This window comes from Denitratimonas organivorans (assembly GCF_037478135.1).
Lineage (GTDB): Bacteria > Pseudomonadota > Gammaproteobacteria > Xanthomonadales > Xanthomonadaceae > Denitratimonas.
In genome coordinates this window covers 1-229866 of record NZ_JBBHDV010000004.1, presented here as the reverse complement: position 1 = coordinate 229866, position 229866 = coordinate 1, and the positions used below count along the sequence as shown (strand labels likewise).

Genomic DNA, 229866 nt, shown 5'->3' with positions numbered 1-229866 from the left:
TGCCGGATGGCGGCATCGTCTTCCTGATGCGGGGAGCTGGCGACAACTATCGATCGTTGTACCGGATTCCGTTCGATGGTGGCGGTGCGCAGCGGCTGCGGATGCTGGACAGCGATATCCGCAACTTCAGCGTTTCACCCGATGGACAACAGGTCGCGCTGGTGGCGCTGGAACCGGAAGATCCCGAACTCAAGGCCATGCGCGACAAGGGTTTCAACGCGCAAGTGGTGGAAGAGGGCACGCGCCGGGCGCGGGTCTGGATCGCAGCGCTGGATGATCCAGCCGCTGCCGCGACGCCGCTGGAAATCGAAGGTTCGGTGCAGTCGGTGCACTGGAGTCCGGCTGGCGACCGGCTGGCGCTGGTGGTGACGCCGAACGAGCGCATCGACGATGTCATGGTTGCGGCGCGGGTGCGCATCGTGCGGGCGCGCGATGGGCGCGAACTGGGCCGGGTCGACAACCCCGGCAAGCTTGGCCAGCTGGCATGGAACACCGATGGCTCGCAGCTGGCGATCATTTCCGCGCAGGATGCGAACGATCCGCGCGAAGGCCGGCTGACCGTGGTCGGGCGCGATGGTGGTGTGCAGCGCGATCTGCTGCCCGGGCTTGAGGGCCATGTCTGGAACCTGCAATGGCGCGATCCGCACCGCATGGTGTTCATCAGCAACGAAGGCACCGCCACCCGCATCGGCGAAGTGGATCTGGACGGCAATCAGCGCACCCTGCTGGCGCGCGATACGCCGGTGTATTCGCGCCTGGCGCTGGCGCGCGACGGGCGTCTGGCGCTGGTGGGCAGCACACCGCAGCATCCGCCGGAAGTGTTCACTCTGGCTGCCGGCGTCCATGCGCCGCAGCGCCTGACCGACAACAATCCGTGGCTGGCGGACGTGACGCTGGCACGGCAGGAAGTGGTGCGCTACACCGCCCGCGATGGCCTGGAAATCGAGGGCATCCTGGTGCATCCGCTGCAGCGCCGCCGCAATGCGCAGGTGCCGCTGCTGCTGTTCGTGCATGGCGGGCCGGAATCGCATGTCTCCAATGGCTGGGTGACCAGCTACAGCCAGCCGGTACAGCACGCTGCGGCGAAGGGCTTTGCCTCGTTCCTGCCCAATTACCGCGCCAGCACCGGGCGCGGCGTGGCTTTTTCCAAGCTCAACCATGGGCGGCCGGCGCAGGAGGAATTTGATGATCTGATCGATGGCGTCGAACATCTGGTGGCGAGCGGTCTCGTCGACAGGAGCAAGGTCGGCATCAGTGGCGGTTCGTATGGCGGCTATGCGACCGCCTGGGGCGCGACCTGGTACAGCGAACATTTCGCCGCGGCGGTGATGTTCGTGGCGATCACCGACAAGATCGGCCTGCTGGGCACCAGCGACATTCCGAATGAATTCCACCGCTCGCATTATCAGGTGTGGCCGTGGGAAGACTGGGATCTGTTCACCCGGGCCAGCCCGATCCGGCATGTGCAGCGCAACCGTACGCCGACTTTGATCCTGCACGGCGATGCCGATCCGCGCGTGGATCCAACCCAGTCGCGCAGCATGTACCGTTATCTGAAACTGGCCGGCAAGGCGCCGGTGCGGCTGGTGCTGTATCCAGGCGAGGGCCACGGCAATGCGCGCGCGGCGTCGCGCTGGGACTATTCGCTGCGCCTGATGCAGTGGATGGAGCACTACCTGCAAGGCCCGGGCGGTGAGCCACCAGCGGCGCGGATCGACTACCGCTTCGAATAGATCCGGCCCATGGACCTGGCCCATCACCGCTTCGTGCGGCTGAGATGACAACGGCCCCGTGCATCTTTCCCCTTCAGGGGTGATGCACGGGGCCGTGTGGTGTGCGGCTTCAGCTTCAGGCGGCGCGACTGGCGCGCTTGCGGTCGTTCTCGGTCAGGTGCTTCTTGCGCAGGCGGATTTCTTTCGGTGTGACTTCCACCAGCTCATCGTCTTCGATGAAGTCCAGCGCCTGCTCCAGCGAGAACTTGATCGCCGGCGTCAGCTTGATGGCGTCGTCCTTGCCGGCGGCACGCACGTTGCTCATCGGCTTGGGCTTGATCACGTTGACGGTCAGGTCGTTGTCCTTGGAATGGATGCCGACCAGCTGGCCTTCATAGACGTTGTCGCCTTCGGCCGCGAACAGGCGGCCGCGATCCTGCAACGGGCCGAGCGAGTAGGCCGGTGTGGTGCCGGCGGCATTGGCGATCATCACGCCGTTGATGCGCTTGGCGATCGCTCCCTGTTCCTTCGGGCCGTAATGGTCGAACACGTGGAACAGCAGACCCGAGCCCTGGGTCAGGGTTTTGAACTCGTTCTGGAAGCCGATCAGGCCGCGTGCCGGAATCATGTAGTCCAGCCGCACCCGGCCCTTGCCGTCCGATTCCATGTTGCTCAGTACCGCCTTGCGGGTGCCGAGCTTTTCCATGACGCCGCCCTGGTGGGTTTCCTCCACGTCGACCACCAGCTGCTCGATCGGCTCCATCAGCTGGCCGTCGATTTCCTTGATGATCACTTCCGGGCGCGACACCGCCAATTCATAGCCTTCGCGTCGCATGGTTTCGATCAGCACCGACAGGTGCAGCTCGCCACGGCCGGAGACCAGGAACTTGTCGGCGTCCTGCAGCTGTTCGACCTTCAGCGCCACGTTGTGCACCTTTTCGCGGTCCAGGCGTTCCTTCAGCTGGCGGCTGGTCAGGAACTTGCCGCCGGACAGGTCCTTGTTGCCGGCAAACGGCGAGTTGTTGACCTGGAAGGTCATCGAAATCGTCGGCTCGTCCACGGTCAGCGGTGGCAACGCCTCAGGCGTGTCCAGCGCACAGATGGTGTCGGAAATGGTCAGCTCCTGGATGCCGGAGATGGCGATGATGTCGCCTGCCTGGGCCTCTTCCACTTCATGCCGCTCCAGCCCCATGAAGCCCAGCACCTGCAACACCTTGCCCTGGCGCTTCTTGCCTTCGCGGTTGATGATGCTGACCGGCATGTTGGTGCGTACCTTGCCGCGCTGGATGCGACCGATGCCGATCACGCCGACGAAGTTGTTGTAGTCCAGCTGGCTGATGCGCATCTGGAACGGACCATCGGTTTCAACCTGCGGCGCCGGCACGTGCTGCATGATGGCCTCGTACAGCGGTGTCATGTCGCCTGAGCGCACATCGTCGGTGAGGCCGGCATAACCGTTCAGGCCGGAGGCGTAGATGATCGGGAAATCCATCTGCTCGGGCGTGGCGCCGAGGCGGTCGAACAGATCCCAGATCTGCTCCACCACCCATTCCGGACGCGCACCCGGGCGGTCGACCTTGTTCACCACCACGATCGGCTTGAAGCCCATCGCGAACGCCTTCTGCGTCACGAAGCGGGTCTGCGGCATCGGCCCATCCATCGCATCGACCAGCAGCAGCACCGAATCCACCATCGACAGCACGCGTTCGACCTCGCCGCCGAAGTCGGCGTGGCCCGGGGTATCGACGATGTTGATGCGGTTGCCGCGCCAGTTGATCGCGGTGTTCTTGGCCAGGATGGTGATGCCGCGCTCCTTTTCCTGATCGTTGCTGTCCATCACGCGTTCGGCCAGCGTGGTGCGCTCGTTCAGCGTGCCGGAGTTCTTCAGCAGGCTGTCGACGAGGGTGGTCTTGCCGTGGTCGACGTGGGCGACGATGGCGATGTTGCGAAGGTTCTGGATAGTCATGGGCACGGGCTATGAAGGCGGGTCGAAGACGGGCCGGTGGAAGGAAAAGCGAATCCTGGCAGGCGACAGGAACACGAAAACGCGAGCGATCTGTCGATCGCCCGCGTCGTTCACGCATCATGGTGCAGCGCATTATACGGCAAAGCGTGCAGCCGCGCGTAAGTGCCGTTCAGGCAGTTGGGGGAGAATGGGGGTTGGAGGCCCTGTGATAGCTTTTGTCTATATGAGTGATTGTATCAATCAATTTTGACTATTTAATTCAACGGGCTAGAATTGTCCCCGTTGAGTCCTCCAGACCCATCACTCCCTCCTTCATCCATCCCTTCAACCCCAACCCAAGGAGTCATCGCGATGTCCCTTATCAATACCGCCGTCCAGCCGTTCAAGGTCAACGCCTTCCACAACGGCAAGTTCATCGAAGTCACCGAAGAAAGCCTGAAGGGCAAGTGGTCGGTGCTGATCTTCATGCCGGCGGCCTTCACCTTCAACTGCCCGACCGAGATCGAAGACGCGGCCGAAAACTACGCCGAGTTCGAGAAGATGGGTGCCGAGGTCTACATCGTCACCACCGACACGCATTTCTCGCACAAGGTGTGGCACGAAACCTCGCCGGCCGTCGGCAAGGCGCGCTTCCCGCTGATCGGTGATCCGACCCACCAGCTGACCAACGCCTTCGGCGTGCACATTCCGGAAGAAGGTCTGGCCCTGCGTGGCACCTTTGTGATCAACCCGGAAGGCGTGATCAAGACCATGGAAATCCATTCCAACGAGATCGCCCGCGACGTGTCCGAAACCGTGCGCAAGCTCAAGGCCGCCCAGTACACCGCCGCCAACCCGGGTGAAGTATGCCCGGCCAAGTGGAAGGAAGGTGCCAAGACCATCGCACCGTCGCTGGACCTGGTCGGCAAGATCTGATCCGGCTGGCCGGAGCTTGCGTTCCGGCCGCTGCGTTCCCATCCCCGCAGTTGCGGGGGTGGGAGCAAATCCCAGCCACTGCGCGGCGGTTGCTGTGATTTGTTCCCACCGTACCGATGCCTGGCGGCCGTACTGCGGACCGTCCCGGCTTCACTCAGCCTGAAAAAAGGAGTCGCACCATGTTGGATGACGGTTTGAAGACCCAGCTTGCCGCCTATCTGGAGCGCGTCGTGCGGCCGATCCAGATCACCGCCTGGCTGGATGAGGGCGAGGCTTCGGCCGAAATGCGCGCGCTGCTGGAGGACGTGAAGGCGGCCTCGGCGCAGATTTCGCTGGAGATCCGCCGCAGCGAAGGCAGCGAGCGCGTGCCGGCTTTCGCGCTGACCAGCCCGGGGCAGGACATCAACCTGACCTTCGCCGGCCTGCCGATGGGCCACGAGTTCACCTCGCTGGTGCTGGCGCTGCTGCAGGTCGGCGGTTATCCGCCCAAGCTGGAACAGGAAATCCTGGAGCAGATCAAGGATCTGGACGGGGACTTCGTGTTCGAGACGTATTTCTCTCAGTCCTGCCAGAGCTGCCCGGACGTGGTCCAGGCGCTGAACCTGATGAGTGTGCTGAACCCGCGCGTCAAGCACATCGCCATTGATGGCGCCTATTTTCCGGATGAGGTCGAAAGCCGCGAAGTGATGACGGTCCCGACCATCTTCATGAACGGCGAACGCTTCGGCCAGGGCCGCATGGGCGTGGAAGAGATCGTCGCCAAGCTCGACACCAATTCCGGTGAGCGCGAGGCCGGCAAGCTGGATGCGAAGGAGCCGTTCGACGTGCTCGTCATCGGTGGCGGCCCGGCCGGTGCCGCAGCCGCGATCTATGCTGCACGCAAGGGCATCCGCACCGGCGTGGCGGCCGAGCGTTTTGGCGGCCAGGTGCTGGATACGCTGTCGATCGAGAACTTCATTTCGGTCAAGGAAACCGAGGGCCCGCGTCTGGCCGTGGCGCTGGAGGAACACGTGCGCGAATACGACGTGGACGTGATGAACCTGCAACGCGCGCAGAAGCTGATCCCCGGCAAGGACGGCCTGCACGAGGTGCAGTTCGCCAATGGCGGCACGCTGCGCAGCAAGAGCGTGATCCTGGCCACCGGTGCGCGCTGGCGCGACATCGGCGTACCGGGTGAAATCGAATACCGCACCAAGGGCGTGGCCTATTGCCCGCACTGTGACGGCCCGCTGTTCAAGGGCAAGGATGTTGCGGTGATCGGCGGTGGCAACTCCGGTGTCGAGGCCGCGATCGACCTGGCCGGCGTCGTGGCCCATGTCACCCTGATCGAATTCATGCCCGAGCTGTGCGCCGATGCGGTGCTGCAGCGCAAGCTGCTGAGCCTGCCCAACGTCACCGTGATCCGCAACGCGCAGACCACCGAGGTGCTGGGCGACGGTACCCGCGTGACCGGCCTGACCTACAAGGATCGCGCCAGCGGCGAGACGCATACGCTGAACCTGGCGGGCGTGTTCGTCCAGATCGGCCTGGTGCCGGTCACCGACTGGCTGAAGGACAGCGGTGTGGAACTGAGTCCGCGCGGTGAGATCGTCATCGATGCGCGTGGCCAGACCAACATCCCCGGCGTGTTCGCGGCCGGTGACGTCACCACCACGCCGTACAAGCAGATCGTGGTCGCGATCGGCGGCGGTGCCACTGCCTCGCTGGCTGCATTCGATCACTTGGTCCGCACCAGCGCGCCGGCGGAAGCCAAGACCGAAGCCGCCTGATCAGCGGAACCGGTTCCGTCTCGCACGGAACCTTCCATCGCGAAATGAAAAAGCCGCACCTGAAAGGGTGCGGCTTTTTCCGTTGCTGCCTATGACGATAAGAGCGTGATGACGCGTTCAGTCTTCGCGGCGTTCGTGCGTCACGGCACCGCTGTAGGCGTCGATCTTCAGTTCCACACGTTCGCCGCGTGCGTTGGTAGCCTCGGCCTCCCAGTGGCCGTCATCGAATTCAAGGTCCTCGATCCGGCTGTAGCCGGCCGCACCGAGGCGGGAACGGATATCGTCGACATTCAGTGGCGTGCTGCCGGCCGGATCCTGCGGTGCGTTGAGGATGTTGCCGCTGACCGGATGCAGCACCAGATCGAATTCGCGTCCGTGGGCATCGATGGCTTCCACTTCCCAGAAGGCATCATCGAATTCGATATCGCGCACATCCACGAAACCGGCATCCAGCACCAGGGTGCGGACATCGGTCGAGGACAGCGTGCTGCTGTCGCGGCCGTGGAATACGTGAACCAGCCCGCTGTCCCCATCCAGCAGCAGATCCAGCTTGCGGCCATCCGGGCCTCGCGTTTCGGCGGTCCAGTGGCCGTGGCGGAACTCGAGATCGGAGATGTTCTCGTGCCCGGCGGCCGTCATCTGCTGGCGGGCGCTGACGGAGTCAAGCGCGGGAGACTGGGAAAAGGCGGTTGGTGCGGTCAGCATCAAAGCCAGCGCGGCAACAAAGGGTTTGACGTAAGGCATGGGACTGCTCCTGTGGGGAAAGCGGGTTCGGCGGTATGCCGACGCTATCCACTGTGCAGGAAGCTGCATAAACGGGGTTTGAAGGGCATCGGAGGGTGTGTTGATCGGCTGTCATGGCCGGGAGAAGCAGCGCGCTGCTGCTGCGACGGCTCCCGCCACGATGGCAGCCTTCTGGATGCATCATCCATGCAGGTCGCGGGCGGCCTGATGGGTGGCGCTTCCCTGCGGCCTAGCCGGCAAATCCGCTTTCATGTGGACGTGAAGACGTCCAACCAGTTCAGGTTTCCAGCGTCGCCAGGTCGCCCTTGGTTTCCAGCCAGGTCTTGCGGTCCGGTGCGCGCTTCTTGGACAGCAGCATGTCCATCAGCGAGGCGGTCTGTTCGCCATCCTCGACGGTGAGCTGCACCAGACGGCGGGTATCCGGATCGATCGTGGATTCGCGCAGCTGCGACGGGTTCATTTCGCCCAGACCCTTGAAGCGGGTGACATTGACCGCGCCCTTGATCTTCTCGCGCTCGATCCGCTCCAGCAGGATGCGGCGCTCTTCGTCATCCAGCGCGTAGAACACCTGCTTGCCCACGTCGATGCGGAACAGCGGCGGCATCGCGACGAAAACATGACCACGCCGCACCAGCGCCGGGAAGTGCTTCAGGAACAGCGCCGCGAGCAGCGTAGCGATGTGCAGGCCGTCCGAGTCCGCGTCGGCCAAGATGATGACCTTGCCGTAGCGCAGGCCTTCCAGGTTGGCCGAACCCGGATCGCAGCCGATCGCCACGGCCAGGTCGTGCACTTCCTGCGAGGCCAGCACGCCGGAGCTGGCCACTTCCCAGGTGTTCAGGATCTTGCCGCGCAACGGCAGGATGGCCTGGAAATCCTTGTCGCGCGCCTGCCGTGCGCTGCCGCCGGCCGAATCACCTTCCACCAGAAACAGCTCGGTGCGTGACAGATCCTGCGAGGCGCAGTCGGCCAGCTTGCCGGGCAGGGCGGGGCCTTGCGTGATCTTCTTGCGGACGATCTGCTTTTCGGTCTTGAGCCGGGCCGAAGCGCGCTCGATCGCCAGTTGCGCGATCTTTTCGCCCAGTTCCACATTCTGGTTCAGCCACAGCGAGAAGGCATCGTGCGCGGTGCCTTCCACGAAACCGGCGGCCTGGCGCGAGGACAGGCGCTCCTTGGTCTGGCCGGAGAACTGCGGATCGGCCAGCTTGGCGCTGAGCACGTAGCTGATCCGGTCCCAGACATCTTCCGGCGCCAGCTTGACGCCGCGCGGCAGCAGGCTGCGGAAATCGCAGAACTCGCGCAGCGCCTCGGTCAGGCCGGTGCGCAGGCCGTTGACGTGGGTGCCGCCCTGCGCGGTCGGGATCAGGTTGACGTAGCTTTCCTGCACCAGTTCGAGCACGCCCGATTCCGGCGGCGGCACCCAGCACAGGGCGAACTCGCAGGCTTCCTGTTCGCGTGTCTGCGAGGCCAGGAACAGCTCCGGCGGCAGGTAGGCGTGATCGCCCAGCATGCCGCGCAGGTAGTCGCGCAGGCCGTTTTCGTAATGCCACTGGTCGCGCTCGCCGCTGGCCACATCGAACAGCGATACCCGCAGCCCCGGACACAGCACGGCCTTGGCGCGCAGCACATGGCGCAACTGGCGCAGGTTGAATTTCGGACTGTCGAAATACTTCGGATCCGGCCAGAAATGCAGCCGCGTACCGCTGTTGCGTCGTCCCACGGTGCCGATCTGGGTCAATGTGGAATCGGCCAGTCCATCGCGGAAGGACATGTGGTATTCGGCACCATCGCGCTTGATGTAGACATCCAGTCGGGTCGACAGCGCGTTCACCACCGACACGCCGACGCCATGCAGGCCGCCGGAGAAGGTGTAGTTCTTGCCGCTGAACTTGCCGCCGGCATGCAGCCGGGTCAGGATCAATTCGACGCCTGGGATGCCTTCTTCCGGATGCACGTCCACCGGCATGCCACGCCCATCATCGGCCACTTCGCAGCTGCCATCGGGGTGCAGTGTCACCTCGATGCTGCCGGCGTGTCCGGCCAGCGCCTCGTCCACCGAGTTGTCGATGACCTCCTGGGCCAGATGGTTCGGGCGCGAAGTGTCGGTGTACATGCCGGGGCGGCGCTTGACCGGATCCAGGCCGGAAAGAACTTCGATATCGGCGGCGTCGTAGCGGGTGCTCATGGGTGCAGCAGAATCCGGAAAGGCAGCCGTGCAGGATGGCGGGGCGGCGCGGATGAATCAAGATGTCCGGGCGGGATGCAAGGCCGGCTTGCCGTTGCCGCCGGTTTTGCAGGGCATCACGGGATCGGCATGTGCCGGAAGATCGCAAAGCAGGGCTTTCTGGGCTGAATTGCCACCTTGCCCGATGTTCATACCCCCATGTTGCGCCGCAACAATTGTTTACCCCGAACGAGGTACTTCGTGTTGCCCTATGTCGGGCTATCCCCTAAAATAAGAAGATTCTAATAAAAAAGAGGTGGATGTTGGAAAACTACGATGACCTGCAGCAGAGCTATGGCCGCTGCCTGCGCGAGAAGAACTTCATCGAGCGTTTCTATGAAATCTTCATGGTCAGCCATCCCGACATCGCACCGATGTTCGCCAAGACCGATTTCAACACCCAGCGACTGGCCCTGCGGCGCGGCATCAGCGCCGGGATCGAGCATGCCAGTGGCAGCCGCCTGGCGGAGAACACTGTCAAGCGCATGGCCGAGGTGCACTCGCGCAAGGGTCGCGTTCCGGTGCCGCCCTCGCTCTACAGGTACTGGGTCGAAAGTCTGGTGACCGCCGTCAGCGAGACCGATCCGCAGGCCGATGACAAGCTGCTGGAGCGCTGGCGCAAAGGCATGAACAAGGTCATTTCCTCGTTCACCGAGCGGTATTGAGAAACAGCCGGTGACCGCTGAACGGCGATCACCGGTCCGGCAAGAAAAACGCGATACGTGGCCAGACCGCGCATCGCATTTTTCATTTGTCTGTCGTAATGCCCCGCAGCGATCCGGGCGCTGCCAGCATGCTGCTGCGGGTCACGCCCCCAAGCGGACGATGTACGAAGCCGGGGGCTGCCACACGGGGTTCCGGTGGCGGGAAATCAGCGGATGCGGCGCACCTTGGTCGTGGTGTTGTAACCCTCGACCCGCAGCGTCCAGCTGTTCATGAAGCCGGGCCGGATCGTGATCGAGGGGTTTTCCAGCTTCACGCCACGCCACGGATCATTGCCGACCTGCTGCCAGACCTGGCCGTTTTCCAGTTTGAAGATGGTCTTGCCTTCCCAGCCGCGGAACTCGCCCAGGATGCGGCTGTGCACTGGGCCATCGCCGGTATCGGCCACGGCAGGGCCGTCGCTCACGGGCTGCCCGCCGTACGCTGCGCTGCCGCCGACATTCTGCTGCAACCAGGCATTGAGCTGGGCCAACTCTTCCGGACTCAGCTTGTCCAGACCGGCGGCGCGGAACTGCGCCACGCTCATGCGCTCCTCCAGCGTGGAAAACGACTGCGCGGCGGCGAACGGCGCCAGGCCGCAGGCGAGGAGGCCCAGTACCAGGGCCAGACGACGGGAAGCGGGCAGAAGGGTTCGGGTCACGGTGGCACCGATGATGAAGGGGAAGGCGTGAAGTCTAAGACCGTGGCCGGATAGTGCAAAGCTGCGCTCAGCCGGTCGAGGTGTCGAGATGTGAATCCGGCGAGCGTACATGACTTGAATTTGACGCACTGAACCAGGCTGCGGTACTGCACACGGGGCCTGCAGACGGACAAGGCGCTGTGCTTGTACGGTATCCAGCGAGGCATCTACCTGGATGCGCCTGAAAAAACAGGGACGGATTCCTGCGAACCCATCCCTGCGTATTCCTCGTGAACTGCCACCACGTCCCGTGTCAGTTGCCGCCGGTGGCCGCCAGCTTGCGCAGCACGTAGTGCAGGATGCCGCCGTGGCGGAAGTATTCGACTTCCTTGGGCGTGAGCAGCAGTACTTCGGCCTGGAAGTTCAGCTGGGTGCCGTCCGGGCGGCGTGCCACCACCTTGGCGAAGCGGGCGGTGCCGTTTTCCAGTCCCTGGATGTCGAACACCTCGTCGCCGCGCAAGCCGAGCGAACTGATCGATTGGCCTTCGACAAAGCGCAGCGGCAGCACGCCCATGCCGACCAGGTTGGAGCGGTGGATGCGCTCGAAGCTTTCCGCGATCACCGCCTTGACCCCGAGCAGGTTGGTGCCCTTGGCGGCCCAGTCGCGCGAGGAGCCGGTGCCGTATTCGTGGCCAGCCAGCACCACCAGCGGCAGCCCGCGTTCGCGGTAGGCCATCGCGGCGTCATAGATCGACATGCGCTGCGGCGGCGCGTCGTCCTCGGGCGGGTAATACAGCGTGTTGCCGCCTTCCTCGCCGCCCAGCATCAGGTTCTTGATGCGGATGTTGGCGAACGTGCCGCGCAGCATCACATCGTCATTGCCGCGACGGCTGCCGTAGGAGTTGAAGTCGGCCGGTTGCACGCCGCGCCCGAGCAGGTAGCGCCCGGCCGGGGAGTCCTTCTTGATGCTGCCGGCCGGGGAAATGTGGTCGGTGGTGATCGAGTCGCCGAACAGGCCCAGCACCCGTGCCCCGGAGATGTCTTCGATATGGCCCGGCTGGGCCGGCATGCCGTCGAAGTAGGGCGGGTTCTTGATGTAGGTGGAGGACGCCTCCCAGGCGTACAGCGCGTCGTCGGGGGATTCGATGCTGTTCCAGCGGCTGTCGCCCTTGAATACATCGGCGTAGTTCTGCTTGAACATTTCCGGGCCGATGGTGCTGGCGATGAAGTCCCCGATTTCCTTGTTGCTGGGCCAGATGTCGCGCAGGAACACCGGCTGGCCGTCGCGGTCGAGGCCGAGCGGTTCACGGGTGAGATCGATATCGACGGTGCCGGCGATGGCATAGGCCACCACCAGCGGCGGCGAGGCGAGGTAGTTCATCTTCACTTCGGCGTGGATGCGGCCTTCGAAGTTGCGGTTGCCCGAGAGCACCGAGGCCACGACCAGATCACCTTCGGCAATGCCGGCCGAAACTTCCGCTGGCAGCGGGCCGGAGTTGCCGATGCAGGTGGTGCAGCCGTAGCCGACCACGTAGAAGCCGAGCTTTTCCAGATCGGCCAGCACGCCGGCCTTGTCCAGATAGTCGGTGACCACGCGCGAGCCGGGCCCGAGCGAGGTCTTGACCCAGGGCGCGGGCTTCAGGCCGCGTGCGGCGGCATTACGGGCCAGCAGGCCGGCGCCAAGCATCACCGCCGGGTTCGAAGTGTTGGTGCAGGAGGTGATCGCGGCGATCACCACGGCGCCGTCCTTGAGCGCGACCTGTTCACCGTTGAGGGTGATGCGCGCCACACCCTTCTGCAGGTTCTCGTTGCCAACCGCGGCCGAGCCGCCTTCTGCGATGAAATCGGCGATGTCGCGGCTGCGCTTGTCGCGCAGCGGGGTGAACGAAGGCAGCGAGCCGCGATAGTTGCGCTGCATGTCTTCCAGCAGCACGCGGTCCTGCGGACGGCGCGGACCGGCCAGCGACGGTTTCACCGTGCCCATGTCCAGGCGCAGCGTGGCGCTGTACTGCGCCGGAGGGCTGTCCTGGTCGTGCCACAGGCCTTGGGCGCGGGCATAGGCTTCCACCAGCGCGATCTGTTCCTCGCTGCGGCCTGACAGGCGCAGGTAGCGGATGGCTTCGGCATCGATCGGGAAGATGCCGCAGGTGGCGCCATATTCGGGCGACATGTTGCCGATGGTGGCGCGGTCAGCGAGGGGCAGATGCTGCAGGCCGGAGCCGAAGAACTCGACGAACTTCCCGACCACGCCGTGCTGGCGCAGCATCTGGGTCACGGTCAGCACCAGATCGGTGGCGGTGGCGCCTTCGGGCAGCTTGCCGGTCAGCTCGAAGCCGACCACCTGCGGGATCAGCATTGAGGACGGTTCGCCCAGCATCGCGGCTTCGGCCTCGATGCCGCCCACGCCCCAGCCCAGCACGCCGATGCCGTTGATCATCGTGGTGTGGCTGTCGGTGCCGAACACGGTGTCCGGGTAGGCGAACAGCTCGCCGTTGCGTTCGCTCGCCATCACCACGCGGGCGAGGTTTTCCAGATTGACCTGGTGCACGATGCCGGTGTTGGGTGGCACCACGCGGAAATCGTCGAATGCCTTCTGGCCCCAGCGCAGGAAGGCGTAGCGTTCACGGTTGCGCTCGAATTCGATGCGGCCGTTGACGTCCAGCGCGTTGGCCTGGCCGAACACGTCCACCTGCACCGAATGGTCGATGACCAGCTCGGACGGAATCTGCGGGTTGATCTGCTCGGGCTTGCCGCCGAGCTTGACCACGGCATCGCGCATCGCGGCCAGATCGACCACGCAGGGCACGCCGGTGAAGTCCTGCAGCACCACGCGCGCCGGCATGAAAGCGATCTCGGTGGCGGGCTCGGCGGCTGGATTCCAGTTGGCCACCGCTTCGATGTGTTGCGCGGTGACGCTGACGCCATCTTCGTTGCGTAGCAGGTTTTCCAGCAGGATTTTTAGCGAGAAGGGAAGCCGGCTGAGGTCGAAGCGCTCGCCCAGTTTCGGCAGGCTGGCGTAGTGGTATTGCTTGCCACCGACATCGAGGGTGGCGCGGGTGGCGAAGGTGTCTTTCACGGGTAGAACTCCTGTGGCAGGGCAGGGGCGGCCCCCTGCGAACGCTATGTGAAGTTGTTCCCGTCAAGTATACGGCCCCGCGATGTGCTGGCCCTGAAGCTCTCTCAAGGTTCGAAGCCGTCGGCGAACAAGTTGTACGGATCGGGGCGTTCGTATGCGCCGATGTCGCAACGGGCGATGCCGTCGCCGTTGCCATCCAGCGGGCGCGGGTTGCCGCGCGCATCGGTGCCAAAGCAGGCGATTCCCGTTGAGCCCGTGTCGGTCAACGGCCCATCCGCCGCGTAGGCGATAACCGGCATGTCCTGGCTCACGTCCAGAGCGTATGGCGCGGTGGTAGCCAGCAGGGTGGCACCGGGCTGGAGTTTCTGCGCACAACTGGATGCGACAAAGGCATTGAACGCACTCTGGGCTGCTGCGACGGTGGAGGCGTCGAAATGACACCCCGTGTCGCCGCTGCTGACGTGTCCCAGTGCGTTGTGGGAGATGTAGCCGAGTATCGACGAGGTAACGTAAAGGTGTGCGCCAGAGGGGGCGCTGTTGTTTTCGAAGGTATTGAAGTGCAGTTCCGGAACGGTGTGATCCAGAACGAGCGCACCGCCTGCCTGGGAGGCTTGATTGGCGTGGAAGGTGTTGTTCATCAGGTCCGCTGTAATCCTGTCGCCGACATTGCTTCGGCGAAGATAGGCAACACCGCCGTACGCTGCCTGGTTGTTGGTGAAGTAGTTCCGTTCGAAGAAGATCTGGCAATCTGCAAAACAGCCTGACGAAATCGCACCGCCGTGGCTTGGATGGGTTTCACCTGTCGCACGGTTGTTGGCGAAGATGCTGTCGCGCAGCACCAGTTGTGTCAGGTTGGTGCCGGTGCTGATGGCACCGCCATTGGCGAAGATCAGTTCCGCCCGGTTGTTGTGGAAGCGGCTGTTTTCGATGCGGAGACTCTCCCCCAGAAAGGAGATCGCACCACCTCCGCCGCTGGCGAAGCCGGTTGTGTCGTTGAAGACGCGATTGTTGGAAAACAGCGTGTCTTGAACCGTCATCCACGCAAAGGTGTTTCTCACGATGATGGCACCGCCGGCGGTGTTGACGTTGTCTTGTGCGATGGACTGACAGTCGGTGAACTGGCTTTGCCCGATGGTCACGATCATTCTTGGATCATTGATGTTGCTGCGCCCTGCCGCGATGCAGCCACCGCTGCTGTGGCTGCGCCCCCCTTCGAAACGCATTCCGGTAATGCCAATGCGTTCCACGGTGTGGGAGAAATTCATGATGGCCGTGGTGCTGCCGTCATGCGCGATGATGCGTGGATTGCTGTTGCCGCCCTCGATGGCGAAATCTCTTTTCGTTATCACCGGGAGCGGGCCGAGCAACTGGATTGTGCCGTTCTGCGGATAGTCCTGGGCTAGAAAGTAGATCCGGACTACATCATCGGATTGGCTGTTTGCCGTGACGATGGCCTCGCGCAACGATCCGGGGCCGCTGTTGTTGGTGTTGCTGACCCAGTAGGAAAGAACGGCTTGTGCGCTGGGCGAGGCCAGGCACAGCACTGCTGCGGCCAGCGTGGAAATGATGAGGGATCGCATGGCTCAATCCTTGTGATAACGCACGGAGCCGGAGATGGTCACGCCGCGATTCTCGACAGGGTCGACCACGATCTTGCTGGCATCCTCGGAGAAGGCCAGAAACCGACCCTCGAAGTTCACCTCGAAGCCTTTTATGACGGGAACACCGGTGAAGGAGTCCTTTTCGTGATCCAGGGTGCCGATGGTGAGCGTGCCCTGTTGCATCCGCAGTGAGATGCTTTCGTGGCCAGGGACGCCGGTGAGCGTCATGCTGGGGGCGGTTTCTCCCTTATCCGCATCGATGGCGACGGCGCCTTCCGTCATGGGCAGGTTCTCCATGCGTGCGCCGCTCTTGAGCATCTGCTGGCCTTCAAGGCGATGGGCGCTCAGTTCCAGGTCGACGAGGTTTTCGTCTTTGAATGTCGCACCGTACTGAATGGCGGTGCCGGCGAAGATTTCCTTGAATCCGATGCGGCGGATCGCGATGCCGCGCGCTGTATTGGGCTTGCGTGCGTTGTCGACTTCCTTGGCGATGATGCGATCCACCGCGCCGCTGCCGGTGGGCGGTGTATCCGGGCTTTGCGCGCCGCAGGCGGTCAGTGCGGGGAGGCAGAGGGCGGCGATAAAGAGAAAGGCGGGCTTGGATGTCATGCGATGTGCTCCAGGAAACGGGATAGGTTCAGTGGGTGCCGGGTTCGGCGGTATCGGGTTCGGCCACCAGCGGGATCACGAAGTCGTTGGCCTGTCCCGGCACGATCTCGACCTCGCCTCGAAACTCGACTTCGCCCGGCCCTTGGGTGTAGACCTCGTAGCGGCCCGGCTCGAATTCGCCTTCGCCCACGATCATCTCGGTCTGTGGTGCCCACGCTTCCGGACTCATGTCGGCGTCCAGCGGAATCGCCGACCAGCTCAGTGCGATCTGCGGGAAGTTGGCGGGAATGCGGAAGGTGGCGCGCACCAGCGGCAACGCGTCCTGTGCCGGGTCGGCGCGGACTGCTGCGGCAGCGGCATCGGCAAGTTGCGCAGTCGTGGTGGTGTCTTCATCCACGTAGGCGATGCCCACGCCGAATTGGCGCGAGAACAAGACCTCGCGCCCGTTGGCCGAGAGGTAGCGCAGCTCGTAAAGCCCGGCCTCTGCCGGTGCGGTGAGGCGCATGTTTCCCTTGTGGGTGAGGGGATAACCCCAGCTCTTGCCGTAGGTTTGCGGCGGATCGTCGGGGCGGGCGATGACCACCCGTTCGCTGACCTGGTTGGGGCCGCGCCAGCTCAGTGCGAAGCGTTCACCGAGTGCCACCGAACCCACCGGATCGAAACCGTTGCTCGCCGCAACCACCTCGATCGCCTGGCGCGCAACCACGCTGCCGTTGGGGCCGGTGAGGATCAGGTCGTAGTCGCCTGGCTCAAGCGGTGCCCGCTTGCTGAAAGGGTTGTTGCCGCTTTCTCCGGCACCGCCGATCACGCCAAAGGAGGGGCTTGAGGGAGGCCTGCCTTCGCCGCGCCGAGTAAAGCCGGCGTAGTTGCTGGGATGTGCTGTTCCCCGGTAGCCGATGCGGTAGGTGTGGCCGGCCTCGGCCTTGTCGCCGATGTCGAAGAAGGCTTCCGGTTCGGGAGCGGGGGCGGCATCAAGCTGTTCGATGCGTGCCAGTGCGTCGCTCAATTCGCGGCCGCTCTGTGGCGTGAGCAGCAGGCCGCCGGTTGTATCGGCGATGCAGCGCATCGCGTTGGCCTGCTCGCTGGTCAGCCCGAAACCGACCGCATGTGCGCGGATCGATACGCCCTGTGCAGCCAGTTCGGCGGCCATGGCGCAGGGGTCCGCATCGCAGGTTTCCAGGCCATCGGTGACCAGGATGATGTCGGCACGTTCGGCGGTGCGCGGAATCTGGTGCGCTGCGATGCGCAGGCTTTCGGAAATGGGCGTCATGCCGCGCGGGCTTATCTTCGCCAGATGTCCGGACAGATTGGCGGCATCGTATACGCCGGGCGGGGCCACTACTTCGATGTCCAGGCAATCGCCACGCTGGCGATGGCCGTAGGCGATCACGCCAAGCGGTTCCTGTGGGTCGCGGCGTGCGAAGAAATCCGCCATTACCGTGCGCGCCACTTCGATCTTGCTCTTGCCGTCGTCCAGTTGGTCCCACATCGAGCCGGAAGCATCCAGGATCAGGATCGATACGTGATCAGACGGTTGCGCCACGCTGGCAGAGGCGGACAGAGCCAGGGCCAGCCCGATTGCGGGCAGGTGGAGGGGATGTCTGAAGCGGAAGGACGATGTCACGGGCAGGCTCCGGAAGCGCATGGGGATATCTGAACCAAACAAGGTCCGATGCCGGGCGAGGACATGCGGGGTGGCACTCCGGGGACTTCGCGCTGGTCAGGCCAGGAATGTCCTCGTCGTGCGCGTTTTGCTGTCTGCGTGTCGCACCTGGCGATGCGCAGCGGGGATCCGGCATGTGCCACACTTCCGGCATGAGCCTGGATTCATTGCCTATCCCCGCCGCCGCTTCGGACCAGGACCGTGCCCTGCTGCGCGAACTGATCGACGTGCTGTATGCGGACCTGCGCCAGATGGCCCATCGCGAGCGCTTTCGCCAACGCGCCGGTGCCACGTTGAACACTACGGCACTGGTCAACGAAGCCTGGCTGAAACTCCAGCGCATGCCGGGTTGGCGTGGCCGCAGGCATTTCCTGGGTACCGCAGCGCTGGCGATGCGCCATGTGCTGATCAACGACGCGCTCGCGCGCCGTGCCGAAAAGCGCAGCCAGGACATCGCCATGCTGCCGCTGGAGGAAGCACTCGACGTACCGGCCGGCAGCGACGAACAGCTCCTGCACATACACGATGCGGTCGAGAAACTGGCCGGGCTCAGCCCGCGTCTGGCACAGGTGGTGGAGTGCCGTTACTTCGCCGGTTTCAGCGACGCACAGACCGCCGAGGCAATGGGCGTGACCACGCGCACGGTGCGGCGCGACTGGGCCAAGGCCCGCGCCTGGCTGTATTCGGAACTGGGCGAAGGTGAAGCGGCATCGATTGACGAGCACGTGGCGCCGTGAGTGGTCCGAGTCAGGAAGCGATCCACTTCGCACGCATCGAGGCGTTGCTGGATGCGGCGCTGGACCTTCCCGAAGACGAGCGCAAGCACTGGCTGGATACGGCGTGTGCGAATGATCCCGCGCTGCATGGCGAGGTGACGCGCCTGCTCGATGCGATGGCGCGTTCAGTCGGCTTTCTGGAAAACCCGGAAGATGCGGTGCCTGTATCCGATGACATGAGCGGCCAGCGGCTGGGGCCGTGGCGATTGTTGCAGCCCACAGGGCAGGGAGGCACCGGCGAAGTCTGGCTGGCCGAACGCGCCGATGGGCGCTTCGAGCAACAGGTGGCGGTGAAACTGCTGCACCGCTGGCGCGAGGACACTTCGGCGCGGCTGGAACGCGAGCAGGCCCTTTTGGCGCGGCTGGATCATCCCGGCATCGCGCGCCTGATCGACGCCGGTGCCATGGCCGATGGTCGGCCCTACATGGTGATGGAATACATCGCAGGCCGCTCGCTGATCGAACACTGCGAGCAGGGTGCGCTGCCGCTGGTGGCGCGCTTGGCCTTGTTCCTCCAGGTCTGCGATGCGGTGGCCTACGCACACCGTCATCTCGTGGTGCATTGCGACCTCAAGCCGCAGAACATCCTGCTGCGCCCGGGTGGCCGGGTTGCCCTGCTGGATTTCGGCATCGCCCGATTGATTGACGTCGACCTGCGTGCGCCCACCGTTTCTGGCGCGGGCATCGCCCAGCTCACGCCGTGGTACGCGGCACCCGAACAATTGAGCGGTGCCGAGCCGACCACCTCTGCCGATGTCTATGCCCTGGGATTGATCCTGCACGAACTGCTGACCGGGCAGTCGCCTTGGGGCAGCAAGGCTGGTTCGGGCGGCCTGGCGCTGCTGGAACGCACCCTCGTCGGGCCGCCGCCAGCGCCCAGCACGCAGGCGGGCACACCGTCGCAGGCCCGGCAATTGCGCGGCGATCTGGATGCCATCGTTGCCAGGGCCCTGCAGCCGGAACCCGATGCCCGTTATGCCTCGGTCGAGGCTTTGCGCGACGACCTGGCCCGCCACCTTTCCCGGCAACCGGTGCATGCCCGCGGCGATGCGTTTTTCTATCGCCTGGGTTGCACCCTGCGGCGTCACTGGTTGCTCGCCGGTGTTTCCTCGCTGCTGGTCCTCAGCGTGCTGGCCGGTAGCTTCAGCGTGATGTTGGCGCAGCGCCAGACCGAGCGCGAACGCGACGCGGCCCGCACCGAAGCCCTGCGCGCCAAGGGTGTGCGCGATGCGCTGGCACACATGTTCCGCGATGCCGGCCAGCGCAGCGACGCAGCCGGCGCATTGACCGCCAAGCAGATATTGCAACAGGCAGCGGCCCGCATCGACGCCCATTTCAGCGACGACCCGGCCACCGCCGCCCAGGTATTGCATGCACTGGGCGAGTTGCACCTGTACATCAACGACTATGCCGCCGCCGAGCCGTTGCTGCGCAATTGGCTGGCACGGGAGTCGTTGGTCGACGATCCGGACATGGCGGCCGATGTGCGCTTTGCCCTGGCCGAAGCGTTGTTTCGAATGGGACAAGCCGCCGAGGCGGTGGACTTGTTGCATGCGGCGCAGTCTCATTGGCAGGGCTTGCCGCAGCGGCATGCGGAGCGCCTGTTGACCAGTCGCATGCTGCAATCGCAACTGGAGCGCCAGCGCGGCGAGATCGAACTGGGCATCCAGACGCTGGAGGCCAGCCTGCCGCAGCGTCTGCAACGCTCCGGCGAAGAGGATTTCGAAACCGCCGCCCTGCTCACCAACCTGGGCGCGGCCTATATCCAGGCTGGCCGCATCGATGAAGGCATCCAGACCTCGCAGCGCGCCATGCGGGTGTGGCGCAGCCTGCATCTGGAGGCAGGCAATGATGCGCTCAACACCCTCAACAACCTGGCTGCCGCCTACTTCCGGCGCGGTGAGTTGGAGCAGGCTGCTGCCCATTTCGAGATGGCCCTGGCCATTCGTCGCGCCGCGTTCGGCCCATCTGCCGCAACGGCCGCATTGATCGGAAACCAGGCACGGATGTTGCAGGCGCGCGGCGACGTGTCGGCTGCCTTGGAACTGATCGAAGAAGCCGAGCCGATGGCCCTGACGCATGCCGGCGATGCCAGTCCGCTGACGCTGTCTTTGCAGGTCACGCGAGCGGAGCTCCTGTTGTCATCCGGAGCCCATGCTCCGGCCAGCGAGGTGCTCGACTTGCTCGAAGCACGGGACGATGTGCCCGCATTGCTGCAACTTCGCCTAGCCTTGTCGCGCACCTGGCTGTTGCGCGACAGCGGGGAACCGGTTGCTGCATCGCAGCATCTGCAAAGTGTCCGGGCAATGGCCGACCAGTTGGGGCCACAGGCACAGCCCCTGCGTGCGCAGATCGAGGCGATGGCCGCATCGTTGCGGTGATGCGCAAATGGGCTGCCTTCAGATCAGCCGCCAGGAAATCGCCTTCAACGCGGCCTGGGTGCGGTCGCGGGCGTCGAGCTTGGCGAGGATGTCGGAGACGTAGTTCTTCACCGTGCCTTCGGCCAGAAACAGGGCACGAGCGATCTCGCGGTTGGCGTAGCCGCCGGCCATCAGGCGGAGGATGGCGATTTCGCGCTCGCTCAGCGCTGGTGCGTCGCGTCCGGTCAGGCTGGCGTCCGGCGTGGTGACGCTGGTTGGCTGCGGCTGGAACACGCGACCACCACGGGCCAGCGCGAAGATCGCGTCGATCAACTGTTCCGGGCGGGTGTTCTTCAGCATGAAGCCCTGCGCGCCGGCCTCGATGGCGCGGTCGCACAAGGCGTTGTCGTCGAAGGTGGTCAAGAGCAGCACCGGCGTCGGGTTGCCGCGCCGACGCAGTTCGGCCAGCGCGGAAAATCCGTCGCGCGCCGGCATGCGGATATCCATCACCACGACTTCCGGCGAGGCGGCATCGATGCCGACCAGCAGGCCGTCGCCATCGCGCGCTTCCAGCACCACTTTCACCCGGCCCGAGAGGGCGAGCAGGCTCTTGACGCCTTCGCGCACCAGATCCTGGTCGTCGACCAGGGCAATGCCGACGATCTCGTTCATGACTGGGATACGCTTTGTGCGGGCAGCCGGACATGCAGGCGAAAGCCGCGCCCCGGCGCGCTGTCGATGAAAAGCTGACCGTCGCATTCGGCCAGTCGCTCGCGCATGCCGGTGAGGCCGTGGCCTTCGCGCGGCGTGGCACAGCCGTGGCCGTTGTCTTCGATGTACAGGTCGAGGGTGCCGTCGGCCTCGCGCAACGTCACCCGCACGCGTCGCGCGCGACCGTGGCGCACGGCATTGGTCAGCGCCTCCTGCACCAGGCGCAGCAGGACATCGGCGCGATCGACGTCGTCGAGCTGCAGTGTCGGCGGAAGATCAAGCATGACGTCGATGCCGGGAAAGCCACCGCAGGCCGTCGCCAGCAGATCGGTCACGGCGACGCCATCGTGGCGACGCAACTGGCCGACCACGGCGTGGATGTCGTCGAGCAGGCGATCGGCCAGTTCGCTTGCGGCAGTGAGGCGGTGGTGGCGAGCGGTTGCGTCGGGCAGGCGCTGGGCCAGTTCCAGGTGCAGCTTGAGGCCGGTCAGTGCATGGCCGGCGACATCATGCAATTCGCGTGAAAGTCGCAACCGTTCGCCGTTGCGCACGCCTTCGGCGAGCAAGCCGCGCGTCGCCAGCAAGTGCGCGTTGACTGCGGCCAGTTCCTCGTTGGCGCGTCCGGCGCGGAAAGCGAAATGCGCGGTAAGCCAGGCGAACCACTGGAAGCTGGCATACAGTGCGGTGGAAAACACCGCACGCGGTTGCTGATGGACGTGCTGCAACAGCCACCACAGCGCCAGATCGACGCAGAGCATCAGCGCGGCGGCGCGCAGCGGGGTGGTGCGATCGGGCAGTTGCGCGGCGATCAGGATCAGCAGGATCGGATTGAAGCCGTCGAAGATCAGGTACAGGTTGCCCAACGCAGCCAGAAATTGTGCGGCAATGGCGACCTTGCTCCAGAACCCGCGGCTGTCCAGCAGGGTATTGGCGAGGAAACCGCCGAAGAACAGCACCAGCGTCACGACGCAGGTTGCGTAGCGACCCGTGTCCGTGATGCGTCCAGGCTCGATCTGGTTGGCCGCGATCAGCACGATGAGTCCGTAACCGAGCAGATTCAGCGGCGCGATCATGCGCCGGTGGGCCGGTGCGATGCGGGGCGGGAACGACGAGGTTGGGGCGCTGGCGACCATGGCGGGAGTGTATGCGCGCCCAGGCGTGTTGGAGCCGTGCTGGCCGCACAAGGTGACTTTCGGCACCCGCTGCGGTGACGGCGGGCACCTGATCGCATGGCGCGGCGCCGCGACACTGGCTTCCCCCGCTACTGCACGAGGATTCCGCCATGAAGCGTCATGCGTTGTGTTTGTTCGTCCTGTCCTGTCTGGGTGTCGCGTCGGCGATGGCCGCCGATCTCGATGTCCGCCTCAGCGGTGTCGCCAGCGCCAACGGTCATGTGCTGGTGGCGCTGTACGACTCCGAGGACGGCTGGGACGGCCGCGCTCGCTCGCTCGCCGCACAGAAGATTGCCGCCACCGAGGGCGCGATCGAGCTGCGCTTCGCCGATCTGGTGCCGGGTCGCTATGGCGTGCTGGTGCTGCACGACGAGAACGACAACGGCAAGCTCGATACCAATATGCTCGGCATCCCGCGCGAGGGCTACGGCTTCAGCAACAATCCGAGGCTCATGCGTCGGGCAAAGTTCGAGGAAGTCGCGTTCGGGGTGCCGGAGGAGGGTGTCGGCATCGTGGTGGAGATGCGCTGATGCACCGTCGTGACTTGCTTCGCGGGCTGCTGGCAACGGCCTCTGCCGGGCTGGTTCCCGCAGGCCTGCTGCGTGCGGCGGAATGCGATCCATTGCACGAGGCGTTCCATGCCGCGCTGGCCGGTCACGACTGGCTGCTCGGCTGGCAGGGTTTCGACGGCGAGGCGCTGGCCGAACGCACGCTGCGCTGGGAAGGCAGGCCGCCGGCGGGGCTTTCCGGCACGCTCTATCGCAACGGCCCGGCACGTTTCGAGCGTACCGGCCAGCGCTATCGACACTGGTTCGACGGCGACGGCCTGGTGCAGGCCTGGCGATTGCGCGATGGTGCGCTGACGCATCGCGCGCGCATGGTCGCCACGCCCAAGTTCGTGGCCGAGCAGGCTGCCGGGCGGTTCCTGCGAACGACAGCCGGTACCGTCATCGACGATGCCGAAGCGGTGCAAGGCAACGACGATCTCAATGTCGCCAACACATCCGTGCTGCATCACGCGGGCCGCATGTACGCCTTGTGGGAAGGTGGCTCGGCTTGGGAGCTCGATGCCGAAACGTTGCACGCACGCGGTCCACGCCAGTGGGGCAACGCGGAATTTGCCGGTTTGCCGTTTTCCGCCCATCCGCTGCGCGACGTCGATGGCAGTCTTTGGAATGTCGGATTGGCGGCCTATGCGACCACGCCGACGCTGCTGGTCTGGCGCATCGATGCGGCTGGCGAACACGCCACCGTTGCCCCGATCACGCTGGAGAAGCGGGGTTACCTGCACAGCTTCGTGCAGACTCGCCGCCATCTGGTGTTCGTGCTGGCGCCGTGGCTGTACCGGCCCGAGGCGGATGGTGCGTTCTTCGAGCGCATGCACTGGACGCCGGAGGCTGGCTGCGAAGTCATTGTCGTCGCCAAGGATGCGCTTGACCGCCCGCGCCGGTATCACCTGTCGGCGGGCTTGGCCTTTCACCACACCGATGCGCATGAAGAGGCTGACTGCATCGCGTTGCATGCCTGCTGGCACGCCGACGGTGCGGCGCTGATCGACAGTCTGAGCGCACCGATGCGCGGTGAAGCACGCCCCTTGCCAGCCAGCGGACCACTGGCGCGGATCGAACTGCCGCTGGACGCAGGCGAAGCGCGATTGTCGCAGGCCGGGCCGGATCGCACCGAGTTCCCGGTCTGGGACACACGCCACCACGATTCAGGCGGTCGCTGCTGGTTCACTGCGCGCAGCGATATGCGTTCACCGTATCTGGACAGCGTACTGTCCTGGGATGCGCGCCGCGATCGCGTGGACCGTTTCGTCTACGGCAGCGACTGGCTGGTGGAAGAACACCTGTTCGTGCCGCGTTCGTTCAACGCCCGCCGCGACGACGGCTGGTTGCTCGGCACCGCCCTACACTTGCCCAGCCGCCGCCTGTGCCTGTCGGTATTCGACGCCGCCCGCATCGCGGATGGCCCACGCTGCCGCGCCTTTCTGCCGCAATGGTTGCCATTGGGATTTCACGGCAGCTTCGTCATGGCGTGATCGCCGAGGACGGTTACGCCGCGGGAATCCCGGGATTGTTGCTGCTGGACGGATTGATGGTCCGGGTGGCTGTGCCTTTCGCGAACATGCGTGGGTGGTGGAATGCCGCGCGACAGAATCGCTCGTTTCAGCTCGCCATCGTTGGCGTTGAACGGGCAATATCCATGCACTCATGGTTGTATGCCAGTCAGGGTATGCAAGAAAAAGTATGTATACTTCGTTCCGATTTTTCCTGTCGGAGCGCCTCATGGAAGCCACTGTTGCCGAACGCGGGCAGATCACCTTGCCCAAGGCCGTGCGCGATGCCCTCGGCCTGACCAAGGGCACCACGTTGAAAGTGGAGCTTGAAAGCGGTCGCATCATCCTGCGCAAGAACGTGGACGATGCGATTTCCCGTGCCCGTGGACGCTTCAAGCTGCCGCTCGGCACGACCACCGACGACATCATGCGCGAGTTGCGTGGTCGTGCGCCGGGCGATCCGCTGGAACCCTTTGAAGTGCTGCGCGATCCGGCGGATTACGATCCGACGGGCCTGCTTGACCCGGGCAAGAAATGATCGCCGTGGATACCAACGTGCTGATCGATCTGCTCGGCGAGGACGTGCGGGCCGATGCGGCGGAAAGCTGCGTGCGCGATGCCCTGATGCTTGGCCCGGTGGTGGTCTGCGACGTGGTGGTGAGCGAAATCACCGCTGGCTTGGGCCACGGTGCCGACATCATGGACGTGGTCGAGGAGATGGGCCTGCGCTATCTGCCCATCGAGCGTCGCGCCGCGATCCGTGCTGGTGAAATGCAGCGCCGCTTCAACCAGCGGCGCAAGACCTCGGGCCTGGGTCAGGCGGTCCGCACCGTGCCCGACTTCCTGGTCGGTGCCCATGCCCTGTTGCAGTGCAATGGCCTGATCACCCGCGACGGCGGATTTTTTCGCGACTACTTCAAGGGCCTGCGGGTCATCGAACCGTCGCCGGTCTGATTCCACACTTCCCGAAACTTTTTCCACTCCCCCCACACGCCACCGGAGAACCCGAATGTTCCTCGCCAGTTACCGCCAACATATCGCCGAACGCGCCGCGCTCGGCATCCCGCCGCTGCCGCTGAGCGCGCAGCAGACCGCCGAGGTCATCGAGCTGCTGAAGAACCCGCCGGCCGGCGAGGAGCAGTTCCTTGTCGAGCTGCTGTCCCACCGTGTGCCTGCCGGCGTCGACGACGCCGCCAAGGTCAAGGCCAGTTATCTGGCGGCCGTGGCATTCGGCAAGGAAACCTGCACGCTGATTTCACGCGAGAAGGCTACCGAGCTGCTCGGCACCATGCTGGGCGGCTACAACGTCGCGCCGCTGATCGAACTTCTTGATGACGCCACCCTCGGCCCGGTCGCCGCGGAAGGCCTGAAGCACACCCTGCTGGTGTTCGATGCCTTCCACGACATTGAGGAGAAGGCCAAGGCCGGCAACGCCAACGCGCGCGCGGTGCTGCAGAGCTGGGCCGACGCCGAATGGTTCACCTCGAAGCCGGAAGTGCCGGAGTCGCTGACCATCACCGTGTTCAAGGTGCCGGGCGAGACCAATACTGACGACCTGTCGCCGGCACCCGACGCCACCACCCGACCCGACATCCCGATGCACGCGCTGGCGATGCTGAAGAACAAGCGCCCCGACGCGCCCTTCGTGCCGGAAGAAGACGGCAAGCGCGGCCCGATCCAGGAGATCCTGTCGCTGAAGGAGAAGGGGCACCTGGTCGCCTACGTCGGCGACGTGGTCGGCACCGGCTCCAGCCGCAAGTCGGCCACCAACAGCGTGCTGTGGTGGACGGGCGAGGACATCCCCTACATCCCGAACAAGCGCTTCGGCGGCGTCTGCCTGGGCGGCAAGATCGCACCGATCTTCTACAACACCATGGAAGACGCCGGCGCGCTGCCGATCGAGCTCGACGTGTCGAAGATGGATCACGGCGACGTGGTCGAGCTGCGTCCGTACGAGGGCAAGGCGCTGAAGGGCGGTGAGGTGATCGCCGAGTTCGAGGTCAAGTCCGACGTGCTGTTCGACGAGGTGCGCGCCGGCGGCCGCATCCCGCTGATCATCGGCCGTGGCCTGACCGCCAAGGCGCGCGAGTCGCTGGGCCTGCCGGCCACCGACCTGTTCCGCCAGCCGGCCGCGCCGGCCGACACCGGCAAGGGCTTCACGCTGGCGCAGAAGATGGTCGGCCGCGCCTGCGGCCTGCCGGAAGGCCAGGGTGTGCGCCCGGGCACCTATTGCGAGCCGAAGATGACCACCGTGGGCTCGCAGGACACCACCGGCCCGATGACCCGCGACGAGCTGAAGGACCTGGCCTGCCTCGGCTTTTCCGCCGACCTGGTAATGCAGTCGTTCTGCCACACCGCGGCGTATCCGAAGCCGGTGGACGTGAAGACCCACCACACCCTGCCGGAGTTCATCTCCACTCGTGGCGGCGTGTCGCTGCGCCCGGGCGACGGCATCATCCACAGCTGGCTCAACCGCATGCTGCTGCCCGACACCGTCGGCACCGGCGGCGACTCGCACACGCGCTTCCCGATCGGCATCTCGTTCCCGGCGGGCTCGGGCCTGGTGGCCTTTGCCGCCGCCACCGGCGTGATGCCGCTGGACATGCCCGAGTCGGTGCTGGTGCGCTTCAAGGGCAAGATGCAACCCGGCGTGACCCTGCGCGACCTGGTGCACGCGATTCCGCTGTACGCCATCAAGCAGGGCCTGCTGACCGTGGCCAAGCAGGGCAAGAAGAACATCTTCTCCGGCCGCATCCTCGAGATCGAGGGCCTGCCCGAGCTCAAGGTCGAGCAGGCCTTCGAGCTGGCCGACGCCTCGGCCGAGCGCTCAGCCGCCGGCTGCACCGTGCGTCTGGACAAGGCGCCGATCATCGAATACCTCACCAGCAACATCGTGCTGCTGAAGTGGATGATCGCCGAAGGCTACGCCGACGCCCGCACCCTGCAGCGCCGCATCGCGAAGATGGAAGAGTGGCTGGCCGACCCGCAGCTGCTTGAGCCCGATGCCGACGCCGAGTACGCCGCGGTGATCGAGATCGACCTCGACGCGATCGTCGAGCCGATCGTGTGCTGCCCGAACGATCCGGACGACGCGAAGACCCTGTCCGACGTGGCCGGCGACACCATCGACGAGGTGTTCATCGGCTCGTGCATGACCAACATCGGGCACTTCCGGGCCGCCGCGAAGCTGCTGGAAGGCCAGCGCGACATTCCCACGCGCCTCTGGGTGGCCCCGCCGACCAAGATGGACGCCGCCGAGCTGACCAAGGAAGGCCACTACGGCACCTTCGGCACCGCCGGCGCGCGCATGGAAATGCCCGGTTGCTCGCTGTGCATGGGCAACCAGGCCCAGGTGCGCGAGGGCGCCACGGTCATGTCCACCTCCACGCGCAACTTCCCCAACCGCCTGGGCCGCAACTCCAACGTGTACCTGGGCTCGGCGGAACTGGCGGCGATCTGCTCCCGCCTGGGCCGCATCCCGACCCGCGAGGAGTACCTGACCGACGTCGGCGTGATCAACGACAAGGGAGAGGAGATCTACCGCTACATGAACTTCGATCAGATCGAGGAGTACCGCGAGGTGGCGGAGGGCGTGACCGCGGCCTGATCCCCGGCGCCGCAGCCGCAGACACGGAAACGCCCGGCATCGCCGGGCGTTTCTCTTTGTGGGATCACCTTCTTGCAGCTGCAGCTGTCTGTGGGAACGGCTATAGCCGCGATTGCAATGCGACACCACTTGTCGCACCCATTCGGCTTCGTTTGACCGGAGCCCTCACCCCTTCTTCTGCTTCGGAATAAATATCGTCACCGAGATCAGTGCGGCGATCGCCATCAGCGCGTTGAAGGCCAGGCCGACCATGCCGGCTTCGCGTACGGCCAGATTGTCCTGGCGGCCGGAGAACTCGATCACGCTGCCGACCACTTCCAGACCGGTGCTGGCCAGCGCGGTGAACAGCGCCGCCGAAGCGGCCACACCGAAAGCGGCGCCCAGCGACGAGGCCATCTTGTAGATGCCCGCACTGGCGCCGGCCTGATCGCCCGGCAGGTTGGTCAGTGCCGCATCCGTCGAGGGCGTGGCATAGAACGCCAGGCCCAGCCCGAACAGCGAGCAGGCGAGCGCGGCCAGCATCGTGTACTGCCATTGCAGGGTATGCGTGCCCACCAGCAGCAGGGTCGCGGCCAGCACAATCAGGCAGCCCCACAGCATCGAGGTGCGGGGGCCGAAGCGTTGCAGCAGCTTTTCGCCGACCCGGATGAAGACGATGATGCAGGCCACATAACCGATGGTCAGATATCCGGCCGTGGCCGCCGACATCCCGGCCGTGCCCTGCAACACCCACAGCGACACTGTCAGCGCGCCGGCAGTGCCATTGATCAGGAAGTTGGAAATCGTGGCGCCGGTGAACACGGTGTTGCGGAACAGCTTGAAGTCCACCAGCGGGCTCGTCGCGTGCAACTCGGCGTTGATGAAGACACCGAAGGCGGCGATGAACAGTCCGAACAGGCCCCAGGTCAGCATATTCGCCCAGCCGATGGTCGAGCCTTGCGTCACCACGATCAGCAATGCTGCCAGGCCCACCGCCATGGAAATGATGCCGATCCAATCGGTCTTGCCGGGCCGGCCAGCGGTGCGGACTCGGGGATCTGCCGCATCAGCGCGATCGAGGCCACCGACACCAGCGCGCAGATCACAAAGATCGCGCGCCAGCCCAGCACCGTGGAGGCCATGAAGCCGCCGAAGATCGCGATCATCCCCGAGCCGCCCCAGGAACCGATCGACCACATCGACACCTCGCGCTGGCGGTCGCGGCCGTCCCAGCAGGCCTTCAGAAGGGCCATGGCGCAGGGCATGATCGCGCCGGCGGCCAGGCCTTGGAGGATGCGGCCCAGCAGGATCATCGGCGTGGCCAGCGCGCCCTCGATCGCGAACGCGATCAGCAGCGAACCGACAATGTTGAGCACTTTGCCGAGGAAGACGATCTTCACCCGGCCATAGCGATCACCGAGGCCGCCGAGCACCACGATGAACATGCCCGAGAACAGCGCCGACAGCGAGATCGCGATGTTCATCACCGGCATCGGCATGCCGACATCCTCGGCCATCAGTGGGCCGATGTTCATCGTGGTCTGCGCGAACAGCCAGAAGGTGACGACCGCCAGCACGATGCCGAACAGGGCCGAATCGTTGCCCTTGAAACCGGTGGGGTTCACCGGTGCGGTATCGGCGGCGCTCATGACTTGCTCCTGATCAGCCACGGCGAGGCGGTCACGATGATCGCCTCGGTGCCACGGTCCAGCGAAGGCGGCGCGCACCTTCGCCGTCGGTTCGGCATGATTGGAGGTCAGCGGGTACTGGTCGTAATAGCGGAACTCCGGCGGCTTCGGCAAACGCGCCGCCTCACACTCGGCGCGGACGATGCGTTCGATGGCCTCGTGCAGATGCTTTTCGACATCCTTGTTGAAGGCACGGGTATTGAGTCGCAGCACGGCCGAATCGGGAATGATGTTGGACTTGGTGCCGGCGTGGAAACTGCCGACCGTGACCACGGCGGTTTCCTTCGGCGCCACCTCGTGCGAGACGATGGTTTGCAAACGTCCCACGATGGCCGAGCCGAGCACGATCGGGTCCACACCCAGGTTCGGCATCGAGCCGTGCGAACCCTTGCCGTGCAGCGTGATTTCAATCGATGCGGCAGCGGAAAACAGCGGGCCGGGACGGATGCCGACAGCACCGCCGGGCAGGCTGCCAAGCACATGCTGGCCCAGATACACATCCGGCTTGGGCACCTTGTCGACGATGCCGTCGGCGACCATCGCCTTGGCACCGGCAGCGTTTTCCTCGCCCGGCTGGAACACCGCGATGAAGGTGCCCGACCAGTGCTCGCGATGCGTGTGCAGCGCCTCGTCGACACCGTAAGCGGCCAACTCCGCCTCGATCTTTTCGGCGGTGCGGTACTCCTGCAACGACAGCTCGGGATGGCGGTGGAAATCCTTGTACAGCGCCTCGCGGTGCTCGCGTCTACTGGCAAGATCGGAAAGGATCGACGGGATCGACATGGAGGGCCTCCGGGAAGCGGGATGTCATCCGCGTTGGCCAGGGAAACGGCCGACACGGGCCTGCATCGCGATCCTCGCAGTGATCCCGGCCGCGCGATATGACAGCGCAAGTCGTGCATCGCGGCTGTGAAGGTGGTGGTGCCGGCCTTTCCCTGCCATGCCCGGATCATCGACAATGGCCCGTGCACGAAGCGGTCTTCAGGCATCGCGGGGCAGTGGCCTTGCGGGATGCGGAACCGGCTTCACCTTTCCGCCTGCCTGCAACGGACACGACATCGTGACTGACGCCATCACTACCCCGCGCAACACCGACATCGCCATCATCGGCAGCGGCATCGTCGGGCTTTCCTGTGCCTTCCACCTGCAACAGCTCGGGCGCGATTGCCTGCTGATCGATCCGCACGGTTTCGGGCGTGAAACCTCTTACGGCAATGCCGGTTCGATCTCGATCGGCAACCTGTTGCCGCAGTCCACGCCGGGCATCATGGGCAAGGGGCTGGGCATGATGTTCGATGCCGATGCACCGCTGAAGCTGGATTACGGCGCGTGGCGCAACTGGTTCGGCTGGCTGTTGCGCTTCGTGCGCGAAGGCGGCAAGGGCCGGGTGATGCCGATCATCGATGCAATGCACGCGATCAATACCGCCTCGCGTGATGCCTGGCTGGATCTGGCCGAGGCCATCGATGCGCGCGAACTGGTGGCCGATACCGGTTATCTGCATGTCTACGGGCAGGAATCCACGTTCGAGGCCGGCGCCTGGGAGCGGCAGCTGATGAGCGAACGCGGGGTCAGCTACCAGGTGCTGGACGCGCAGCAATTGCGTGACCTGGAGCCTGGCATCGGCGAGCAGTTCACCCGCGCCGTATTCCAGGACCAGTCGCTGGCGATGCGGGATCCCGGCCAGTTCTGCCAGCGGCTGGGCGAAGCGCTGGAAGCGTGCGGCGTGCAGAGTTTTCGCGCTGCAGTGGCGCAGTTCCGAGCGGAGCAGGGTGGTTATCGCATCGTCACCGATCACGGCAGCGTGCAGGCCAAGGCCGTGGTAGTGGCGGCCGGTGCCTGGAGCAATGCGCTGCTGCGCGATTTCAATACCCGCATTCCGGTGATTCCGGCGCGCGGTTATCACCTGATGTATCCGAAACAGGCCGACGTGGTGCACCGCCCCACGCTCTGGGCTGAGCGTTACATGGTGCTGTCGCCGATGGTGCAGGGCATCCGCATGACCAGCATCAAGGAACTGACCGCCATCGGGCGCGACCCGCATTACCACCTGATCCAGCGCCGCGATGCCGATGCACGGAGATTGTTCCCCGGTCTGCAGGGCGAAGTCCGGGCCGAATGGTCCGGTTATCGCCCGTGCACACCGGATTCGTTGCCGATTATCGATCGCTTGGGCGAACACGAGATTTATCTGGCCACCGGTCATGGCCATCTGGGATTGACCCAGGCGCCGATCACCGGACGCCTGGTGGCCGACATGATGGCCGCACGCGAGCCAGCGATTCCATTGGCACCGTATCGACGCGCACGCTTTGACTGATCTGCCTGCGGTGATTCCGCAGGCTCCCTTGACGCGGTGTTTGACGCCGCTGGTCGGTGATATTCCAAACGCACGGTGAAACGGGCATCATTATCCGCAGCCATTGGCGGTGATTGCCGCGTGGCTGTTGCAGGCGTGTCGGCCGATGACATGCCGGGATTCACCGGCAGGCAGGATCGCCTTCGTATTGGAACCGCAACCGTCCTACAGGGGGGGCGCACCATGCAGCAGGCCACCCGGCTTGGGCTATCGTATATCGATCCATCCGCGCACCGGAGTCATGGCGGGGCAGGGTTGAGCAATTGCGATGGCGCGCATGCTGCGGTTATCGCGGAATGAGCCGCATAGACTCCATCGATGCCATTGCACGCCACCTGCAACGCGATGTGCTGATGCTGGTGTTCTGCCATGGACGCGCGATCGTGTCGCTGCGCAGCGAAGCCATGCATTTGCCCTGGGAAACCGATCCGGCCCGCGCCCGGCTGCTGACCTGGCTGGAACAGGAAGGCATCGCCTGGCAATGCTGCCTGCCTTTTCTGCTCGATGGTTTCCATGAAGTGCCGTACCAGGGGCATATATTCATCGATATTCCGATCCAGTCCGACGATGCGCGCTACCAGCGCCTGCTGGCGCGCCTGAACAATACGCACGAGGATGAAGTGGAGGACGGCGTCGGGCTGTTCGTGATGCGCTACGCCACCGCGCTGCAGAATCTGCGCTGCGAGTAAGTCGCACCGAGCCAGGCGCGAAGGCAGACCGCGAAGGCAGGCCGGCACAGCCATCAGGCAGCACTTTCGACAGGTGTCTTCCCGCACCCGATGACGTAACGTGGCGGCTTTCGCCCACCCGCAGGACGTTGCCCGCATGCCCATTCCACGCCCCGTGAAATCGATTGTTTCCATCACCCTGTGCGCCGCACTGGTGGCCGCTTCCGGCCTGGCCGCCGCACAGAAGAAGCCGGCCGATGCACCGCGCTGGGACGTTGCCACCGCGCTGCCGGTGGCAACCACGGCGAAGTTCAGCACCGACGAAGGCACCTGGATGGATCTGGACGTGAGCCCGGACGGTCGCCGCATCGCGTTCTCGCTGCTGGGTGATCTGTACCTGTTGCCGATCGAAGGCGGCAACGCGCAGCGCATCACCTCCGGCCCAGCCTGGGACATCCAGCCGCGCTTCTCGCCGGACGGAAAACAACTGGCCTTCACCTCGGACCGCGACGGCGGCAACAACCTGTGGCGCATCGGCGTGGACGGCAAGAATCCGGTGCAGGTCACCAAGGAGCGCTTCCGCCTGCTCAACAACCCGGCCTGGACGCCGGATGGGCAGTACCTGATCGGCCGCAAGCACTTCACCGGGCGTCGTTCGCTGGGTGCCGGCGAGCTGTGGATGTACCACGTCAGTGGCGGCGACGGCCTGCAACTGACCAAGCAGAAGAACGACCAGCAGGATCTGGGCGAACCGGCGCTGTCGCCGGATGGGCGCTACGTGTACTTCTCCGAAGACGTCACGCCCGGGCCGATGTTCCAGTACAACAAGAACCCGCACGACACGATCTACGCGATCAAGCGCCTGGACCGCCAGAACGGCCAGATCGATACCGTGGTCGATTCGGCCGGCGGCGCGGTGCGGCCACAGCCATCGCCGGACGGCAAGCATCTGGCCTTCGTCAAGCGCGTGCGGGAAAAGAGCGTGCTGCACCTGATGGGACTGGAGTCGGGCCATGTGCGCCCGCTCTGGGACGGCCTGAGCCACGACCAGCAGGAAGCCTGGGCGATCTTCGGCCCGTACACCAACTTCAACTGGCTGCCGGATGCCTCGGCGCTGGTGATCTGGGCGCAGGGGGGCATCTGGCGGGTGGATGCGGAAAAGGGTGAGGCCACCAAGATTCCGTTCCGGGCCCAGGTCGAGCAGGCGTTGGCAGCGCCGCTGCGCTTCGAGCAGAAACTGGAGGAAGGCAGCTTCACGCCGCAGATGATCCGTGACGTGGCGACCTCGCCGGACGGCAAAACCGTGGTGTTCCATGCGCTGGGTCATCTGTATACCCGCGCCTTGCCCAACGGCCGTCCGCAGCGACTGACCGCCAGCAGCGGTGTTTCCGAATACCAGCCCAGCTTCAGCCCGGACGGGCGCAAGCTGCTCTACACCCGCTGGAGCGATGCCGAACTGGTGCAGATCATCGAGCGCGATCTTGCCAGCGGCAGCGAGCGCACCATCACCACGCAACCGGGCTTCTACTATGGCCCGACGCACTCGCCCGATGCCCGTCACATCGTCTACAGCCGCACCGGAGGCGGTGGCATGACCGGCGCGATGTGGTCGGGCGAACGCGGCATCTTCATCGTGCCGGCGCAGGGCGGCGAAGCACGCAAACTGGCCGCGCACGGCAGCCAGCCGCAGTTCTCGGCCGATGGCACACGCGTGCTGTATTTCAGCGGTGGCGGGCTGTCGAAGAAGCTGATGTCGGTCGGCCTCAACGGCGAGGACGTGCGCGAGGTGCTGGATCTGAAATATCCGAACCTGGTCGCGCTCAGCCCGGACGGCAAGTGGGTCGCTTTCACCGAGTTGTTCAATGCCTACGTCGCACCCATGCCGCAGACCGGTGGCAGCATCGCCCTGTCCAAGGACAGCAAGGCCATCCCGGTGACCCAGGTGAGTCAGGATGCGGGTTCTTATCTGCATTGGGCGGCCAACTCCAGGTCGCTGCATTGGGTGGTCGGCGATGAATACTTCAGCCGTGATCTGAAGGATCTGTTCACCTTCGTGCCCGGCGCGCCGAAGGAACTGCCCAAGCCCGAATCCGCCAAGGGCGTGAAGCTCGGCCTGAGCGCCGCAGTGGATACGCCGAAGGACACCGTGGCCTTCACCAACGCCCGCATCATCACGATGCGCGATGCGCGGAACACGCAGGAAGTAATCGAGAACGGCACCGTGCTGGTGGTCGGCGACGAGATTCGCGCGGTGGGTGAGAACGTCACGGTTCCCGCCGGCGCGCGCGTGATCGATGCTGCCGGCAAGACCATCGTGCCCGGCTATGCCGACGTGCATGCACACGTGGCGCACTTCGGCGGCGGCGTCGTGCCGCAGCAGAACTGGGCCTATTACGCCAACCTGGCCTTCGGCATCACCACCACGCACGATCCTTCGGCCACCACCGAACTGGTGTTCTCGCAGGCCGAACTGGTCAAGGCCGGTGCGATGGTCGGGCCGCGCATCTACTCCACCGGCACGATCCTGTACGGCGCCGATGGCGACTTCAAGGCGGTGATCGATTCCGCCGACGATGCGCGCTCGCATCTGCGCCGGATGCAGGCCAACGGCGCGTTCAGCGTCAAGAGCTACAACCAGCCGCGCCGCGACCAGCGCCAGCAGGTCAACCAGGCCGCGCGTGAGCTCGGCATGCTGGTGGTGGAGGAGGGCGGCTCCACCTTCCACCACAACATGACGATGATTCTGGATGGCGCCACGACGATTGAGCACAATCTGCCGATCGCCCCGCTGTACCGCGACGTGATCGAGCTGTGGCGCCATACCGATGTGCGCAACACGCCGACGCTGGTGGTCAGCTATGGTGGCCTGTCCGGCGAGTACTGGTGGTATGCGCGCGACGAGGTCTGGCTGGACGGCAAACTGGCGCGCTTCTTCCCGCGCGAGACGCTGGATGCACGCAGCATCCGACGTGAAACCGCACCGGATTGGGACTACTACCACATCGAAGTGGCGCGGGCGAAGAAGGCGCTGCGCGATGCCGGTGTGAAGATCCAGGTCGGCGGCCACGGCCAGTTGCAGGGCCTGTCGCCGCACTGGGAAGCCTGGAGTCTGGTGCAGGGCGGCTTCACGAACTGGGAAGCGCTGCGCGCCTTCACCATCGATGGCGTGGATTCGATCGGTTTCGGCAAGCAGCTCGGCTCGCTGGAAGTGGGCAAGAAGGCGGACCTGGTGGTGCTTAATAGCAACCCGCTGGATGACATCCGCGCCACCGCCGATACCCGTTACGTGATGGTCAATGGCCGCCTGTTCGATGTCGATGCCGACATGGCCGAAATCGGCAACCGAGCCGTCCCGGCCCCGACCTTCTACTGGCAGCGGCATCAGGATGCGCACGGCTACGGCGTCGAATACGGCCCCACCATGCCCTGCCACTGCCCGAAATCCGGCGTGCCGCACAGCCACTGAGGGCAACAAGCCACTGAAGCTCATGAAAAACGCCGCCGCCAGATAATGGCGGCGGCGTTTTTTTGCTTCGTGAAGAAGCGATTGTCGAGGATGTAGGTGCATCAACAGACTGAAAGCTGCGGATCCTTGTGGTTCTTCCGCCTTCAGACAACGGATTTGCGATCTGCAACAAAGCGCGGCCAACGGTTGTAGCCGACATCGGGATTGTTGGATTGCAGGAGAAGGATGTACTCCAGCTCCTTGGCATTGATCTCCTGACGGGTCGCATCTTCCGTTTCCCAAAGAATATCCCGCCGCACCACGAAGCTTCGGCGCTCTTCCTTGGTAAAGTCCTTTGCGATCAGGCAGCTATCGGCACTTCCGAAGTAATTGATGCTGTCGGTACGGTCCTGCCCAACGTAGATCTTTCCATTTGGGTAGGTGATTTTGTAGATCACCGCCATCGGTTTTCGCTCGCTCTTTGAGGATGACGCGAGACACGTGAGCGCTTCGCCACCCTCTCAGGGTCACTTACTTGTTGCGTGTCGGCGGCTTGAAGCCGGCCTTGCCGCCGCCGCGCGGCCCAGCGAAGGGTGGTTTGCCGCCTGCCGGCCTGTCACTGCCATGGCGACGTGGCGGAGCGCCATCCGCACGATGGCCGGGGCCACCGGCACCGTGTCGGCGCGGCGGGAAGCCACCCTCACCAGAAGCGCCGTCATCACGCCGGTAGCGACGCGGCGGCGGCTGGGATGCAGGGGAATGGTCGCGGCGCACGCCATCGAAGTTCGGACGACCGCGCTGGATGCGTGGTGCCAGCGGAACTTCGCCCTCGTGACGTTCGATCCGAAGACGTTGCCCGGCGACCCATACGCTCTGCAGATGGGTCAGGGTTTCTGGCGGCATGCCGGGCGGCAGGTCGACGTAGCTGTGGTCGTCGCGGATGTCGATGCGACCGATATGGCGCGATTCCAGCCCGGCCTCGTTGGCGATCGCGCCGACGATATTGCCGGGCTTGACCCGGTGCGCATGGCCCACGGCGATGCGGTAGGTTTCAAAACCGGCCTCGCGCGGCCGCATGGTGCGCTGGGTGGCGCCTTCGCCGGTGTGGTGGTCGCGCTGATGCGGCGAGGCCTGATCGAACCTGCGCTCGGCCTTGGGCTTGCGCGGCGGTGCCACCGGCTCCGGGTCGGGCTGCATCAGCAGCGGGGTGCCGCCCTGGGTCAGCTTGGCCAGCGCGGCAGCGACATCCAGCAGCGAGGCGTCGTGTTCACGCTCGTACTCGGCCAACAGGTTGCGGTACAGATCCAGCTCGTCACTAGCCTGTTCGTCTTCCAGCACCGAATCGATACGCTGCTTGAAGCGCTCGATACGCTGGTCGTTGACCTGGTGCGCAGTTGGCATCGCCATGATCTCGATCGGCTGGCGCGTGGCGCGTTCGATCGCGCGCAGCATGCCGCGCTCGCGCGGGGTCACGAACAGGATCGCCTCGCCACTGCGCCCGGCGCGGCCGGTACGGCCGATGCGATGCACATAGCTTTCCACGTCATACGGGATGTCGTAGTTCAGCACGTGGCTGATGCGCTCCACGTCCAGGCCGCGCGCCGCCACGTCGGTCGCCACGAGGATGTCGAGCTGGCCATCCTTGAGCTTCTGCACCGCACGTTCGCGCAGCGGCTGCGGAATGTCGCCGTTGATCGCGGTGGCGGCAAAACCGCGTGCCTGCAGGCGGTCGGCCAGTTCCTCGGTGGCCTGCTTGGTGCGGGCGAACACGATCATGCCGTCGAACTTTTCGACCTCCAGCAGGCGCGTGATCGCATCCAGCTTCTGCATGCCCCCGACCAGCCAGTAGCGCTGGCGGATGTTGGTGGCGGTGCGGGTCTTGGCGGCGATCGCGACATCGATTGGGTCTTTCAGATAGGTCTGCGCGATGCGCCGGATCTGCGGCGGCATCGTGGCCGAGAACAGCGCGACCTGGCGCTGTTCCGGGGTCTTTTTCAGGATGGCTTCGACATCGTCGATGAAGCCCATGCGCAGCATTTCATCGGCTTCGTCCAGCACCAGGCAGCGCAGTTGCGAAAGATCCAGCGAGCCGCGTTCCAGATGGTCGATCAGGCGCCCGGGCGTGCCCACCACCACATGCGCACCGCGCGTGAGGCCATGCAGCTGACTGCCGTAGGCCTGGCCGCCGTAGATCGGCAACACGTGGAAGCCGGGCAGGTGGGTAGCGTATTTCTGGAAGGCTTCGGCAACCTGGATCGCCAGTTCGCGTGTCGGCGCCAGTACCAGCGCCTGGGTCTTCGGCAGGCGGGTATCGATGCTGTTGAGCACCGGCAACGCGAACGCGGCGGTCTTGCCGGTGCCGGTCTGGGCCTGGCCAACAAGATCGCGGCCCTCCAGCAACGGAGGAATGGTGGCGGCCTGGATCGGCGAAGGCGCCTCGTAGCCGACATCGGACAGGGCCTGCAGCAATGGCGCAGACAGCGAAAGCGCGGCAAAACCTGCCGCAGCGGGAATGGAAGGAGTGGTCATCCCGGGATTATCCCACGGGAAGGGGTCATTCCCGGCACTGTCGTGCAATCGCCGTATACCTGCAGTTGCAACTGGCGGTACACAGCCCGTCCGGCGCCGCCGGACGGGCGCAGGAAATCACTTCTTGCGCTTGGGCCGCACGTACAGCACCAGCGAGTGGTCTTCGATCACGTAGCCGTGGGCTTCGGCGATCTCGTGCTGCAGGCGCTCGATGTCCGGATGGGTGAACTCGATGACCTTGCCGCTTTCGATGTCGACCATGTGGTCGTGGTGTTCGCCGCGGTCCAGTTCGAACACGGCCTGGCCGCCTTCGAAATTGTGTTTGAGCACCAGCCCGGCGGCTTCGAACTGGGTCAGCACCCGGTACACGGTGGCCAGGCCGATGTCCTCTTCCATGTCCTTGAGGTGGCGGTAGATGTCCTCGGCGGTCATGTGACGCGGGCGCGCCTGGGCCAGCACTTCCAGGATGCGCACGCGCGGGTGCGTCACCTTCAGGCCGACCTTGCGGAGATCCTGCAATTCCACGGGAAGTCCCTCCATCATTTCTGAAGTATCCATGCGTAAAAGGGGCTACCGCCGGTGCCTTCCGATGCCCGCAGCCGATGTTGGCGGTGCGTTTGCGGCCTCAGGCGGTTCATTCCGCGGTCGGGTACTAGTGTATCATCGGGGCGTTTTGTAACCTGCGGATTGTCCGATGCCCAAGCTCGTCCTCGCTGCCCTGATCGCCGTCCTGCTCGGGGGCTGTGGTGTCCTCTACAAGGTCGACATCTACCAGGGCAACCTGCTCGATCCCGACAACGTGGCACAGGTGAAGCCGGGCCTGACCAAGCGCCAGGTGCACAGCCTGCTGGGTTCGCCCTCGGTGCAGGATCCGTTCCACGCCTCGCGCTGGGACTACGTGTCCACCATCAGTCGCCGTGGCGCACCGATGGAGGTGCGCAATCTGGTGTTGAACTTCGATGGCGACGTGTTGGCCAGTGTCGAAGGCGACTATCTGGAAAACGACGATCTGGCGCTGTACCGCCACATCTCGCGCTATGGCAACCTGCCGCGCGACAAGAAGAAGAGCCAGCAGCGCTGATCCGGCCGGCGGTGCCGTGAAGGTTCGCACTGCACCGCCAGCAACCTGATCGCCACTGCCGCACTGAAGCCGGCCTGGCCCCTGGCAGGCCCATGTCCGCGTCGGCAGCGAGGGGCTTACACGGTGCTGCAGCCTCGGCCCGAACGGGCGAACACGCGTCCCACGCGCTAAGCTGTGCCGCCGCACAGTTATACTGTCGGGTCGAAATCCCGACGGCCAAAGGCGGCCCACGGGAATCGATGGTCCAGAGGTGACGGCTTCCCGTCCATCCGGGCCGTGTCCCTGGCCCGGAACCGGAAACCCCGCCGCATGCGCCTGTCCACGATCAAGCTGTCCGGCTTCAAGTCCTTCGTCGACCCCACCACGCTGCACCTGCGCACGAACATGACCGCTGTGGTCGGGCCCAATGGCTGCGGCAAATCCAACATCATCGATGCGGTGCGCTGGGTCATGGGCGAATCATCGGCCAGCCGCCTGCGTGGCGACTCGCTGACCGACGTGATCTTTTCCGGTTCGACCTCGCGCAAACCGGTCGGGCAGGCCACGGTCGAACTGATCTTCGACAACAGCGACGGCACCCTGACTGGCGAATACGCCGCCTTCAACGAAATCTCGGTCAAGCGCCTGGTCAGCCGCGACGGCCAGTCCAGCTACTACCTCAACGGCACCCGCTGCCGCCGCCGCGACATCACCGACCTGTTCCTGGGCACCGGTCTTGGGCCGCGCAGCTATTCGATCATCGAGCAGGGCATGATCAGCCAGATCGTCGAGGCCCGGCCCGAAGAACTGCGCGTGTTCCTGGAAGAGGCCGCCGGCATCTCCAAATACAAGGAGCGCCGCAAGGAAACCGAACAACGCATTCGTCACACTCGCGAAAACCTTGATCGCCTCAATGACTTGCGCGAAGAAGTTGACAAGCAGCTTGAGCATCTGAAACGCCAGGCCCGCCAGGCCGAGCAGTACCAGCAGTACAAGGAAGACCAGCGCATCAAGGAGGCCCAGCTCAAGGCACTGGAATACCGCCAGCTGGACAGCGAGCTGGTCGCGCTGCGCGAAACCATCGCGCAGGAGGAAACCCGGCTCGAAGCCCTGATTGCCGAGCAGCGCCAGGCCGAAGCGCAGATCGAGCTGTGCCGCGAGCAACACAGCGAGGCCACCGAACGTCTGTCGCAAGCGCAGGGCGAAAGCTACCGCGTCGGTTCGGATATCGCGCGGGTTGAACAGCAGATCCGGCACCAGCGCGAACTGGGCGAACGTCTGGCCAAAACCCATGCCGAAACCACCGACCAGATTGCAGCATTGGCCGAAGACATCGCGCAGGACGAAACCCGGCGCGAAACCCTCGCACTGGAGATCGCCGAAGCCGAGCCTCAACTGGCCCTGCTCAGTGGTGATGACGGCGCCCGCCAGGAATCGCTGCGCGAAATCGAAAACGCGCTGGCGCAATGGCAGGTGGAATGGGATGAGCACAGCCGTCTCAGCTCGGAAACCACGCGCGCGGCCGAAGTCGAACGCACCAAGATCGAATACCTGGACCGGCAGACGCTGGAAGGCGAGCGCCGCAGAGAAGCCCTCACCACCGAACGCGCCACGCTGGACGTGGATGCACTGGCGCAGGAACTGGAACGCATCACTTCCGACCACGACCTGCAACGCGCCGGCCTGGACACGCTCGGCGACGTGCTGGAAGAACGCAAACAGGCCCTGCTGACGTTGCAGGAACAGCAGCGCCGGCTGCAAAGCGAACTGTCCGAAACCCGCAAGCTGGGCGAAACCGGGCGCGGCCGCCTGGCATCGCTGGAAGCCCTGCAGCACGCCGCACTCGGGCAGGAAAAAGGCGCCGCGCAGGAATGGCTGGCAAGCCACGGCCTGGACAGCAGTGTCCGCCTGGGCGAAACCCTGGAGGTGGAGCCGGGCTGGGAAACCGCAGTGGAAACCGTGCTCGGCCACCTGATCGAAGCCGCCGTCGTGGATGCCCCGCAAGCCTTGCTGCCGGCCATCGCCGATTTCGATGGTGGCCGTCTGGCGCTGATCGAACAGACCCGCAGCGCGCTCGACGTGCCCGCAGGCTCACTCGCCGCGCGGGTGCAGGGGCCGGACGCCGCGCGACGCTGGCTGGCTTCGATCCACACCGCCGAAGATCTGGAGACCGCCCAACGTCTGCTGCCGACACTGGCCGCACACGAAGCGGTCGTGACCCGCAGCGGCGACTGGCTCGGCGCGGGCTGGCTGCGCATCGCGCGTGAAGCCGGTGCCGGGCAGGGCGCACTGCTGCGCGAACGCGACATCAAGACGCTGCGCGAGGAAATCGAGGAACTGGCCGAGCGCGAAACCACCACCCAGGACACCATCACCGAACTGCGCGAACAGATCGCCCAGGCCGAACAGCAACGCGAGGACGCGCAACGTGCGCTGTACCTGGCGCACCGCAGCGTGGCCGAACTCTCCGGCCAGATGCAGAGCCAGCAGGGCAAGCTGGAATCGGCCAGCGGCCGGCTGGCACGCATCGATACCGAGCTGGCGCAGATCGAACAGACCACGCGCGACGCGCAGGAGCGCGCACGCGAAGCCCGCCAGGGTCTGGAAACCTCGCTGGCGCTGATGGCCACGCAGGAAAACACCCGTATCGCGCTGGAAAGCCAACGCCGCCACCTGACCGAACAGCGCGACGCCGCCCGCAGCACCGCACGTGAAGCCCGCGATGCCGCGCACCAGATCGCACTGAAACTGGAAGCCGCGCGTACCCAGGTCGCCGCGCTGAATCAGGCGCTGCTGCGCATGCAGACCCAGCGCGAGCAGCTGCAGCAACGCGAAACCGAACTGGCCGCACAGCTTTCCCAGGGCGATGCCCCGATTGCGGCGCTGGACGCCGAGCGCCAGACCTTCCTGGAACAGCGCATCGTCGCCGAACGTGACCTGGCCGCGGCCCGTTCAGGCATCGAAGGCGTCGATGCGGAAATGCGCCGCTACGAGGCCCAGCGCCAGCACGCCGACCAGCAGGCCCTGCTGGCACGTGAGGCGATCCAGCAAAAACGCCTGTCCGAACAAGGTCTGGTGCTGCGCATCGCCGGGCTGGACGAAGGCATCGTCGCGGCCGGACTGGAGCTGTCGCAGGTGCTGGCCGAACTGCCGGACGACGCCAATGTCGGCGCATGGAAACAGGCCGTGGCGGATCTGGAAACCCGCATCCGCCGGCTGGAGCCCGTCAACCTGGCCGCCATCGCCGAATACGGCGAAGCCCAGCAGCGCAAGGAGTACCTGGACGCGCAGAACGACGATCTGGTCTCGGCACTGGAAACACTGGAAGGCGCGATCAAGAAGATCGACCGCGAAACCCGGGGCCGCTTCAAGGACACCTTCGACCGCGTCAACGCCGGCGTGCAGGAGCTGTACCCGCGCCTGTTCGGCGGCGGTCACGCCTATCTGGAACTGACCGGCGAAGACCTGCTCGATACCGGCGTGGCGATCATGGCGCGCCCGCCCGGCAAGCGCGTATCGAACATCTCGCTGCTGTCCGGCGGCGAAAAGGCGATGACGGCGGTGGCGCTGGTGTTCGCGATCTTCCAGCTCAACCCCGCGCCGTTCTGCCTGCTGGACGAGGTCGACGCGCCGCTGGACGAGGCCAACGTCGGGCGCTTCTCGGCGATGGTGTCGGAGATGAGCGAGAAGGTGCAGTTCCTGTTCGTCACGCACAACAAATCGACGATGGAAGCCGCGCGCCAACTGGCCGGTGTCACGATGCGCGAGCCCGGCGTTTCGCGCCTGGTATCGGTGGATCTGGCCGAAGCCACCAAGCTGGCCGGCGCGCAATGATTTCCCGCGCCGCACGCCCAGGCCGCAGGTCATATGCGCTGCCGCCCGGTGCTGCGTGTGCAGCAGGCCCGCTGCGGCGGGCCATCGTGCCGGCAGCGGCGCCCGGCGCACGCGGCATCTTTCCGTGCGCGGCACTGCCCCTATAATCGCCGCATGAACTGGAACCCCGACATCGGCATCCCGCTTGCAATCGCAGGCATCCTGGTCCTGATCGCCATCGCGGTATTCGGCCGCCCGCGCAAGCCCGGCCAGGGCCGACGCGTGGATGCAGCGCGCGATGATCAGCGCCGCGAACCCCGCTGGAACGACGACTCCGAAGACGCCGGTCTTGGCGATCCGGAAGGGCTGGACGGCACGGAACCCGATTTCGCGATCCAGGACGAACTGGCCCTGATCGAACGCACCCTTGGCAGCAATGCGGCTGCTGATGATGCCCGCGCCGACGACGGGCGCGCAGCCGAGCAGGTCGGCGATCCCGGCATCGGCCGGCGTGGCGACAACGCTCCGCAGCGCATCGTCACGCTGTTCGTGGCGGCGCGCGAAGGGCAGTCGCTGGATGGCGCGGCCATCGTCATCGCGGCGGAAAAGGCCGGTCTGGTCTACGGCCACATGGGCATTTTCCATCGTCTTGCCGACGGCAAACCCGAGGCCGAACCGGTGTTCAGCGTTGCCAATCTGGTCAAACCCGGCCATTTCGACCTGCGCAATGTGCACGATATCGATACCCCGGGCCTGGCCTTCTTCATGACGCTGCCCGGCCCGCTGCCGGCGCTGGATGCCTGGGAAACCATGCTGCCCACCGCCCAGCGCATGGCCGAACTGCTCGATGCCGTGGTGCTGGACGAGGACCACAACACCTTGGGCCGGCAGCGCATCGCGCACCTGCGCGACGACCTGCGCAGCTTCGACCGCGAACAGGAAAAGCAGGCCCAGCGCCGCTGGTGAAACCGCGCCTGGAATGACCCCGCGCCGGTAGAATTGCCGGCATGGACACCGATACTGCCCACACTTCCGGTAGCAGCGATCCGGCTACACAGGTCCGGCAGCTGCGCCGCCGCATCGAGGATGCCAACTACCGCTACCACGTGCTCGACGACCCGGACATTCCGGACGCCGAGTTCGACCGCCTGCTGCGCGAACTGGAAGCGCTCGAAACCCAACACCCGGAACTGCTGACGCCCGATTCGCCCACGCGCACGGTCGGCCAGCGCCCGGACGGCGGTTTTCCCGAAGTCCGGCACGCACTGCCGATGCTGTCGCTGAACAACGCCTTCCAGAATCCTTCCGCGCCCGATGACGCCGACGATCGCCTGCGCTTTGCCGAAGTGGCCGATTTCGAACGCCGCATCGAACGCGAACTGGGCTTGCGCGATCCGCTGTTTTCGGTTGAACCCAAGCTCGACGGGCTGGCGATCAGCCTGCGCTACGAACACGGCCATTTCGTCCAGGGCGCGACCCGCGGTGACGGCAGCGTGGGCGAGGATGTCACCGCCAACCTGCGCCAGGTGCGCCCGCTGCCGCTGCGCCTGCGTGACAGCGCCGGTCCATTGCCCAAGGTGCTGGAAGTGCGCGGCGAAATCTACATGCCGCGCAAGGCGTTCGAGCAGTGGAACGCCGCCGCGCTGGAGCGGGGCGAGAAACTGCTGGCGAACCCGCGCAACGGCGCCGCCGGTTCCTTGAGGCAACTGGATCCAGCCGTCACCCGACGCCGGCCGTTGGCGTTTTTCGCCTATGGCATCGGCGAAGTGCGCGGTCTGGAGCTGCCGCCCAGCCATTCGCAAACGCTGCAACTACTGCGCGAACTCGGCCTGCCGGTCGCACCGGAAGCCGATACAGCGCGTGGTTTCGACGGCCTGATCGCCTATTACCGCAAGATCGGCGCGCAACGTGATTCCCTGCCGTACGACATCGACGGCGTGGTCTACAAACTGGACGATTACGCCCAGCAGCAGGCCATGGGTTTTGTTTCGCGTGCACCGCGTTGGGCCATCGCGCACAAGTTCCCGGCCCAGGAGCAGGCCACCGTGCTGCGCGCCATCGAAGTGCAGATCGGCCGCACTGGCGCGGCCACACCGGTGGCACGGTTGGAACCAGTGCAGGTCGCCGGCGTCACTGTCACCAACGCCACGCTGCACAACGCCGACCAGATCGCGCGGCTGGATGTGCGCGAGGGCGACAGCGTGATCGTGCGACGGGCCGGCGATGTGATTCCCGAAATCGTACGCGTGATTCCCGAAAACCGCCCGGCCGATGCAAGGCCGTGGAGGATGCCGGCTCAATGCCCTGTCTGCGCCTCGGAACTGGTGCAGGAAGAGGGCGCCGTGGCCTGGCGTTGCAGCGGCGGGCTGACCTGCCCGGCACAACGCAAGGAAGCCGTGCGGCACTTCGCCTCGCGCCGCGCGATGGATATCGAAGGATTGGGCGAGCGCCAGGCCGAGGCGCTGGTCGAGTTCGGCTTCGTGCATTCCCCTGCCGATCTCTACGCGCTGGATGTCGCCGACCTGGTCCGGATGAAGCTGGCACTGGACAGTGCCACGCCGGCCGAACTGCTGCTGGCGGTGGGCCAGTCCAAGGGCGCCTTGCGGATTTCGCAGGAAGCACAGGCGATGCTCGAAACCCTCACCGATGACGGGGCCAATGGTGCCACTGATGATGCGCAGTGGCGGCAGGCCGGCTTCCTTCGCGAGCACCTGCGGATCGAACCGGGCGGCAATCTCGCCACGCGCTGGGCGGAAAACCTGATCGCCGGCATCGACGCCAGCCGCCAGACCACGCTGCCGCGCTTCCTTTTCGCGCTCGGCATTCCGCATCTGGGCGACACCACGGCCAAGTCGCTGGCGCACTGGCTTGGCTCGCTCGACGCCGTGCGCAGCACCCCGGCGATGCTGTTGCAGGCGCTGCCGGACATCGGCCGCGAAGTGGCGCGTTCGATCGCGACCTTCTTCGAACAACCGGGCAACGCCGCCGTGGTCGATGCACTGCTGGAAGCCGGCATCGTGTTCACCGACAGCCACCCGCCGTCTTCCGAACTGCACCAGCGCATGGACCTAGCCCACCTACTCGGCACGCTGCCGGTGGACAAGCTCGGCGAAAAAAGCACGCAGCGGCTGGCCGAAGCCTACGGCACGCTGGAAGCCCTGCTGGCCGCCAATGCCAGCGATTGGGCCGGCGCCGGGGCTTCGGCCGCCGGCGCGGAAAACCTGGCCGCCCATCTGGCCGATCCCGCCGCACGCCAGGCACTGCTGAAGGCCGAACAGGCCCGCCAAAAGCTGCTGGCGCAGGCACCCGCCCACAGCACCCGCGCCCACGGACCGCTGCACGGCAAGAGCGTGGTGCTGACCGGCACCCTGAGCACGATGACCCGCGACGAAGCCAAAGCCAAACTCGAAGCCCTCGGCGCCAAAGCCGTCGGCAGCGTTTCCGCCAAGACCGACATCGTCATCGCCGGCGACGCCGCCGGTTCCAAACTGGCCAAGGCCCAGCAACTGGGCATCGCCATCTGGGACGAAGCAAAACTGCTCGCTTTCCTTGAAGGGCAGGGCTGATGTCCGGGGACTCGATCCAACACGAGAAGCAGCTGCGCCAGAACACCACCGACGCCGACTCCTGCCTGTGGGCCCGGCTTCGCAACCGCCAGCTGGGTGTGAAGTTCCGGCGGCAGCACCGTCTGGGCGGCTGCATCGTGGATTTTTTCTGTGCCGAAAAGGGGTTGGTGATCGAGTTGGACAGTGGTCAGCACCAGGAACAGGCCGCCTCCGATGAACATCGAGGCGCCTATCTGGAAGCTGCGGGTCTGCGCGTGATCCGCTTCCGGAATCACGATGCACTGGCCCGGACAGATCAGGTGATGTCCGCGATCTGGCAGACACTGCAAGACCCGACACCCCCTCATCCCGACCAAACCTCAGCTCTACCCACCAACCCCATCCGCTCCTCCCTCACCCTACGCGCCAACCTCTACAGCACCATCCGCAGCTTCATGGCCGCACGCGGAGTACTGGAAGTAGAAACACCCATCCTGTCAGCCGGAGCCAATACCGAGCCGAACATCGAGAGTTTCAGCACCCGTTTTTCCGGGCCATTGCCGGACACCGCACCACGCGAGCGCTGGATGCGCACCTCACCCGAGTTCGCCCTGAAACGCCTGCTGGTGCAGGGCGTCGGCGATTGCTACGAGCTGGGACGGGTGTTCCGCGATGGCGAGGCCGGGCGACGGCACAATCCCGAATTCACGATGCTGGAGTGGTACCGCATCGGCTGGGACCACCATGAACTGGCGGAAGAAACCAGCGATCTGGTCGAACGCGCGATGGCACTCGTGGATCAGCCGCTGCAACGCGTGCGCTGGACCTATCGCAGCCTCTACCAGAACGCGTTCGGCTTTGACCCGTTCACCGCGCCGCTGGAGCAGCTGAAGGCGCCGCTGGCCGACCACGGCATCCTCGCCGACGATCTTTCCCGCGATGACTGGCTCGATCTTCTGATGACCCACCGGCTGCAAGCGGATTTCCCGGCCGATGCGCTGACGCTGGTGATCGATTTTCCACCCAGCCAGTGCGCGCTGGCGCGGATCAGCGGGCAGGGCGAGGATGCGGTGGCGCAGCGTTTCGAGCTGTATCTGGGCGACAAGGAACTGGCCAACGGCTACCACGAGCTGACCGATGCGGCCGAACAACGCGCCCGTTTCGAGAACGACAGCCGCCGCCGCCTGGCGCGCGGCCAGCGCGAGTTGCCGATCGATGGTCATCTGCTGGCGGCACTTGAAACCGGCCTGCCGGAATGCGCCGGCGTAGCGCTGGGAATTGAACGCCTGCTGATGGCGATGGTCGGCACCGACCGCATCGCCGATGTGCTGGCCTTCGCGTTTGATCAGGCTTGAACAACAGATTGATCCTGCCGCTTTGGTGCACTCAGTGGTTCCGGTCAGCGTGAGGGTCGAACGCCAGCTTTGCGGCTGCCACCATGAACCGGTCGTCCGCATCGTTACGGCCGAAATGATCGGTGCTCATTTGGGCGCGGGTCGGTGCGTCCCCTGATACACCCACAACCAGGCGATGCTGAGAATCCTCTCCAAGTCGGCCAACCTCCAGACCGCCAGCCAAGCACGAAGACCTAAGATTGCACGCCCGGTGCGGCTGCTTTAATCAATTGCGGACGCGGGTTCAATTCCGAAATTGGGAATCGAACTGGCGTCCTGTCTGATGCGCTCGGTTGGTGACCCGGCCGGGGCAGAACTGGTAGGATTGTTGGCAGTCGGGGCTGGATTCCGCACCTTTCCGCAGGAGTTCGCAGCGGTTCTAAGGCGCTGATTTACATAGGTTTGGTGCAGGGTTCCACCCCAATGCTCCCAACTTAAGCCCCTCGATATGCACGATGCGCATGCGGTTTGCTGCGATGGTGCCTGGGATAACTGCGGTTGGGTTGTACCCGGCATCGAGTGGCGACAATGACGTCGAGCGCTTGTGCCAGTGCACGGACACATTGGCGCACAGCGAGCAGGCAGCCGGCCAGAATCGGTTTGAGGGTGCCCAGGGCAAAGGCGCGATTGGGCCGGGAATCGGGTTCGGCCTGCAAGGCGACCTCGGGGTCGTTGGCTGCGGTCAGCAGGATGTGGAGATTGTCGGCCACCACCTTGGCAGCGAAATCCTGTTGCAAGGCCAGATAGTTCAGGCCGCTGACGGCCTCCAGGTGCAAGCGGTGCTTGATGCGCTTGAAGGCCTCCTCCACGCGCCAGCGGCGATGGTAGAGCGCGCCGAAAGGCCGCCGCAGGATAGCGCTCGGTGTCCAGCAGCGAGGTCATCAGGATACGCACGCTGCCGGCGGGCGTGACGTCGCGGATCAGCCGCACATGGGTGGGCGTGCGCTGGAGTTCGTAGTCGACGGCATCGCGTGGCGCGGGTCGTTTGAGGGTGATGTGTGCCTCGGTCTGGCCGCTGCGCAGGAAGTCCTTGACCACGTTCCAGCCGGTGGCGTCCACGCGCATGCAGAAGTCCAGTCCGCGCTGGGCCAGAGCGGCGGCCATCCAATTGCCGGGATAGCCGCGATCGAGCACGAGCAGGTCGCGGTCGGGAGCCAGTTCATCCAGCGCCTCGAACAGCATCTGCCGCTCGCCGCCATCGGCCGAATGCAGACGGGCATGCAGGGTCAGTTCGGCTCCGGGCAGGAACAGGGCAAAAGCCCAGTGATCGGCCTGCAACGAGGCATTGGCCCGGGTGCTGACCCTGATCCGGCTGGCATCGGCAGCGACCACCCGCAGGCCGTGCCAGCGATGGGCGTCAATGAGCGGTGCGGCAAGGCGCAACAGATGGGTATTGACCTGATCGAACAGACGCGCGGAGAAGCCCTGTCGGGCTTTGCTGAAAGCCTGCTCGCTGACGGCCCGCACGCGCACGGCAGAGCCGTGGATCTGGGCGAACAAGCCATCCAGTTCGGCCTGCACACTGGCACGCATGCCCCCGATCATCATGGCGGCGATGCGCGGCAGGGTGAGGATTCGCTGGCGAGTGAAGGCCGCTGGATGCAATCGGACGCGCTCGGCCAAGGCCGATGTGTCAAGGAATGTCCGGAGACTGGACACGATGGCGGCGGGAGCAGGTATTTGAGTTCATATTGTCAATGAACTCAATGAGTTATAGTGAAGTCATGATACCCCATATGCGACCCGAAAGCGAGGGGAATTGCTTAAGTTGGGAGCATTGGGTTCCACCCCACCACCAATACCAAGGGCTTGGATATATCCAGGCCTTTTTGTTTGCAAGGCATGCAGAGTGGGGGGGGGTGATCCCGGCATTCCGGTGACGCCACCCGCATGGATGCATCTACAATCGCGGCTTTTGATGTGCAGTGCAGGGAAGCAGGACGCGATGAGTGCAAAGCTCGGGGCAGGGTTCGAAGGGTTTGCGTCGCTCGAGGAATACCTCGATTCCGACCCGTGGCAATCACGTGCGACCCGGCACGCCACCGAACTGGGCTTGGCGGCGACGCATCCGCAAAACGAACTGGACATCTATTGCGATGTTTGCGGAAGGATGGAAAAGGCGCCGTTCAATCCCGTCACCCGTCCGGAAGAAACGCCCAATTGGCGCGAGGAACTGGCCTGTCGCGGTTGCGGACTGATCAGCAGGGTGCGCTTTTCGGTACGACTGCTTGAAAGCGTCGGCGTGGATGCCGCCGCGACGCTGTATCTCACCGAACAGACCACACCGGTTTATGCTGCACTGCTGCGACGCAGGCCGCGTTTGCACGGCAGCGAGTTCCTGCCGGATTCCGCCCTTAAACGCTCGCATCTGCGCCAGTATCTGCGCGATCTGACCGGCAATCCGGCTGCCGAACTGCAGCACGAAGATGTCACCGCGCTTTCATTCGACTCAGGATCACAGGACGGTGTGCTGACCATGGATGTGCTGGAGCACGTCCCGGACCACAACGCCGCGCTGCGTGAATTCCATCGTGTGCTGAAGCCGGGCGGCAGGCTGGTCATCACCGTACCGTTTGCGGAAGCAACATCCGAATCCCTGCTTCGGGCCCGGATCGTTGACGGCAATATTGAGCACCTGGTGGAGCCGGAATACCACGGCGATCCGATGTCCGATGACGGCTGCTTGGCCTTCCATACCTTCGGCTGGAGCCTGCTGGATGACATCCGCACCGCAGGGTTCTCCGATGCTATGCTCGTGGATGGCTGGTGCCCGGCACGGGGGCTCCTTGGCTTCGTGGGTGCGATTGTTGCGTTTCGGGAGTGATCCGTCTCTTGCCGAACGAGTAATGGGTGAAGAACGGAGCTCCCGGACTGCACGCCCACAGTCGATGCCGTCCTGGACCCACCTGGCCAAGGGCAGGGCGCGCAACCCTGACGAAACGGCGAGCCGCGCCGCTGGCCATCCTTCTTCGACAGCCGATCATTACCGACCGCTTGGCGCTGATTGCCGCTCCTGGCTCGGATATCCCCGGCGGCAAGGCGATAGAACACAGCACCAGCAACTGACGCGATCCTGATCGTCGGGCGGCGCCGAATCGCTCGCAGCGGAACTCGGTCAACGTCACCACGATCACCTTGACCAGTTGCTTCTCATCGCTGCGTGCGGCGTTGCGTGCCTTGGCACGCGCAAGACGATCTTCCGCATCCTGCCGCCACGCGAGTCCCTTGACGCGTTCCACCGGCAACTTCAGCCCCTCGGGCGTCACCAGGCAGCGACCGGTCAACCGCCAGCCTATCCACGGCCCACCAAGTTACGCCTTTCCATATGCGCGCAGCGCGTGAACAGCCACCGCGCGAGGGCTGGGTTTGCATCCGACAACGTGGCAAGGTGCGATAGTGCTCATGTTCTTGATCTCCGCAGATGTTCTGGAAGGTCTTGGGTGTTGCCGGGATGCAGTGTTCGTGGGTGTGTGGTGCATGCTCATGACTAGTCATAATGTATATTATGTCAAATTTGTGGGGGTGCAGATGGCGCAGCTATCAAGGTTCGAGCCGTCCGTGTGCGCCCTACCGCGTACTTCTCCTTCCGTCACTGATCGCAGTTACCGGCCGGCAACAGCACTACTGTCTGGCCAAAGAGCGGCTTGATCCGGGTCAACCGTCGTGTTGCGACATCGGCGTAGAATCCACCGCATGTCTCTGTTTTCGCTGCTGCTGCGGATGTTGCTGGCGCTGGCTCTGGTGGTCGGCGGGCCTTCTGGTGCCGGTGTGGGCATGGTTGCGGATGTGCAGATGGATGATTGTCACCGCGCCGCCGAGGCTGCGACGGCGGCAGCCGGAATTTCCCTGGATCAGGGTTTGGCTGGTGACGGACACGCTGTTGCAGCCGAAGCCGGCGGCGATGCCGACTTCACCGATTGCTGTGAGCCGGGCTGCGATCCGACCGCGTGTGGTGCTTGTCTGCACCACTGTGCCGCCGATGTCGCGCGGGGATTGGCGGGTTATCAGGTTGTGCCGCAGGCCGGTCCGGTGTTCTTTTCCACCCGCCATACATCTCCTGTCTTGTCTGGCGTTTTCCGCCCTCCGATTGGTTGACGTTTGTACCGCGCCCTGCCCGGTGCGGAGCGTCGATATTTCCGGCCCTTGTGGGCCACACGATCAATCGGAGACAGAAGATGAGCATTTCCAGAAAAGGTGTTTTTGCCGGCATGGTGCTGGCGTTGGCTGCGCTTGGCCCAGGTGCGTCGAGCGTGTGGGCCGGCGGGAACGACAGCCCCCAACCGTCAACGGTGCAGGCCGATTCGGTGCTGCCGTTGATGACCGTGCACAAGACGCCAAGCTGCGGCTGTTGCGGGGTGTGGGTCGAACATATGCACCAGGCCGGTTTCACCGTGGATGTGCGCGATATGGACGATCTTGGCCCGGTCAAGGCGCGTCTGGGTGTGCCGTACGGCAAGGGTTCGTGCCATACCGCCGAGGTGGGTGGTTATCTGGTCGAAGGCCATGTGCCGGCGGCGGACATCAGGCGCCTGTTGCAGGAAAAGCCGGATGCGCGCGGTCTGGTGTTGCCGGGTATGCCGCTGGGTTCGCCCGGCATGGAGGTCCCCGGCGGCCACACGCAAGCCTATACGGTGGAGTTGGTGCGGCCGGATGGCAGTACCGAGGTATTCGCAAATCACTGATATCAAAGGAGACGGTGGGCGCTTCGTTGTACCAGGAAGAAGCGCCCATCAGGCTGGAAACGGCGGCGCTGCTTCATGATTCCCCACGAATCGGCATGGAGCGGCGACGCTCGTCATCCAGCTTTTCCCCCAGGTTGCCGAAAACCCGGCTTCCGGCGTTGCCGCTGCGACTGGCGCAACGACAATGCCCCAGAAGCCTCCCCAGACTGACCGGCATCAGTGCAACGCATCTTTCCAGGCGCGAGAATTCGTGCGTGGCGGCGCCTCTGCCGCTGGCAGGAAAGCGTGAAACGTGGACGAAACGACCGATCAATCCCTCTCCCGTGCCGATCTCGCGCGTCTGGTGGACTGTTTCTACGAGCGCATCCAGGTGCACCCGGAACTGGGCCCGATCTTCAATGCGGCGGTGGACGATTGGCCCGAGCACAAGGCGCTGCTGACTTCGTTCTGGGCCTCGGTGGTGCTGGGCGAAGGCTCGTTCCGTGGCAATCCGATGGCTGTGCATCGCGCCCTGCCCGACATCCGGGCGCACCATTTCGATCAATGGCTGCTGCTGTGGCAACAGACCACGGGCGAGGTGCTGGAAGCGGATGCGGCGACTTACATGCAGACCCTGGCGAACCGCATCGGCCACCATCTGAGCCGTGGGGTTGGTGCGGTGCGACCAGAATTCATGATGCAGGATTGATCCGGTGCGCCAGGGAACGTCTGATCAAGTCTCACTCTGTCATCCCGGCGGCTTGTTCAGATGTTCCCCTAGAACACTGGATGCGCGTGGGAACCGCGCCATCAAGTGGTGGCGCCTTTGGTGTTTCAGCCAGGCTGTGGTGCTGTCTTCCGGTTACCGCTCGCGGCGTGAAGAGGGGTTCGTCTGCCGCCTGCCACGATCATTCTGTGCCGCCTTCCCCGCCTGCTGCTGGCATTTCTTGCTGATCGACCGGCGCGAGACGATGTGCCGTTCCTTTTGCCGCCGCGACAGCGTGCCGCTCGGGATGGCGTAGTGGCTGATGGTGATCCCCTTCCTGTGCATCCGGTTGCGGTCGCCGGCGAGCAGCGGATGCCATGCCGGCAACGCCTGACCCTTGTGAACGCGGACATACGCGCAGCTCTCCGGCAACCAGCCCTGATACATCGGCACGGAGGTGGGTGTCAGCTCGTGGCAGGTGGGGACTCGTCGCAGCCGGTTCACATAGTCCTTGCAGCGGGCGGTGCCGATGTCCAGCAACTCGCAGGCGACGCCGTAGACTGTGACTTCGCTGTTCTCCACGCGCCGCTTGAGACAGCACTGGCCGCATCCATCGCACAGGGCTTCCCACTCCCTGCCGTTGAGTTCTCCGAGGGAGTACTTTTCCCAGAATCGATCACGCAATTGCTCTTTTTACCCCGCGCCCTGTCATCAACATATGAAAACACCCGATCAGCCGCAGCGATCAGCCGAGCGTTTTGCACTTCCTTCTTCGCTGGCGAAGGGGGAGTGGCATGGGCTGAGGGATGCAGCTGATCGGGTGAAAATACCGATTCAAATCATTGCCATGGGTTCAATTATGGCGCATGGGCGTGATGAAAGACAGCGTAAGGTCAGGCCACTTGCCAGCCAGTGGCTTCAGGGAACATCTGGTCACAGCGTCATTCCGATGCGCTGGAATGACGCTGTGAAGCTTGATCAGTTCTCGAAACCGTTGCAGAAGATGGCGTCGAAGTTGTCGCGGCACGCCAGGACGGTGGGGTTGGTGAAGCTGAAGATCGCGCCGTAGCGGTTGGCCTCGGGCCCTTGATCCGGGAACAGGTGGGCACCGACGACGCTGCGCACGCCATCGAAATCCACGGAAATGCCGAACTGGGCCTGGCTGCCGCTGCTGTCGGTACTCGTCAGCTCGGCGACTTCCTGGAAGGTTCCTCCGGATGATCGCGTGTACAGGTATGCGGCCTTGGTGTTGCTGCCCGGAGCCGTGGCCATCAGCAGGTTGCCACGCAGGCGCAATGCGTGGGAGAAGTTGTCGATGAAGGAAGGATTGGAGGCACTCAGTTCCTGCACCCTGCCCCAGTTGTTGGAACCGCCGGCGCTGCGCCTGAAGACATGGAATGAACCGGAGTTGGAGGGCGCACCGGCCTGATTGTTGCAGACCCGGCAGCCGACCACGGCGGTGTCGCCATCAATGGCCACGGAGCGGCCGAAATCGTCGCCGAATGCCTTGTCATCGGCGGGTCCGTCGAGGGTTGCCTCCAGGTTCCAGCTGGTACCGCTGCGGCGGTAGACCCAGGCGCGGCCGAAACCGGCACCCGTCGCACCGCCATCCGAGGCGTCGGCATCTGGTGCGCCGATCACCAGCGTGTTGCCCGACACCGCGACGGCATCGCCGAAATTGACGGTATTGCCCGGGGCCGGTGAGGGCACCAGTGCCTCCAGGGACCAGGTCGCACCGCTACGCCGGTAGACGGCGGCTGCGCCGGCGCCGCCGGTTCCGGGGACGTGGGCGCTGGAGTCACCGATCACGAGGGTATCGCCCCGCAGGGCGATCGCGCTGACGCCGCGGATGATGATCCCGCCCTGGGATGGAAGCTGCTGCAGCCTCTGCCGCAGGACGAAGCCATCGCCCACGCGCTGGTAGATGAGTACGTTGTCGAAGAGCTCGAAGATCGCTGCCCAGTCGCCATCGGCATCGAGTGTGCGACCGAGCCGGTAGGTGTCTCCGCCGGGAGTGAGCTGATCGAGGTAGGTGAGCGAACCGTCGGCTTCCAGCCGCACCACGTACACCGCGCCATCGGTGCCTCCCAGACTGGGTGCACCGACCAGCGCCAGATTGCCCGCCAACGCCATGCTCGAGCCAAATCCGACCCTGTCATAGTTCTGGCTGATGTCGAAATGAGTCAACCGGTCGATCTGGACAAAGCCCTGGGCGAAAGCGCTCTGCATGGGCAGGGAAAGCACAACCGCGAGTGCAGCAATGCTGGTTCGTACAAGGAACATGTGGGTTCTCCGCTGGATAGTTCCGTGCAGTACGAAAAGCGGCAGGAAATCACTTCACTGCGGGCTGGCGCGGAAGATTCAGGGCACGTTGAGCAGGCGCAATTGCAGTGCGCGCACGTTGGGATCGTCGTCGTCGCGACCGAGTGCTTCGGTGTAGAGCACGAGCGCTGCGCGGTACTCGCGCTGCGCGGCTTCAATGCGGCCTTGTGCGGCCAGGCTGTCGCCGAGTTCACCTCGGGTGACGGCGATCATCGACTCACGGCCGTTGGCCTGAACCAGCTCCAGCGCGGCACGCAGATGCGGCTCGGCCTCTTCGGGACGACCAAGGCGGTTGAGGGTGAGGCCCAGTCCATAGCGCGGATAGGCCCGGCGGATGTGGCCTTCCGGCGACGTTAGGCGTACCCGCTCGTCGACGCGGGTATAGACGGCCAGTGCCTTGTCGAATTGGCCATGGTCGCGGTACAGACCCGCGAGGTTGTTCCACAGTCTGAGGGTGAGCGGGTGCAACTCGCCACGAATCGCCTCATGGCCCTCGGCGGCGCGGCGGCCGAGCGCGATCGCGGCCTCGGCCTCGCCGGCGTCGCCCAGCACCAGCGCCAGGTCGCCCTGGTGCTGCAGCAGAAGCGGGTCGTCGGCGCCGAGCGCCGCCTCGCGGATGGCGATGGCCTCGCGCATGCGGGCGATGCGCAGCGCGCGGTCCGGCGTTGCGAGGCCGAGGTCGAACAATACCTGGCCGGTGCGCGGGTCGGCGTCGCCCAGGCTCTCGCGCAGCGACTGGTGGGCGCCCTCGAGCAGCGCCAGCGCCTGGTCGCGGCCGGGATGCGCAGCGTCGGTGTAGCGCAGGTAGAAGAAGCCGAGGTCCCAGGCGCTCTCGGCGGTCAGCGGATGGTGCTCGCCGTGAAGGCGCCGGCGCGCGTCCAGCAGCTCGACGAACAGGCGCTCGCTGCGCTCGTGGTCGGGGATGCGGGTGCGAAGCGCCAGGCCCAGCAGCCGTCGCGCGGCAAGCGTGTCCGGGTGCGAGGCGCCGTCGACCTCCATGTGCAGCGCGTGCGCCGCCTCGCGCGCGCGGATCGCCTCGTCGTAGAGCTCGAAGGCCAACAGCGCCTCGGCCAGGGTGTCGAGCAAGGCGATGCGGTTGCGTGGCTGGGTGGAGGTGTCGGCCTCCACCCGCGCGAGCGTGGTGCGCAACAGGGCGTGCGCACCCATCTGGTGGCCGAGCCCAGCATTGGGATCAGCAAGCTGCATCAGCTCGCGCAGCAGGCCCACCATGGCCTCGGCGCCGTCCCGCTGCTCGCGCGCCTGGCTGGCCTGGTGCACCGCCACCGCGGCGACGCTGCCCAGCGCCAGGAACACCGCCACAGTCAGGCCAAGCCCGAGCCGGTGGCGGCGGAAGAAACGGCCAATGCGATAGCGGCGCCCGGCATGGCGCGCCGCCACCGGCAGGCCGTCGAGCCAGCGCCGCAGGTCCGCGCTGAACTCGGCGGCGGCGGCATAACGCAGCACCGGGTCGCAGGCCACGGCGCGGCGTGCGATGGCTTCAAGGTCGGCGTCCAGGTCACTGCACCGCACGCCGGCCGGCAGACTCGCCGTTTTTGCCACTTCCGACAGCGTTGGCCGCGTTTCTTGGCGCAAGGTGTGCAGCATCGCCGCCAATGGCTGCCCGTCCAGCGCCAACGGCACGCGTCCGGCCAGCAGCCGATAGGCCAGGCAGCCGAGCGCGTAGACATCAGTGGCGGCGCTGATCGTTTCGCCGTCGAACTGCTCGGGCGCGGCGTAGTCCGGCGTCAAGCGCACCCCGAGCGGGCCGGTGGCCTGTTTCTCGCCGACATCCTCCAGCAGCCGCGCGATGCCAAAATCGAGCAGCTTCACCCGGCCTTCGGTGTCGACAAGAATATTGGCGGGCTTGAGGTCGCGGTGCACTACCAGCCGGCTGTGCGCGAACTGCACGATGGCGCCGACGGCGCACAGCAGCTCGACGCGTTCGCGCACATCGAGGCGGTGTCGATCGCACCAGGCATCAATGGGCTCACCGTTGACGTATTCGAGCACGAGCCAGGGCGAGCCGTCGTCGGCGCTGCCGCCATCGAGCAGCTGGGCGATGCCGGGGTGTTGCAGGCGTGCGGCGATGCGGCGCTCGATGTTGAAACGCCGGCGCAGCTCTTCACTTTGCAGCGACAACGGCAACAGCTTGAGCGCGGCAACGCGTTCAAACGCTCCGTCGGCGCGTTCGACCCGATACACCGTGCCCATGCCGCCGGCACCGATGCGGCCAGTCACGTGCCACGGACCAATACGCCGCCCCTGCCACTGCGCATCTTCTTCGCGCTGACGCTCGTCACCAAGATGGGCGAGCAGGTTGGGCGCCAGTCGCGTCAATCCCGGTTCGTTGCCATCGGGGTCGAGGGCTTCACGCGCGGCGCGCAGCAGTTCGGGTGTGTCACCCAGTGCGTTCTGGAGTGCCGTGTCACGCTCGGCCAGAGGCAATACCGACGCAGCCCTCACCGCCGCGTCGAGGCGCCGCCATGCGGCGGCGTCCAGGCTCATCCCGATGTCCCATCCGTACGCCGCGCGGCAAACCAGGCGCGTGCACGTATCCAGTCGCGCTGCACGGTGCTCACGGAGGTATCCAGCGCCGCCGCCGTCTCGAGCTCTGTCAGCCCGGCGAAGAAGCGGCACTCGATCAGCCGTACCAGGCGTGCATCCAGTTCCGCCAGTTCGCGCAAGTGCAGGTCAAGTTCGCACAGCGCCTCGGCCTGATCGTTAAGCATGAGCCCGGCGCTGTCGACTTGGAGCCGAAGCTGCCCGCCGCCACGCTTGGCGCTGAGCCGCCGCCGCGCGAAATCCACCAGCACCTGGCGCATCGCGCTCGACGCCACGCCAAGAAATTCCCCGGTGCTTTGGCACCCGGCGGAATCCACGCCTACCAACTTCAACCAGGTTTCGTGCACCAGACCGGTGGTGCTGAGGGTCAGTTGCGCACCCGACTCCGCCATGCGCCGCCGCGCCAGCGCGCGGATCTGCGGGTAGACCAGTGCGAACAGACGGTCGAAGGCGGCCCGGTCACCACCGGACAAGGCCTGCAGCAATGTCGTGACGTTGTCTGGGGTGGCCTCGGATCGGCCCGCCCCGGTTGGCTCGTTCACCATGCGGCAACCAAAGGTTATTCCTAAGCCCCGGCCGATGATACGTGCACCGCGAGGGGTTCGGCATCGCCACCCGGATGTCAGGTGGCCTGCCGGAGTCGAATTTCAGGGCTGCGGGCGTGCCTGGCGGGCCGCCGGAGATGCTCGTTATTCAACGGCGTTGGAACTGGAAGGAGGCATCCACAGAGTGCGCGCCCTACTCCCACTCTATTGTAAACAAGACATTTTTATCTTTTATATTCAATGGCTTATTTTCCTGCTAATTGGTAATACCATGAAAAATACCATGCTCAGAAAAGGCTTAACAATATTTTGAAAAATTGCCTACTGAGCGCTGCCGCACAGCTCCATAGGCCGCTTTCCTGGCTTTGCTTCCAGATGTATGCTCTTCTGCTCCTGCAGCTAATGGATCACCGCAAACAGGTTACTCGCCTGGGGATTCCCTTTCGACCCGAGCATCCGTATGAGACTCATGCTCGATTATTATTATTATAGAAGCCCCCATGAATAAATCGCTCATCATTTTCGGCATCGTCAACATAACCTCGGACAGTTTCTCCGATGGAGGCCGGTATCTGGCGCCAGACGCAGCCATTGCGCAGGCGCGTAAGCTGATGGCCGAGGGGGCAGATGTGATCGACCTCGGTCCGGCATCCAGCAATCCCGACGCCGCGCCTGTTTCGTCCGACACAGAAATCGCGCGTATCGCGCCGGTGCTGGACGCGCTCAAGGCAGATGGCATTCCCGTCTCGCTCGACAGTTATCAACCCGCGACGCAAGCCTATGCCTTGTCGCGTGGTGTGGCCTATCTCAATGATATTCGCGGTTTTCCAGACGCTGCGTTCTATCCGCAATTGGCGAAATCATCTGCCAAACTCGTCGTTATGCATTCGGTGCAAGACGGGCAGGCAGATCGGCGCGAGGCACCCGCTGGCGACATCATGGATCACATTGCGGCGTTCTTTGACGCGCGCATCGCGGCGCTGACGGGTGCCGGTATCAAACGCAACCGCCTTGTCCTTGATCCCGGCATGGGGTTTTTTCTGGGGGCTGCTCCCGAAACCTCGCTCTCGGTGCTGGCGCGGTTCGATGAATTGCGGCTGCGCTTCGATTTGCCGGTGCTTCTGTCTGTTTCGCGCAAATCCTTTCTGCGCGCGCTCACAGGCCGTGGTCCGGGGGATGTCGGGGCCGCGACACTCGCTGCAGAGCTTGCCGCCGCCGCAGGTGGAGCTGACTTCATCCGCACACACGAGCCGCGCCCCTTGCGCGACGGGCTGGCGGTATTGGCGGCGCTGAAAGAAACCGCAAGAATTCGTTAACTGCACATTCGGGATATTTCTCTATATTCGCGGTTCAGCAGGCATGTCCCCTTTGAGGGCGACCCGACGACAGGATAATCGACCTTATGGTGCGCAAATATTTCGGCACAGACGGTATTCGTGGCAAAGCCAACGAAGGCGCGATGACGGCGGAAACCGCCTTGCGCGTCGGCATGGCGGCTGGCCGTGTCTTTCGTCGCGGTGACCACCGCCATCGTGTCGTGATCGGCAAGGATACGCGCCTGTCGGGCTATATGCTTGAACCCGCGCTCACAGCCGGTTTCACCTCGATGGGCATGGACGTATTCCTTTTTGGCCCGCTGCCGACAACGTATAGGAAGAATAAACGCCCTTTTCACCCAAGTCCAACAGCTTTGGACCGCAGTTGACTCTTTCGACACCCCTGCGATGCAACCCAATCCGGCTGACGGGGAGCCAGCAACGCTGAAAATTTACCCTCCTCTTTCCCACTAGCGGCTCCTTTTCCGACAACCAGCACGGCGGATCCCTGCCGCGGCGCTGTGAACGCAGCATTTTGATTGGTATCGTTGGCCTTCAGGCTCGTCAGTCAAACAGACCCAGGAGCAGCTCAGCCGGTGGCGCCCGGCTTTCGGGTAACGCCCTGGTCCCGCTGGTTTCGGCTTTGTGCTTCAGGTGATCAAGGATCTGCTTGATCACTATAGGGTCTTCAATGCAGGCGATGACTTTCATGGCGCCGCCGCAGCCGCTGCAGGTCTCGATGTCGATATTGAAAACACGCTTGAGCCGTTGCGCCCATGTCATCGACGCTCGCCGTTGTGCTGGTGTTGCCGGTTCATCAGCCACCCTGACCTTGTTGCCCCTGCCCCGTTTTGCCGGCGTGACCAACGCCCGGTGCCGACTGTTGGGTGCGAACACCCCGTGGAAGCGGGTTAGGTTGACTCTGGGCTTCGGTACCAGGGCGGCCAGCCTTGCAATGAAATCCAATGGTTCGAAAATGACGTGCGTGGTGCCGTCCCGGTACGGCGTCTTGAGCTGGTAGCGCACGTTGCCGCCTCGTGTTAACGACAGCCGCTTCTCGGATACCGCCGGGCGGCTGATGTACCGGCACAGCCGTTCGAGCTTCTTGCGTTCATCGGCCCTGGCCGCCACGCCGGCGTGCAGGCTGGACCCGGCTACCTTGCCAATCCCGTCACCGAACGGATCACCACTGGTCGGCAGAGTTTGCAAAGTGAACACCTTTCGCCCCGCCTGTGAACCGACAGCGATACGGTAAGTGATCGAGTGCCCCAGCAGGGGTGTCATCGGGTCGTCATCCACCGCATCCGAGGCCAGATAGCTGTTTTCGACATCCCGTTCCAGCAGGCCTTGCCGTTCCAGATAGCGACCCACCCGGTGGGCGATGGTGTGCGTCAGCTGGGTGAGCTCTGGGCTGGTCGGCGCCTTGACCCAGCGGAAACGCGCTGAGCCGTGGGATTGCTCGACATACACACCGTCGAGAAACAGCATGTGGAAGTGAACATTCAGATTGAGCGCCGATCCAAAACGCTGGATCAGGGTGACCGCGCCCGTCTTGGCCACTTGGTGGGTATGGCCCGCTTTCTTGACCAGGTGCGTGGCAATGACGCGGTAAACGATGCCCAGCACCCACCCCATGATCTCGGGCCGGCTGGCAAACAGGAAACGCAGCTGAAACGGGAAGCTCAACACCCACTGACGCATGGGTTGTTCAGGCAGTACTTCATCAACCAGCAAGGCGGCACTTTCGGCCATCCGCCGCGCCCCACAGCTCGGGCAGAAACCGCGACGCTTACAGCTGAAAGCGACCAGGTGCTCGGCGTGGCAAGACTCGCAGCGAACCCGTAGAAAGCCATGCTCCAGCCGCCCGCATTGGAGAAATTCTTCAAATTCCCGTTGCACATAGCCCGGCAATTCCTTTCCCTGCTCTGCCATAAGCGCAGCGAATGCCGGGTAATACTCGTCAACGATCTGATAGAGAAGGGTTTGCTCGGGTCGGTGGCTCTGGTAACGACCAGTATCCCGATCCCGGCTGGCCGTCCTGGCCGCCACATGAGGCATGTTCCGCGTCCTTGCAATACTGTGTTTACATACAGTCTATCGCTTAGCGGAAAGTTCTTTTACCCTCAGCCGAAATGCCTGCCGTTGCTAGACATTGCCAGCCAGTGCCCGTCACTCCCATTCGATCGTCGCAGGCGGTTTGCCGCTGATGTCATAAACAACGCGAGAAACACCCTTCAACTCATTGATTATTCGGTTGGAAACACGAGCAAGGAAGTCGTATGGCAGGTGCGCCCAGTGTGCGGTCATGAAGTCGATGGTCTCCACCGCGCGCAGTGCAATGACCCATTCGTAGGCGCGCGCATCGCCAACCACGCCCACTGATTTGACCGGCAGGAACACGGCGAAGGCCTGCGAGGTCTTGTCGTACAGGTCGGCCTTGCGCAATTCGTCGATGAAGATGGCATCGGCGCGGGCGAGCAACTCGGCGTACTCGGGTTTCACTTCGCCCAGGATGCGCACGCCGAGTCCCGGTCCGGGGAATGGATGTCGGTAAACCATCTCGCGCGGCAGGCCGAGTTCCACGCCGAGGCGACGCACTTCGTCCTTGAACAGCTCGCGCAGCGGCTCGACCAGGCCCAGCTTCATGTGCTCCGGCAAACCACCGACGTTGTGGTGGCTCTTGATGACGTGCGCCTTGCCGGTCTTGCTGCCGGCCGATTCGATCACGTCCGGATAGATCGTACCCTGTGCCAGCCACCGGGCATTCTTCAGCTTGTTCGATTCTTCCTCGAAGATCTCAACGAACAGGTTGCCAATGACCTTGCGCTTGGCTTCCGGATCGCTGATGCCCTCAAGTGCACTGAAGTAGCGCTCGGCTGCATCCACACGGATCACCTTGACCCCCAGATGCTCGGCGAAGGTGGCCATGACCTGGTCCCCTTCCTGCCAGCGCAGCAGGCCGGTGTCGACGAACACGCAGGTCAGCTGTTCGCCGATGGCCTGGTGCAGCAGCGCCGCAACCACCGAGGAATCGACACCGCCGGAAAGCCCGAGGATCACTTCATCGGAACCAACCAGCTCGCGCACCCGCGCGATCTGGTCCTCGATGATGCGCGCCGCAGTCCACAGCGTGTCGCAGCCGCAGATGTCCACGACGAAGCAGCGCAGCAGTTCTGTGCCCTGCTTGGTGTGCGTGACCTCCGGATGGAACTGCACGCCGTACCAGCCGCGACGGTCATCGGCGAAGGCGGCGACCGGGATGCGGTCGGTCTTGGCGGTGACGGTGAACCCTTCCGGCGCCTGCGAGACGTGGTCGCCGTGGCTCATCCAGACATCCAGCCTTGGCGGCGATCCGGCGTGGTCCTTGAGCCCGTCGAGCAGCCGGTCCTGGGCCACGATGCTGACCTGCGCCGCGCCGAACTCGCGCTGATCGGCGGCTTCGGTGGCACCGCCCAACTGCACCGCCATGGTCTGCATGCCGTAGCAGATGCCCAGCAACGGCACGCCCGCATCGAACACCGCCTGCGGTGCGCGCGGGGAATTGGCAAGCGTGGTGGATTCCGGGCCGCCGGACAGGATGATGCCCTTGGCGCCGAACGCGGCGATGTCGGCCGGGTCGTGATCCCAGGCCCAGATTTCGCAATAGACGCCGATCTCGCGGATGCGGCGGGCAATCAGCTGGGTGTATTGCGCACCGAAATCCAGGATCAGGATCTTGTCGCGGTGCAGCAGGGAATCGGGCGTCGGGAATCGGGAATCGGAAGTGCTCACCGGGCGTTCTCGCTTCTGGAAAAGTTCTGGAAAACTCCTGTCTCGTTACCAAAAATCAACGGGATCAGGATGTTGGCATCACCGCCGGGAGCGCCCGGAAGCGTCCGCCGTGGATGGACGAAAGGTTCACCGGTGATCAATCCGCCAGCGCGGATGCCAGCAAGGGGTGGAGCTCGGGTTTGAACGGGTTGGCGACGGTGACGCCGCGCCAGACGAAGCCGTCGTGCATGTCTTCGGACAGGAGCAGCTGGCAATTGGCCTGGGCGGAGGCTGAAAGCATGACGGCATCCCAGATGGACAACTGATGCGCTGCCGCCAACTGGCAGGCCGACAGCATCGTTTCAGCAGAGGTGTGCGCCAGCGTGAACGCGTCCTTCCATGCGAGAACGGACTGCCGCGCCTGCTCACGCGACCATCCGGCCTTGCGAACCAGCACGTTGAACAGTTCGCCCAAAGCCTGCACCGGCAGCACGGCCCCGGATGTTTTCATCGCTTCCAGCAGGGCAAGGGCGATCCCCTGCCTGTGCGGATCGCCCGCCCCTTCGGCATAGGCCAGAACGTTGGTGTCGAGCGCGATTCGCATCAATCGCGCTCGTACAGTTCGTCGCGTGTCCAGGGCCCGGCGCCGATGGCGGGCTGCTGTTTCAGGCGCTTGAGCAACAGCTCACGAGCACGCGTCTTCGCCAGTTCGTCGTCGTCCACGGGCACGATCCGGGCCACGGGCTTGCCGTGCGAGGTGACGATGTAGGTCGCCTTTTCCTCGCGCACGCCGCGCAGGAGCTGCGAGAAATTGCGGTTGGCATCGGCGGCGGAAATGGAGGTGCTCATGGCCTTCTCCGGAAATGTAGTCATATTGCCTACTTTCCTCTGCGGCGCCGGACGTGTCAACCCATCCGGTAGTTCGGCGGTTCCTTGGTGATCTGCACATCGTGCACATGGGCTTCGCGCTGGCCGGCACCGGTGATGTGCACGAACTGCGGGCGCGTGCGCATCTCCTCGACCGTGGCGCAACCCACATAACCCATCGTGGCACGCAGGCCGCCGATCAGCTGATGCACGATGCCGCCGACCGGGCCGCGATAGGGCACGCGGCCTTCGATGCCTTCTGGAACGAGCTTGTCGGCATCGGTGGAGTCCTGGAAATAGCGGTCCTTGCTGCCCTTCTCCATCGCACCCAGGCTGCCCATGCCGCGATAGCTCTTGTAGCTGCGGCCCTGGAACAGCTCGACCTGGCCCGGAGCTTCCTCGGTGCCGGCGAACAGGCCGCCGATCATGATCGTGGAGGCTCCGGCGGCCAGTGCCTTGCCCAGATCGCCGGAGTAGCGGATGCCGCCATCGGCGATCAGCGGAATACGGTCCTGCAGCGCTTCGGCCACCATGCTGACGGCGGTAATCTGCGGGATGCCGACACCGGCGATCATGCGGGTGGTACAGATCGAGCCGGGACCGACGCCGACCTTGACCGCATCGGCCCCAGCGTCCATCAGCGCCAGTGCGGCATCACCGCTGACGATGTTGCCGCCGATCACTTCCACCTGCGGAAAATTCTTCTTGACCCAGTTGACCCGGTCCAACACGCCTTGTGAATGGCCGTGCGCGGTATCCACGATCAACACGTCGACACCGGCGGCCACCAGCGCTTCGACCCGGGCCTCGGTATCGCCACCAACGCCGACGGCGGCACCGACCAGCAACTGCTCGTCCTTGTCCTTGGCCGAATTGGGGAAGTCGTGCGCCTTCTGGATGTCCTTGACGGTGATCAGGCCACGCAGTTCGAAGTTGTCGTTGACCACCAGCACTTTCTCGATGCGATGGGTGTGCAGCAGGTGCAGCACCTCGTCGTCGCTGGCGCCCTCCTTCACCGTGACCAGCTTGTCCTTGCGCGTCATGACGTTGCGCACCGGATCATCAAGCTTGGTCTCGAAACGCATGTCGCGGCCGGTGACGATGCCGACCAGCTGCCCGTCTTCGACCACCGGCACGCCGGAAATGTTGCGGGCGCGGGTGAGCTTGAGCACTTCGCCGATCGAGGTCTGCGGGCCGACCGTGAACGGCTCGCGGATCACACCGGTCTCGAAGTTCTTCACCTGCTGGACTTCGGCCGCCTGGCGTTCCAGTGAAAGGTTCTTGTGGATGATGCCGATGCCGCCCAGCTGCGCCATGGCAATCGCCAGGCGGGCCTCGGTGACGGTGTCCATCGCGGCGGAAACCAGCGGCAGTTTCAGGCGCAGCTTGCGCGTCAGGCGGGTTTCCAGCGAGACATCCTTGGGCAGGACGTTGGAATAGGCGGGGACGAGCGAGACGTCGTCGTAAGTGAGCGCTTCGGCCAGGATGCGGAGCATCGGCGGCTCCCGATTGGGGTGGTGGGAAGCGCAGCATTGTAACCCGGGACGCGGGGCGGTACGAGCGGCGCGCGCTGTTAAGTCCACCGGCAAAAAGCCATCGCCATCATGAGGAAGCCGGCACGATAGCGACAGGATATGAATAGTTCACTGAATATCACCGATATTTACGCACCAATTCGGCACAGATTCAGCCACCGTTGCCCGCCCACCACGTAGATTCCGCGCCCCTGTTGGTTGACCGACACTCCAGAGATTCATATTTCCCATGCAAGGTTCACATGACCTGGGCATCGTTGCCCTGTCCTATCTGATCGCCTCCCTCGCCGGCTTTGTCGCCATCGCTTTCGCCTCGCGCATGCTGGTGCGCAAATCCAACCGTCTGCGGTGGCTGATCGGTGGTGCATCCGCGATGGGTACCGGCATCTGGTCGATGCACTTCGTCGGCATGACCGCGTTCACGCTGCCGGTGCAGATCAGTTATGACCTGGGCATCACCGCGTTGTCGTGGTTGGCGGCAGTGGCGGCATCGGCGCTGGCGCTGTTCATCGTCGGCTACGGCCATGTGCGCACCTCGACCGTGACGCTGGGTGCGATCAGCATGGGTGCGGGCATCTGCGTGATGCACTACACGGGCATGTGGGCGATGCGCATGTCGCCGGCGATCAGCTATGACGCGACGATGTTCATCGTCTCGGTGGTGATTGCCGTGGCCGCCTCGGCCGCCGCGATCCTGATCCTTGCGCATCTGAAGACGGTGCGCAGCTGGCGCGATGTGGCAATGCGCGTGGGTGCGGCGCTGGTGATGGGAGTGGCGGTATGCGGCATGCATTACACCGGCATGGCTGCGGCCGAATTCGCCGATGGTGCGTTCTGCGCGCCTGGCAACCAGTTACAGGCCAAGGCACTGCCGTGGCCAACGACCATCGGCACGCTGCTGATCCTGGGCTTCGGCATCCTGACCACGCTCGGTGATGCGCGTGACATCGCAAGCGCACGCCGTGCCGAGCGCGAGATGGAAGCCCGGGTGCAGACGATGGCCTTCACCGATCGCCAGATGAACCTGCCGAACCGCGCGGGCATTTCGCAGACGATTGCCGAGCGCGCGCGTGCAGGTTCGCCCGAAGGTTTTGCCGTGGTCACCTTCCGTGTCGATACCGCCGCCGGTGAGGAGGCGACGCTGGAGACGATGAAGTTCATCGCCGAGCGCCTCGCGCGTGCCCTGCCCGATGCGGCGCTGGCGCGGACCCGTCCAGAGCACCTGGTGTTGTTGCTGGATGGCGGCAAGGACGCGGCGATGCAGCGTTGTGCCGGCATCATCGAAAAACTGGAGCACGAGCTTGCGCTGCGCAGCATTGACGCGGTGGTGTCGATGAACAGCGCGCACTGCCCCAGCGAGGGCGACAACGCGCAATGGCTGTTGCTGCGTTCCTCGCCCAAGAGCAGTTCGGACGAGAGCAGCGCCGTCGCCTGATCCGGCGGGGCCGAAGCGTGGATGTGGTGTGCCGCATCCACGGTTTCCACTACGCGGTTCCGCCTGTTCAGCGGCGGGACCGCGTTTTCATGGAAGCGGATCAGGGCGGCGGGCAAATCCGGTTTTCAGTGCCGGACAGCCATGCCTCGCTGTAGCCGCAGGATCGATACACGCGCGTGAAGCCAGTCCGACGGGCGGAAACTGATATGAGTACCGGCATTGGCGCCACCGCCGCCAGATTCAGTCGCGTCGGGCTTGCAGATCGGCCGCTTCGGCGGCAACCAGCGTGTTCTGCATCAGTGTGGCCACGGTCATCGGGCCGACACCGCCCGGTACCGGCGTGATCCACGAAGCGCGCTCGAAGGCGGCATCGAAACCCACGTCGCCGCACAGGCTGCCGTCCTCGAGCCGGTTGATGCCCACGTCGATGACGATAGCGCCGGGCTTGATCCATTCGCCGGGCACGAGCGCCGGCTTGCCGACCGCCACCACCACGATGTCGGCCTGACGAATGTGCTTTTCCAGCGTCTCGCGCGGGGTGAAGCGGTGGCAGCTGGTGGTGGTGCAGCCGGCGATCAGCAGTTCCATCGCCATCGGCCGGCCGACATGGTTCGACACTCCGACCACCACCGCCTCGCGCCCGCGCACCGGGCGGTCGGTATGCGCCAGCAGTGTCATGATGCCGCGCGGCGTGCAGGGTCGCAGGCCGGGTTGGCGCAGCAGCAGGCGGCCGACATTGGCCGGGTGGAAACCATCCACATCCTTGGCCGGATCGATGCGGTCGATCAGCGCGGTGCTGTCGAAGTGCGCCGGCAGCGGCAATTGCACCAGGATGCCGTTGACCGTGGGGTCGGCATTGAGGCGGTCGATCAAGGCGTGCAACTCGGCTTCGGTCGTGCTGTCGGGCAGGTCGTAATCGAACGAGACGAAACCGGCGCGCTCGCAGGCGCGGCGTTTGTTGCGCACATACACCGCCGAAGCCGGATCGGCACCGACCAGCACCACCGCCAGCCCCGGTGCGGCCTGGCCAGCAGCCAGGCGTGCCGCGACCTTGGCGGCAAGGTGATCCAGCAGGCGGTCGGCAATCAGCTTGCCGTCGAGCAGGCGCGCGGGCATCGGCATGTCCTTTTGGGGTGAGGCGCAATTATCGCCGAGGACGCGGCGTGGTACGACTCAGGCGGTACGGAATGCCGCTCTGCGCTCAGCCGCCAGAGCAGAAACGCACATAGTCGATGTAACCGGGAAACTCCCGCCCAGCGGCGCAGACCGCGCAATCCGGGTCTGGCGGCAGGCGGATTTCTCGAAAGTGCGACGTCAATGCATCGAAGGACAGCAAGCGTCCGGCAAGTGACTGGCCAATCCCCAGCGCCAGTTTCAGCGCCTCATTGGCCTGCAGCAGTCCGACCAGGCCCGGCAGTACGCCCAGCACGCCGGCTTCGGAACAGTTCGGCGCATCCTCGGGATGTGGCGGCTCGGGAAACAAGCAGCGGTAGCACGGTGCGACACCACGCTGGCGACCGGCGTCGAACACGCTGACCTGACCGGAGAAACGCTGCACCGCGCCGTAGATCATCGGCCTGGCGTGTTTGACGCAGGCATCGGAGAGCAGATAGCGCAACGCGAAGTTGTCGGTGCCGTCGATCGCAATATCAACGTCGCTCAGCAAGGCATCGATGTTGGCGCTGCTGACGCGCTCTGGCACGGTCACCACGTCGGTGCGGTGGTTCAGCGCCGTCAGCGTGCGCTGCGCCGAGGCGACCTTGGGTTGCCCGATGGAGGCTTCGGTGTGGATCACCTGACGCTGCAGATTGCTCAGCTCGACCACATCGTCGTCGCAGATCACGAGCCGGCCGATGCCGGCGGCGGCCAGATACAGCGAAATCGGTGCACCCAGACCACCGGCACCGACCAGCAGCACGCGCGTCTGCGCCAAGCGGCGCTGGCCTTCCAGCCCGACCTGCGGCAGCAGCAGGTGGCGCGAATAGCGTTCGAGGAAATCGGCATCGGCTTCCGGCGTGGTCATCGGCAAGCCTTCGGCCCGCCAGCGCTCGGTACCGCCTTCGACCGAGAGCAGTCGTGCATATCCCAGCGCCGTCAATGCCTTGGCCGCATTGGAGGAACGCTGGCCCGAGGCGCAGATCAGCAGGATTTCGTTGCCGCTGCCCGGTGCACCCAGATGGCTGGCGGGGTCATCCAGCAGTTCGGACAGGGCGACGCCGGTGGCACCTTCGGCCATGCCGGAGGCGCGTTCGCCGGCTTCGCGCACATCGATCAGGCGTGCCCCGCGCTGCTGGCGGTTGCGGGCTTGCTGCGGGGAAAGAGTCTCGATGGTGTCGGACATGGACATGGCAGCGACGATGTCTGAATCAGCGCTTGACGTGCCGCATCAGTCGGCGGCGCTGCTTGAGCTGGCGTTCGCTCAGCGGGTTGGTCTTGTCAGCGTAGGGGTTCTCGCCCTGGCGGAATTCCAGCTTCAGCGGCGTGCCGACCAGCTTGTAATGCTGGCGCAGGTAGTTTTCGAGATAGCGCTTGTAGTTTTCGGCCAGATCCTTGACCCGGTTGCCGTGGATCACCACAGTCGGCGGGTGCGTGCCGCCGGGATGTGCGAAACGCAGCTTGACCGGCTGGCCGCGTACCGGTGGCGGCTGGTGGGTGGCGACGGCGGTTTCCAGCACGCGGGTCAGATCCGAGGTGCTGAACTGGAAACCGGCCGAGCGCTGCGCACGCTGCACCGCACGCAGCAGCTCGCGCAAACCGGAACCATGCAGTGCCGAAATCGTTACGTTTTCGGCCCAGGGCACGAAGCTCAGGCGCCGATCCAGCGCGGCACGGGTCTGTTCGCGCTGATAGTCGGACAGGCCATCCCATTTGTTGACCGCGATCACCAGGGCGCGCTTGGCATCCAGCACGAGCCCGAGCACGGTGGCGTCCTGATCGGTGACGCCTTCGCTGGCATCGATCACGAACACCACCACCTGTGCCGCCTCGATGGCCTGCAGGGTCTTGATGATGCTGAATTTCTCGACCGCTTCGTCGACCTTGGACTTGCGCCGGATGCCGGCGGTGTCGATCAGGCGGTACTTGCGCCCGTCGCGTTCCGTGTCGACCGAGATCGCATCGCGCGTGGTGCCCGGCACATCGGAGGCGATCATCCGGTCTTCGCCCAGCAGGCGGTTGACCAGGGTGGACTTGCCGACATTGGGGCGGCCGATGATCGCCAGGCGCAGGCGGTCCGGCTCGGTCGTTTCCACGTCGTCGCTGGTTTCATCCGGCTCCGGCAGATGCTCGTCAATCCGTTCCAGCACGGCATCCAGTCCACGCTGGTGTGCAGCGGATACCGAAATCGTTTCGCCCAGGCCGAGGCGTGCGAATTCGGCCATGGCTTCGTGCGGATCGGCAGCGTCGATCTTGTTGATCAGCAGCAACACTGGTTTGCCGCTGCGGCGCAGCTGCGCCAGGATCGATTCATCCAGCGGCAACGGGCCCTGCTTGGCATCGACCACGAACAGAATCAGGCCCGCCTCTTCGATCGCGGCCTGCGACTGGCGCGTGGTGAGACCGGCCAGGCCCTGTTCGTCATCGCTGATGCCGCCGGTATCCACCAGCAGGAAAGGCTTGCCCTCGATCCGCCGGCAGACGCCGTAATGACGGTCGCGGGTGACGCCGGGCTCGTTGTGCACCAGCGCATCGCGGGTGCGGGTGAAGGCGTTGAAAAGGGTCGATTTGCCGACGTTGGGCCGGCCAACCAGGGCGACCAGTGGCAACATGGTGACCTCACGCAAAAGAGCGGCACGGGGCCGCAGTTGTTCCGATCCGGACGGGCCGGAATGGACGCGGCGCCCCTTGCCGGAGCGCCGCGTGGTATCAGTTGATGCGGTAGGCGCCGAGCTGGCCGCCGCTGGACAATACGAACAGCAGACCGTCCGCCACTTCAGGAATACTGCGGATCGGGCGCTTGTCCAGACGCACCCGTGCCGCCGGCTGGCCGGTTTCAAGATCGAACCAGTGCAGATGGCCTTCCATGTCGCCAAACACCACGTTGCGGCCATGGATCGCCGGGCCGGAAAGCCAGCGATAGGTCAGCATGTCCTGCTTCCACAGGGCCGAGCCGGTGCGCCGGTCCAGCGCCCAGATCACGCTGTCGCGGTCGGCCACGAGAATGCGTTCGCCATCCAGCACCAGGCCACCGTAGCTGGACATTTCGCGGTTCCACAGCGAGCGGCCGCCTTCCAGCGACAACGCCACGACCTGGGCGTTGAACGCGGCGGCATAGAGCTCGCCCTGCTCGTAGGCCATCGCGCCGTCGATATCGACCATGCGCTCCAGCTCGGAACGGCCCTCGCCCAAGGCGATGGTCTGTTCCCACAGCTGGACGCCGTCATCGCCGCGCAGCGCGACGATGTGGCCGCTGTCATAACCCAGCAGCACCAGGCCTTCGGCCAGCACCGGCGTGGAATTGCCGCGCAGGGTCAGGGCCGGAATGCCGCGGTCATGTACCCAGCGACGCTCGCCGTCGATGATCGAGAAGGCGAAGACGCGGCCGTCGATCGAACGCACCACGACCTGGCCGCGCGCAATCGCCGGAGCGGTGATGACCTCTGACGAAACCTGCGCACGCCAGCGTTCGCTGCCCGAGTCCGGGTTGTAGGCGACCACTTCGCCGTCCAGCGTGCCGACCACGAGGGTGCCTTCACCGACACCGGGGCCGCCGGCCAGGCGCAGGCCGGTGTCGATCTTCCAGATCTCGCGGCCGCTGGCGCCATCAAAGGCGAAAAGCTCGCCGCGCGGATCGGCCACGTAGACCTGGCCGCTGTCGACCGCCGGGCCCATGCGTGCGCCCAGGCGACGCTCGCCCTTGCCGATGCTGCGTTCCCAGACCCGATCCACGTTGATGGTCGGCGTCAGCTTCTCCAGTTCGGCCGGAGCTTCGACGTTCTCGCGCTTGTTGGGGCCGCAACCGACGATCAATCCGGCCAGAAGCAGCGGAATCAGGAAGCGCCGCATGTCAGGCCTCCGGCTCGGACGGCGCCAGTCCCATATCGGCCATCTTCATCTCGACGATGAAGCGGTTCGGCGCGCCGGTTTCCAGTGAAGTCAGCGCCTCCTGGTAGGCGTTGCCGGCTTCTGCGCTGCGGCCCAGTGCCACCAGTGCATCGCCGCGCAGTTCAGCCACCAGACCGGCGTAATCACCAGCCGGGATCTTTGCAAGATGCGTCAGGGCTTCCTCAGCCTTGCCGGCGGCCAGTTCGAGGCGCGCCAGACGCAGTTGGACCAGGCTGACCAGGGCCGGATCCGGTGACGCGCCAGCGGCTGTGACATAGGCATCGCGGGCGCCTTCCAGATCGCCTGCCGTCAGCTTGGTGTCGGCAAGTTCCAGCAGCGCCAGGGTCGCGTACGGGGTTTTCGAGAAGCGCCCGCCGAGTTCACCGGCAAGCTGTTCCATCGCGGCGTTGTCGCCGTTCTGGCTGGCCTGCTCGAAAGCCTGGTAGGTCGCGGCGGCATCGTACTTGTGCTGCATCTGGCTGCCCTGCCACCACTGCCAGCCGAGAATGCCGACCAGGCCGATGGCCACGCCACCAATGATCGCAGCGCCGTTCTGACGCAGCCACGAGCGAACGAGTTCGCCCTGTTCGTGTTCGTCCATCCTGGGAAAACTCCGAATTGATTGGGGGATCCGCCGTTGGCAGCCGATCCGGGGTGAACAGTATCGATGGGCGCCGCGCTGCGGGCACGGCCGACCGGTTGTCAGCCGCCGGCGGGAGCCAGCGAACCGTCGGATGATACTGTAAAGCGTGCCACGTTGGCCCGGCGATATTCGCTGATGTCCACTTCGGTGCCATCCAGGTGCACCTTGACCGCCGAGGCATTGCCCAGCAGCACCCGCGCCACGCGGGCTGGATCAACTTGATGGCGCTCACCGCTGCGCATCAGCTCGTGCACCAGACGGGTGCCGTCATGATCCATGACTTCGACCCAGCTCTCGCCCGTTACTGTCAGTACCAGGCCTTCCTGTGTCACCGCTGCGACCGGTGCTGCCGCCGGAGCAGCATTGCGGCTGCTGGGGTAGAACGGCGTCAACGAGGCCATCACCGGCTGCTCGCTGGGAGCCGGCGGCCCCATGTCGTCGCTGCGGCGAGCCAATTGGCCACGGGGATCCAGCTGAATGGTGGCGTTGTCGCCATCCAGTGCCATCGATTCATCCAGTGGTGCCAGCAATGCCGCTGGATCGGGCAGGTGGTCACGGGTGGCGAGCAGGATCACCGGCACCACGATCGAAGCGGTCAGCGCGACATAGACCAGGCGGCGGGCGTAACGGTCGAGCAGAAAACGGCCGTGGGAAATCCGGTTGCTGCTGCGCAGCGGTGCGGCAGCAACGACTTCTTCGCGAGGATACAGTTCGTCGACGATAGCGGCGGGAAGATCCAACAGGCGGGCATAACTGCCGAGGTAGCCCCGTGCGAAGATCGGCGCGCCCAGTGCCGCCAGATCGCCGCGTTCCATCGCATCCACCAGTGCCGTACGCAACCGCAGCTGTTCGGCGGCTTCGGCTACTGACAGACCGGCAGCTTCACGCGCCTGACGCAAGCGTGCGCCGGGCGTATTGTCGACGGAGTGGTCTGGAGTCGGGGCGGCATCCTGCACGTGACTGCTCATGGGCGGTATCTGGTCTCAGAGGGGTGCTTCCGGCTGGAAATCCGGAAACTCGTTTTGCAAGCGGTCGCCATAACGGCGCGCGGCAGCGGCGTCGCCCAGGCGGGTTTCGATGCGCCGCCCCAGATCCAGCACGGCGGGATCGGCCGGGGTGACCGATTCGAGCCGTTGCAGGAAAGCGCGGGCGCGCATGTTGTCGTCTTTCTGGTGGTGCAGGCGCGCCAGTTCAAACAGCGCGATCGCATTGTTGGGCTGACTGGTGAGCACCTGGCGGAAATAGCCTTCGGCCTTGCTGCTGTCGCCGGCCTTCAGTGCGCAAACACCGGCGTTGGACAGCGCGGCCGCCGGTGAACGATAGAACGGATCGTTCAGGGCCTTGAGGAAGTGTGCATCGGCTTCGTGATACTGGCCCTTGCCGCAGAGGAAGGCGCCCAGATTGTTGTTGACATCACCATTGTCGGGCGCCAGGCGCTCGGCGCGGCGGTAATGGGTTTCGGCCTGGGTCGGGCGGTTGATGCGCTCGTTCAGCACCGCCAGCATGGTGTGCGCATCGACGCTGCGCGGATCCAGTTCCAGTGCGCGCTGGAGTTTTTCCATCGCGGTTTCGAGCTGGCCCTGTTCCATGTAGCCCTGCCCGAGCTTGACCTGGAGTTCGGCGGCTTCTTTCGCGCTGGCCGAGGCGTCGTTGCGCGGCGACGGGCCGCCGGCACAGGCGCTGAGCAGCAGTGCCAGCACGATGGCTGCGGCAGTCAGGCTTGCGTCACGCCGTTGCACTGACAGGCTCCTTTGGGGCGGCAACATCCTGCTGTGCCAGCGTGGCGCGGAACTGCGCCTGGCGGCGGGTGCGGTCCATGACCTGGCCCTTGAGCTGGCCGCAGGCCGCGTCGATGTCGTCACCGCGGGTGCGGCGCACCATCGCCAGAACCTTCCCCTTCTGCAGGATTTCCTGGAAGGTACGGATGTCAGCATCGCTGCTGCGGGTGTAGCGCGTGCCGGGGAACGGGTTGAACGGGATCAGGTTGACCTTGGCCGCATCGCTGTCCTGCACCTTGTTGGTGAAGGCGCGCAGCAGCCGGACCAGTTCGTGCGCATGCTCGGGCTGGTCGTTGACCCCTTCCATCAAGGTGTATTCGAAGGTCACCGAGCTGCGTTTGCGGCGCAGCACATAGCGCTCGCACGCCGCCATCAGCTGGGCGATGGGGTATTTCTTGTTGATCGGCACCAGCTCGGTGCGCAGCGCATCATTGGCCGCGTGCAGCGACACCGCCAGCGACACATCGCTTTCCTCGGAGAGCTTGTCGATCATCGGCACCACGCCGGAGGTGGACAGCGTGACGCGCTTGTTGGCCAGACCGAAGCCGAGATCGTCTCGCATGATGCTCATCGCGGTGACGACATTGTCGAAGTTCAGCAGCGGCTCGCCCATGCCCATCATCACCACGTTGGTGAGCTTGCGGTCGCGGTGCGGCACGTTGCCCAGATGGCGCGCCGCGACCCAGACCTGGCCGATGATCTCGGCGGCGGACAGGTTGCGGTTGAAGCCCTGGGTGGCGGTGGAGCAGAACGAGCAGTTCAGCCCGCAGCCGACCTGGCTGGATACGCACAGCGTGCCGCGGCCCTTGTCGGGGATGTAGACCGTTTCGATGGCATTGGCACCATCCATGCCCAGCAGCCACTTGTGCGTACCATCCACGGACGGCTTGTCGAACAGCACGTTCGGCGGTTCGATGCGGGCATGTTCCTGCACCTTGGCGCGCAAGGCCTTGCCAAGGTCGGTCATCTGTTCGAAATCGGTGACGTGGCGGTGGTACATCCACTTCATCACCTGGTGGGCGCGGAAGCGCTTCTCGCCGAGGGTTTCGGCAAAGAAGCGCTCCAGCCCGATGCGGTCGAGCCCGAAGAGGTTGGTCCTGGCGTCGGCCGTCGGTGTGCTCATCAGCGTGGGCAGAGTTCCGTCGCGGCGAAGAAGTAGGCGATCTCGATCGCGGCGTTCTCGGCGCTGTCCGAACCATGCACGGCGTTGGCGTCGATGGATTCGGCGAAGTCGGCGCGGATCGTGCCGGCGGCGGCTTCCTTCGGATTGGTGGCACCCATCAGGTCGCGGTTCTTGAGCACCGCGCCCTCGCCTTCCAGCACCTGGATCATGACCGGGCCGGACACCATGAAATCCACCAGCGCGCCGAAGAACGGACGCTCGCTGTGGACCGCGTAGAAGCCTTCGGCCTCGGCGCGGGAAAGCTGCTTCATCTTGGCAGCGATGATCTTGAGCCCGGCGGCTTCAAAACGGGACAGGATCGCGCCGACTGCGTTCTTGGCGACGGCGTCGGGCTTGATGATCGAAAGGGTGCGCTCCAGCGCCATTGACTTCTCCAGAAGGTTCGGTTGCATGTACCCCAAACGGGGACACCAATTGTAACACTATAAACAAGCGCTGAAACACCAAGTTAGACGCATGTCTCAAACCTGGAGGCAGGTCTTTTCAGTGGGCCGGCAGCGGTGCTGGCCACGTGTGGACCAGGTTTGACCGGCACCCCGGGAAGCGACTAGCATCGGAGCCTCAAACAAACGTTTGATCCACCGATGCCGGCAGCCTCCACTCCCCACTTCTCCACCAAGGATCGCATCCTGAGTGCGGCCGAAGCGCTGTTCGCCGAATTCGGCTTTGTCGGCACCTCGCTGCGCCAGGTGACCAGCCGCGCCGATGTCAATCTGGCAGCGGTCAATTATCACTTCGGTTCCAAGGACAACCTGGTGGCCGAGGTGTTCCGCCGCCGCATGGACGAAATGAGCCGGGCGCGGCTGGAGCAACTTGAAACCGCCCGGCAGCAATCGCCTGGCGCGCTGGAGCCGGTGCTGCGCGCCTTCATCGAGCCGGCGCTGGCGCTGAGTCTCGAGCGCGATGGCGGTGCCGCGTTCGTGCGCGTGCTGGCGCGCGCCTATGCCGAACGCAACGATCGCCTGCGCAAATTCCTGTCGGACAACTACGGCCATGTGCTGCGCGAATTTTCCCGCGCGATTGCCGAATGCCTGCCGCAACTGGAAAAGGAATCGCTGTACTGGCGCCTGGATTTCCTCGCCGGCGCGCTGACCTACGCGATGGCCGATTTCGGCCTGCTGCGGCGCCCTGACGGCGACGAGCCGATGCATGCCCAGCGCGCCGCAGATGAACTGGTTGCGTTCGCCGCCGCCGGCCTGCGCGCCACCTGATACCCCACCCTTCACCCACCGGAGTGTTTGCAATGCCGCAACTTCGAATCCGCAAGGCCGCCGTGCTTGGAGCCGGCGTCATGGGCGCGCAGATCGCTGCGCACCTGGTCAACGCCGGCGTCGACACCGTACTGTTCGACCTTCCCGCCAAGGACGGCGCGCCCAACGGCATCGTCGACAAGGCGATCGCGAATCTGGGCAAGCTTTCCCCTGCGCCGCTGGCGAGCAAAGCGCTGGCCGGTGCGATCACCCCGGCCAACTATGACCAGCATCTGGACTTGCTCAAAGAGTGCGATCTGGTCATCGAGGCCATCGCCGAACGCATGGACTGGAAGAAGGACCTGTACGACAAGGTCGAGAACCACATCGCGCCACACGCGATCATCGCCAGCAACACCTCGGGCCTGTCGATCAACGCCCTGGCCGAGGCGTTGCCCGAGTCACTGCACAGCCGCTTCTGCGGCCTGCACTTCTTCAACCCGCCGCGCTACATGCATCTGGCCGAGTTGATCCCCTGCCGCAAGACTTCGCGTGAAGTTCTTGAAGGACTGGAAACTTTCCTGACCACCACGCTGGGCAAGGGCGTGGTCTACGCGAAGGACACGCCGAACTTCATTGGCAACCGCATCGGCGTGTTCTCGATCCTGTCCACGATGCACCACACCCAGCAGTTCGGCCTGGGCTTCGATGAGGCCGACGCGCTGACCGGCCCGCTGCTGGGACGGCCAAAGTCCGCGACGTACCGCACCGCCGACGTGGTCGGGCTGGACACGATGGCGCACGTCATCAAGACCATGGCCGACACCCTGCCCGAGGATCCCTGGCACAAGTACTTCGATGCGCCCGCATGGCACAAGGCACTGATCGAAAAGGGCGCGCTCGGCCAGAAGACCGGTGCCGGCATCTTCCGCAAGGTCGGCCGCGACATCCACGTGCTGGATCTGGACAAGCAGGACTACCGCCCGGCCGATCGCAAGGCTGCCGACGAGGTGGTGCAGATCCTCAAGACAAAGAACCCGGTCGAGAAGTTCGCCCAGCTGCGCGCCAGTGCGCATCCGCAGGCGCAGTTCCTGTGGGCCGTGTTCCGTGATCTTTTCCATTACAGCGCCTTCCATCTGGCCGACATCGCCGAAACCGCGCGCGACGTGGATCTTGCGATCCGCTGGGGCTACGGCTGGAAGCTGGGCCCGTTCGAAACCTGGCAGGCGGCCGACTGGAAGCAGGTTGCGGCGTGGATCGCCGAGGACATCGTCGCCGGCAAGGCGATGAGCAGCGCACCGCTGCCGGACTGGGTGTTCGACGGCCGCAGCGGCGTGCATTCGCCCGAAGGCAGCTACAACCCAGCGCGCAATACCGTGCTGCCGCGCTCCTCGCTGGCGGTCTACCAGCGTCAGCGCTTCCCCGATCCGATCCTGGGCGAAACCTTCGCGCCGGGTGAGACGGTGTTCGAAACCGACGCGGTGCGGATGTGGCACGACGGCGACGGCATCGCGGTGCTGTCGTTCAAGACCAAGATGAACACGGTGTCCGACGGCGTGCTGGAAGGCGTGCTGAAGGCCGTCGATCTGGCCGAGAAGGACTTCCAGGGCCTGGTGCTGTGGCAGCCGTCCGAACCGTTCTCCGCCGGTGCCGACCTGTCCGGCGCACTCGGCCTGCTGCAGGCCGGCGACCTCAAGGGCTTCGAGGCGATGGTGGCCACGTTCCAGCAGGCCAGCCAGCGCATCAAGTACGCACTGGTGCCGGTGGTCGCGGCGGTGCGCGGCATGGCGCTGGGCGGTGGCTGCGAATTCCAGATGCACACGGCACGCACCGTGTTCGCGTTGGAAAGCTATATCGGACTGGTCGAGGCCGGCGTCGGTCTGCTGCCGGCCGGTGGCGGGCTGAAGGAGATCGCCGTGCGTGTAGCGCAGGCCGCAGGTCCCGGTGGCGACGTGTTCGGTGGCCTGAAACCGTATTTTGAAACCATCGCGATGGGCAAGGTCTCCGGCTCCGCATTCGAGGCCAAGGAACTGGGCCTGGGGCGTGCCGACGACGTGGTGGTGTTCAACGCCCACGAGCTGCTGCATGTGGCCCGCGCGCAGGCACGTGCACTGGCCGAATCCGGTTACCGCCCGCCGCTGCCGGCACGTGCGATCCCGGTGGCCGGCAAGGTCGGCATCTCCACCTTCAAGATGATGCTGGTGAACATGCTCGAAGGCCGCTTTATCTCCGAGCACGATTACGAGGTCTCGACCCGCATCGCCACCGTGCTGTGCGGCGGCGAGGTCGAAAAGGGTTCGCTGGTGGACGAGGACTGGCTGCTGCGGCTGGAGCGCGAGCATTTCATCGCACTGGCGCAGATGCCGAAGACGCAGGAGCGTATCGCGCACATGCTCAAGACAGGAAAGCCGTTGCGCAACTGATGTTGCGCGGGAATCGGGAATAGAGAATCGGGAATCGCAAAAGATCGCGACCCCCCTGCTCGTTCCCTATTCCCGACTCCCTATTCCCCATTCCCGCTTTCGGAGAAAGCACCAATGACCAACCAGATTCAGGACGCCTACATCGTCGCCGCCACCCGCACGCCGGTCGGCAAGGCGCCGCGTGGCGCATTCCGCAACACCCGCCCCGACGAGCTGCTGGCGCATGTGCTGCGCAGCGTCGTGGCACAGGCACCGGGCATCGACCTGTCCCGTATCGATGACGCCATCATCGGCTGCGCCATGCCGGAGGCCGAGCAAGGCATGAACGTGGCGCGCATCGGCGTGCTGCTCGCCGGCCTGCCGAACACCGTCGCGGCGCAGACCATCAACCGCTTCTGCTCCTCCGGCCTGCAGGCCGTGGCGCTGGCAGCCAATGAAATCCGCCTCGGCAATGCCGATCTGATCCTTGCCGGCGGCACCGAGTCGATGAGCATGGTGCCGATGATGGGCCATCGCCCAAGCCTGTCGCCCAGCGTGTTCGAGAACGAAAACATCGCGATCGCCTACGGCATGGGCATCACGGCGGAAAAGGTGTCCGAAGAATGGAAGGTCAGCCGCGAAGACCAGGACGCCTTTGCACTGGCCTCGCACCAGAAGGCGCTCGCGGCCCAGGCCGCCGGCGAGTTCAAGGACGAGATCACGCCTTACGAGGTCGTGGCCGATACGCCCGACCTTGCCGGCGGCTCGGTCAAGCAACGCAGGATCCTGGTCGAACATGACGAAGGCCCGCGTGCCGACACCAGCGCCGAAGGTCTGGCGAAGCTGCGCACCGTGTTCCGCGCCGGTGGCACGGTCACCGCCGGCAACAGTTCGCAGATGTCCGATGGCGCGGCCGGCATCCTGCTGGCCTCGGAACAGGCGATCAAGGATTACGGCCTGACCCCACTGGCGCGCTTCGTCAGCTTCTCGGTCGCCGGCGTGCGTCCGGAAGTGATGGGCATCGGCCCGATCGCGGCGATTCCCAAGGCGCTCAAGCAGGGCGGCCTGACCAAGGATCAGCTCGACTGGATCGAACTCAACGAAGCCTTCGCCGCGCAGGCGCTGGCGGTGATCCGCGATTGCGAACTGGATCCGTCCAAGGTCAATCCGCTCGGCGGCGCGATCGCGCTCGGTCACCCGCTCGGCGCCACCGGCGCGGTGCGTACCGCCACGATCACGCACGGCATGCGCCGCCGCAACAACAAATACGGCATGGTGACGATGTGCATCGGCACCGGCATGGGCGCCGCCGGTATTTTCGAAGCGCTCTGATCCACCACGACTGCAACACCGGACGGGGTGGCCCAGTGCCACCCCGTTCCCTATCCGGTCTCCGCCCTGCACCACGTGCAGCCAGTACCCGCAGCAGCATGACCAGACACGACTCCGCCATCGCCAGCACCCTTCCGCACGAACTGGAACTGCGCACCGCAGACGGTTTCCGTCTTGCCGCCACGCGCTATCCGGCGCAGGGCGCGTTGCGCGGGCGCGTCGTGGTGGCGGCTGCGACCGCGGTGCCGCGGGGTTTTTATCGGCGCTTTGCCAACTACGCCAGCGAACGCGGTTTCAACTGCCTGACCTTCGACTATCGCGGCATCGGCGGTTCGCGCCCGGCCAGCCTCAAGGGCTTCCGCATGAACCTGCTGGACTGGGGCCGGCAGGACATGGCCGCCGCTGTGGACGCTATGGCCGATGGAAAGGTTCCGTTGTTCGTGGTCGGCCACTCCTACGCCGGGCACGGTTTTGGCCTGATGCCGAACCACCACAAGGTGAGCGGTTTCCAGGTGTTCGGTACCGGCGCCGCGTGGCATGGCTGGATGCCGCTGGCCGACCGCCTCAAGGTACGGCTGTTCTGGCATTTATTGGGACCGTTGACCTGGCTGCTCGGCTACTGCCCCGGAAAACGCCTCATGCTGGGTGAAGACCTGCCGGCCGACGCGTTCCGCCAATGGCGGCGCTGGGCCGGGATGCGGCATTACTTCTTCGATGACCCGCAACTGCCGGAGCTCCATGAGCACTTTGCTGCCGTCACCACGCCGATTGTCACGGTCAACGCGCTGGACGATGCCTGGTCGTTGCCGGCCTCACGCGATGCACTGATGCGCGGTTACCGCAACGCGCCCATCACGCGACTGGATCCGGATCCGGAAGCATTCGGCCGGCCGATCGGCCATATGGGCTACTTCCGCCAGGGCGCCGAACCGCTGTGGGATGACATGCTGACCTGGTTCGCCTCGCTGGCAACGCCGGAAGCCTGATCCGATCAGCCTTCATCGGCGGCATTCAGCGCGCTTCAGCCGAACCACGATGCGGGCAGTGAGAAGCCGGGCGCCACCAGACAGTACGCCGCCGCTCCCAACCAGATCATGCCCACGGCCAGCGCCCACCACCTGCGCCGGATCAGCAGCAGAAAAGCCACTGGCAGGATCACAGCCAACGCCGTCACCGCCAGCGGTCCAACGGCCCTGCCCGATTGCCAGCCCGCCAGCGCCCAGCGCAGCAGCGCCTGCGTGCCGTAGAAGAACGTTCCCAATCCCAGCAGCGCAAGCAGCACGGCTTCCGGATCGAACTGTGCCCATGTGGTGCGTCTGCCTGCTGGCGTCTGGCCCTGCTTTTGTTCCGTCATGGCGATCTGCGCGGCCTGCAAGAAAGGTTCCCAGCATACCGATGCAGCAGCGGCATTCCTTCGCCAAACCGGAACGGGTAGTATACTGCCCTACAGTATCCAATCCGTTCAGCGCATGCCCCATTCACCCGAGGAAAAGAAGAAGGTCCTGAGCCGCATCCGCCGCATCCGCGGCCAGTGCGAAGGACTGGAACGCGCGCTGGAAGCCGGCGCCGATTGCGCGCCCGTGCTGCAACAGATCGCGGCAATCCGTGGCGCGGTCAACGGCCTGATGAGCGAGGTGCTGGAATCGCATCTGCGCGAACAGTTCGGCCACGCCGCCCACAGCGATCAGGAACGCGCCGCCCGCGTCGCCGAGATGACCGGGCTGATCCGTTCCTATCTGAAATGACCCGCCACCGTTGAACCACGCCACCGGCGTGCCGCCTTCCCCATTTCACTTCACCCCGCCTTGCAGGAGTACCACCATGAAAACCCGTGCCGCCGTTGCGTTTGAAGCCGGAAAGCCGTTGCAGATCGTCGAACTGGATCTGGAAGGTCCGAAGAAAGGCGAGGTGCTGGTCAAGATCACCCACACCGCGCTCTGCCATACCGATGCCTTCACCCTGTCCGGCGAGGATCCGGAGGGCGTTTTCCCGGCGGTGCTGGGCCATGAAGGCGCGGGCATCGTGGTCGAAGTGGGTGAAGGCGTGACCAGCGTCAAGCCGGGCGACCACGTGATCCCGCTGTACACCGCCGAATGCGGCGATTGCCTGTTTTGCAAGTCCGGCAAGACCAACCTGTGCGTGAGCGTGCGCGCCACCCAGGGCAAGGGCGTGATGCCCGACGGCACCACCCGCTTCAGCTACAACGGGCAGCCGGTCTACCACTACATGGGCTGCTCGACGTTTGCCGAACACACCGTGGTGGCCGAAGTGTCGCTGGCGAAGGTGAGCCCCGAAGCCAACCCCGAGCACACCTGCCTGCTCGGCTGCGGCGTGACCACCGGCATCGGCGCGGTGCACAACACGGCGAGGGTGCAGGAAGGCGACAGCGTGGCCGTGTTCGGCCTCGGCGCGATTGGTCTTGCCGTGATCCAGGGCGCGAAGCAGGCCAAGGCCGGCCGCATCATCGCCATCGACACCAACCCGGCGAAGTTCGAGTTGGCCAAGCAGATGGGCGCGACCGAATGCGTCAACCCGAAGGACCACGACAGGCCGATCCAGCAGGTGATCGTGGAGATGACCGGCTGGGGCGTGGACCACAGCTTTGAATGCATCGGCAACGTGGACGTGATGCGCGCCGCGCTGGAATGCGCGCACCGCGGCTGGGGCCAGAGCGTGATCATCGGCGTGGCCGGCGCGGGCAAGGAGATCAGCACCCGGCCGTTCCAGCTGGTCACCGGCCGCAAGTGGATGGGCACCGCCTTCGGTGGGGTCAAGGGCCGCAGCCAGTTGCCGGGCATGGTCGAGGACGCGATGAAGGGCGAGATCCAGCTCGCGCCCTTCGTGACCCACACCCTGCCGCTGGAGCGTATCAACGAGGCCTTCGAACTGATGGAAAAGGGCGAATCGATCCGTACCGTCATCCGTTATTGAGTTGAGGCAGATTGAGTTGAGCCAGGTGATGCTCTCAAGTCACAGGATAGATATGCCGAACATCGCATCAGCAAGTGTGCGTCTGCTCTTTTCAGCCCTGCTGGTCTGCATCCTGGGGACCGCGGTTGCGCGCGCGCAGGAACTGCCGCTCACCTCTGCCACGGACGTGGACGCCATTCTGGCTGACTTGCCTGATCTCGCGCGCAAAACGATGGCTGCACACCGTGAGGCCGCAGACACGATGGAGGATGCGGCGTCACTGGATGTGGTGTTCCGCTTGCAAAGCGTAGCGGACGAGCACGTCGCCGCAGCCGCCTCGCTGGAGTCGTTGATCGCGCTGCGTGAGGCCAGTGAACCCGGTAGCGCAGCTCCTCTGCGCGTATTCCTTGTGTACGAGCAGGCCCGCGCTGTCCGTGACCTAGAAGATGTCGGTATCCAGGCTGGTGTGGAGCGTGCGTTCCCGGAGGTTTTTTCCAGCCTTGGCGATCGTGATGCGAACAGCGCGATGTTCTGGTTGAGTGGCGATGTCCGACGTTTCCGCGATGACCTGCGCACCGCCGCAGGCAACCACGTTGGAAAGGAACGCATTTCACTTTCCGAAGCGATCAACCTGCTGCGTAAAGCCCATTTGCTATCGACCTACGAAACGATTGCTCCCCTGGCAGACAGGCTGATCAGCAGTGACGATGCACGCCGCTACCGGATCGATGATCGACTGCTCATCAGAACGCCGGATGGCGCAGACATTGCTGCCATCAGCATCCGGCCGCAGAGCGCCACCACGACATTGCCAACGCTACTGGTCTTCACCATCTACGCTGATGACACCTGGGCAACGAACGAAGCCCGGACAATGGCGGCGCATGGCTATGCGGGCGTGGTCGCGTACACACGCGGAAAGGGACGCAGCCCACAACGGCCCGTTCCTTATGAGCATGATGGCGACGATGCGCGCGCGGTGATCGACTGGATTGTGAGCCAGCCCTGGAGCGATGGTCGCGTGGGCATGTACGGCGGCAGTTACAACGGCTTCACCCAGTGGGCTGCGACGAAGAAGCTTCCGGTGGCGTTGAAAACCATCGTGCCCTATGCCGCCAACAATCCCGGCAACGGCCTGCCAATGGAGAACAATGTCTTCATCTTCGCCAACCATGCGTGGCCGTTCTACGTCGCCAACGACAAGTTTCTGGACGGCAAGACCTACTTCGACCACGCACGCTGGAATGAACTGAACGAGCGCTGGTATGCGAGCGGGCGCCGTTATCGTGAGATCGACCAGATCGACGGAACAGCGAACCCTTGGTTCCAGCGCTGGTTGCAACATCCCGCCTACGATGCGTACTGGCAGGCGATGACGCCCTACCGGGGCGAGTTTGCCGATATCGATATCCCGGTGCTGACCATCACCGGTTACTTCGATGACGGCCAGCAATCCGCGTTGGACTACATGCGTCAGCATCTGGCCCACCAACCGGATGCCAAGCACTACCTGCTGATCGGCCCATACGATCATGGCGGCGTACAGGCCCGACGCAAGCCACGCGCCCTGCGCGGCTACACGATCGATCCCGTCGCAGAATTCGACACCGCTGAACTCACTTTCCAGTGGATGGATCATGTTTTCCGGGATGCAGACATGCCTGGCCTGATCCGGAACAGGGTTAACCATCAGGTCATGGGGGCCAATGTCTGGAAGCACGCATCGTCGATTGAAGCGATGGCTGCGGAGCGGATGACGCTGTACCTGAGCGCGCAAGCGTCGGATGCCAGTACACAGAAAGAGCCGCTTCGGCTGCTTGCCACCCACGCGGACACGCCATCCGCCGTGGTGGAACAGCACGTGGACTTCAGCGACCGCGCCAACAGTCTGGGCGACCACTACCCTGCGCTGATCATTGGCAAGCAACTGGATGCCAGCAGCGGTTTGCTGTTCGCCAGCGCCCCGTTCGAGCAGCCGGTGGAGATTTCAGGCACGTTCTCCGGGGTCATGCACGTGACCGTCGACAAGCACGACTTCGATTTCAGCATCACGCTTTACGAGCGCAAGTCATCCGGGGAGCTTTTCCATCTCTCGTACTTTCTTGGTCGCGCCAGCCATGCCGATGACATGGCGACGCGGACATTGCTTCAGCCCGGAGAGCGCACCGCCATCCACTTTGACCGCTCGCGGATGACGAGCCGTCAGCTTGAGGCTGGCAGCCGGCTGCTGGCGGCAGTGACCGTCAACAAAAATCCCTATGCCCAGGTCAACCACGGCACCGGCAGGGATGTCAGCGACGAAAACATCCGCGATGCGGCGCAGCCGCTGCGGATCCAGTGGCATACCGACAGCCACATCATCATTCCGATTTCGAAGTAATCAGGAGGACGACTCACATGGAACGAATCGAACACCGCGCCTGCTTCGGCGGCTGGCAGGACGTCTACCGCCACCGCTCCGAGGTACTTGGCTGCGACATGACCGTGGGCGTGTACTTCCCGCCGCAGGCGGCGCAGGGCAAGAAACTGCCGGTGCTGTACTGGCTTTCCGGCCTGACCTGCAACGAGCAGAACTTCATCACCAAGGCCGGCGCGCAGCGTTATGCGGCCGAGCACGGGATCATTATCGTGGCGCCTGATACCAGCCCGCGCGGCGAGGACGTCGCCAACGACGAAGCCTACGACCTGGGCCAGGGCGCCGGCTTCTATCTCAACGCCACGCAAGATCCTTGGGCGAAGCACTACCGGATGTATGACTACATCGTGGAAGAATTGCCGGCGTGGGTGGAAGCCGACGACGCGGCCAGCGACGTGCGCGCGATCAGCGGCCATTCGATGGGCGGCCACGGCGCGCTGACCATCGCGCTGAAGAATCCGGGCCGCTACCGCAGCGTGTCCGCGTTCTCGCCGATCGTGGCACCGACGCAGGTGCCGTGGGGCGAGAAGGCGTTCAGCGCCTACCTCGGTGATGACCCCGAGGCGTGGAAGCAGTACGACACCGTGGAACTGCTGAAGTCGGCGCAGGAAAAACTGCCGCTGCTGATCGACCAGGGTGACGCTGACGAATTCCTCGAAGGCCAACTGAAGCCACAGCTGTTGCGCGAGGCAGCCGAAGCCGCCGGCCACCCGCTGCAACTGCGCATGCAGCCCGGCTATGACCACAGCTACTACTTCATCGCCAGCTTCATCGGCGAGCACATCGCGCACCATGCGCGCGCGTTGCGCGGCTGAGTCCCCTTCCCTGCCGCGAATGCCGACGCCGGCGCACCTGGAATTCCGGGCGCCGGCGTTTTCATTTCCACCCGCTGAAATCCCACTTGTCGAAACCCGCACCGCATTGCCCGGCGCTCCGGTTGCCGCACCGCGCTGCGGCGAGCAGACTTGGTACCCTTTCCGCCACCGGGGAAACACCGCATGGACACCACCACCCGCACTCCCGCCAGCCTCTGGATCGTTGGCGTACTGGCCCTGCTCTGGAACCTGCTCGGGCTGGCGTCCTTCGTTTTCCAGATGCTGATGCCGGCCGAAGCCTTGCAGGCGATGCCGGCCGAACAGCGCGCGGTCTACGAGGCCGCACCGGGCTGGCTGTACCTGTTCTACGGCATCGCCACCATCGGCGGCGTGCTGGGTTCGCTGGCGCTGCTGCTGCGCCGGCGCTGGGCCACGCTGGTGTTCCTCGTGGCGCTGCTGGGGCTGATCGTGCAGGTCATCGCCGGCTATGCGACCACGCCCTCGTGGGCGGTCAGTGGTGCGGCCGGGCTGGGCTTTTCGCTGTTCCTCGTGCTGGTCGCGGTAGCGCTGTGGCGCTTTTCGGCCTGGATGGAAAAACGCGGCGTGCTGCGCTGAACCCCACGCACGGGAGCGACCCGGTAAAACTTTCCGGGTTCGGAAAACCCTTCCCGCACCGGCGCTTGCAACGTTGATTTAACACACCGGCTCACGCGTTGTTCCCAGAATGGGGGCCCGGAACGAACTGGAACACGAACATACGCGTCTGAACCAGCGCCTGCTCTCGCTGCAGACCGCACATTCGATACGGATGCAGGTTGCTGGCAGCACGACGAAGGATGCATTCGTCGACGCTGCCGATCCGACGGCCATGGTCGCACCCCCGACGACGGCAGCTGTGCCCGATCAGGACAGCATAGATGGTTGTTGCCCGGCTTTCAGGACAGCCCCAGACGCCGCGCTTCCTTCACGCAGCGGTCGGCGATCTCCAGCGAATCGGTCACATAGGCGTGTCGCTTCTTCATGATCCTGGCCTCCAGTGGCGGGCGGCGCCGGGGTGGTGCCGCGAAATGGCGGACACGCCACTTCGACCAGCATTCAAGCAGTCTCCATGCCAGTGCGAGGGTTGCCATCCAGAAGCACGGCAAGCGGTCGATGCCGGTATTGATGCAGGAAAAACCTTCACGTTGCGGAAGTGTTTTCCGCCATGCGCGCAGGCTTTGCGCCCGCCCTGCCCCGCAAAGGGCGGGAAATCCGGCAGCACGCGGCTGGTACGGCATCTGCCTGGATCTGATGCCCCCATCTTGCAGAACGCCACCATGCCCTACGACTCGCCCCGCGATTTGCCCGACAACGTGGGCAATGTGCTGCCCGCACACGCGCAGGACATCTATCTGTCCGCCTGCAACAACGCCTGGGACACCAACGCCCACCCCGACGACCGCCGTGGCGATGATTCGCGTGAGGAAGTGGCGCACAACGTGGCCTGGGCGGCAGTGAAGCAGCGCTATTCAAAGCAGGCCGATGGCCGCTGGCGCGCCCGGAATTGACCCGCGATTGCGCCTTCCATCAGTGCCTGCCAGTAGCCATGACAGGGCTGCTCCAGGCATGGCATGGAACCTGCTTTTTCGTGCTGCGTCGGACCTTTTCACCCCTGCCTTTCACCACCCGGGAGACACCATCGTGGCCACCAAAGCCTATGACCCCAAGCAGCTCGAAGAACTCCTCCTGCAGGCCCTGCAGACTGAAATCGGCGGTATCAATGTGTACTCGGCAGCACTGGAATGCGCGATCGACGATGACCTGCGCAAAGAGTGGGAAGACTATCTGGAAGAGACGCACAACCATCACGCGATCCTGCTCAACGTGTTCGAGGAATTGGGCCTTGATCCGGAAAAGAACTCGCCCGGCCGCCAGATCGTCGCGCACCACGGCCGCTCGCTGGTGGAGGCGATCAAGATGGCCAAGGCCGGTGCCGAACCCGACGCCGCACAACTGGTCGCGGCCGAATGCGTGGTGCTGGCCGAAACCAAGGACCATATGAACTGGGAACTGATCGGCCACCTCGCCAAAGAGGCCAAAAGCGGATCGACCCGGGTGCTGAAACAGGCCTACGAGGCGGTCGAGCAGCAGGAAGACCATCACCTCTACCACACCACGGGCTGGACCCGGGAACTGTGGATCAAGGCGCTCGGGATGCCGGCGGTACTGCCGCCGCCCGAGGAGGTGAAGAACGTCGAAACCGCGATCGGTGCCTCGCGTGCCGAGCAGGCGCGCAGCCAGATGCTGTAGGCCCTGGCATACGCGTCAGCGGCAAACAACGCCGCAGGAACAGTGCCGGGCATCGCCTGTTCGGCGGCGGATGTGCGTGGATGTGGGCGTGCGTGGCGCCTGCACGGAATGTCCGGGTCGGGTGCTGGCCGGCGGCCTGGCCCGGACAGGCAATCGCTGATCGCGGGCAGCGTGGACAACGACGCCGGCAATGGGCCGTCGGCCAGGCAGCGCCGGCCTGCGGCAGGATCAGGAGACAACGACGGGCATCATGTGGACAGTCTCGCTTCCGCTGTGGGAATTTGTCGTTCGCGCGGCAATCGTCTATTTCGCGCTGATGCTGCTGTTGCGCCTCTCCGGCAAACGCACGCTGGGCGAATTCACCTCGTTCGACATGGTCGTGGTGCTGCTGATCGGCGAATCCACGCAGGGCGCGCTGACCGCCAGCGATCAATCGGTAATCGGTGCGCTGGTGGTGTGCGCCACGCTGATCGGGCTGAATGTGCTGATCGCGTTCCTCGGCACCCGCTTCCGCAGCCTGGATCGGCTGGTGCAGGGTGAACCGGTAGTGCTGCTGCGCAATGGCCAGGTGTTCGAGAAAGTCCTGCGACGCAACAACCTGCCGCGCTCCGATCTGGAAGAGGCGCTGCGTGAAAACGGGGTCGAGAATCCATCCGGTGCGGCGCTGGCGATCCTGGAAGTGGACGGCGAGATCAGCGTGATCAAGGCCGACGACAAGGATTGATCCAGAACGATTGAGCCGGCGCAGATCGGCACCCGCACCGCGACGGCGGACAAGGCCTGCCGTCGCGGTGTGATGACGGGTTGGCAGCGGAATCAGGCGGCCTGGTCTTCCTGCTTTCCATCCTTCTTGGCGCGGGCCTTGTCGGCGGTGTCGCGGATGTAGTCGCGCACCTGCGCTTCCAGCACCGGCAGCGGCACCGAACCCTGGCTCAGCACGGTGTTATGGAAGGCGCGGATGTCGAAATCCGCGCCCAGCGCCTGCTCGGCTTCGGCACGCAGCTTCCAGATCGCGATTTCGCCCAGCTTGTAGCTCAGCGCCTGGCCCGGCCAGGAAATGTAACGGTCGACCTCAGTCGTGACCTCGTGTTCGGACAGCGCGGTGTGGTCGCGCAGATAGGCCAGTGCCTGGTCACGGCTCCAGCCCAGATGGTGCACGCCGGTGTCGATCACCAGACGCGCGGCGCGCCACATTTCATACGAGAGCCGGCCGAAATCCTGGTACGGGGTTTCGTAGATGCCCATTTCCTTGCCGAGCTTTTCCACATACAGGCCCCAGCCCTCGCCGTAGGCGGAGATGTAGCTGTTGCGGCGGAATTCGGGCTGTTCTTCCTGCTCACGTGCCAGCGCGGCCTGGAAGGCGTGGCCCGGATCGGCTTCGTGCAGGGTCAGCGCCGGCAGGTTGTAGAACGGGCGCGACGGCAGGTCGTAAGTGTTGAGCCAGTAGGTGCCGGCGCCGCCACGGCCTGCGGTCCAGAACGGCGCGATATCGTCCGGCACCGGGATGATGGTGAAGCGCCCGCGCGGCACCGGATCGAAGAAGCGCCCGATCACGCCATCCACACGCTTGGCGATCCAGGCGGCGTGGTTGAGCAGTTCCTGCGGGGTCTTGGCGTAGAACTGCGGATCGGTGCGCAGGAAGTGCACGAAAGCGTCGAAATCACCGTCGAAACCCGATTGCGCGATGACTCCGTCCATCTCGGCGCGGATACGCGCGACCTCCTTCAGCCCGATGTCGTGGATCTCCTGCGGCGACAGGTCCAGCGTGGTGTACTCGCGGATCTGCTGGCGGTAATACGCCTTGCCGTCGGGCAGCGCTTCGGCCGCCAGCGTGGTGCGGGCGCCGGGCACGTATTCCTCGTGGAAGAAGGTCAGCAGCGCGGTGAAGGCCGGCTGCACCCGTGTGCTCAGTGCCTCGCGTGCATCCTTGCGCAAGGCGTCTTGCTGTTCGGCCGGAATCGTCGCCGGCATCTGCGCGAACGGCAGCCACAGGGTGAGCTTTTCGATGTCCTTTTCCTGCGCCACGGTGGCGATCGAGACTTCGCGCCCGTCCAGCACCGCACGTGGCACGCTGAAACCGCGCGCAAGGCCGGCGCGCATGTTGACGATGTGCTGCTCGAAGTAGCGCGGCACGTCGTTGAGCTTGCCGATGTAGGCGCGGTAATCATCGACATTGCGGAACTGGCCGCGCGCCATGAAGCCCAGGTTCGACCAGAACGAGGAATCGCTGTTGAACGGCATTTCGTAGCCGCGCAGACGCACGTCCGCCGCCAAGTTTTCGACCTGCGGGCGATAGACCTGGTAGTTCACGCGCTGTGCCGGCGACAGGGTTTGCGGGTCGATTGCATCGAGCTGCTTCAGCACGTCCTGCCACATCGCAAGGCGGGCCTGCTGGCTGGCTGCATCGACACTGGGCAGACGCGCGCGACGCGAGAAATCGGCGTCTTCACGGCTCAAGCCGTACTCGCGCTGGCGCCAGGTCCATTCCTTTTCGTAGATCGCGGTGAATTGCGCGTCGGCATCGACGGCGGCTTCTGTCGCGGTGTCGCTGACAGGTACGGTGGAGGCCAGCGCGACGGGCGCGGCAAGGGCAAACAGGCAGGTGGCGAACAGGGTTTTCATCAGGCGGACCTTCGGTGGCGCAGAGGGCGGGACATGCCGCGCGATCATGCCACCGGGTGCGGGGAAAATCCGGCTTTGTGCCGGATTCCGCATCCGGCCGGTGGAAAAGTCCGGACCTTCGCCCGCAAACAGCAAAGTGCGTTCGGGTATCGCGCGCCCCGCGCTGCCCGCATCGTTCTTCCTGCCCGCAAAAGCACGGCGCCCGCATATCGGCGGGCGCCGTGATCGGTGCAGCTCCGTAATCAGTATTCGTAGCGCACGCCGGCCAGCCAGGAGCGGCCGAAGCCTTCCATTTCCAGCACGCGGTTGCGCTGGCCCTGGAAGCGGACCTGGCGTTCGTCGGTGATGTTGTTGACCTCGCCGAAGATCGCCCAGCTGGCGGCGAAGCGGTAGCTGGTGCTGAAATCCAGGCTGTCGCGGTCGTCCCAGTAGATATTCAATTCCGGGCTGGAAACATTGAATTCCTGGATGAACCTGGAGCGGTAGTTGTAGGCCAGGCGGGCATTGAAGCCGGCCTTTTCGTAGGTCAGCGCGAGGTTGTAGTTGTTGCGCGAGGTGCCCGGTAGCTCGGTCTTGCCCAGTCCGAACGGCAGCTCGGCGCTGGACTTGGCCCAGGTGTAGTTGGCGTAGACGCCCAGCCCGCTCCACGCGCCCGGCAGCCTGTCGAAGGTCTGCTGCCAGGTCAGTTCCATGCCGTAGATTTCACCGCTGTCGCCGTTTTCCGGGCGGGTGATGCGCTGGTTCACGATATCCAGCGAGCCATCGTCCGGGTCCACCACTTCCCAGGTTTCATAGCTGTTGGCGACAAACAGCGGATCCTCGATGTCCTTGTAGAACAACGCCGCCGAGACCAGCCCCAGCGGGCGCAGATAGCGCTCCCAGGAGATGTCGAAGTTGTGCGCGTAGGCCGCTTCCACATCCGGATTGCCGACCTCGATGTTGTCCCATACGTTTTCGCCACGGATGCGGTATGGCGCGGTGTGCATGAAGTCCGGACGGTTCAGGCCGGTCGAATACGAGGCGCGCAGGATGCTGTCCGGGCTCAGCTCGTAGCGCAGGTGCAGGCTCGGCAGGAAGTGGTCGTAATCGCGCTTGGCGTACTGCGGGGTGAACTCCTCGGTTTCCTCGTTGAACTCGGCCGCGCTGCCTTCCAGCTCGGTGCGCTCGTAGCGCAGGCCGGCCACCATCGTCAGATCGCCCCAGTTCGCATCCAGCCGCACATAGGTGCCGTACACGTCCTCGGCGGCGCGGTAGTCGGCGGTGATCGAATCGGCGATCAGCCGTTCGTGGTTGTCGCTGGCCTGCAATGCGCCGGCATGGTTGCTGAAGATGTCGCGGCAGAAGCGGCGGCCGGTCAGGAAGTAATCGAAGTTGTTCGACCAGCTGTTGCACAGCATGTCCGAATAACCGATGCCCAGCGCATCGAAATCGTCCGATTCGCTGTTGCGGCGACGCTCGTCGTCGAACAGCTTGTCGCGCTGGCGCGCCCGCAGGCCGAACTTGATGTCACCCGAATCACCGAGGAACTGCTGCTCGCGGGTCAGGTCAACGCGGACGCTGTTCTCCTTCTCCTCGCTGTACTCATAGCGCTGGTTGAGGCGGCGGAAGCGGTACCAGTCCTCGGGCAGATTGACGCCGCTGGCCGGCGCATCGGCCACGTCCAGGATGGTCCAGCTCGGGAAATCCGGATTGCTGTAGTCGTACGCCAGGCGCGGGCGCACCTGCGAGCGGAAGATGAACTGGTCGCGCGGGCTGGTGGTCTTGTCGGCCTTGCTCTGCGCCGCCTGCCAATCGATCTTCCACGCGTCGCCCACCCAGTGCTCACCACCGAGGCTGTAGGTGCGGATGGTCTTGTCGTAGGTGCGCTCGCGCAGCTCCTTGTCGAAGGTGGCACGCCCGGCCACGCCGCTGACATCGTTGGAACCGGCTTCGTGCCGCTCCAGTTCGATCGCCAGCGTGTCGCGGAACTCGCGGTCCTTGAAGTTGGAATCGGACGCGACCAGGTACACCAGATTGTTCGGATCGATACGGAAATCGAAGCGGCCGGTCAGGCCGTTGCGGGTACGGGTGCCCTCGTAGTCCTTGATCTCGACCACCTCGGGCATGATGTCGCCATCGAAATCGGCGAACACAGCTTCGACGTTGTCGGTGAAACGCTCCTGCTTGCTGCGTGAGGCCGACAGCAGCACGCCGATATTGCCCTCGGCGCCGAAACGGTTGCCGATGGTGGCGTTGTAGCGCTCGTTGTCGCCCGAACCCAGCTGGTAACGCCCCAGCGCCGCCGAACCGCGCAGCGTCAGGCCGTCACGATCAAGCGCACTCTGGGTGCGGATGTTGATGTTGCCGGCGATTGCATCGCCGTCCATGTCCGGGGTCAGCGCCTTGGTGACTTCCAGCGCAGCGATCACGTCGGCCGGGATGGTGTCCAACTCCACGCCACGGCTTGCCGCATCCGGGTTGGCCAGTTGCACGCCATCCATCGTGACGGTGGTGAACTCCTTGGGCGCACCGCGCACCGTGACGTAGCGGCCTTCGCCCTGATCGCGCTCGATCGAAACGCCGGGGATGCGCTGGGTGGATTCGGCGATGTTGCTGTCCGGGAACTGGCCCAGCAGATCGGCCGACACCACGTTGACGTAGTTGGTGGAAGCGCGCTGCTGGTTCAGTGCCAGTGCCTGCGCACCGCGTGCGGCACGCACTTCGATTGTGCCCAGGCGCTCGGCATCGACGGTGCTGGACAGTTCCACATCCACCCGCACGCCGCGCTCGCTGCCGACCTCGATCACCACATCGCGGCCCTGGTAGCCCAGATAGTCCACGCGCAACGTGTACTGGCCCGGCGCCACGCCGTGGATGCGGAAGCTGCCATCGCGCTGGGTGACGGCTTCGCTGCCGTTGAGCGTGATCAGCGCACCATCCAGATACACCCCACGCGCGGCTTCCTTGATGTAACCGGTGACGGTGCCGGCGGTGCCTTCAGCCGTGATCGCAGGTGCCGCAGGCTGCGCCGTGGCCGGTGTCGGGACAGTGAGGGTCAGCGCGGTTGCCACGGCAATCGCAATCAGGGAAAGCTTGGGGGACATGGCCTGGTTTCCGGAGGCAAACAAGAAGGATTCGGCCTTGCGGCCATCCGGAAACCTTGATGGGGAAGTGTTACAGGCCGGTTAAGGGCGGCACGAACCGGTTCCGTTGCGGACAGGAGTGGCGGCTGCAACGTGCTGATTTGCTGACAGTGAGTGTGGCCGTGATCGTCGGCTTGTACGGGTTGAGGGCTCTTCCTTCATCCTGATGGGCGCCCTGCCCCGGTCGAGCGTTTGCTGTGTCCTTCCACTACTGTCCGGTTAACGCCCCCGACTTTCACCTAAAAAACCTTTTTCGTCATGGAGTTAAACCCACTTTTCGGGTGTCCCCGACTTGAACGGCAGTTCCCGGTCCGGAGAGGCTGTCGCTCCACCCTGGATCGGAGCCCTCCATGTACACCGGCAAGACCCTGTTCGCCCAACTCATGGACTTCCTGCCATGGAAACCGGCGCGACAAGACAAGAAAAAACCCCAACCGAGAACGGTTGGGGTTTCGTTATTGGTGGAGGTGGCGGGAGTTGAACCCGCGTCCGAAGGCGCTTGACCTCCAGTACTACATGCTTAGCTCACCGTTGGATCTCGTTCCGTCGACAGCACGATGTGCGAAGCGCGCCGGGGAACCAGCCTGATTGTTTTAGCTGCTGGCCGACAGGCGGCGGACAGGAGCGATCCCGTGATAATGACCCTACATCCACGAGCACAGGCACAAGTGGGTTCGGGGCTACGCCTTAAGCGGCGAGAGCGTAGTTGTCGTCGTTGGCAACTAAAAGTTTGCGACTGGATTAACGAGGAAAGTCACCCCCTCGGCATGCACCAGACAATCTCACTACCCCCGTCGAAGCCAGAACACCCCCGGGATAGGGAACCTGCCGTTTGTCTCGAAGGTTGCGGCGGGTTCCGTTGGTCAGTGTAGGGTCGCGGCGGCGGGTTCACAAGGTGCGCGGCGGATGATGTTCATGCGCGATGAACCCTTCGCGCCTTCACTCCCCTGCCCGCGCGCTGCGTACACGTGGGCGTTTGCAGGTTCACCGTGTTGCTGCTCGAAAGCCCTGCTCACCCCGGGCGGTTGTGGGCGCGCATGGTGCGCTGCTTTTCGCGGGCCCAGTCGCGGTCCTTTTCGGCCTGGCGCTTGTCATGCGATTGCTTGCCCTTGGCCAGCGCCAGGTCCAGCTTCACGCGGCCGTTCTTCCAGTACAGCGCCAGCGGGATCAGGGTGTAGCCGTCGCGCTCCACCTTGCCGATCAGGCGGCTGATTTCGTGCTTGTGCAGCAACAGCTTGCGGGTACGGCGGGCGTCGGTGATGACATGGGTGGAAGCGGAAATCAGCGGCTGGATCTGGGCACCGATCAGGAACAGTTCGCCCTTCAGCACCACGGCATAGCTCTCCGTCAGCGAGACACGGCCGGCGCGCAGTGCCTTGACCTCCCACCCCTGCAGCGCCACTCCGGCCTCGATGCGTTCTTCGATGGTGTAGTCGTGCCGGGCGCGCTTGTTCTGCGCGATCGTGGTGTTGCCGCTTCCGCTATTCTTTGCGTTCTTTTTTGACATCTTCACTTCCCTGTCAGGCCGGAGATTGTCGCCGATCCGGCCCAGTCCGGCGAGCGATGCAACTTGCGGCCTTCAGTATTCCCATGACCCAGATCCAACGCAGTGCCCTGGTGGCGCGCCCGGCGTCGACGATGTTCGCGCTGGTCAATGATGTGGTGGCGTATCCGCGTCGCTTCCAGTGGTGCGAGGCGGCGCAGGTGTTGTCGCAGGACGAAGCCGTGCAGGTGGCGCGGCTGGATCTGCGCATGGGCGGGTTGCGCACCTCGTTCACCACGCGCAATCAGCTCATTCCTGATGAATGCATCACGATGAACCTGGTCGACGGGCCTTTCCGCCGGCTGACCGGGGCCTGGCAGTTCACCGCGTTGGGCGATGCCGGCAGCAAGGTCGGGCTGACGATGGATTTCGAGATGGCCGGCAAGCTGTTCGGATCGGCGCTGGCGATGGGTTTCCAGCGCTTGGCCGACCGCATGGTCGAGGATTTCGTGCGCGAGGCGATGCGCACGCCATGAGCGCGCCGCAGCTTCGCATCGAGGTGGTGCAGGCCTGGCCGCAGCGTCAAATGCGCGTCAACCTGCTGTTGCCCGAAGGCAGCCATGTGTCCGATGCGCTGGCGCATCCGCAGGTCCTTGCGCTGTGGCCGGATGCGGCGCAGTTGCCGTTTGGTGTGTTCGGGCAGCGCTGCCACGGTGACCGGCAGCTGCGCGACGGCGATCGGATCGAGTTGTATCGCGAACTGCTGATTGATCCGAAAGCCGCACGCCGGGAGCGCGCGGCACGCGGCTGAGCGCCCTGCTCTTGCCGCCTGCCTTCCGCCGCGAAGCGGATCAGGGTGAGGCGGTGTCCGCTGTGTCGCCCGGCAGTTCGATCGTCGCGCGGGCGCGAAGCTGCGCGATCTTTTCTTCCAGATGCTTGTCGCCGGCCTGTTTGCGGATGCCTTCGCGCACCTGCTCGAACGGCGGCGGCGCGAATTCACGCGACCCCACGCGCTGGATCACATGCCAGCCGAAACGGCTCTGGATCGGCTCGGCGCTGACGCCGGCATCGGGCAGCGTGACTGCGACCCGGGCCAGTTCCGGCGGCAGCTGGGCCAGATTCAACCAGCCAAGATCGCCGGATTCGCGCACGGCACTGCGGTCCAGGCCGGCCACCCAGGCATCGAAATCCGCGCCCGCCGACAGCGCTGGCAACGCGGCCTGCGCATCGGCCTCCTCGGCGAACAAGGCGTGGAGCAGGTGCAGTTCCTGGTTGCCGGTGTGGGAAACCACCTGCTGGTAGAACTCGCGCAGTTGCGTGTCATCCAGGTTCATCGCGGCGCGGGTTTCGGAAAGATTGCGCGCGGCCAGCGCCTGCACCCGCAGCAGATCCAGTTCGGTGCGCACATCCGGGCGCGCGGCCATGCCGTCGGCGATGGCTTCCTGCGCCAAAAGCACGGTTTCCACCAGCAGATCCAGCCCTTCCTTGCGTTGTGCCGGGTCGGAAAGATCCAGGCCGCGGTTGCGTGCCGTGCGCGCCAGCATCGCCTCGCTGATGGCTTCGCCGTTGACCGTGACCACGACCGCGTCTTCCGGCTCGGACATGATCGCCGGCTCGGGGCCGGACTGGGCCGAGGTTGGCCCCGTGCCGGTGCCGCCGCATGCTGCAAGGCCGCTGCCAAGCAGCACGGCAAGCGCCAGCTTCGATGGGAAATTCGGGCCGGACATCATGGCAACACCTTGAGAAATGGATGAACCTGGACATCACGATACACCCTGGCGGCGACATACGGATCGGCCGCTGCCCAGGTTTCGGCGTCTTCCAGCGAAGCAAACTGCGCGACCAGCAGACTGCCGGAAAAACCGGCCGGGCCGGGGTCTTCGGCGTCGATCGCCGGCATCGGCCCGGCCAGCAGCAGGCGGCCCTGCTGTTGCAGTTGCGTCAGCCTTTCCAGATGCGCCGGGCGTGCCGCCAGCCGCTGTGCCAGGCTGTTGTCCGCATCGCGGGCGAATATCACGTACCACATGCGCGTATCCCCACCGGGAAAAGCCCGGCATCATAGGGACTCCGTTTCCGCCATTCCAGGTACCGATGAGCATCCGACTCGAGACCCACCCGGTGAACCCGCAATCACGCTACATCGCGCAGGCCGCGCGTGCGATCGCCGACGGCGCCTTGCTGGTCATCCCCACCGATGCCGGCTATTCGCTGACCTGGGGCATCGATGCCACCGCTGCCGAACAGCGCGTGCAACGCTTGCGGGCGCTGGACATGCGTCACCCTTTCACCTTACTCTGTGACACGATCAGCCAGATCGGAAGCTTGGCCAAACTCGATGATCAGGCCTTCCGCATCATCAAATCGCTGACCCCCGGTCCCATCACGTTCATCCTGCCCGCCGGCTCGGAACTGCCGCGGCGGCTGAAGCAGACCAAGCGCCGCGCCATTGGTTGCCGCATTCCGAACAATGCCGTCACGCGCGCCCTGCTGGAAACCGTGGGTTCACCGTTGCTGACCACCAGTCTCGTGCTGCCCGACGAACCGTTGGACAACCACGAAGCCGACGCAGTCGCTGAAAGCCTGCTGCGCCATGTGGATCTGATGCTCGATGCCGGCGATTGCCCGCCTGGCCCGACGAGTGTCCTGGATCTCACCGGCGACGCGCCCACGGTGACGCGCCAGGGGTTTTATCCGCTGGAACTTGATTGACCTTCGCCCGGTGCATCTGGTCCGGACGAGATGACCTCATGACGATGGTTACGCACGCATACATCCGCGCCTGACGCGGCCCGCGCTGCGATTGCCGACGCCGCCTGGCGCGGCGCAACACGACGCACTGCCATTCCGCCGGCCCGAGGGAGCCGCACGACCGCATGACCCAACAGGCGCCCGACATCGCCAACGATGCAACCGCAGCGGTACCGCCACAGCAGCAGGAAATGCCGTTGGCGCTGGTACATGGGCAGCCGCTGCTGCAGATGCCGCAGGATCTGTACATCCCGCCGGATGCGCTGGAGGTGATCCTGGAATCCTTCGAAGGCCCGCTGGATCTGCTGCTGTACCTGATCCGGCGCCAGAACCTGGACATCCTCGACATCCCGGTGGCCGAAATCACCCGCCAGTACGTGGACTACATTGGCGTGATGCAGGAGCTGCGCTTCGAACTGGCGGCCGAATACCTGGTGATGGCCGCGATCCTGGCCGAAATCAAATCGCGCCTGCTGCTGCCGCGCCCGCCGCAGGAAGACGGCGAAGAAAGCGATCCGCGCGCCGATCTGGTGCGCCGTCTGCAGGAATACGAGCGCTACAAGCAGGCCGCCGAAGACATCGACGCCCTGCCCCGGGTCGAACGCGACACCGTGCCGGTGCACGCCTTCGTGCCGGAACTGCGGGTCGAACGCGAACCGCCCTCGGTGGACATGCGCGAGCTCCTGAGCGCACTGGTGGACGTGCTCAAGCGCGCCGAACTGTTCACCCGGCACGCGATCCGGCGCGAAGTGCTGAGCGTGCGCCAGCGCATGAGCGAAGTGCTCGCGCAGATCGGCGACGGCCAGTTCCACGCCTTCGACAGCCTGTTCCGGCTGGAGGAAGGCCGTCAGGGTGTGATCGTCAGTTTTCTGTCGATCCTGGAGCTGGCCAAGGAACGCTTGCTGGAGATCGTCCAGGAGGCCCAGGCTGCGCCGATCTATGTGCGCTCGCTGGCCGTGGCCGGCGAAGAAACCGATGCCTTCGACCCGGAAACTGCCGGTGGCGACGAATACGGTGGCCAGGAGGCCATAGAGAATGAGTGACACCATCGACCCTGGCCTGATCAAGCGCATCGTGGAAGGCGCATTGCTGGCCTCCAACCAGCCGTTGACGCTGGCCCAGTTGCAGGCGCTGTTCCCCGAAGACCAACCGGCGCCCAAGGATTCGATCGAAGCCGCACTGCAGGCGCTGCAGCAGGACTGCGCCGAACGCGGCATTGAACTGGTCGAAGTGGCCAGCGGCTTCCGCTTCCAGGTGCGCACCGAGGTGCATCCCTGGGTCGCACGGCTGTGGAGCGAGCGCCCCACCCGCTACACCCGCGCCACGCTGGAAACCCTGGCGCTGATCGCCTACCGCCAGCCGATCACGCGCGGCGAGATCGAACAGATCCGCGGCGTGACGGTCAGCAGCAACATCATCCGGATGCTGGAAGAACGCGAATGGATCCGCGTCATCGGCCACCGTGACGTGCCGGGCCGCCCTGCCCTGTTCGGCACCACCAAGGTCTTCCTGGACTATTTCAACCTCAAGAGCCTGGACGAATTGCCGCCGCTTTCCGAGCTGCGCGAACTGACCGAACTGGAGCCCGAGCTGCCGTTCGAAGGCGACAGCTCCGAGGCCACACCCGCGCAGACGGACGCCGCACAGGCCGATCCCGACGATGCAGACAACCTGCCCGATGTTCCCGCCCCTTCGCTGGAAGACGCCGGCGACATCGTGATTTCCCCCGACATCCCGGCCACCGCAGCCGTGCTCGTGCCACCCGGCGATGCCGCCGTGCTGGCCGACACCACTGCCGACACCGATCTTTCCCCCATGGACGCGGACGACGATACCGATACCGCGCCGGAGCACATCGCATGACCCGTTCCACCCCCGACAACACCCCCCACCGCCGCACCCTCTCGCTGAAGCGCGATGCCGCCGCCAGCGGGCTTGAAGAACGCCTGCACAAGGTCCTGGCCCAGGCCGGCCTGGGTTCGCGCCGCGCGCTGGAAGAGCGCATCGCGCAGGGCCAGGTGCAGGTCAACGGCGAAGTCGCCGCGACCGGCAGCAGCGTCCGTAGCGGCGACCGGGTCGAACTGGATGGCCGCGTGTTCGTGGCCACCGGCCAGACCGCCGCACCGCGCGTGCTGGTCTACAACAAGCCCGAAGGCGAAGTCACCACGCGCGAAGACCCGGAAGGCCGCCCGACCGTGTTCGATCGCCTGCCCACGCTCAAGGGCGCGCGCTGGATCAATGTCGGCCGTCTGGACATCAACACCACCGGCCTGCTGCTGCTGACCACTGATGGCGATCTGGCCAACGCGCTGATGCACCCTTCGGCCGAAATCACCCGCGAATACGTCTGTCGCATTCCCGGCGAAGTCAGCGATGCCCAGCTGCAGCAGCTGGCGCGTGGCGTGACGCTGGAGGATGGCCCGGCCCGCTTCGACGAAATCGAACGCATCGGCGCCAGCGACAGCCATGCCTGGTTCCGCGTGGTGCTGCACGAAGGCCGCAACCGCGAAGTGCGACGCATGTGGGAAGCGGTCGGCTTCCAGGTCAGCCGCCTGAAGCGGGTGCGCTACGGCAGCGTCGGCCTGCCGCGCCTGCTGCGTCGCGGCCAGTACGAAGAACTGCCGGTTGAACAGGTCGAGCGGCTGCGCGGTGAAGCCGGTCTGGGTGATGAGCAGCCCACGCTGACGCTGCAGCCGGTGATCGGCCAGCGCCGCGCCAAGACCGCCGAGTATCGTCCTGCGCCGCGCGAGCAGCGCGCCTGGACCCAGGGCAGCTACGGCGACGATGCCGCGCGCGAAGTACGCGCCTTCGACAACCTGCGCGAAGACCGCTCCGGCAAGCCGCGTTACGGCAAGCCCGGCGGTGGTGCCGGTGCCGGCCGCGGCGGCCCGAAGAAAGGTGGCGGTGGCAAGCGCCAGGTGCCCGATGACATCGGCAATCGCCTGACCGCACCCGGCGGTACTCCGCGACGCAAATCCAAGGGTGCGGCACCGGGCTTCGAGAATCCGGCCGAACACCGTTCCTGGTACGTGCCTGAAGGCGTCACCACCACCAGCAAGATCGCGCCGCCGCGCCATGTCGGCCGCGCCGGCCCGCTCAACCCGCGTCCTGCACGTGGCGGCGGCAAACCTGCAACGGGCGGGCGCGGTGCGTCGCCGTATTCGGGTACACCGAACCAGGGACCGGGTGGCAATCGCGGCACGGGCCCGCGTGGCAAGGGACGCGGCGGCCCGACCGCACCGCGCGGCAACAGCCGCGGCCCCGGCCATGGTTCACCGCGCTCCAACAAGCCGCGCGGCTGAGTCGCGGCACTGCCTTTCGACGGTAGTCGAAGCAAAGATCCGACCTCTTTCGGGATCCCAGCGACGACCGCCGCGCTGAACACGCGTGGCGGATCAGAGCGTCAGACTGAAGTCATCGGCATCCATGAAGGCCGGAAAGCGCCTGCGGTGCGCTTCCAGCAACGCGGCCGACAAGACCGTCGTCACCACCTGGGTCTGCGCGCCCAGATCCACCAGCGGCATGCCGAGCGGATCCAGCACCGCGCTGTCGCCACTGTAAGCATGGCCGTTGTCATCGGTGCCGACGCGGTTGACCCCGACCACCCAGGCCAGATTTTCGATCGCGCGGGCGCGCAGCAAGGTGCGCCAGGCGTAGCGCCGCGGGCTGGGCCAGTTCGCCACGTACAGCGCCAGGTCGTATTCGGCGCGCTGTTCTTCTTGCAGCCAGCGGTTGCGGCTGAAGACCGGAAAACGCAGGTCATAGCAGACCTGCGGCAGGATGCGCCAACCGCGCCAGCTCCACAGTTCGCGGCTATGGCCACCGGCATAGCGCAGATGCTCGTCGGCCATACGGAACAGATGGCGCTTGTCATACCAGCGCAGGCCGCCGTCCGGTTCGGCCCAGATCAGGCGGTTCACCACGCGCCCGGCTTCCGCGATCACCAGCGAGCCGGTGATCACCGCGCCGGTGTCTTCGGCCAGTTGCCGCATCCAGGCCACGCTCGCGCCGTGCATGTCCTCGGCATCGTGGATGGCCTCGTTGCTGAAACCGCTGGTGAAGGTCTCCGGCAGCACCACCAGATCGGTTTCACGGCGCAGCGGGCGCACCAGGGCGCCGTAGAGTTCACGGTTGCCGGCAGGATCGTGCCAGACCGTATCGGCCTGAACGATGGAAACCCGCAAATTGGCAGCTGTCGTCATGGTTTGCTTCCTCCCACGTTGCCGGTGGCCCGGCTCACACTGCCACCAGCCGTTGCGCCGCCGCCACCTGGGTGGCATCGGCCTTGGCAAAACAGAAACGCACCAGCCGCTGTCCGGGCGGTGGCTGGTGCTGGAACGGTGACAGCGGAATCGCCGCCACCTTGTGTTCCATGGCCAGCCAGCGGCAGAACGCCACATCGTCCTGATCGGAGATCGCCGAATAGTCGGCCAGCTGGAAATAGGTGCCAGCCACCGGCAGCAGTTCAAAGCGGCTGCCCGCCAGCAGTTCGCGGAACCGGTCGCGCTTTTGCTGATAGAAGGCGGGCAACTCCAGATGGTGTTCCGGATGCTCACGCAGCATTGCCGCCAGCGCCCATTGCGCCGGGTTGAACGTGCTGAAGGTCAGGTACTGATGCACCTTGCGGAACTCGGCGCTCAGGGCCGGTGGCGCGATGCAGTAGCCGATTTTCCAGCCGGTGCAGTGATAGGTCTTGCCGAACGAGGACACCACGAAGCTGCGCGCGGCCAGTTCCGGATGGCGCAGCACGCTGAAATGCGGCACGCCATCGAACACGATGTGCTCGTAGACCTCATCGGACAGCAGCACGATGCGGGTGCCGCGCAACACGTCGGCCAGCGCTTCCAGATCGGCCGCCGAGAAAACCGCGCCGCTGGGATTGTGGGGGCTGTTGACGATCAGCATCCGGGTGCGCGGGCCGATGGCGTCCCGCACACGCTGCCAGTCCACGGAAAAATCCGGCGCCCGCAGCGGCACGTGCACCGCCTGCGCGCCGGCCAGTGCGATCGCCGGTTCGTAGCAGTCGTAGCACGGGTCCAGCACGATGACCTCGTCACCGCTGCGCACCACCGCATGGATCGCCGCGAAGATCGCTTCAGTCGCGCCACTGGTGACGGTGACGTCGGCACCTGCGTCGATCCGGGCGCCATGGAGCGCTTCGACCTTGGCCGCGATCTGTTCGCGCAGCTCCACCACACCGGTCATCGGCGCGTACTGGTGATGGCCTTCGCGCATCGCCTGCACCAGCGCCTGCTGCAGGAAATCCGGCGGCTGGAAATCGGGGAAGCCCTGCCCCAGGTTCAGCGCACCATGCTCGGCGGCCAGCTGCGACATCCGGGTGAAGATCGTGGTGCCGACCTTGGGCAGTTTGGTCGGCGGCAATGCAAAGGACATGAGGCGGTGATCCGGTCGATGGAAACGGGCAAGCCTAGGCGTGGCGGGCGCTGGCAATCCGGGTTGTCCGGGTTGCCAGCGCTCACGGCATCAGGCGGTTGCCGCATTATCGGCCAGCCCGGCCATCCGTGGCCGGGTTCGGAACCTGAAAGTCATCGAACTCAGTTGCAACTGCGCGGATCGGTCAGCAACTGGATCGGCGTGTCCTGGCTCCAGCTGCCCGGCACCGGCGCGCGGAACTGCACATCGATGGCCAATTCGCCGCTGGTTGGCGTGGTGTAGCGGCGGGTCAGCGCACCGACTTCGCGGGCATTGGTACCGCTGAAGCTGCACAGTGGGCAGTTGCCTGTCAGCTGCTCCAGCGTCAGGACCGCATTGGCTCCGATACTGGCCGGCTGCCCGCGGAACGCCTGCAGCCAGCGCGCCTGACCCATGCCGTCGTACAGATAGGCGAGCATGGTTTCCAGTCCGGGAAATGCATTGACGTCGTAGCCGAAGCCGGAACTGGCCGGGTTGTACCAGTTGCCGTCGGGCAGCTGCGCACCCTGAATGCCCTCACACCCCGACGCCTCGATCCGTGTGATCGGCATGGAGCCGCTTTCACCATCCAGATTCCAGCTGAAGACCATGCTGTTGGCGCTGCCAAGGGACAACACACCATCACCGACCGGTGTCGCCACCGCACGATGGCCATTCCAGGCAAAGCGGCTCAGGTCAAAGACGAAATCGCCGCGCATGCCGCTGGGTGCCGCACCGGTGCCCAGATACCAAACCGGGCTGCCATCCTGTAGATAGGTGTACCAGGCGACGCTCCACACTTGGCCGTCGGCAGCGGGCGAGAGCTGAATGCCGGAGCCGGAACGGCGCGCGTTGTACCAGTTGCCGAAGCCCGGATACTGTGGCGGACTGTCATAGCGGATGCGCGCGGTCAGCTCAAAGCGTGCGGTAGTGTTGCCGGTGTTTTCCGGTGTGATGTACCAGCGCCCGGGCTTGAGCGTGGCGCCACTGATGTTGAGGCTGTGGTTGGCGCCTGACTGGCTCGAACTGGCTGCTGCCTGGTCACGCGGTGGTGCGGTATGGATCTGCGCCAGCGAAGGCGAGCCCGGTGGCGGCGTACCGACTTCCAGGAGCGGCATATGCGCCAGATACAGCTTGATATCCCCGGTCCCGGTGCTTCTGACTTCCAGCGCGCTGGCATTGGGCGGCACGTCGATATAGAGCCGGTCATGCGTCTGCCCGGCCGCCAGACGCATGGTGCGGGTCTTGCCCGGTAACAGCAGCGTGGACGAATGATGGCCGCTGGCCGGACGGCGCAGCTTGACCAGTACATGGCCCACACCGCCCGGGTTGGCATCACTGCCGCCAAGGATCAGGTGACCCCAGCGGGTATGTCCATTGGCAAAGCCGGGATCATTCCAGCCAAGGCGCAACGTGAACGGCTGGTTCAGTTCCGTATGCCCCGGCCCGCTCGCCACCAGCGTGGTGGCCTCCGAGGCAGCCAGCGGAACCAGTGCACTGGCCACGGAAACCACATCCGTCCCGGCCGCCGATGGCGTGTAATTCTGGATCAGCACCCAGAAGTGCTGGCCGGCGATGACATCCAGTTCAAGATCACAGACCGCACGCGATTCGTTGCCATTGACCTGGTAGGCCGCACACAACTGGGTGGCCTCGCTCGGCAACTCGTTGGCGCTGGCGGCAGTGCCGACAAACAGATCAATATCGCCCGACGTGGTGGAGTTGACTTCGGTCCGGAAACGCACCCGCCCCGAATGCGTCGCACTCAGGCGGAAGAATCGCGTGCCCTCATGCTGGGAGTTCAGGCCGTCATAGCGATCATTCGGGGTGGGATCGGCCGGCACCGAGGGATTGGCCATCAGCGGCACCACCAGATTCGAGGTGGTGAAGCGCGCATCCGGCATCGCCACCAGGCCACTGAAGGACAGGTCGGCCCAACCTGATTCGCCCAGCGTACTGCCACTGCCGGGCACTTCGATCACCTCAGGCAGATTGCCGGCCGAAGGGCGGATCGCCAGCGGAATCACGATATCCGGCACGCCGGCGCGGGTGCTGGTGAGCGTGACGCTGCCCGACAGCCAGGTGCCGTAGGCCACCTCGGCGCCCGGCGTGACCCTGAATGCCAACGCCTGCTCGGTATTCGCACTCAACGTGAACTCTGCCGGCGTGACGTGAACCGAGGAACCCGGCAGGCTGCTGCTTACCTTCCAGGTGCCGGCAATGTTGGATCGGACCGTGCGAGCGAACTGGCAGGAGACGAAACAGTTGCCGTCCACCAGTGAGCCCTGATTGAGGTTGCGCGCCGTGGTCAGGTTCGCTGCTTCGAAGTCGGCATCGGAGATCGGAAAATACAGTGGCGCCTTGATCGCACGCGCGACATTGATCGTGCCTGCGCCCTGATCCAGCACGCCTGCCGGCGTCTGCCCATCCGACAGCCGCACACTGGCGCTGGCGGTGCCCTGCAAGGCACTTTCCACCCGATCCGGCCTCCAGAACGGTTTGGCTGCACGTACAAGGGCCACGGCGCCGGCCACATGCGGGCTGGCCATCGAGGTGCCGGTCATGTAGGCGAAGGTGCTCGAGTTGCCGCTGCCATCCTTGTAGGCCGCAAGGATGTTGCGGCCCGGGGCGGTGACATTGGGCTTGAGCCAGTCGCCGACGGTGGGGCCGCGCCCACTGCTGCCGGCCAGCACATCACCGAACGAGGCCAGACGACTCAATTGGCTGGCACTCAGGCTCGCGCTGTGACCGGTGCCACTGGCCAGCCAGTTCTTCAGAGCCGCGCCTTCGTCATACCCCAGATGCGTGGCCGGAAGCTCGTGCTCATCGGCCACCACGTCCTGGCCCTCGATAGCCTGGTTGACCAGCACCATGCCGGCGCCACCGGCGTTCTTGACGTTCAGCCCCTTGATCACGCGCGCATAGATACCGCGGTCGCAGACCACGATCTTGCCGCTGAGCGGGGTGCCGCTCCACGGCGAGGTGCTGGTGCTGGGTGGTAGCGCATCGACATCAGAGCCGGTGGCGCACAGCGGCGAACCGTAATCACCACCATGGACGATCGGGAAGGTGCCGGTGGCAGGCGAGTTCTGGCTGACGCCGGCCAGTGTGCCGCCGCCGGGCAGCGGCGTATCGCCGCCGGACAGTGTCAGACGGGTGACGCTGGCACGGTCATGGCTGACATTGCCAACGCTGATGACCCAGGGCGCGTTCGATGGTGATGACAGGCTGCCGGGCATCGGGCCGTCATTGCCGGCCGCCGCCACCACCACAATGCCGGCCTTCCGCGCATTGAGCATGGCCTTCATCATGTGGTTGCCTGCGGCCCACGGGTTGTAGGCGGTCCCGCCGATCGAATAGTTGATGACATCAACCTGGTCGTTGACCGCCTGATTGATCGCCGCCAGAGTCCAGGCACCACGACACTTGGATTCCTCCTCGCAGGCCTTGTAACTGATCAGGTTGGCCTGCGGCGCGACCCCGGAAAGCGTGGTGGTGCCGGTGGTGAAGCCGACCTGGAACGAATCCCCGGCCGCCGTCGCGGCCACGTGCGTGCCATGGCCACCGAGATCAAGCCCTGTATTGGCTTCGTCATCACCCTCGCCGGTGGTCATGTCGTAGATGCCGATCAGCTTGCTGGTGCAGCCGGCCGCCGGATCGCTGGCACACAGGCCCAGATAACCGGAACGCGGGTTCTGCACGCCGCTGCCGACAAAGGAGCGATGCCCGGCATTGATGCCGGTATCGATAATGCCGATCACCTGGCCGGCACCGCGGTTGCCGCCATCGGCCGGCGCCATGTTCCAGACGGTATTGGCACTGATCCAGCCGGGGCCAGCGTCGGTCAGCGGTTCATGCACGAACTCCGGCTCCACCGAAAGTACGCCGTCCATGCCGGCCAACATCTGGGCTTCCCGCGCGGTCAGCGACAGCGCCATGCCGTTGGTGACCACATCGAATACGAACGAAGGCTCCAGCGGCCGCCCAAGTTTCGAGGACGCCTGCGCCAGGCGCTCGCTGCGGATGTCGCCAAGAGCCGCGCGATAGGCCTTGCTGGCGGCGCTGTTCACATCCAGGCGGCGTTCGCCGGTGGCGTCCGGGCTGGTGGCGGCAAGGCCGGCGAGCTTGGCGTGGGTGGCATCACCACGCCCTGTGAACGCAGCCAGTGGCGGCTCGGTGAACTCCACCAGCCAGGTCGAGCGCGTGTCCGCCTTGGCGGAAACTGTCGGGGCTTCCGCTGCCACGTTCAGCTGTGCCCAGCCACCCAGGCCAAGCAGCAGCGCGCTGCACAATACGGTCCTTCGCATATCCGTTTCTCCTTCGGGCTGGAGCGTGGCGTCAACGGATCCGACTCCGGAACCGGAGCCGGACGCATCCCTGCCAGCCTCTCCCTCTGATTAGGGGACAGTGCCGGACCCGCCGGTCTGTCCCATAGTTGTCGTTGTATGGGCCGAATCTTGCCACAGCCCCTCCGCAGCACGCACGACGGTGGCCATCATGCCAACGTGACGCGGTGCAGCGCTGCGTGGGGTGTCCCTCACGCCTCAGGGGTGTTGATTCACGTCATGGACACCCCCGCGCCGCCCGGCTAGCATGCCCGCCAGATGAAGCCGCAGCCCCCGCCAACGGCCGGCCCGCCATCGCTGCTGCGAGCACGCGGGCTGGCCTTCGACCGCAACGACCAACCGATCTTCGGGCCACTGGATTTCCATGTGGACGCGGGCGAGGCGCTGTTGGTGCACGGCAGCAACGGCTCAGGGAAAACCACGTTGCTGCGCGTGCTGGCCGGGCTGTTGCAGCCTTCGCGTGGGCAGATTCTGGTACGCGACGCGCCAGCCAGCGCCGAGCGCATCGCGCAGACCTGCACCCTGCTGGGCCATCTGCTCGGGCACAAGGGCGAGCTGACCGCCTGCGAGAATCTGGAATTCGCGCAGGGCCTGTTCGGGCGTCGCGCCGGCATCAGTATCGAACAGGCGCTGTTCGATGTCGGATTGGCCGGTTTCGAGGACGCCCCGGCACGGCAGTTTTCCGCCGGACAGAGAAAACGCCTGGCGCTGGCCCGCCTGCTGCTGGTGCCTGCGCCGCTGTGGCTGCTGGACGAACCGTATGCCAATCTTGATCTTCCCGGCATCGAACTGGTCAACCGCCTGATCGGCCAGCATCTTGAACGCGGCGGCGCCGCCCTGGTCACCAGCCACGGTGCCTACGCCACCGGCGCGGTGCGGACCCGCACGCTGTATCTGGAATCGGCGCGGGAGCCGGTTGATGGCTAATACCTCCTCGATCACCGCCGCCTGCCGTGCACTACTGCTGCGCGATTTCCGCCTACTGTGGCGGCGCCGAGGCGATGCGTTGAATCCGGTGCTGTTCGCGCTGCTGGTGATCGCGCTGTTCCCGTTCGCGCTCGGCCCGCATCCGGACATCCTGGGCCGCATCGCGCCGGGCGTGATCTGGGTTGCATTGCTGCTGGCCGGGCTGTTGTCGCTGGATACGCTGTTCCGTTCGGATCTGGAAGACGGCAGCCTGGAACAGTTGATGTTGGCGCCGCATCCGCTGGCGCTGCTGGTCGGCTGCAAGATCCTGGTGCACTGGGCCAGCACCGCGCTGCCGCTGATTGCTGCGACGCCGCTGTTCGCCACCCTGCTCTATCTGGAAGCCGGGGCGCTGCCGGTGTTGATGTATTCGCTGTTGCTGGGGACGCCGTTGCTGAGTTTGATCGGTGCGGTGATCGTCGCACTGACGGTCGGCATGCGGCGCTCTGGTATGCTTTTGGCCCTGTTGGCCTTGCCGCTGTACGTCCCGGTGCTGATTTTCGGTGCCGGGTCCGTGATGGCGGCGGCGCAAGGTCTGCCGCATCAGGGCGCGCTGCTGTTGCTGGCCGCCGGTCTGGTGATGGCCCTGGTACTGGCACCGCTGGCCGCCGCAGCGGCGCTGAGAATCGCATTGCAATGAGCCTGAAACCCGCTGCTGCTTCGGTCTTTTCCTGTCAGCCGGTTGCAGTGGGGCCGCCGGATCGGCCGCCCTTCCCCCTTTCCTCTCAACCTGATGCCGCACTGCGGCCCGCGAGCGTGTCCGGATGAACCCGATCCTGCTCTGGTTCCACAAGATGGGCTCGCCGCCCACTTTCCATGCCTTTGCTTCGCGCTGGGCGCCGTGGTTCTTCATCCTGTCGCTGCCGGTGCTGATTTTCGGCATGTGGCAGGGGCTGTTCGTGGTGCCGGCCGATTACCAGCAAGGCGACAGCTATCGCATCCTGTTCATCCATGTGCCGGCGGCGTGGATGAGCCTGTCGATCTACGCGGTGATGGCGATCAATGCCTTCATCGCGCTGGTGTGGCGGATCAAGCTGTCGGAAACCCTGGCGATGTGCTGCGCGCCGGTCGGCGCCGCCTTCACCTTCGTGACCCTGGTCACCGGCGCGGTCTGGGGCAAGCCGATGTGGGGCACCTGGTGGACCTGGGATGCGCGCCTGACATCGGAACTGGTGCTGCTGTTCCTGTATCTGGGCGTGATCGGGCTGTACGCCGCGATCGAGGATCGCCGCGCTGCCGCCCGCGCCGCCTGTTTTCTTGCACTGATCGGCGTGGTCAACGTGCCGATCGTGCATTTCTCGGTGGAATGGTGGAACTCGCTGCATCAGGGCGCGACGATCAAGCTGTTCCGCGAATCCACCATCCATCCGAGCATGGTGCTGCCGTTGATCGCGATGTTCTTCGGCACCAAGCTGTGGTTTGCCGGCTCGCTGCTGGCACGCACCCAGGCAGCGATGTACGAACTGGAATCCGGCAAGGACTGGGTACGACGCGACATGGAAGGCCGCCAATGAATTTCGTTCTGGATCAATACGCCCCTTATGTCTGGACCAGCTACGCGGTGTTCGTCGCGATGCTGGTCTGGGATTTCCTGATGCCGCAGCTGCGCATGCGCAAGGTCCGGCGCGAGCTGGGCAAGCAGCAACGGCGTGAGGCCGCACGTGCGGCACGCACGGGAGCCGGATCATGAACCCGACCCGCAAACGCCGCCTGATCACCGTTACCGCCGTGCTGGTGGCCGGTCTTGTCGCCGGCACCCTGGTAGTGATGGCGCTGGGCTCGAACCTGGCCTATCTGTACACGCCCTCGGAAGTACTGGCCGGGGAAACCGGCGAGCGTGCCCGTTTCCGCCTCGGCGGCATGGTCAAGGATGGCTCGATCCAGCGCACCGAGGGCACCCTGGAGAACAGCTTCGCGGTCAGTGACGGCGATGCCGAGCTGGTGGTGGAATACACCGGCATCCTGCCGGACCTGTTCCGCGAGAATCAGGCGGTGATCGCCACCGGTTCGATGCAGGACGGGCGCTTCATCGCCACCGAGGTGCTGGCCAAGCACGATGAAACCTACATGCCGCGCGAGGTCGCCGAGAAGATGGAAGCCGCGCACGTCAAGCACAACGTCGACGATTCCAAGGCCACCTACTGATGCTGCCTGAACTTGGCAATTTCGCGCTGATCATCGCGCTGCTGCTGGCCGTGCTGCAGGCGGTGCTGCCGCTGATCGGCGCGGCACGCGGCAATGCCCGCATGATGGCGGTCGCGCGACCGGCAGCCTTCGGCCAGTTCGCCTTCCTGCTGTTGTCTTTCGTGCTGCTGAGCGTGGCCTTCGTGCAGAAGGATTTCTCGGTGCAGTACGTGGCGCAGAACTCCAACTCGCTGCTGCCGTTGGCCTACCGGCTGTCGGCGGTCTGGGGCGCGCACGAGGGCTCGCTGCTGCTGTGGGTGCTGATCCTGGCCGGCTGGAGTGCGGCGGTGGCGCTGTTCTCGCGCAATCTGCCGGCGGAAGTGGTGGCGCGCGTGCTCGGTGTGCTGGGATTGGTCAGCATCGGTTTTCTGCTGTTCACCGCGCTGACTTCCAACCCGTTCCTGCGCCTGGTGCCGGCGGCACTGGAAGGGCGCGACCTGAATCCGCTGTTGCAGGATCCGGGTCTGATCATCCACCCGCCGATGCTGTATTTCGGCTATGTCGGCTTCTCGGTGGCGTTCGCGTTCGCGATCGCGGCGCTGCTCGGGCGCGAGCTGGATCCGCGCTGGATCCGCTGGTCGCGGCCCTGGACCAACGTCGCCTGGGGTTTTTTGACGCTGGGCATCGCGCTGGGCTCGTGGTGGGCCTATTACGAACTTGGCTGGGGCGGCTGGTGGTTCTGGGATCCGGTGGAAAACGCCAGCTTCATGCCGTGGCTGGTCGGCACCGCGCTGATCCATTCGCAGGCCGTGACGGAAAAACGCGGCAGCTTCCGCGGCTGGACCCTGCTGCTGGCGATCGCCGCGTTCTCGTTGTCGCTGCTGGGCACCTTCATCGTGCGCTCCGGCGTGCTGACCTCGGTACATGCCTTCGCCTCCGATCCGGATCGCGGCATGTTCATCCTGATCTTCCTCGGCGTGGTGATCGGCGGCTCGCTGGTGCTGTATGCGCTGCGTGCGCCGAAAAGTGAAGGCGGCAAGCCGTTCGCCGCGCTGTCGCGTGAAACCTTCCTGCTGATCAACAACCTGCTGTTCTCGGCCGCGACCGCGATGGTGCTGGTCGGCACGCTGTCGCCGCTGCTGTTCGAGGCGCTGAATCTGGGCAAGATTTCGGTCGGGCCGCCCTACTTCGGCAGCCAGTTCCTGTGGCTGATGGCGCCGGTCGTGCTGCTGCTGCCGTTCGGTCCGCTTGCGCGCTGGGGCCGTGATGAATTTCCGCGCCTGTGGCCGGTGCTGCGCGCCAGCCTGGCGCTGGCGGTGATCGGCGCGGCGCTGGCGCTGTTGCTGGGCGAAGGCTACACCTTCAAGGCCGTGGCCGGCGCCGCCGGTGCGGCCTGGGTGCTGGGTGGCATCGGCCTGTTCGCCTGGCAGCGCATCAGGCAACTGCCGGCCGGGCGCCGCTTCACCCCGGAAATCATGGGCATGGTGCTGGCCCATGCCGGCGTCGGCGTGTTCGTGGCCGGCGTGCTGATCGTGGAATCGATGGGCATCGAAAAGGATGTCGCGGTCACGCCCGGGCAGGAAACCGAAATCCTCGGCTACCGCTTCCGCTTCGATGGCGTGGTGCATCGTGAAGGACCGAACTTCAGCGCCGATCGCGGCACCGTCACGGTGTTCGACGGTGATCGCCAGATCGCGGTGCTGCATCCGGAAAAACGCGCCTACGCCAGCGGCGGCCAGGTCATGACCGAGGCCGCGATCTCGCCCGGTTTCAGCCGTGACCTCTACGTCGCGCTGGGCGAACCGCTGGGCAACGGCAACTGGGCGCTGCGGGTCTATGTGAAACCCTTCATCCGCTGGATCTGGCTCGGTGCGTTGCTGATGACCGCCGGTGGTTTCGTCGCGGCGGCGGACCGGCGTTTCCGCCGCAGCCTGCCGGCCGAACGCAATCCGGGCGCAGCCGGGGGAGTGTCCTGACGATGTGGAAGCGCTGGTTGCCGCTGGCTGTCGTGGTGCTGCTGGGCGGCTTGCTGCTGGCCGGCATCCGTCTGGCCGAAACCCGTGATCCGAACGCCATTCCTTCGCCGCTGATCGGCAAGGAGTTGCCGGCGTTCACGCTGCCCGAATTGCACGATCCTTCGCGCCAGGTGGATTCGGCCAGCCTGCGCGGCGCGCCGTTCCTGCTCAATGTCTGGGCCAGCTGGTGCCCGGAGTGCCGGGTCGAACATCCGCTGTTCGAAACCCTGGCGCGCAGCGGCACGGTCCGCGTGGTGGGCTACAACTACAAGGATTATCCGGACGACGCCAAGCGCTGGTTGCAGCAGTACGGCGACCCCTACGCGCTGATCCTGGCCGATGAAAGCGGCCGCACCGCGATCGATCTTGGCGTCTACGCCGCGCCGGAAACCTTCCTGGTGGATGCGCAGGGCATCGTGCGCTTCAAGCACATCGGCGCGCTGACGCCGGAGGTCATCCAGCGTGAAATCCTGCCGCGATTGAAGGAGCAGGCACCATGATCTTGTGCGCGTCAAAGGGCGTTCCCTCGTCTCCATCAGTGGTCGAGGTCGAGCAGGCAGTGGGGTTGCGAGTGCCCCCTCCCACGCCAGCGAAAGCCCCCCTCACCCCAACCCTCTCCCCCATCGCTGATGGGGGAGAGGGAGCAAAAGGCGGATGGCTGCTGCATGCGCTCATCGGCTTGCTGCTGTGCCTGTTCGCCGGCAGCGCCTTCGCGGTCGATCCACTGCCGTTCCGCGACGCCGCCGAAGAAGCCCGCTTCCGTGAGCTGGCAGCGGAACTGCGCTGCGTGATGTGCCAGAACCAGTCGCTGGCCGACTCCAACGCGCCGATCGCGCAGGATCTGCGGCGCGAAGTGCTGGAGCTGATGCAGCAAGGCAAGACCGATGAGCAGATCAAGGCCTTTCTGACCGAGCGTTACACCGATTTCGTGCTGTATCGCCCAGCGATGAGTGGCAGCACGCTGTGGATCTGGATCGCGCCACCGCTGATCTTCCTGGTCGGCGCGGTATTCGTGTTCGTGCTGGTGCGGCGGCGTTCCAGTGCTGCGGCGGCAACGCCTGCTTCCAAAGATGGGGATGCCTGGTGATGGCCGCATTCTGGTTCTGCTCCGCGTTGCTGGTACTGGCGGCGCTGGGATTCATCCTGCCGCCGCTGCTGCGCCGCGAGGCCGGGGTTGCCGTTGATCCGCGCCGTGAGGCACTGCAGCGTGCCCATGCCGATGGCGTACTGGACGCGGACGAATACGCCGCCAAGCTGGCCGCCCTTGGCCCGGCACCCGCACAGGCCAGCGCCTCCGGCTCGCCGCTGCGCGGCCCCGCGATCGCTGTGGCGCTGCTGCTGCCGTTGGCCGCGATCGGGCTGTATCTGAAACTCGGCGATACGCGGGTCTTCGATCCGGACGTGCAATCGGTCACCCAGGCCATGCAGCAGGCCCAGCAGGCCGGCCTGCCGCCGATGGAACAGGCCATCGCCGGACTGGCCGAGCGTCTGGCGCGCGAACCCGATGATGTCCAGGGCTGGCTGTTGCTGGGCCGGGCCTACAAATCGATGGAGCGTTTCGGCGAAGCGCGTGACGCCTTCGCGCGGGCACTGACCTTGGCACCGGACACCCCGGACCTGCTGGTGGAATACGCCGAATCGCAGGTGCTGGCTTCGGACAGCAAGCGTTTCGACGGCGAACCGCTGGCGATGCTGGAACGCGCCCTGGAACAGCAACCCACGCATCAGCGCGGCCTCTGGCTGCTGGGCGTGGCGCAGTACCAGCGCGGCGATACCGACGCCGCCAGCGCCACCTGGCAGACCCTGCTGGACACCATGCCCGAGGACAATCCGGCCTACGAAAGCCTGCGCCAGCGCATCCTCGAATTGCAGGCCCAGGCCAGCGGCGAAACGCTTCCCACACCGGCTGCGGCGCAAGCATCGGCCGCCGGCGACAGCACAAACACCGCTTCCGATCCAGCCCAGGCTCCGCGCCTGAACGTTCGGGTGCGGGTGGCGCCGGAACTGGCCGCGCAGGTGCGGCATGACGATGTGCTGTTCGTGTTCGCCCGCGCCGCCGAAGGTTCGCGCGCACCGCTGGCAATCCAGCGCCTGTCCGCCGACGCACTGCCGCTGGAGCTGGTCCTGGATGACAGCCACGCGATGCTGCCGCAGATGAACCTGTCGAGCACCGCGCAGATCGTCGTGGGCGCTCGCATCTCGCGCAGCGGCGGCGCGCAGGCGCAGAGTGGCGATCTGGAAACCCTTTCCGAACCGCTGCCCAATACCCAGCGCGCCACCGTGGACCTGATCATCGACCGCGTTGTCCCATGAGCGAATTCATCCCGCCCGGCACCCGTTTCTTCGACCTGCCCTCGCCGTTTCCGATGAAACGCGGCGGGCACTTGCAGCAGGCGCGCCTGGCCTATGAAACCTGGGGCGAACTGTCGCCGCAGCGTGACAATGCAATCCTGATCCTGACCGGGCTTTCGCCCAGCGCACACGCCGCCACGCAGCCGGACAATCCGGAACCGGGCTGGTGGGAAGCCATGCTCGGGCCGGGCAAGGCGATCGACACGAACCGCTTTTTCGTGATCTGCTGCAATTCGCTGGGCAGCTGCAAGGGCTCGACCGGCCCGGCCTCGCTGAACCCGGGCACCGGCCAGACCTGGCGCCTGGATTTCCCCGATATTTCGGTCGAAGACATCGCCGCGGCCGCGCATGCGCTGGTGGAATCCTTCGGCATCGGAGAGCTTGCCAGCCTGATCGGTTGCTCGATGGGCGGCATGTCGGCGCTGGCCTATCTGCAACTGTTCCCCGGCGCCTCGCGCTCGCATATCAACGTCTCCGGCGCCGCACTGGCGCTGCCGTTCTCGATCGCGATCCGCTCGCTGCAGCGCGAAGCCATCCGCCTGGACCCGGCCTGGAACCAGGGCCAGTACGATGCCGACACCTACCCTGAATCCGGCATGCGCATCGCGCGCAAGCTGGGCGTGGTGACCTACCGTTCGGCACTGGAATGGGATGGCCGCTTCGGCCGCGTGCGGCTGGACAGCGACCGCCGCGAAGATGATCCATTCGGGCTCGAATTCGAGGTCGAGTCCTATCTGGAAGGTCATGCTCGCCGCTTCATCCGCGTGTTCGACCCGAACTGCTATCTGTACCTGAGCCGCTGCATGGACTGGTTCGATCTGGGCGAATACGCCAACGGCGATGCGATGGCCGCACTGGCGGCATTGCAGGTGCCGCGCACCCGCGTGCTGGGCGTGACCACCGACATTCTGTTCCCGATCCAGCAGCAGGAACAGATCGCGGCCGGATTGCGCGCAGGCGGCCATCAGGCCGAATGCCTGGCCCTGCCCTCACCCCAGGGCCACGACGCCTTCCTCGTTGATTTCGGACGCTTTTCGCCAGCCGTGGCGGATTTTCTGGCCGATATCTGAAGCGAAATCCAAGACGCGGCCTGCGTGATCGGGCCGTTGCGTGGCTGCCTGCTTCGCTGCTGCGCCCGGATCCCGGGCAGTATCTGCGCCGCCGCATCCACGCCAGCCGGCAGCACGGCTACCAGCTCATCGCGATGACATGGGGACCGCAGCAGGCCACGCCACTGCACGATCACGCCGGCAACTGGTGCGTGGATTGCCTGTGGCATGGCGAGCTGGACATCATCCGCCACGATCTCATCGCACAGCGTGACGGACTGCTGCGCTTTTCCGCCCGGCCCGCACAGCGCGCCTGCGCCGGCACCGGTGACTGGCTGGCCGCACCGGCCGAATACCACATCATGCGCAACCCGCATCCCCACCACACGGCGGTGTCGCTGCACGTCTACCCGCACCAGTTCTCGTATTGCGACTGGTTCGAAGCCGTGGATGAGCAAGGCTGGCACCGCAGGCATCGGAGCGAACTGCCGTTCGCCGTGTGGGAATAGATCCAGCTATTGGCACTTGTCTGCTTGCGCGACTGGTTCGATGCCTTATACTTCCGCCCTTGCCCCGAGCCGGTGTGGCGGAATGGTAGACGCGGCGGACTCAAAATCCGCTGACAGCGATGTCGTGTAGGTTCGAGTCCTATCACCGGTACCAGCAATGAAAAAGCCCCGCGATGCGGGGCTTTTTCATGTCTGCTTCATTCCGCCGGCAACACCGGAATCGTGCCGCGCTGCAGCGGCTGCACCGGTTCGGCATCCAGCTTGCGGCGCAGCCAGTCCAGCGCGGTTTCCAGTTGCCGATCGCGGCCGTTGAAGGACTCGTGCGGCAGGTTGTCGACCTCGATGTCCGGGCTCACGCCGACGCCTTCGACCAGCCAGCTGCCATCCATGCCGTACTGCGGGATTTCCGCCACGCGCGCGCGGCCACGATCGACCAGGGCATTGCTGTCGGTCAGCCAGACTCCGGCGCCGGCGGTGCGGGTGCCGATCAGCGGGCCAAGCCCGAGTGTCTGGATGCCGGCGGAGAAGGTTTCGCCATCCGAATAGGTCAGCGCGTCGGTCAGCACCGCCAGATGACCGCGGAAGCTCTGCTGCATATTGCCGTAGGCCAGACCATTCGGACGCTGCCAGAAAGCCCAGGTGCGGCGCAGCAGCTTCTCGATGATCCAGCTGTCGATATTGCCGCCGCGATTGCGCCGCACGTCGATGATCAGGCCATCGCGGTCGATCTGGCCGTAGAAATCGCGCACGAAACTGGCGATGTCGTTCGGCCCCATCGCGCGCAGGTGCAGATAGCCGATGCGTCCGTCGCTGGCGGCGGCCACCGCATCGCGGCGTGATTGCAGCCAGTCGGAATGGCGCAATGCATCCTCGCGCCCGGCATCGACCGGGGTGACGATTGCGCGGCGCGTGCTGCCGCTACGAGTGAGTTCCAGCAACACCTGCTGGCCGGCGGTATTGGCCAGCAGTTCGGAGATGTCCGCCACATCGGCGGCGCGGCGGCCATTGACCGCCACGATCACATCACCCACCCGCACATCCACACCGGGTGCCTGCAACGGTCCGCGCTGGGACGGTAGTTCGGCTTCGGTGCGGAAGATGTGCTCGATGCGCCAGCCGGCATCGGTGCGCGCGAAGCTGGCACCCAGGCTGGCATGGGACGGGGTTTCGCGCGCTTCGCGCAACTCGCCGCCGCGCACCTGCGAATGCAGCGCGCCCAGTTCGCCCATCATCTGCGCCAGCAGGTCGTCCAGTTCCAATCGGTCGCTGACCCGCGGCAGCAGCGCGGCATAACGCTGACGCAGCGCCGGCCAGTCCACGCCGCGCAGTGCGGCATCGTAGAAATGGTCGCGATGCATTCGCCAGGCGTCGTCGAACATCTGCCGCCATTCGCTCACCGGGTCCACCCGCAGCTTCCAGTCATCCAGCCGCACCCTGGCCTCGGCCAGTTCCTTGGGCGCGGTCGCACCGGCTTCGACGATATGGAACTCGCCCGGTTCGTCCGGCCCCTTGCCGGCACTGCGCAACAGTACGCGGTTGGCGCCGGCCGCCAGCGCATAGCCGGCGATGTTTTCGGAAAAGGTTTCCAGCTTCGTCTTCGCATCGTCGAACGCCAACGTGCGCAGACTGCGGCGGCGACCATCGCGTTCGAGGAAATACAGGCGCTTGGCATCGACCGAAAGATCGGACCAGTTACCCGCCGCCAGCGGCACTTCGTGCAGGCGCCCAGCCAGACCGTCCCATGCCAGCGGCCGGACCTTGGCCTTGGCGTCCTGCTTGCCGTTGCCCTGGTCCTTTTCATCGTCCTTGCCGCTCCCGACAGGCTGCAATTCATCCGGATGGCGGAACGGGAAGCGCGCCTCCGGTTGCAACGCCAGCGCGTAGATGCGGCTGCGCTTGTCGAAGAACGGGCCGGTGTTGCGGTCGCCCCAGGGCGAACCGTTGACCACGCTGAACTCGCGCTCGGACAGGAACCACAGCCACTGGCCATCCGGGCTGAAGGCGGGTGAACCGGATTCGTATTTGTCGCTGGTCAGCCAGGCCAGTTCATCGCGCTCCAGTGAATACAGCGCGATGCGTGAGCGGCCATAGGCGCCGGTGGTGCGCACCAGTGCCAGATGCAGGCTGTCCGGTGCCCAGACCACGGCATCGTGGCCCTCATTGCCATCACGGCCACCATCATCGATCAGGCGGCTACGGCCATTGGCCGGATCCAGCAGCCAGAGCTTGCCGGACTTGTCGCCATGCGCGAGCCACTTGCCATCCGGCGATACCACGATGCCGCGCCGCTGGGTGCTGCCATCGCGGGTGAGCTGGCGTGCATCGCTGCCGCCATCGGCCGGGAAACGCCAGATTTCCTCTTCGCCGCTGGCGTCGGAGATCACATAGACGTGCTTGCGGTCCGGCGAAAACACCGCAGCGGACAGCCGCACGCCATCGGGCGAACCGATATCCACGCGGCGCGGCGCACCGACACCGGCCACCACCACCCGGCCGCGCGCCACCAGCGCCACGCGCTGCCCGTCGGCGGAGAAATCACTGCCTTCCAGATATTTCAGTGGCGTATCCAGCCAGCGTGGCTGGCGTTGCGCGAAATCCGACACCAGCCGTACCGGCAGCGCCGCATCCTGGCCGGAAGCCAGATCGAACAGGCGCAGATCCGCGCCGGACTGGTAGACGATGCGCTGGCCCGACGCACTGGCATTGCGCACATCGAACGGTGCCTGTATCGGCAAGGGCGTCAGCGTGCCGGCCTCCGGGTCCAGCTGCGCCAGGACATCGCGCCCGCCCGGATCGGCGATCACCAGCAGTCGCCCATCCACCAGCATTGGCTGGCGCAGGTTCACATCGGTCGGGCCGATGCGCACGGCCTCGGCATTCGATTCCAGATCGAAACGCCACAGCTGCGACAGCGCGCCGCCGCGATAGCCGCGCGCATTGTCGCCGGTCACGCCCAGGCCGTAGCGCACGAAATACAGGGTGCGGCCATCCGCCGCGAGCACCGCGTCATTGGCTTCGGCCAGCGGCAGGGTGCGGCGCTGCAACGTATCCGGCGCCACCGCCACCACCACGCGCTGCGAACCGCCGGTGCCGCCGGGCGCCAACGTGCCGTACAGCACCTGACCCTGCGCGCTCCAGCCCAGCACCAGCGCATTGCCGTTCTCGAAACTGATGCGCTTCGGCACGCCGCCGGCCAGCGGCATCACATAGGCTTCGCGTGGCCCGGCATACGCCGCGGTGAACGCCACCCGGCTGCCATCCGGCGAGATCGCCGCACGGCTTTCCTCGGCCGGATGCGTGGTCAGCCGCCGCGCCAATCCGCCAGTGGCCGCCACCGCCCACAGATCGCCTTCCGCGGTGAACACCACGGTGTCGCCGTGGATCGCCGGCTGACGCAGATAACCCGGCTCCTGCGCCGACGCCAATGCCAGCCCGAACAGGCCAGCCAACAAAAAAAGAATGCGCATGCCCTTCCCCACGTGCGGAAACCAGGCAGGCATCGTAACGGCAATGCCGTGCAGTGGAAGGTGCCGGAAGTGGGAAGTCGCCGGTCCGCTGCTGAGTCAATGAGCATGCCAGCTGGGCGTCAGATTCTTCCTCAGCGAAAGAAAGACGAACAGCACCCGCCTGCCTTGCCCTTTCACGCCTCGCAGCTGATGTGGTTGCCGCGATTGTCCCGCAGCTCTTTCACATGCCACTGCACCTGGTCACCTTCCTCGACGAAGCACATGAAGGTCGTGGCGTAGGCCAGCGAGCGGCTGTCCAGATCCAGCAGGTCGCGGGTGTATTGGGTCAGGCTGTCGGCATGGCGGCTGAATTCGAAACCGTCGTGATCGAAGTGGTACACGCCACCGGCTTCATCACCGGCCACCGGGATCAGCACATAGTTGCCCGAGTGCGGCTCTTCGCCGATCACCAGCGCCGTGGTCACCCAATCAGGCAGGTATTCCTCCCGTTCCGCCTGGTCCAGCCCTTCCAGCCACGCTGAAAAATCCTGATGAAGCCCGGGCCATGCGTTTACCGGCGATATGTAGCGGGCAGCATCACCGCTTGCTTCGTGAAGATAGAAGATGATCCCGCCGAACACCTCGTAGAAGCTCCGCAGATCACCAACGTCGGGAACGCCGTCCAGACCCATCGGCTCCATCACCTCATGCCTGAAGGGCACGCTCTTTTCGCTGCCGGCCCCGTGGCGGGTGACGCACAGGAATGTTCCACTGTGTGCCCGCAGCGCCTGCTTGAGTTCGGAAAGGTTCAATCCATTCTCCCCATCTGTGTGCCGCAAAGACGCAGGACAGCGTGCGTGGAGATCATCCCGGCAGAACCTTGTCCGGGCGTGTTTTCAGGCCACTCCCAAGCCCGGAATCGCGCTGATCGCGTCCGGATCAAAGCCGGCAACCTGGGCAAAGTGGCGGCCGCGTTCGACGTAGTCGCGGTAGCGCGGAAAGCTGGGGGCGCCAGGTGAGAGCAGCACCACGCCATCGGCGCCGATAGTGCGTTCGGCCATTCGCACGGCTTCCGGCATGTCGGGGGCTTCCAGCAGCGTGAAACGGCCGCCACGCGCGGCAAACTGCAGGCCTTCGGCGATCTGCGGGCCGTTCTGGCCCATGGTGATGATCGCCAGCGGTGGTTCGCGGCTCATGCGCTCGAAGAAGACCGACCAGTCCAGGCCGCGGTCGTAACCGCCGACGATGATCGCCACGCGGCGGTTGGCGTGGCAGTCCAGGGCCGCCAGCGAGGCGTGCGGCGTGGTGCTGATCGAATCGTTGACGTATTCGCGGCCATCGTGGTGGCCGATGGTCTGCAGGCGATGCGGCAGCGGGCGGAAGCTGAGGGCGTGTCGCGCCAACGGCACCGCTTCCAGCCCCATGGCCTCGATCGCGGTCAGCGCGGCGCAGAGGTTGCCCCGATTGTGGGCGCCGGGCAGCGGCAGCGCAGCACCATCCATGATTGCATCCTCGCCGCGGAAAATCAGGGTGCCTCGCGTGTGCCAGCCCTGGCGCGCGTTGAACCACCACAATCGGGCCGGCGCGGTGCCACCGGCTTCGGCGTCCAGATCGGATTCCGAAGCGGTGCCCTGCAGCGCGGCGCTGCGCCCGAACGCGGCCAGGCGTGCATCGGCGGCGTTGAGCACGATGTTGCGCGGGTTGGCCGAGGTGACCAGCGCCAGCTTGTCGATCACATAACGGTCTTCGCTGCCGTGCCAATCCAGATGTTCGGGAAACAGGTTCAGCACCACCGCGACTTCCGGAGCAATCGCGTCGCGGGTCTGGTAGCTGGACAGCTCCAGCGCCCAGACATCCGGCGCCGGGTCGGCATCGAGCAATTCCAGCAGCGGCAGGCCGATATTGCCGGCCAGTGCGGTGCGCGCACCGGAGGCGCGCAGCAAGTGCGCGATCAACGCAGTGGTGGTGCTTTTGCCCTTGGTGCCGGTGACACAGAGGGTGCGGGCATCCGGGTTTTCACCGAACCACAGCGCGCTGCCGGAGGTGAAGCGCACGCCGCGCGCCAGCGCCTGTGCTGCCGCGCCGTGATACGGGCTGATGCCGGGCGATTTGATGACCACGTCGAAACGCGCCAACAGCTCGGCGGTGACATCCTCAGTGAAGATGTAGAGCGCAGGATCGCCCAGCTCCAGCGCTTCGCTGGCCTCGGACTGCGGGCACAGCAAGGCCAGCGGAGTGCGCGGCAGGTGCCAGCGCAAGGCGGCCAGCGTGGCGCGCCCTTCGCGGCCGTAGCCCCACAGGGCGATGCGTTTGCCTTCAAGTTCGGAAAGTTTCACCCACGCGTTTCCACAGGTCGTCAGGGATGCCGTGCGCGCCTTCGGGCACGAGCTGCGGCTGGATGGATTCGGGCGCGATCTGCGGTGCGATCTCGCGCGCGAAACGGCGCACCAGTGCATCTTCGCGCCAGGCCGGGCGTTGTGCCAGCTCGAACAACGCAGCCCGTGCCTCGCGCCCTTCGCCAACGCACTCGAACGGCTTGTGCGCGCCGAACTCGATCAGCGCATCGTAACCTTCCGCCTGGCTGACGTCGTCCAGCAGGTTGTGGCCGAAGATCGCGGTCAGGCGCGGCTTGGGCATGAACGGCGCCAGCGCCAGGAACACGAACTGGCATTTCGGGCAGACCCCGCACCAGCGCGCCTGCGGGCGTTCGCCCAGCAGGTGAAAGTTGCGGTTGCAGCTGGAGAACACCGCGTCGTAGCGGTCGATCTTCGCGAACTGGCGCGCCACCGCCAGCTCCGACAATGGCCGCAGCAGCGAGAAATAGCGCAGATCGGCGGCCACATGCTCGCGCACGCAGGCGGCGAATTCACGCTCGAACTCCCAGCCCTTGGACCACTGGTGGTTGACCTCGCCACTGCCGCTGCCATCGGGCAGCAGCACCTGGCTGCCATAGCTGGCCGAGCGCTCATTGGAAAACACCACCTGGTCGGCATCGTGCAGCAACGCGGCCAGCACCAGGATCGCGGAATTGACCGCCGTCACCGGGATATGGCCGTTCCACGCACCTTGTTTGTTGTAGTCGAACAGCTGCGGCGCCAGCTTTCGCCCAATCGAAAAAAGCGGCAGTCCGGTGCGTTGCGCGCAGGCCTGGATCAGCGGCGAGTTGCCGACGAACACCACGCTCTGCGCAACGCCGGCATCGCGCAGGGCTTCGATCGTCACCAGCGAATCCTTGCCGCCGCCAATCGCGGTCAATGCGTGCACACGTAAACCCAGCACAGGCGCGGACGGTGTCGCTTCCGCCGCCGGGAATTGGATCCGGCCCCGCATCGACAAGCCGTTGCGGTAGGCGAATTCGGACAGGCCGTTCTCATAGACCGATGTCGCCAGCGCCGCCAGCGCCGGTGACGGCAGTGCGGTTTCGATCAGCAGCTGCGGCGGCAGCGCGGCCTTGTAATAGCTGACCCCGGCGATCAGATGCAGCAGCTGCAGCGCTGCATCCACGGCGGCACGGCGCGGCGCATCCAGCGTGAAGGGCGCGCCGGGGAATTGCAGGGTTTCCACCAGCTCCGGGCCATCGTCGAAGGCATAGACCAGTTCGACCTTGCCGCTGGCCTCGTCCAGCGTGGCGCGGACGAAGCGGAACGCGGCAATCGCATCACGCTGGAACTCCCAGGTGTCGGCCTCATGGCTCATCGGTACGGCCTCCGGCAGTGTTTCGCCGCAAGCGACCGCTGCCACATCGCACAGGAATCCATCATTCGAGCACCGCCTCCGCCGGCAAACCGCGCAGATTGTAGGCCGAGGCCATCACCGCGCCATAGGCGCCGGTGGTATCCACCAGCAACACGTCGCCCTCGAAGGTTTCCGGCAGGCGACGGCGACGCGCCAGTACATCGCCGGTTTCACAGATCGGGCCAACCACATCGCAGCTGATCGCATCACCTTCATCCAGCCGGCTCAGGTTGAAGACTTCGTGCCGCGCGTTGTACAGCGCCGGGCGCAGCAGCGTGTTCATGCCGCCATCCACGCCCACGCGCAGCACGCCGCCCTTGTCGATCACCTGGGTGACGCGCAGCAACAGCACACCCGCGTCTGCGACCAGATAACGGCCCGGCTCCATCCACAGCGAATACTGCGGGCACAGCGCCTTGGCCTCGGCCAGGGTGTGCGCCAATGCATCCAGATCGAAGGGATCGGCGCCGCGTTCGGCCGGCACCCCGAGGCCGCCGCCCAGATTCAGCGCGCTGATCGTGCCTAGGCTTTCAGCCGCCGCCGCCAGACGGCCGAACACATCGCGCCAATGCGAGGCGTCCAAGATGCCGCTGCCCAGATGCGCGTGCAGGCCGAAAATACGGGCACCGACCCGCCTGGCTTCCTGCGCGAAATCCTCCAGCGCCGCCAGCGGCAGACCGAACTTGGCGCCACTGCCGCCGGTGCGGACCTTTTCATGATGGCCGCGCCCATAACCCGGATCCAGCCGCAGCCACAGGTCACGGCCAGCGAACAGTTCCGGCCAGTGCCGCAGCGGATAGACACTGTCGAGCGTGACCCAGACATCGTGTGCCAGCGCGGCTTCGTATTCGGAACGCGCGGCGAAGCTCGGGGTGAACAGCACCCGGGTCGGGTCCAGCCCCGGCAACGAGTTGAAGACGTGTTCGATTTCGCCCGCCGAGACGCATTCAAAACCGAAACCCTCGGCTTCCAGCGTGCGCAGGATCTGTGGATGAGGATTGGCCTTGATCGCATAGAAGCGCCGGTCCAGCGCGCCGATGCGCCGCAGCCCGCGCGCCTTTTCGCGCACCGTCGGCAGGTCGTAGACATAGCACGGCGTGCCCTGCCCGGCCTGTTGCATCAGCACCTGCCGCCGCTGCGCCCACCACGGGCTCGGTAATGGCGCGGCGCCGCGTTCCAGCTCCTGCCAGCTTGGGCCGAACACCGCTGTTTCCTCTACCGGCATGGCCTGGGCGTGGATCAGCAGCTCATGCAGGCGCGGCAACATACCCTCGGCCACGGCCTCGTCCACGACGAAGGTCAGGTTGAGGTCGTTGGAGCTTTGCGAGATCAGATGCACACGCTCGCGCCCGAATTCGGCCAGCACGTCGGACAACTTGTGCAGCAGCGAACGCATGCCGCGCCCGACCAGCGTGATCGCCGCGCACGGCGCGATCACCTTGACCCGGCACACTTCGGAAAGATCGGCCGCCAGGCGTTCCAGCACGTCGGTGGTGACCAGATTGTCGGACGGATCCAGCGACACCGTGACATTGGCTTCCGAAGAACCGATCAGGTCCACCGACAGCCCGTGCCGCTTGAAGCGCTCGAACACGTCAGCCAGGAAGCCGACCTGCTGCCACATGCCGATGCCGTCCATCGACACCAGCACGATGCCGCGCTTGGTGCTGATCGCCTTCACCCCGGGTGCGGCATCGGCCAGACGCGGGCCGATCACGGTGCCTTCGAAATCCGGGCGCGAGGTATCGCGGATCCACAGTGGCACGCGCGCCTCGCGGCACGGCGAAATGCAGCGCGGATGCAGCACCTTGGCGCCGGTGGAAGCGATTTCCTGCGCTTCCTCGTAATCCAGCCTGGTCAGCAACCGAGCCTGCGGCACCTGGCGCGGATTGGCGCTGAACATGCCGGGCACATCGGTCCAGGTTTCCACCCGTTGCGCACCCAGCAGCGCGCCGAAACAGGCCGCCGACGTATCCGAACCACCGCGCCCGAGGATCGCGGTGCGGCCATCGTCGTCGGCACAGATGAAACCTTGCGTGATCAGCGTGTCGCCCTGCGCCGCAAAGCGTTCGTGGAAACCGGGCTCGGGCTGCAAGCGGCAATTGACCGACAGCCGCGCGGCCCAGTCGCTCTGGTTCGGCAGCACCTGCGCCCGCAGAAAAGCGCGCGCATCGCTCCAGCGCAGGTCCAGGCCATTGGCCGAGAGATAGGCCGAGCCCAAGCGGCTGGAAAACAGCTCGCCCAGCGCCAGCACGTCGGCCTGCCAGTCCAAGGCCGATACCGCCGCGCGTGGATCATCGACCAGTGCGTGCAGTTGCGCGATCAGGTCACCGATGACCGTTTCCGGATCCAGCCCCAGCTCCTGCGCGAAGGTGCGGTGACGCGTTTCCAGCGCCGCCGCCTGTTCACGCCGCTGCGCGATGTCGCCACCGGGTGCGCTCAGCGCCACCAGCGCATTGGTCACGCCGGATACCGCCGACACCACGACCAGCACGCGGAAACCTTCGGATTTTCGTTTCGCCACCAATCCGCCGATCGTGTCCCAGCGGGTCCGGCTGGAGACACTGCTGCCGCCGAACTTCAGCACGACCCACGGCGCGCTCCGGGCGCCGGGCGAATCAGTGTGCGTCATGGTGATTCCCTGCATCGGTGGCCGGTTGGGAAACCGCAGGCGCCGGCCTTCGCGCTGTGGCGGACCGATTATGTGTCAGCCCGTGATGCAATGCAGCAAAAGCGTCACAGCGCGACCGCCGCTGGCACTCCGCTGCCGTCGCGCCGCTGCCGTGCGGCATCGAGGAAAGCCCGCATGATCGGGTCCGGATCCATCAGCGAGGCGTCGCTGCCGTCATGGAATTCCGGATGCCACTGCGCGCCGAACACGAAACCCGGCCCTTCGCGCCAGATCGCCTCGACCACGCCATCCGGCGCCCGTGCCACGACACGCAGGCCCTCGCCCAGACGCGCCACGCCCTGGTGGTGGATCGAATTGATCACGCCCTGGGTGGCGCCGCCGTACCAGCCGGCCATCACGCTGTCCGGTTCGATCACCAGTGGATGGTGGTGGCGGTCATAGCGCCCGGTGTCCACATGCGAATAACTGGTGACACCCAGCGCGACCAGATCCTGGTACAGCGTGCCACCGAGCGCGACATTGATCAGTTGCATGCCGCGACAGATGCCCAGCACCGGCTTGCCGGCCTTGATGAAGGCATGGATCAGATCCAGCTCGAAGCGATCGCGCACCGGATCGGTGTCACCGACCAGATGCTCGGGTTGCTGCCCGTACCACTGCGGCTCCACATCGGAACCGCCCTGCAGCACGAGGCCGTCGATCAGCTGCACCAGATCATTCACCTGGATTTCCGAACGCCGCACCATGCCGCCGCGTTCCACCGTCGGCAGCATCACGCAGCTGGCACCCAGCGACATCACCCAGTGCGCCACCGACTGTTCCATGTATTGCAGCGACTTGTCGTGAAAACCGAGCTCGGCCGGCACCCGATGCAGGATGCGCGGCGATGCGCCGATCAGCAGTGGACGGTTGCTCATGGCAGGGACTGGCTCCAGCAAAGAACAAAAGAGCAATAGTGTATGGCGAACATCGCAGCCCGGCTCGATCAAGATCGGCGGAAATCGCGGGATTTCCGCACAAGTGGGTGCTCTCCCTTGGGCCGGCTTCCACCTATGGAACCTCTGAACAAGGCGTCTGTCCGCATCGGCGGACATGGCATCCGGCGGTATCAGTCATGCCGGAGCAGTACCCCGCCCGCCGTACGGCGAGCGGGGCATGACAGGTTCAGTTGCGCTCGGTCCAGCCGCCGCCCAGCACCTTGTACAGGGTGACGCGGTTGGCCTGTTCGGCCATGCGCACCGCAACCACCTGCTGCTGCGCTGCATACAGCGTGCGCTGCGCATCCAGCCGCACCAGATTGCTGTCCAGACCGGCGTCGTAGCGCGCCTTCGCCAGACGCTCGGCATTGGTCGCCGCTTCCAGCAGGGCCTGGCTGGCATCGACCTGTTCGGCCAGCGTGGCCGACAGCGCCAGCGCGTCGGCAACCTCGCGGAAGCCGTTCTGGATCGCCTTTTCGTACTGTGCCAGCGCGATATCGCGATCCGCCTGCGCCATGCCGAGCGCGGCCCGCAGACGCCCGCCCTGGAAGATCGGGATGTTGATCTGCGGGATGAAACTCCAGACCGTGGTGTTGCTCTCGAACAGGCCGGAGAGTTCGGTACTGACCGAACCGATGTTGCCGGTCAGCCTGATCGACGGGAAGAACGCGGCCCGCGCGGCGCTGATGTTGGCATCGGCACCGAGCAGACGATGCTCGGCGGCGATGATGTCCGGACGGCGCAGCAGGACTTCCGCCGGCAGGCCTTCCGGCAGCTGACCCAGACCAACCACGTCCTGGACCATGCCATCGGGCAGCAGGCGCGGCTCCAGCGTGACCCCGGCCAGCAGGTTCAGCGCATTGATATCGCGCTGCACCAGACCGGAAATCCGTGCCACGTCGGCACGTGCCGAAGCCACCTGGGTGCGGGTCTGTTCCAGCACCAGCTGCGATATCGCGCCCAGTTCACGCCGCGCCTGGTTCAGTTCCAGCGATTCCTCGTAGGTGGCCAGCGTCGCCTGTGCGATACGCAATTGCTCGCGGTCGGCGGCCAGGGTCAGCCACAGATTGGCGACTTCGGCCACCAGCGCCAGTTGCGCGCCGCGCTGCGATTCCTCGGTCGCCAGATACTGCTGCAACGCAGCCTGGCTGAGGTTGCGCACGCGCCCGAACAGATCCAGTTCGAATGCGGTGACACCCAGACCCACGCTGTAGGTTTCCGATTCCAGCGCCGGATTGTCGGCCCCGACGCGCTCCATCTGCGCGTTGATGCCGAGGTTCGGGAAGCGATCGGCGCGCTGGATGCGGTGCTGGGCGCGGGCGCGATCCACGTTGAGGATCGCCACGCGCAGATCGCGGTTGTTGTCCAGCGCCAGCCCGACCACTTCCTGCAGACGTGGGTCGGCGAAGAAATCGCGCCAGCCGATATCCGGCAGCGCTGTCGTGGCGCCCTCGCCTGCAACCCCGGTGCTGGCCGGCAGTGGCCATTCGGTCGGGATCATCGGGTCCGCGTCGGCGACGCTGCCGCGCGGTCCGGGGGTGGCACAACCGGCGACGAACACCACCACGGCCGCGGCCAGTGCCCTGTTCAGAAACTTAGTCATGGCTGGCAGCTCCTTCCGACGTCGCGCCTTCGCGGGTCTTGTTGCGGTTGAAGATCAACTGGATCACGACAAAGAACAGCGGAATGAAGAACACGCCCAGCGCAGTACCCACCAGCATGCCACCCACGACGCCGGTACCGATGGCGCGCTGCGCACCGGAACCTGCGCCGGTGGCGATGGCCAGCGGCAACACGCCCAGACCGAACGCCAGCGACGTCATGATGATCGGACGCAGACGATCACGAACCGCGCGCATGACGGCGGCGATCAGCTCCATACCGCTTTCCAGGTTGGCCTTGGCAAACTCCACGATCAGGATGCCGTTCTTGCTGGTCAGGCCCACCGTGGTCAGCATCGCCACCTGGAAGTAGACGTCGCGCTCCATGCCGCGGAAGGTGTTGGCCAGCACCGCACCCAGAATGCCCAGCGGCGCCACCAGCAGCACCGCGGTCGGTACCGACCAGCTTTCATACAGCGCGGCCAGACACAGGAACACGATCAACAGCGACAAGGCATACAGCAGCGGCGTCTGGGCACCGGCTTCACGCTCCTGGTACGAGACCGCGGTCCACTCGATCGCAAATCCCGTAGGCAGCTGCTCCGCCAGGCGCTCGATTTCCAGCATCGCATCGCCCGATGCCACGCCCGGCGCGGCCTCACCCTGGATTTCTACGGCGGGAACACCGTTGTAGCGTTCCAGACGCGGCGAACCCCAATCCCAGGTCGAGCTGCCGAAAGCACTGAACGGCACCATTTCGCCCTGGTTGTTCTTGACCGACCACAGATCAAAATCCTCCGGCGTCATGCGGAACGGTGCATCGGCCTGGATATAGACGCGTTTCACACGGCCGCGATCGACGAAGTCGTCGATGTACTGCCCGCCCCACGCCGCCGCCAAGGTTGCGTTGATGGCGTCCTGGGACAGCCCCAGCGCCCCGGCCTTGGCCACGTCGACATGGATCCGCAACTGCGGCGTGTCCTCCTGCCCGTTGGGGCGGACATTGGCTAGCAGCGGGCTGCCAGCGGCCATGCCCAGCAGCTGGTTGCGTGCCGCGATCAATGCATCGTGACCTTGCCCGGCGTTGTCCTTGAGGTAGAAGGCGTAACCACTGGCCACACCCAGTTCCGGCATCGCCGGAGGCGCGAACACGAAGATCATCGCGTCCTTGATCTGGCTCAGTGCCGCCATGCCACGGCCTGCCACGGCCTCGGCGCTCTTCTCAGCGTCGCCACGTTCCGCCCAATCGGTCAGCTTGATGAAGGCCATACCGGTGTTCTGCCCCATGCCGGCAAAGCTGAAGCCCTGGACCGCGAACACCGATTCCACGATGTCCGATTCGTTTTCCAGGAAGTGCTTCTCAAGCTGCTCGATCGCCTCGATCGTGCGTTCCTGGGTGGCGCCAACCGGCGTCTGCACCATCGACATCAGCACGCCCTGGTCTTCATTCGGCAGGAACGAGCTGGGCAGGCGCGTGAACATCAGGGCCATGACCACGACCATCGCGACGAACACCGCCATGAAGCGCCACGGCCGCGCCAGGATGCCGCGCACGCCGCGCTGGTAGCTGCCGCTGGTGCGGTCGAAACCACGGTTGAACCAGCCGAAGAAACGCGCCAGCGGACCACGTCTGGCATCGTGGCTTTCGCCCTTCTTCAACGGCTTGAGCATCGTCGCGCAAAGTGCCGGCGTCAGCACGATGGCCACGAGCACGGACAGCGCCATCGCCGACACGATCGTGGCGGAGAACTGGCGATAGATGACGCCGGTCGAGCCGGACATGAAGGCCATCGGCACGAACACCGCCGACAGCACCACACCGATACCGACCAGCGCACCGGTGATCTGGTCCATCGACTTGCGCGTGGCCTCCAGCGGCGACAGGCCTTCCTCGGCCATGATGCGCTCGACGTTTTCCACCACCACGATGGCGTCGTCGACGAGCAGGCCGATGGCCAGCACCATCGCGAACATTGTCAGCATGTTGACCGAGAAGCCGAGCGCTGCGAGCACGCCGAAGGTGCCCAGCAGCACCACCGGCACCGCGATGGTCGGGATGATCGTGGCGCGGAAGTTCTGCAGGAACAGGTACATCACCAGGAACACCAGCACGATGGCTTCGATCAGCGTTTTGATGACGCCCTTGATCGAAACCTGCACGAACGGCGTGGTGTCGAACGGCACGACCGACTTCATACCGGGCGGGAAGAAGGGCTCGATCTCGGTCAGCGTGGCCTTCACCCGCGCCGCGGTATCCAGGGCGTTGGCGCCGGTCGCCAGCGAAATCGCCACGCCGGTAGCGGGCTGGCCGTTGTAACGCGACTGGAACTCGTAGCTTTCGGTTCCCATTTCGACCCGCGCGATGTCACCCAGCCGCAACGCCGAGCCATCCGGGTTGCTGCGCACGATGATGTCGCGGAACTGCTCCGGGGTCTGCAACCGGTCCTGTGCGTTGATCGTGGCGTTGATCTGTTGCCCGTCGATGGCCGGGGCACCGCCGAGCAGGCCCACCGCGACCTGCGCGTTCTGCGCCCGGATCGCGGCCGTGACTTCACCGATGGACAGCTTGTAGGCGTGCAGCTTGTTCGGATCCAGCCAGATGCGCATCGCGTACTTGCCGCCGAACACCTGGATGTTGCCGACGCCGGGCACGCGGCTGAGCGGATCGACGATATTGGCACCGACATAGTCGGCGATGTCGATGCGATCCATGCTGCCGTCTTCGGACACAAAGCCGATGACCTGCAGGAATCCGCTCATGGATTTGGCGACGTTGACGCCTTGCCGCTGGACTTCCTGCGGCAACAGCGGCATCGCCAGCTGCAGCTTGTTCTGCACCTGCACCTGCGCGATGTCCGGATCGGTTCCGCTTTCGAACGTGAGCTTGACCGTGGCAAAGCCGTTGGACGAGGACTGCGACGAGAAGTACATCAAGCCGTCCAGGCCGGTCATGCTCTGCTCGATGATCTGCGTCACCGAGTCTTCGAGCACCTGTGCCGAGGCACCCGGATAGGTGGCCCGGATTTCGACCGCAGGCGGCGCCACGCTGGGATACATCGACACCGGCAGATTGGTGATGGAAAGCGCGCCGGCAAGCATGATGATGATCGCGATCACCCACGCAAAGATGGGGCGATCAATGAAGAATCGTGCCATGAGGGCTTACTCCTGGCCGGTGCTAACGGCGTTGTCGACGGTGTCGGTGATCTGGACCGGAGCGCCGGGTGCGATCTTCTGCAGGCCTTCGATCACCACGCGGTCACCGGCGGCAAGGCCGGACTCGACCAGCCACTGATCACCAATGGTGCGGCTCACCACGACAGGACGCCGCTCGACGACACCGTCGGGGTTGACCACCATGGCACTGGTGTTGCCCTTGGGATCACGCGCGATCGCACGCTGTGGTACCAGCACTGCATCGGCCCGGATGCCGGCGGCCAGTTCGGCACGCACATACATGCCGGGCATCAGCACATGGTCCGGATTCGGCACTTCGATCCGCAGCGCAAAGGAGCCGGTGCTCGGATCCACCGCCACTTCGGAGAACTTCAACGTGCCCTGATACGGGAAGGCGCTGCCGTCTTCCAGCAGGATCGTCACCGGCATTGATTCGTCACCGCGCGAAAGACGCCCTTCGTCCAGCGAACGGCGCAGCTCGAGCAGCTCGGTGCTGGACTGGGTCACGTCCACATAGATCGGATCCAGCTGCTGTACCGTGGCCAGCGCCTGCGGCTGATTGGCCGTGACCAACGCGCCCGGCGTGACATTGGAGCGGCCGATGCGCCCGCTGATCGGCGAGGTGATGCGGGCATAGCCCAGCGTCACATTGGCGGCATCCAGAGCGGCACGGGCGACGCCGACATCGGCCTGGGCCTGGGCCAGCGCGGCGGTCGCATTGTCGTTGTCCTGCACGCTGACCGCGTCGATTTTCGCCAGCTCGGCGATGCGCTCGGCGGTCAGTTTGGCCGCGGCCAGGGTCGCCTGCGCACGCGCCAGCTGGGCTCGCGCGCTGTTCGCGGCGGCACGGTACGTGGCATCGTCGATCTGGTACAGCGGCTGGCCCTTCTGCACCAGTTCACCCTCGGTGAACAGGCGTTCGGCGATCAGTCCACTGACCTGCGGGCGGACTTCCGCCACCAGCCAAGCGTTGGTGCGGCCCGGCAGTTCACGGGTGAGCGTGACATCCTGCGCGCCAAGTACCGCGACGGTGACGGCCGGCGTGGGCGGTGGGCCGCCCTGCTCTTCCGGACTGCATGCGGTCATTGCGACAGCGAGCGCGGCAATCAGCGACAGGGCGAGCTTGCGGGGGAACGTGGCCATGGGGCTACCTTCTTGTTGGGTGCTGGAAAAGGATACGCCCAGGCCGATGGCAAGCGGCGCTGGGCGTTCATGGTTGACTCGTGTAATATACATACATGTATGTATGTTGGTCAAGAACCATTCCCAACACGATGTTCATGGGAGAGTTGAAAATGGCACGAAGAACAAAGGAGGACGCGCAGGAAACCCGCGAGGCGATCCTCGACGCGGCCGAGGACTGTCTGGTGGAATCCGGTGTCGCGCGCACCAGCCTGGAAGCTATCGCGACCCGCGCTGGCGTCACCCGGGGCGCGGTGTACTGGCACTTCAAGAACAAGGCCGAAGTGGTCGATGCGGTGGTGAACCGTGTCAGTTTGCCGTTCTATCACGGGCTTGAGCGCGTTTCCCGTGCCGATGGCACTACCCCGCTGCGCGATCTGCGCGAAATGCTGCGTGCGTCATTTTCCGACCTTGCCAATACGCCACGGGTACGCTGTGTAATCGAGGTCATCGAGCTGCGCAGCGAAGTACCGGCCGAAGGCGATGCGATCAGCGATCTGCGCAAGGCCGGCATGCGCAAGACCCATGCGCGGATTTCGGCCGCCTTCGCGCGCGCCGCAGCACTGGGCCAGTTGCGTCCGGACATGGATCCGGAGAGCTGCGCGCGCAGCCTGCACTTCGTGATCTTCGGCGCCCTGCGCATGTACCTGCTGGATCCCGAACATATCGATCTCAAGCGCGACGGTCTGGCCGCGATCGACCTGGCGCTGCGCGCCGTCGCCAGCGACCCCGCACATCTGGAGCCGGTGGCCTGATCGCCGCTACGGATGACACGCTTCCGCCCCACTCCTTTGCCCATGCACAACCCACCTGTCCGCGCCCGCTTGCTGAATCTGGGCCCTATGGCCCAGCTGCGCGCCGGAAAATTGTCGGTGCGCCTGTCCCGGCTCGGCGTCGGCCTTGCCCTGTATGGCGTGTCGGTAGCGATGATGATCCGCGCCGCCATCGGTGCCTCGCCCTGGGATGTGTTCCACCAGGGTCTGGCGCGGCACCTGCCGCTGAGTTTCGGCGTGGTGATGGTGCTGGCCTCGATCGCGGTGCTGCTGATCTGGATTCCACTGCGCCAGAAGCCGGGCCTGGGCACGATCGCGAACACGCTGATGATCGGCCCGTTCGCCAATCTGGGCCTGGCGCTGATCGCCACGCCGGATGCACTGTGGGCACGCGTGCTGCTGATGCTCGGCGGGGTGCTGCTGTGCGGTTTCGCCACCGGCCTGTATATCGGCGCGCAGTTGGGCACCGGCCCGCGCGATGGCCTGATGACCGGGCTGGCCCGTCGCAGCGGCTGGCCGATCCGACGAGTACGCACCCTGATCGAAGTGGCGGTGCTGCTGGCCGGCGTACTGCTTGGGGGCGTGGTCGGCGCCGGCACCCTGGTGTTCGCGCTGGGCGTGGGGCCGGCGACGCAGTATTTCCTGCCACGCCTGGTGGTGCCGCTGGAAATTGCACCTCCCGCCAGCGCGCAGCACGCGGAAACCTGAGCAACGAAAACGGGGCCCGCAGGCCCCGTCCGTCTCGTCCCTGAGAACACCCGGATCAGTGTGCCGGGCTTACATCTACCCGGACCTGCAATTGCGGGCCGGGCGGATGCTCGGTCACGGTCTGATATAGCCGGCCGTGATAGCGGTAGGTGACCTCGTAACCGGTGACCTGCTCGTACTGCTGATAGTGGGCCTGCGGTTCGCAGCGGCGTTCGTAACGGGTGTAGCTGCGGCCCGGCACGTAGTGGCCGCCCTGTGAGTCGCGCACCAGTTCGTAACCCAGCATCGCACCGGCGGCGGTGGCCGCGTGGCGCCCGCGACCATGCCCGAACTGGTTGCCGATCACGCCACCGATGATGCCGCCGACCACGGCCGGCGCGCGTGGACGGTCGTGGCGCACATAACGGTCCGGCTCATGGTGGACCACCGGCTCGTCCCAGCACTGCTGCTGGTAAGACGGTTTTTCGATCATCCGGATCAGCGGTTCGACCCGCACCACTTCGGCCCAGTCATAAACCGGTTCGACATCCTGGCGCCAGCCCTGCGCAAGCGCGGCTCCCGGCAGCGCCAGCGCCAGCAGTATGGCGCCACTCAATACAAGGATGATCGGCATGCGCATCGTGGTTCTCCTGCAACCTGGCCGTTATGGCTCCCAGGCACGCTAGGCATCAGGCACTTAATCGGTTGTGAACTTGTCCGCGTGATTCAAACCGCAGACAGCCTCGCACGGGCGGGCAGCTGCCTATACTCGCGCCCGTTTGCGCCATCCAAATCCACAACCGATGCAACCGCTGCCGCCCGCCCGCTTTGTACTGGCCTGCCTGTTGGCGGCGATGTCCTGCGCGCTACCGGCCCAACCCGAGGTCGATGCCCGGATTGAAGCGGAGCCCGAACTGGATGCCGCCGATCTGGTGATGCCGGCGCTGCTGCACGGTCCGGATTATCGGGTCGATCCGGATGTGCCCGTGGTGGGCTACCAGGCCCGCTTCCTGATCCGCACACCCTGGGGCCAGATTCCTGCCGAAAGCCGCGAGATGCTGGCGCTGCGCATCGCCGAAATGCCGGCGGTGGAAGCCCTGCATGACGCCTCGGTCAGTGAAACACTGGCACAGGCGAGTACCGAGGCGGCCACCGCACTCGGGCGCAGCGCGGCGCGGATCGCGCGCCAGCCGCTGGCCACCGTGACCGGCCTGCCCGGCGGCGTGGCGCGCTACTTCGTGCGCCAATGGCGCAAGCTGGATCAGCGGGCCACGCGCCTGGGCGACCGCATCCAGCGCAGTCTTGGCGAGGACGGCAATCCCTATTCCGACGCGGAAGGTCCGCTCACCGCCACCCGCGTTTCCGATCCCGAACCGCGCCCCTGGTACCGCAAGCCGGTGCGCGAAACCTCCCGGCTGGTGCGCAGCGAGCTGGGCTACAGCCGCGCCCGGCGCGAACTGGCGCAAAAGCTGGGCGTCGATCCGGCTACCAGCAATCCGCTGCTGCGCCCGCGACTGGATGCATTGACCTGGGCCAGTGCCGGCGGACGCACGCTGGGCTCGCTGGCACTCGGCGGATTGGACGGCGGACTGGAAGACATGGTTGGCCATGTCGGCCAGATCGACGAGGTGGTCTGGACGCTTGATCCGGACGATCTGCTGGCGCGCAACGAGGCGCGACTGTCGGCCCATTGCCAGGACGCACGGCAACGTCGCCGGTTTTTCCGCCATCGCCCGTTCACGCCGGCGCTACAGACACGGATGGTGGAACTGCTGCACGATCTGGCGCCGGCGGAAGGCTGCGAGGCCCTGCTGGATGTGGCACTGATGAGCGGGGATGAAGTGGAAGCACGCTTCCTGATCAATACCTTGCGCCTGACCGCGGCCTACCTCGGCGACGCCCGGCGTGGCATCCGGCTGGTGCCGATTGGCGCCACGCTGGAAATCCACACCGCCAGCGGCGAATGCCTGCTGCCGCTGCCGGTGGACCATCTTTCCTGGACGTTCCAGGTGCGTGATTTCTTCGACGCGGCCCCTGCACCTTGCGTGCAGGGCACCGTACTGACATCCGGCGGCATCAGCCGGCTGGCGCAACGCCAACTGACGCAGCGCGGCTACAGCCTGGTGCAGCACCTGCCCTGGCCGGATGCGCCCGCACTGGGCTTTTCGCCTTCGCAACCGGAGGCGGCGCTGCCACGGGACAGTGTCCATTCGCGGGATTGAACCGGCGGAATTGAACCGGAGGTTTCCCCTCAGGCCGCCGCTTCGCGTGCAGCCACGGCACGGCGTGCGCGCACCGCGCGATCCAGCCGTTCCAGCACCGCGACCGAATCCTCCCAGCCGATGCAGCCGTCGGTGATGCTCTGCCCGTAGACCAGCGGCTGGCCATCGATCTGATCCTGACGCCCAGTCACGAGGTGACTTTCGACCATGACGCCAACCACGCGGCGTTCGCCGGCTTCCAGCTGGGCGGCAATATCGTCGATCACCGCCGGCTGGTTTTCCGGCTTCTTGCTGCTGTTGGCATGGCTGGCGTCGATCATCAGGCGCGGGCGCAGGCCGGCCTTCTCCAGCACCGCGCTGGCGGCTGCGACACTGGCGGCATCGTAATTGGGCTGGCTGCCGCCGCGCAGAATGACGTGGCAATCACCGTTACCGGCGGTCGCCGCGATCGCGGTGCGACCATCCTTGGTGACGGCCAGGAAATGATGAGGATGGCCGGCGGCCTGGACCGCGTCGACTGCGATCTTCACATTGCCGTCGGTGCCGTTCTTGAAGCCGACCGGGCAGGACAGCCCCGAAGCCATTTCACGATGCACCTGGCTCTCGGTGGTGCGCGCACCGATCGCGCCCCAGGCCACCAGATCGGCCAGGTATTGCGGCGTGATCATGTCGAGGAACTCGCAACCGGCCGGCAGGCCCAGCGCATTGATGTCGCGCAGCAGGCTGCGCGCTAGCACCAGTCCTTGGTCGATGCGGAAACTGCCGTCCAGGTACGGATCGTTGATCAGGCCTTTCCAGCCAACCGTGGTGCGCGGTTTTTCGAAGTAGACCCGCATCACCACTTCCAGCGTGTCGGCGAAGCGCTCGCGCTCGCGCAGCAGGCGGCGGGCGTAGTCCAGCGCCGCGACCGGATCGTGGATCGAGCACGGCCCAATGACCACGGCGAGGCGATCATCGCGCCCGTGCAGGATGTCGTGCAGGCCGCGACGGCTGCGGGCGACAGTGTTCGAGGCCATGTCATCGCAGACCACTTGCGAGATCACATCGGACGGCGTCGGCAGCGGCTTGATCTGGCGAATGCGCAAGTCATCGGTATGACGGTTCATTTCTGGTTGCTCCTGGGGTGGGTGCCAGGCTGGCGGCAACAAAAAAGCCGCCAGGGGCTGGCGGCTTTGGGGATTCTTGTTTGCGGTCTTGTCAGGACGCGCACACACCACGCAGCGCCAGCGGCTTGTGCAGGCGATAGAAAAAGTACCAATAGCGGCGGGCGACGGTGTGCATGGCGAACATCAATACCACAGGCGGATGGCAGTTGGAACCGTCGCGTGCAATTTTCTGCCGTTTTCCCTTTATAGATGGCGAATTTTGCAATCCACATGCGCACATTTCCTCTACAACAGCACAATCGTGATCGAAAAACGCAGCCTGCAAGACGGGATCGGATTGCCCGCCGGAACTGCGTAGAATCCGCACATGGCATCGCACCGCCCTTCCCTGCAACGTTACTTCCTGTCCGGCCTGATCACGCTGCTGCCGCTGTGGCTCACCGTGATCGTGTTCCGCTTCGTGTTCGTGCTGCTGTCGGACATCAGCCGGCCCTGGATCACGCCGCTGCTGGCCAGGCTGGCCAACCAGTTTCCGCTGACGCTGGGCTGGCTCGGCGCACCGTGGGTGCAGACCGCGCTGGCGCTGATCGCCACCTTGGCGGTGATCATCGGCGTGGGCGTGATGGCGCATCGCGTGCTCGGGCAACGCCTGCTGCGCTGGTTCGAAGCCGGCATCCAGCGCGTGCCGTTGGCCAATCTGGTCTACGGCGCGGTGCGCAAGCTGATCGACATACTGCAAACCCAGCCGGAAGGCGCGCAGCGCGTGGTGCTGATCGACTTCCCGCACCGCGACATGAAGGTCATCGGCTTCGTCACCCGCGTACTGCGCGAGGAAGGCAGCGAGCGCGAACTGGCTGCCGTCTACGTGCCGACTACACCGAATCCGACCTCCGGCTATCTGGAGGTGGTGCCGGTGGAAAGCCTCACACCAACCGACTGGAGCGTCGATCAGGCGATGAGCTTCATCATCTCCGGCGGTGCGGTCAGCCCGGAAACCATCCCGTTCACGCGCAGCGCCGATCGCAACGCGGCGACCACGCCGGATGAAGCCGCGACCACAGCCACCGCCGACGGCAACACCCCGCCAGCCGCCTGAAACAGCCAGCCGCCCCGGCTATTCAAAGCCGTTTCCGAAGATCCGCAGCGACGCCAGCCAGCGCACCTCCACCATGCCGCCATCCTCCAGCATGGCGCGCGCCCGCAAATGCTGTGCAGCCGCGCCACCTGGCGGTGAATAACCACCGAGTTGCCAACCATGCGCCACCGCGTCCATCGCGCCGACGGGGACGAAGTCAATGCCGTCATCCGACGCTTCCAGTACCGGCGTGGAGGCCAGCAACGGTACGTATCCGCTGCGCCACCATGTTACGGTGCTGCCGCTGGCCTCCAGTTCGTCCTGGCTGGCAGCTGCAGGCGGCTGGATCGCGAACAGGTTGGGACGCGGCAGATTGAAGAAGCCACCGACCAGCATCCGCCCGCCGGCCTCCATCGCCAGCGCCATGGCGTAACTGTCCATCAGCATCTCGGGAACACCGGTATCGCGCAGGCCGTTCTCAAACAGCACCGCGACCCGTGCGCTGCCGGATGCATTCCCGACCCAGCTCCAGTCACCGGAAACCACGATGCGGCCATCCAGCAGTGGCCGGATCTGTCGCACCTTGCCGCCGTAACGCAGGCCGGCATCGACAAAGCCCTGGTCGAGGCTGCCATTGATGTTCAAGCGCGCGATGTAGGGCCGGACCGCGTCGCCGACTTCGCCGAAAGCACCGCCGACCAGAATCCTGCCGTCGGCCTGCAGGGCCAGGGTTTCGACCTGGCCGAGGATCTGAGGATCGGCAAATCCCGTGTCCAGCCCGCCGTTGCTGGTCAAGCGTGCGACGGCTGCTCGCGGCTGGCCGTGCACCTCATCGAACCAGCCACCGATCAGGATCCGGCCATCGGGCTGCAGCACGATGGCTTCCACCTCACCCTCCAGTTGCGGATCGGCAAACCCCGCATCGAGACCGCCATCGTCGCTGAGCCGCGCCAGAAAACGCCGTGCACTGCCATCGACCTGGTCAAAGCGCCCGGCGACCAGCACCTTGCCGTCCGGCTGCACCGCCAGACGGCGTACGCCGTCATCCAGATCGGCCTGGAAATCGCTGTCCACGCTGCCATCGTCGTGCAGCCGCACCAGATGCCATCGTGTGGGGCCGCCAACCGTTTCGAAATCCCCGCCCACCAGGATGCCGCCGTCGGGCGTCAGGCCAAGCGCATCGACGCGGCCGGAGAACACCGGCGGCAAAAAATCCGCATCCAGACCGCCATCGGCATGCAGCCGCGCCAGCCCGCCGCGTGACTGGCCGTTGACGCTGGAGAACTCCCCGCCGATCAGGATCCTGCCTCCAGGCGCCACGATCACCGCGTTGACATCGCCATTGACCTGCGGCGCGAACAGCATCTGCGCATGGGTGGCTGGCGCCGTTGTCGTCGACAGCATCATCGTCAACATCATTGCCCGCCCCCGGGCTGAACCTGGATATTTCCGCTTCATACCGCGACCGCCTTTCGTCTGGGCCTTCTGCTGAAGGCGCAGAAACGCGGAAAACCGGCTCATAGATCACGCAGGGAACAAGCGATGGGACGCCCGCGACGCGCATCCGCGCATCGCGGGCGCCGGTGCTTCAGTCTGTGTTGGCGGCAGATTCGCGTGGCGGAGCGTTCTTCACATAGCGGTTGAACCAGTCCAGCATTTCGGCCACGAAATGCTCATTGGATTCGCGCGCGGCGAACCAGTGCGGCTCATGCGGCAGCATCACCAGACGCGCAGTGCCGCCATGTCCGCGCACCGCCTGGAACAGCCGTGGTGACTGGGTCGGCTCGGTGCCGGGATTGGCATCATCGCTGCCATGCACGATCAGAATCGGCTCGTTGATCTTGTCGGCGTGGAAGAAGGCCGAACTCTGGTCGTAGGCCTGGGGCGCCTTCCAGAAGGAACGGCGCTCGTTCTGGAAGCCGAACGGCGTCAGCGTCTTGTTGTAGCCACCGGCACTGGCCACTCCAGCGCGGAACAGGTCGGTATGGGCCAGCAGATTGGCGGCCATCAGCGCGCCGTGGCTGTGGCCGGTGACACCGATGCGCTCCGGATCGACCACGCCGGTTTCCACCGCCTTGGCGACCGCCGCGTCGGCGTTGGCCACCAGCTGTTCCAGATAGGTGTCATAGGCGTTCTGCGGATCACCGACAATCGGGAACGCCGCGTTGTCGATGATCGCGTAGCCGGCCAGCAGCAGCAGGCGGTAGTTCGACAGGCGGGTGAAGGTCTGTTCGGACCCGCGCACCTGCCCGGCCTGTGACGGATCGGCGTAATCCATCGGGTAGGCGTACAGAATCGCCGGCACGCGCGTGCCTTCCTGGTAACCGGGCGGGGTGTAGAGCGTGAACGACAGCGCCACACCGTCCTCACGGGTGTACGTGACCAGACGCTTTTCGATCTGCCGCACCAGCGGCGTCGGATCCGGGAACTGCGTCACCGCGATGGCCTGCGAGGCGAACGCGGCCTCACCTTCAGCCACATCGGCCAGCGCTTCGCCGATCTGCCGTACGAAGGCGTTCGGCGGGCTGCTGGGCGATTCGTGCCAGGTCAGCAGGCGCGAGGGTTCACCCGCGAACCCGAACACGCGCTCGTAGGCATCCGCAGCGCTGCGGAACAGGCGTTGGGTCTGACCACTGGCCAGCTCGTAGCGGTCGAGAAATGGGCGATCGCCGGCCGGCGAGGCGCCGGCGCCGCTGAGGAACAGCGCGCCGTCGTGTTCACGCAGTACCGCCGCGCCGTTGGGCAATCGGCGCATCATCGGATTGCCCGGGTGCGCGTAGCGTTCGTCCAGCGACAGATCCCACAACACGCGCGCCGGCGCTTCCGGATTTTCCACGTCGACCAGCGAGACGGTGTACCAGCGCCGGTTCGCATCGAACTGCGCCAACAGCGCCTGCGAGCCCTGCTCGAACCACGACAACCCGGCATAGCGCTGCGCGGTGCGCGCGATCTCCTGCGGCTGGCCCTCGAACGGTGCGCGCCACATCAGCACGCGATCACGCTGCGGCACATCGTTCTTCCAGTCGCCGCCGTCCAGCGCTTCGGCGAACAGCAGCGTGGCCGGCTCGTTCGCACGCCAGCTGTGGCCACGCGGCCCGGTCGGCACACCGCGCACCGGCACGCTCTCGGCCTTCGGCAGCGAAGCGATCAGCTGCGACTTGCCACTGTACAGATCCAGCACCGCGACATCGCGTGCGAAACGGCCCCAGGTGGTGACATAGGAATACGGACGCTTCAGCGTTTCCACCAGCACATGGCGGCCATCCGGTGCGGCATCGACATCGCCGATCACCGCTGCTTCGCCGATGCGGGTGAGCTTGCCATCGGCCACATCGACCCGCACCAGCCGGGCGCGGGCGTAGTAGTCGAACAGATCCTCGTCCTCCGGGCTGCCGAGCGTGTCGCGTGCCTCGTAGGTGCTGCTCTCGCCGCCGCCTTCGGTTGCGTCCTTGATGTCCGGGCCCGGCGGCACCGCCGACTTGACCGGCGCCGGACCGCGTTCGGCCGGCACTTCCTTGACCAGCAAGGCCTGCTGCGCACCAAGCCATTGCAGTTCGCTGCCCAGGATCGTATTCAGATGCACGCCGTCGATGCGCCAGGCCTTGCCGCTGGCGGCCTCGCCCAGCCACAACTCGACGCTGCTGTCGGTGGTGTTGCTGAAGGCGAAATGACGGCCATCCGGCGACCAGCTGGCCATGCCCGGACAGGCGCCTTCGGGCAGCTTCACCGGGGTTTCGCGGCGGCTGGCCACGTCCACAAGACTGAAGCCTTCCAGGCAGGCGCGGATGCCGTAGCCGCTGGACATGTCATGGCGGGTGTGGGCGCGTGGTTCGATCCGCACCCCGGCCAGCGCCAGATACGGCTCGGCGACGCGCTCGATCGACGGGTATTGGCCCTGCTGCACCAGCAGCAGCGTGGTGCCGGTCGGATCCAGTTGCGGCTGCGGCAGCAGTGGCGCACGCATCACACCCAGCAGCGGCTCGGGCGGCTGCTGGTACTGGGCCTGGGCATGACCGGCAGCGAACAGCAGCACGCTGGCGGCAAGTACGCGGCAAACGGGCATCCGGATTCTCCTTGGCGGTGGCGGAAGCGCCAGCCTAGTGCATCCGGATGCCGCCGCAATGGGCCGCAAGGCATGGCACCCCGGCGCAGGAAACGCCGGCGCGAACCTCAGTCAGACTTCAGGAGTATTGGTCAACAACTTGACAACACTGGAAAAATCCAGCCAGCCGTTACCCACCTTGCTGTTCATCGAATACAGATTGCGGGCCAGCTCGCCCAGCGGCACCGCGCTGCCGATACCGATATCGCCGCCATATCGGTGACAGCGCACCGGTACAGATCAGGCACCCTTCGGGAACAGCACGACGCCGGGCAAGCCTTCGAAGTGGGCATCGCAGGTCAACAGCTCCGCTTCCTGATGCCTTGCTGTGGCATAGACGATGGCGTCGGCGGTTGCCAGTTTGTGTGCACGGTGCAGATCGGCGGCCAGCAGCGCGATGCCAGTGGCCAGCGGCACCACCACGCATTTCTGGGTGTAGGCGATCATCTGGTCGGCCTGCTCTTCGCCGACTTCACGCACCAGCCATTTGGACAGCTCCAGTTGCACGATGGTCGGCACCACACATTGCGGCTTGTCCGGAAATTGCGGACCGAGCTGCTGCCCGAGCGCGCTGCCGATGAGCCATTCGATCCAGGCCGAGGTATCGACCACGCGCAATGCAGCCGTCATCAATAGCGGTCCTCGCGGTCGCGGTAGCCTTCCTTGCGTGCTCCCTTGGCAATGCCGGCCAAGTCGTCCAGTTCGGGCACCGGCATTACCAGCACACCCTTGCCCTTGGGTATGAACACGAACTCCTGCCCGGCCTGCCAGTGCTGCTCGTCGCGCACGGCCTTGGGGATGGAAATCTGGAACTTGCTGGACAAGGTGGCGGTGACGCTCATTTCTTACCTCGCGGACATCGACCTGCGTTCGGTAAGAATACACATCTCCCGGCGCCGAGGCATCAGCCGATCCCCAAGCTGTGCCGAAAGCCGACCTTCCCAGCCACACCACTTCGTGCATGGCGGCCGCGCACTGCCATTCCGATGGCAGCCCGGTCATCGGGCTGCACGGCATCAGACTGAAGCCGTCCTCACACCGCTTCGACATCGGCCAGCATTTTGACGACGCTGGAAAAATCCAGTCCGCCATTGCCCGCCTTGCTGTTCATCGAATACAGATTGCGGGCCAGTTCGCCCAGCGGCACCGCGCTGCCGACGGCAACGGCCGCTTCGGCTGCCAGGCCCAGATCCTTGAGCATCAGGTCGTTGCCGAAACCGCCGGTATAGCCGCGCGAAGCCGGCGCATTCTCCAGCACACCCGGCCACGGATTGCAGACCTCGGTGGCCCAGCTGCGGCTGGTACTGACCGCCATCATCTGGGAGAGCGTGCTGGGATCCAGACCGTGCGCCACACCCAGTGCAATCGCCTCACCGGTGGCTGCCATGATCACGCCCAGCGCCATGTTGTTGCACAGCTTGGCGACCTGGCCGGCGCCGGCATCACCCATGTGGAAAATGTTCTTGCCCATCGCCGAGAGCACCGGGCGGGCACGTTCCAGCACCTGTGCGTCACCGCCGACAATGAAGGTCAGCGTTGCGGCAGCGGCACCTGCCGTGCCACCGGAAACCGGGGCATCCAGCATCTCCAGTCCGCGTGCTGCAGCGGCCTGCGCCACCTTGCGCGCCGAGGCCGGTGCGATCGTGCTGCAGTCGATCACCAGCGCCCCGGCCGGGATCTGTGTCATCAACCCGGCATCGCCCAGATACAGCGATTCGACATGGCGGCTGGCCGGCAGCATCGAGATCACGACCTGCGCCTCGCGCACCGCTTCAATGGCGCTGGCGGCAACACCGACACCGGCGGCGCGCGCGGTTTCCAGTGCGGCGGCGGAAAGATCGAAGGCCTGGACCTGGAAGCCGGCCTTGACCAAATTCGCGGCCATCGGACCGCCCATGTTGCCCAGACCGATAAATGCAATGCGCTGCATATGTGTATTCCCCGTGGCTAGGTTTCAGGTGGGATGAGTCAGTGTGTATCAACCAGATCGGCGAGCGGATGCGTGCCGCCCGGCCAGTCCGGTTCACGCAGGAAGGTGGCGGCCCATTCGCCATCGGCCCGGGCCAGTTCGGCCGGGTTCCAGCGCGGTGTGCGGTCCTTGTCGATCAGCAGTGCGCGGATGCCCTCGGCGAAATCGCCGTGCGCGGCGCAATGCAGTGCCACGACGTATTCCATCCGGAACACCTCGGCCAGCGACATGCCCTCGGCGCGGCGTTGCAGCTCGAAACCGAGCCGCAGCGAACCCGGCGCACCCGCCGCCATCGTGGCCTGCGCCGTCGCCAGCCAGGGTTCGTCGGCCGACGGCATGGCACTGATCGCGGCCACGATGTCTTCCAGCACCTCGCCTTCGCAGGCGGCGGCGATGGCCGCTGCGTGGCGTTGCAGCGGGCCGGGTTCCGGCGTGAGTGCGAAGCTCGCCAGCACCGCATCCAGCTGCGCGCCGGCTTCCTTCGACGAGGCCGACCATTCGGTGCGTTCCAGCGCTTCCAGCACATCGGCGCGGCTGGCTTCGGGCAGCTGCACATCGGCTAGACCAGCATGGATCGCATCGGCCGGCGACAGCATCGCGCCGGTCAGTGCGAGGAAGCGCCCGGCGCCGTCCGGTACCCGGTTCAGCAGCCAGCTGCCGCCGACATCGGGAAACAGGCCGACGGTGATTTCTGGAAATGCGAGTTTGGAACGCTCGCTGACCACCCGGTGGCTGGCGCCGGACATCAGCCCGATGCCACCGCCCATGACGATGCCATGCCCCCAGCACAGCACGGGCCTGGGGAAGGTGTGGATGCGATGGTCGAGGCGGTATTCGACCTCGAAGAACTCGCCGGCATAGGCGTTGGCGCGGATGTCCTGCTGCCCGGCTTCGCGGTATTCGAGCATGCTGCGGTAAAGCGAATGCAGATCGCCGCCGGCGCAGAAGGCTTTTTCCCCGGCGCCCTGCAGCAGCACCAGCGCGATGCCGACATCCTCGGCCCAGCGCTGCAACTGCGCATCCAGCAGATGCGCCATTTGCAGCGAAAAACCGTTCAAGGTGCGCGGCGCGTTCAGTGTGGCGATGCCGATACGGCGCCCGCCGGCAGCGCCGCGTTCTTCGAACAACACCGGCGCCGAATCGTCGTGGGTGGTCATGTCCTGATGCTCCTGCTGAAAACCACGGTGCGCATCAGCGCAGCTCGCGCGTGCTGCCCAGAAGATAACGCGACACGATCACCCGCATTACCTCGTTGGTGCCTTCCAGGATCTGGTGCACGCGCAGATCGCGCAACAGCTTTTCCAGCGGGAACTCGCGCGTGTAGCCGTAGCCGCCGTGCAGTTGCAGCGCATCGTTGACGATGGCGAAACCGGCATCGGTGGCAAAGCGCTTGGCCATCGCGCACCAGGCGCTGGCATCCTCGGCGCCGGCATCCAGCTTCATCGCGGCGGTATGCACCATCTGGCGCGCGGCCACCTGCTGGGTGGCCATGTCAGCCAGGCGGAACTGCAGCGCCTGGAAGTGCCCGATCGGCTTGCCGAACTGTTCGCGTTCGCCCAGATAGCTGCGCGCCTGGTCCAGCGCCGCCTGCGCGCCGCCGAGCGAACAGGCCGCGATATTGATGCGGCCGCCATCCAGCCCCTTCATCGCGAAGGTGAAACCCTGGCCTTCCTCGCCGAGGCGATAATGTTCCGGCACGCGCACCTTGTCGAAGGTGATGCCGCAGGTCGGCTGGCTGTGCCAACCCATCTTTTCTTCCTGCCGGCCGTAGCTGATGCCCGGCGCATCGGCCGGCACCGCGAACGCGCTGATGCCCTTGGGACCATCACCGCCGGTGCGCGCCATCACGATCAGCAGATCGCTGGAGCCGCCGCCGGAAATAAAGGCCTTGCTGCCGCTGATCAGGTAATCGCTGCCATCACGCACCGCGCGGGTCTTCAGCGAGGCCGCATCGGACCCGGCACCCGGCTCGGTGAGGCAATACGAGCCCAGCTTGCTGCCCGCGGTCAGCGCCTGACCCCAATCGTCCTTGAGCGCCTGGCTGCCCCAGGTACCCAGCATCCAGGTCGCCATGTTATGGATGGTGAAATAGGCCGCCGTCGAGGGACAGGCCACCGCCAGTTCTTCGAACACGATGGCCGAGGCCAGGCGCGACACGCCCAGCCCGCCGATGTCCTCGGGCGCGTACAGGCCGCAGAAACCCAGTTCGCCGCCAGCCGCGATCACGTCCTTGGGGAAATGGTGTTCAGCATCCCACTGCGCCGCGAACGGCGCCATGCGCGCCTGCGCGAACTCGCGGGCGGCTTCGCGGAAGGCCAACAGTTCCTCGTTCAATTGCAGGTCCATGCCGTCCTCACTTCAGTGAAATCGTGGTGTTGACGCCGTGGCTGGCGGTTTCATCGTCGAACCAGCGCGCGGTGACCGTCTTGGTCTGGGTGTAGAACAGCACCACCTGCTTGCCGTACGGGCCCAGGTCACCGAGCTTGGAAGCACGCGAGCCGGTGAAGGAAAACAGCGGTACCGGCACCGGAATCGGCAGATTGATGCCCACCTGGCCGACGTCGATTTCCTCCTGGAAGTGGCGCGCCGCGGCACCGGACTGGGTGAAGATCGCCGTGCCGTTACCGTTCGGGTTGGCGTTGACGATCGCAATGGCCTCGTCGAGGGATTCCGCCTCGAGGATCACCAGCACCGGGCCGAAGATTTCCTCGTCGTAGATGCGCATGCCCGGCTTCACGCCGGAGAAGATCGTCGGACCGACGAAGTTGCCCTGCTCGAAGCCGGGCACCTGCGGATTGCGGCCATCCAGTTCCAGCGTCGCACCCTGCTCCACACCCGAGGCGATCAGTGCCTCGATGCGCTCGCGCGCAGCGCAGGAAATCACCGGGCCGATATCGGTGCCCGGCTCGGTGCCGGCGTTGACCTTGAGCGTCTTCGCCTTGGCTACCAGGTCCGGAATCCAGCTGCGCGCCTCGCCCACCAACACTGCTGTGGACGCGGCCATGCAGCGCTGGCCGGCGGCACCGAACGCGGCTCCGGCCATGGCGTTGAGGGTCTGTTCCTTGTTCGCATCCGGCAGCACGATGGCGTGGTTCTTCGCGCCCATCATGCACTGCACGCGCTTGCCGGCGAGGCTGGCGCGGTTGTAGACGTGCGTGCCCACCTTGGTCGAACCGACGAAGGACACCGCCTTGATGTCGGCGTGGTCGCAGATCGCGTTGACCACGTCCGGGCCACCGTGCACCACGTTCAGCACGCCCTTCGGAATGCCGGCTTCCAGCGCCAGTTCCACCAGCCGCATCGTCACCAGCGGATCCTGCTCGGACGGCTTCAGCACGAAGGTGTTGCCGGTGGCGATCGCCATCGGGAACATCCACAGCGGGATCATCGCCGGGAAGTTGAACGGGGTGATGCCGGCGCAGACACCGAGCGGTTGCAGCAAGGTGTAGGTATCGACGCCGGTGGCCACGTTGTTGGCCAGCTCGCCCAGTTGAAGATTGCCGATGGCGGCGGCGTGCTCGACCACTTCCAGCCCGCGGAATACATCACCCTCGGCATCCGGCAGGGTCTTGCCCTGTTCGCTCGTCAGAATCGCGGCCAGCTCGGTCATGTTCTCGCGGATCAGCTGCTGGTACTTCAGGAAGATGCGGGCGCGGGTGCCGATCGGCGTCTTGCGCCAGGTCTTGAAGGCTTCCTTCGCGGAGGCAACGGCGGCATCGACTTCGGCAGCGGTGGCGAACGGCACCCGCGCCAGCACCTGCTGCGTGGCCGGATTCACGACATCGCGCCACTGCGTGGTGCTGGATTGGACAAAGGCGCCGTCGATCAGCAACGGCACGCTGGGGACGGAGGCGGGTGTGGCTGGCGCAGACATGGCAGATCTCCCGGGATCGCGGATTCGGAAAAGCCTTTCACAATATTGGCAAGCCGCCGATTGTGGAAGAGCCGGAGTGCCCGAATCCGGCTGCGGGCGTCATGTCGCAGGGCGGATCCGGTGCCCGGCCCGGCCTCAGGCCAGGCGCCGCTCCATACCGCGATCACCGTCACCCCGCCGGTGGTGCACGCGGGAAACGGGGGGTGCCATTTCCGCGTGGACCTTGACCGGCGCCGGCATTCCGGACGAGGACATTCCGCCTGCGGCGGCGGATTTCCCGCTCCGGAGCGGCTCACGCAAGGCGAATCCGGGCTCGGGAGGGGGCCGGCAGAAAAGGAAAAGGCGGCCATCGGGCCGCCTTCTCCATTGCAATGATGAGGCTGCGGATCAACCCAGTAGATGGGCCACGCCGCTGCGTTCTTCTTCCAGTTCGGCCAGGGTCTTGTCGATGGCCTGCTGGCTGAAGGCATCGATCGGCAGATCCTTCACGATGCGGTAACCGCCGTTTTCCGTGATGACCGGGAAGCCGAAGATCACGCCTTCCGGGATGCCGTAACTCCCATCGGAGGGCACGCCCATCGTCACCCATTCGCCATCGCTGCCCAGCACCCAGTCGCGGATGTGGTCGATGGCGGCGTTCGCGGCCGAGGCGGCCGAGGACAGGCCGCGGGCTTCGATGATCGCCGCGCCGCGCTTGCCGACCTTCGGGATGAACTCGTTGGCGTTCCAGTCGGCGTCGTTGATCTTGTCCTTCAACGAGGCGCCTTCGGCGGTGGCGAAGCGGTAATCCGGGTACATCGTCGGGCTGTGGTTGCCCCAGACCACGAGCTTGCGGATTTCGCCCACCGGCACGCCGGCCTTGGTGGAAAGCTGGCTCAGCGCGCGGTTGTGGTCCAGGCGCAGCATCGCGGTGAAGTTGTTCGGGTTCAGATCCGGGGCCGACTTCATCGCGATGTAGGCATTGGTATTGGCCGGGTTACCGACCACCAGCACCTTGACCTCTCGGCTGGCGACCTTGTTCAGCGCCCTGCCCTGCACGGTGAAGATCTCGGCGTTCTTCAGCAGCAGGTCCTTGCGCTCCATGCCCGGGCCGCGCGGCATCGCGCCGACCAGCAGGGCGATGTCGGCGTCCTTGAAGGCCACTTCCGGATCATCGGTACCAACCACACCGGCCAGCAGCGGGAAGGCGCAGTCTTCCAGTTCCATGATCACGCCCTTGAGCGCGGCCTGAGCCTTTTCCATCGGAAGTTCAAGCAGTTGCAGGATGACTGGCTGGTCCTTGCCGAGCATTTCGCCGGAAGCGATACGGAACAGCAGCGAATAGCCGATCTGGCCGGCAGCACCGGTAACAGCGACGCGAACGGGAGTTTTCATGGGGAGTTCTCCGTGGGAAGGGACGGCGTGCATGTGGGACACACCGCAGGTTTTGCCAGGTCCGACTGCGGCGTTCGCCGCGATGGGTGGGAAGCCGCCGCTGCCGGACCTGACCGGACAGCGGCGGCCGGATGAAACGGTCTAATCCAGTTCGGCGAAGAACGCCTGGATGCGGCTCAGCCCTTCGGCCAGGGCATCATCCGGGCAGGCGTAGGAAATGCGTAGCGCGCGCGGCTCACCGAACGCCGAACCGGGCACGCAGGCCACGGCCTTGGCATCCAGCAGCGCGTTGCACAGATCCACGTCGTTGCCGATCACCAGCCCGCTGGGGCCATGACGGCGACCGAAGGCGACGCTGATATCGGGGAAGGCGTAGAACGCGCCTTCCGGGCGCGGGCAACGCAAGCCCGGAATCTGCGCCAGCGCGGCCAGCACCACGTCGCGCTTGGCCGCGAACAGTTCGCACTGGCGCTGCGGTACATCCTGCGGGCCGGTCAGCGCCGCCGTGGCGGCGGCAGTGACCACTTCCGGCAGATTGGTGATGTGATTCGAGTTCAGCGTCACCAGCGCCTGCGCCACGTTTTCCGGCGCAGCGGCAAAACCCATGCGCCAGCCGGGCATGCCGTAGGTCTTGGAAAGCGAATCCACGACGATGGTGCGCTCGCGCAGCGCCGGCTCGAAGTGCAGCACGTTGTGATAGCCGACGTCGTCGAAAATCATCCGGTTGTAGATGTCGTCCAGCACGATCCAGGTATCCGGATGGCGCGCCAGCACCGCCGCCAGCGCCGCGATCTCATCGCGGTGGTAGACCATGCCGGTGGGGTTGGACGGATTGTTGAACAGGAACACCTTGGGCTTGTGCGCCAGCGCCGCGTCCAGCTGCGCCGGGGTTAGCTTGTAGTCCTGTTCCGGCGGGCAAGGCAGCGCCAGCTCCCGCGCCCCGACAATCGCCGCGATATCGGCGTAGGTGGTCCAGTACGGGGTCGGGAAGGCGATTGCATCACCCGGATCCAGCAGCGCTTCGGCCAGGTTGTACAGCACCTGCTTCGCGCCGATGCCGACGCACAGATTGCGGCGGCTGTAGCCGCTCAGGCCATTGCGTTCCAGATGCAGCAGGCAGGCATCCAGCAGCGCATCGTTGCCGCGGTTGGAACCGTAGTTGCCCGAATCCCTGTCCAGCGCGGCGCGCGCCGCCTCGTAGACATGCTCGCCGGGCAGGAAATTGGGCACGCCGATGGAGAAGCTGATCACGTCGCGGCCCTGCGCCTTCAGCGCGCGCGCCTTCTCGGCCACCGCCATGATCGCACTGGGTCGCGCCGCGCCCATGCGCTGTGCAAGTTGGGGCATTGATGGAATTCCTGTCGAAAATTCGCCGCAATCGGCCGGCCATTCTATCGCGGTTGCCGATCGCGCACCCACTGGACCTTGGTTTCAGGTGACAGGTTACGGGCACCTGTGCCGCCCCATCGCGCGGCCTTCCCAAAACCAGGAAAAACCCCGCCACATCAACGAAAAAGGGGATGACCGCGGCCATCCCCTTGCTGTTTCCGCGTCGGGAAACGTCTGGATCAGGCGCGATCCAGCGCCGCGTTCCACTGCGCCACGCGCTCTTTCTGGGCTTCCAGCAGCGCGCTGGCGTCACCGACGATGCGGATGGTTTCGATGCTGTCACCGCCCTGCACCGCGTCCACCACCTTCTGGTCATCGGCCGAGACGATCTTGCCGAACACGGTGTGCTTGCCATCCAGCCACGGGCAGGCCACGTGGGTGACGAAGAACTGGCTGCCATTGGTGCCGGGGCCGGCGTTGGCCATCGACAGCACGCCGGGCTCGTGGCTCAGCGATGGCGTGGTTTCGTCCTCGAAACGGTAGCCCGGGCCGCCGTTGCCGACGCCGTTCGGGCAGCCGCCCTGGATCATGAAATCCGGGATCACGCGATGGAAGCTCAGGCCATCGTAGAAGCCGCGCTGGGCCAGGTTGACGAAGTTGGCGACCGTCACCGGGGTCTGTTCCGGGGTCAGGGTCAGGTGGATCGTGCCGCGGGAGGTCACGATTTCAGCGCGCAGGTTGGACATGGGAGTTTCCTGAGGAATGGGCCGCGCATGGTAACCCGCAGCGGCGCCCGGGGCGATCAGACGCGGCGGCGCAGCTGTTCCAGCCCGGCCTCCAGCAGCGGCCGCAGCACGGTGTCCTGCAAGCGCGCGGCGCGTTCCGGCAGGTATTGCACGGCGGATTCCTCCATATAAGTGCACTGCGCCAGCTCCAGCTGCACCGCATCGATGCCTTCGGCCGGTGCGCCGTAGTGGCGGGTGATGTAGCCGCCCTTGAAACGGCCGTTGCAGACGTGGCTGTACTGGCTCTGCCCCGCCAGCACCTGCTCCAGTCGCGCCTGCAAGTCTGGCGAGCAGCTGCGGCCTTCGGCGGTGCCAAGGCTCAGATCCGGCAGCCGTCCTTCAAACAGGAACGGCAATTCGCTGCGGATCGAATGGCCTTCCCACAGCAGCACCCGCCCGAAGCGCGAACGCAGCCGCTCCAGTTCGGCACGCAGCGCATCGTGGTAGGGCTGCCACCAGGTGACCACGCGCTCGCGGATGTCCTGCGGCGAAGGCTCCTCGCCGGGCAGATAAACCGCTTCGCCGGAAAACTGCACCTGCGGGCACAGGCCAGTGGTGTTCTGGCCCGGATACAGCGAGACATCGTCCGGCGGCCGGTTCAGGTCCACCACGTAGCGCGAATGGGTCGGTCGCAGCACCGAGGCGCCCAGCTCACGCGCGAAGCCGTACAGACGCGAGACGAACCAATCGGTATCCGGCGCCTGCTGCGCCCTGGCGGTCATCCGCGCACGCAGATCGGCGGGAATCAGGCTGCCATCGTGCGGCAGGCTGACCAGCAGCGGCGCATCGCCGCGTTCCAGCTCGAACACCGCTGGCGTGGAGGATTCGGAGGACATGCGGACACCTGCTGAAGAGGGACAGCCGCACATCCGATGACGGGCGGCGACCTGCCCAGATTAGCGCCGGCGTGTCGTGCAGGCCATCAACTCAGGCGCCCAGCCGCGCCACATGCGCCTGCACTCCGAAATCCGGGACCCGCAGGCAGCGCCACTTGCCCCGCGCGGCAGCCGAAGAAGCCATGGATTCAGCGGCAACGCCCTACGATGATGCCTTCTGCTTTTCGGGCACCCGCAGCAACTCCTCGGCCATGCCCGGATGGATCGCGATGGTGGATTCGAAATCCTGCCGTGTCGCGCCCAGACGCATCGCCAGTGCAAAGCCCTGCAATGCTTCATCGAAGCCCTCGCCCATCGCGTGCAATCCGACCACGCGCTGTTCCGGTCCTGCGCACACCAGTTTGACGAACGCCTGCTGCGTCACCCCGGCCAGTGCGCGGCCCATCGGGCGGAAGCGTTTTTCGAACACCTGCACCGCATCGCCATGACATTCGCGCGCCTGCTTTTCGCTCATCCCGACACTGGCCAGCGGCGGCAGCGAGAACACCACGGTCGGCACATATCGCCGATCCACCGGCGCGACATCGGTATCACCGAACAGGCGTTCGGCCAGCACCCGCCCGGCCATCACCGCCATCGGCGTCAGCGCCGGATCGGTGCCGACATCGCCGACCGCGAACACGCCGGGAATGTTCGTGGCGTTGTGCGCATTGATGCGGATGTGGCCGCTGTCCTCGCACTCCACACCGACGCTCTCCAGCCCGATGCCGTCACTGTTGGGCCGTCGCCCGGTGGCCCACAGCACGCAATCGGCGGCGATGTGCTCTTCATCATCGAGCATCACCTGCAGCGCCTGGCCATCACGCCGCAGCCCAGCGACATGGCAGTCGTTCCGCACCTGGATGCCGCGTTGGGAAAGATCGGTGTCCAATGCGGCAACCAGATCGCGGTCGAAGCGTTCCAGCATCCGGCCGCGTACCAGCAACTGAACCTGGCTGCCCAACGCCTGCAGGATGCCGGCCAGTTCCACCCCGATATAGCCGCCCCCGATGATCGCCACGCGTTGCGGCGCGGCGCGCAGATCGAAGAAGCCACCCGAGTCGATGCCCAGCTCCGCGCCTTCCAACTGCGGCCGCGAGGCGCGCGCGCCGGTGGCGATCAGCACATGACGTGCCTTCAGCCGTTGCCCACCGGCCTGCACCAGCCCAGCATCCAGCAGTTCGCCACGGGCGCGGATGTGGGTGATGTCCAGTGCATCCAGCTGCCGGCGGTAGGAAGCGCGCACATTGTCGATATATGCCTGCCGGCGCGCGACCAGTTGCCGCCAGTCCTGCGGCGACGACAGCGAAAACCCGAACGCCTGCGCCAGCGGCTGCTGCCAGGCCAGTCCGGCCGCCATCCACATCGCCTTTTTCGGCACGCAGCCCAGATTGACGCAGGTGCCGCCCAGTTCCGCCGGTTCCAGTAGCGCCACGCGGGCACCGTGCCGGGCGGCGGCGATGCCGGCCGCCAGCCCGCCGGAACCGCCACCAAGCACCACCAGATCGAACGTGTCGGCCATGGCCGCCTTCCTTTTCCGTGCCGTGATGGCGACAGGCTAGCAGGCGATGGCGGCACCGAACGCCGGCGCTTTCCGGTTACAGCCGCTCGGCATCGTCCAGCACCTGCGGCATCGTGCCGGCGCTGATCGCAGGTTCGCGCTTGATCCCGGTGCGGTAGCGCCACCACAGCACGATCGCGATCAGGCACATCGCCAGCGACGCACCGGCCATGCCGAGCCGGTACGGCGCCAGCAGCGGCGCCACGATGCCAGCCAGCACCGCGTTGAAGCTCAGCCCGGTGAAGGCCTGCATTGAGGCCGCAGTGCCGCGCTGACGCGGGTACATGTCCAGCATCGCGATGGTCAGCAGCGGGAACACCAGGCCGATGCCGCAGGCATTGATCGCCATCGGCAGCACCGCCCATGGCACCTGCGGCGTATCGACCGAGAGGTTGTAGGCCAGGTTCAGCACCGCCGCCAGCAAGGACAGCGAAAAACCCAGCTTCGCGGTACGCGACTGGCTCATGCGTCCGGCCAGGCGCCCGGACAGGAACGAGCCGGTCATCAACCCGGCCACCATCGGCACGAACAGCCAGCCGAACTGCTGCTGGTTCAAACCCAGATAATCCAGCACCAGCACCGGCGCCGATGCGATATAGAGGAACAGCACGCCGAAATTGAAGCAGGCTGACAAGGCCAGCTGCAGGAAGCGCCGATTGCGCAGCACCGCCCAGCTGCCGCGCGCCAGCGAACCGGGCCGCAGCGGCGTGCGTGCCTGCGGCGGGTGGGTTTCCGGCAGCCAAATCAGGCAGGCGCCCAGTACCAGCAGGGTGAACATCGCGATTGCCCAGAAGATCGCATTCCAGTCCGACCAGCCCAGGATCCAGCCACCGACAATCGGTGCGATCGCCGGCGCCACCGAGAAGATCATCGTCGCCTGCGCCATCAGCTTCTGCGCCTCATCACCGTCCAGGCAATCGCGGATCAGCGCACGCCCGACGATCAGCCCAGCGCCGGCCGAAATACCCTGCAAAGCACGGAACACCAGCAGCCAGAACAGGCTGTTCGACAACGCCGCCCCGATCGACGCCAGGCCGAACAGCAACACCCCGACCAGGATCACCGGCCGCCGCCCCAACGCATCGGACAGCGGCCCGTGGAAGATGCTCATCAGCGCATAGGCGGCCAGATAGATGCTGACCGACTGCTGCACCGCCGCGTGCGAGGCGCCGAACTCGGCCTGCAATTCGGGGAATGCGGGAAAGATCGCGTCGATCGCGAACGGGCCGAACATCGAAAGCCCGGCCAGCAGCAGGGCCAGGCGCCACAGGAAGGCACGGGAATGGGATGGCATCAAAAACCTCCTTGTCCGGACGGCAGGCTGGGGTTCAACGCGCGAACACGCGGCGGCCGGCGACCCAGGTTTCTTCCACCTGCACCTGCCACAGCTCTTCGCTCGGGATACTGAAGATGTCGCGGTCCAGCAAGATGAAGTCCGCCCATTTGCCCGGCTCCAGCGTGCCGAGGCGGTCTTCCTGATGGGCCGCGAACGCGGCATCCAGCGTGAACGCACGCAGCGCCTGCTCCAGTGACAGGCGCTGCGCCGGATACCAGCCACCTGGCGGCCGCCCGCGATGGTCCTGGCGGGTGACGGCCGCATGCAGGCCATGGAAAGGATCGGGCGCTTCCACCGGAAAATCCGAACCGGCCGCCACCACCGTGCCCTGCGCCAGAAAATCCTGCCAGGCATAGGCGCCGAGGATACGTTCGGCCCCGAGCCGGTCCTGCGCCATGTTCATGTCCGAAGTCGCATGCACCGGCTGCATCGAGGCGATCAGCTGCAACGGCGCAAAGCGCGCCATGTCCTCACGCCCGACCACCTGCGCATGTTCCACCCGGTTGCGCAGCCCGCGCCCGCCGTGTTCGCGATAGGCCAGCGAGAACGCATCCAGCACCTGCCGGTTGCCGCCATCACCGATGGCATGCACATTCACTTGGAAGCCACGCGCCAGCGCCTTGCCGATCATCCCGGCCAGCGTGCGCGTGTCCTGGAACAGCAGGCCGTGGTTGTGCGGATCATCCGAATACGGCGCCAGCAACGCCGCGCCCCGGCTGCCCAGCGCGCCATCGGAAAACAGTTTCACGCTGCGTACCGTCAGCATGTCCTCGCCATGCGCCAGCAGCGGGCCGTCGGTTGCGATCACGTCGAAATCCTCGCCCACGCCATCGACCATCGCGTAGATGCGCGTTATCAGTCGCCCTTCGTCGGCACGCTGGCGGTACAGCGCAAAGGTGTCGGCATTGATGCCGGCATCGTGCACCGAGGTGATGCCCAGCCGCGCCAGTGTTGCCAATGCCGCATCCAGCGCAGCTTCACGCTCGGCCGCATCCGGTGCCGGCAGGTGCCGCGTGACCAGCGCCATCGCCGCATCGATCAGGATGCCGCTGGGCTCACCCTGCGCATCGCGTTCAATGCGCCCGCCGACCGGGTCCGGCGTATCGCGGTCGATGCCGGCGGCACGCAGCGCAGCCGAATTGGCCCAGCCGGCATGGCCATCAACGCGCACCAGCCAGACCGGGCGCTCTGATTCGATCTGATCCAGTTCCACCGCCGTGGGAAAACGCGCCAGCCCCCAGCGCACCTGGTTCCAGCCGCGCCCTAGCAACCAGCCACCCGGCGACTGCCGCGCATGCTCACGCACCGCATCCAGCGCCTGCTGCAAGGAATCCGTGGCGGAAAGATCGACCCGTCGCTCGCCAACACCCAGCCCCATCACATGGCCATGTGCATCGGTCAGGCCCGGCAACAGGGTGCGGCCACCGCCTTCATGCACACGCGCATCCGGCGCACGCGCCTGCAACTGCTGCTGCGTGCCGGTCGCCAGCACGCGCCCGCCTTCGATCAGCAAAGCCTCGAAACGCTGCAAGGCACCCTGCCCGTCCAGCGTGTAGCCGGCCACATCCACCACCAGCAACGGCTGCGCCTGCAATCCGGCGCACGGCAACACCCACACCAGCAGGCAACACAGGCGCAACAGCATCTTCGCGATATCCTTGGCAAAACAACGCGACACGATACCGCGTCCCAGCCCAACCCACGCCCAGCAGCCACAGCGCTGCCGCTTGCATCGAATCGAAAACCGCGCTCTGCATCGCCCGGCCGCCAACATGAAACCAAAGATCCTGATCACCGACCGTTTCGCGCCCGATGCTCTGCAGCGACTGCAAGGCGATGGCCGTTTCGACATCGTCCAGGGCGGTGATCCTTTCCAGCCACCGGCACAGCATCTGGCTGATGCCCACGCGCTGCTGATCCGCAGCCGTACCCGTATCGATGCCGCGCTGCTGGCACGCGCGCCGCAGCTGCGCGTCATCGTCACCTGCACCAGCGGCTTCGACCACATCGATCTTGCCGCCACCGCGCAGCGCGGCATCAGCGTGATGTTCACGCCGGGCGCCAACGCCGCATCGGCCGCGCAGCTCACGTGGGCGCTGATCCTGTCCTGCGCCAACGCGATCCCGCGTGCGGACGCGGGTCTGCGCGAAGGCGGCTGGTCGCGCGAATCGCTGGTCGGCATCGAGCTGGCCGGGCGCTGCATCGGCATCGTCGGGCTGGGCCGCATCGGCAGCCGCGTGGCGCGGATCGCGCAAGCCTTCGGCATGCAGGTGCTGGCCTGCGACCCATTCATCGACGCCGCCGTTTTCCATCAGCACGACGCCGAAGCAGTGGAACTGGATGAGCTGCTGCAACGCAGCCACGTCATCAGCTTCCATGTCCCGAGAACCGCGCAGACCCGCGCCATGCTCGACCGCGCCCGCTTCGCCCAACTGCGCCCGGACGCGATCCTGGTCAACACCTCGCGCGGCGGCGTCTTCGACGAAGCCGATCTGTGCCACGCGCTGCAACACGGCCAGCTGCACGCCGCCGGCCTGGACGTGTTCAGCCACGAACCGCTGCCGCCCGATTCCCCGCTGCGGCGCCAGCCCGGTGTCGTGCTGAGCCCGCACATCGGCGCCTACACCGAAGCCGCCTTCAGCAAGGCCTCCAACGAAGCTGCGGACAAACTGCTGGCCTTCTTCAATACCGGTGAAATCCGTGATCGATTACCACCAGAAGCGGCTTGGTATCCCGGCTGAACGTGCAGTACGCCTGACAAGCCGGCACCGGTCTTTCCGGCCCACGCTTTGGCAACAGCGACGTTGGTGGACATCTTCAAGGACGGCTTCGAACCCTGATGCCGTGCCCGGCACTCACGTGCGAATTCCCACGTGCGCGTGAGTGCCATTCGGGCAGAACCCATCCCTGTTCCTGCACATCCTCGGCCATGGCAGGATCAACAGCCGGTCGGCCCCGCCATCCCACCGGCGCAATAGAAACAGTCGCGCAAGGCGGCCTCCCGCCGCACAGCCTGCATGCACAGTGGCGTTCGCAGGCTTGCCACGATACGGCCCGGAAGCGCCGCCACCCTTGTCGCCATCCACGCCCGTGATGAAATTTCCGGGCTAGAATGGCCGACTGCCTTGCCCCAGTTTCCCGGCCTTGCCCATGTCCGATCCCACCCTTCCCGATTTCCACGGTTTCGAGCGCATCCCGCTGCACGAGTACGCCGAGCGTGCATACCTGGATTACTCGATGTACGTGGTGCTGGACCGCGCCCTGCCCTTCATCGGTGACGGGCTCAAGCCGGTGCAGCGGCGCATCGTGTATGCGATGAGCGAGCTGGGGCTGAACGCGTCTGCCAAGCCGAAGAAATCGGCGCGCACCGTCGGCGATGTGATCGGCAAGTTCCACCCGCATGGCGACAGCGCCTGCTACGAGGCGATGGTGCTGATGGCACAGCCGTTCTCGTACCGCTATCCGCTGATCGACGGCCAGGGCAACTTCGGTTCGGCCGATGATCCCAAGTCGTTTGCGGCGATGCGCTACACCGAATCGCGCCTGACCCCGATCGCCGAGGTGCTGCTGGGCGAACTGGGCCAGGGCACGGTCGAGTGGAATCCGAACTTCGACGGCACCCTGGAAGAACCGGCCTGGCTGCCGGCTCGGCTGCCGCATCTGCTGCTCAATGGCACCACCGGCATCGCGGTGGGCATGGCCACCGACGTGCCGCCGCACAACCTGACCGAAGTCGCGCACGCCTGCGTGCGGCTGCTCGATGATCCGGATGCCAGCGTCGCGGACCTGATGGAACACGTGCGCGGCCCGGACTACCCGACCGAAGCTGAAATCATCACCCCGGCCGCCGATCTGCTGAAGCTCTACCAGACCGGCCACGGCAGCATCCGCGCCCGCGCCGTCTACACCCGCGAACAGGCCAACATCATCATCACCGCGCTGCCCTACCAGGTCAGCCCGAACAAGATTCTCGAACAGATCGCCGCGCAGATGCGCGCCAAGAAACTGCCGTGGCTGGAAGACCTGCGCGACGAATCCGACCACGCCAACCCGATCCGGCTGGTGCTGGTACCGCGCTCCAACCGCATCGATGTCGAACAGCTGATGGGCCACCTGTTCGCCACCACCGATCTGGAAAAGAGCTTCCGCGCCAACTTCAATGTTGTCGGCCTGAACGGCAAACCGCGCGTGATGGACCTGCGTAGCCTGCTGTCCGAATGGCTGGGCTTCCGCACCGACACGGTGAAAAAGCGCCTCAACCATCGCCTGGCGCGGGTCGAACGCCGCCTGCACCTGCTCGACGGCCTGCTGATCGCCTTCCTCAACCTGGACGAAGTGATCCGCATCATCCGCACCGAGGACGATCCGAAGGCGGCTCTGATCGCTCGCTTCGCGCTGAGCGAGGAACAGGCCGACTACATCCTCGAAACCCGCCTCAAGCAACTGGCGCGGCTGGAGGAAATGAAGATCCGCGCCGAGCAGGACGAATTGGCCAAGGAACGCGAACAGCTGCTCGCGGTGCTGGGTTCGGCTGCGAAACTGCGCAAGCTGATCAAGGACGAACTGCTGGCCGATGCGAAGAAATTCGGTGACGCACGCCGCTCCCCGCTGATCGAACGCGATGCCGCACAGGCGCTGGCAGAAACCGAACTGGTGGCCAGCGAACCGGTGACCATCGTGCTGTCGGCCAAGGGCTGGGCACGCGCCGCAAAGGGCCACGATATCGACGCCTCGATGCTGTCCTACCGTGAAGGCGATGCGCTGCTGGCGGCGGTGCGCGGGCGCAGCAACCAGCAGGTCGCCTTCCTGGATTCCAGCGGCCGCGCCTATTCCGCACCGGCGCATACACTGCCCTCGGCACGCGGCAACGGCGAACCGCTGACCGGGCGCTTCTCGCCGGCGGCCGGCACCAGCTTCGTGGCGCTGGCCTGCGCCGAGGAAAGCCAGCGCTTCCTGCTGGCCTCCAGCTATGGCTACGGCTTCGTCACCCGCTTTGAGAACTTCATCGGGCGGCAGAAGGCTGGCAAGCAGCTGATCAATCCGGACAAGGGCGCCGGCCTGATGCCGCCGGTACCGGTACAGAACCCGGAAAGCGATCTGGTGGTCGCGATCACCACCGCCGGGCACCTGCTGGCCTTCCCGCTGAGCGAATTGCCGGAGCTGGAAAAGGGCAAGGGCAACAAGCTGATCCAGATCCCGCCGGCACGGCTCAAATCCGGCGATGAATCGCTGGCGCAACTGACCTGCGTGCGCGATGGCGGCGAACTCACCCTGTTCTGCGGCCAGCGCAAGCTGACCCTGAACTGGCGCGATCTCCAGGCCTACAGCGGCACCCGGGCACAACGCGGCAGCCTGCTTCCGCGCGGCTTCCAGCGCGTGGATTCGGTCGAAAGCAACTGATGCTCCCACCCGGCGCGGCGGCCTCCGCTCTGCGCCGGGCAGCAGATACCTGGCGCGACGCCCAGCGTCCATGCCTGTCGCAATACGTCACCTTCGACAAACGTGACGCAACCCGCAAAATCCAGAAATCCCCCGCGTTTGTCGGCTGGTTTAATCCGTTGGCTTCTGCCAATATGTGGCACACCGTCAGCTTGTGACGCGAATTGTCACCCGCCCACCAGGCTCCAGCCCGCGCGGGTATCAGAAGAAAGCCGAGCCCGAAATGAAATTCCTGATCCGTCTTCTTGTTCTTAGCCGCTACATCCTGCTGAACCGCCAGTCGCGCGAGATCAAGCGCAGCATCCAGAGCCTGCCGGTGACCGCCCAGCGCGCCGTCGGCCAGCTGGCGATGACCGAGATCGAAGCCGGTTCGCGCACCCCTGTGCCGCATCTGTACGGCAGCAGCAGCACCGACATCTACCAGCCTTGGGGCGACGGCGCGACGCTCGCGTTCAACCGCGCCAAATCGCGCGTGCCGCAGCTGAGGCTGCGCGGCACCGCGCTGTGGCTGGCGATCATCTACCACGAAACCCGCGAGTCGCCGCATGCCAGCATGCAGGCGCTGCACCGTGACGTTCTCGGCATGCTCGGTATGCTCAAGGGCACCTACAGTGGCGATGTACGGGTAACGGCCGACGCCACCGCCGCCTGAATCCAGCGACGCACACGCGCACCCTGACTGCTCCCCGAGGCCGGCGCCGATGCGTCGGCCTCGTGCGTTTTGCCCCGCTGGAAAGCCGAGCCGAAGACAGCGCATAGTGTGAATATTCTAGGCAAACGGCCTAGTGTTCCCGATCATCCCCCACCGCGCTCCGGAGCATCCCATGGCCAAGTTCAAGTCTTCCAAACCCAGCAGCAAGCCCGCCACCAAGAGCGGCAGCAAAGCCAAGGCGCCAACCCGCAGCGCACGCAAGAGTGCCGAACCCAAGCCGTCGGCATCGCCGCTGTCGGGTCTGGATCTTGGCGCCCGCACCATCATGGATTCGGCCCAGCAGATCTGGCAGACCAGCGTGAAGACGCTGGAGCGCGCACAGAAGGAAAGCACGCGCATGTTCGAAACCCTGGTCAAGGAAGGTGCCGGCGTGGAAAAGAAGACCCGCAACCTGGCCAGTGGCAAGGTCGATTCGGTCCGTGGCGCGGTCGAGAACCGCGTGGATCAGGTCAAGGAACGTGCCGTGGATTCCTGGGACAAGCTGGAAAAAGTGTTCGAAGCCCGCGTGCAGCGTGCCCTGGTCCGTCTCGGCGTACCCGGCCGCGAGGAACTCCAGGGCCTGATCGACCGCGTCGACGAACTCAATGCGCGCCTGCGCGATCTGCACCGTGATAGCGGCAGCGACACCAAGCCGGCCAAGGCAGCAAAAACGGCAAAACCTGCCGCTGCCAGCAAGACCGCAGCGAAGACCGCAGCGAAGACCGGCAGCAAAACCGCCAGCAAGAAGACCGCAACCAAGACCACTCCACGCAAGACAAGCGGTACCACTTCCACGGCACCGGCTGCCACCGCAGACACCAAGACCACGGCGAAGCCGGCCGCAAGCGTGAAGGCCAGCGCCGCGAGCAAGCCGGCCCGCGCGGCCGCGCCAGCGGCAAAGAAGGCTGCCGCGAAGAAGCCGGCGGTCAAAAAGACCAGCGCGAAGAAGAGCCCGGCGAAGAAGGCCGCAGCAACGCCCGTGCCCGCAGCTCCGGCCCCGGCACCCACCGCTTCGATGGGCGTTGCCCCGACCTCCGGCAACGCGGTTTCCGGCGACTGATCCGGGCACGCGAGGACTCCAGCCCAGGGCGCATCGCCTGCGCCCATTTCCGGCCTCCGCGGGCTGGCAGCCTCCAAACCGCCAGCTGGCAAGCGCTATCATGGCGCCTTTCCCGCGTACTGCCTGGCCACCATGGGATCCGCTTCTGTGCTCCAGTATTCGTTGATTCCTGCCCTTGTCGCACTGCTCGTGGTGTTCTTCGCCGTGGCTTGGGTGCTGCGTGCCTTCCGCACCGAGAAAGACGAAGCCAGGGCCGGCATCAAACTGCTGTGCGCAATGCGCTGGAACGAATTTTCGCAGCTGATCACCGAGGCGCTGAAGGACCGCGGCATGCAGCCCGCCAGCACCGACCGCGCCCCGGGACAGGACGGCTTTGATCTGCTTTTCACCCGTGGCAAGAGCCGTTATCTGGTGCAGTGCATGAACGGCGCCACCCAGCACGTCAGCGCCCAGGCGATCGGCAACCTGCACCATCTTGTGCAGATGCAGGGCGCGGATGGCGCCATCGTCGCGGCTTGCGGCAATGCCGATCCGGCCGCACTGAAGCTGGCGCGCGAACGCCGTATCGAACTGGTGGCCGGCACCGATCTGTGGGACCACGTGAAGCCCTGGGTCGCGCATGATCAGCGCGAGGATGCCGAAGACGCCGCCCGCGCGGTGCGCAACAAGCGCCTGCTGATCTCGGCCGTGGCGGCACTGCTGGCCGCGATCCTGGCCTATGCGGTGGCCAGCGCGTTCGCGCCAGCGCCAGCAGAGAAAGCCCGGCCCGCTGTACCCGCTGCCACGCGCAGCACGGCACCGGCTGCACTGCCAGCGGCAGAAAACAGCCTCACACCGGCCGCACCCGCCACCGCATTGAACGAAGAACAGCTGGTCTCACGCCGCGCTCTGGCGCTGCTGGAAGTGCGCGGCCTGACCCGCATCGAAAGCGCCAGCTGGTTGCCGCCATCCACGCTACTGATCAAGCCGCACGACGCGCTCGACGATGCTGAGCTGGCCGAGCTGGTCAAGGACATCTGCCTGGCGGTGCTGCAATACGAGGAACTGCGTTACCTGCGCCTGCAACTGGATGTGCCGACCGGCAATCCCGATCATCCGGTCCAGGTGCGCTGGCGCCAGTGCCGCTGATCCAGCGTTTCGCACGCAGACGCCCATCCTCCCGAAAACATCACGGGGCAGCCACCACCAGGTGACTGCCCCGTTTCCGTTATCCCGCTTGTCATGCCGGGCGCCAGCGTTTACGCCAGCGCCCGGCAAGCCCGCCTTTTACCAGTGCACCCCACGCATCACCGCCGCGAACGCGATCTGTTCGCTGGTGGCCTGCTCACCCTCGCGCGCGCCTTCGATGCCACGCGCCGCAGCCGAATCCGGGAACAGCTCGAACGCGGTATTCATCACCAGCTCGTAGGCCTTCGGCGCCACCGCGTTGACCACGCTGGCGAACACGCCCAGACGCGTGGCGATACGCGTGGGCCGCTCGATGATGGCCTGCACGATCAGATCGCCAGCTTCGTCCGGGCTCAGTGTCGGCACGCTGTCGTACATCTTGGTCGGCGCGATCATCGGGGTCTTCACCAACGGCATGTTGATCGTGGTGAAGGCGATGCCCTTGCCCGACAGCTCGCCCTGCGCGCAACGGCTGAAGGCGTCCAGTGCCGCCTTCGACGCCACATAGGCGGAAAAGCGCGGCGAATTGGCCAGCACCCCGATCGAACTGATGTTGATGATCTGCCCGCGACGACGCTCGGTCATCTTCGGCATGAAACCCATGATCAGCCGCAGCGAACCGAAATAGTTCAGCTGCATGGTGCGCTCGAAATCATGGAAACGGTCGTAGGACAACTCGATCGAACGGCGGATCGAACGCCCGGCATTGTTGACCAAGATATCGACGCCGCCATGTTCGGCCAGCACCTTTTCCACCAGCGCATCGCAAGACGCCATATCGGCCAGATCGCAGGTATAGGCATGGCAGGTGCCACCGGCGGCGATGATCTGATCGCGCGTGGCGAACAGCTCCTCCTCGCCGCGCGCCACGATCACCGTGACCGCGCCGGCGGCCGCGATCTTCTGTGCCGCCGCCTTGCCGATGCCCGACGAACCGCCGGTGATCAGCACCACCTTGCCCTTGACCTTGCCCTTCAGGCTGCGATCGATGAACAGCGCCGGGTCCAGGTGGCGCTCCCAGTAATCCCACAGGCGCCAGGCGTAATCCTCCAGCGGCGGCACCTTGATGCCGCTGCCCTTCAGCGCGCGCTCGGTCTCGCGGCTGTCGAAGCGGGTCGGATAGGTGACGAACTTGACCACCTCGCGCGGGATGCCCAGATCGCGCAGCAGCATCGAAACAAAGCGTTTGACCGGCGGCAGATTGCCGACCGCAGCCTTCAGCGGCGACGGCACGAACGCGAACATGCGTGCATCCAGCCGCATCGACATCTGCGGCGCATGGCCGGCACGCGCAAACAGATTCAGCACCTCGCCGATGCGGCGCGGGTCCGGATCGGTCAGGTGGAAACAGCCGCCGTTGAGGCCGGGCTTGTGCGCGATGTGGTCCATCGCATCGGCGACGAAATCCACCGGCACCAGATTGATCCGCCCGCCCTCGATGCCGATCACCGGCATCCACGGCGGCAGCAGCTCGCGCAGCTTCTTCAGTGCGCCGAAGAAATAGTAGGGCCCGTCGATCTTGTCGATCTCGCCGGTTTTCGAATGCCCCACCACCACACCGGGACGATAGATCCGCCAGGGCCGCCTGCACTCCTCGCGCAGCACCTTTTCGGCATCGTGCTTGGTGCGGAAATACGGATGGTCCAGATCCTCGGCCTCGTCGAACATGTCTTCGCGGAAGGTGCCCGGATACAGCCCGGCCACCGCGATCGAGCTGGCGTAGTGGAAGCAACCGGCGTTCACCACCTCGGCCAGCGCGATCGCGTTGCGCGTGCCTTCGACATTGGCCTGCATCTGGCTTTGCGCATCGGCGGCCAGATCGTAGATCGCGGCCAGGTGGAAGAAGTGCTTGATCTTGCCCTTCAGCTCGGCCGCCTTTTCCGCATTCAGGCCCAGCCGCGCCTTGGCCAGATCGCCGACCACCGGCACGATGCGCTTGCGGTCCCAGCCCATGCGTTCGATCAGCGCATCCAGCTTCTTCTGCGAACCGCGCCGCACCAGCACATGGATCGTGCCCTTGCGCTTGAGCAGGTTGGCAACCAGGTGGCGGCCGATGAAACCGGTGGCGCCGGTGACGAAATAGCTCATGTTCCCCTCCCTCGGTGATGTACGCGCGGACCGTCTTGGCGTGTCGTCGGCGCATGAACAGGCGTTCGCGGCCAACAATAACCAGATGCCGGGCCGCTGCCTAGGGCGCCGGGGTGAAATCCCGCAGCCGTTTTTGACGCCCTTGCAGGCGCGTGCTATCAAGCCGGTTGCCTTCCATCCGCCGCGCACGAGGTGGCACCGATGAGTGATCTGCAAACCGAATTCGAACAGGCTGCCGTGGACGTGAAGAAACTGCCCGAACGCCCCGACGACCAGACCATGCTCAAGCTGTACGCGCTCTACAAACAGGGCTCGGAAGGCGACGTCAACGGCCCCAAGCCCGGCTTCTTCGATTTCGTCGGCACCGCCAAGTACGAGGCCTGGAGCAAGCTGGCCGGCACCGCACCGGAGGAAGCGCGGAAGAAGTACATCGCCTTGGTCAACAAACTGACCGGCTGAGCACGATGGCGCGCCGCACCCGCGAGCTGATCCTGGACACCAGCCTGGTGATGTTCAACACGCTGGGCGAACCCAACGTCACGACCAACCACATCGCTGACGAAATGGAGATCAGCCCGGGCAACCTGTACTACCACTTCCGCAACAAGGACGACATCGTCGCGCACCTGTTCTCGCGCTACGAGGCGCATATCGACCAGGTGCTGGTGGTGCCCGACGACCGTCTGCCCGGGCTGGAAGACCTCTGGCTGCAACTGCACGCGGTGTACGGCTGCATCTGGGAATACCGTTTCCTCTTCCGCGATCTGGTCGACATCCTTTCGCGCAATCGCAAGCTGCGGATGCACTTCTCCCGCATCCTGCGCCGCGCCGCCGACAACGCCACTGAGGTCATGCGCGCGATGGTGCGCGCCGGCGTGATGCGCGCCTCGGTCGACGAAATCCAGGCCACCGCCAACAATGTGCTGGTGGTGACCACCTTCTGGCTGAACTTCAGCGCGGTGCGTGGCGAACGCGACGAAACCGAGGCGATCCGGGCCGGCATCCACCAGGTGCTGATGCTGCTGGCGCCCTTCCTGCGCGATGCCGAACGTCTGCATCTGAACGAACTGGCACAGGCCTATCTGCCGGAATCACGGTGAAGATGGTGCGGCACCTCACCTGCCCGCATTGCGCCCAACCCGCCTTCTCGTGCTGGAAGAAACTCGGGATGGGGCCCTTCCAGCATGTTCCCTGCCCGGCCTGCGGAAAACCCATCCGCGTCGCTCGGCTCGTGGGCGTGACGACATACATACTGCTGGAGTTCACGGCGTTACTCAGCTTGCTGCTGCCGTACCTGCTGTTCGGAGCGATACGCTTCAGCTGGGTGCTGCCCGTCCTCTTCGCCAGCTTCATCCTCATCCACGTGCCGCTGGCCTGGGTTTACTGCCGCCTTGTACCGCTCGTGGCACATCCCGGACGACACATGTAGCCCGGGCAAGGCGCCGCCGCACCCGGGTGTGGCTTTCGCGATAGCTTTCCCGATAGCTCCGGTGGCTTTCCCGATAATTTTTCAACTCCGGGTGCGGCTGCGCCTTACCCCTGGCTACGGATCTGCTTCGCCAAACAAAACAGACTCCGCTCCACCGATATCCGGTTGCCGGATACGACAAGGCCCCGAAAACCGGGGCCTTGTCTGTTCCATCCGGGGAAGAATCGCGACCGGATCAGGCCGCCTTCTTCGCCGTGCTGCTGGCGGCACGCTTGCGTGCGGCCGGCTTGGCGGTCTTGCTTGCCGCAGCCTTGGTGGAAACCTTCACCGTCTTGGCTGCTGCCTTCTTCGCAGCCGGCTTGCGCGCCGCCGGCTTGCGCTTGGTCGATGCCTTGCCGGTGAAACCGGCCACCAGCGGCGACAGACGGGCTTCCAGCTCGCCCTTGACGCTGCCATACGTGCTGCTGGCACGTGCGATCAGCGGATCGACCGTGGCTTCGACCTTGCCCTTGACCCCGTTCAGGCCATCACGCGCCTGCGTGGCAAGCGCATCGATGCGCTTGCTGGTGGCATCGCGGAACTGGCCGCCTTCTTCCACCAGCGTGCCGTAGGTCTTCAGCGCCTGCTTGCGCGTCAGCGACACCACGCCCAGCCCGGCCAGCCACAGGTCGCGCGGGTCGATGCCCGGATTCTTGCTTTGCTTGACCATGATCTTCATCTCCTGCAAGTGACGGCCAGCGGCCGGAAAGGGTTTCTTCAAACACGATGCTAGGACGTGGTGCTGGAGCAAACACACTAGTCGGGGCCGCAGTTCGGGCCGCATTTGCGCAGCGCGGCTTGCCAAGCCCGCAGCGGGTTGCAATGCTCGCCGGACTCCTTTCACCGGCAGGGCCATCGCATGGGCAGCAAGAAACGCTGGGCATCATTCCCGCATCCGAATACGAGTTTTGATCTGGCCGGCGCCAAGCTCGCCAAGGCATGGAAGAAGCTGCATGCCGGCGATCAGGAACCGTTCCCGGACGAAGCCCGCGTCGCGGCTCTGCTGAAAGCCAACCCGAAACTCGGCAAGCCGGCCCAGGCTGCACAACTCGCCGACACCCTGGCCGATGCCTGGCGCGCATTTCATCGGGGCGATTTCCAGGATGCCTTCGAAACCGGCAGCGCGCTCGGGCCACTCGGCGCCTCGGTCGCGATCAAGGCCGCCGGCATCCACGCCGTGCATCTGCTGGACGATGACAAGGCGCGCGAAAAGCGTTTCGCCGAACTGGTGGAACTGGCCGAAGCCGCGATCAAGGCGCTGCCCGACGAAGCCAATTCGTATTTCCGCCATGCCTTCGCGCTGGGCCGCTACAGCCAGAGCATCTCGATTGCCAAGGCGCTCACGCAAGGGTTGGCGGGCAAGGTCAAGGTGTCGCTGGAGCGCGCACTGGAACTGGCACCGGATCATGCCGAAGCCCACACCGCGCTCGGCCTCTATCACGCCGAAGTGGTTTCCAAGGTCGGCGGACTGATCGCTGGCCTCACCTACGGCGCCAAGGCTGCCACCGGTGAATCCCTGCTCAAGCGCGCGATCGAACTGACGCCCGACTCACCCATCGCCCATATCGAATACGGCAACGGCCTGATGCTGCTGTACGGCAGTAAAAAGGAAGACCAGGCCGCCGGCGAATACGAAAAGGCCGCCAAGCTCAAACCGCGTGATGCGATGGAAAAACTCGACGCCGAGTTTGCCGCTTCGCAGATTGAGGACTGAGTGTCGGCAGCGGACCCATACATGCAGATGGTGTATCGCAACACAATGCCTGTCATGACATTGTCCGACACAACTGCTAGTCTGGATCGAATCCGGAGGAGCCTGCCATGTCCAGCACCACTACCCGCACCGAAAAACTTGATCTGCGCCTGACCGCCGCTGCGAAACAGGCACTGCAGGCGGCAGCGGCGGCATCGCGTCGCTCGGTCAGCGAGTTCGTGCTGGACAGCGCCCTGAGCCGGGCCGAGGAAACGCTGGCATCGCGCCGCCACTTCGGGCTGGATGCGGAAAAATGGGAAGCCTTCCAGGCGGCACTGGATGCTGCTCCACGCGATCTTCCCCGTATCCGCGAACTGTTCGCTCAACCCGGTGTTTTGGAGGACGACAACCGGCAGTGAGCACGTTGCGTATCGAAAAGCTGCAACGCACCCATGGCCTTTCCGACTTTCAATGCGGCCACGCGTCGTTGGACAGGTATCTGCTGCGCCACGCGCTGGCCAATCAGCAATCCGATACCGGAACCACCTATGTCGCGTTGGCGGGTGAACAGGTGGTCGGCTATTACACCCTGACCGTCGCCGAGGCGGTATTCGACGGCGCCCCCGAGCGATTGACCAAGGGATTGGCACGCCATCCAGTACCGCTGATGCTGCTGGCGCGGTTGGCCGTGCATCAGAACTGGCAAGGCAAAGGATTGGGGGCCGGCCTGCTCAAGGACGCATTGCGCCGAACGGTGCAGGCTGCGGACATCGTCGGAATCCGTGCGCTGATGGTGCACGCCAAGGATGCGGGCGCGCGGGCGTTCTACCAGCGCTTTGACTTCATCCCGTCCCACACCGATCCGTTGCACCTGTTCTTGCTGCTAAAAGACCTGCGCAGGTTCGTGCGCTGAGCGGCCACGCGCCGGCACTAACCAACCTGACGCCGCCCTGCAACAGCCAGCCTCATCGCACCACCACCTCTCCCTCAATCTCCTTTGTCGGCCCCGCCTTCCGCGCGCGGCTGAGCACCCGCCGCGTGGCCAGTTGCAGGTCGTCCAGGATGGCGTAGATGGTGGGCAGGAACAGCAGCGTGACCACGGTGGAGAACGCCAGGCCGCCGGCGATGGCGCGTGCCATCGGGTAGTACGGCGGACCGCCACCGGCGATCTGCGTGGTGGAAAGGCTGATCGGCACCATGCCCAGGATCGCGCAGCCCATCGTCATCAGCACCGGCCGCAGGCGGTCGCGGCAGCCCTGCACCAGCGCCTCGTTGCGCAGCATGCCGCCACGCCGCAGCGTGTTGATGTGTTCGACCATCACGATGCCGTTGTTCACCACCACGCCCATCAGCACCAGGATGCCGATCGAGGCCATGATCGTGAACGTGGTGCCGGTCAGCGCGAACAGCCAGAACACGCCCAGAATCGAAAAGCCGATGCCCGACAGGATCGCCGCCGGGAACAGCAGCGATTCGAACACCGCCGCCATCACCACATAGATCATCACCAGCGCGATCAAGGTGTTGAACAGCATCTGCGCGCCGGCCTCGTCGTTCTGGCGGAAGGCGCCCTCGAAGCTGTAGCGGTAGCCGGCCGGCAAGTTGACCTGCTCCATCACCTGGCGCATCGCATCGCGCGCTTCCGGCACGGTGCTGTCCGGCGCCAGATCGGCCTTGATCTCCAGCATCGTCTGGCGGTCCACGCGCGTGACCTGCGTGGCCGAAGGCCGCAGTTCGACCCGGATCAGTGACATCAGCGGGATCGGCTCACCGGCGGAAGTGCGCAGCATGAAACTGCTCAGATCCGAGATACTGGTGTCCTGCGCGTCCGCAAAACGCAGCTGCACCGGCACCTCGCTGCCGCCGTGGCGGAACTCGCGCAGCGGCGTGCCACGCAAGGCGATGCCGACATAGCTGGCCACTTCCTGCGCCGAGAATCCGTAACGCGCGGCGCGTTCGCGGTCGACTTCGATCGCCAACTCGCTGTTGGCATCGCCGGTATCCACGCGCACATCGCGCAGCGCTTCCTGCTGCGCCAGCACCGGCACGATCGCATCGCCCAGTTCCTTCAGCAGTTGCGCCGAATCCCCGACCAGCGCCACCGTCACCACTTCCTGCTCGCCGCTGCCCTGCGCACCCTGAAAACCAAAGTTAGCGCGCGCCGATTTCGGCAATCCTTCACGGATTTCCTCCATCACCTCACGCGCATCGCGCAGGCCGCGCCCTTCCGAACGCAGCGTCAGCCGGGTGCCGCCCCAGCCCTGCTCGCTGAACCACGAATACACCTGTTCCACCTGCAATGCTTCTCGGCGCGGATTGACCCAGGCCTCGACCTTGTCGACCTCCTCCTGCATCTGATCCAGCGTGTAGGCGCCGTTCCACTGATAGAACAGGTTGAGCGTGCGGCCCTGGCCGCTGGAGAACATGTCCACCTTCATGATCGTCATCGGCACCAGGCTCACCAGCACGATCAGCATGATCGCCAGCACGCTCCAGCCGCGATGGCGCAGACTCCAGGCCACCAGACGCGCATAACGATGACGCAGGCGGCCGATGAAACCGTCCTCGTCCATCGCCGCCGGCGGTGTCTTCATGCGCGCGGCCAGCATCGGGATCAGGCTGATCGCCACCAGCCAGGAAGCCAGCAGCGAGACCGTGATGGTGACCGCGATCTGCACCATGAAGATGCTGATCTGGTTGGTTTCACCAAACAGATTCGGCACGAACACGATGCAATGGCACAGCGTGCCGGCCGACAGCGCGATCGCCACATGGCGGGTGCCGATGATGGCGGCGTAGCGCGGCGCGCCGGGATGCTTTTCACGCTCCTGGTAGATGCTTTCCACCACCACCACGGCGTTGTCCACCAGCATGCCGACGGCCAGCAGCAGGCCCATCATCGACAGCACGTTCAAGGTGACACCGAAGAAGTGCATGAAGCCCAGCGTCATCACGAAGCACACCGGAATCGCCAGCGACACCATCAGCGTGGACGGCCAGTGACGCAGGAAGAAATACAGCACCGCCACCGCCAACAGCAGGCCGATGATGCCGGCCTCGGTCAGTTCCAGCAGCGATTCGGTGACGTTTTTCCCCTGGTCGTCGATCAGGGTGAAACGGATGCCGGACAGCTCCGGTTCGCGCGCGATTTCATCGACCTCGGCCTTGGCCAGGCGCGAGACTTCGACCAGGTTGGCGCTGCGCTCCTTGTAGACATCGATGCCGACCGCAGGCCGGCCTTCGAGCTGGCGGCGGTAGTCCATGCGCGCCGGCTTGAGCTGGATGTCGGCGACATCGGACAGGCGCAGGCCGCGTGAATTGAGCACCAGTTCGCGCAGTTCGGAAAGGTCACGCAGTTCGCCCACCGGCTGCACCCGCAACCGGCGCGTGCCCTCGTCGATGGTGCCGGCGGAAACCGAGAAATTGATCGCCTGCAGGCGCTGCGCCAGCTCGTTCAGACCAAGACCGTGCGCGGTCAACCGGTCCGGATCCAGCGCAATTTCGACCTCGTTCGGCGGCGCGCCGGAAATCTCCACCCGCGCCACCCCGGGCAGGCGTTCAAGCCGCCGCTTGATGGCCCGCTCGATGACATCGTAGGAGGCGGTCAGATCGCGCGATTCCGATGCCAGGCGCATGCGCAGCACCGGGTCGTCGGTAGTCGAGAACTTCTGCACGTAATAGCGCTGGAAGTCGTCGGGCAACTCGTCACGGATCGCGTCGATCCGGTCACGCGCCTCGGAGGCCGCGATCTCGATATCTCGATCCCAGTCGGAGAACTCCAGAAAGATCGAGCCGCCATCGGCGCGCGCCTGCGAGCGCATGCGCTTGATGCCCGGCAGCGTGGCCAGGGTTTCCTCCACCGGCCGCACCAGGTTGCGTTCCACTTCCTGCGGCGTGGAACCTGCGTAAGGCAGTGCCACAGCCAGAAAAGGCGCGTTGATCTCCGGGAACTGCTCCAGCGGCAGACGCAGGCTGGCGATCGTGCCGATCACCAGCAGCGAAACGAAGAACATCACGACCGTCACCGGCCGCCGCAGGCTGGTCTGGACGATGTTCACGCCGGCAGCCCCACGTCATTGCCATCGCCATCGGCAATGTCTTCGATGATCGGCTTGACCCGCTCCACGTAATGCGAATCCGGGCGCCGGTCCAGCAGCGCGTACACCACCGGGATCACGAACAGCGTCAGCAGCGTGGACACCGCCAGCCCGCCGATCACGGTGATCGCCATCGGCGCGCGCACTTCCGACCCTTCGCCGGTGGACAGCGCCAGCGGCAGGAACGCGAACAGCGCGGTGATCGTGGTCATCGCCACCGGCCGCAGGCGCGACACCGCACCGTCGGCGATGGCCTGGTATTTCGCCACGCCGGCCTCGCGCAGCTGGTTGATCTTGTCGATCATCAGGATCGCGTTCTTCACCACGATCCCGACCAGCAGGATCAGGCCGATGAACACCACCACCGAGAGGCTGTAGCCGGACAACACCAGCGCCAGCACCGCGCCGACCAGCGCCAGCGGGATGGTGAACAGGATCACGAACGGATGCAGCAGGGATTCGAACTGCGACGCCATCACCAAGTAAACGAGGAACACCGCCAACGCGAACGCGAACAGCAGTGAAAGCATCGAATCGCGCAATTCCTCGCCCTGGCCGCCGATATTCAGGCCGATGTCGCCGCGCAGCGGATGTTCGGCCACGATCTGGCGGACTTCCTCCACCGCGCTGCCCAGATCGCCATAGGCCAGATTGGCCGAGATCACCGCCACGCGTACCTGGTCGGCGTGGTGGATTTCACTCGGGCCCAGCGTGGCGACGACGTCGGCGACCGACTCCAGCGTCACCGGGCGCGGGCTTTCCGGATTCACGATCAGGCGACGGATGGCCTGCACCGAATCGCGGTCCGATTCCTGCGCCCGCACCAGCACATCGATCTTGCGGTCGCGGAAGCTGTAGCGCGTGGCGACTTCGCCGCGCACCTTGCGTGCCACCGCATCGGCGATCTGGCGTGTGGTCAGGCCCAGCGCGGCCGCGCGTTCCTGGTCGAAACGGATCTGGATTTCCGGATAGCCGTCGGCGACCGTGGATTTCACATCGACAAAGCGGTCCGAGCGCTGCATCAGCGTCATCAAGGTGCTGCCGGCGTGCTGCAGTTCGTCCAGCTCGTAGCCGCGCAGTTCGATTTCCAGCGGCGGCGCGAAGCTGAAGATTTCCGGCCGGCCGAACTTGGCTTCGGCACCGGGATAGGACGCCAGCGTCTGGCGCAGGCTGTCGGTCAGGCGTTCCTCGGTACCGCGCGGGGAATCCAGCGCCATGATCACGCCGAGCTTGCCGATGTTGTCGCCGGATTCGGTCGGGCTGGCGTCCAGCCGCGTACCGGCACCGCTGACGCCGTACAGCGCGCGGATGCCGTCCTGTCCTTCATGCTGCGCGGCGATTGCGCGCACCAGCGCATCGGTATCGCGCAGCTGGGTGCCGGGCGGCAACTTCACGGTCAATTCGAACCGGTCCTGCGCCAGCTGCGGAATCAGATCCAGACCCAGCCGTGGCACCAGCGCCATCGTGAAAACGAAAGCCAGTACCGCCACGCCCAGCACCAGACCGGGGCGGCGCAACACGCCCGGCAGCCGCTTCGCATAGGCCGCAGCGGCCAGGTCGTAGGGCTTCATCACCACCGCGCCGATGCGCGAAAGAACGCCGCCGACCAGCCAAGTCAGCGCGCGCGCGATGCGCGATACCACCCAGGCGATGGCGAAGAAGACCGCACCGAACACCGCCTTGATGCCGCGCGAGATCGCCGCCATTGCCCGCAGCGGCGCGCTGCGCGGCCGCCATTCCGGCGCCGGCGCCTCGTCCGGGAACTGCATAGGCGCACGCGCCTTGAGCGAGGACAGCATCGGAATCAGTGTCAGCGACACCCCCAGCGACATCAGGATCGCTATCGACACCGTCAGCGCCTGATCGCGGAACAACTGCCCGGCCACGCCTTCGACAAACACCAGTGGCAGGAATACCGCGACGTTGGTCAGGGTCGAAGCGATCACCGCCATGCTGACCTCGCGCGTGCCTTCGACTGCGGCGCGCAGGATGCCGAGCCCGCGTTCACGCGCCTTGGCGATCGACTCCAGCACCACGATCGAATCATCCACCACCAGCCCGGTCGCCAGCGCCAGACCGCCGAGCGACATCACGTTCAGCGACAGCCCGAGGCGATCCATGAAGAAGAAGGTCGCGATGATCGACACCGGCAGCGACAGCGAGATCACGAACGTGCTCCAGCCATCACGCAGGAAGAAGAAGATCAGCAGAATCGCCAGCGTGCCGCCGATCAGTGCATCCATCCGCACCTCGCGCAACGCCTGGCGGATGAAGATGGCCTGGTCCTCGATCACCGTCAGTTCGGTCTCCGGCGGCAGGCTGCGGCGCACGTTTTCCAGTGCCGCGTGCACCGCGTCGGCGACACTGACGGTGTTCGCATCGCCTTCCTTGTAGATCGCCAGTTCCACCGCCTCGGTGTCGCCCAGGCGGATGATCGCCTCGCGCTCCTTGTAGCCCTGCTCCACCGTGGCGATATCGCGCAGGCGGATCGGCAGGCCACCGCCGGGGGCGCTGGAATCACCCTGCGCTGCGGCATTGGCAGCCGCCGCAGCGGCAGCCGCTTCGGCCGAAAGTGCGGCGATGCGCGATGCCGCCAATGCTGCTTCCTGCGCGGCGGCGTTGTCACCTCCAACGCCACCACCGGTGATCAGCAGATCGCGGATCTGTTCGATGTTCTCGAACTGGTTGATGGTGCGCACCAGATAGCGCTGGCTGCCCTCTTCCAGCCGGCCGGCGGAGATGTTGACGTTTTCCTGCGCCAGACGGTTGATGACGGTTTCCAGCGGCAGCCGCAGCTGCGCCAGCCGCTCCTGGTCGATCAGCACCTGGATTTCATCCTCCAGACCGCCGCCGACCTTGATCGCGGCGACGCCGGCGACCGGCTCCAGGCGCTTCTTCAGCTCATCGTCGGCGTAACGCCGCAGCCGCATCAGCTCGGCCTGCGCCTGCACGCCCTCACGCGCCTGGCCGGTCAACACCAGCCGCAATATCGGTTCAGTGGACGGATTGAAACGCAGCAGCACCGGCGCTTTGACTTCCAGCGGCAGATTCAGCGTTTCCAGTTTGTCGCGCACCTCCAGGCTGGCCTGGTCCATGTCGGTGCCCCAGGCGAATTCCAGCACCACGTCGCTCTGGCCGGTGCGGGAAATCGATTTGAGTTTGCGCAGACCCTTGACCACACCGACCGCTTCTTCCACCGGCTCGGAAACAAGGGTTTCGATTTCCAGCGGTGCCGCGCCGGTGTATTCGGTGCGCACCGTCAGCGTGGGATAGGACAGATCCGGCAGCAGGTTGACCTTCAGATCACCCAGCGAAATCAGGCCGAACAGCACCACGGTCAATGTCGCCATCGCCACGGTGACGCGGCGCCGGACGGAAAATTCGGCGATGCCTCCGCTGTGGTTCGGGCCACGCGGAGCGTTCACGGATGCGGCGTCCATCAGTGAGAAGTCGGGTCGGTCGTGGTGTCGGCGGCGGCATCCGCCGCGACCCCGGCGCCGGCCGGCAGGCTGTTCAGCACCTGCACGTTGGCGCCATCGCGCAGCGTCACCTTGCCGGTGGTGACCACGGCGTCACCGGCCTGCAGTCCGCTGCGGATTTCCGCCAGTTCGCCGGACAGGTAACCCAGCTGCACGGGGGTGCGCAGCGCCTTGCCTTCGCGCACCAGGAACACCGCAGGCTCGCCCTGGTCTTCCAGCAACGCCACGCGTGGCACCGTCAGCACATCGGCGCGCTGGTCGAACACCACCGCGATGCGTCCGAACATGCCCGGACGCAGCAGCGGATCCGGATCGAAGGCGCAGACCACGCGGAAAGTGCCACTGCCGGCGTCCACCACCGGGCTGACGCGCGCGATGCGGCCTTCGAACACGCGCCCCGGCAGCGCATCGGCCGTCATCGAGACCGGTGCGCCAGCGCGCATCGTGGCGATCTCGCGCTCGGGCACGTTGAGGATGGCCTCCAGCGTCGTGGTGTCGACGATGCGGAACACCGGCGAGTTCAACTGGATCAGATTCCCGACCTTGGCCATGCGCTGCGCCACGACGCCGGAAATCGGCGCCACGATGTCGGTATAGGACAGCTCCAGCTGCGCCATGCGGTAGACCGCACGCTGGGTTTCCACGTCGTAGCGCAGCTTGTCGTGCAGATCGGCGGCGATCAGCTTGCGCTCGAACAGTTCGCTGGAACGGGCCAGCTCGGCTTCCAGCTTGCGCAGCAGCGCTTCGGCGCGCTGCACTTCCAGGCGCGGGCGCTCCGGATCGATCTTCGCCAGCACTTGGCCGGCCTTGACCATGTCGCCCTCCTCCACCAGCAGGCGCAGCAGCACGCCCGAGGTCTTGGCTACGACCTGTGCCTCGCCCGGTGCTTCCAACGCGGCGGTGGCGTTGTAGCTGGCGGTGATCGGTCGCAGCGCGGCGGCGGCGACTTCAACATTGACCGCAGGGCGCTCGGATGCAGCGTCCTTGCCTGCTTCACCACCGGGCTCCGGCCCTTTGGGGCCACAGCCGACCAGCAGCAGGGCAAGCATGGCCGCCGCCGCAAGCAACAGGCGGGAACGGCGGAAAAGCGCAACGGAATGGGATTTCATTGGCGTGGGGCCTTGGATGTTGGTGTTATAGTAACCTACAACACCATGTCATGGAATCGTCTACAGCAAATTTTCCTGAAAAACCGTGAAACGGTCGCGTGCAGCAAGTCACCCCGACCACCGGCAGGGGCTGGTGTGGCCAGGCGGCGCAGGCGCCTGGGCTGAACGTCTGGTCGGAAACCGTTCATCATGCGTATACTTGTGAACTTCCGATGGTGTGACCGATCCTTTCGGCCACCACCCGCCCAGCCAACGCGCCGGAACTGCCATCCATGCCGAACCTCCGTCTCGCCGCCAGCCTCATCCTTTCCATCGCCGCCGTTGCCGCGTCCGCACCCGTCCTTGCCCAGGGCGATGTGGAAGCAGGCAAGCAGAAGGCCTACACCTGTACCGGATGCCACGGCATCGCCGGCTACAAGAACGTCTACCCGCACTATCACGTACCCAAGATCGGCGGACAGAACTACGACTACCTGGTCATCGCGCTGACCGAGTACAAGAACGGCAACCGCGTGCATCCGACGATGGAGGCCCAGGCCATGGGCTTCACCGATCAGGACATCGCCGATATCGCGGCCTACCTCGCCAGCCTCGCGCCCGCCAAGTAAGGAGAGCGACCCATGACCTTCAAAGCCGCCCTCGTGCTTGCCGCAGCCATTGTGCTGTTCCCATTCCAGGCCCATGCCGCCGATGTCGAAGCGGGCAAGGCCAAGTCGCAGATCTGCCAGGCCTGCCACGGCGCCGACGGCAACGGCATCGGCGATCCACAGTACCCGCTACTGGCCGGCCAGTATGCCGACTACCTCGCCAAGTCGCTGCGCGACTACAAGTCCGGCGCGCGCGAGAACGCGATCATGCTCGGCTTCGCCAGCACCCTGAGCGATGAGGATATCGTCAACCTGGCCGCCTTCTACGCCAGCCAGCCCGGCCGCATCCGCGACCTGACCGGCACCGATTGATTTCCTGCAACAGGTTTTTTCTTTGCGATCCCGGCTCCGGCCGGGATCGTCGTTTCCGGCCCGGATGAATAACGGGCATGAACTGATGCCGCCGCGACCTGTACCCGGCAGCGCGTGTACCCGGCAGCGCGTGTGGCTAGCCCGGATATTTCATGAAGGGCGTGGATGATCGCGAGGGATTTTGTGCCGCTCGCAAGGCGCAACGACTCCCGGTGGCAGGCCCCACCGGGGGGAGGAGCAACGCGGCGAGCGGCGCAAAAGGCCCGCGAGCGCCGCGTCAGCAGAAAAGTGTGCGGGACACTTCGCCCAAAGCGGGAACATTGATCAAATGGCAATCTGGTGCGGTTTGCGAGGCACTTTTCTGCGATCTCATGAAATATCCGGGCTAAAATGTCACGATGACCACACCCCTTCCCTATGATCCGGCGCGCCTGTCGCAATGCGTGGCCGAACTGATCGTCAACACCGGCGAACTGGCGCGCGCCGGCCTGACCCCCGCCACCAGCAGCAACTTCTCGATGCGCCTGGACGATCGCCATGCCGCGATCACCGTTTCCGGCCGCGACAAGGGCAGGCTCAACGATGACGACTTCATGGTCGTGGATTTCGATGGCCAACCGGTCGCCACCGACAAGCGCCCTTCGGCCGAAACCGGCCTGCACACCCAGATCTACCGGCGTTTTGCCGACATCGGTTGCGTGCTGCACACCCATTCGCAGAACCAGACCGTGGCCTCGCGCTTTTTCGCCGGCCAGGGCCATATCCGGCTGGAAGGCTACGAACTGCTGAAAGCCTTCAGCGGCAACAGCACGCACGAAACCACGATCGACCTGCCGGTGCTGCCCAACAGCCAGGACATTCCGGCACTGGCCGCGCAGGTGGAACGCCTGCTCGATGCCGGCCCGTTGTGGGGCTATCTGATCGAAGGCCACGGCCTGTACGCCTGGGGCGTGGACATGGCGCAGGCGCGCCGGCATCTGGACGCCTTCGAGTTTTTGATCGCCTGCGAGCTTGACCTCAGACGGCTGCGCAGCTGAGCGTCGCCCATCCCTTTCCATCACAGGTGCCGCACCCATGAGCCGCCTTCGCATCTTTTCCGAATCCGATCCTTCCCATGTCGAACTGGTCAGTAGCGATCACGCCGAGATTGCACGCGAGCTGGCCAAGATCAATGTGCGGTTTGAACAATGGGAAGCCTCGCAACCGGTGGCACCGGGTGCCTCGTCCGAAGACGTGCTCGCCGCCTATCGTGCTGATATCGACCGGCTGGTGGCCGAAAACGGTTTCCAGAGCGTGGACGTGGTCTCGATCGCACCGGACCATCCGCAGCGCGAAACCATGCGCGGCAAGTTCCTGGAAGAGCATTTCCACAAGGAAGACGAAGTGCGCTTCTTCGTCGCCGGCTCCGGTCTGTTCACCCTGCACGTGGGCGACAAGATCTACGAAATCCTGTGCGAACAGGGTGACCTGATCAGCGTGCCGGACGGCACCACGCACTGGTTCGACATGGGGCCGGAACCGTATTTCGTCGCGATCCGCTTCTTCACCCAGCCCGATGGCTGGGTCGGACACTTCACCGGCAGCGACATCGCGCAGCGCTTTCCGCGCTACGAAGCCGGTCAGGCCGCGGCATGAAGCGCGTCATCCTGACCGACATCGAAGGCACCACCAGCAGCATCAGCTTCGTCAAGCAGGTGCTGTTCCCGTATGCGCGCCAGGCCCTGCCCGGCTTTGTGCGCGAACATGCGCGCGATCCCGAGGTACGGCGCTGGCTGGACGCGGCGGCGGTCGATGCCGGCGGCATCTGTCAGGACACGGTGCTGGCCGAGGTATTGCAGGGCTGGATCGACGAGGATCGCAAGCACACCGCGCTGAAAGCCCTGCAGGGCATGATCTGGGAACAGGGCTACCGCAGCGGCGCCTACCGCGCCCACCTGTACCCGGACACCGCACCGGCGCTGCGCCAGTGGCACGCCGCCGGGCATCCGCTGTATGTGTATTCATCCGGCTCAGTACCGGCACAGAAACTGTTTTTCGGCTTCAGCGAAGCCGGCGACCTGACTCCGCTGATCTCCGGCTGGTTCGATACCGAAGTCGGCGGCAAGCGCGAAGCCGACAGCTACCGCACCATCGTGCAGCGCATCGGACGCGAAGCCGGCGACATCCTGTTCCTGTCCGATGTGGTGGAAGAACTGGACGCCGCGCGCGAAGCCGGCCTGGGCACAGTGCTGCTGGACCGGCGCGAGGATTATCCGCAGCCGCGTGAAGGCGAGGCCGCGAACGGGCATCTGCGGGTCGAGGATTTCAGCCAGATCCAGCCGGAAGCAGCCTGATCCGGCCCTGCACTGGGCCGCACGCTGCGGCTCAGATCGACACACCCACGCGCCGCGCCAGATTCACCAGCATCGCCGCGGTCGCACCCCAGATGCGGTGCGGCCCAACCTGGTATTCCCAGTACTGGCGCGGGCGTCCACGCCACGGCATCGCCATCTGCACCATCCGGCTGCCGGCCATCAGCGGTGCCAGCGGCACTTCGAACGCCTGCGCCACTTCGTCCGGATTGGGCCGGGCGCGGTAGTCCGGTGACAGCCGCGCCACCAGCGGCAGGATGCGGAAGCCGGTGATCGTCGAATACGGATCGAGGAAACCCAGCGGCGCGATCGCATCGCGTTCGATCGCGACCTCTTCCCAGGTTTCACGCAGTGCCGCATCGAGCGCTGAGCGGTCTTCCGGATCGATGCGCCCACCGGGAAAACTGACCTGGCCCGGATGCTGGCTCAAGCGCTCATTGCGCCGCGTCAGCAGCACATGGACGCCCTGCGGGCGCTCCACCAGCCCGACCAGTACCGCTGCATTGCTGAGCTTGGCGGCATCCACGACATCGCTGATTTCGTGCTGGTTCCAGGCCGGTCCGTCCGGATCGCCGGCCAGCGGCAGCAACACCCGCCGCAGACCCTCGACATCGGCCAGCGGATCGACCACCGCAGGCGCTGCGGCGGACGGGAAATATCCGGGATCAGGACGGGCGGACATGCTGCTTCAAACAAACACGGCCAGACGCATCGTCTGCGCCCGGCCGTGGCAGGTCTGCTCGCGTCCTCCGGGCGGCAACGCCCGGAAGGCCGCGATCATGGTCACTTGACTTCGATCAGCTTGACGTCGAACACCACGGCCTGGGCCGGACCAATCGGCGAACGAGGGTTGTCGCCATAGGCCTGATCGGCCGGCATGAAGATTTCCCAGCGCGAGCCCTGGGGCATCATCGGCAACACGGTGCGCAGGCCGGTTATTGGAGCTTCGGACACCGTCATCGAGACCGGCTCGTTGCCCTGGTAGGTGCTGGCGAACTCCTGACCGGTCGAGATCGAGCCACGGAAGTGCATCGACACCGTCGAGTTGGCGGTCGGCTTGGGGCCGGTGCCGGTTTCGATCACGCGGTACTGGATGCCGGAGGACAACGTCTGCACGCCGGTCTTGGTGCGGTTCTGCGCCAGGAAGGCTTCGCTCTTGCGCTTGTTCTCGGCCACAACCTTTTCAAACTCGGCGCGGGCTTCTTCGACCAGCTTCTTCTGCATCGCTTCCAGCGCTGCGCCCATCTGCTCGGGCGGCACCGACGGGTCGCGCTTGGCGTGACCGTCCTGGATGGCACGCGTCAGGGTGTTGAGATCGATGTCCAGCTTCTGCTCTGCGAGGCTGCTACCCATCTGGTAACCCACGGCATAACTCAGCTTGCCCTTCTCGGACGTGGTGTCCTGCGCCATCGCGGCGCTCATTGTCGTGGCCGCCAACAACGCGACCGTCCAGCGCAACTTCATGCTTTTCTCCTGAGTGAATCGGCAAGCCGAGATAAAAACCAACGCGCTAGGATAACGTCGAACGTGATGAACCGCTACTTTCCGGCTTCAGCTTCTGCTCCTCCGAGCGCTGCCCTGTGACCGGCTGCCCGGGCGAAGGTTCCCGACCGGGTAGACTTCAAGGTTTGTTCCGTTCAACCGCCAGGAAGCCTCCCATGTCCTTCGAAAATCTGCTGATCGAGAACCTCGGTGCAGTGCGCCGCATCACCGTCAACCGCCCCGACAAGCTGAACGCGTTGAACGCGCAGACCTTGGGCGAACTCACGCGCGCCTTCGAGCAGGCCGGCGAAGACGAATCCGTCCGCGTCGTGATCCTGCGCGGTGCCGGCGAAAAGGCCTTCGTGGCCGGCGCCGACATCAGCGAACTGGCCACCGTCACGCCGGTGCAGGCACGCGATTTCGCACGTCGCGGGCAGCACACCATGGCCACCATCGAACGCCTCGGCAAACCGGTGATCGCGCAGATCGGCGGCTACGCGCTGGGCGGCGGCATGGAGCTGGCACTGGCCTGCCACCTGCGCATCGCCAGCGAAAAGGCGCGTCTGGGCCAGCCGGAAATCAATCTCGGCGTGATCCCCGGCTTCGGCGGCACCCAGCGTCTGCTGCGCGTCACCGGCCGTGGCGTGGCGCTGGAACTGTGCCTGACCGGCGTCCAGATCGATGCCGCCCGCGCCTACGAATTGAACCTGGTCAACCGCGTGGTCGCACCGGAAGAACTGGAAGCCGCCACGCTGGCGCTGGCCGAACAACTGGCCGCATCCGCCCCGGAAGCCTTGCGCAGCACGCTGGATGCGGTCATCACCGGTGGCGAAGCGGATCTGTCCACCGGTCTGGACTACGAAGCCCAGGCCTTCTCCACCTGCGCCGCCACCGAGGACATGCGCGAAGGCACGCGCGCCTTCCTAGAACGCCGCAAGGCGGTATTCAGCGGCCGCTGAGCGGCAGCCCGCCGACACCAGCCATGCGCCCGCCCGCCCTGCCCTGCATCCGCTGCGGCGAATGCGCTGCCGCCTGCCCGGCCGGCCTGTATCCGCAGGCCGTGCTGGCGGCGCTGCAGCGCGATGATCTGCACGCGGCGCAGGCGCTGGGACTGGACGCTTGCGATGGCTGCACGCGATGCGATGCGGTCTGCCCGAGCGCGATTCCGCTGTCCGGCTGGTTCACCGCAGCCATCACCAGGCTGCAACGCGAACAAAGCGACGACGCCTTTGCTCGCGTCTCGCGCCAGCGTTACCACTTCCGCGAAGCCCGACTGCTGCGCGAACAGCAGGAACAAGCCGCCGAACGCGAGCGCAAGCGCGCCAGCAATGCCAGCGCCGATGCGGTGGCGCAAGCGCTGGCACGCGCCCGCGAACGGCGCGGCAAACCCGATCGCCCGGCATGAATCCGCTCGTTCTTCCGCCATGGCGGCGCAGCGTCGCGCGCCGCTTCGCCGTGACCCTGCTGGCGATGTTGCCGGCGCTGGTGATGCAGGCATGGCAGTTCGATGCCGAATGGCTGATCCGCCTGGCTGTTCTGGCCTCGGCCGCCCTTGCCTTCACGCCGGTCATCACGCCGGCACTGCTTTTCACTCCCTCTCCCCCATCGCCCGCGATGGGGGAGAGGGTTGGGGTGAGGGGGGCCTTTCCCGGCACAGCACCGCAGCATCATCTGCGGCCACCGGATTCAACCGATCACCGCACGCCAGTATCCCGATGGCATTGGAAAAACAGTGGCAGCGCGGTTCTGCTGGATGCCCTCACGCAAGCCACTCTGCTGGCCGCACTGTGGCCGTCAGGCTCCGCGCTGTGGCCAGCCATCGCTGGTCTGATCGCGGCGCTGCTGATGCAACGCCTGTTCGGTGGCTGGTCGTCCAATCCGTTTCCGCCATCGATGCTGGCGCTGGCGGTCGGGCTGATGCTGGCCTCGGGCAGCCCTGTTGCCGGCACATCCTGGTCGCCAAGTGAAACAGCTCCGGTGGCACTGGCCTGGCTGGCCAGCGGCATCGTGCTGGTGCTGCTGCGATTGCGGCCATGGCGCCCGATGCTGTGTTTCGCACTGCCGCTGGCGCTGTTCCTCATTGGCTCCGACATCGGCACGGATTACTGGATCAGCGCGGCCATCGGCACCACCTTCATCGCCAGCGACCGGCTTCACTTGCCTGCACACCCGCTCGGCCAGTGTCTGGTCGCTGCGCTGGCCGGGCTGGGCACCGCCGCGATCTGGCTGGCAGGCGCACCGGCGCCAGCACTGGCGTTCGCGTGGCTGCTGTTCACCTTCCTTTCGCCGTGGATCGAACAGCGCACGCTGCCGCGTCCACCCGCCACAATTTCGGAAACATGAAAGCCGCCGACCGCATCGAACTGTTCCGCCGCCTGGCCGAACTCAATCCCGAACCGACCACCGAGCTGGAATACAGCACGCCATTCGAACTGCTGGTCGCGGTCACGTTGTCGGCGCAGGCCACCGATGTCGGCGTCAACAAGGCCACGCGCCGCCTGTTCCCCGTCGCCAACACCCCGCAGGCGATCTGGGATCTGGGCGAAGAAGGGCTGAAGCGTTACATCGCCACCATCGGGCTTTACAACAGCAAGGCGAAGAATGTCATCGCCACCTGCCGCATCCTGCTCGACCAGCACGGCGGCGAAGTCCCGCGCACGCGCGAAGCGCTGGAAGCCCTGCCCGGCGTCGGCCGCAAGACCGCCAACGTGGTGCTCAACACCGCCTTCGGCGAACCCACGATCGCGGTGGACACCCACATCTTCCGCGTCTCCAACCGCACCGGCCTGGCAGCGGGCAAGAATGTCAACGACGTCGAACGCAAACTGCTGCGCAACGTCCCCGCGCAATACCGCAAGGATGCCCACCACTGGCTGATCCTGCACGGCCGCTACGTCTGCAAAGCCCGGAAACCCGAATGCCCCACCTGCGTCATCGCCGACCTGTGCAGCTACAAACACAAGACGCCGGCGCAGGACTGATGCTTGAGTTTGAACAGCAGCTGTCACAATCCACCGCAATCCCGCCCGGAAGCCGGCAACAGCAAAGTTACCGGGATGTCATCAAGCTGTAACAAAAACATCATTTCATGGTGGCTTTCCCGGCTGCATGCCGCTTCCCGCCTGCGAGAAACCCGAATGAACCCGATCCCACGCAGCCTGCGACTGCTGGCGCTTTCCTTCATGTTCATGCTGGCGGCCTGCCAGCCTTCCGACCAGGACGGCGGCACCGCTGACGCCGTGCCCGAGGACGGTATTGCGCGCAGCATCACCGGCGCCGGAGCCTCGTTCGTGTATCCGGTGATGGCCAAGTGGTCCAGCGATTACCGCACCAGCAGCGGGCGCCAGGTCAATTACCAGTCGGTTGGCTCCGGCGGTGGCATCGCGCAGATCAAGGCCGGCACGGTGGATTTCGGTTCCTCCGATGCGCCACTGTCGTCGGAAGACCTGCTGGCTTCGGGCCTGGCGCAGTTCCCGTCGGTGATCGGCGGCGTGGTGCCGGTGGTCAATATCGACGGCATCACCCCGGGTGCGCTGCGCCTGACCGGTCCTGTGCTGGCCGATGTGTTCCTCGGCAAGATCACGCGCTGGAACGATGCCGCGCTGGTCGAACTCAACCCCGATCTTGCCCTGCCCGATCAGGCAATCACCGTGGTGCATCGCGCTGATGGCTCGGGCACCACGTTCAATTTCGCCAACTATCTGGCCAAGGTCAGCGCCGACTGGAAGGCCGGCCCGGGCGAAGGCACGGCGGTGCGCTGGCCGACCGGCATCGGCGGCAAGGGCAACGAGGGTGTGGCCGCGTATGTGCAGCAGGTGAAGGGTTCGATCGGCTATGTCGAGTTCTCCTACGCCAAGCAGAACGCGATGTCGCATGTGGCGCTGCGCAATGCCGCCGGCAATTTCGTCGAACCCACTTCCGAGAGCTTCGCGGCCGCGGCTGAAAGCGCGGACTGGCAGAACACGGCGGATTTCGATCTGGTGCTGACCGATGCGCCGGGCGCCGATGCCTGGCCGATCGCGGCGACCAACTTCGTGCTGGTGCATCGCAACCCGAAAGACGCCAGCCGGGGCGCTGCCACGCGCGCCTTCTTCGAATGGATCTACGCCAATGGCGATGCCGAGGCGGCGGCGCTGGACTATGTGCCGCTGCCCGATGCGCTGGTGACGCGCATCCAGGAATACTGGCAGGCGACGCTGGACAACTGAGGTCGCGATGAGCGCTGCTGCCCCCGCCACTTCTTCGCCGGCGCGACTGGCTGCGGTCGCACGGCGCGAGCGTCGCGATGTCCGCCTTGACCGGCTGTTCCGCACTGTTCTGACCGCTGCCGGCCTGCTGGTGCTGGCGCTGCTGCTGGGTGCGGCGCTGTCGATGCTGTGGGGCGGGCGTGAGAGCCTGGCCACGTTCGGGCTGGATTTCTTCTTCACCGCCGATTGGGATGTCGGCGCACGCCGCTTCGGTGCGCTGGTGCCGATCTACGGCACCCTGGTCAGCGCCACAATTGCGCTGCTGATCGCGGTGCCGGTGAGTTTCGGCATCGCGGTGTTCCTGACCGAACTGGCACCGGGCTGGCTGCGCACGCCGGTCGGCACCGCAATCGAACTTCTGGCCGGCATCCCGTCGATCATCTACGGCATGTGGGGCCTGTTCGTGCTGGCGCCGATCCTGGGCCAGCACGTGTATCCGAAGATCAACGATACGCTTGGCCAGCTGCCGCTGATCGGCACACTGTTCCAGGGCCCGCCGCTGGGCATCGGCATGCTGACCGCCGGGCTGGTGCTGGCGATCATGGTGATCCCGTTCATCGCCTCGGTGATGCGCGAAGTGTTCCTGACCGTGCCCTCGCGCCTGAAGGAATCGGCCTACGCGCTGGGTTCCACCACCTGGGAAGTGGTTTGGGACGTGGTTCTGCCGTATACCCGCTCGGCGGTGATCGGCGGCGTGTTCCTCGGCCTGGGCCGGGCGCTGGGTGAAACCATGGCGGTGACCTTCGTGATCGGCAATGCCTATGCGCTGTCGGCCGCGTTGCTGGAACCGGGCTCCTCGATCGCTTCGACCATCGCCAACGAGTTCGCCGAAGCGGTCGATCCGCTGCACCGCTCCTCGCTGCTGGCGCTGGGCTTCGTGTTGTTCCTGCTGACCTTCGTGGTGCTGGCACTGGCGCGCCTGATGCTGTATCGGCTCAAGCGCAAGGAAGGATTGTGATGCGTCCGCTGGCCCATTCCCGTGCGCGGCATCTGCGCCGCAGGTTCACCAATGGCTTGGCGCTGGTACTGTCGGTGCTGGCAACGGTCTTCGGTCTGGTGTTTCTGGCGTGGATCGTCTGGACCACGTTCAGCCGTGGTCTGGAAGCGCTGAACCTGGACCTGTTCACCCAGATGACACCGCCGCCGAACGAGGCCGGTGGCCTGCTCAATGCCTTCTTCGGCAGCGCCGTGATCAGTGCGCTGGCGATTGCCATCGGCACGCCGATCGGCATCGGGGCCGGTATCTGGCTGGCCGAATATGCGCGCGGCTCGCGCCTGGGCAATACGGTGCGTTTCGTCAACGACATCCTGTTGTCGGCGCCATCCATCGTGCTGGGTCTTTTCATCTACGCGCTGGTGGTGCTGCCGATGGGGCATTTCTCCGCCTTCGCCGGTGCCATCGCGCTGGCGCTGGTGGCGTTGCCGGTAATCGTGCGCACCACCGATGAAATGCTGCAACTGGTGCCCGGCCAGATGCGCGAGGCCGCGCTGTCGCTCGGCATCCCGCAGTGGAAGGTGACGATGCAGATCCTGTTCCGCGCGGCACGGCCGGGCATCGTCACCGGCATCCTGCTTGCGTTGGCAAGAATCTCCGGCGAAACCGCGCCGCTGCTGTTCACCGCCTACAACAACCAGTTCTGGAGCACCAACCTGATGGAGCCGATGGCCAATGTGCCGATGGTGATCTACCAGTACGCGCTCAGCCCGTTCGCCAGCTGGAATGCGCTGGCCTGGGCCGGTGCCCTGATCGTCATGCTTTTCGTGCTCACGCTCAGTCTGCTCGCTCGCGCAATCCTGTTGCGCCAACGGATGCCCGCCAATGATTGAACCTTCCGCCATCGCCACTTCACCCGACGACGCCGCCGAACACGTCAAGCTGGCCGCGCGCGACATCCGCTTCCATTACGGCGATGCGCTCGCGCTCAAGGGCATCGATCTGGAAGTGCCCGAACACCGCGTCACCGCGCTGATCGGCCCGTCCGGCTGTGGCAAATCCACGCTGCTGCGCGTGTTCAACCGCATCTACGAGCTGTATCCGGGCCAGCGTGCCGAAGGCCAGGTGCTGCTCGATGGCCAGGACGTGCTGGCGCGCAATTATCCGCTGGCGCAACTGCGCAGCCGGATCGGCATGGTGTTCCAGAAGCCGGTGCCGTTCCCGATGACGATCTACGACAACGTCGCCTACGGCATTTCACATTACGAAAAACTGCCGCGTGCCGAGATGGATGCACGGGTGGAAGCCGCGCTGACCCGCGCCGCGCTCTGGGACGAGGTCAAGGACAAACTGAAGAAATCCGCGCTGGGTCTTTCCGGCGGGCAGCAGCAGCGCCTGTGCATCGCGCGCGCCATCGCCATCGAGCCGGAAGTGATCCTGTTCGACGAGCCGACCTCGGCGCTGGACCCGATCGCCACCGCCCGCATCGAGCAGCTGATCGAGGAGCTCAAGCACCAGTTCACGATCCTGATCGTGACCCACAATATGCAGCAGGCCGCGCGCTGTTCCGACTACACCGCCTTCATGTATCTGGGCGAACTGGTTGAACGTGGCCGCACCGACCAGATATTCACACGACCGACGCAGAAGCGCACGGAGGACTACATTACCGGGAGGTTTGGATGAGCCAGGATCACATCATCAAGAGTTACGACGAGGAGCTGACCCGGCTCACCGGCGAAATCGTGCGCATGGGCGAGATCGCCGCGTACCAGCTGGGCGCCGCGATGGACGTGCTGGAACGGCGCGACACCCGCGCGGCCGAACGCGTGATCGCCAACGACGACGCCATCGACGCGCTGGAAGCCAGCGTCAGCTATGACGTGGTGCAACTGCTGGCACGGCGCCAGCCGATGGCACGCGACCTGCGCGAAGTGCTGGCCGCGCTGCGCATCGCCTCGGCGATCGAACGCATCGGTGACTACGCCGCCAACGTGGCCAAGCGCAGCACCGCGCTGAACCGGCACGCGCCTGTACCGGCCGCGCAGGACATCCGCACACTGGCCACACTGGCCACCGAACTGCTGCAGCAGGTGCTGGTCGCCTACCGCGACCGCGATGCCGAAGCCGCCGATGTGGTGCGCCGTCGTGATGCCGATCTGGACGCGCTGCATACCCAGGTGTTCCGCGAACTGCTGGACGACATGGCGCGCGAGCCCTCGACGGTGCCGTCCTGCGCGCATCTGCTGTTCATCGCCAAGAACATAGAGCGCATCGGCGACCACGCCACCAACATCGCCGAAAACGTGTGGTATCTGGTCTACGGCGAAGAGCCGACCGAGGAGCGTCCCAAGAGCGACGAAAGCAGCCAGATCAGCTGATCGCGCTTTCCGCCTTGCATCCGAACGCCGGCTTGATGCCGGCGTTTTTCGTTGGGCGCGTGCTTTGTTCCAACCGGGACATCTGCCGCTGGGCGAGCGCGGCAGCATCCCTGCCCGGCTTCAATCGCGTGGCTTCAATCACACAACTCCAATTGCGCGATCTCAACCTCACGCGGCCTTCAACCGCGTGTCAGATGCGCGGCGATCAGCCGGCGGAACGGCGTCACGTGCTGGGCAAGGCGCAGGGCCGCATCGCGCGCCAGCCGCGCCGGCGGGCGCTCATCGCCATACATGCCGGCCACCAGCGTGGTTGCCAGATACAGCGGTCGGGCTGTCATGCGGTGGCCGCGTTCGTAACGCCGCAACGCAGCCGGACAGGCCGGGCCACGGCCGGCCCGATGCGCCGCCAGCACTTCCCGCGCAAGCCGCTGCTGCCCGAGCAGGCCCAGGTTGAATCCATGTGCGGTGACCGGATGCATGCCGACCGCGGCATCGCCGACCAGGGCGCAGCGCCGGCCGACGAACTTTTCAGCATACACGCCCACCAGCGGATACACATGGCGGCTGCCGATGACCTGCATCTTCCCCATGCGGCCATAGAAGCGGCGCTCGAATTCCTGCCCGAGCGCGGCATCGTCCAGCGCCTGCAAGGCCTGCATTTCGTGCCCCGGCAAGGTCAGCACGACCGAGGCGCGATCACCGTTCAACGGCAGCAGTGCGAGAGTCTGGCCGTAGCGGAACCATTCCATCGCCACGTGCTGATGCGGCAGTTCGTGTTCAACCCGACAGACCATCATTTCGCGCCCGAAATCGCGCATCTGCGCGCCGATGCCGAGCATCTTCCGGGTGCCGGAAAAACGGCTATCGGCAGCCACCAGCAGCACCGCGCGCAGGGTTTTCCCATCGGACAATTGCAGTTCCACCGCATCATCCAGATGACGCAGGCCGCGCACTTCGACCTCGGCATGCAAGGCCACATCGTCGCAGGCGGCGACCGCCTCGAACGCGGCGCGGCGGATCAGAAAATTGGGCACCAGCCAGCCGAGCTGTTCGCTGCGGCCATCCTGCGCGGTGATGTCCAGCGCGAATGGCGAAGACCCGTTCAGCACGCGCGCATCGCGCAGAAGAGAGATGTCAGCGGCATCGATGCGCGGCCAGATATCGAGTTCTTCCAGAATGCGGCGCGAGGTGTGGGTCAACGCGATCTCGCGGCCATCGAATGCGGCTTCACGCAGCGCCGGCAGGGCTTGGCGTTCCAGCAGCGCGATCGAAAGGCCGGCCCCGGCCAGCGAACGCGCCAGGCACAGCCCGGCTGGCCCGGCACCGACGATTGCCACATCCACGTCACGCTGCATGTCCATCACTTTTCCGCCTCCGGATCTGCGTTTTCCGCCGCGCCATTGTAGTGCGGCGGCCGCTGAACGCCGTTCGCGGCGGCCCTGAAAAAACGGTTGGCGCGGCCGGCTACACTATGATGCGATCCCACCCTTCGATTGCCGGAGCCACCATGTCCCGTACCCGTTTCGCCACACCGCTGATGCTGTCGCTGACCGCCGCCGGCAGCCTCGGCCTTGCCACCGCGCAGGCCGCGATCACCGATCTGCCACAGGGCTACGGCCTGACCCAGGACACCGCCGCGCCGGCCAAGCAGAAGGAAACCCCGGCCCGCAAGGCCGAGCCACAGGAAAAGTCCGAGCACGAAGGCAAGTGCGGCGAGGGCAAATGCGGTGAAGGCATGTGCGGTGCCGACCACCACGCCAAGCCCGACGAAGACAAGCCCGACGAAACCACCGCCAAGTCCGACAAGACCGACACCGAGGGCAAATGCGGTGAAGGCAAATGTGGCGAAGGCATGTGCGGCGGCGCTGCCTGATTGCCGGTTTGATTTCCGGTCTGATTCCAGGTTTGCGCTGATGACAAGCACCGCGCCCGCCACATCCCTGCCCGCCGCTTCGGCCGGCCTCGGGCTGCGCCGTGCGATTGCCGGCGAGCTGTTGCAAGCGCAGGCGGGTGCGGTGGATTTTCTCGAAGTCGCGCCGGAAAACTGGATCGGCGTCGGCGGCCGGCACGGGCGCAACCTCGCGCTGCTGGCCGAACACCATCCGATCCTGTGCCATGGCCTGTCGCTTTCGCTCGGCGGCCCGGCGCCGCTGGACATGGACTTCGTGGCAAAGGTGCGCCGCTTCCTGGAGCGCTGGCAGGTGCCACTGTACAGCGAGCATCTGAGCTGGTGCGCCGACGAAGGCCACCTCTACGACCTGATCCCGATCCCGTTCACCGAAGAAGGCGTGCGCCACACCGCCGCGCGTATCGTCCAGGTGCAGGACGCGCTGGGGCGCCGCATCGCGGTGGAGAACATCTCCTACTACGCCGCTCCGTGGCAGCAGATGAGCGAGATCGACTTCCTCAACGCGGTGTTGGCCGAAGCCGATTGCGACCTGCTGCTGGACGTCAACAACATCCACGTCAACAGCGTCAACCACGGCTACGACGCGCTCGCCTTCCTGCATGCGCTGCCGGCCCGGCGGGTGCGCTGCATCCATGTCGCCGGACATTACGTGCAGGCACCGGATCTGCTGGTCGATACCCACGGCGCGGCGGTGATCGATCCGGTCTGGGAGCTGCTGGCGGCCGCCTACCGGCATGTCGGCGTGGTGCCGACACTGCTGGAACGCGATTTCAATTTCCCGCCGCTGGCCGAACTGCTGGCCGAAGTCGGCACAATCCGCGCCGTGCAGCGCGCTGCCGCTGCCGGCCCTGTACGTGATGTCGCCTGACCACGAGCGCCGGGGCGACGAACGCCGGACCGCACAACGGAGTGATGGCAGTATCGACAGCAGGCCTGCCACCACGCTGGCGCAGCAACAGGAGATGTTCGCCGCGCACCTGCGCGATCCACAGCGCTACGCCGCGCCGCCGGTGGCCGAAGAACGCATCGCGGTCTATCGCGAACTGTTCTTCAACAATGTGCGCGATCTGCTGGCCGGCAATTTCCCGGTACTGCGCCGCTTGCTCGGACCCGGCCCCTGGGAACGGCTGATCCGGCAGTTCTACCGCGACCACCGCAGCGCGACGCCGCTGTTTCCCGAGCTGGGGCGCGAGTTTCTCGACTGGTTGGCGCAATGCGAAGCATCCGGACGGCAAGTGATTGAAACCTCGGTGGAAGCGGCTTCAGCCTCCGATGATGCATTTCCGAGCAGAGGAACATCCATCGCGGGCAAGCCCGCTCCCACAACTGCTCCAGATGGCGATACGGCAACAAGCCCAAGCTGGCCCGCCTTCATGCTCGAACTGGCGCATTACGAATGGATCGAGCTGGCCCTGGCGCTGGATGAAACCGATCTGTCGCAACTGGCGTTCGATCCGAACGGCGATCTGTTGCACGGCACTCCGCTGGTATCGCCACTGGCCTGGCCGCTGGCCTACCGCTTCCCGGTGCACCGCATCGGCCCGGATTTCCAACCAGAGGCGACGCCGGACACGCCCACCTTCCTGCTGATCCGCCGCGATGCGCAGCACGCCATCCACTTCCACGAAATCGATGCGCTGGGCCACGCCCTGCTGTTGACGCTGCATGACAATTGCGGCGCTGCCAGCGGCCTTGCGCTGATCGAACAACTGATCGCTGACCAACCCGATGCCGCCGCAATGCGCCAGCAGGCGCATGAACGCCTGACCAGCCTGCATCGGCGCGGCGCGATTCTGGGTACCGCCCACCTGCCATGAACGCGAAGCCAAAAAAACTCCGCCCCCACCTCTCCTGATCCCGACGCGGTGCCGGAGATCAGCGACGACTGGATTGCCGAAGCGGATCTGTTTCAAGGTGAAAAGCTGGTCCGTCGCGGCCGCCCAAGGGTGGCGGCGCCACGCCAGTTGTTGTCGTTGCGCCTGCCGCCGAACGTCATCGCGCGCTGGAAGGCCAGCGGCCCCGGCTGGCAAACGCGGATGGCGCAGGTGCTGGAAAACTCCGCACCTGCGGCAACACCGCCGTCGGATTGAGCACCCTCCCCGGCCCTGCCTGAACCTGCGCCACCGGCTGCACCGGTGAACCGGCACGGCTGCCTTACAATGCGCGAATGCCTGCATCTGCTCCCGATTTCGGCGCTGTCCGCGCCACGACGATGGCCGCGCGATTCCGTGGTTTCCTGCCCGTGGTGGTGGATGTGGAAACCGGCGGCTTCGATGCCGAACGCCACGCGCTGCTGGAGATCGCGGCGATTCCGGTGCTGATGGATGAGGATGGCACGATGCGCCCCGGTGAGCCGGTGCATACCCATGTGGAAGCCTTCCGTGGCGCACTGCTGGATCCGAAATCGCTGGAGATCACCGGCATCGATCCGGACAACCCCCTGCGCGGTGCCGTATCCGAGCGTGAAGCGCTGGGTCTGGTGTTCAACGAAGTCCGTGCCGCGGTGCGCGCCGCCGGCTGCCAGCGTGCGGTGCTGGTCGGCCACAACGCCGCTTTCGATCTGGCCTTCCTGAATGCCGCAGTCCGGCGCATCGACCACAAACGCAACCCGTTCCACCCGTTCAGCTGCTTCGATACCGTGCCGCTGGCCGGGCTCGCCTACGGCCAGACCGTACTCGGGCGGGCGGTACACGCGGCCGGCCTGGCCTGGGATTCCAGCCAGGCGCATTCGGCCTTGTACGACGCCCAGATGACGGCCGAACTGTTCTGCGGCATCGCCAACCGCTGGCGTGCGCTGTCACTGGCCGACCCGGCCCTGTCTTCCACGCTTCCGCCGGCTGCCGAAGTGGCACTGCCCGATGACCAGGTACCGCTGATCTGAACCTGTGAAGGTGGCCGGCTCTCAGGACCATGCTACCGCTTCGTCCGGTTCTCCTCCCTCTCCATCGATGATGTCCAGTTCGGCATCGGACAGGCCCAGTTCCACCGAGGTTTCCGGGTGGCGAAGGCAGAAATCGGGGATCAGCGGCGCCGCGAAACAGGCCCGAAGCGGCTTACTATCGGCAGCAAACCGGTCAGGCCAGGGCGGCCGGACTCAAACCAAACGACCTCCAAGAAAGCCAGGACGCTTCAGAATACCGGGACGGCTCACACCGCCTTGGGCAAATTGACCCGCCGCATGAGTTCTTCGGCGCTTTCCTTGCGCTCGCTGTAGCGGTCCACGAGGTAGGGCGAAACATCGCGGGTCAGCCAGGTGAACTTGACCAGTTCCTCCATCACATCGACCACCCTGTCGTGGTAGGCCGACGGCTTCATCCTGTTATTGTCATCAAACTCCTGAAAAGCCTTGGCCACTGACGACTGATTCGGGATGGTGATCATGCGCATCCAGCGCCCGAGCACGCGCATCTGGTTGACCGCATTGAAGGACTGCGAGCCGCCGCAGACCTGCATCACCGCCAGCGCCTTGCCCTGGGTAGGGCGCACAGCACCAGCAGCCAGGGGAATCCAGTCAATCTGGGCTTTCATGATGCCGGTCATGGCGCCGTGACGCTCGGGCGAACACCACACCATCCCTTCGGACCACAGTGCCAGTTCACGCAGTTCTTGCACTTTTGGGTGGGTGTCTGGCGCATCGTCGGGCAAAGGCAATCCACTGGGGTTGAAGATGCGTGTCTCAGCGCCCATGGCTTGCAGCAGCCGGTCAGCTTCTTCGACCAGCAGGCGGCTGAAGGAGCGCGGGCGCAGGGAGCCGTACAGTAGCAGGATGCGTGGTGGGTGGCCCGAGTGCGGGCGCAGCAACTGTGAGGGATTGGGCACACGGAAATGTTCAGCCTGAACCTGCGGCAGATCGGCCAAGGGTTGGGAGACGGGCTTAGACACGGCGACCTTATGCATCGATGACCACTTCACCATCTTCCTTGACGAACGAGCCCTGCTGCGGATCCGGCAGGATGTCGAGCACCATCTCCGACGGGCGGCACAGCCGTACTCCCAGCGGCGTAACCACGATGGGACGGTTGAGCAGGATGGGGTGTTGCTGGATGAAGGCCAGCAATTCTTCATCTGTCCATTTCGCGTTGCCCAGGTCCAGCTCGGCGTAAGGTGTACCTTTTTCTCGAAGCACCTCGCGCACCGAAGCGCCCATAGCGCTCAGCCAGGACTGGATCTGCTCAGTGCTGGGTGGATTTTTGAGGTACTCAATGACAGTCGGCTCCACCCCACTGTTGCGGATCAGGGCCAGCACGTTGCGCGAGGTGCCGCAGGCGGGGTTGTGATAGATGGTGATTTTGGTCATGGGATCCTCTGTGGTTCAGACGGTATGGGGTTTCCAGGCGTTGACGATAGCTACCAGCGATAGCATGACGGGCACTTCAACCAGCACGCCGACCACGGTGGCCAGTGCAGCGCCCGAGTTCAGGCCAAACAACGAAATGGCGACGGCCACCGCCAGCTCGAAGAAGTTGGACGTTCCGATCAGGCAGGCCGGGCCGGCGATGTTGTGTGGCAGCTTGAGCCACCTGGCGCCCCACCAGCCGATGAAGAAGATGCCGTAGGACTGCAGGATCAGCGGCACCGCAATCAGTGCGATCACGCCAGGCTTCTCGACGATGGTGCCTGCCTGGAAACCGAACAGCAGCACCACGGTGGCGATCAGGCCCACCACTGACCAGGGCTTGAGTCTCGCCACGAACTGACCCACGGCGGTAGGCGACTTTTGCATGAGCAGCTGCCGGGTGATCATGCCAGCCAGCAGTGGCAGCACCACATACAGCACGGTAGAGAGCAGCAGCGTCTCCCAGGGCACCGTGACGTTGGTCACGCCCAGCAGAAAGGCGGCAATCGGCGCAAAGGCGACGACCATGATCAGGTCGTTTACCGACACCTGCACCAGGGTGTAGTTGGCATCGCCTTTGACCAGCTGGCTCCAGACAAACACCATCGCGGTGCAAGGTGCCACGCCCAGCAGGATCATGCCGGCGATGTACTCGCTGGCCGATTGCGGATCGACCCAGCCTGCGAACACGTACTGAAAGAACAGCACGCCCAGCGCCGCCATGGTGAAGGGTTTGATCAGCCAGTTGACCACCAGTGTGAGCATCAGGCCCTGAGGCTTCTTGCCCACGTCCTTCACCGCATGCCAGTCGATCTGGATCATCATCGGATAGATCATGATCCAGATGAACACGGCCACCACCAGGTTCACCTGCGCGATTTCCATCGCAGCCACGGCCTGGAACACGCCGGGCATGACCAGCCCTAGACCCACACCGGCCAAGATTCCCAACCCGACCCAAACGGTCAGGTAGCGCTCAAAAACACCCATCGATCAGACCTTTTCAAGGGAATGGCCCGCCAGGTCCAGCAGACGCTGAACACCAACCGGTTCGTTTTCATCAGGGGAACCTGCGCATACCGCTATGCGTGCTGCGTGACGACAGCTTTGATCCGCCCCGGCGCTCTTGGAGGCCGTCTGGTTTGAGTCAGGTCGCCCTGGTCTGACCGGCTTGCTGCCGATAGTAAGCCGCTTCGGCTTCCGCTGGCGGGATGTGACCCGATCGGTCCCAGCAGTCGCCTGTGGTTGTACCAGTACACCCAGTTGCGCAGCGTCTGCGCCGTGCACCCGATCTTCCCGGCAATCGACTCGATCGCCGCCCACTGCGAGCTGTGCGTGTTCTGGTGCTCCAGCACCATCCGCACCGCCCGCTCCCGCACTTCCGGAAAATACTTCACTGGCGTGGTCATGGCTGCATTCTCTCAAAGGGTGGACCCTCCAGAAATACCGGGGTGCTTCACATCACGATTGTGAGGCGCTTAGGACGCACGATCAGCGCCTGGCCGCTGCATCGCACGGGCTGGCGGTCAACGTGCTGGAGGTGTGACGCTCAGCGCACCCGCATTTCCTGCTCCACCCGCAGCAGGTCTTCTTCCGTATCCACGCCGGCCGGGAACGGTTCGGGGCTGAGGGCGGCGGCGATGCGCCAGCCGGCTTCCAGGGCGCGCAGTTGTTCGAGTGATTCGATCTGCTCCAGAGTGCCGGGCGGCATCGGCGCCGCATGCGCGTTACATCGAAGTGGCCGGCGAAGATCATCTCAGCCTGCCGATGCAGCTGGACCAGCTCGTGCCGCTGGTGCTGGACTGGTTTGAACAGCCGGCCTGCCCGCGCAACGAGACCCGGCTCGCGGCAACACGCTGAACCGCAGCGCCGCACAGACACCACGTTCACACCGGCGGCACTGGCAGCGCCCTTGCGGCGGCGGCAGCATGGCGCCATGTCCTTTGCCATGTCCGCATCGCTGCATCTTTTTCACCCCGCCGTTGCCGCGTGGTTCGCGCACAGCTTCGCCGCGCCGACTGCGGCACAGGCGGCGGCGTGGCCGGCAATCGCGCGCGGCGAGGATGTGCTGGTGGCCGCGCCAACCGGTTCGGGCAAGACGCTGACGGCCTTTCTCTGGGCAATCAATTCGCTGGTTGAACAATCACTTGTCGGGTTTTCCTCGAAACAGGACCACCTGGAAAGCCTCTCCCCGCAAAGCAGCCTCTGGCCCGAACCGGCGCCGCCTTCATCGCCTGCGCCGGGCACCCTGCCCGACCGTGTGCAGGTGCTCTACATCTCGCCGCTGAAGGCACTGTCCAACGACATCCGGCTGAATCTGGAAGGTCCGTTGGCCGGCATCGGCGAAGAACTGGCCGCGCTGGGCCTGCCCGATCCGGGCATCCGGGCAGCAGTGCGCACTGGCGACACACCGCAGAACGAACGCGCCGCGCTGCGCCGGCTGGCACCGCACATCCTGGTGACCACGCCCGAATCGCTGTACGTACTGCTCGGCTCGGACTCGGGCCGGGCGATGCTGTCGGGCGTGCGCAGCGTCATCGTCGACGAAATCCACGCGCTGGCCAACAGCAAGCGCGGCAGCCATCTGACGCTGTCGCTGGAGCGGCTGCAGGCGCTGAATCCTGCACGCATCCAGCGCATCGGACTGTCGGCCACGCAGAAACCCATCGAAAAGGTTGCCGCGTTCCTGTGCGGCGGCAGGCTGGATGCAAAAAGTTTGGCTCCCTCTCCCTCGCATGCGGAGGAGAGGGCCGGGGTGACGGGGGCTTTTCCCCCGGAAGCACCAAAATCCCCGTGCAACAGCAAAGCTTCCCCCCTCACCAGTGGTGAGGGAGAGCAAACTTTTCCCTGCACCATCATCAACGCCGGTCACGTGCGCGAACGGGATCTGGCGCTGGAATTGCCGCGCAATCCGCTGGAAGCGGTGATGTCCGGCGAGGCCTGGGAAACCCTCTACGACCGCCTCGCGGAACTGGCCGACGCGCACCGCACCACGCTGGTGTTCGTCAACACCCGGCGCCTGTCCGAACGCGTCACCCGGCATCTGGCCGAACGCCTCGGGCGCGACGCGGTTGCAGCACACCACGGCAGTCTCGCCAAGGAGCTGCGACTGGATGCCGAACAGCGACTCAAGCACGGTCGCCTGCGGATGCTGGTCGCCACCGCATCGCTCGAATTGGGCATCGATATCGGCGATGTGGATCTGGTCTGCCAGCTCGGTTCGCCGGGCGCGATCGCGACCTTCCTGCAGCGCGTCGGGCGTGCCGGCCACGCCGTGGAAGCGACGCCGAAGGGCCGGCTGTTCCCGCTGTCGCGCGACGATCTTGCCGAATCGGTGGCGCTGCTGGACTGCGTGCGGCGCGGCGAACTGGACGCACTGATCGTGCCGCCGCAGCCGCTGGACGTGCTGGCGCAGCAGATCGTGGCCGAAGTCGCCTGCCGCGAATGGGACGAAACCGCGCTGTTCGGGCTGATGCGCCGTGCCGCGCCGTATCGCGATTTGTCGCGCGAACAGTTCAACGACGTGGTGCGGATGCTGGCCGAAGGCTTCAGCACCCGCCGCGGCACCCGTGCCGCCTGGCTGCACCGCGATGTCGTGGCCGGCGCCTTGCGTGCACGGCGCGGCGCGCGTCTGACCGCGCTCAGCTCCGGCGGCACGATTCCCGATACCGCCGACTATCTGGTGGTGCTGGAGCCGCAGGGCCAGATCATCGGCTCGGTGCACGAGGATTTCGCGGTCGAAAGCCTGATCGGCGACGTGTTCCAGCTCGGCAACACCTCGTACCGCATCCTGAAAGTGGAAGCCGACCGGCTGCGGGTCGAGGATGCGCAGGGCGCGCCACCGTCGATTCCGTTCTGGATCGGTGAGGCGCCGGGTCGCAGCGACGAGCTTTCCGCCGGGGTTTCGCGTTTGCGCGAAACGCTGTCGCAACTGTTCCACGAACGCACGCCGGGCGAGAGCGTCGATGCCCGGCTGGCGCGTGCCATCAACTGGCTCTGCGGGGAACTGCGCATCGATGCCCGCGCTGCGCGCGAGCTGGCCGAATACCTGTTGCACGCGCAGATCGCGCTGGGTTTTCTGCCGACGCAGAAGGAACTGGGCATCGAGCGCTTCTTCGACGAATCCGGCGCGATGCAGCTGATCATCCACAGCCCGCTCGGCAGCCGCATCAACAAGGCCTGGGGGCTGGCGCTGCGCAAGCGCTTCTGCCGCAGCTTCAACTTCGAATTGCAGGCCGCCGCGACCGAGGACAACATCGTGCTGTCGCTGTCCACCAGCCACAGCTTTCCGCTTGATGACGTGGGCCGTTTCCTGCATTCCGCGTCGGCGCGCGAAGTGCTGGTGCAGGCGCTGCTGGATGCGCCGCTGTTCGGCGTGCGCTGGCGCTGGAACGCGACCACGGCACTGGCGCTGCCGCGCATGTCCGGTGGCAAGAAGATCGCGCCGCAGATCCAGCGCATGCGCAGCGAGGACCTGCTCGGCACCGTGTTCCCCGATCAGGTTGCCTGCCTGGAGAACATCGTCGGCGAACGCCAGATTCCCGATCACCCGCTGGTCGCACAGACCCTGCACGACTGCCTGCACGAGGCGATGGATGTCGATGGTTTCCTCGCCTTGCTGCAACGCCTGGAAGCCGGCGAAGTACGCATCCATGCGCGCGATCTGACCGCGCCCTCACCGCTGGCGGCCGAAGTGCTGTCGGCGCGCCCCTATGCCTTCCTCGACGATGCGCCGCTGGAGGAACGCCGCACCCGCGCGGTGCAGCAGCGCCGCTATATCGACCCGCAGCAGGCCGACGATCTGGGCCGGCTGGATGCGGCTGCGATCGCAAAGGTGCGTGAAGAAGCCTGGCCGGACGTGCGCAATCCCGACGAGATGCACGATGCGCTCAACATGCTGGGCTTCGTCCGCCAGCACGAAGCCGACAACCACGCTGGCTGGAACACCCACCTGGCCGCGCTGGCTCGCGCCCGCCGCGCCGCGCGGATCACGCTGCCCGAAGGCGAAACCCTGTGGGTCATGGCCGAACGCCTGCCGCAGTTCCGCGCGCTGCACCCATCGCTGCAAACCGAACCCGATATCGAGGTACCGGCCGATTACGTGCACGACTGGGACGCCGATATCGCGCTGCGCGAACTGCTGCGCGCACGCCTGTCCGGCAGCGGGCCGGCCAGTGCTGCGGAACTGGGGGCGCCGCTGGGACGCTCCGCCCGTGCCGTCGAGCCGGCGCTGCTGGCGCTGGAGACCGAAGGTTTCGTGTTCCGCGGCCGCTTCACCCCGGATGCGCCGCACGAGGAATGGTGCGAACGCGGTCTGCTGGCGCGCATCCACCGCTACACCCTGGGCCGGCTGCGGCGCGAAATCGAACCCGTCCCCGCGCGCGACTTCATCCGCTTCCTGTTGCACTGGCAGCACCTGGCGCCTTCCAGCCGGATGCGCGGCCCCGATGCGTTGGGCAAGGTACTGGGCCAACTCGAAGGCTATGAAGCGCCGGCTGCGGCATGGGAAGCCAGCCTGCTGCCGGCGCGTGTGGCCGATTACCAGATCCAGTGGCTGGACGAACAATGCCGCGCCGGGCGCATCGTCTGGCAACGCCTGCATCGCGGTACCCGGTCATCGGAGGATGGCGCCCGCGCGCGCAGCGTCGCGCCCTTGCCGGCGATGCCGCTGGTGCTGTTGCCTCGCCGCCATCGTGCCGACTGGAACCGTCTGGCCGCAGCCCAACAACCGGCCGACGTTGCGCTGTCCTCGCGCGCGCAGCTGCTGCTGGACTGGTTGCAGAACCACGGCGCCGCGTTCTTCGATGAAATGCAGGACGACGTGCGGCTGCTGCGCAGCGAACTGGAGGACGCACTCGGCGAACTGGTCGCGCGTGGCGCGCTGACCTCGGACAGCTTCTCCGGCCTGCGCACCCTGCTGATGCCTGCCGCGCGGCGCGAAAAACAACGCAAGCGCAGGCGTCCCTTCGGACTGGAGGATGCCGGTCGCTGGAGTCCGGTGGCAGCAGCGTCTGCGCCTGTCAAAACAGCGATGCCGCGCGCCTCCGATCCGCAGCATGACGCGGCCGACATCGAGCGTCTGGTGCGGGTGCTGCTGCGGCGCTACGGCGTACTGAGTTGGCGTCTGCTGGAACGCGAGGCGGCCTGGCTGCCGCCTTGGCGGGTATTGCTGCGCGAGTTGCGCCGGCTCGAAGCCCGCGGCGAAATCCGCGGCGGGCGTTTCGTGCAGGGTCTTTCCGGCGAACAGTTCGCGCTGCCCGAGGCGATCCCGCTGCTGCGCCGGATGCGCGACGAAATAGCGGATGGCGAACTGGTCTGCGTCAGCGGCGCCGACCCGCTGAACCTGTCCGGCATCGCGATCAACGGCCCGAAGGTGCCGCGCCTTGCCAGCGCCCGCCTGCTGTACCGCGACGGCGTACCGCTGGCCACCCGCATCGGCGGCAATATCGAATGGCTGGGTGATGGCGCCGCGCCGGGCGGCGCGCTGGATGCGGAAACCCGCCGCCGCGGCACCTGCCTGCTGCGCGGCGAGCCCGACCTTCAGGCCTTGGCTGCGAACAGCGAAGGGCTGGCTGGCGGAACGATGCCGTGAGCCAAGGCACCGCCACCGCCACCGTTGCGCGGCCGCTGACGCACTATCTGAGCGGCGGATACATCCGCGGCAGCTGGCCGCCAGCCGCATCGGGCTCGGCCCGTAGGTAGCGGTCACGCAGCTCGGTCTGGCGCGAACGCATCGGGATTTCGCGCCCATCCAGCCACACCTGGCGCGCGGTATGCGCCACATCCAGCGGATCACCGCTCCACAGCACCAGATCGGCGGCCTTGCCGACTTCGATCGTGCCGGTACGTTCACCGACGCCGAAGGTTTCGGCTGGAATCCGCGTCAAACCGGCCAGCGCGTCTTCCCACGGCAAGCCGTGCGCGACCGCGTTGCCGGCCAGCTGGCGCTGCTTTCGCGCATTGTGCGAGGCATCGCCGGACTGGTTGAAACCGACCTGCACGCCGGCGGCACGCAGCCGCGCGGCGTTTTCCAGCGTGGCGTGGATCTGGTCGAAATTGGCCGGCAGGTTGGCCAGCGTATCGACGAACACCGGCACCTTGGCCGCGGCCAGTTCCGGTGCCAGCTTCCAGGCTTCGACCGCGCCGCTGATCGCGATATTGAGCTTGTGGCGTTGCGCGAATCGCAGCAGTTGTCGGATGTCGGCGGCACGGTTCACATCGAACACGATGCGCCCGCCGTCATCGATATAGCGCTTCAGCGCCACCCGGCCGGCCGGGGTCAGCATCGCCATATCGGCCGGTATTTTGCCGCGCAGTTCTTCGATCAGCTGCTCCAGCAGCATCCACTGCCCGGCGCGCGATACGCCGCTCAATTCCGACGCACCGCCGCCCAGCGATACGAACAGCACGCGTGGCCCGATTGGATCCGGGGCGCCATCCAGTCGCACCACCGCGCCCTGACCGCCGATGATCGAACCCCCGGCGGTGCTGTTGGCGGTCAGCAGGGTGAAGCCGATGCCTTCCACGCGTGCCACCGGCAGCAGGATCGAATCCGGGTTGTAGGCAAGGCTGACATCGAATTCGGGCCGCACCACGATGTCCTTGGCGTTCTGTCCCAGCGCCAGTGCCGCATCGCGGGTGAAGGCCTCGGCCGAGACTTCCTCCAGCCCGATGCCGCTGATGCCGCCGAACAGTGCCGGCGTCAGCGGCCTCCCCTGCGCTTCAACCACCTGCGCACCGTCAGCCGCAAGCCCGCTGCCAATCGCCGCGATCCGGCCGTTGCGCACCAGCACATCGGTATCGGCCAGCGAACCCTGCGCGCTGGCGGTGTGCACCAGTGCATTGCGGATCAGGACATCCTGGGCCGCGCCCAGCATCGGGCTCAGTGCCAGCACGGTGCCGGCCAGCAGCGCGGCCAGACGCGCACGGTTCGCGCCGGAGCGCCTGTTCAAAACGGGGCTCATCGCACACCTCCCTGCACGCTGTCCTGACCAAGACGGAAGTCGGAAACCGGCTGGCGTGCCGGATCGGCGCGGTCGTGCATCAGCGCGCCGTCGATCCAGACCTGTTCGGCCAGCGCATAGACACTGAAGGGGTTGCCGTTCCACAGCACGACATCGGCCATTTTTCCGGCTTCCAGCGTGCCGGTCTGTTCCAGCACACCGAGCGAACGTGCGGCGTTTTCGGTCAGCCAGCGGATCGCGCGTTCGGGTGCGATCTCGATGCCGGCGCGGCGCGCGTTGGCGATCACCTTGGCTGATTCCTGATTCAAACGCTGGATGCCTTCGGCCGAATCCGAGTGCACGATGGCGCAGGAGTTGGCCGGGCGGTCCACGATCGCCACGTTCTCCTGGATGCCGTCGAAGGCTTCCATCTTGAAGCCCCACCAGTCGGCCCAGAGCGCCGCGCAGGTGCCTTCGGCGGCGAGCCGGTCGGCCAGCTTGTAGGCTTCCACACCGTGGTGGAAGGCGGCAATCTCGAACTCGAATTCCTTGGCCAGATCCATCATCACCGCGATCTCGTCGGCGCGGTAGCAGTGGATATGGACCAGCACCTCGCCGGACATGGCACCGGCCAGGGTATCCAGTTTCAGATCCCGTTTGCCGGGCTCCTTGCCACTCCGGCGCTTGGCATATTCCTGCGCCTCGATGAAGGCAGCGCGGTAACCGGCGACGTTGCCCATGCGCGTGGCCGGGCCACCACGCTGGCCGTAGACACGCTTGGGATTTTCCCCGCAGGCCATCTTCAAGCCGTAGGGTGCATCGGGAAATTTCATGCCCTGCACGTCCACCGCCGGCACGTTCTTCAACGTGACGCCGCGGCCACCCACGAGGTTGGCTGAACCAGGCAGGATCTGCAGCGTGGTGACGCCGCCGGCCAGGGCCGCGGCAAAACCCGGATCCTGCGGCCAGACCGAGTGTTCGGCCCAGACCTGTGCCGTGACCGGGCTGGTCATCTCATTGCCGTCACTGTGCGACTGGGTGCCTGGGCTGGGATAAACGCCAAGGTGCGAGTGCACGTCGATGATGCCGGGCGTGACCCACTTGCCGCGGCCATCCACGCGGGTGGCATGGGCGGGGGCCGCCAATCCTTGCCCGATGGCGGCGATGCGGCCGTTTTCCAGCAGCACATCGGCCGTCTCCAGCCGCTCCCCGTTGCCGACCAGCACGGTTGCGCCATTGATCAGCACCGGGCCGGAGGTGACCGGCCGATAGCGGCTGACATAGGCCTCGCCGGTAAAATCCAGCGGCGTATCCCCAGCAGCGCTGATCGTGCGGCGCGTACCCGCTGCGTCATGCGCACAGGCGCCCAAAACCGCAACGCACAGCGCCGCGCTCAACACTCGAATCATCTGCGATCCCCTCGCTCATCGAACAGGTGCGGCAAGTTGCCGGGTTCTCCCGTCACCTGCCGCCTGGACCGCGACATTAGCCCGAAGCCCGCCTCCGGCGGACTGGCCGAAAGTCATGCCGCCATGTGATGTCTCACGTGCCTTCTGTGAAAGGGCGCGGTGTGCCACATCACGGCACGATGCGGCACCGGTCTTTTCACCGCACAACGAAAAGACCCGGCCGCAGCCGGGTCTTCGATCCGGGCCGGCGCATGACGCTACCGGTTTCACACTGGATGCGCGGCGATGACGCCGCCGGTGTGATCAGTGGTGTTCGGCACCAGGCGGATGCGCGTGGCGGTGTTCGATCTCTTCTTCGGTCGCATCGCGCACGTCCAGAATGTCCACCTCGAAGCGCAGCGTCTTGCCGGCCATCGGGTGGTTCAGATCGACATCCACCACCGACATGCCGACCTTGAGTACCGTCAGCGGACGCGGACCCTGCTGGGTCTGCACCATCACCGTCTGCCCGGGCACCAGCTTGGCATTGCCGAAGCGCTTTTTCGGCACGCGCTGGATCAGGCTCTCGTCGCGCTCGCCATAGGCTTCGGACGGCTCCACGGTAGCCTCGACATGATCACCGGCGGCCTTGCCTTCGAGCGCCTTTTCCAGGCCCGGAATGATATTGCCGGCGCCATACAGGACATAGAGCGGCGTGCCGCCCTCCTTCGAGCTTTCGACCTGGTTGCCGTCGGCTTCAAAGACGGTGTAATGGAAGGAAACGACCTTGTTTTTCTCGATATTCATGGGATCAGGCTGCCGGAATGAGCCACTCAGGATAGCGCGTTGCGCGCTGCAGGGCACCTGTGGCGCCGTCGCTCCGGCCGCGATGGTGCCGGCAACAGCCGGATTCCGGGTTTGACAGCGGCGCCAGCCTTGCATGAACGTGCCGACATGATTGCCGCACGCCCCAACCCCACCCCACGCCTTGCACGACACCGGCCAACCCCAATCCTGACGTGTGCCGGCCTGTTCTTCGCACTGCTGTTGTCGCTGTCGCTGGGCGGCTGCGGCGGCAAGTACACCAAGCCGCAGACGCCACCTGCCGCCAGCGGCACCTACTACGCCAACGGCCCGGCGCACGCCAACGACGTGCTGTTCAACGCCATCAGCCTGGTCGGCACGCCCTACCGTTACGGCGGCAACACCCCGGCCGGCGGCTTTGATTGCAGCGGTCTGGTCGGCTACGTGTTCCGCGAAGCCGCCGGGCTGGCACTGCCGCGCAATTCGCAGGCCATCGCCGAGGTCAAGGCACCCAAGGTCGAACGCAAGCGCCTGCTGCCCGGCGATCTGGTGTTTTTCGGCCGCCGCGCGGTCAACCACATCGGCATCTACGTCGGCGAAGGCCGCTTCGTCCACGCCCCCAGCAGCGGCGGCACCGTCCGCATGGATCATCTGGATGGCCACTACTGGCGCGATCACTACCTTTACGCCAAACGCGTGCTGCGCTGAGCCACAAAGCCACGGCAATGCAGTTGCATTACAATGGCGACATCCTGTGCCGAGGCCCGTCCATGCCCTCCCTGATCGAAGCCGAATCCACCCTCACCGACCGCTACCAGACCACCGTTCCTGAAACCGTGCGGCGGGCGCTTCAGCTCGGCAAGCGCGACCGCATCCGCTGGGCGATCAATGCCGATGGCCAGGTCCTGCTGCAGCGGGCCGATGATGCCGCCGACCCCGTACTGGGACGCTTTCTGGATTTCCTCGCTGCCGACATGACAGCCCATCCGGAACACCTGCGCAGCCTCGATACCGGGCTGGCCACCCACCTCGAAAAGCTGGTCGGACATATCGATATCGATCTGGGTGCACCCTTGTCCGACGACGGCGAATGAAGCCGGACAACCCTCCACTGGCGGTCCATGACTGGACCTTGATGGCGCATCCGTTGTTTCTGGACCAGGTCCAGACGTTGACGACCCAGGTGGAAACCCTGCGCCGCAAAGACCCGGAAGGCTATGTCAGGAAGAACGCCAGCAAGCGCCTGGCGGCGATCCATCGGCTGGCGTTCGACATCATCCCGCAAGACCCGACACGCAGCGGATACCGCCAGGGCAGCGCCCTGGGTGACGAGCGCAAGCATTGGTTCCGGGCCAAATTCTTCCAGCAGTACCGCCTGCTCTTCCGCTACCACGCAGCCAGCCGGTTGATCGTCTACGCATGGGTCAATGACGAAAGCAGCAAACGGGTATACGAGCGCACGGGTGACGCCTACCGTGTTTTCACCCGGATGCTGGACAGCGGCCATCCGCCGGACGACTGGGCCGCACTGCTGGCCACCAGCGAGAATCTGCCGGGCTCCTGAACTGCGTCCTGTGGGAAACCGGCAGCATCATTGTTCGCGCTGCACCGGCACGCCATGCGCAGCAGCATGGCCACGCGCCACGTCCACGCGCATCAGCAATAACAGCCCGGTGACGAAAAACAGTGCGGTGACGCCGATCGCAAGCCGGTGGTTGCCGGCGGTGGCGGCGTTGACGATGCCGTAGCTCAGCGGTCCGAGGATCGAGGCCAGTTTCACTGCCAGCCCCCACAGGCCGAAGATTTCCGCTTCGCGCTGCGGTGGACACAGATAACCGACCAGCGCCCGCCCAGCCGATTGCGAAGCACCCAGACAGATACCGACCAGATTGGCCGCGATCCAGACCACCACCATGCCGTTGGCGAATGCCATCATGCCGACCGCCAGCAGCCAGCCCAGCAGGGTGACGGCCAGCACGCGGCGATGCCCGAAGCGGTCCTGCAAGGCACCGAATGCGAATGCGCCGAGCGCGGCGGTGATGTTCACCACCAGGATCAGGGTGATGCTCTGCGCGGTGGTGAACCCCAGCGCCTGTTCGGTATAGATCGCCGCCAGCACGATCACCGTCTGCACCCCGGCCTGGTAGCAGACGATGCAGGCCAGCAGCCGGCGCAGGTCGAGCAGACCATCGCCACCGCGCAACGCACTGCGTACCCGGGCCAGCGCCAGAGCCGCAACCTGGCCATCGGCCAGCGCTTGCGGGCGGGCGCGTTCGCGCAGCAGAAAGACCGTGGGCAATACCGCCAGCGCGAACACCGCCGCGGTGATCAGCATCGTCTGCGGCACCGCTTCAGCGGCACTGCGGCCGGTGCCCTGGATCCAGTACAGACACAATCCCAGCGTCAGCAACCCGCCGATATAGCCCAGGCCCCAGCCCCAGCCGGACACCTTGCCCATCGCTTCGGGCCGCACCAGTTCCGGCAGGAAGGCCGCGATCAGGTTCTCGCCCATGCCGAACGCGAAGTTGCCGATCACCACGATGCACAGCGCCAGCGCCACATTGCCCGGGCCGCACAGCGACAGCGCGGCGGTGCCGACAATGCACAGCACGGCGCTGCCGATCAGCAGTTCGCGCTTGCGTGCCCGCAGATCGGCCCAGGCACCGATCAGCGGCGCACTGACCAGATTCACCGCATAAGACAGCGACAGCGCCGCCGTCCACGCCAGCGTCGCCCAGTTCGCGCCACCGGCGATCACCGAGACGAACCAGGCGTTGAACACCGCCGTGACCACCACCGTGGTGTAACCGGAGTTCGCGAAATCGAACATCGCCCAGGCCAGCACTTCGCGCCGCTGCACCGGCGGCGTACCGGGCGGATGGGATGCCGCAAATTCAGGCGTGCTCACGCCCGGCACCCGAACAAGACACAGCGGCGGCTGGCAGACGCCGCCAGCGGCATGGGTGGAACGGTTGGTGGAACGGAAAGATCAGCGGGAATGGCGCTCATTCGGATCAGGCACGGCAATGGACCGCACAGCATAGAGCCTTGCCGGTTGCACGGTGGTTTCGATCGATACGGCCATAGCTTGCAGGCGAAAATCACAAAACGAATGCGCGGCAGCATGGATTCGGGTCATTATTCCGGCGTTGCCGGCGCGCGGTGACATGCGGTTTCCCGGCAATTCCCATTCCGCGGATTCAAACCATGGGCAAGCGTTTGGCAGCAGAGTTGTTCGGTACGTTCTGGCTGGTGTTCGGCGGCTGTGGCAGCGCGATCTTCGCGGCGGCATTTCCGGAGCTTGGCATCGGCTTTGCCGGTGTGGCGCTGGCTTTCGGCCTGACCGTGCTGACGATGGCCTATGCGGTGGGCCATATTTCCGGCGGGCACTTCAATCCGGCGGTGACGCTGGGGCTGGTCACGGGCGGTCGTTTCCCGGCACGCGACGTGCTCGGCTATGTGATCGCACAGGTCATCGGGGGCGTGCTCGCCGGCGCCGCGCTTTATGCGGTCGCCAAAGGCGCGCCGGATTTCAGCGCCGGCGGCTTCGCCTCCAATGGCTTTGCCGAATTGTCGCCGGGCGGCTATTCGATGGGCGCGGTGTTGATGGCCGAAGTGCTGCTGACCGCGTTCTTCCTGATCGTGATCCTGGGCGCGACCGATTCACGTGCACCGGGCGGATTTGCGCCTCTCGCCATCGGCCTGTGCCTGACCCTGATCCATCTGATCTCGATCCCGATTTCCAACACCTCGGTCAACCCGGCGCGCAGCACTGGCGTGGCGTTGTTCGCCGATACCGCCGCGATGTCGCAGCTGTGGCTGTTCTGGATCGCGCCACTGGTGGGCGGCGCCATCGGCGGGACGATCTACGCCTTGCTGCTGGACAAGCCCAGAACCTGATCCGTTCTTCAACCTGGGCCGGCGCCGGATGCGACGCCGGCTCCGGGTAGCGAAAAACACCGCGCCAGCTGAATCCTGCGCCTTGCCGATCTGGTTATTCCGCCCGCAAGCGCGTAGAGTGGGCGGGCTGTTTGCTCTGGTGTCGCGTTTTCCCGGTCGCCCTTGTTGCCACCTGCCGCACGCCCCTTCCCGCAAGCACTTCGAAGCCGTCGATCCTCTTCGCTTCGAACCATCTTCAAGACCCGGCGCGGATACGGGAACGCTGCGGTCAGGACATCAGGAGCCACCATGTCTTTTTCTTCCCTCGGGCTGAAGCCCGAGCTCGTCCGTGCCTTGGACGCGATGGGCTATACCTCACCGACACCGATCCAGGAACGTGCCATCCCGCGCGTGCTGGAAGGCCGCGACCTGCTCGCCGGCGCCCAGACCGGCACCGGCAAGACCGCCGCTTTCTCGCTGCCGGTGCTGCAACGCCTGCACGATGCCGCCCCGCAGCGCGGCCCGCGCCCGCCGCGCGCACTGGTGCTCACGCCCACGCGTGAACTGGCGTTGCAGGTGCACGACAATATCCGCAGCTATGCCAAGCATCTGCGCCTTTCCAGTACCGTGATCTTCGGCGGTGCCGGCATGAACCCCCAGCTCGAAGCGCTGCGCCGCGGCGTGGACGTGCTGGTGGCCACGCCCGGCCGCCTGATCGATCACATCGAACGCCGCAGCGTTGATCTTTCCAAGATTGAAGTGCTGGTGCTGGACGAAGCCGACCGCATGCTCGACATGGGCTTCCTGCCCGCGATGAAGCGCATCCTCGGCGTGCTGCCGCGCCAGAACCGCCAGACCCTGCTGTTCTCCGCCACGTTCGCTTCTGAAATCAAGCAGTTGGCGCAGCAGTTCATGCGCGATCCGGAGGAAATCCAGGTCACGCCACAGAACACCGTCGTGGCCACGGTCGAACACCGCGGGCATCCGGTCGACACCTCGCGCAAACGTGATCTGCTGCTGCATCTGATGGCCGCCAACAGCCGCCGCCAGACCCTGGTGTTCACCCGCACCAAGCACGGCGCCAATCGCCTGGCCGAGTTCCTGGAAAAAGCCGGCATGCGCGCTGCCGCGATCCACGGCAACAAGTCGCAGAGCGCACGGGTCAAGGCCCTGACCGAATTCAAGAACGGCAAGTGCACGGTGCTGGTCGCCACCGATATCGCGGCGCGCGGCATCGATATCGACCAGCTGCCGGTGGTGGTCAATTTCGACCTGCCGACCATCGCTGAAGACTATGTGCACCGCATCGGCCGCACCGGCCGCAACGGCAGCAGTGGCGAGGCGATCTCGCTGGTGGCGCCGGAAGAAGGCCCGCTGCTGCGCGACATCCAGAAGCTGCTCCGGCAGGACATCCAGATGACCTCGATCGAAGGTTTCGAGGCGTCCAGCCCGCTGCAGATGAACGGTTCGCTGAAGGCCGCACGCCGCCCCGGCCATGGTCAGGCGCAGCGCAATGCACGCCCGGCCGGTTCCGGCCAGAAGAAGCCCGCCGCACCCGGCGGCAATCGTCCGCCGCGACAGGGCCAGCACAGCGGCCGTGGCGGTGGTCAGGGCCGTCCCAATAGCGGTGGCGGCCAGCGTCGTCAGGCGATCTGACGCCCTCGCTGCATCACCGGCCTGAGGTTTGCTTCAGGCCGGTGGGATTCCACGTACCGCTGCGACAAACTCCCGCATCCGCCCGGCATGCTTGATGCCGGGCGCGGTTTCGATGCCGCTGGACACGTCCACGCCCCACGGCCGGGCCAGCGCGATGGCCTGGGCCACATTGCCCGCATCCAGCCCGCCAGCCAGCAGGAACGGCAGCGGCAACGAGGCCGGCAGGCGCTGCCAGTCGAAGCGCTGGCCACTGCCGCCAGCCTCACCGACACCGTGCCCATCGAACAGCACCGCCGTGGCCGAGGGCCAGGCGGACACACGCGCCACGACATCGCCGGCCGCGCCCTGCCCCATCGCCACCGCCTTCAGGAACGGCAGACCGAAGGCCGCGCAGAACGCATCGTTCTCGGCACCGTGGAATTGCAACAGATCCGGCTGCACCGTTTCGACCACCCGTGCCACCTCATCGGCCGGGTTGTCCATCAGCAGCGCCACGACAGCGATGCCGGCCGGCACCCGCGCACGCAATTCCGCTGCCTGCGTCACCCCCAGACAGCGCGGACTGCGTGTGGCGAACACCAGCCCGATCAGGTCCACGCCCAGCGCCACCGCCGTATCGACATCGACGGCCCGGGTCAGGCCGCAGAACTTGATCCGGGTATCACCCTGCGCGTGGTCACGTGCCGTGGCCGACGTGCCGGAACCGGCTGAACTGGAAAAAATGCGCGAGGCCGTCACAGCGTCACCTCGTCCGGCAGCTGCCATTCGGCCGGATACAGCGGCCCGACGAACAGCAGGCCCTGCGGCGGCGCGGTCGGGCCGGCAACAGTACGGTCACAGCCGTCCAGCACTTCGCGCGGCCAATGCACCGGACGCTCGCCACAGCCCACCAGCAGCAGGCTGCCGACCAGATTGCGCACCATGTGATGCAGAAAGGCATTGGCCTGCACCTCGACCCGAACCTCCTCACCGATACGCTCAACGCTGAGGTGTTGCAGCTCGCGGCGCGGGTGGTTGGCCTGGCACTGGGAGGAACGGAAGGCGCTGAAATCGTGCATGCCAAGCAAGCGCTGCGCCGCTTCGTGCATGGCCTCGGCATCCAGCGGCCGGCGTTCCCAGCTGAGATAGCGCGCCTCCAGCGCCGGGCGGATGCGGCGATTCGCGATGCGATAGCAATAGCGCCGCGCACGTGCGGAAAAGCGTGCATGGAACTGCGCATCAACCGGCTGCGCCCAGCGCACCGCAATGCTGGATGGCAGGCGCGAATTGGCGCCCATCACCCAGGAGTAGTCGCTGCGCTGCGCCTCGCTGTCGAAATGCACCACCTGGCAGCGTCCGTGCACGCCACGATCGGTGCGGCCGGCACAGACTACGTCCACGCGCTGCCCGGCGACGAAGGACAGCGCATCCTCGACCGCCTCCTGCACGCTCGGGTTGTCATGCAGCCGCTGCCAGCCGCAGAAGTCGGTACCGTCGAATTCAATGCCCAGCGCGTAACGCATGCGGGTTCCTGAAAATGGAAAGGCCGGAAGCTTCGCGCTTCCGGCCTTTCATTGCCAGCGTGGCGGGACGCGGATCAGGCGATGCCGTCGATCAGGCGACGTGCTTCCTCGCGCTGTTCGGCGTTGCCCTCGGTCAGTACCTCTTCCAGCATGCCGCGTGCACCTTCGGCATCGCCCATGTCCAGATAGGCGCGGCCCAGTTCCAGCTTGGTGGCGGCGGCATCGGCGTCGATGACGGAGAAATCGTCGCCGGCATCGGCCTGACCCGTGCTGTCGGTGAAATCGTCAGCCTCCGGCACGGCCTGTACCGCAGCCGAATCGAAGGACTCGAAATCATAGTCCTGCCCGGCCGCCGGATCGGCAACTGGTTCGACTGCGGGCTGCCCGGCATCGGCACTGCTGCCGGACGAGAACCAGTCGATTTCGCGCTCGTCCGACGCATCCTGCTCAGCCGTTTGTACGAAGCTGTCCTGCGGCTGTTCCGGCACTGCCGGGGCGTCAAATTCGGCGCTGCCTTCATCACTGCCCAGACCGTACGCCTCGGCCACGTCTTCGACATCCGGAGCCGCTGCGAACAGCGGATGGTCCGGTGCGATCTGTGCACCCATGTCGCGCACTTCCAGCCAGGCCGGATCGTTGCTGTCGTAGACCTGAGCGTACATCGCTTCAGCCGCACTTTCGAACGCGACCACGTCGTTGCGGGTGTAGTAGTGGCGCAGCAGGTCCAGATGCAGTTGCAGATCGTTCGGGTACTGGCTGATGGCCTCGACCAGTTCGGCTTCTTCCGCTTCCGGCTCGTAATCGACCACGGCCGGCGTGGCACTGGCGGCAGCCGCAGGCAGCGCAGCATCAGCCTTGCCCTTCTTGCGACGCATCGCCAACAGGCCGACCAGGCCCAGCAGCACGGCGGCACCGCCACCGATCAGCCACGGATTGAAACCGCTGTCGGCGGCCGGAGCCGGCTGTGCCGGCGCCGGATCGGCGGCAGGTTCCGTGACAGGCGCAGGTTCCGGTTCGGCCAGGGCCACGGGCTCGGAAACCTGTTCCTGTTCTGCAGCGGCGACAGGGTCGGCCGCCGGATCGGTGTCCGCGTCGCTGGTGCTGTCGATATCAGCCTGCGCATCGGCCACGGCCATGACGTCGGCGTCATCCTCGACCGCCTCACTGCCGTCGTCCAGCATTGCGGACGAACCCTCCGGGGCCGCTGCGGCGCTGGGCGCCAGGCCGGCGGCGGCTTCCAGTTCGGCCAGGCGACGCTGCGCGGCGGCCAGTTCGCTGTCCTTGAGTTCGAGCAGCCGCCGGCTTTCGCCGCGCAGTTCCTCCAGCTCGCCGACACGCGACTTCAGTTCGATGTTTTCCTGCGACAGCGCGCTGGCTTCCTCGCGTGCGCGCGCCAGCTCGGCACGCAGTTCGCGGCCGCTGCCTTCGGCGGCGGCACCGGACTGGCTGGCGCTGCCATCCCCGGACGCGTCGCGCGGCGGGGTCAATTCCAGACGCGATTCAGTACGCGAGGCCGCGGTCGCACGGGCTGCGGCGCTGCCGGGGGTGCCGTCTGCCGGCTGCGCCACCGTACTGCCCGGGCCACCCCAGGCCTGCATCTGGTCACGCACCTGGGCGGCTGCTTCGGCGGCGGCCACCACGGTGGTTTCGTCCCGACCGGGAATGCGCAGCACCGCGCCCTTCTTCAGGCGGTTGATGTTGTTGCCGATGAAGGCATCGGGATTGGCACGCAGCAGCGCCATCATCATCTGGTTGATCGTAACCGCATCATCCGGACGGTTGCGCTGCGCGATCGACCACAGGGTTTCGCCTGCAGCCACGGTGTACGAATCGGTGCCATAACCGGGATAGCTGGAAGGCGCCACGTCCTGCGGCGCAGCCACCGGCGCCGGCGCGGCGGCAACAGGTGCCGGCTCGGGTACCGGTGCGGGTGCGGACGGCAGCGGCGGGGGAACTTCTAGCGATTCGGTACGCGCCGGAGCCGGATCGGGCAAGGCGCTGGCGGCGGCCGGCGCACTGGCGGTGATCGGCGCCATCGAGGGCGGATCCAGCAACACCGTGTATTCGCGCAGCAGACGACCCTTGCCCCAGTCCACTTCCAGCAGGAAGCTCAGGAACGGGTCGGCAACGCCGGTCGGCGTGGTGATGCGGATGACCTTGGCGCCGCGCGCGTTGGTCTGCACCTCGAACTGGAGGTTGGCCGACTGCAGCGCCGGCCGGTCCAGCCCGACACGCGCGAACGCATCCGGCGAGGCCAGCCGCACCGCTAGGTTATCGGCCTCTCCAGGGCTGCTGACGAGCACCGGGATTTCCGCGACAAGTGGTTGATTCAGGGCCGATTTCACCTCGATCTGACCCAGTCCCAGCGCATAGGCGTGGGAACCACCCAATGCCAGGGCCAAGGCCAACGGGAGTCGGAGACGCTTGTTCATTATGGAGGCTTCCCCTAGGGCAATACGTATGGATTGCGTGGCGGTCGTTTCCCCCTGAAAGCTAGAAACGACTTGATAACGCTTTCCTAACTATAGATCAGGCTACAGGTTTTACCAATAGTTCAGCAATCTGTACAGCGTTCAACGCCGCGCCTTTCCGGATATTGTCCGACACCACCCAGAGGTTGAGGCCGCGGGGATGCGAAATGTCCTGGCGGATGCGGCCGACGAAGACCGCGTCCTTGCCCGAAGCATGGGTGACCGGGGTTGGCCAGCCACCGGCTCGCACCTCGTCCACGACCACCACGCCCGGCGCCTGTTGCAGCAGTTCCCGTGCGGCCTGCGCCGTAATCGGCTCGCGGGTTTCGATATGCACGGCTTCGGAATGACCGTAGAACACCGGCACGCGGACCGCGGTCGGGTTCACCTGGATGTTCTCGTCGCCAAGGATCTTGCGGGTTTCCCAGACCAGCTTCATTTCCTCCTTGGTGTAGCCGTTGTCGAGGAAATCGTCGATCTGCGGGATCAGGTTGAACGCGATCTGCACCGGGAAGCGCTCCGGCTTGGGGTCGGCGAAGTTCAGGATCGCGGCGGTCTGGCGGCCCAGTTCCTCCAGCGCCGAGCGGCCACCGCCGGACACCGACTGGTAGGTCGCCACATTGATCCGCTCGATGCCGACCTTGCGATGGATCGGCGCCAGCGCCACCAGCAGCTGCATCGTCGAGCAGTTCGGGTTGGCGATGATGCCGCGCGGCGGGTTCTGCACCGCTTCCGGATTCACTTCGGACACCACCAGCGGCACGTCCTCGTCGTAACGGAAGGCCGAGCTGTTGTCGATCACGGTCGCGCCCTTGGCGGCAAAGCGCGGCGCGTGCTCCTTCGAGACCGAACCGCCGGCCGAGAACAGCGCGATATCCACGCCTTCCGGATCGAACTGCGCCAGATCCTGCACCATCACGTCACGGCCACGGAAGGACACCGTGCCGCCAGCCGAGCGCTCGGACGCCAGCACCACCAGTTTGCCGATCGGGAACGCGCGTTCGGCCAGGATCGACAGCATGGTTTCGCCGACAGCACCGGTGGCGCCGACGACCGCGACGGTGTACTGCTTCGGGGACTCACTCATGTCACGGGTTCCTCGGGTTCGGGCCAGATCACGGCCACAGGATGGAAGAAAAATACTCAGCCCGGCGTTTGACCGGGAATCAGCGGCGCCACCGGGCCGACATCGCCGCACTGGCCGCGATGGCGCAACGCCTGGTCGATCAGCACCAGCGCCACCATCGCCTCGGCGATCGGCGTTGCGCGGATGCCCACGCACGGATCGTGCCGGCCCTTGGTGACGACTTCGACCGCATTGCCGTCCACATCCAGGCTGCGGCCGGGCAGGCGCATGCTGGATGTGGGCTTGAGCGCGATCGAACAGCGGATCGGCTGGCCGCTGGAAATGCCGCCCAGGATTCCACCGGCATGGTTGGAAACAAAACCTTCGGCCAGGATCTCGTCGCGGTGTTCGGTGCCGCGCTGCGCGGCCGAAGCGAAACCGTCGCCGATTTCCACGCCCTTGACCGCATTGATGCCCATCAGCGCACTGGCCAGTTCGGCATCGAGCTTGCCGTAGACCGGCTCGCCCCAGCCCGGCGGCACGCCCTGCGCCACCACATCCACGCGCGCCCCGACCGAATCGCCGGATTTACGCAGCGCGTCCATATAGCGTTCCAGCTCGGGCAGCTGCGCCGCATCGGGCCAGAAGAAGGGATTGGTTTCGACCACATCCCAATCGAACCCGTGCGGCACGATGTCGCCCAGCTGCGACAGCCAACCGCGCACCACGATGCCGCGCTGCGCCAGCCATTTTTTCGCGATCACGCCGGCGGCCACGCGCATCGTGGTCTCGCGCGCCGAACTGCGCCCGCCGCCGCGCGGATCGCGGATGCCGTATTTCTGCCAGTAGCTGTAATCGGCATGCGCCGGGCGGAACTGCTGCGCGATATTGCCGTAGTCCTTGCTGCGCTGGTCGGTGTTGCGGATCAGCAGACCGATCGGGGTGCCGGTGGTTTTTCCTTCGTAGACGCCAGAGAGGATTTCGATCCCGTCGGCCTCGCGCCGCTGCGAGGTATGGCGCGAACGGCCGGTGGCGCGGCGCTCCAGATCGGCGCGGAAATCCTCCGGCGCCAGTTCCAGCCCGGGAGGGCAACCGTCGATCACGCAGCCGATGGCCGGCCCGTGGGATTCACCGAACGTGGTGACGCGAAAAAGATGACCGAAGGTGTTCACGGCATGCCTTGGGATTTACTCCCTCTCCCCTGCTTGCGGGAAAGAGGGTTGGGGTGAGGGGGAGCTTTTCATTAGGTTGGGTTCGAGCAAAAGCACCCGCGGCTGCGCCGCTCAAAAGCCCTGTTTGCCCCCGCAAGGGGAGGAGAGGGAACAAATGCGCTCATCCCCGTGCCTCCGCCAGCTCCCGAATACGCACATGGTGGCGAACCAGATCGTCGCGCTCGATCACGAACACACCCATCGCGCCGACGCGGAATTCGATCCATGCGAACGGCACTTCCGGCAGCAGTTCGACCAGCGCGCGTTCGCTTTCACCCACTTCGCAGATCATCAGGCCGTCTTCGGTCAGATGCTCCGGCGCATCGCGCAGCATGCGCAGCACGATGTCCAGCCCGTCATCGCCGGCACGCAGGCCCATTTCCGGCTCGTATTCGTACTCACGCGGCAGCGCATCGACCTCGGCGTGGGTGACATAGGGCGGATTGCTGACGATCAGGTCATAGCGTTCGCCCTGCAGCGCGGCGAACAGGTCCGATTGCACCAGCCGCACGCGCGCGCCAACCTCGAAACGCTCGACATTGGCCTGCGCCAGCGCCAGCGCATCGGCGCTCAGATCGACACCATCAACCTGCCAGTCAGGCTGATACACCGCCGTGGCGATCGCGATGCAGCCCGAGCCGGTGCACAGATCCAGCACACGCGAAATCTCGCGCTCGCCGACCCACGGCTGGTAGCCGACTTCGATCAGCTCGGCAATCGGCGAACGCGGCACCAGCGCACGCGGATCACTGAGGAACGACAGCCCGGCAAACCAGGCCTCGCCGGTGATGTAGCAGGCCGGAATGCGCTCATCGATACGACGCTGGAACAGCGCCAGCACGCGCTGCTTCTCATCACTGGTCAGGCGCGCCTGACCGTAGACCGGCGACAGGTCATGCGGCAGATGCAGCGCGAACAGCGTCAGCTGGGTGGCCTCGTCCAGTGCGTTGTCGTAACTGTGGCCGAAAGTCAGGCCGGCTTCGCCGAAACGGCTGGCGCCATAGCGGATCAGATCGATGATGGTATGCAGTTCGGTGCTCATGGTGCAGTGCGGTATGGGAATCGTCGCAGTATAGCCCGCTGCCCGCCCGGCACCGCCAGCCTTCTCGCGCCGGCGGTGGCGCGTCGCGCATGACCGCAGGAAAATACGCCGAACCAGCCCGGCCTGATGGCCCGGCCTTGCCCGCTGCGAAGCGGCCGGCCGCGATGTGCCACCGCTATACTTGCCGGTTATGAATACGACCTCCCCTTCCCGCTCCGGCCGCGTGCCGCTGTTCCTGGTGCTGCTGGCGGCACTGGCCGCCGGTCTTGGCCTCTGGGCCGGCCAGAAATTCTTCCTTGGCAGTGGCACGCCGCTGCCCGAAACCCGCACCACGCGTCTGCTGGATCCGCCCCGTATCCTGCCGGAATTCAGCCTCCAGACCATCAACGGCGGAACCTTGGCATCGGCCGATCTCAAGGGCCGCTTCACCCTGGTGTTCCTGGGTTTCACCCACTGCCCGGACGTATGCCCGATGACGCTGCTGGAACTGGCGCAGGCGGAAAAGCGCTGGCAGCAGGCGCTGCCTGAAGCGCAGCATCCGCGCATCCTGCTGGTTTCGGTCGATCCGGAGCGCGACAACCCGGAACTGCTGAACCAGTACGCCACCCACTTCAGCCCAACCATCCTGAGCGGCACCAGCGATGTGGAAAGCCTGACCCGGCTGGCCAAATCGCTGAGCATGGTGTTCGCCAAGACCCCGCTGGGGCCGGAACCGCAGAACTACACCATCGACCACACCAGCTGGGTCGCGGTGCTGGATCCCGACGCGCACCTGGCCGGCTTCATCCGCCCGCCGCTGGATCCGGAAGCCATCGCGCAGGATCTTCAAACGCTGGTGGAAGCACGCTGATGTCGGCCGCGATCAAGGCGCAATACCTGCTTCCCCATCGCCTGCTCTCGCGCCTTGCACTGCGTGCCTCGCGCAGCGAAGTGCAGCCGTGGAAGAACTTCCTGATCCGCCAGGTGCTGGCACATTTCGATGTGGCGATGGACGAGGCCGAACAACCGGATCCGTTCGCCTACCCGAGCTTCAACGCCTTCTTCACCCGCGCACTGAAGCCGGGCGCGCGCCAGCCCGATCCGGATCCCGCCGCGCTGCTGATGCCGTCGGACGGACGCATCAGCCAGGCCGGAAACATCGAACAAGGCCGCATCTTCCAGGCCAAGGGCCAGCATTACAGCGCGGCCGAACTGCTCGGCGACGAAGCCGCCGCCGCACCGTTTTCCGACGGCCGCTTCCTCAACGTCTACCTGGCCCCGCGCGACTACCACCGCGTGCACATGCCCTGGACCGGCACCCTGCGCGAAACCCTGCACGTGCCGGGCCGCCTGTTCAGCGTCTCGCCCGCCACAGCGGCGGCGGTGCCGCGCCTGTTCGCACGCAACGAGCGCCTGGTCTGCCATTTCGACTGCGACTTCGGCCCGATGGCGGTGGTGATGGTCGGCGCGATGCTGGTATCCGGCGTGGAAACGGTCTGGAACGGCGTCAACATCCCCAAATACGCCAACCAGCCGCTGCGCCGCGATTTCCGCGGGCAGAACATCGTGCTGGAACGCTTCGCCGAAATGGCACGCTTCAACTACGGCTCCACCGTGATCGTGCTGCTGCCGGCTGGCGCCGCCGAACTGGTGGACGGACTGCAACCACAACAGACGGTACGCGTCGGCGAACGGTTCGCGCTGCGGCGCTGAACAACACCACCAATCAGTAACAAACCCAATCTGAATACCCGGGCTGCGTGGCTACCCGGCTTGATCCTTGATGCGTCCGGGCTGAGGCGTAGGAAGAAGATTGAGCACGACCCTGTCACCGGCAGACGGATCGCTGCAAAAACCAAACGGCGGCTTTCGGGCCGCCGTTTCGTTTCCATCTTCTTTCTGTCTTCGCAAACCGTTTCTCTGGATGAAACAGGGAGCCAGGAACATCAATCCTCAATCGTCGCCGGCAGCAACTTCGCCGGTTCGGGCTGGGCTGCGACCTGCAACTGGCCGTCCTTGACCGTGACATCGACGCGGCCGCCGCCGACCAGTTGGCCGAACAGCAGTTCGTCGGCCAGCGGGCGTTTGATCCTGTCCTGCAACACGCGCGCCATCGGGCGGGCGCCCATCTGCGGATCGAAGCCATGCTCGGCCAGCCAACGCCGCGCTTCGGGATCGACACTGAGCACGACGTGCTTTTCCTGCAACTGGGTTTCCAACTCGATGATGAACTTGTCCACCACCCGCAGGATGTAGTCGAAATCCAGTCCGCGGAACTGCACGATCGCATCCAGCCGGTTGCGGAACTCCGGGCTGAAACTCTTGCGGATCGCTTCCATCGCATCGGTGCTGTGGTTCTGTTCGACAAACCCGATGGTGCGACGCGCCGCCTGCTGTGCGCCGGCGTTGGTGGTCATCACCAGCACCACATTGCGGAAGTTGGCCTCGCGCCCGTTGGTGTCGGTCAGCACGCCGCGGTCCATCACCTGCAACAGGATGTTGAAGATGTCCGGATGCGCCTTCTCGATCTCGTCCAGCAGCAGCACGCAGTGCGGCGTCTTGACGATCTTTTCGGTCAGTAGCCCGCCCTGATCGAAGCCCACATAGCCTGGCGGTGCACCGATCAGGCGGCTGACCGAGTGCGCTTCCATGTATTCGCTCATGTCGAAGCGGATCAGTTCGATGCCCAGCTGCATCGCCAGCTGACGCGTGACCTCGGTCTTGCCGACGCCGGTCGGGCCGGCGAACAGGAAGCTGCCGATCGGCTTGTCCGGGCTGCCCAGCCCGGAGCGCGCCATCTTGATCGCGGCGGTCAGGGTGTCGATGGCCTCGTCCTGGCCGAACACGACCATCTTCAGGTTGCGCTCCAGGTTCTTCAGCACATCCTTGTCCGAGGCCGACACCTGCTTGGCCGGGATGCGCGCCATCTTGGCCACGATCAGTTCGATTTCCGGCACATCGATCAGTTGCTTGCGCTCGGCCTCGGGCACGACACGCTGACGCGCGCCGGCCTCGTCGATCACGTCGATGGCCTTGTCCGGCAGCAGGCGCTCGCCGATGTGCTTGACCGACAGGTCCACCGCCGCGCGGATCGCGTCATTGCTGTATTCGACCCGGTGATGGTCCTCGAAGCGCGATTTCAGCCCCTGCAGGATCTCGATCGCCTCGGCCACCGAAGGCTCCACCACGTCGATCTTCTGGAAGCGCCGCGCCAGTGCGTGGTCCTTCTCGAACACGCCACGGTATTCCTGGAACGTGGTCGAACCGATGCAGCGCAGCTCGCCCGAAGACAGCGCCGGCTTGATCAGGTTGGAGGCGTCCATCGTGCCACCGGACGCCGAGCCGGCACCGATGATGGTGTGGATCTCGTCGATGAACAGGATCGCGTTTTCTTCCTTCTTCAGCTGTGCCAGCACGCCCTTGAGGCGCTTCTCGAAATCGCCGCGGTACTTGGTGCCAGCCACCAGCGCGCCCAGATCCAGCGCGTAGATGGTGGCGTCCTTGAGCACTTCGGGCACCTGGCCGTCGACAATGCGCTTGGCCAGCCCTTCGGCCAGCGCGGTCTTGCCGACGCCGGCCTCGCCCACGTACAGCGGATTGTTCTTGCGCCGCCGGCACAGCACCTGGATGGTGCGTTCGACTTCCTCGGCGCGGCCGATCAGCGGATCGATCTTGCCCAGCCGGGCCTGTTCGTTGAGGTCATTGGCGAACTCGCTGAGCGGATTGGCCGGCTTTTCCTCGATCGCCTCGCCGTCCTTGCCGGTTTCGGTTTCCGGCTTGGGCAGGTCATGGCCGATCTTCGCCACGCCGTGCGAGATGTAATTGACCACGTCCAAGCGGGTGATTTCCTGCTGGTTGAGGAAATACACCGCGTGCGAGTCCTTCTCGCCGAAGATCGCCACCAGTACGTTGGCGCCGCTGACTTCCTTCTTGTTGGACGACTGCACGTGGTAGACCGCGCGCTGCAGCACGCGCTGGAAGCCCAGCGTGGGCTGGGTATCGCGGCTGTCTTCCACCGGCAGCACCGGCACGTTCTCGGCGATCACGCTGCGAAGCTCGCTCGCCAGACGGCCCAGATCGGCACCGCAGACCCGCAGCACGCCGGCGGCGGAGGGGTTCTCCAGCAGTGCCAGCAGCAGGTGCTCCACCGTCATGAACTCGTGCCGGCTTTCGCGCGCCTGCTTGTAGCACTGGCCGATGGTGTATTCGAGGTCTTTGCTGAACATCGATACCTTTCCTATGCGAAGGGTGATGCGGGAACGCACCACGATGGCCCGTATGTGGGGGCGGTCAGGCCGGCTCCATAGTGCACAAAAGCGGATGCTGATGGGTACGTGAGAATCCGTTCACCTGTTCGACCTTGGTCTCGGCCACCTCACGGGTGAACACGCCGCACACGCCCTGCCCGCGCGTATGCACATGCAGCATGACCTGGGTGGCGCGCTCGCGGTTCATGCTGAAGAACACCTGCAACACCTCCACCACGAAGTCCATCGGGGTGTAGTCGTCGTTCAGCAGCAGCACCCGGTACAGCGGCGGCGGGCGTACTTCCGGACGTGCCGGCGCGATCAGTACGCCGTGGTCGGATTCGTGTTCGTGCTCGTGTTCGTGTTGGCTGGCCTGGCTCATGGTGCTCAAGTATATGGACCCGTCCGCCGCTTCCCAAGGCGGCTCATGCCGCCGCACCGGGCCGCATGTCGCCGCTGTCGAGCCAGCGCTGGTGCCAGCCCAGCGCTTCGCCCAGCAGATGCGGGGTGTGCTTGCCGTAGCTCTCGCGGCTGGCGCGCTCGAAGTAGTCCTGCAGCAGATCACGGTAATCCGGATGCGCGCAGGTGGCGATCAAGCTGCGCGCGCGCTGCTTGGGCGAGAGCCCGCGCAGATCGGCCAGGCCGAACTCGGTGGCGATCACACTGACATCGTGCTCGGTGTGATCGACATGGCTGACCATCGGCACCAGCGCCGAGATCGTGCCGTTCTTGGCCGTGCTGGGCGACAGGAAGACCGAAAAATAGCCGTTGCGCGCGAAATCGCCGGAGCCGCCGATGCCGTTCTGCACCCGTGAACCCATGATGTGGGTGGAATTGACGTTGCCGTAGATGTCGGCCTCGACCATGCCGTTCATGCCGATACAGCCCAGGCGCCGCACCAGTTCCGGATGGTTGGAGATTTCCTGCGGCCGCAGCAGGATGCGTTCGCGATAGAAATCGATATCGCGCTTGAATGCCTCGTTGGCCTCCGGGCTGAGCGAGAACGCGGTCGCCGAGGCGCTCGCCAGCACGCCTTCGCGCAGCAGACGCAGCATGCCGTCCTGGATCACCTCGGTGAACGCGTTCAGGCCACGGAATCCGCCCTCCTCCAGCCCGGCCAGCACCGCATTGGCGATGTTGCCCACGCCCGATTGCAGCGGCAGCAGGTTTTTCGGCAGGCGCCCGCGCGCCACTTCGTTCTTGAGGAACTCGACCACATGCCCGGCAATCGCGCGCGAAGTGTCGTCGATCGGGCTGAACGAAGTGTTGCGGTCCGGCCCATCGGTCAGCACCACCGCCGCGATCTTGTCCGGATCACAACGCAGATACGGCTCGCCAATGCGGTCGTCGGCACGAACCAGCGGAATCGGCACGCGCTGCGGCGGCAAGGCGGTGCCGTAATAGATGTCGTGCATGCCTTCCAGCCCGGCCGGCTGCCAGCGGTTGACCTCCACAATCACCCGATCAGCCAGTTCCAGCCAGGTCTTGTTGTTGCCGATCGACGTGGAAGGAATCAGCGCACCATCCTCGCGGATGCCGGCCACCTCGATCACCGCCACATCGATATCACCGTAGAAACCGGACCAGGTATGCGGCGCAACATGCGACAGGTGCATGTCCAGATATTCCAGCGTGCCCTCGTTGATGCGCCGCCGGGTTTCCGGATCGGACTGGTACGGCAGGCGCAACTCGATGCCATCGACCTTGGCCAGCGCACCATCCAGCTCCGGCGCGGTGGACGCACCGGTCAGCACACGAATCTGGAAGCGCTGGCCGAGCGCATGCGCCGTCTCGATGCGCTCGGCCAGCGCCAGCGGCACCTGCTTGGGATAACCCGAACCGGTGAAACCGCTCATCGCCACGGTGGTGCCGGGAGAAATCAGGGTCGCGGCCTGCGCCGCCGTCATCACGCGCTCACGCCAGCGCGAAGGAATCCGGGAATCGGAAGGCATGACTACTCCATGTCAGGAAAGGAGCACCATGATAAAGGCTGGATGTTGCGCTTGCTTGTCGGCCCATCGGTGTTGTGCGAGGATCGGGCCGGACGCCATCATCCTGAACTAAAAGTGAGGGCGAGTTAGGCGGTGGGATTAGGTGGTGGAATCTGGCAATTGCCTGATCGGATAGCAGATTTTTCCTGAACGTGCTGCGATACCACGGATTAGGCTGTGGGATTACGCAGCGATTTATCATCGAATTGTAGTTAGATGCCAGATTTGGCGTTGCGTATGCTCACAGAAAATCGACAGCCGCAAGACTGTTTTTGGCAACTCATAGCCACTACTATTTCTCCTTCATACCGTAGAGGAGATTGCACGTGAAGAACTGGCTCTTTCTGGCTATTGCAATATTTGGTGAGGTCGTCGCAACTTCCGCACTGAAGTCCAGCCATGGATTCACCAAGTTAGTTCCTTCTGTTGTAGTTGTGGCTGGCTACGGGCTTGCGTTCTATTTCCTCTCTCTCGCACTCAAGTCCATCCCGGTCGGCATTGCTTATGCTGTTTGGGCTGGCCTCGGCATCGTACTTGTGGCAGCTATCGCTTGGATCTTCCATGGCCAGAAACTAGACTTGTGGGCGTTCGTTGGCATGGGACTTATCGTTAGTGGCGTCGCCGTTCTAAATCTGCTATCCAAGGTCAGCGCACATTGATCGGGCTGGCATCTAACAATTCATGTATGGACTCCCCCGTCAACCCCTGACGGCATGGTTTTGTGAAGCGCCAGCTTCACGGCATTTGA

At 65.3% G+C, this 229866-nt stretch carries 196 protein-coding genes, 1 tRNA gene, 1 other RNA gene and 7 pseudogenes (1 of these 205 only partly in view); 103 read left to right on the top strand and 102 right to left on the bottom strand.

Features of this window, described 5'->3' with window-relative positions; genetic code table 11:
• On the top strand, positions 1 to 1733 hold the 3' portion of the coding sequence (locus WDB66_RS06385; RefSeq protein WP_339397697.1) for a S9 family peptidase. It extends 301 nt beyond the left edge of the window; only the last 1733 of its 2034 coding nucleotides appear in the window; the start codon falls outside the window, past its left edge; it ends in the stop codon at positions 1731 to 1733.
• Positions 1734 to 1848: 115 nt separating this feature from the next.
• On the opposite strand, the gene typA is transcribed toward WDB66_RS06385, so the two are convergent.
• Positions 1849 to 3678 carry a translational GTPase TypA gene (typA, locus tag WDB66_RS06380; protein WP_339397696.1) on the bottom strand — a complete coding sequence of 610 codons (1830 nt, stop codon included), beginning with the start codon at positions 3676 to 3678 and terminating at the stop codon, positions 1849 to 1851.
• Positions 3679 to 4029: 351 nt separating this feature from the next.
• On the opposite strand from typA, the gene ahpC reads away from it, so the two are divergent.
• Positions 4030 to 4593, top strand: a complete 564-nt coding sequence (gene ahpC, locus WDB66_RS06375; protein WP_339397695.1) for an alkyl hydroperoxide reductase subunit C — start codon at positions 4030 to 4032, stop codon at positions 4591 to 4593.
• Between the two features lie 179 nt (positions 4594 to 4772).
• Positions 4773 to 6362, top strand: a complete 1590-nt coding sequence (gene ahpF / locus WDB66_RS06370; RefSeq protein ID WP_339397694.1) for an alkyl hydroperoxide reductase subunit F — start codon at positions 4773 to 4775, stop codon at positions 6360 to 6362.
• Positions 6363 to 6479: 117 nt separating this feature from the next.
• Here the strand turns inward: ahpF and WDB66_RS06365 are convergent, their stop codons facing one another.
• Positions 6480 to 7106, bottom strand: a complete 627-nt coding sequence (locus WDB66_RS06365) for a PepSY domain-containing protein (RefSeq protein WP_339397693.1) — start codon at positions 7104 to 7106, stop codon at positions 6480 to 6482.
• Between the two features lie 277 nt (positions 7107 to 7383).
• Positions 7384 to 9288, bottom strand: coding sequence for a DNA topoisomerase IV subunit B (gene parE, locus WDB66_RS06360; RefSeq protein ID WP_339397692.1), 1905 nt, complete (start codon positions 9286 to 9288; stop codon positions 7384 to 7386).
• Between the two features lie 299 nt (positions 9289 to 9587).
• Here parE and WDB66_RS06355 point away from each other — a divergent pair, with 299 nt between their 5' ends.
• Positions 9588 to 9992, top strand: coding sequence for a globin (locus tag WDB66_RS06355; RefSeq protein ID WP_339397691.1), 405 nt, complete (start codon positions 9588 to 9590; stop codon positions 9990 to 9992).
• 206 nt (positions 9993 to 10198) lie between these two features.
• Here WDB66_RS06355 and WDB66_RS06350 read toward each other — a convergent pair whose 3' ends face one another.
• The 5 genes from WDB66_RS06350 to WDB66_RS06330 all read right to left on the bottom strand — a co-directional run bounded on the left by WDB66_RS06350 (position 10199) and on the right by WDB66_RS06330 (position 17498).
• Positions 10199 to 10690 (bottom strand): hypothetical protein, encoded by a 492-nt coding sequence (locus WDB66_RS06350; RefSeq protein ID WP_339397690.1) that lies wholly within the window; start codon positions 10688 to 10690, stop codon positions 10199 to 10201.
• A gap of 292 nt (positions 10691 to 10982) precedes the next feature.
• Positions 10983 to 13745 (bottom strand): aconitate hydratase AcnA, encoded by a 2763-nt coding sequence (gene acnA / locus WDB66_RS06345; protein WP_339397689.1) that lies wholly within the window; start codon positions 13743 to 13745, stop codon positions 10983 to 10985.
• A gap of 104 nt (positions 13746 to 13849) precedes the next feature.
• Complete coding sequence (locus WDB66_RS06340; RefSeq protein ID WP_339397688.1) at positions 13850 to 15325, bottom strand: choice-of-anchor Q domain-containing protein; 1476 nt, start codon at positions 15323 to 15325, stop codon at positions 13850 to 13852.
• A gap of 3 nt (positions 15326 to 15328) precedes the next feature.
• A complete protein-coding gene (locus WDB66_RS06335; RefSeq protein WP_339397687.1) occupies positions 15329 to 15955 on the bottom strand; it encodes a hypothetical protein in 627 nt (208 codons plus the stop codon).
• A gap of 28 nt (positions 15956 to 15983) precedes the next feature.
• Positions 15984 to 17498: a vWA domain-containing protein gene (locus WDB66_RS06330; RefSeq protein WP_339397686.1), complete on the bottom strand. Its 1515-nt coding sequence runs from the start codon at positions 17496 to 17498 to the stop codon at positions 15984 to 15986.
• A gap of 254 nt (positions 17499 to 17752) precedes the next feature.
• On the opposite strand from WDB66_RS06330, the gene WDB66_RS06325 reads away from it, so the two are divergent.
• Both WDB66_RS06325 and WDB66_RS06320 read left to right on the top strand, forming a co-directional pair.
• Positions 17753 to 18355 carry an ECF-type sigma factor gene (locus tag WDB66_RS06325; RefSeq protein WP_339397685.1) on the top strand — a complete coding sequence of 201 codons (603 nt, stop codon included), beginning with the start codon at positions 17753 to 17755 and terminating at the stop codon, positions 18353 to 18355.
• Entirely contained in the window at positions 18352 to 20775 is a 2424-nt protein-coding gene (locus WDB66_RS06320; RefSeq protein WP_339397684.1) for a serine/threonine-protein kinase, read from the top strand. The genes WDB66_RS06325 and WDB66_RS06320 overlap by 4 nt, the downstream gene beginning before the upstream one ends.
• Before the next feature lie 18 nt (positions 20776 to 20793).
• Here WDB66_RS06320 and WDB66_RS06315 read toward each other — a convergent pair whose 3' ends face one another.
• The gene (locus WDB66_RS06315; protein WP_339397683.1) at positions 20794 to 21426 is read right to left on the bottom strand and encodes a response regulator; all 633 of its coding nucleotides are present in this window, start codon (positions 21424 to 21426) and stop codon (positions 20794 to 20796) included.
• Positions 21423 to 22538, bottom strand: coding sequence for a sensor histidine kinase (locus WDB66_RS06310; protein ID WP_339397682.1), 1116 nt, complete (start codon positions 22536 to 22538; stop codon positions 21423 to 21425). The genes WDB66_RS06315 and WDB66_RS06310 overlap by 4 nt, the downstream gene beginning before the upstream one ends.
• A 209-nt stretch (positions 22539 to 22747) precedes the next feature.
• Here WDB66_RS06310 and WDB66_RS06305 point away from each other — a divergent pair, with 209 nt between their 5' ends.
• From WDB66_RS06305 to acnB, 5 genes are all read left to right on the top strand, one after another.
• On the top strand, positions 22748 to 23167 hold the full coding sequence (locus WDB66_RS06305) for a DUF2141 domain-containing protein (protein ID WP_339397681.1): 420 nt from the start codon (positions 22748 to 22750) through the stop codon (positions 23165 to 23167).
• The gene (locus WDB66_RS06300) at positions 23167 to 24678 is read left to right on the top strand and encodes a carotenoid oxygenase family protein (RefSeq protein WP_339397680.1); all 1512 of its coding nucleotides are present in this window, start codon (positions 23167 to 23169) and stop codon (positions 24676 to 24678) included. Before WDB66_RS06305 ends, WDB66_RS06300 begins: the two co-directional genes overlap by 1 nt.
• A gap of 247 nt (positions 24679 to 24925) precedes the next feature.
• The gene (locus WDB66_RS06295; RefSeq protein WP_339397679.1) at positions 24926 to 25234 is read left to right on the top strand and encodes an AbrB/MazE/SpoVT family DNA-binding domain-containing protein; all 309 of its coding nucleotides are present in this window, start codon (positions 24926 to 24928) and stop codon (positions 25232 to 25234) included.
• The gene (locus WDB66_RS06290) at positions 25231 to 25650 is read left to right on the top strand and encodes a type II toxin-antitoxin system VapC family toxin (RefSeq protein WP_339397678.1); all 420 of its coding nucleotides are present in this window, start codon (positions 25231 to 25233) and stop codon (positions 25648 to 25650) included. The genes WDB66_RS06295 and WDB66_RS06290 overlap by 4 nt, the downstream gene beginning before the upstream one ends.
• 55 nt (positions 25651 to 25705) lie before the next feature.
• Positions 25706 to 28303, top strand: coding sequence for a bifunctional aconitate hydratase 2/2-methylisocitrate dehydratase (acnB, locus tag WDB66_RS06285; RefSeq protein ID WP_339397677.1), 2598 nt, complete (start codon positions 25706 to 25708; stop codon positions 28301 to 28303).
• Between the two features lie 165 nt (positions 28304 to 28468).
• On the opposite strand, the gene WDB66_RS06280 is transcribed toward acnB, so the two are convergent.
• The gene (locus WDB66_RS06280) at positions 28469 to 29281 is read right to left on the bottom strand and encodes an MFS transporter (RefSeq protein WP_339397676.1); all 813 of its coding nucleotides are present in this window, start codon (positions 29279 to 29281) and stop codon (positions 28469 to 28471) included.
• The gene (locus tag WDB66_RS06275) at positions 29254 to 30753 is read right to left on the bottom strand and encodes an MFS transporter (RefSeq protein ID WP_339397675.1); all 1500 of its coding nucleotides are present in this window, start codon (positions 30751 to 30753) and stop codon (positions 29254 to 29256) included. Before WDB66_RS06275 ends, WDB66_RS06280 begins: the two co-directional genes overlap by 28 nt.
• Positions 30754 to 31030: 277 nt before the next feature.
• Here WDB66_RS06275 and WDB66_RS06270 point away from each other — a divergent pair, with 277 nt between their 5' ends.
• The 3 genes from WDB66_RS06270 to WDB66_RS06260 all read left to right on the top strand — a co-directional run bounded on the left by WDB66_RS06270 (position 31031) and on the right by WDB66_RS06260 (position 36463).
• Complete coding sequence (locus WDB66_RS06270) at positions 31031 to 32290, top strand: NAD(P)/FAD-dependent oxidoreductase (protein ID WP_339397674.1); 1260 nt, start codon at positions 31031 to 31033, stop codon at positions 32288 to 32290.
• Positions 32291 to 32625: 335 nt separating this feature from the next.
• The gene (locus tag WDB66_RS06265; protein ID WP_339397673.1) at positions 32626 to 33018 is read left to right on the top strand and encodes a hypothetical protein; all 393 of its coding nucleotides are present in this window, start codon (positions 32626 to 32628) and stop codon (positions 33016 to 33018) included.
• A gap of 136 nt (positions 33019 to 33154) precedes the next feature.
• The gene (locus WDB66_RS06260; protein ID WP_339397672.1) at positions 33155 to 36463 is read left to right on the top strand and encodes an amidohydrolase family protein; all 3309 of its coding nucleotides are present in this window, start codon (positions 33155 to 33157) and stop codon (positions 36461 to 36463) included.
• Between the two features lie 143 nt (positions 36464 to 36606).
• Here the strand turns inward: WDB66_RS06260 and WDB66_RS06255 are convergent, their stop codons facing one another.
• From WDB66_RS06255 to fur, 3 genes are all read right to left on the bottom strand, one after another.
• Entirely contained in the window at positions 36607 to 36906 is a 300-nt protein-coding gene (locus WDB66_RS06255) for a GIY-YIG nuclease family protein (protein ID WP_339397671.1), read from the bottom strand.
• Between the two features lie 67 nt (positions 36907 to 36973).
• Complete coding sequence (locus tag WDB66_RS06250) at positions 36974 to 38971, bottom strand: DEAD/DEAH box helicase (RefSeq protein ID WP_339397670.1); 1998 nt, start codon at positions 38969 to 38971, stop codon at positions 36974 to 36976.
• Positions 38972 to 39088: 117 nt separating this feature from the next.
• A complete protein-coding gene (gene fur, locus WDB66_RS06245; RefSeq protein WP_339397669.1) occupies positions 39089 to 39511 on the bottom strand; it encodes a ferric iron uptake transcriptional regulator in 423 nt (140 codons plus the stop codon).
• Between the two features lie 154 nt (positions 39512 to 39665).
• Here fur and WDB66_RS06240 point away from each other — a divergent pair, with 154 nt between their 5' ends.
• The 6 genes and pseudogenes from WDB66_RS06240 (at position 39666) to epmA (ending at position 48744) form a co-directional block, all read left to right on the top strand.
• A complete protein-coding gene (locus tag WDB66_RS06240) occupies positions 39666 to 40052 on the top strand; it encodes an outer membrane protein assembly factor BamE (RefSeq protein WP_339397668.1) in 387 nt (128 codons plus the stop codon).
• Positions 40053 to 40361: 309 nt separating this feature from the next.
• Positions 40362 to 43865, top strand: a complete 3504-nt coding sequence (smc, locus tag WDB66_RS06235; protein WP_339397667.1) for a chromosome segregation protein SMC — start codon at positions 40362 to 40364, stop codon at positions 43863 to 43865.
• Positions 43866 to 44018: 153 nt separating this feature from the next.
• Positions 44019 to 44810, top strand: coding sequence for a cell division protein ZipA (zipA, locus tag WDB66_RS06230; protein WP_339397666.1), 792 nt, complete (start codon positions 44019 to 44021; stop codon positions 44808 to 44810).
• 41 nt (positions 44811 to 44851) lie between these two features.
• Entirely contained in the window at positions 44852 to 47410 is a 2559-nt protein-coding gene (gene ligA / locus WDB66_RS06225; protein ID WP_339397665.1) for an NAD-dependent DNA ligase LigA, read from the top strand.
• A pseudogene (locus WDB66_RS06220) lies at positions 47410 to 47724 on the top strand (endonuclease domain-containing protein); the annotation flags it as partial. The gene ligA and the pseudogene WDB66_RS06220, both read left to right, overlap by 1 nt.
• A 66-nt stretch (positions 47725 to 47790) precedes the next feature.
• Positions 47791 to 48744, top strand: coding sequence for an EF-P lysine aminoacylase EpmA (gene epmA, locus WDB66_RS06215; protein WP_339397757.1), 954 nt, complete (start codon positions 47791 to 47793; stop codon positions 48742 to 48744).
• A 473-nt stretch (positions 48745 to 49217) separates the two neighbouring features.
• Here epmA and WDB66_RS06210 read toward each other — a convergent pair whose 3' ends face one another.
• Together WDB66_RS06210 and WDB66_RS15205 are read right to left on the bottom strand one after the other, a co-directional pair.
• The gene (locus tag WDB66_RS06210; RefSeq protein ID WP_339397756.1) at positions 49218 to 49634 is read right to left on the bottom strand and encodes a transposase; all 417 of its coding nucleotides are present in this window, start codon (positions 49632 to 49634) and stop codon (positions 49218 to 49220) included.
• Positions 49635 to 49809: 175 nt separating this feature from the next.
• Positions 49810 to 50316: pseudogene (locus WDB66_RS15205) on the bottom strand (transposase); the annotation flags it as partial.
• Between the two features lie 343 nt (positions 50317 to 50659).
• Here WDB66_RS15205 and WDB66_RS06200 point away from each other — a divergent pair.
• Positions 50660 to 51607, top strand: a complete 948-nt coding sequence (locus tag WDB66_RS06200) for a methyltransferase domain-containing protein (RefSeq protein ID WP_339397662.1) — start codon at positions 50660 to 50662, stop codon at positions 51605 to 51607.
• Here the strand turns inward: WDB66_RS06200 and WDB66_RS15200 are convergent.
• Positions 51531 to 52079 (bottom strand): hypothetical protein, encoded by a 549-nt coding sequence (locus WDB66_RS15200; RefSeq protein WP_489670830.1) that lies wholly within the window; start codon positions 52077 to 52079, stop codon positions 51531 to 51533. The genes WDB66_RS06200 and WDB66_RS15200 overlap by 77 nt on opposite strands.
• 397 nt (positions 52080 to 52476) lie before the next feature.
• On the opposite strand from WDB66_RS15200, the gene WDB66_RS06195 reads away from it, so the two are divergent.
• From WDB66_RS06195 to WDB66_RS06185, 3 genes are all read left to right on the top strand, one after another.
• Positions 52477 to 52878 (top strand): CopL family metal-binding regulatory protein, encoded by a 402-nt coding sequence (locus WDB66_RS06195; protein ID WP_339397661.1) that lies wholly within the window; start codon positions 52477 to 52479, stop codon positions 52876 to 52878.
• Positions 52879 to 52958: 80 nt separating this feature from the next.
• Entirely contained in the window at positions 52959 to 53465 is a 507-nt protein-coding gene (locus WDB66_RS06190) for a DUF411 domain-containing protein (RefSeq protein WP_339397660.1), read from the top strand.
• 292 nt (positions 53466 to 53757) lie between these two features.
• A complete protein-coding gene (locus WDB66_RS06185) occupies positions 53758 to 54153 on the top strand; it encodes a group III truncated hemoglobin (protein WP_339397659.1) in 396 nt (131 codons plus the stop codon).
• A gap of 153 nt (positions 54154 to 54306) precedes the next feature.
• Here the strand turns inward: WDB66_RS06185 and WDB66_RS06180 are convergent, their stop codons facing one another.
• The 4 genes from WDB66_RS06180 to WDB66_RS06165 all read right to left on the bottom strand — a co-directional run bounded on the left by WDB66_RS06180 (position 54307) and on the right by WDB66_RS06165 (position 59579).
• Complete coding sequence (locus tag WDB66_RS06180; protein WP_339397658.1) at positions 54307 to 54834, bottom strand: CxxCxxCC domain-containing protein; 528 nt, start codon at positions 54832 to 54834, stop codon at positions 54307 to 54309.
• Positions 54835 to 55128: 294 nt separating this feature from the next.
• Positions 55129 to 56433, bottom strand: a complete 1305-nt coding sequence (locus tag WDB66_RS06175; RefSeq protein ID WP_339397657.1) for an FG-GAP repeat protein — start codon at positions 56431 to 56433, stop codon at positions 55129 to 55131.
• A 78-nt stretch (positions 56434 to 56511) separates the two neighbouring features.
• Positions 56512 to 58977 (bottom strand): serine/threonine-protein kinase, encoded by a 2466-nt coding sequence (locus tag WDB66_RS06170; RefSeq protein ID WP_339397656.1) that lies wholly within the window; start codon positions 58975 to 58977, stop codon positions 56512 to 56514.
• The gene (locus WDB66_RS06165) at positions 58974 to 59579 is read right to left on the bottom strand and encodes an ECF-type sigma factor (protein WP_339397655.1); all 606 of its coding nucleotides are present in this window, start codon (positions 59577 to 59579) and stop codon (positions 58974 to 58976) included. The genes WDB66_RS06170 and WDB66_RS06165 overlap by 4 nt, the downstream gene beginning before the upstream one ends.
• A gap of 500 nt (positions 59580 to 60079) precedes the next feature.
• On the opposite strand from WDB66_RS06165, the gene sul2 reads away from it, so the two are divergent.
• A complete protein-coding gene (gene sul2, locus WDB66_RS06160) occupies positions 60080 to 60895 on the top strand; it encodes a sulfonamide-resistant dihydropteroate synthase Sul2 (protein WP_001043260.1) in 816 nt (271 codons plus the stop codon).
• 86 nt (positions 60896 to 60981) lie between these two features.
• On the top strand, positions 60982 to 61284 hold the full coding sequence (locus tag WDB66_RS06155; protein ID WP_000251875.1) for a phosphoglucosamine mutase: 303 nt from the start codon (positions 60982 to 60984) through the stop codon (positions 61282 to 61284).
• Positions 61285 to 61459: 175 nt separating this feature from the next.
• On the opposite strand, the gene WDB66_RS06150 is transcribed toward WDB66_RS06155, so the two are convergent.
• The 5 genes from WDB66_RS06150 to guaB form a co-directional block, all read right to left on the bottom strand.
• Entirely contained in the window at positions 61460 to 62953 is a 1494-nt protein-coding gene (locus WDB66_RS06150; protein WP_001120888.1) for an IS91-like element ISCR2 family transposase, read from the bottom strand.
• Between the two features lie 111 nt (positions 62954 to 63064).
• A complete protein-coding gene (gene guaA / locus WDB66_RS06145; RefSeq protein WP_339397755.1) occupies positions 63065 to 64627 on the bottom strand; it encodes a glutamine-hydrolyzing GMP synthase in 1563 nt (520 codons plus the stop codon).
• A 175-nt stretch (positions 64628 to 64802) separates the two neighbouring features.
• Positions 64803 to 65249, bottom strand: a complete 447-nt coding sequence (locus WDB66_RS06140) for a PIN domain-containing protein (protein WP_339397654.1) — start codon at positions 65247 to 65249, stop codon at positions 64803 to 64805.
• Positions 65249 to 65494, bottom strand: coding sequence for a type II toxin-antitoxin system Phd/YefM family antitoxin (locus WDB66_RS06135; RefSeq protein ID WP_339397653.1), 246 nt, complete (start codon positions 65492 to 65494; stop codon positions 65249 to 65251). The genes WDB66_RS06140 and WDB66_RS06135 overlap by 1 nt, the downstream gene beginning before the upstream one ends.
• 56 nt (positions 65495 to 65550) lie before the next feature.
• Positions 65551 to 67008, bottom strand: coding sequence for an IMP dehydrogenase (gene guaB, locus WDB66_RS06130; protein WP_339397652.1), 1458 nt, complete (start codon positions 67006 to 67008; stop codon positions 65551 to 65553).
• Positions 67009 to 67276: 268 nt separating this feature from the next.
• Between guaB and WDB66_RS06125 the strand changes: the two genes are divergently transcribed.
• Positions 67277 to 68482 (top strand): MHYT domain-containing protein, encoded by a 1206-nt coding sequence (locus WDB66_RS06125; RefSeq protein ID WP_339397651.1) that lies wholly within the window; start codon positions 67277 to 67279, stop codon positions 68480 to 68482.
• A 240-nt stretch (positions 68483 to 68722) separates the two neighbouring features.
• Here the strand turns inward: WDB66_RS06125 and folD are convergent, their stop codons facing one another.
• From folD to ndk, 9 genes are all read right to left on the bottom strand, one after another.
• Positions 68723 to 69598 carry a bifunctional methylenetetrahydrofolate dehydrogenase/methenyltetrahydrofolate cyclohydrolase FolD gene (gene folD / locus WDB66_RS06120; protein WP_339397650.1) on the bottom strand — a complete coding sequence of 292 codons (876 nt, stop codon included), beginning with the start codon at positions 69596 to 69598 and terminating at the stop codon, positions 68723 to 68725.
• Positions 69599 to 69683: 85 nt separating this feature from the next.
• The gene (moeB, locus tag WDB66_RS06115; RefSeq protein WP_339397649.1) at positions 69684 to 70829 is read right to left on the bottom strand and encodes a molybdopterin-synthase adenylyltransferase MoeB; all 1146 of its coding nucleotides are present in this window, start codon (positions 70827 to 70829) and stop codon (positions 69684 to 69686) included.
• 19 nt (positions 70830 to 70848) lie between these two features.
• Positions 70849 to 72249 carry a ribosome biogenesis GTPase Der gene (der, locus tag WDB66_RS06110; RefSeq protein ID WP_339397648.1) on the bottom strand — a complete coding sequence of 467 codons (1401 nt, stop codon included), beginning with the start codon at positions 72247 to 72249 and terminating at the stop codon, positions 70849 to 70851.
• 97 nt (positions 72250 to 72346) lie between these two features.
• Positions 72347 to 73486, bottom strand: a complete 1140-nt coding sequence (gene bamB, locus WDB66_RS06105; RefSeq protein ID WP_339397647.1) for an outer membrane protein assembly factor BamB — start codon at positions 73484 to 73486, stop codon at positions 72347 to 72349.
• Position 73487: 1 nt separating this feature from the next.
• Entirely contained in the window at positions 73488 to 74126 is a 639-nt protein-coding gene (locus WDB66_RS06100) for a YfgM family protein (RefSeq protein ID WP_339397646.1), read from the bottom strand.
• A gap of 101 nt (positions 74127 to 74227) precedes the next feature.
• Positions 74228 to 75136, bottom strand: a complete 909-nt coding sequence (locus WDB66_RS06095) for a RodZ domain-containing protein (RefSeq protein WP_339397645.1) — start codon at positions 75134 to 75136, stop codon at positions 74228 to 74230.
• A 15-nt stretch (positions 75137 to 75151) separates the two neighbouring features.
• On the bottom strand, positions 75152 to 75907 hold the full coding sequence (pilW, locus tag WDB66_RS06090; protein WP_339397644.1) for a type IV pilus biogenesis/stability protein PilW: 756 nt from the start codon (positions 75905 to 75907) through the stop codon (positions 75152 to 75154).
• Positions 75894 to 77069 carry a dual-specificity RNA methyltransferase RlmN gene (rlmN, locus tag WDB66_RS06085; protein WP_339397643.1) on the bottom strand — a complete coding sequence of 392 codons (1176 nt, stop codon included), beginning with the start codon at positions 77067 to 77069 and terminating at the stop codon, positions 75894 to 75896. Before rlmN ends, pilW begins: the two co-directional genes overlap by 14 nt.
• Complete coding sequence (ndk, locus tag WDB66_RS06080; protein ID WP_339397754.1) at positions 77069 to 77494, bottom strand: nucleoside-diphosphate kinase; 426 nt, start codon at positions 77492 to 77494, stop codon at positions 77069 to 77071. The genes rlmN and ndk overlap by 1 nt, the downstream gene beginning before the upstream one ends.
• A gap of 219 nt (positions 77495 to 77713) precedes the next feature.
• On the opposite strand from ndk, the gene WDB66_RS06075 reads away from it, so the two are divergent.
• From WDB66_RS06075 to WDB66_RS06060, 4 genes are all read left to right on the top strand, one after another.
• Complete coding sequence (locus tag WDB66_RS06075) at positions 77714 to 78340, top strand: TetR/AcrR family transcriptional regulator (RefSeq protein WP_339397642.1); 627 nt, start codon at positions 77714 to 77716, stop codon at positions 78338 to 78340.
• Between the two features lie 32 nt (positions 78341 to 78372).
• Complete coding sequence (locus tag WDB66_RS06070) at positions 78373 to 80742, top strand: 3-hydroxyacyl-CoA dehydrogenase/enoyl-CoA hydratase family protein (RefSeq protein ID WP_339397641.1); 2370 nt, start codon at positions 78373 to 78375, stop codon at positions 80740 to 80742.
• Positions 80743 to 80856: 114 nt separating this feature from the next.
• Positions 80857 to 82053, top strand: coding sequence for an acetyl-CoA C-acyltransferase (locus tag WDB66_RS06065; protein WP_339397640.1), 1197 nt, complete (start codon positions 80857 to 80859; stop codon positions 82051 to 82053).
• 98 nt (positions 82054 to 82151) lie between these two features.
• Positions 82152 to 83039, top strand: coding sequence for an alpha/beta hydrolase family protein (locus WDB66_RS06060; protein ID WP_339397639.1), 888 nt, complete (start codon positions 82152 to 82154; stop codon positions 83037 to 83039).
• A gap of 35 nt (positions 83040 to 83074) precedes the next feature.
• On the opposite strand, the gene WDB66_RS06055 is transcribed toward WDB66_RS06060, so the two are convergent.
• Positions 83075 to 83428, bottom strand: a complete 354-nt coding sequence (locus WDB66_RS06055; protein ID WP_339397638.1) for a hypothetical protein — start codon at positions 83426 to 83428, stop codon at positions 83075 to 83077.
• A 94-nt stretch (positions 83429 to 83522) separates the two neighbouring features.
• Here WDB66_RS06055 and frmR point away from each other — a divergent pair, with 94 nt between their 5' ends.
• The 5 genes from frmR to WDB66_RS06030 all read left to right on the top strand — a co-directional run bounded on the left by frmR (position 83523) and on the right by WDB66_RS06030 (position 88809).
• Complete coding sequence (frmR, locus tag WDB66_RS06050) at positions 83523 to 83798, top strand: formaldehyde-responsive transcriptional repressor FrmR (protein ID WP_339397637.1); 276 nt, start codon at positions 83523 to 83525, stop codon at positions 83796 to 83798.
• 76 nt (positions 83799 to 83874) lie between these two features.
• A complete protein-coding gene (locus WDB66_RS06045) occupies positions 83875 to 84984 on the top strand; it encodes an S-(hydroxymethyl)glutathione dehydrogenase/class III alcohol dehydrogenase (protein ID WP_339397636.1) in 1110 nt (369 codons plus the stop codon).
• Positions 84985 to 85036: 52 nt separating this feature from the next.
• Positions 85037 to 87343, top strand: coding sequence for a CocE/NonD family hydrolase (locus WDB66_RS06040; protein ID WP_339397635.1), 2307 nt, complete (start codon positions 85037 to 85039; stop codon positions 87341 to 87343).
• Positions 87344 to 87360: 17 nt separating this feature from the next.
• Positions 87361 to 88194 (top strand): S-formylglutathione hydrolase, encoded by an 834-nt coding sequence (gene fghA / locus WDB66_RS06035; RefSeq protein WP_339397634.1) that lies wholly within the window; start codon positions 87361 to 87363, stop codon positions 88192 to 88194.
• 183 nt (positions 88195 to 88377) lie between these two features.
• Entirely contained in the window at positions 88378 to 88809 is a 432-nt protein-coding gene (locus WDB66_RS06030) for a hypothetical protein (RefSeq protein WP_339397633.1), read from the top strand.
• Positions 88810 to 89129: 320 nt separating this feature from the next.
• Here WDB66_RS06030 and WDB66_RS06025 read toward each other — a convergent pair whose 3' ends face one another.
• On the bottom strand, positions 89130 to 89324 hold the full coding sequence (locus WDB66_RS06025; protein ID WP_339397632.1) for a hypothetical protein: 195 nt from the start codon (positions 89322 to 89324) through the stop codon (positions 89130 to 89132).
• Positions 89325 to 89510: 186 nt separating this feature from the next.
• On the opposite strand from WDB66_RS06025, the gene WDB66_RS06020 reads away from it, so the two are divergent.
• The 3 genes from WDB66_RS06020 (at position 89511) to WDB66_RS06010 (ending at position 91207) form a co-directional block, all read left to right on the top strand.
• On the top strand, positions 89511 to 89741 hold the full coding sequence (locus tag WDB66_RS06020) for a ChaB family protein (protein WP_339397631.1): 231 nt from the start codon (positions 89511 to 89513) through the stop codon (positions 89739 to 89741).
• A gap of 133 nt (positions 89742 to 89874) precedes the next feature.
• A complete protein-coding gene (locus WDB66_RS06015) occupies positions 89875 to 90483 on the top strand; it encodes a hypothetical protein (protein WP_339397630.1) in 609 nt (202 codons plus the stop codon).
• A 250-nt stretch (positions 90484 to 90733) separates the two neighbouring features.
• A complete protein-coding gene (locus WDB66_RS06010) occupies positions 90734 to 91207 on the top strand; it encodes a DUF421 domain-containing protein (RefSeq protein WP_339397629.1) in 474 nt (157 codons plus the stop codon).
• Between the two features lie 92 nt (positions 91208 to 91299).
• Here the strand turns inward: WDB66_RS06010 and WDB66_RS06005 are convergent, their stop codons facing one another.
• Positions 91300 to 93105, bottom strand: coding sequence for a DUF885 domain-containing protein (locus tag WDB66_RS06005; protein ID WP_339397628.1), 1806 nt, complete (start codon positions 93103 to 93105; stop codon positions 91300 to 91302).
• Between the two features lie 242 nt (positions 93106 to 93347).
• Entirely contained in the window at positions 93348 to 96188 is a 2841-nt protein-coding gene (locus tag WDB66_RS06000) for a TonB-dependent receptor (RefSeq protein WP_339397627.1), read from the bottom strand.
• 389 nt (positions 96189 to 96577) lie between these two features.
• Between WDB66_RS06000 and WDB66_RS05995 the strand changes: the two genes are divergently transcribed.
• Positions 96578 to 96730 carry a hypothetical protein gene (locus WDB66_RS05995; RefSeq protein ID WP_339397626.1) on the top strand — a complete coding sequence of 51 codons (153 nt, stop codon included), beginning with the start codon at positions 96578 to 96580 and terminating at the stop codon, positions 96728 to 96730.
• Here the strand turns inward: WDB66_RS05995 and ssrA are convergent.
• Both ssrA and smpB read right to left on the bottom strand, forming a co-directional pair.
• Positions 96687 to 97040, bottom strand: a transfer-messenger RNA (tmRNA) gene (gene ssrA / locus WDB66_RS05990). The genes WDB66_RS05995 and ssrA overlap by 44 nt on opposite strands.
• A 199-nt stretch (positions 97041 to 97239) precedes the next feature.
• The gene (gene smpB, locus WDB66_RS05985) at positions 97240 to 97734 is read right to left on the bottom strand and encodes an SsrA-binding protein SmpB (RefSeq protein ID WP_339397625.1); all 495 of its coding nucleotides are present in this window, start codon (positions 97732 to 97734) and stop codon (positions 97240 to 97242) included.
• Between the two features lie 83 nt (positions 97735 to 97817).
• On the opposite strand from smpB, the gene WDB66_RS05980 reads away from it, so the two are divergent.
• Both WDB66_RS05980 and WDB66_RS05975 read left to right on the top strand, forming a co-directional pair.
• Entirely contained in the window at positions 97818 to 98246 is a 429-nt protein-coding gene (locus WDB66_RS05980; RefSeq protein ID WP_339397624.1) for a type II toxin-antitoxin system RatA family toxin, read from the top strand.
• Positions 98243 to 98521, top strand: a complete 279-nt coding sequence (locus WDB66_RS05975; protein ID WP_339397623.1) for an RnfH family protein — start codon at positions 98243 to 98245, stop codon at positions 98519 to 98521. Before WDB66_RS05980 ends, WDB66_RS05975 begins: the two co-directional genes overlap by 4 nt.
• 40 nt (positions 98522 to 98561) lie before the next feature.
• On the opposite strand, the gene WDB66_RS05970 is transcribed toward WDB66_RS05975, so the two are convergent.
• Positions 98562 to 99437, bottom strand: coding sequence for a peptidylprolyl isomerase (locus WDB66_RS05970; RefSeq protein ID WP_339397622.1), 876 nt, complete (start codon positions 99435 to 99437; stop codon positions 98562 to 98564).
• On the bottom strand, positions 99437 to 99736 hold the full coding sequence (locus WDB66_RS05965) for a YciI family protein (RefSeq protein WP_339397621.1): 300 nt from the start codon (positions 99734 to 99736) through the stop codon (positions 99437 to 99439). Before WDB66_RS05965 ends, WDB66_RS05970 begins: the two co-directional genes overlap by 1 nt.
• 65 nt (positions 99737 to 99801) lie before the next feature.
• Between WDB66_RS05965 and WDB66_RS05960 the strand changes: the two genes are divergently transcribed.
• The 4 genes and pseudogenes from WDB66_RS05960 (at position 99802) to rluB (ending at position 103760) form a co-directional block, all read left to right on the top strand.
• The gene (locus WDB66_RS05960; protein ID WP_339397620.1) at positions 99802 to 100419 is read left to right on the top strand and encodes an L-threonylcarbamoyladenylate synthase; all 618 of its coding nucleotides are present in this window, start codon (positions 99802 to 99804) and stop codon (positions 100417 to 100419) included.
• A 164-nt stretch (positions 100420 to 100583) separates the two neighbouring features.
• Positions 100584 to 101501 carry a segregation and condensation protein A gene (locus tag WDB66_RS05955; protein ID WP_339397619.1) on the top strand — a complete coding sequence of 306 codons (918 nt, stop codon included), beginning with the start codon at positions 100584 to 100586 and terminating at the stop codon, positions 101499 to 101501.
• 4 nt (positions 101502 to 101505) lie between these two features.
• Positions 101506 to 102124, top strand: a pseudogene (gene scpB / locus WDB66_RS05950) (SMC-Scp complex subunit ScpB); the annotation flags it as partial.
• A gap of 193 nt (positions 102125 to 102317) precedes the next feature.
• Positions 102318 to 103760, top strand: coding sequence for a 23S rRNA pseudouridine(2605) synthase RluB (gene rluB, locus WDB66_RS05945; protein WP_339397618.1), 1443 nt, complete (start codon positions 102318 to 102320; stop codon positions 103758 to 103760).
• A 93-nt stretch (positions 103761 to 103853) separates the two neighbouring features.
• Here the strand turns inward: rluB and WDB66_RS05940 are convergent, their stop codons facing one another.
• From WDB66_RS05940 to WDB66_RS05930, 3 genes are all read right to left on the bottom strand, one after another.
• On the bottom strand, positions 103854 to 104660 hold the full coding sequence (locus WDB66_RS05940) for an amidohydrolase (RefSeq protein WP_339397617.1): 807 nt from the start codon (positions 104658 to 104660) through the stop codon (positions 103854 to 103856).
• Between the two features lie 34 nt (positions 104661 to 104694).
• Positions 104695 to 105852 (bottom strand): pyridoxal phosphate-dependent aminotransferase, encoded by a 1158-nt coding sequence (locus WDB66_RS05935; RefSeq protein WP_339397616.1) that lies wholly within the window; start codon positions 105850 to 105852, stop codon positions 104695 to 104697.
• Between the two features lie 161 nt (positions 105853 to 106013).
• Positions 106014 to 110177: a S8 family serine peptidase gene (locus WDB66_RS05930; protein WP_339397615.1), complete on the bottom strand. Its 4164-nt coding sequence runs from the start codon at positions 110175 to 110177 to the stop codon at positions 106014 to 106016.
• A gap of 297 nt (positions 110178 to 110474) precedes the next feature.
• On the opposite strand from WDB66_RS05930, the gene ccmA reads away from it, so the two are divergent.
• From ccmA to WDB66_RS05870, 12 genes are all read left to right on the top strand, one after another.
• Positions 110475 to 111143 (top strand): heme ABC exporter ATP-binding protein CcmA, encoded by a 669-nt coding sequence (gene ccmA, locus WDB66_RS05925; RefSeq protein ID WP_339397614.1) that lies wholly within the window; start codon positions 110475 to 110477, stop codon positions 111141 to 111143.
• Positions 111136 to 111822, top strand: a complete 687-nt coding sequence (gene ccmB, locus WDB66_RS05920; RefSeq protein ID WP_339397613.1) for a heme exporter protein CcmB — start codon at positions 111136 to 111138, stop codon at positions 111820 to 111822. Before ccmA ends, ccmB begins: the two co-directional genes overlap by 8 nt.
• 124 nt (positions 111823 to 111946) lie before the next feature.
• The gene (locus WDB66_RS05915) at positions 111947 to 112696 is read left to right on the top strand and encodes a heme ABC transporter permease (RefSeq protein WP_339397612.1); all 750 of its coding nucleotides are present in this window, start codon (positions 111947 to 111949) and stop codon (positions 112694 to 112696) included.
• Positions 112693 to 112872: a heme exporter protein CcmD gene (gene ccmD, locus WDB66_RS05910; RefSeq protein ID WP_339397611.1), complete on the top strand. Its 180-nt coding sequence runs from the start codon at positions 112693 to 112695 to the stop codon at positions 112870 to 112872. Before WDB66_RS05915 ends, ccmD begins: the two co-directional genes overlap by 4 nt.
• Entirely contained in the window at positions 112869 to 113327 is a 459-nt protein-coding gene (gene ccmE / locus WDB66_RS05905) for a cytochrome c maturation protein CcmE (protein ID WP_339397610.1), read from the top strand. The genes ccmD and ccmE overlap by 4 nt, the downstream gene beginning before the upstream one ends.
• Positions 113327 to 115282: a heme lyase CcmF/NrfE family subunit gene (locus WDB66_RS05900; protein WP_339397609.1), complete on the top strand. Its 1956-nt coding sequence runs from the start codon at positions 113327 to 113329 to the stop codon at positions 115280 to 115282. Before ccmE ends, WDB66_RS05900 begins: the two co-directional genes overlap by 1 nt.
• A 2-nt stretch (positions 115283 to 115284) precedes the next feature.
• Positions 115285 to 115821 (top strand): DsbE family thiol:disulfide interchange protein, encoded by a 537-nt coding sequence (locus WDB66_RS05895; protein WP_339397608.1) that lies wholly within the window; start codon positions 115285 to 115287, stop codon positions 115819 to 115821.
• A 161-nt stretch (positions 115822 to 115982) separates the two neighbouring features.
• Positions 115983 to 116408, top strand: coding sequence for a cytochrome c-type biogenesis protein (locus WDB66_RS05890; RefSeq protein WP_489670829.1), 426 nt, complete (start codon positions 115983 to 115985; stop codon positions 116406 to 116408).
• On the top strand, positions 116408 to 117634 hold the full coding sequence (gene ccmI / locus WDB66_RS05885) for a c-type cytochrome biogenesis protein CcmI (RefSeq protein ID WP_339397606.1): 1227 nt from the start codon (positions 116408 to 116410) through the stop codon (positions 117632 to 117634). Before WDB66_RS05890 ends, ccmI begins: the two co-directional genes overlap by 1 nt.
• Positions 117631 to 118743, top strand: coding sequence for a homoserine O-acetyltransferase MetX (gene metX, locus WDB66_RS05880; protein ID WP_339397605.1), 1113 nt, complete (start codon positions 117631 to 117633; stop codon positions 118741 to 118743). The genes ccmI and metX overlap by 4 nt, the downstream gene beginning before the upstream one ends.
• The gene (locus WDB66_RS05875) at positions 118740 to 119231 is read left to right on the top strand and encodes a cysteine dioxygenase family protein (protein ID WP_339397753.1); all 492 of its coding nucleotides are present in this window, start codon (positions 118740 to 118742) and stop codon (positions 119229 to 119231) included. The genes metX and WDB66_RS05875 overlap by 4 nt, the downstream gene beginning before the upstream one ends.
• 68 nt (positions 119232 to 119299) lie before the next feature.
• Positions 119300 to 119385 (top strand) — tRNA-Leu (locus WDB66_RS05870).
• 43 nt (positions 119386 to 119428) lie between these two features.
• Here WDB66_RS05870 and WDB66_RS05865 read toward each other — a convergent pair.
• From WDB66_RS05865 to WDB66_RS05825, 9 genes are all read right to left on the bottom strand, one after another.
• On the bottom strand, positions 119429 to 122698 hold the full coding sequence (locus WDB66_RS05865) for a S41 family peptidase (RefSeq protein WP_339397604.1): 3270 nt from the start codon (positions 122696 to 122698) through the stop codon (positions 119429 to 119431).
• 173 nt (positions 122699 to 122871) lie between these two features.
• Positions 122872 to 123489, bottom strand: a complete 618-nt coding sequence (locus WDB66_RS05860) for an SMI1/KNR4 family protein (protein WP_339397603.1) — start codon at positions 123487 to 123489, stop codon at positions 122872 to 122874.
• A gap of 84 nt (positions 123490 to 123573) precedes the next feature.
• A complete protein-coding gene (murD, locus tag WDB66_RS05855; RefSeq protein WP_339397602.1) occupies positions 123574 to 125013 on the bottom strand; it encodes a UDP-N-acetylmuramoyl-L-alanine--D-glutamate ligase in 1440 nt (479 codons plus the stop codon).
• On the bottom strand, positions 124994 to 126373 hold the full coding sequence (murL, locus tag WDB66_RS05850) for a UDP-N-acetyl-alpha-D-muramoyl-L-alanyl-L-glutamate epimerase (protein ID WP_339397601.1): 1380 nt from the start codon (positions 126371 to 126373) through the stop codon (positions 124994 to 124996). The genes murD and murL overlap by 20 nt, the downstream gene beginning before the upstream one ends.
• A 61-nt stretch (positions 126374 to 126434) precedes the next feature.
• Positions 126435 to 129044, bottom strand: coding sequence for a bifunctional aspartate kinase/diaminopimelate decarboxylase (locus tag WDB66_RS05845; RefSeq protein ID WP_339397600.1), 2610 nt, complete (start codon positions 129042 to 129044; stop codon positions 126435 to 126437).
• A gap of 104 nt (positions 129045 to 129148) precedes the next feature.
• A complete protein-coding gene (locus WDB66_RS05840; RefSeq protein WP_339397599.1) occupies positions 129149 to 129961 on the bottom strand; it encodes a gamma-glutamyl-gamma-aminobutyrate hydrolase family protein in 813 nt (270 codons plus the stop codon).
• A 247-nt stretch (positions 129962 to 130208) separates the two neighbouring features.
• A complete protein-coding gene (locus WDB66_RS05835) occupies positions 130209 to 131624 on the bottom strand; it encodes an efflux transporter outer membrane subunit (RefSeq protein WP_339397598.1) in 1416 nt (471 codons plus the stop codon).
• Entirely contained in the window at positions 131617 to 134778 is a 3162-nt protein-coding gene (locus tag WDB66_RS05830) for an efflux RND transporter permease subunit (protein WP_339397597.1), read from the bottom strand. The genes WDB66_RS05835 and WDB66_RS05830 overlap by 8 nt, the downstream gene beginning before the upstream one ends.
• 6 nt (positions 134779 to 134784) lie before the next feature.
• Entirely contained in the window at positions 134785 to 135942 is a 1158-nt protein-coding gene (locus WDB66_RS05825) for an efflux RND transporter periplasmic adaptor subunit (protein ID WP_339397596.1), read from the bottom strand.
• 152 nt (positions 135943 to 136094) lie between these two features.
• Between WDB66_RS05825 and WDB66_RS05820 the strand changes: the two genes are divergently transcribed.
• Both WDB66_RS05820 and yczE read left to right on the top strand, forming a co-directional pair.
• Positions 136095 to 136736 (top strand): TetR family transcriptional regulator, encoded by a 642-nt coding sequence (locus WDB66_RS05820; RefSeq protein WP_339397595.1) that lies wholly within the window; start codon positions 136095 to 136097, stop codon positions 136734 to 136736.
• A 117-nt stretch (positions 136737 to 136853) separates the two neighbouring features.
• Positions 136854 to 137462 (top strand): membrane protein YczE, encoded by a 609-nt coding sequence (gene yczE, locus WDB66_RS05815; RefSeq protein WP_339397594.1) that lies wholly within the window; start codon positions 136854 to 136856, stop codon positions 137460 to 137462.
• Positions 137463 to 137517: 55 nt separating this feature from the next.
• Here yczE and WDB66_RS05810 read toward each other — a convergent pair whose 3' ends face one another.
• Complete coding sequence (locus WDB66_RS05810; RefSeq protein WP_339397593.1) at positions 137518 to 138081, bottom strand: glycine zipper 2TM domain-containing protein; 564 nt, start codon at positions 138079 to 138081, stop codon at positions 137518 to 137520.
• A 163-nt stretch (positions 138082 to 138244) separates the two neighbouring features.
• On the opposite strand from WDB66_RS05810, the gene WDB66_RS05805 reads away from it, so the two are divergent.
• On the top strand, positions 138245 to 139663 hold the full coding sequence (locus WDB66_RS05805; protein WP_339397592.1) for a hypothetical protein: 1419 nt from the start codon (positions 138245 to 138247) through the stop codon (positions 139661 to 139663).
• Between the two features lie 29 nt (positions 139664 to 139692).
• Here WDB66_RS05805 and WDB66_RS05800 read toward each other — a convergent pair whose 3' ends face one another.
• Together WDB66_RS05800 and WDB66_RS05795 are read right to left on the bottom strand one after the other, a co-directional pair.
• Positions 139693 to 140769, bottom strand: coding sequence for a 3-deoxy-7-phosphoheptulonate synthase (locus WDB66_RS05800; RefSeq protein WP_339397591.1), 1077 nt, complete (start codon positions 140767 to 140769; stop codon positions 139693 to 139695).
• A 91-nt stretch (positions 140770 to 140860) separates the two neighbouring features.
• Positions 140861 to 141094 carry a hypothetical protein gene (locus WDB66_RS05795; protein ID WP_339397590.1) on the bottom strand — a complete coding sequence of 78 codons (234 nt, stop codon included), beginning with the start codon at positions 141092 to 141094 and terminating at the stop codon, positions 140861 to 140863.
• 42 nt (positions 141095 to 141136) lie between these two features.
• Here WDB66_RS05795 and WDB66_RS05790 point away from each other — a divergent pair.
• A pseudogene (locus WDB66_RS05790) lies at positions 141137 to 141793 on the top strand (DUF502 domain-containing protein); the annotation flags it as partial.
• A 90-nt stretch (positions 141794 to 141883) separates the two neighbouring features.
• Here the strand turns inward: WDB66_RS05790 and WDB66_RS05785 are convergent.
• The 16 genes and pseudogenes from WDB66_RS05785 to WDB66_RS05710 all read right to left on the bottom strand — a co-directional run bounded on the left by WDB66_RS05785 (position 141884) and on the right by WDB66_RS05710 (position 160694).
• Positions 141884 to 143251: a delta-60 repeat domain-containing protein gene (locus tag WDB66_RS05785; RefSeq protein ID WP_339397589.1), complete on the bottom strand. Its 1368-nt coding sequence runs from the start codon at positions 143249 to 143251 to the stop codon at positions 141884 to 141886.
• Between the two features lie 181 nt (positions 143252 to 143432).
• Entirely contained in the window at positions 143433 to 145907 is a 2475-nt protein-coding gene (locus WDB66_RS05780) for a S9 family peptidase (RefSeq protein ID WP_339397588.1), read from the bottom strand.
• Positions 145908 to 146018: 111 nt separating this feature from the next.
• A pseudogene (locus WDB66_RS05775) lies at positions 146019 to 146141 on the bottom strand (3-hydroxyisobutyrate dehydrogenase); the annotation flags it as partial.
• A 45-nt stretch (positions 146142 to 146186) separates the two neighbouring features.
• Positions 146187 to 146576, bottom strand: coding sequence for a type II toxin-antitoxin system VapC family toxin (locus WDB66_RS05770; protein WP_339397587.1), 390 nt, complete (start codon positions 146574 to 146576; stop codon positions 146187 to 146189).
• The gene (locus tag WDB66_RS05765; protein WP_339397586.1) at positions 146576 to 146788 is read right to left on the bottom strand and encodes an AbrB/MazE/SpoVT family DNA-binding domain-containing protein; all 213 of its coding nucleotides are present in this window, start codon (positions 146786 to 146788) and stop codon (positions 146576 to 146578) included. Before WDB66_RS05765 ends, WDB66_RS05770 begins: the two co-directional genes overlap by 1 nt.
• Positions 146789 to 146979: 191 nt before the next feature.
• Positions 146980 to 147876 (bottom strand): 3-hydroxyisobutyrate dehydrogenase, encoded by an 897-nt coding sequence (gene mmsB, locus WDB66_RS05760; protein WP_339397585.1) that lies wholly within the window; start codon positions 147874 to 147876, stop codon positions 146980 to 146982.
• A 38-nt stretch (positions 147877 to 147914) separates the two neighbouring features.
• On the bottom strand, positions 147915 to 149072 hold the full coding sequence (locus WDB66_RS05755; RefSeq protein ID WP_339397584.1) for an enoyl-CoA hydratase/isomerase family protein: 1158 nt from the start codon (positions 149070 to 149072) through the stop codon (positions 147915 to 147917).
• A gap of 34 nt (positions 149073 to 149106) precedes the next feature.
• The gene (locus WDB66_RS05750; protein ID WP_339397583.1) at positions 149107 to 150261 is read right to left on the bottom strand and encodes an acyl-CoA dehydrogenase family protein; all 1155 of its coding nucleotides are present in this window, start codon (positions 150259 to 150261) and stop codon (positions 149107 to 149109) included.
• 7 nt (positions 150262 to 150268) lie between these two features.
• Positions 150269 to 151789: a CoA-acylating methylmalonate-semialdehyde dehydrogenase gene (locus tag WDB66_RS05745; RefSeq protein WP_339397582.1), complete on the bottom strand. Its 1521-nt coding sequence runs from the start codon at positions 151787 to 151789 to the stop codon at positions 150269 to 150271.
• Between the two features lie 387 nt (positions 151790 to 152176).
• Entirely contained in the window at positions 152177 to 153163 is a 987-nt protein-coding gene (locus WDB66_RS05740) for a malate dehydrogenase (RefSeq protein WP_339397581.1), read from the bottom strand.
• Positions 153164 to 153304: 141 nt separating this feature from the next.
• Positions 153305 to 154510, bottom strand: a complete 1206-nt coding sequence (locus WDB66_RS05735) for a pyridoxal phosphate-dependent aminotransferase (RefSeq protein ID WP_339397580.1) — start codon at positions 154508 to 154510, stop codon at positions 153305 to 153307.
• A 221-nt stretch (positions 154511 to 154731) separates the two neighbouring features.
• Positions 154732 to 155238, bottom strand: a complete 507-nt coding sequence (locus tag WDB66_RS05730; RefSeq protein WP_339397579.1) for a peptidylprolyl isomerase — start codon at positions 155236 to 155238, stop codon at positions 154732 to 154734.
• 56 nt (positions 155239 to 155294) lie between these two features.
• Positions 155295 to 156113, bottom strand: coding sequence for an N-formylglutamate deformylase (gene hutG, locus WDB66_RS05725; protein WP_339397578.1), 819 nt, complete (start codon positions 156111 to 156113; stop codon positions 155295 to 155297).
• Between the two features lie 202 nt (positions 156114 to 156315).
• Entirely contained in the window at positions 156316 to 157674 is a 1359-nt protein-coding gene (gene gorA, locus WDB66_RS05720; RefSeq protein WP_339397577.1) for a glutathione-disulfide reductase, read from the bottom strand.
• Between the two features lie 76 nt (positions 157675 to 157750).
• A complete protein-coding gene (locus WDB66_RS05715; protein WP_339397576.1) occupies positions 157751 to 159007 on the bottom strand; it encodes a multidrug effflux MFS transporter in 1257 nt (418 codons plus the stop codon).
• A 34-nt stretch (positions 159008 to 159041) separates the two neighbouring features.
• Positions 159042 to 160694 carry an amidohydrolase gene (locus WDB66_RS05710; RefSeq protein ID WP_339397575.1) on the bottom strand — a complete coding sequence of 551 codons (1653 nt, stop codon included), beginning with the start codon at positions 160692 to 160694 and terminating at the stop codon, positions 159042 to 159044.
• Between the two features lie 127 nt (positions 160695 to 160821).
• Between WDB66_RS05710 and WDB66_RS05705 the strand changes: the two genes are divergently transcribed.
• The 6 genes from WDB66_RS05705 to WDB66_RS05680 all read left to right on the top strand — a co-directional run bounded on the left by WDB66_RS05705 (position 160822) and on the right by WDB66_RS05680 (position 167367).
• Entirely contained in the window at positions 160822 to 161790 is a 969-nt protein-coding gene (locus tag WDB66_RS05705; RefSeq protein ID WP_339397574.1) for an NAD(P)-dependent oxidoreductase, read from the top strand.
• A gap of 409 nt (positions 161791 to 162199) precedes the next feature.
• Complete coding sequence (parC, locus tag WDB66_RS05700) at positions 162200 to 164449, top strand: DNA topoisomerase IV subunit A (RefSeq protein WP_339397573.1); 2250 nt, start codon at positions 162200 to 162202, stop codon at positions 164447 to 164449.
• On the top strand, positions 164449 to 164646 hold the full coding sequence (locus tag WDB66_RS05695) for a hypothetical protein (protein ID WP_339397572.1): 198 nt from the start codon (positions 164449 to 164451) through the stop codon (positions 164644 to 164646). The genes parC and WDB66_RS05695 overlap by 1 nt, the downstream gene beginning before the upstream one ends.
• Before the next feature lie 65 nt (positions 164647 to 164711).
• Positions 164712 to 165140: a hypothetical protein gene (locus WDB66_RS05690; RefSeq protein WP_339397571.1), complete on the top strand. Its 429-nt coding sequence runs from the start codon at positions 164712 to 164714 to the stop codon at positions 165138 to 165140.
• 172 nt (positions 165141 to 165312) lie between these two features.
• Complete coding sequence (locus WDB66_RS05685; protein WP_339397570.1) at positions 165313 to 166239, top strand: phasin family protein; 927 nt, start codon at positions 165313 to 165315, stop codon at positions 166237 to 166239.
• 132 nt (positions 166240 to 166371) lie between these two features.
• The gene (locus tag WDB66_RS05680; protein ID WP_339397569.1) at positions 166372 to 167367 is read left to right on the top strand and encodes a restriction endonuclease; all 996 of its coding nucleotides are present in this window, start codon (positions 166372 to 166374) and stop codon (positions 167365 to 167367) included.
• Between the two features lie 138 nt (positions 167368 to 167505).
• On the opposite strand, the gene WDB66_RS05675 is transcribed toward WDB66_RS05680, so the two are convergent.
• Positions 167506 to 169494, bottom strand: a complete 1989-nt coding sequence (locus WDB66_RS05675; RefSeq protein WP_339397568.1) for an SDR family oxidoreductase — start codon at positions 169492 to 169494, stop codon at positions 167506 to 167508.
• A 201-nt stretch (positions 169495 to 169695) separates the two neighbouring features.
• On the opposite strand from WDB66_RS05675, the gene WDB66_RS05670 reads away from it, so the two are divergent.
• Genes WDB66_RS05670 through WDB66_RS05660 form a run of 3 tightly spaced genes read left to right on the top strand, consistent with a single transcriptional unit; the run spans position 169696 to position 170923 of the window.
• Positions 169696 to 169953 (top strand): acyl-CoA-binding protein, encoded by a 258-nt coding sequence (locus WDB66_RS05670; RefSeq protein ID WP_339397567.1) that lies wholly within the window; start codon positions 169696 to 169698, stop codon positions 169951 to 169953.
• Positions 169954 to 169958: 5 nt separating this feature from the next.
• Positions 169959 to 170594, top strand: a complete 636-nt coding sequence (locus WDB66_RS05665) for a TetR/AcrR family transcriptional regulator (protein WP_339397566.1) — start codon at positions 169959 to 169961, stop codon at positions 170592 to 170594.
• A complete protein-coding gene (locus WDB66_RS05660) occupies positions 170591 to 170923 on the top strand; it encodes a hypothetical protein (protein ID WP_339397565.1) in 333 nt (110 codons plus the stop codon). The genes WDB66_RS05665 and WDB66_RS05660 overlap by 4 nt, the downstream gene beginning before the upstream one ends.
• A gap of 235 nt (positions 170924 to 171158) precedes the next feature.
• On the opposite strand, the gene WDB66_RS05655 is transcribed toward WDB66_RS05660, so the two are convergent.
• A complete protein-coding gene (locus WDB66_RS05655) occupies positions 171159 to 171632 on the bottom strand; it encodes a phasin family protein (RefSeq protein WP_339397564.1) in 474 nt (157 codons plus the stop codon).
• Positions 171633 to 171821: 189 nt separating this feature from the next.
• Between WDB66_RS05655 and WDB66_RS05650 the strand changes: the two genes are divergently transcribed.
• The 3 genes from WDB66_RS05650 (at position 171822) to WDB66_RS05640 (ending at position 173568) form a co-directional block, all read left to right on the top strand.
• The gene (locus WDB66_RS05650) at positions 171822 to 172676 is read left to right on the top strand and encodes a tetratricopeptide repeat protein (RefSeq protein ID WP_339397563.1); all 855 of its coding nucleotides are present in this window, start codon (positions 171822 to 171824) and stop codon (positions 172674 to 172676) included.
• A gap of 107 nt (positions 172677 to 172783) precedes the next feature.
• Positions 172784 to 173074 carry a type II toxin-antitoxin system TacA family antitoxin gene (locus tag WDB66_RS05645; protein WP_339397562.1) on the top strand — a complete coding sequence of 97 codons (291 nt, stop codon included), beginning with the start codon at positions 172784 to 172786 and terminating at the stop codon, positions 173072 to 173074.
• Positions 173071 to 173568 (top strand): GNAT family N-acetyltransferase, encoded by a 498-nt coding sequence (locus tag WDB66_RS05640; RefSeq protein ID WP_339397561.1) that lies wholly within the window; start codon positions 173071 to 173073, stop codon positions 173566 to 173568. Before WDB66_RS05645 ends, WDB66_RS05640 begins: the two co-directional genes overlap by 4 nt.
• Positions 173569 to 173620: 52 nt before the next feature.
• Here the strand turns inward: WDB66_RS05640 and WDB66_RS05635 are convergent, their stop codons facing one another.
• From WDB66_RS05635 to WDB66_RS05625, 3 genes are read right to left on the bottom strand one after another with little or no spacing between them, the layout of a single operon-like run.
• The gene (locus WDB66_RS05635) at positions 173621 to 176713 is read right to left on the bottom strand and encodes an efflux RND transporter permease subunit (protein WP_339397560.1); all 3093 of its coding nucleotides are present in this window, start codon (positions 176711 to 176713) and stop codon (positions 173621 to 173623) included.
• Entirely contained in the window at positions 176710 to 180192 is a 3483-nt protein-coding gene (locus WDB66_RS05630; protein WP_489670825.1) for an efflux RND transporter permease subunit, read from the bottom strand. Before WDB66_RS05630 ends, WDB66_RS05635 begins: the two co-directional genes overlap by 4 nt.
• Positions 180192 to 181340, bottom strand: coding sequence for an efflux RND transporter periplasmic adaptor subunit (locus WDB66_RS05625; protein ID WP_489670824.1), 1149 nt, complete (start codon positions 181338 to 181340; stop codon positions 180192 to 180194). Before WDB66_RS05625 ends, WDB66_RS05630 begins: the two co-directional genes overlap by 1 nt.
• Positions 181341 to 181612: 272 nt before the next feature.
• Between WDB66_RS05625 and WDB66_RS05620 the strand changes: the two genes are divergently transcribed.
• From WDB66_RS05620 to mtnC, 5 genes are all read left to right on the top strand, one after another.
• Positions 181613 to 181948 (top strand): c-type cytochrome, encoded by a 336-nt coding sequence (locus WDB66_RS05620; RefSeq protein WP_339397557.1) that lies wholly within the window; start codon positions 181613 to 181615, stop codon positions 181946 to 181948.
• A gap of 12 nt (positions 181949 to 181960) precedes the next feature.
• Positions 181961 to 182299, top strand: a complete 339-nt coding sequence (locus WDB66_RS05615) for a c-type cytochrome (protein WP_339397556.1) — start codon at positions 181961 to 181963, stop codon at positions 182297 to 182299.
• Positions 182300 to 182697: 398 nt separating this feature from the next.
• Positions 182698 to 183336, top strand: a complete 639-nt coding sequence (locus tag WDB66_RS05610) for a methylthioribulose 1-phosphate dehydratase (RefSeq protein WP_339397555.1) — start codon at positions 182698 to 182700, stop codon at positions 183334 to 183336.
• A 37-nt stretch (positions 183337 to 183373) separates the two neighbouring features.
• Complete coding sequence (locus WDB66_RS05605) at positions 183374 to 183934, top strand: 1,2-dihydroxy-3-keto-5-methylthiopentene dioxygenase (protein ID WP_339397554.1); 561 nt, start codon at positions 183374 to 183376, stop codon at positions 183932 to 183934.
• A complete protein-coding gene (mtnC, locus tag WDB66_RS05600; RefSeq protein ID WP_339397553.1) occupies positions 183931 to 184632 on the top strand; it encodes an acireductone synthase in 702 nt (233 codons plus the stop codon). The genes WDB66_RS05605 and mtnC overlap by 4 nt, the downstream gene beginning before the upstream one ends.
• A gap of 31 nt (positions 184633 to 184663) precedes the next feature.
• Here the strand turns inward: mtnC and WDB66_RS05595 are convergent, their stop codons facing one another.
• A complete protein-coding gene (locus WDB66_RS05595) occupies positions 184664 to 185332 on the bottom strand; it encodes a CoA pyrophosphatase (RefSeq protein WP_339397552.1) in 669 nt (222 codons plus the stop codon).
• 101 nt (positions 185333 to 185433) lie between these two features.
• Complete coding sequence (locus WDB66_RS05590; protein ID WP_339397551.1) at positions 185434 to 186114, bottom strand: FKBP-type peptidyl-prolyl cis-trans isomerase; 681 nt, start codon at positions 186112 to 186114, stop codon at positions 185434 to 185436.
• Positions 186115 to 186308: 194 nt separating this feature from the next.
• Between WDB66_RS05590 and WDB66_RS05585 the strand changes: the two genes are divergently transcribed.
• From WDB66_RS05585 to phoU, 9 genes are all read left to right on the top strand, one after another.
• Entirely contained in the window at positions 186309 to 187091 is a 783-nt protein-coding gene (locus tag WDB66_RS05585; RefSeq protein ID WP_339397550.1) for an enoyl-CoA hydratase/isomerase family protein, read from the top strand.
• A 23-nt stretch (positions 187092 to 187114) separates the two neighbouring features.
• The gene (locus tag WDB66_RS05580) at positions 187115 to 187537 is read left to right on the top strand and encodes a 4Fe-4S dicluster domain-containing protein (RefSeq protein WP_339397549.1); all 423 of its coding nucleotides are present in this window, start codon (positions 187115 to 187117) and stop codon (positions 187535 to 187537) included.
• Entirely contained in the window at positions 187534 to 188475 is a 942-nt protein-coding gene (locus tag WDB66_RS05575) for an RnfABCDGE type electron transport complex subunit D (protein WP_339397548.1), read from the top strand. Before WDB66_RS05580 ends, WDB66_RS05575 begins: the two co-directional genes overlap by 4 nt.
• Complete coding sequence (nth, locus tag WDB66_RS05570; RefSeq protein WP_339397547.1) at positions 188472 to 189113, top strand: endonuclease III; 642 nt, start codon at positions 188472 to 188474, stop codon at positions 189111 to 189113. Before WDB66_RS05575 ends, nth begins: the two co-directional genes overlap by 4 nt.
• Positions 189114 to 189269: 156 nt before the next feature.
• Complete coding sequence (gene pstS, locus WDB66_RS05565; RefSeq protein WP_339397546.1) at positions 189270 to 190340, top strand: phosphate ABC transporter substrate-binding protein PstS; 1071 nt, start codon at positions 189270 to 189272, stop codon at positions 190338 to 190340.
• A gap of 7 nt (positions 190341 to 190347) precedes the next feature.
• Complete coding sequence (gene pstC, locus WDB66_RS05560; RefSeq protein ID WP_339397545.1) at positions 190348 to 191337, top strand: phosphate ABC transporter permease subunit PstC; 990 nt, start codon at positions 190348 to 190350, stop codon at positions 191335 to 191337.
• A complete protein-coding gene (gene pstA, locus WDB66_RS05555) occupies positions 191337 to 192206 on the top strand; it encodes a phosphate ABC transporter permease PstA (RefSeq protein WP_339397544.1) in 870 nt (289 codons plus the stop codon). Before pstC ends, pstA begins: the two co-directional genes overlap by 1 nt.
• Positions 192199 to 192999, top strand: a complete 801-nt coding sequence (gene pstB, locus WDB66_RS05550; RefSeq protein WP_339397543.1) for a phosphate ABC transporter ATP-binding protein PstB — start codon at positions 192199 to 192201, stop codon at positions 192997 to 192999. Before pstA ends, pstB begins: the two co-directional genes overlap by 8 nt.
• Positions 192996 to 193694, top strand: coding sequence for a phosphate signaling complex protein PhoU (phoU, locus tag WDB66_RS05545; protein ID WP_339397542.1), 699 nt, complete (start codon positions 192996 to 192998; stop codon positions 193692 to 193694). The genes pstB and phoU overlap by 4 nt, the downstream gene beginning before the upstream one ends.
• 179 nt (positions 193695 to 193873) lie before the next feature.
• On the opposite strand, the gene ubiM is transcribed toward phoU, so the two are convergent.
• Positions 193874 to 195055 carry a 5-demethoxyubiquinol-8 5-hydroxylase UbiM gene (gene ubiM / locus WDB66_RS05540; RefSeq protein WP_339397541.1) on the bottom strand — a complete coding sequence of 394 codons (1182 nt, stop codon included), beginning with the start codon at positions 195053 to 195055 and terminating at the stop codon, positions 193874 to 193876.
• Between the two features lie 146 nt (positions 195056 to 195201).
• Here ubiM and WDB66_RS05535 point away from each other — a divergent pair, with 146 nt between their 5' ends.
• The 5 genes from WDB66_RS05535 (at position 195202) to rnt (ending at position 198484) form a co-directional block, all read left to right on the top strand.
• Positions 195202 to 195567, top strand: coding sequence for an HvfA family oxazolone/thioamide-modified RiPP metallophore (locus WDB66_RS05535; RefSeq protein ID WP_339397540.1), 366 nt, complete (start codon positions 195202 to 195204; stop codon positions 195565 to 195567).
• A 40-nt stretch (positions 195568 to 195607) separates the two neighbouring features.
• Positions 195608 to 196471: an HvfB family MNIO-type RiPP peptide maturase gene (locus WDB66_RS05530; protein ID WP_339397539.1), complete on the top strand. Its 864-nt coding sequence runs from the start codon at positions 195608 to 195610 to the stop codon at positions 196469 to 196471.
• Positions 196461 to 197420, top strand: coding sequence for an HvfC/BufC N-terminal domain-containing protein (locus WDB66_RS05525; RefSeq protein ID WP_339397538.1), 960 nt, complete (start codon positions 196461 to 196463; stop codon positions 197418 to 197420). The genes WDB66_RS05530 and WDB66_RS05525 overlap by 11 nt, the downstream gene beginning before the upstream one ends.
• Before the next feature lie 48 nt (positions 197421 to 197468).
• Positions 197469 to 197693: a BrnA antitoxin family protein gene (locus tag WDB66_RS05520; RefSeq protein WP_339397537.1), complete on the top strand. Its 225-nt coding sequence runs from the start codon at positions 197469 to 197471 to the stop codon at positions 197691 to 197693.
• 122 nt (positions 197694 to 197815) lie between these two features.
• Positions 197816 to 198484 carry a ribonuclease T gene (rnt, locus tag WDB66_RS05515; RefSeq protein ID WP_339397536.1) on the top strand — a complete coding sequence of 223 codons (669 nt, stop codon included), beginning with the start codon at positions 197816 to 197818 and terminating at the stop codon, positions 198482 to 198484.
• 266 nt (positions 198485 to 198750) lie between these two features.
• Here rnt and arsH read toward each other — a convergent pair whose 3' ends face one another.
• From arsH to WDB66_RS05490, 5 genes and pseudogenes are all read right to left on the bottom strand, one after another.
• On the bottom strand, positions 198751 to 199500 hold the full coding sequence (gene arsH, locus WDB66_RS05510) for an arsenical resistance protein ArsH (protein WP_339397535.1): 750 nt from the start codon (positions 199498 to 199500) through the stop codon (positions 198751 to 198753).
• The gene (gene arsC / locus WDB66_RS05505; protein ID WP_339397534.1) at positions 199493 to 199900 is read right to left on the bottom strand and encodes an arsenate reductase (glutaredoxin); all 408 of its coding nucleotides are present in this window, start codon (positions 199898 to 199900) and stop codon (positions 199493 to 199495) included. The genes arsH and arsC overlap by 8 nt, the downstream gene beginning before the upstream one ends.
• Positions 199901 to 199915: 15 nt before the next feature.
• A complete protein-coding gene (arsB, locus tag WDB66_RS05500; protein ID WP_339397533.1) occupies positions 199916 to 200929 on the bottom strand; it encodes an ACR3 family arsenite efflux transporter in 1014 nt (337 codons plus the stop codon).
• A 266-nt stretch (positions 200930 to 201195) separates the two neighbouring features.
• Positions 201196 to 201348 (bottom strand): annotated as a pseudogene (locus WDB66_RS05495) (IS3 family transposase); the annotation flags it as partial.
• A gap of 140 nt (positions 201349 to 201488) precedes the next feature.
• A pseudogene (locus tag WDB66_RS05490) lies at positions 201489 to 201656 on the bottom strand (3-deoxy-manno-octulosonate cytidylyltransferase); the annotation flags it as partial.
• Positions 201657 to 201676: 20 nt separating this feature from the next.
• On the opposite strand from WDB66_RS05490, the gene WDB66_RS05485 reads away from it, so the two are divergent.
• A complete protein-coding gene (locus tag WDB66_RS05485) occupies positions 201677 to 201799 on the top strand; it encodes a hypothetical protein (protein WP_339397532.1) in 123 nt (40 codons plus the stop codon).
• 88 nt (positions 201800 to 201887) lie between these two features.
• Positions 201888 to 206531 (top strand): DEAD/DEAH box helicase, encoded by a 4644-nt coding sequence (locus tag WDB66_RS05480; RefSeq protein WP_489670828.1) that lies wholly within the window; start codon positions 201888 to 201890, stop codon positions 206529 to 206531.
• Positions 206532 to 206574: 43 nt separating this feature from the next.
• Here WDB66_RS05480 and WDB66_RS05475 read toward each other — a convergent pair whose 3' ends face one another.
• The 3 genes from WDB66_RS05475 to WDB66_RS05465 form a co-directional block, all read right to left on the bottom strand.
• Positions 206575 to 207903, bottom strand: coding sequence for an amidohydrolase family protein (locus WDB66_RS05475; RefSeq protein WP_489670823.1), 1329 nt, complete (start codon positions 207901 to 207903; stop codon positions 206575 to 206577).
• Positions 207900 to 209291, bottom strand: a complete 1392-nt coding sequence (locus WDB66_RS05470) for an amidohydrolase (protein ID WP_489670822.1) — start codon at positions 209289 to 209291, stop codon at positions 207900 to 207902. The genes WDB66_RS05475 and WDB66_RS05470 overlap by 4 nt, the downstream gene beginning before the upstream one ends.
• Before the next feature lie 303 nt (positions 209292 to 209594).
• Complete coding sequence (locus WDB66_RS05465; RefSeq protein WP_339397530.1) at positions 209595 to 210077, bottom strand: FKBP-type peptidyl-prolyl cis-trans isomerase; 483 nt, start codon at positions 210075 to 210077, stop codon at positions 209595 to 209597.
• Between the two features lie 147 nt (positions 210078 to 210224).
• Here WDB66_RS05465 and WDB66_RS05460 point away from each other — a divergent pair, with 147 nt between their 5' ends.
• The 3 genes from WDB66_RS05460 (at position 210225) to WDB66_RS05450 (ending at position 211638) form a co-directional block, all read left to right on the top strand.
• On the top strand, positions 210225 to 210782 hold the full coding sequence (locus WDB66_RS05460) for a C40 family peptidase (protein ID WP_339397529.1): 558 nt from the start codon (positions 210225 to 210227) through the stop codon (positions 210780 to 210782).
• A gap of 62 nt (positions 210783 to 210844) precedes the next feature.
• Positions 210845 to 211168 (top strand): type II toxin-antitoxin system PrlF family antitoxin, encoded by a 324-nt coding sequence (locus WDB66_RS05455; RefSeq protein WP_339397528.1) that lies wholly within the window; start codon positions 210845 to 210847, stop codon positions 211166 to 211168.
• The gene (locus WDB66_RS05450) at positions 211165 to 211638 is read left to right on the top strand and encodes a type II toxin-antitoxin system YhaV family toxin (RefSeq protein ID WP_339397527.1); all 474 of its coding nucleotides are present in this window, start codon (positions 211165 to 211167) and stop codon (positions 211636 to 211638) included. The genes WDB66_RS05455 and WDB66_RS05450 overlap by 4 nt, the downstream gene beginning before the upstream one ends.
• 27 nt (positions 211639 to 211665) lie before the next feature.
• Here WDB66_RS05450 and WDB66_RS05445 read toward each other — a convergent pair whose 3' ends face one another.
• Together WDB66_RS05445 and WDB66_RS05440 are read right to left on the bottom strand one after the other, a co-directional pair.
• Positions 211666 to 212982 carry an MFS transporter gene (locus tag WDB66_RS05445; protein WP_339397526.1) on the bottom strand — a complete coding sequence of 439 codons (1317 nt, stop codon included), beginning with the start codon at positions 212980 to 212982 and terminating at the stop codon, positions 211666 to 211668.
• Between the two features lie 81 nt (positions 212983 to 213063).
• Complete coding sequence (locus tag WDB66_RS05440; RefSeq protein WP_339397525.1) at positions 213064 to 213243, bottom strand: hypothetical protein; 180 nt, start codon at positions 213241 to 213243, stop codon at positions 213064 to 213066.
• Positions 213244 to 213281: 38 nt separating this feature from the next.
• Between WDB66_RS05440 and aqpZ the strand changes: the two genes are divergently transcribed.
• Positions 213282 to 213974 carry an aquaporin Z gene (aqpZ, locus tag WDB66_RS05435; protein WP_339397524.1) on the top strand — a complete coding sequence of 231 codons (693 nt, stop codon included), beginning with the start codon at positions 213282 to 213284 and terminating at the stop codon, positions 213972 to 213974.
• 288 nt (positions 213975 to 214262) lie between these two features.
• Complete coding sequence (locus WDB66_RS05430) at positions 214263 to 215609, top strand: DEAD/DEAH box helicase (protein ID WP_339397523.1); 1347 nt, start codon at positions 214263 to 214265, stop codon at positions 215607 to 215609.
• A gap of 33 nt (positions 215610 to 215642) precedes the next feature.
• Here WDB66_RS05430 and WDB66_RS05425 read toward each other — a convergent pair whose 3' ends face one another.
• The 6 genes from WDB66_RS05425 to prmB all read right to left on the bottom strand — a co-directional run bounded on the left by WDB66_RS05425 (position 215643) and on the right by prmB (position 222901).
• Positions 215643 to 216263 (bottom strand): phosphoribosylanthranilate isomerase, encoded by a 621-nt coding sequence (locus tag WDB66_RS05425; protein ID WP_339397751.1) that lies wholly within the window; start codon positions 216261 to 216263, stop codon positions 215643 to 215645.
• Positions 216264 to 216343: 80 nt separating this feature from the next.
• Positions 216344 to 217111, bottom strand: coding sequence for a tRNA pseudouridine(38-40) synthase TruA (gene truA / locus WDB66_RS05420; RefSeq protein ID WP_339397522.1), 768 nt, complete (start codon positions 217109 to 217111; stop codon positions 216344 to 216346).
• A 74-nt stretch (positions 217112 to 217185) separates the two neighbouring features.
• Positions 217186 to 219543, bottom strand: coding sequence for a motility hub landmark protein FimV (locus WDB66_RS05415; RefSeq protein WP_339397521.1), 2358 nt, complete (start codon positions 219541 to 219543; stop codon positions 217186 to 217188).
• Positions 219544 to 219640: 97 nt separating this feature from the next.
• Positions 219641 to 220669 carry an aspartate-semialdehyde dehydrogenase gene (locus WDB66_RS05410; RefSeq protein WP_339397520.1) on the bottom strand — a complete coding sequence of 343 codons (1029 nt, stop codon included), beginning with the start codon at positions 220667 to 220669 and terminating at the stop codon, positions 219641 to 219643.
• 56 nt (positions 220670 to 220725) lie between these two features.
• A complete protein-coding gene (gene aroC, locus WDB66_RS05405) occupies positions 220726 to 221835 on the bottom strand; it encodes a chorismate synthase (protein ID WP_489670827.1) in 1110 nt (369 codons plus the stop codon).
• A 145-nt stretch (positions 221836 to 221980) separates the two neighbouring features.
• Positions 221981 to 222901: a 50S ribosomal protein L3 N(5)-glutamine methyltransferase gene (gene prmB, locus WDB66_RS05400; protein ID WP_339397518.1), complete on the bottom strand. Its 921-nt coding sequence runs from the start codon at positions 222899 to 222901 to the stop codon at positions 221981 to 221983.
• A gap of 190 nt (positions 222902 to 223091) precedes the next feature.
• On the opposite strand from prmB, the gene WDB66_RS05395 reads away from it, so the two are divergent.
• Both WDB66_RS05395 and asd read left to right on the top strand, forming a co-directional pair.
• Complete coding sequence (locus tag WDB66_RS05395; RefSeq protein ID WP_339397517.1) at positions 223092 to 223751, top strand: SCO family protein; 660 nt, start codon at positions 223092 to 223094, stop codon at positions 223749 to 223751.
• The gene (gene asd / locus WDB66_RS05390) at positions 223751 to 224593 is read left to right on the top strand and encodes an archaetidylserine decarboxylase (RefSeq protein ID WP_339397516.1); all 843 of its coding nucleotides are present in this window, start codon (positions 223751 to 223753) and stop codon (positions 224591 to 224593) included. Before WDB66_RS05395 ends, asd begins: the two co-directional genes overlap by 1 nt.
• Before the next feature lie 233 nt (positions 224594 to 224826).
• Here the strand turns inward: asd and clpA are convergent, their stop codons facing one another.
• The 3 genes from clpA to scpC form a co-directional block, all read right to left on the bottom strand.
• Entirely contained in the window at positions 224827 to 227106 is a 2280-nt protein-coding gene (clpA, locus tag WDB66_RS05385; RefSeq protein ID WP_339397515.1) for an ATP-dependent Clp protease ATP-binding subunit ClpA, read from the bottom strand.
• A 64-nt stretch (positions 227107 to 227170) separates the two neighbouring features.
• Positions 227171 to 227509 (bottom strand): ATP-dependent Clp protease adapter ClpS, encoded by a 339-nt coding sequence (clpS, locus tag WDB66_RS05380; protein ID WP_339397514.1) that lies wholly within the window; start codon positions 227507 to 227509, stop codon positions 227171 to 227173.
• Between the two features lie 43 nt (positions 227510 to 227552).
• Positions 227553 to 229079, bottom strand: a complete 1527-nt coding sequence (gene scpC / locus WDB66_RS05375; protein ID WP_339397513.1) for a succinyl-CoA:acetate CoA-transferase ScpC — start codon at positions 229077 to 229079, stop codon at positions 227553 to 227555.
• 365 nt (positions 229080 to 229444) lie between these two features.
• Here scpC and qac point away from each other — a divergent pair, with 365 nt between their 5' ends.
• Positions 229445 to 229777, top strand: a complete 333-nt coding sequence (gene qac / locus WDB66_RS05370; RefSeq protein WP_000800531.1) for a quaternary ammonium compound efflux SMR transporter QacL — start codon at positions 229445 to 229447, stop codon at positions 229775 to 229777.
• The last annotated feature ends 89 nt before the right edge of the window (positions 229778 to 229866 follow it).

What these genes read in the sequence shown, in the direction of transcription:
- WDB66_RS05845 (WP_339397600.1), bottom strand. Translation starts at nt 129,044, where the DNA reads ATGACGCACACTGATTCGCCCGGCGCCCGGAGCGCGCCGTGGGTCGTG.
- WDB66_RS05465 (WP_339397530.1), bottom strand. Translation starts at nt 210,077, where the DNA reads ATGAATATCGAGAAAAACAAGGTCGTTTCCTTCCATTACACCGTCTTT.
- WDB66_RS05940 (WP_339397617.1), bottom strand. Translation starts at nt 104,660, where the DNA reads ATGACGACAGCTGCCAATTTGCGGGTTTCCATCGTTCAGGCCGATACG.
- WDB66_RS05680 (WP_339397569.1), top strand. Translation starts at nt 166,372, where the DNA reads ATGGGATCCGCTTCTGTGCTCCAGTATTCGTTGATTCCTGCCCTTGTC.
- WDB66_RS05730 (WP_339397579.1), bottom strand. Translation starts at nt 155,238, where the DNA reads ATGTCCAACCTGCGCGCTGAAATCGTGACCTCCCGCGGCACGATCCAC.
- WDB66_RS05625 (WP_489670824.1), bottom strand. Translation starts at nt 181,340, where the DNA reads ATGAAATCCCATTCCGTTGCGCTTTTCCGCCGTTCCCGCCTGTTGCTT.
- WDB66_RS05810 (WP_339397593.1), bottom strand. Translation starts at nt 138,081, where the DNA reads ATGCGCATGCCGATCATCCTTGTATTGAGTGGCGCCATACTGCTGGCG.
- WDB66_RS05780 (WP_339397588.1), bottom strand. Translation starts at nt 145,907, where the DNA reads ATGCCCGTTTGCCGCGTACTTGCCGCCAGCGTGCTGCTGTTCGCTGCC.
- WDB66_RS05470 (WP_489670822.1), bottom strand. Translation starts at nt 209,291, where the DNA reads ATGATTCGAGTGTTGAGCGCGGCGCTGTGCGTTGCGGTTTTGGGCGCC.
- WDB66_RS06070 (WP_339397641.1), top strand. Translation starts at nt 78,373, where the DNA reads ATGCCGCAACTTCGAATCCGCAAGGCCGCCGTGCTTGGAGCCGGCGTC.
- rnt (WP_339397536.1), top strand. Translation starts at nt 197,816, where the DNA reads ATGGCCGCGCGATTCCGTGGTTTCCTGCCCGTGGTGGTGGATGTGGAA.
- WDB66_RS06295 (WP_339397679.1), top strand. Translation starts at nt 24,926, where the DNA reads ATGGAAGCCACTGTTGCCGAACGCGGGCAGATCACCTTGCCCAAGGCC.
- pstS (WP_339397546.1), top strand. Translation starts at nt 189,270, where the DNA reads ATGAACCCGATCCCACGCAGCCTGCGACTGCTGGCGCTTTCCTTCATG.
- WDB66_RS06315 (WP_339397683.1), bottom strand. Translation starts at nt 21,426, where the DNA reads ATGAACGAGATCGTCGGCATTGCCCTGGTCGACGACCAGGATCTGGTG.
- WDB66_RS06255 (WP_339397671.1), bottom strand. Translation starts at nt 36,906, where the DNA reads ATGGCGGTGATCTACAAAATCACCTACCCAAATGGAAAGATCTACGTT.
- WDB66_RS05690 (WP_339397571.1), top strand. Translation starts at nt 164,712, where the DNA reads ATGAAATTCCTGATCCGTCTTCTTGTTCTTAGCCGCTACATCCTGCTG.
- WDB66_RS05785 (WP_339397589.1), bottom strand. Translation starts at nt 143,251, where the DNA reads ATGATGCTGTCGACGACAACGGCGCCAGCCACCCATGCGCAGATGCTG.
- phoU (WP_339397542.1), top strand. Translation starts at nt 192,996, where the DNA reads ATGAGCCAGGATCACATCATCAAGAGTTACGACGAGGAGCTGACCCGG.
- WDB66_RS05480 (WP_489670828.1), top strand. Translation starts at nt 201,888, where the DNA reads ATGTCCGCATCGCTGCATCTTTTTCACCCCGCCGTTGCCGCGTGGTTC.
- mmsB (WP_339397585.1), bottom strand. Translation starts at nt 147,876, where the DNA reads ATGCAGCGCATTGCATTTATCGGTCTGGGCAACATGGGCGGTCCGATG.
- WDB66_RS05915 (WP_339397612.1), top strand. Translation starts at nt 111,947, where the DNA reads ATGAACCCGATCCTGCTCTGGTTCCACAAGATGGGCTCGCCGCCCACT.
- WDB66_RS06305 (WP_339397681.1), top strand. Translation starts at nt 22,748, where the DNA reads ATGAAGCGTCATGCGTTGTGTTTGTTCGTCCTGTCCTGTCTGGGTGTC.
- WDB66_RS05530 (WP_339397539.1), top strand. Translation starts at nt 195,608, where the DNA reads ATGACAAGCACCGCGCCCGCCACATCCCTGCCCGCCGCTTCGGCCGGC.
- WDB66_RS05830 (WP_339397597.1), bottom strand. Translation starts at nt 134,778, where the DNA reads ATGGCACGATTCTTCATTGATCGCCCCATCTTTGCGTGGGTGATCGCG.
- smpB (WP_339397625.1), bottom strand. Translation starts at nt 97,734, where the DNA reads ATGTCAAAAAAGAACGCAAAGAATAGCGGAAGCGGCAACACCACGATC.
- WDB66_RS06335 (WP_339397687.1), bottom strand. Translation starts at nt 15,955, where the DNA reads ATGACATCCAAGCCCGCCTTTCTCTTTATCGCCGCCCTCTGCCTCCCC.
- WDB66_RS05710 (WP_339397575.1), bottom strand. Translation starts at nt 160,694, where the DNA reads ATGCTGTTGCGCCTGTGTTGCCTGCTGGTGTGGGTGTTGCCGTGCGCC.
- WDB66_RS06030 (WP_339397633.1), top strand. Translation starts at nt 88,378, where the DNA reads ATGGACACCACCACCCGCACTCCCGCCAGCCTCTGGATCGTTGGCGTA.
- WDB66_RS06025 (WP_339397632.1), bottom strand. Translation starts at nt 89,324, where the DNA reads ATGGCAACCCTCGCACTGGCATGGAGACTGCTTGAATGCTGGTCGAAG.
- WDB66_RS06060 (WP_339397639.1), top strand. Translation starts at nt 82,152, where the DNA reads ATGACCAGACACGACTCCGCCATCGCCAGCACCCTTCCGCACGAACTG.
- WDB66_RS06150 (WP_001120888.1), bottom strand. Translation starts at nt 62,953, where the DNA reads ATGCCTCATGTGGCGGCCAGGACGGCCAGCCGGGATCGGGATACTGGT.
- WDB66_RS06000 (WP_339397627.1), bottom strand. Translation starts at nt 96,188, where the DNA reads ATGTCCCCCAAGCTTTCCCTGATTGCGATTGCCGTGGCAACCGCGCTG.
- WDB66_RS05590 (WP_339397551.1), bottom strand. Translation starts at nt 186,114, where the DNA reads ATGAAGTTGCGCTGGACGGTCGCGTTGTTGGCGGCCACGACAATGAGC.
- WDB66_RS05675 (WP_339397568.1), bottom strand. Translation starts at nt 169,494, where the DNA reads ATGAGCTATTTCGTCACCGGCGCCACCGGTTTCATCGGCCGCCACCTG.
- WDB66_RS06275 (WP_339397675.1), bottom strand. Translation starts at nt 30,753, where the DNA reads ATGTCGATCCCGTCGATCCTTTCCGATCTTGCCAGTAGACGCGAGCAC.
- WDB66_RS05975 (WP_339397623.1), top strand. Translation starts at nt 98,243, where the DNA reads ATGAGCGCGCCGCAGCTTCGCATCGAGGTGGTGCAGGCCTGGCCGCAG.
- ccmE (WP_339397610.1), top strand. Translation starts at nt 112,869, where the DNA reads ATGAACCCGACCCGCAAACGCCGCCTGATCACCGTTACCGCCGTGCTG.
- WDB66_RS05740 (WP_339397581.1), bottom strand. Translation starts at nt 153,163, where the DNA reads ATGAAAACTCCCGTTCGCGTCGCTGTTACCGGTGCTGCCGGCCAGATC.
- WDB66_RS05840 (WP_339397599.1), bottom strand. Translation starts at nt 129,961, where the DNA reads ATGAGCAACCGTCCACTGCTGATCGGCGCATCGCCGCGCATCCTGCAT.
- ahpF (WP_339397694.1), top strand. Translation starts at nt 4,773, where the DNA reads ATGTTGGATGACGGTTTGAAGACCCAGCTTGCCGCCTATCTGGAGCGC.
- WDB66_RS05800 (WP_339397591.1), bottom strand. Translation starts at nt 140,769, where the DNA reads ATGAACCGTCATACCGATGACTTGCGCATTCGCCAGATCAAGCCGCTG.
- folD (WP_339397650.1), bottom strand. Translation starts at nt 69,598, where the DNA reads ATGCCCGCGCGCCTGCTCGACGGCAAGCTGATTGCCGACCGCCTGCTG.
- ndk (WP_339397754.1), bottom strand. Translation starts at nt 77,494, where the DNA reads ATGGCGCTGGAGCGCACCCTTTCGATCATCAAGCCCGACGCCGTCGCC.
- WDB66_RS05440 (WP_339397525.1), bottom strand. Translation starts at nt 213,243, where the DNA reads ATGTCACCGCGCGCCGGCAACGCCGGAATAATGACCCGAATCCATGCT.
- ligA (WP_339397665.1), top strand. Translation starts at nt 44,852, where the DNA reads ATGGACACCGATACTGCCCACACTTCCGGTAGCAGCGATCCGGCTACA.
- WDB66_RS05455 (WP_339397528.1), top strand. Translation starts at nt 210,845, where the DNA reads ATGCCCTCCCTGATCGAAGCCGAATCCACCCTCACCGACCGCTACCAG.
- WDB66_RS06290 (WP_339397678.1), top strand. Translation starts at nt 25,231, where the DNA reads ATGATCGCCGTGGATACCAACGTGCTGATCGATCTGCTCGGCGAGGAC.
- der (WP_339397648.1), bottom strand. Translation starts at nt 72,249, where the DNA reads ATGTTGCCACTGGTCGCCCTGGTTGGCCGGCCCAACGTCGGCAAATCG.
- WDB66_RS05525 (WP_339397538.1), top strand. Translation starts at nt 196,461, where the DNA reads ATGTCGCCTGACCACGAGCGCCGGGGCGACGAACGCCGGACCGCACAA.
- WDB66_RS05970 (WP_339397622.1), bottom strand. Translation starts at nt 99,437, where the DNA reads ATGTCCGGCCCGAATTTCCCATCGAAGCTGGCGCTTGCCGTGCTGCTT.
- typA (WP_339397696.1), bottom strand. Translation starts at nt 3,678, where the DNA reads ATGACTATCCAGAACCTTCGCAACATCGCCATCGTCGCCCACGTCGAC.
- pstC (WP_339397545.1), top strand. Translation starts at nt 190,348, where the DNA reads ATGAGCGCTGCTGCCCCCGCCACTTCTTCGCCGGCGCGACTGGCTGCG.
- WDB66_RS06340 (WP_339397688.1), bottom strand. Translation starts at nt 15,325, where the DNA reads ATGCGATCCCTCATCATTTCCACGCTGGCCGCAGCAGTGCTGTGCCTG.
- WDB66_RS05620 (WP_339397557.1), top strand. Translation starts at nt 181,613, where the DNA reads ATGCCGAACCTCCGTCTCGCCGCCAGCCTCATCCTTTCCATCGCCGCC.
- scpC (WP_339397513.1), bottom strand. Translation starts at nt 229,079, where the DNA reads ATGCCTTCCGATTCCCGGATTCCTTCGCGCTGGCGTGAGCGCGTGATG.
- WDB66_RS06100 (WP_339397646.1), bottom strand. Translation starts at nt 74,126, where the DNA reads ATGGACGAACACGAACAGGGCGAACTCGTTCGCTCGTGGCTGCGTCAG.
- WDB66_RS05415 (WP_339397521.1), bottom strand. Translation starts at nt 219,543, where the DNA reads ATGAACAAGCGTCTCCGACTCCCGTTGGCCTTGGCCCTGGCATTGGGT.
- WDB66_RS05805 (WP_339397592.1), top strand. Translation starts at nt 138,245, where the DNA reads ATGCAACCGCTGCCGCCCGCCCGCTTTGTACTGGCCTGCCTGTTGGCG.
- WDB66_RS05750 (WP_339397583.1), bottom strand. Translation starts at nt 150,261, where the DNA reads ATGGACCTGCAATTGAACGAGGAACTGTTGGCCTTCCGCGAAGCCGCC.
- bamB (WP_339397647.1), bottom strand. Translation starts at nt 73,486, where the DNA reads ATGCGGCGCTTCCTGATTCCGCTGCTTCTGGCCGGATTGATCGTCGGT.
- WDB66_RS05630 (WP_489670825.1), bottom strand. Translation starts at nt 180,192, where the DNA reads ATGGACGCCGCATCCGTGAACGCTCCGCGTGGCCCGAACCACAGCGGA.
- WDB66_RS05595 (WP_339397552.1), bottom strand. Translation starts at nt 185,332, where the DNA reads ATGTCCGCCCGTCCTGATCCCGGATATTTCCCGTCCGCCGCAGCGCCT.
- WDB66_RS05605 (WP_339397554.1), top strand. Translation starts at nt 183,374, where the DNA reads ATGAGCCGCCTTCGCATCTTTTCCGAATCCGATCCTTCCCATGTCGAA.
- ubiM (WP_339397541.1), bottom strand. Translation starts at nt 195,055, where the DNA reads ATGGACATGCAGCGTGACGTGGATGTGGCAATCGTCGGTGCCGGGCCA.
- WDB66_RS06010 (WP_339397629.1), top strand. Translation starts at nt 90,734, where the DNA reads ATGTGGACAGTCTCGCTTCCGCTGTGGGAATTTGTCGTTCGCGCGGCA.
- WDB66_RS05980 (WP_339397624.1), top strand. Translation starts at nt 97,818, where the DNA reads ATGACCCAGATCCAACGCAGTGCCCTGGTGGCGCGCCCGGCGTCGACG.
- zipA (WP_339397666.1), top strand. Translation starts at nt 44,019, where the DNA reads ATGAACTGGAACCCCGACATCGGCATCCCGCTTGCAATCGCAGGCATC.
- pstA (WP_339397544.1), top strand. Translation starts at nt 191,337, where the DNA reads ATGCGTCCGCTGGCCCATTCCCGTGCGCGGCATCTGCGCCGCAGGTTC.
- ccmB (WP_339397613.1), top strand. Translation starts at nt 111,136, where the DNA reads ATGGCTAATACCTCCTCGATCACCGCCGCCTGCCGTGCACTACTGCTG.
- WDB66_RS06325 (WP_339397685.1), top strand. Translation starts at nt 17,753, where the DNA reads ATGTGCCACACTTCCGGCATGAGCCTGGATTCATTGCCTATCCCCGCC.
- WDB66_RS05650 (WP_339397563.1), top strand. Translation starts at nt 171,822, where the DNA reads ATGGGCAGCAAGAAACGCTGGGCATCATTCCCGCATCCGAATACGAGT.
- WDB66_RS05575 (WP_339397548.1), top strand. Translation starts at nt 187,534, where the DNA reads ATGAATCCGCTCGTTCTTCCGCCATGGCGGCGCAGCGTCGCGCGCCGC.
- WDB66_RS05410 (WP_339397520.1), bottom strand. Translation starts at nt 220,669, where the DNA reads ATGAGTGAGTCCCCGAAGCAGTACACCGTCGCGGTCGTCGGCGCCACC.
- murL (WP_339397601.1), bottom strand. Translation starts at nt 126,373, where the DNA reads ATGAGCCATGAGGCCGACACCTGGGAGTTCCAGCGTGATGCGATTGCC.
- WDB66_RS06125 (WP_339397651.1), top strand. Translation starts at nt 67,277, where the DNA reads ATGCAAGGTTCACATGACCTGGGCATCGTTGCCCTGTCCTATCTGATC.
- smc (WP_339397667.1), top strand. Translation starts at nt 40,362, where the DNA reads ATGCGCCTGTCCACGATCAAGCTGTCCGGCTTCAAGTCCTTCGTCGAC.
- WDB66_RS05825 (WP_339397596.1), bottom strand. Translation starts at nt 135,942, where the DNA reads ATGGCCACGTTCCCCCGCAAGCTCGCCCTGTCGCTGATTGCCGCGCTC.
- WDB66_RS06260 (WP_339397672.1), top strand. Translation starts at nt 33,155, where the DNA reads ATGCCCATTCCACGCCCCGTGAAATCGATTGTTTCCATCACCCTGTGC.
- WDB66_RS05900 (WP_339397609.1), top strand. Translation starts at nt 113,327, where the DNA reads ATGCTGCCTGAACTTGGCAATTTCGCGCTGATCATCGCGCTGCTGCTG.
- WDB66_RS06045 (WP_339397636.1), top strand. Translation starts at nt 83,875, where the DNA reads ATGAAAACCCGTGCCGCCGTTGCGTTTGAAGCCGGAAAGCCGTTGCAG.
- WDB66_RS05835 (WP_339397598.1), bottom strand. Translation starts at nt 131,624, where the DNA reads ATGACTAAGTTTCTGAACAGGGCACTGGCCGCGGCCGTGGTGGTGTTC.
- WDB66_RS05865 (WP_339397604.1), bottom strand. Translation starts at nt 122,698, where the DNA reads ATGCGCATTCTTTTTTTGTTGGCTGGCCTGTTCGGGCTGGCATTGGCG.
- ccmD (WP_339397611.1), top strand. Translation starts at nt 112,693, where the DNA reads ATGAATTTCGTTCTGGATCAATACGCCCCTTATGTCTGGACCAGCTAC.
- WDB66_RS05965 (WP_339397621.1), bottom strand. Translation starts at nt 99,736, where the DNA reads ATGTGGTACGTGATATTCGCCCGCGATGCGGACAACAGCCTGGCACAG.
- WDB66_RS05955 (WP_339397619.1), top strand. Translation starts at nt 100,584, where the DNA reads ATGACCCAACAGGCGCCCGACATCGCCAACGATGCAACCGCAGCGGTA.
- WDB66_RS05715 (WP_339397576.1), bottom strand. Translation starts at nt 159,007, where the DNA reads ATGCCATCCCATTCCCGTGCCTTCCTGTGGCGCCTGGCCCTGCTGCTG.
- parC (WP_339397573.1), top strand. Translation starts at nt 162,200, where the DNA reads ATGTCCGATCCCACCCTTCCCGATTTCCACGGTTTCGAGCGCATCCCG.
- WDB66_RS05770 (WP_339397587.1), bottom strand. Translation starts at nt 146,576, where the DNA reads ATGACGGCTGCATTGCGCGTGGTCGATACCTCGGCCTGGATCGAATGG.
- truA (WP_339397522.1), bottom strand. Translation starts at nt 217,111, where the DNA reads ATGCGTTACGCGCTGGGCATTGAATTCGACGGTACCGACTTCTGCGGC.
- WDB66_RS05935 (WP_339397616.1), bottom strand. Translation starts at nt 105,852, where the DNA reads ATGTCCTTTGCATTGCCGCCGACCAAACTGCCCAAGGTCGGCACCACG.
- WDB66_RS06155 (WP_000251875.1), top strand. Translation starts at nt 60,982, where the DNA reads ATGGTGCGCAAATATTTCGGCACAGACGGTATTCGTGGCAAAGCCAAC.
- rluB (WP_339397618.1), top strand. Translation starts at nt 102,318, where the DNA reads ATGACCCGTTCCACCCCCGACAACACCCCCCACCGCCGCACCCTCTCG.
- gorA (WP_339397577.1), bottom strand. Translation starts at nt 157,674, where the DNA reads ATGGCCGACACGTTCGATCTGGTGGTGCTTGGTGGCGGTTCCGGCGGG.
- WDB66_RS05895 (WP_339397608.1), top strand. Translation starts at nt 115,285, where the DNA reads ATGTGGAAGCGCTGGTTGCCGCTGGCTGTCGTGGTGCTGCTGGGCGGC.
- sul2 (WP_001043260.1), top strand. Translation starts at nt 60,080, where the DNA reads ATGAATAAATCGCTCATCATTTTCGGCATCGTCAACATAACCTCGGAC.
- ccmA (WP_339397614.1), top strand. Translation starts at nt 110,475, where the DNA reads ATGAAGCCGCAGCCCCCGCCAACGGCCGGCCCGCCATCGCTGCTGCGA.
- arsH (WP_339397535.1), bottom strand. Translation starts at nt 199,500, where the DNA reads ATGCATAAGGTCGCCGTGTCTAAGCCCGTCTCCCAACCCTTGGCCGAT.
- WDB66_RS06195 (WP_339397661.1), top strand. Translation starts at nt 52,477, where the DNA reads ATGTCTCTGTTTTCGCTGCTGCTGCGGATGTTGCTGGCGCTGGCTCTG.
- pstB (WP_339397543.1), top strand. Translation starts at nt 192,199, where the DNA reads ATGATTGAACCTTCCGCCATCGCCACTTCACCCGACGACGCCGCCGAA.
- WDB66_RS06265 (WP_339397673.1), top strand. Translation starts at nt 32,626, where the DNA reads ATGAGCCGCATAGACTCCATCGATGCCATTGCACGCCACCTGCAACGC.
- WDB66_RS06135 (WP_339397653.1), bottom strand. Translation starts at nt 65,494, where the DNA reads ATGAGCACCTCCATTTCCGCCGCCGATGCCAACCGCAATTTCTCGCAG.
- WDB66_RS05670 (WP_339397567.1), top strand. Translation starts at nt 169,696, where the DNA reads ATGAGTGATCTGCAAACCGAATTCGAACAGGCTGCCGTGGACGTGAAG.
- asd (WP_339397516.1), top strand. Translation starts at nt 223,751, where the DNA reads ATGTCGGCCGCGATCAAGGCGCAATACCTGCTTCCCCATCGCCTGCTC.
- fur (WP_339397669.1), bottom strand. Translation starts at nt 39,511, where the DNA reads ATGGAGGGACTTCCCGTGGAATTGCAGGATCTCCGCAAGGTCGGCCTG.
- WDB66_RS06240 (WP_339397668.1), top strand. Translation starts at nt 39,666, where the DNA reads ATGCCCAAGCTCGTCCTCGCTGCCCTGATCGCCGTCCTGCTCGGGGGC.
- aqpZ (WP_339397524.1), top strand. Translation starts at nt 213,282, where the DNA reads ATGGGCAAGCGTTTGGCAGCAGAGTTGTTCGGTACGTTCTGGCTGGTG.
- WDB66_RS05995 (WP_339397626.1), top strand. Translation starts at nt 96,578, where the DNA reads ATGTACACCGGCAAGACCCTGTTCGCCCAACTCATGGACTTCCTGCCA.
- WDB66_RS05615 (WP_339397556.1), top strand. Translation starts at nt 181,961, where the DNA reads ATGACCTTCAAAGCCGCCCTCGTGCTTGCCGCAGCCATTGTGCTGTTC.
- WDB66_RS05535 (WP_339397540.1), top strand. Translation starts at nt 195,202, where the DNA reads ATGTCCCGTACCCGTTTCGCCACACCGCTGATGCTGTCGCTGACCGCC.
- ccmI (WP_339397606.1), top strand. Translation starts at nt 116,408, where the DNA reads ATGGCCGCATTCTGGTTCTGCTCCGCGTTGCTGGTACTGGCGGCGCTG.
- WDB66_RS06075 (WP_339397642.1), top strand. Translation starts at nt 77,714, where the DNA reads ATGCCGGCAGCCTCCACTCCCCACTTCTCCACCAAGGATCGCATCCTG.
- parE (WP_339397692.1), bottom strand. Translation starts at nt 9,288, where the DNA reads ATGAGCACCCGCTACGACGCCGCCGATATCGAAGTTCTTTCCGGCCTG.
- nth (WP_339397547.1), top strand. Translation starts at nt 188,472, where the DNA reads ATGAAAGCCGCCGACCGCATCGAACTGTTCCGCCGCCTGGCCGAACTC.
- clpS (WP_339397514.1), bottom strand. Translation starts at nt 227,509, where the DNA reads ATGAGCCAGGCCAGCCAACACGAACACGAGCACGAACACGAATCCGAC.
- ahpC (WP_339397695.1), top strand. Translation starts at nt 4,030, where the DNA reads ATGTCCCTTATCAATACCGCCGTCCAGCCGTTCAAGGTCAACGCCTTC.
- arsB (WP_339397533.1), bottom strand. Translation starts at nt 200,929, where the DNA reads ATGGGTGTTTTTGAGCGCTACCTGACCGTTTGGGTCGGGTTGGGAATC.
- WDB66_RS06175 (WP_339397657.1), bottom strand. Translation starts at nt 56,433, where the DNA reads ATGTTCCTTGTACGAACCAGCATTGCTGCACTCGCGGTTGTGCTTTCC.
- WDB66_RS05820 (WP_339397595.1), top strand. Translation starts at nt 136,095, where the DNA reads ATGGCACGAAGAACAAAGGAGGACGCGCAGGAAACCCGCGAGGCGATC.
- WDB66_RS05665 (WP_339397566.1), top strand. Translation starts at nt 169,959, where the DNA reads ATGGCGCGCCGCACCCGCGAGCTGATCCTGGACACCAGCCTGGTGATG.
- WDB66_RS05645 (WP_339397562.1), top strand. Translation starts at nt 172,784, where the DNA reads ATGTCCAGCACCACTACCCGCACCGAAAAACTTGATCTGCGCCTGACC.
- WDB66_RS05475 (WP_489670823.1), bottom strand. Translation starts at nt 207,903, where the DNA reads ATGAGCCCCGTTTTGAACAGGCGCTCCGGCGCGAACCGTGCGCGTCTG.
- WDB66_RS05585 (WP_339397550.1), top strand. Translation starts at nt 186,309, where the DNA reads ATGTCCTTCGAAAATCTGCTGATCGAGAACCTCGGTGCAGTGCGCCGC.
- acnB (WP_339397677.1), top strand. Translation starts at nt 25,706, where the DNA reads ATGTTCCTCGCCAGTTACCGCCAACATATCGCCGAACGCGCCGCGCTC.
- WDB66_RS06165 (WP_339397655.1), bottom strand. Translation starts at nt 59,579, where the DNA reads ATGGTGAACGAGCCAACCGGGGCGGGCCGATCCGAGGCCACCCCAGAC.
- frmR (WP_339397637.1), top strand. Translation starts at nt 83,523, where the DNA reads ATGCCCCATTCACCCGAGGAAAAGAAGAAGGTCCTGAGCCGCATCCGC.
- WDB66_RS05580 (WP_339397549.1), top strand. Translation starts at nt 187,115, where the DNA reads ATGCGCCCGCCCGCCCTGCCCTGCATCCGCTGCGGCGAATGCGCTGCC.
- WDB66_RS05695 (WP_339397572.1), top strand. Translation starts at nt 164,449, where the DNA reads ATGCTCCCACCCGGCGCGGCGGCCTCCGCTCTGCGCCGGGCAGCAGAT.
- clpA (WP_339397515.1), bottom strand. Translation starts at nt 227,106, where the DNA reads ATGTTCAGCAAAGACCTCGAATACACCATCGGCCAGTGCTACAAGCAG.
- arsC (WP_339397534.1), bottom strand. Translation starts at nt 199,900, where the DNA reads ATGACCAAAATCACCATCTATCACAACCCCGCCTGCGGCACCTCGCGC.
- WDB66_RS06310 (WP_339397682.1), bottom strand. Translation starts at nt 22,538, where the DNA reads ATGATCGCGCCGCTGAATCTGCTCGGTTACGGACTCATCGTGCTGATC.
- WDB66_RS05450 (WP_339397527.1), top strand. Translation starts at nt 211,165, where the DNA reads ATGAAGCCGGACAACCCTCCACTGGCGGTCCATGACTGGACCTTGATG.
- WDB66_RS05610 (WP_339397555.1), top strand. Translation starts at nt 182,698, where the DNA reads ATGACCACACCCCTTCCCTATGATCCGGCGCGCCTGTCGCAATGCGTG.
- WDB66_RS05460 (WP_339397529.1), top strand. Translation starts at nt 210,225, where the DNA reads ATGATTGCCGCACGCCCCAACCCCACCCCACGCCTTGCACGACACCGG.
- WDB66_RS05685 (WP_339397570.1), top strand. Translation starts at nt 165,313, where the DNA reads ATGGCCAAGTTCAAGTCTTCCAAACCCAGCAGCAAGCCCGCCACCAAG.
- WDB66_RS05930 (WP_339397615.1), bottom strand. Translation starts at nt 110,177, where the DNA reads ATGCGAAGGACCGTATTGTGCAGCGCGCTGCTGCTTGGCCTGGGTGGC.
- WDB66_RS05430 (WP_339397523.1), top strand. Translation starts at nt 214,263, where the DNA reads ATGTCTTTTTCTTCCCTCGGGCTGAAGCCCGAGCTCGTCCGTGCCTTG.
- WDB66_RS05745 (WP_339397582.1), bottom strand. Translation starts at nt 151,789, where the DNA reads ATGTCTGCGCCAGCCACACCCGCCTCCGTCCCCAGCGTGCCGTTGCTG.
- moeB (WP_339397649.1), bottom strand. Translation starts at nt 70,829, where the DNA reads ATGTCCATGTCCGACACCATCGAGACTCTTTCCCCGCAGCAAGCCCGC.
- WDB66_RS06300 (WP_339397680.1), top strand. Translation starts at nt 23,167, where the DNA reads ATGCACCGTCGTGACTTGCTTCGCGGGCTGCTGGCAACGGCCTCTGCC.
- metX (WP_339397605.1), top strand. Translation starts at nt 117,631, where the DNA reads ATGAGCGAATTCATCCCGCCCGGCACCCGTTTCTTCGACCTGCCCTCG.
- WDB66_RS06020 (WP_339397631.1), top strand. Translation starts at nt 89,511, where the DNA reads ATGCCCTACGACTCGCCCCGCGATTTGCCCGACAACGTGGGCAATGTG.
- WDB66_RS06095 (WP_339397645.1), bottom strand. Translation starts at nt 75,136, where the DNA reads ATGAGCAGTCACGTGCAGGATGCCGCCCCGACTCCAGACCACTCCGTC.
- mtnC (WP_339397553.1), top strand. Translation starts at nt 183,931, where the DNA reads ATGAAGCGCGTCATCCTGACCGACATCGAAGGCACCACCAGCAGCATC.
- WDB66_RS05765 (WP_339397586.1), bottom strand. Translation starts at nt 146,788, where the DNA reads ATGAGCGTCACCGCCACCTTGTCCAGCAAGTTCCAGATTTCCATCCCC.
- WDB66_RS06065 (WP_339397640.1), top strand. Translation starts at nt 80,857, where the DNA reads ATGACCAACCAGATTCAGGACGCCTACATCGTCGCCGCCACCCGCACG.
- WDB66_RS06355 (WP_339397691.1), top strand. Translation starts at nt 9,588, where the DNA reads ATGTTGGAAAACTACGATGACCTGCAGCAGAGCTATGGCCGCTGCCTG.
- WDB66_RS06190 (WP_339397660.1), top strand. Translation starts at nt 52,959, where the DNA reads ATGAGCATTTCCAGAAAAGGTGTTTTTGCCGGCATGGTGCTGGCGTTG.
- WDB66_RS06140 (WP_339397654.1), bottom strand. Translation starts at nt 65,249, where the DNA reads ATGCGAATCGCGCTCGACACCAACGTTCTGGCCTATGCCGAAGGGGCG.
- WDB66_RS06040 (WP_339397635.1), top strand. Translation starts at nt 85,037, where the DNA reads ATGCCGAACATCGCATCAGCAAGTGTGCGTCTGCTCTTTTCAGCCCTG.
- WDB66_RS05755 (WP_339397584.1), bottom strand. Translation starts at nt 149,072, where the DNA reads ATGACCACCCACGACGATTCGGCGCCGGTGTTGTTCGAAGAACGCGGC.
- WDB66_RS06170 (WP_339397656.1), bottom strand. Translation starts at nt 58,977, where the DNA reads ATGAGCCTGGACGCCGCCGCATGGCGGCGCCTCGACGCGGCGGTGAGG.
- fghA (WP_339397634.1), top strand. Translation starts at nt 87,361, where the DNA reads ATGGAACGAATCGAACACCGCGCCTGCTTCGGCGGCTGGCAGGACGTC.
- prmB (WP_339397518.1), bottom strand. Translation starts at nt 222,901, where the DNA reads ATGAGCACCGAACTGCATACCATCATCGATCTGATCCGCTATGGCGCC.
- hutG (WP_339397578.1), bottom strand. Translation starts at nt 156,113, where the DNA reads ATGTCCTCCGAATCCTCCACGCCAGCGGTGTTCGAGCTGGAACGCGGC.
- WDB66_RS05395 (WP_339397517.1), top strand. Translation starts at nt 223,092, where the DNA reads ATGAATACGACCTCCCCTTCCCGCTCCGGCCGCGTGCCGCTGTTCCTG.
- WDB66_RS05735 (WP_339397580.1), bottom strand. Translation starts at nt 154,510, where the DNA reads ATGCCCCAACTTGCACAGCGCATGGGCGCGGCGCGACCCAGTGCGATC.
- rlmN (WP_339397643.1), bottom strand. Translation starts at nt 77,069, where the DNA reads ATGAGCACACCGACGGCCGACGCCAGGACCAACCTCTTCGGGCTCGAC.
- WDB66_RS05705 (WP_339397574.1), top strand. Translation starts at nt 160,822, where the DNA reads ATGAAACCAAAGATCCTGATCACCGACCGTTTCGCGCCCGATGCTCTG.
- WDB66_RS06280 (WP_339397676.1), bottom strand. Translation starts at nt 29,281, where the DNA reads ATGGCGGTGGGCCTGGCAGCATTGCTGATCGTGGTGACGCAAGGCTCG.
- WDB66_RS05655 (WP_339397564.1), bottom strand. Translation starts at nt 171,632, where the DNA reads ATGGTCAAGCAAAGCAAGAATCCGGGCATCGACCCGCGCGACCTGTGG.
- WDB66_RS06005 (WP_339397628.1), bottom strand. Translation starts at nt 93,105, where the DNA reads ATGAAAACCCTGTTCGCCACCTGCCTGTTTGCCCTTGCCGCGCCCGTC.
- WDB66_RS06250 (WP_339397670.1), bottom strand. Translation starts at nt 38,971, where the DNA reads ATGACCACTCCTTCCATTCCCGCTGCGGCAGGTTTTGCCGCGCTTTCG.
- guaB (WP_339397652.1), bottom strand. Translation starts at nt 67,008, where the DNA reads ATGCTCCGCATCCTGGCCGAAGCGCTCACTTACGACGACGTCTCGCTC.
- WDB66_RS05960 (WP_339397620.1), top strand. Translation starts at nt 99,802, where the DNA reads ATGAGCATCCGACTCGAGACCCACCCGGTGAACCCGCAATCACGCTAC.
- WDB66_RS06365 (WP_339397693.1), bottom strand. Translation starts at nt 7,106, where the DNA reads ATGCCTTACGTCAAACCCTTTGTTGCCGCGCTGGCTTTGATGCTGACC.